Origin of the sequence: Croceicoccus pelagius, assembly GCF_001661915.1 — a bacterium.
Lineage (GTDB): Bacteria > Pseudomonadota > Alphaproteobacteria > Sphingomonadales > Sphingomonadaceae > Croceicoccus > Croceicoccus pelagius.
The window spans coordinates 390,412-586,724 of the sequence record NZ_LYWY01000039.1 but is presented as its reverse complement, the minus strand read 5'-3'; the positions used below and the strand labels follow the sequence as shown (position 1 = coordinate 586,724).

The 196,313-nt window shown below is 63.4% G+C and carries 178 protein-coding genes, 2 tRNA genes, 3 pseudogenes and 2 riboswitches (1 of these 185 running past the window's edge); of the genes and pseudogenes, 77 read left to right on the top strand and 106 right to left on the bottom strand.

Features of this window, described 5'->3' with window-relative positions; translation table 11 throughout:
* The 4 genes and pseudogenes from A9D15_RS16315 to thyA form a co-directional block, all read right to left on the bottom strand.
* Positions 1-766: pseudogene (locus A9D15_RS16315) on the bottom strand (IS5 family transposase); the annotation flags it as partial.
* On the bottom strand, positions 738-1,904 hold the full coding sequence (locus A9D15_RS14235; protein WP_066766043.1) for a hypothetical protein: 1,167 nt from the start codon (positions 1,902-1,904) through the stop codon (positions 738-740). The pseudogene A9D15_RS16315 and the gene A9D15_RS14235, both read right to left, overlap by 29 nt.
* Before the next feature lie 8 nt (positions 1,905-1,912).
* Positions 1,913-2,809, bottom strand: coding sequence for a thymidylate synthase (locus tag A9D15_RS16310; RefSeq protein ID WP_082924483.1), 897 nt, complete (start codon positions 2,807-2,809; stop codon positions 1,913-1,915).
* Positions 2,810-2,988: 179 nt separating this feature from the next.
* A pseudogene (thyA, locus tag A9D15_RS14225) lies at positions 2,989-3,618 on the bottom strand (thymidylate synthase); the annotation flags it as partial.
* 223 nt (positions 3,619-3,841) lie between these two features.
* On the opposite strand from thyA, the gene A9D15_RS14220 reads away from it, so the two are divergent.
* Positions 3,842-3,918 (top strand) — tRNA-Pro (locus A9D15_RS14220).
* Between the two features lie 110 nt (positions 3,919-4,028).
* Positions 4,029-5,066, top strand: coding sequence for an integrase (locus tag A9D15_RS14215; protein WP_066766187.1), 1,038 nt, complete (start codon positions 4,029-4,031; stop codon positions 5,064-5,066).
* A gap of 92 nt (positions 5,067-5,158) precedes the next feature.
* Here the strand turns inward: A9D15_RS14215 and A9D15_RS14210 are convergent, their stop codons facing one another.
* Positions 5,159-5,410, bottom strand: coding sequence for a hypothetical protein (locus A9D15_RS14210; protein ID WP_066766040.1), 252 nt, complete (start codon positions 5,408-5,410; stop codon positions 5,159-5,161).
* A 1,261-nt stretch (positions 5,411-6,671) separates the two neighbouring features.
* Here A9D15_RS14210 and A9D15_RS14205 point away from each other — a divergent pair.
* Entirely contained in the window at positions 6,672-7,766 is a 1,095-nt protein-coding gene (locus tag A9D15_RS14205) for a hypothetical protein (RefSeq protein WP_156521796.1), read from the top strand.
* On the opposite strand, the gene tnpC is transcribed toward A9D15_RS14205, so the two are convergent.
* The 3 genes from tnpC to tnpA are packed head-to-tail and all read right to left on the bottom strand — an operon-like array spanning position 7,715 to position 10,078.
* Complete coding sequence (gene tnpC, locus A9D15_RS14200) at positions 7,715-9,238, bottom strand: IS66 family transposase (protein ID WP_066766037.1); 1,524 nt, start codon at positions 9,236-9,238, stop codon at positions 7,715-7,717. The two genes, A9D15_RS14205 and tnpC, sit on opposite strands and share 52 nt — an antisense overlap.
* A 31-nt stretch (positions 9,239-9,269) precedes the next feature.
* Positions 9,270-9,596: an IS66 family insertion sequence element accessory protein TnpB gene (gene tnpB / locus A9D15_RS14195; RefSeq protein ID WP_216634396.1), complete on the bottom strand. Its 327-nt coding sequence runs from the start codon at positions 9,594-9,596 to the stop codon at positions 9,270-9,272.
* Positions 9,597-9,622: 26 nt separating this feature from the next.
* Positions 9,623-10,078 (bottom strand): IS66-like element accessory protein TnpA, encoded by a 456-nt coding sequence (gene tnpA, locus A9D15_RS14190; RefSeq protein ID WP_066561309.1) that lies wholly within the window; start codon positions 10,076-10,078, stop codon positions 9,623-9,625.
* 177 nt (positions 10,079-10,255) lie between these two features.
* Here tnpA and A9D15_RS14185 point away from each other — a divergent pair, with 177 nt between their 5' ends.
* The 5 genes from A9D15_RS14185 to A9D15_RS14170 all read left to right on the top strand — a co-directional run bounded on the left by A9D15_RS14185 (position 10,256) and on the right by A9D15_RS14170 (position 13,225).
* Entirely contained in the window at positions 10,256-10,453 is a 198-nt protein-coding gene (locus A9D15_RS14185) for a hypothetical protein (protein WP_066766033.1), read from the top strand.
* A 583-nt stretch (positions 10,454-11,036) separates the two neighbouring features.
* Entirely contained in the window at positions 11,037-11,453 is a 417-nt protein-coding gene (locus tag A9D15_RS17015) for a porin family protein (RefSeq protein ID WP_229660238.1), read from the top strand.
* 45 nt (positions 11,454-11,498) lie between these two features.
* On the top strand, positions 11,499-12,311 hold the full coding sequence (locus A9D15_RS17010) for an OmpP1/FadL family transporter (protein WP_268237063.1): 813 nt from the start codon (positions 11,499-11,501) through the stop codon (positions 12,309-12,311).
* Positions 12,312-12,369: 58 nt separating this feature from the next.
* Entirely contained in the window at positions 12,370-12,798 is a 429-nt protein-coding gene (locus A9D15_RS14175) for a DUF302 domain-containing protein (protein ID WP_229660240.1), read from the top strand.
* Positions 12,799-12,913: 115 nt separating this feature from the next.
* Positions 12,914-13,225 (top strand): hypothetical protein, encoded by a 312-nt coding sequence (locus tag A9D15_RS14170; RefSeq protein WP_066766031.1) that lies wholly within the window; start codon positions 12,914-12,916, stop codon positions 13,223-13,225.
* On the opposite strand, the gene A9D15_RS17005 is transcribed toward A9D15_RS14170, so the two are convergent.
* Entirely contained in the window at positions 13,222-13,902 is a 681-nt protein-coding gene (locus tag A9D15_RS17005) for a hypothetical protein (protein ID WP_229660241.1), read from the bottom strand. The two genes, A9D15_RS14170 and A9D15_RS17005, sit on opposite strands and share 4 nt — an antisense overlap.
* Before the next feature lie 169 nt (positions 13,903-14,071).
* On the opposite strand from A9D15_RS17005, the gene A9D15_RS14160 reads away from it, so the two are divergent.
* The 4 genes from A9D15_RS14160 to A9D15_RS14145 are packed head-to-tail and all read left to right on the top strand — an operon-like array spanning position 14,072 to position 20,383.
* Positions 14,072-16,546 (top strand): mechanosensitive ion channel family protein, encoded by a 2,475-nt coding sequence (locus A9D15_RS14160; protein ID WP_066766029.1) that lies wholly within the window; start codon positions 14,072-14,074, stop codon positions 16,544-16,546.
* Positions 16,543-17,460 (top strand): alpha/beta hydrolase family protein, encoded by a 918-nt coding sequence (locus A9D15_RS14155; protein ID WP_082924481.1) that lies wholly within the window; start codon positions 16,543-16,545, stop codon positions 17,458-17,460. Before A9D15_RS14160 ends, A9D15_RS14155 begins: the two co-directional genes overlap by 4 nt.
* A 2-nt stretch (positions 17,461-17,462) precedes the next feature.
* Entirely contained in the window at positions 17,463-18,701 is a 1,239-nt protein-coding gene (kynU, locus tag A9D15_RS14150; protein WP_066766025.1) for a kynureninase, read from the top strand.
* A 23-nt stretch (positions 18,702-18,724) separates the two neighbouring features.
* Positions 18,725-20,383, top strand: coding sequence for a hypothetical protein (locus A9D15_RS14145; protein ID WP_156521795.1), 1,659 nt, complete (start codon positions 18,725-18,727; stop codon positions 20,381-20,383).
* Here the strand turns inward: A9D15_RS14145 and A9D15_RS14140 are convergent.
* The 7 genes from A9D15_RS14140 to A9D15_RS14110 form a co-directional block, all read right to left on the bottom strand.
* The gene (locus A9D15_RS14140; RefSeq protein WP_066766019.1) at positions 20,368-21,003 is read right to left on the bottom strand and encodes a glutathione S-transferase; all 636 of its coding nucleotides are present in this window, start codon (positions 21,001-21,003) and stop codon (positions 20,368-20,370) included. The two genes, A9D15_RS14145 and A9D15_RS14140, sit on opposite strands and share 16 nt — an antisense overlap.
* A complete protein-coding gene (gene trhO / locus A9D15_RS14135) occupies positions 20,996-21,961 on the bottom strand; it encodes an oxygen-dependent tRNA uridine(34) hydroxylase TrhO (protein WP_066766016.1) in 966 nt (321 codons plus the stop codon). The genes A9D15_RS14140 and trhO overlap by 8 nt, the downstream gene beginning before the upstream one ends.
* Before the next feature lie 45 nt (positions 21,962-22,006).
* Positions 22,007-23,311 (bottom strand): MgtC/SapB family protein, encoded by a 1,305-nt coding sequence (locus A9D15_RS14130; protein ID WP_082924480.1) that lies wholly within the window; start codon positions 23,309-23,311, stop codon positions 22,007-22,009.
* 54 nt (positions 23,312-23,365) lie between these two features.
* Positions 23,366-24,097 carry an ethanolamine ammonia-lyase subunit EutC gene (gene eutC / locus A9D15_RS14125; protein ID WP_066766012.1) on the bottom strand — a complete coding sequence of 244 codons (732 nt, stop codon included), beginning with the start codon at positions 24,095-24,097 and terminating at the stop codon, positions 23,366-23,368.
* The gene (locus tag A9D15_RS14120; RefSeq protein ID WP_229660242.1) at positions 24,090-25,484 is read right to left on the bottom strand and encodes an ethanolamine ammonia-lyase subunit EutB; all 1,395 of its coding nucleotides are present in this window, start codon (positions 25,482-25,484) and stop codon (positions 24,090-24,092) included. Before A9D15_RS14120 ends, eutC begins: the two co-directional genes overlap by 8 nt.
* A gap of 78 nt (positions 25,485-25,562) precedes the next feature.
* Positions 25,563-26,363: a hypothetical protein gene (locus tag A9D15_RS14115; protein ID WP_066766009.1), complete on the bottom strand. Its 801-nt coding sequence runs from the start codon at positions 26,361-26,363 to the stop codon at positions 25,563-25,565.
* Positions 26,364-26,442: 79 nt separating this feature from the next.
* Positions 26,443-31,107: an NAD-glutamate dehydrogenase gene (locus A9D15_RS14110; RefSeq protein WP_066766184.1), complete on the bottom strand. Its 4,665-nt coding sequence runs from the start codon at positions 31,105-31,107 to the stop codon at positions 26,443-26,445.
* Positions 31,108-31,453: 346 nt separating this feature from the next.
* On the opposite strand from A9D15_RS14110, the gene otsB reads away from it, so the two are divergent.
* The 3 genes from otsB to A9D15_RS14095 all read left to right on the top strand — a co-directional run bounded on the left by otsB (position 31,454) and on the right by A9D15_RS14095 (position 36,009).
* Complete coding sequence (otsB, locus tag A9D15_RS14105) at positions 31,454-32,191, top strand: trehalose-phosphatase (protein WP_066766008.1); 738 nt, start codon at positions 31,454-31,456, stop codon at positions 32,189-32,191.
* 34 nt (positions 32,192-32,225) lie between these two features.
* Positions 32,226-33,611, top strand: a complete 1,386-nt coding sequence (gene otsA / locus A9D15_RS14100; protein ID WP_066766007.1) for an alpha,alpha-trehalose-phosphate synthase (UDP-forming) — start codon at positions 32,226-32,228, stop codon at positions 33,609-33,611.
* A 136-nt stretch (positions 33,612-33,747) separates the two neighbouring features.
* A complete protein-coding gene (locus tag A9D15_RS14095; RefSeq protein ID WP_066766005.1) occupies positions 33,748-36,009 on the top strand; it encodes a DUF1963 domain-containing protein in 2,262 nt (753 codons plus the stop codon).
* Here the strand turns inward: A9D15_RS14095 and recG are convergent.
* Positions 36,006-38,069, bottom strand: a complete 2,064-nt coding sequence (recG, locus tag A9D15_RS14090) for an ATP-dependent DNA helicase RecG (RefSeq protein ID WP_066766004.1) — start codon at positions 38,067-38,069, stop codon at positions 36,006-36,008. The genes A9D15_RS14095 and recG overlap by 4 nt on opposite strands.
* A gap of 55 nt (positions 38,070-38,124) precedes the next feature.
* On the opposite strand from recG, the gene A9D15_RS14085 reads away from it, so the two are divergent.
* Positions 38,125-38,391, top strand: a complete 267-nt coding sequence (locus tag A9D15_RS14085; RefSeq protein WP_066766002.1) for an FAD assembly factor SdhE — start codon at positions 38,125-38,127, stop codon at positions 38,389-38,391.
* A gap of 4 nt (positions 38,392-38,395) precedes the next feature.
* Here A9D15_RS14085 and A9D15_RS14080 read toward each other — a convergent pair whose 3' ends face one another.
* A complete protein-coding gene (locus tag A9D15_RS14080; RefSeq protein WP_308419906.1) occupies positions 38,396-38,992 on the bottom strand; it encodes a 2'-5' RNA ligase family protein in 597 nt (198 codons plus the stop codon).
* 48 nt (positions 38,993-39,040) lie between these two features.
* On the opposite strand from A9D15_RS14080, the gene A9D15_RS14075 reads away from it, so the two are divergent.
* Positions 39,041-39,805: an alpha/beta fold hydrolase gene (locus A9D15_RS14075; RefSeq protein ID WP_066766000.1), complete on the top strand. Its 765-nt coding sequence runs from the start codon at positions 39,041-39,043 to the stop codon at positions 39,803-39,805.
* Positions 39,795-40,454 (top strand): hypothetical protein, encoded by a 660-nt coding sequence (locus tag A9D15_RS14070; RefSeq protein WP_066765998.1) that lies wholly within the window; start codon positions 39,795-39,797, stop codon positions 40,452-40,454. The genes A9D15_RS14075 and A9D15_RS14070 overlap by 11 nt, the downstream gene beginning before the upstream one ends.
* A gap of 3 nt (positions 40,455-40,457) precedes the next feature.
* Here A9D15_RS14070 and A9D15_RS14065 read toward each other — a convergent pair whose 3' ends face one another.
* The 15 genes from A9D15_RS14065 to hisB form a co-directional block, all read right to left on the bottom strand.
* Entirely contained in the window at positions 40,458-41,003 is a 546-nt protein-coding gene (locus tag A9D15_RS14065; RefSeq protein WP_066765994.1) for a J domain-containing protein, read from the bottom strand.
* 56 nt (positions 41,004-41,059) lie between these two features.
* The gene (gene pal / locus A9D15_RS14060) at positions 41,060-41,578 is read right to left on the bottom strand and encodes a peptidoglycan-associated lipoprotein Pal (RefSeq protein ID WP_229660243.1); all 519 of its coding nucleotides are present in this window, start codon (positions 41,576-41,578) and stop codon (positions 41,060-41,062) included.
* A 116-nt stretch (positions 41,579-41,694) separates the two neighbouring features.
* Positions 41,695-43,050 (bottom strand): Tol-Pal system beta propeller repeat protein TolB, encoded by a 1,356-nt coding sequence (tolB, locus tag A9D15_RS14055; RefSeq protein WP_156521794.1) that lies wholly within the window; start codon positions 43,048-43,050, stop codon positions 41,695-41,697.
* Position 43,051: 1 nt separating this feature from the next.
* Positions 43,052-43,783 carry an energy transducer TonB gene (locus A9D15_RS14050; protein WP_229660244.1) on the bottom strand — a complete coding sequence of 244 codons (732 nt, stop codon included), beginning with the start codon at positions 43,781-43,783 and terminating at the stop codon, positions 43,052-43,054.
* 105 nt (positions 43,784-43,888) lie between these two features.
* Positions 43,889-44,275 (bottom strand): ExbD/TolR family protein, encoded by a 387-nt coding sequence (locus A9D15_RS14045; protein ID WP_066765988.1) that lies wholly within the window; start codon positions 44,273-44,275, stop codon positions 43,889-43,891.
* A 66-nt stretch (positions 44,276-44,341) separates the two neighbouring features.
* Positions 44,342-45,070: a protein TolQ gene (gene tolQ / locus A9D15_RS14040; RefSeq protein ID WP_373283463.1), complete on the bottom strand. Its 729-nt coding sequence runs from the start codon at positions 45,068-45,070 to the stop codon at positions 44,342-44,344.
* 4 nt (positions 45,071-45,074) lie between these two features.
* Positions 45,075-45,539 (bottom strand): YbgC/FadM family acyl-CoA thioesterase, encoded by a 465-nt coding sequence (locus A9D15_RS14035; protein WP_066765986.1) that lies wholly within the window; start codon positions 45,537-45,539, stop codon positions 45,075-45,077.
* A gap of 106 nt (positions 45,540-45,645) precedes the next feature.
* Positions 45,646-46,029: a histidine triad nucleotide-binding protein gene (locus A9D15_RS14030; RefSeq protein WP_066765984.1), complete on the bottom strand. Its 384-nt coding sequence runs from the start codon at positions 46,027-46,029 to the stop codon at positions 45,646-45,648.
* Positions 46,026-46,352 carry a phosphoribosyl-ATP diphosphatase gene (locus A9D15_RS14025; RefSeq protein WP_066766172.1) on the bottom strand — a complete coding sequence of 109 codons (327 nt, stop codon included), beginning with the start codon at positions 46,350-46,352 and terminating at the stop codon, positions 46,026-46,028. Before A9D15_RS14025 ends, A9D15_RS14030 begins: the two co-directional genes overlap by 4 nt.
* A gap of 46 nt (positions 46,353-46,398) precedes the next feature.
* The gene (locus A9D15_RS14020; protein WP_066765982.1) at positions 46,399-48,144 is read right to left on the bottom strand and encodes a cation:proton antiporter domain-containing protein; all 1,746 of its coding nucleotides are present in this window, start codon (positions 48,142-48,144) and stop codon (positions 46,399-46,401) included.
* A 200-nt stretch (positions 48,145-48,344) separates the two neighbouring features.
* Complete coding sequence (locus A9D15_RS14015; protein WP_066765980.1) at positions 48,345-49,958, bottom strand: M28 family metallopeptidase; 1,614 nt, start codon at positions 49,956-49,958, stop codon at positions 48,345-48,347.
* 116 nt (positions 49,959-50,074) lie between these two features.
* Positions 50,075-50,872, bottom strand: coding sequence for an imidazole glycerol phosphate synthase subunit HisF (gene hisF, locus A9D15_RS14010; protein WP_066765979.1), 798 nt, complete (start codon positions 50,870-50,872; stop codon positions 50,075-50,077).
* A gap of 70 nt (positions 50,873-50,942) precedes the next feature.
* Complete coding sequence (gene hisA / locus A9D15_RS14005; RefSeq protein ID WP_066765978.1) at positions 50,943-51,671, bottom strand: 1-(5-phosphoribosyl)-5-[(5-phosphoribosylamino)methylideneamino]imidazole-4-carboxamide isomerase; 729 nt, start codon at positions 51,669-51,671, stop codon at positions 50,943-50,945.
* An 85-nt stretch (positions 51,672-51,756) separates the two neighbouring features.
* The gene (gene hisH / locus A9D15_RS14000; protein WP_066765977.1) at positions 51,757-52,386 is read right to left on the bottom strand and encodes an imidazole glycerol phosphate synthase subunit HisH; all 630 of its coding nucleotides are present in this window, start codon (positions 52,384-52,386) and stop codon (positions 51,757-51,759) included.
* Positions 52,387-52,389: 3 nt separating this feature from the next.
* Entirely contained in the window at positions 52,390-52,998 is a 609-nt protein-coding gene (gene hisB / locus A9D15_RS13995) for an imidazoleglycerol-phosphate dehydratase HisB (protein WP_066765975.1), read from the bottom strand.
* A gap of 224 nt (positions 52,999-53,222) precedes the next feature.
* Here hisB and A9D15_RS13990 point away from each other — a divergent pair, with 224 nt between their 5' ends.
* The 3 genes from A9D15_RS13990 to gmk all read left to right on the top strand — a co-directional run bounded on the left by A9D15_RS13990 (position 53,223) and on the right by gmk (position 54,888).
* Entirely contained in the window at positions 53,223-53,732 is a 510-nt protein-coding gene (locus A9D15_RS13990) for an SspB family protein (RefSeq protein WP_066765974.1), read from the top strand.
* A gap of 91 nt (positions 53,733-53,823) precedes the next feature.
* Positions 53,824-54,138, top strand: coding sequence for a hypothetical protein (locus A9D15_RS13985; RefSeq protein ID WP_229660245.1), 315 nt, complete (start codon positions 53,824-53,826; stop codon positions 54,136-54,138).
* 78 nt (positions 54,139-54,216) lie between these two features.
* The gene (gmk, locus tag A9D15_RS13980) at positions 54,217-54,888 is read left to right on the top strand and encodes a guanylate kinase (protein ID WP_066765972.1); all 672 of its coding nucleotides are present in this window, start codon (positions 54,217-54,219) and stop codon (positions 54,886-54,888) included.
* A 4-nt stretch (positions 54,889-54,892) separates the two neighbouring features.
* Here gmk and A9D15_RS13975 read toward each other — a convergent pair whose 3' ends face one another.
* A complete protein-coding gene (locus A9D15_RS13975; protein ID WP_066766170.1) occupies positions 54,893-57,265 on the bottom strand; it encodes a S8 family peptidase in 2,373 nt (790 codons plus the stop codon).
* A gap of 265 nt (positions 57,266-57,530) precedes the next feature.
* On the opposite strand from A9D15_RS13975, the gene dapD reads away from it, so the two are divergent.
* The 6 genes from dapD (at position 57,531) to A9D15_RS13945 (ending at position 60,138) form a co-directional block, all read left to right on the top strand.
* The gene (gene dapD, locus A9D15_RS13970) at positions 57,531-58,373 is read left to right on the top strand and encodes a 2,3,4,5-tetrahydropyridine-2,6-dicarboxylate N-succinyltransferase (RefSeq protein ID WP_066765971.1); all 843 of its coding nucleotides are present in this window, start codon (positions 57,531-57,533) and stop codon (positions 58,371-58,373) included.
* Positions 58,374-58,529: 156 nt separating this feature from the next.
* A complete protein-coding gene (locus tag A9D15_RS13965; protein ID WP_066765970.1) occupies positions 58,530-58,805 on the top strand; it encodes a hypothetical protein in 276 nt (91 codons plus the stop codon).
* Positions 58,805-59,029, top strand: a complete 225-nt coding sequence (locus A9D15_RS13960; protein WP_066765969.1) for a hypervirulence associated TUDOR domain-containing protein — start codon at positions 58,805-58,807, stop codon at positions 59,027-59,029. The genes A9D15_RS13965 and A9D15_RS13960 overlap by 1 nt, the downstream gene beginning before the upstream one ends.
* Positions 59,029-59,211, top strand: a complete 183-nt coding sequence (locus A9D15_RS13955; RefSeq protein WP_066765966.1) for a DUF3008 family protein — start codon at positions 59,029-59,031, stop codon at positions 59,209-59,211. The genes A9D15_RS13960 and A9D15_RS13955 overlap by 1 nt, the downstream gene beginning before the upstream one ends.
* A gap of 5 nt (positions 59,212-59,216) precedes the next feature.
* Complete coding sequence (locus A9D15_RS13950; protein ID WP_066765964.1) at positions 59,217-59,633, top strand: DUF1810 domain-containing protein; 417 nt, start codon at positions 59,217-59,219, stop codon at positions 59,631-59,633.
* 40 nt (positions 59,634-59,673) lie between these two features.
* A complete protein-coding gene (locus A9D15_RS13945; RefSeq protein ID WP_066765962.1) occupies positions 59,674-60,138 on the top strand; it encodes an ion channel in 465 nt (154 codons plus the stop codon).
* On the opposite strand, the gene A9D15_RS13940 is transcribed toward A9D15_RS13945, so the two are convergent.
* On the bottom strand, positions 60,135-60,875 hold the full coding sequence (locus A9D15_RS13940; protein WP_066765957.1) for a DUF72 domain-containing protein: 741 nt from the start codon (positions 60,873-60,875) through the stop codon (positions 60,135-60,137). The genes A9D15_RS13945 and A9D15_RS13940 overlap by 4 nt on opposite strands.
* A 35-nt stretch (positions 60,876-60,910) precedes the next feature.
* Here A9D15_RS13940 and A9D15_RS13935 point away from each other — a divergent pair, with 35 nt between their 5' ends.
* On the top strand, positions 60,911-61,354 hold the full coding sequence (locus A9D15_RS13935; protein WP_066765955.1) for a DoxX family protein: 444 nt from the start codon (positions 60,911-60,913) through the stop codon (positions 61,352-61,354).
* 20 nt (positions 61,355-61,374) lie between these two features.
* Here A9D15_RS13935 and A9D15_RS13930 read toward each other — a convergent pair whose 3' ends face one another.
* From A9D15_RS13930 to A9D15_RS13920, 3 genes are all read right to left on the bottom strand, one after another.
* Complete coding sequence (locus A9D15_RS13930; protein ID WP_066765953.1) at positions 61,375-61,626, bottom strand: SWIB/MDM2 domain-containing protein; 252 nt, start codon at positions 61,624-61,626, stop codon at positions 61,375-61,377.
* 44 nt (positions 61,627-61,670) lie between these two features.
* Positions 61,671-62,252 carry a YbhB/YbcL family Raf kinase inhibitor-like protein gene (locus tag A9D15_RS13925; RefSeq protein WP_066765948.1) on the bottom strand — a complete coding sequence of 194 codons (582 nt, stop codon included), beginning with the start codon at positions 62,250-62,252 and terminating at the stop codon, positions 61,671-61,673.
* A gap of 185 nt (positions 62,253-62,437) precedes the next feature.
* Positions 62,438-63,502 (bottom strand): hypothetical protein, encoded by a 1,065-nt coding sequence (locus tag A9D15_RS13920; RefSeq protein ID WP_156521793.1) that lies wholly within the window; start codon positions 63,500-63,502, stop codon positions 62,438-62,440.
* 241 nt (positions 63,503-63,743) lie between these two features.
* On the opposite strand from A9D15_RS13920, the gene A9D15_RS13915 reads away from it, so the two are divergent.
* The 3 genes from A9D15_RS13915 to A9D15_RS13905 all read left to right on the top strand — a co-directional run bounded on the left by A9D15_RS13915 (position 63,744) and on the right by A9D15_RS13905 (position 66,296).
* The gene (locus A9D15_RS13915; protein ID WP_066765945.1) at positions 63,744-64,346 is read left to right on the top strand and encodes a pyroglutamyl-peptidase I; all 603 of its coding nucleotides are present in this window, start codon (positions 63,744-63,746) and stop codon (positions 64,344-64,346) included.
* A 68-nt stretch (positions 64,347-64,414) separates the two neighbouring features.
* Positions 64,415-65,842: a S41 family peptidase gene (locus tag A9D15_RS13910; RefSeq protein ID WP_066765943.1), complete on the top strand. Its 1,428-nt coding sequence runs from the start codon at positions 64,415-64,417 to the stop codon at positions 65,840-65,842.
* 175 nt (positions 65,843-66,017) lie between these two features.
* Positions 66,018-66,296 carry a hypothetical protein gene (locus tag A9D15_RS13905; protein WP_066765938.1) on the top strand — a complete coding sequence of 93 codons (279 nt, stop codon included), beginning with the start codon at positions 66,018-66,020 and terminating at the stop codon, positions 66,294-66,296.
* Between the two features lie 64 nt (positions 66,297-66,360).
* Here the strand turns inward: A9D15_RS13905 and A9D15_RS13900 are convergent, their stop codons facing one another.
* Positions 66,361-66,993 carry a hypothetical protein gene (locus A9D15_RS13900; protein ID WP_066765936.1) on the bottom strand — a complete coding sequence of 211 codons (633 nt, stop codon included), beginning with the start codon at positions 66,991-66,993 and terminating at the stop codon, positions 66,361-66,363.
* 404 nt (positions 66,994-67,397) lie between these two features.
* Between A9D15_RS13900 and A9D15_RS13895 the strand changes: the two genes are divergently transcribed.
* The 4 genes from A9D15_RS13895 (at position 67,398) to A9D15_RS17080 (ending at position 69,418) form a co-directional block, all read left to right on the top strand.
* A complete protein-coding gene (locus tag A9D15_RS13895; RefSeq protein ID WP_066765935.1) occupies positions 67,398-68,342 on the top strand; it encodes a 1-phosphofructokinase family hexose kinase in 945 nt (314 codons plus the stop codon).
* 65 nt (positions 68,343-68,407) lie between these two features.
* The gene (locus A9D15_RS13890) at positions 68,408-68,710 is read left to right on the top strand and encodes an alkylphosphonate utilization protein (protein ID WP_066765934.1); all 303 of its coding nucleotides are present in this window, start codon (positions 68,408-68,410) and stop codon (positions 68,708-68,710) included.
* 10 nt (positions 68,711-68,720) lie between these two features.
* The gene (locus tag A9D15_RS13885) at positions 68,721-69,188 is read left to right on the top strand and encodes a YaiI/YqxD family protein (protein ID WP_066765933.1); all 468 of its coding nucleotides are present in this window, start codon (positions 68,721-68,723) and stop codon (positions 69,186-69,188) included.
* Between the two features lie 95 nt (positions 69,189-69,283).
* A complete protein-coding gene (locus A9D15_RS17080) occupies positions 69,284-69,418 on the top strand; it encodes a hypothetical protein (protein ID WP_268237065.1) in 135 nt (44 codons plus the stop codon).
* A 42-nt stretch (positions 69,419-69,460) separates the two neighbouring features.
* Here A9D15_RS17080 and A9D15_RS16785 read toward each other — a convergent pair whose 3' ends face one another.
* The 4 genes from A9D15_RS16785 to thiC form a co-directional block, all read right to left on the bottom strand.
* Positions 69,461-69,607, bottom strand: coding sequence for a hypothetical protein (locus A9D15_RS16785; RefSeq protein WP_170234832.1), 147 nt, complete (start codon positions 69,605-69,607; stop codon positions 69,461-69,463).
* A gap of 670 nt (positions 69,608-70,277) precedes the next feature.
* The gene (locus tag A9D15_RS16630) at positions 70,278-71,201 is read right to left on the bottom strand and encodes a hypothetical protein (RefSeq protein ID WP_156521791.1); all 924 of its coding nucleotides are present in this window, start codon (positions 71,199-71,201) and stop codon (positions 70,278-70,280) included.
* 554 nt (positions 71,202-71,755) lie between these two features.
* Complete coding sequence (locus A9D15_RS13875) at positions 71,756-72,325, bottom strand: fasciclin domain-containing protein (RefSeq protein ID WP_066765929.1); 570 nt, start codon at positions 72,323-72,325, stop codon at positions 71,756-71,758.
* 189 nt (positions 72,326-72,514) lie between these two features.
* Positions 72,515-74,407 carry a phosphomethylpyrimidine synthase ThiC gene (thiC, locus tag A9D15_RS13870; RefSeq protein ID WP_066765925.1) on the bottom strand — a complete coding sequence of 631 codons (1,893 nt, stop codon included), beginning with the start codon at positions 74,405-74,407 and terminating at the stop codon, positions 72,515-72,517.
* Between the two features lie 321 nt (positions 74,408-74,728).
* Between thiC and A9D15_RS13865 the strand changes: the two genes are divergently transcribed.
* Positions 74,729-76,504 carry a YadA-like family protein gene (locus A9D15_RS13865; protein ID WP_172807532.1) on the top strand — a complete coding sequence of 592 codons (1,776 nt, stop codon included), beginning with the start codon at positions 74,729-74,731 and terminating at the stop codon, positions 76,502-76,504.
* A 57-nt stretch (positions 76,505-76,561) separates the two neighbouring features.
* On the opposite strand, the gene A9D15_RS13860 is transcribed toward A9D15_RS13865, so the two are convergent.
* On the bottom strand, positions 76,562-76,960 hold the full coding sequence (locus A9D15_RS13860) for a hypothetical protein (RefSeq protein WP_066765921.1): 399 nt from the start codon (positions 76,958-76,960) through the stop codon (positions 76,562-76,564).
* Positions 76,961-77,131: 171 nt separating this feature from the next.
* The gene (locus tag A9D15_RS16305; RefSeq protein ID WP_172807531.1) at positions 77,132-78,031 is read right to left on the bottom strand and encodes a MipA/OmpV family protein; all 900 of its coding nucleotides are present in this window, start codon (positions 78,029-78,031) and stop codon (positions 77,132-77,134) included.
* 135 nt (positions 78,032-78,166) lie between these two features.
* On the opposite strand from A9D15_RS16305, the gene crtY reads away from it, so the two are divergent.
* The 7 genes from crtY to A9D15_RS13820 all read left to right on the top strand — a co-directional run bounded on the left by crtY (position 78,167) and on the right by A9D15_RS13820 (position 86,752).
* Entirely contained in the window at positions 78,167-79,357 is a 1,191-nt protein-coding gene (gene crtY, locus A9D15_RS13850) for a lycopene beta-cyclase CrtY (protein ID WP_066765919.1), read from the top strand.
* The gene (locus tag A9D15_RS13845) at positions 79,354-80,859 is read left to right on the top strand and encodes a phytoene desaturase (RefSeq protein WP_066765917.1); all 1,506 of its coding nucleotides are present in this window, start codon (positions 79,354-79,356) and stop codon (positions 80,857-80,859) included. The genes crtY and A9D15_RS13845 overlap by 4 nt, the downstream gene beginning before the upstream one ends.
* 8 nt (positions 80,860-80,867) lie before the next feature.
* Positions 80,868-81,836, top strand: a complete 969-nt coding sequence (locus A9D15_RS13840) for a phytoene/squalene synthase family protein (RefSeq protein ID WP_066765915.1) — start codon at positions 80,868-80,870, stop codon at positions 81,834-81,836.
* 83 nt (positions 81,837-81,919) lie between these two features.
* Complete coding sequence (locus A9D15_RS13835; protein ID WP_229660246.1) at positions 81,920-82,633, top strand: thermonuclease family protein; 714 nt, start codon at positions 81,920-81,922, stop codon at positions 82,631-82,633.
* Positions 82,634-82,713: 80 nt separating this feature from the next.
* On the top strand, positions 82,714-83,343 hold the full coding sequence (locus A9D15_RS13830) for a hypothetical protein (RefSeq protein WP_156521789.1): 630 nt from the start codon (positions 82,714-82,716) through the stop codon (positions 83,341-83,343).
* Positions 83,344-83,414: 71 nt separating this feature from the next.
* Positions 83,415-86,204: an ATP-dependent DNA helicase gene (locus A9D15_RS13825; protein WP_066765910.1), complete on the top strand. Its 2,790-nt coding sequence runs from the start codon at positions 83,415-83,417 to the stop codon at positions 86,202-86,204.
* On the top strand, positions 86,201-86,752 hold the full coding sequence (locus tag A9D15_RS13820; protein ID WP_066765908.1) for a SixA phosphatase family protein: 552 nt from the start codon (positions 86,201-86,203) through the stop codon (positions 86,750-86,752). The genes A9D15_RS13825 and A9D15_RS13820 overlap by 4 nt, the downstream gene beginning before the upstream one ends.
* Here the strand turns inward: A9D15_RS13820 and A9D15_RS13815 are convergent, their stop codons facing one another.
* The 7 genes from A9D15_RS13815 to A9D15_RS13785 all read right to left on the bottom strand — a co-directional run bounded on the left by A9D15_RS13815 (position 86,753) and on the right by A9D15_RS13785 (position 91,451).
* On the bottom strand, positions 86,753-87,247 hold the full coding sequence (locus A9D15_RS13815; RefSeq protein ID WP_066765907.1) for a MerR family transcriptional regulator: 495 nt from the start codon (positions 87,245-87,247) through the stop codon (positions 86,753-86,755).
* A 3-nt stretch (positions 87,248-87,250) separates the two neighbouring features.
* Complete coding sequence (locus A9D15_RS13810) at positions 87,251-87,547, bottom strand: integration host factor subunit alpha (protein WP_066765906.1); 297 nt, start codon at positions 87,545-87,547, stop codon at positions 87,251-87,253.
* A gap of 154 nt (positions 87,548-87,701) precedes the next feature.
* A complete protein-coding gene (locus A9D15_RS13805) occupies positions 87,702-88,682 on the bottom strand; it encodes a beta-ketoacyl-ACP synthase III (protein ID WP_066766164.1) in 981 nt (326 codons plus the stop codon).
* Between the two features lie 5 nt (positions 88,683-88,687).
* The gene (gene plsX / locus A9D15_RS13800; protein ID WP_066765905.1) at positions 88,688-89,734 is read right to left on the bottom strand and encodes a phosphate acyltransferase PlsX; all 1,047 of its coding nucleotides are present in this window, start codon (positions 89,732-89,734) and stop codon (positions 88,688-88,690) included.
* A 33-nt stretch (positions 89,735-89,767) separates the two neighbouring features.
* Positions 89,768-89,947, bottom strand: a complete 180-nt coding sequence (gene rpmF / locus A9D15_RS13795) for a 50S ribosomal protein L32 (protein WP_066558963.1) — start codon at positions 89,945-89,947, stop codon at positions 89,768-89,770.
* Positions 89,948-90,129: 182 nt separating this feature from the next.
* Positions 90,130-90,801, bottom strand: coding sequence for an MBL fold metallo-hydrolase (locus A9D15_RS13790; protein ID WP_066765904.1), 672 nt, complete (start codon positions 90,799-90,801; stop codon positions 90,130-90,132).
* Between the two features lie 56 nt (positions 90,802-90,857).
* Positions 90,858-91,451, bottom strand: a complete 594-nt coding sequence (locus tag A9D15_RS13785) for a S24 family peptidase (RefSeq protein ID WP_082924474.1) — start codon at positions 91,449-91,451, stop codon at positions 90,858-90,860.
* On the opposite strand from A9D15_RS13785, the gene A9D15_RS13780 reads away from it, so the two are divergent.
* Positions 91,444-91,785: a hypothetical protein gene (locus A9D15_RS13780; RefSeq protein WP_156521788.1), complete on the top strand. Its 342-nt coding sequence runs from the start codon at positions 91,444-91,446 to the stop codon at positions 91,783-91,785. The genes A9D15_RS13785 and A9D15_RS13780 overlap by 8 nt on opposite strands.
* On the opposite strand, the gene A9D15_RS13775 is transcribed toward A9D15_RS13780, so the two are convergent.
* The 6 genes from A9D15_RS13775 to A9D15_RS13750 all read right to left on the bottom strand — a co-directional run bounded on the left by A9D15_RS13775 (position 91,782) and on the right by A9D15_RS13750 (position 104,784).
* Entirely contained in the window at positions 91,782-96,278 is a 4,497-nt protein-coding gene (locus A9D15_RS13775; RefSeq protein ID WP_244881983.1) for a hypothetical protein, read from the bottom strand. The two genes, A9D15_RS13780 and A9D15_RS13775, sit on opposite strands and share 4 nt — an antisense overlap.
* An 11-nt stretch (positions 96,279-96,289) precedes the next feature.
* Entirely contained in the window at positions 96,290-98,185 is a 1,896-nt protein-coding gene (locus A9D15_RS13770; RefSeq protein WP_066765896.1) for a hypothetical protein, read from the bottom strand.
* Positions 98,185-100,143 carry a heme-binding protein gene (locus tag A9D15_RS13765; protein ID WP_066765892.1) on the bottom strand — a complete coding sequence of 653 codons (1,959 nt, stop codon included), beginning with the start codon at positions 100,141-100,143 and terminating at the stop codon, positions 98,185-98,187. Before A9D15_RS13765 ends, A9D15_RS13770 begins: the two co-directional genes overlap by 1 nt.
* A gap of 2 nt (positions 100,144-100,145) precedes the next feature.
* Positions 100,146-101,564: a multiheme c-type cytochrome gene (locus A9D15_RS13760; protein WP_082924473.1), complete on the bottom strand. Its 1,419-nt coding sequence runs from the start codon at positions 101,562-101,564 to the stop codon at positions 100,146-100,148.
* A 102-nt stretch (positions 101,565-101,666) separates the two neighbouring features.
* The gene (locus A9D15_RS13755; RefSeq protein WP_066765888.1) at positions 101,667-103,103 is read right to left on the bottom strand and encodes an aldehyde dehydrogenase family protein; all 1,437 of its coding nucleotides are present in this window, start codon (positions 103,101-103,103) and stop codon (positions 101,667-101,669) included.
* 25 nt (positions 103,104-103,128) lie between these two features.
* Positions 103,129-104,784 carry an acetolactate synthase large subunit gene (locus A9D15_RS13750; RefSeq protein WP_066765886.1) on the bottom strand — a complete coding sequence of 552 codons (1,656 nt, stop codon included), beginning with the start codon at positions 104,782-104,784 and terminating at the stop codon, positions 103,129-103,131.
* 122 nt (positions 104,785-104,906) lie between these two features.
* On the opposite strand from A9D15_RS13750, the gene A9D15_RS13745 reads away from it, so the two are divergent.
* Positions 104,907-105,818, top strand: a complete 912-nt coding sequence (locus A9D15_RS13745) for a YihY/virulence factor BrkB family protein (RefSeq protein ID WP_229660247.1) — start codon at positions 104,907-104,909, stop codon at positions 105,816-105,818.
* Between the two features lie 99 nt (positions 105,819-105,917).
* Here the strand turns inward: A9D15_RS13745 and cysS are convergent, their stop codons facing one another.
* The 10 genes from cysS to A9D15_RS13695 all read right to left on the bottom strand — a co-directional run bounded on the left by cysS (position 105,918) and on the right by A9D15_RS13695 (position 126,369).
* On the bottom strand, positions 105,918-107,396 hold the full coding sequence (cysS, locus tag A9D15_RS13740) for a cysteine--tRNA ligase (protein WP_066765884.1): 1,479 nt from the start codon (positions 107,394-107,396) through the stop codon (positions 105,918-105,920).
* A 58-nt stretch (positions 107,397-107,454) separates the two neighbouring features.
* Complete coding sequence (locus A9D15_RS13735; RefSeq protein ID WP_066765883.1) at positions 107,455-114,243, bottom strand: beta strand repeat-containing protein; 6,789 nt, start codon at positions 114,241-114,243, stop codon at positions 107,455-107,457.
* Positions 114,244-114,296: 53 nt separating this feature from the next.
* Entirely contained in the window at positions 114,297-116,084 is a 1,788-nt protein-coding gene (locus A9D15_RS13730; protein WP_172807530.1) for a ShlB/FhaC/HecB family hemolysin secretion/activation protein, read from the bottom strand.
* An 85-nt stretch (positions 116,085-116,169) separates the two neighbouring features.
* Entirely contained in the window at positions 116,170-116,970 is an 801-nt protein-coding gene (locus tag A9D15_RS13725; RefSeq protein ID WP_066765881.1) for a hypothetical protein, read from the bottom strand.
* Positions 116,957-119,068, bottom strand: a complete 2,112-nt coding sequence (locus tag A9D15_RS13720) for an adenylate/guanylate cyclase domain-containing protein (RefSeq protein ID WP_066765879.1) — start codon at positions 119,066-119,068, stop codon at positions 116,957-116,959. The genes A9D15_RS13725 and A9D15_RS13720 overlap by 14 nt, the downstream gene beginning before the upstream one ends.
* Positions 119,069-119,110: 42 nt before the next feature.
* The gene (locus tag A9D15_RS13715) at positions 119,111-122,110 is read right to left on the bottom strand and encodes a CHAT domain-containing protein (RefSeq protein ID WP_066766160.1); all 3,000 of its coding nucleotides are present in this window, start codon (positions 122,108-122,110) and stop codon (positions 119,111-119,113) included.
* Between the two features lie 261 nt (positions 122,111-122,371).
* Positions 122,372-123,034, bottom strand: a complete 663-nt coding sequence (locus A9D15_RS13710; protein ID WP_066765877.1) for a nitroreductase — start codon at positions 123,032-123,034, stop codon at positions 122,372-122,374.
* Complete coding sequence (cobT, locus tag A9D15_RS13705; protein ID WP_066765875.1) at positions 123,031-124,854, bottom strand: cobaltochelatase subunit CobT; 1,824 nt, start codon at positions 124,852-124,854, stop codon at positions 123,031-123,033. Before cobT ends, A9D15_RS13710 begins: the two co-directional genes overlap by 4 nt.
* 18 nt (positions 124,855-124,872) lie before the next feature.
* Entirely contained in the window at positions 124,873-125,526 is a 654-nt protein-coding gene (gene fsa / locus A9D15_RS13700) for a fructose-6-phosphate aldolase (RefSeq protein ID WP_066765872.1), read from the bottom strand.
* 162 nt (positions 125,527-125,688) lie between these two features.
* Complete coding sequence (locus tag A9D15_RS13695; RefSeq protein WP_066765871.1) at positions 125,689-126,369, bottom strand: DUF4197 domain-containing protein; 681 nt, start codon at positions 126,367-126,369, stop codon at positions 125,689-125,691.
* Positions 126,370-126,441: 72 nt separating this feature from the next.
* Between A9D15_RS13695 and A9D15_RS13690 the strand changes: the two genes are divergently transcribed.
* The 4 genes and pseudogenes from A9D15_RS13690 (at position 126,442) to A9D15_RS13675 (ending at position 133,624) form a co-directional block, all read left to right on the top strand.
* Entirely contained in the window at positions 126,442-128,607 is a 2,166-nt protein-coding gene (locus A9D15_RS13690) for a primosomal protein N' (RefSeq protein WP_066765867.1), read from the top strand.
* 112 nt (positions 128,608-128,719) lie between these two features.
* The gene (locus A9D15_RS13685; RefSeq protein WP_066765865.1) at positions 128,720-130,333 is read left to right on the top strand and encodes a tetratricopeptide repeat protein; all 1,614 of its coding nucleotides are present in this window, start codon (positions 128,720-128,722) and stop codon (positions 130,331-130,333) included.
* Between the two features lie 73 nt (positions 130,334-130,406).
* Positions 130,407-131,964: pseudogene (locus A9D15_RS13680) on the top strand (cryptochrome/photolyase family protein).
* Positions 131,965-132,022: 58 nt separating this feature from the next.
* Entirely contained in the window at positions 132,023-133,624 is a 1,602-nt protein-coding gene (locus A9D15_RS13675; RefSeq protein ID WP_066765863.1) for a tetratricopeptide repeat protein, read from the top strand.
* Here the strand turns inward: A9D15_RS13675 and A9D15_RS13670 are convergent, their stop codons facing one another.
* Entirely contained in the window at positions 133,625-134,668 is a 1,044-nt protein-coding gene (locus A9D15_RS13670) for a bifunctional transcriptional activator/DNA repair enzyme AdaA (RefSeq protein WP_066765861.1), read from the bottom strand. It abuts the gene before it with no gap.
* A 104-nt stretch (positions 134,669-134,772) separates the two neighbouring features.
* Between A9D15_RS13670 and A9D15_RS13665 the strand changes: the two genes are divergently transcribed.
* From A9D15_RS13665 to A9D15_RS13640, 6 genes are all read left to right on the top strand, one after another.
* Positions 134,773-136,422 carry a S1C family serine protease gene (locus A9D15_RS13665; protein ID WP_066765859.1) on the top strand — a complete coding sequence of 550 codons (1,650 nt, stop codon included), beginning with the start codon at positions 134,773-134,775 and terminating at the stop codon, positions 136,420-136,422.
* A 225-nt stretch (positions 136,423-136,647) separates the two neighbouring features.
* Positions 136,648-137,202, top strand: a complete 555-nt coding sequence (locus tag A9D15_RS13660; protein ID WP_066765857.1) for a F0F1 ATP synthase subunit delta — start codon at positions 136,648-136,650, stop codon at positions 137,200-137,202.
* Positions 137,203-137,233: 31 nt separating this feature from the next.
* Positions 137,234-138,763 (top strand): F0F1 ATP synthase subunit alpha, encoded by a 1,530-nt coding sequence (gene atpA, locus A9D15_RS13655; protein WP_066765856.1) that lies wholly within the window; start codon positions 137,234-137,236, stop codon positions 138,761-138,763.
* 31 nt (positions 138,764-138,794) lie between these two features.
* A complete protein-coding gene (locus A9D15_RS13650) occupies positions 138,795-139,670 on the top strand; it encodes a F0F1 ATP synthase subunit gamma (RefSeq protein ID WP_066765855.1) in 876 nt (291 codons plus the stop codon).
* Positions 139,671-139,690: 20 nt separating this feature from the next.
* Positions 139,691-141,163 carry a F0F1 ATP synthase subunit beta gene (gene atpD, locus A9D15_RS13645; protein ID WP_066765852.1) on the top strand — a complete coding sequence of 491 codons (1,473 nt, stop codon included), beginning with the start codon at positions 139,691-139,693 and terminating at the stop codon, positions 141,161-141,163.
* 2 nt (positions 141,164-141,165) lie between these two features.
* On the top strand, positions 141,166-141,423 hold the full coding sequence (locus A9D15_RS13640; RefSeq protein ID WP_066765850.1) for an ATP synthase F1 subunit epsilon: 258 nt from the start codon (positions 141,166-141,168) through the stop codon (positions 141,421-141,423).
* A gap of 80 nt (positions 141,424-141,503) precedes the next feature.
* Here A9D15_RS13640 and A9D15_RS13635 read toward each other — a convergent pair whose 3' ends face one another.
* Both A9D15_RS13635 and A9D15_RS13630 read right to left on the bottom strand, forming a co-directional pair.
* The gene (locus A9D15_RS13635; RefSeq protein WP_066765848.1) at positions 141,504-141,782 is read right to left on the bottom strand and encodes an HNH endonuclease family protein; all 279 of its coding nucleotides are present in this window, start codon (positions 141,780-141,782) and stop codon (positions 141,504-141,506) included.
* 24 nt (positions 141,783-141,806) lie between these two features.
* Positions 141,807-142,730, bottom strand: coding sequence for a DMT family transporter (locus A9D15_RS13630; protein WP_066765846.1), 924 nt, complete (start codon positions 142,728-142,730; stop codon positions 141,807-141,809).
* 120 nt (positions 142,731-142,850) lie between these two features.
* On the opposite strand from A9D15_RS13630, the gene A9D15_RS13625 reads away from it, so the two are divergent.
* From A9D15_RS13625 to A9D15_RS13610, 4 genes are read left to right on the top strand one after another with little or no spacing between them, the layout of a single operon-like run.
* Complete coding sequence (locus tag A9D15_RS13625; protein ID WP_229660249.1) at positions 142,851-143,900, top strand: glycosyltransferase family 2 protein; 1,050 nt, start codon at positions 142,851-142,853, stop codon at positions 143,898-143,900.
* 14 nt (positions 143,901-143,914) lie between these two features.
* Positions 143,915-145,579, top strand: coding sequence for a hypothetical protein (locus tag A9D15_RS13620; RefSeq protein ID WP_156521785.1), 1,665 nt, complete (start codon positions 143,915-143,917; stop codon positions 145,577-145,579).
* A complete protein-coding gene (locus A9D15_RS13615; protein ID WP_156521784.1) occupies positions 145,576-146,655 on the top strand; it encodes a glycosyltransferase family 4 protein in 1,080 nt (359 codons plus the stop codon). Before A9D15_RS13620 ends, A9D15_RS13615 begins: the two co-directional genes overlap by 4 nt.
* Complete coding sequence (locus tag A9D15_RS13610; protein ID WP_172807529.1) at positions 146,601-147,641, top strand: glycosyltransferase family 4 protein; 1,041 nt, start codon at positions 146,601-146,603, stop codon at positions 147,639-147,641. The genes A9D15_RS13615 and A9D15_RS13610 overlap by 55 nt, the downstream gene beginning before the upstream one ends.
* On the opposite strand, the gene A9D15_RS13605 is transcribed toward A9D15_RS13610, so the two are convergent.
* The 5 genes from A9D15_RS13605 to A9D15_RS13585 are packed head-to-tail and all read right to left on the bottom strand — an operon-like array spanning position 147,638 to position 152,399.
* A complete protein-coding gene (locus A9D15_RS13605; RefSeq protein WP_066765837.1) occupies positions 147,638-148,378 on the bottom strand; it encodes a glycosyltransferase family 2 protein in 741 nt (246 codons plus the stop codon). The genes A9D15_RS13610 and A9D15_RS13605 overlap by 4 nt on opposite strands.
* Positions 148,368-149,594, bottom strand: coding sequence for a glycosyltransferase (locus tag A9D15_RS13600; RefSeq protein WP_066765836.1), 1,227 nt, complete (start codon positions 149,592-149,594; stop codon positions 148,368-148,370). Before A9D15_RS13600 ends, A9D15_RS13605 begins: the two co-directional genes overlap by 11 nt.
* Positions 149,591-150,913 (bottom strand): flippase, encoded by a 1,323-nt coding sequence (locus A9D15_RS13595; RefSeq protein WP_066765834.1) that lies wholly within the window; start codon positions 150,911-150,913, stop codon positions 149,591-149,593. Before A9D15_RS13595 ends, A9D15_RS13600 begins: the two co-directional genes overlap by 4 nt.
* An 11-nt stretch (positions 150,914-150,924) precedes the next feature.
* Positions 150,925-151,683: a sulfotransferase domain-containing protein gene (locus A9D15_RS13590; protein WP_066765832.1), complete on the bottom strand. Its 759-nt coding sequence runs from the start codon at positions 151,681-151,683 to the stop codon at positions 150,925-150,927.
* The gene (locus tag A9D15_RS13585; protein ID WP_066765830.1) at positions 151,677-152,399 is read right to left on the bottom strand and encodes a hypothetical protein; all 723 of its coding nucleotides are present in this window, start codon (positions 152,397-152,399) and stop codon (positions 151,677-151,679) included. Before A9D15_RS13585 ends, A9D15_RS13590 begins: the two co-directional genes overlap by 7 nt.
* Before the next feature lie 269 nt (positions 152,400-152,668).
* Between A9D15_RS13585 and A9D15_RS13580 the strand changes: the two genes are divergently transcribed.
* Complete coding sequence (locus A9D15_RS13580; protein ID WP_066765828.1) at positions 152,669-154,174, top strand: TadA family conjugal transfer-associated ATPase; 1,506 nt, start codon at positions 152,669-152,671, stop codon at positions 154,172-154,174.
* Positions 154,175-154,199: 25 nt separating this feature from the next.
* Here the strand turns inward: A9D15_RS13580 and A9D15_RS13575 are convergent, their stop codons facing one another.
* Positions 154,200-154,427, bottom strand: coding sequence for a hypothetical protein (locus A9D15_RS13575; protein WP_066765825.1), 228 nt, complete (start codon positions 154,425-154,427; stop codon positions 154,200-154,202).
* A 65-nt stretch (positions 154,428-154,492) separates the two neighbouring features.
* On the opposite strand from A9D15_RS13575, the gene A9D15_RS13570 reads away from it, so the two are divergent.
* Both A9D15_RS13570 and A9D15_RS13565 read left to right on the top strand, forming a co-directional pair.
* The gene (locus tag A9D15_RS13570; protein ID WP_066765824.1) at positions 154,493-155,416 is read left to right on the top strand and encodes a DMT family transporter; all 924 of its coding nucleotides are present in this window, start codon (positions 154,493-154,495) and stop codon (positions 155,414-155,416) included.
* 78 nt (positions 155,417-155,494) lie between these two features.
* Positions 155,495-155,608 (top strand): entericidin A/B family lipoprotein, encoded by a 114-nt coding sequence (locus A9D15_RS13565; protein ID WP_373283468.1) that lies wholly within the window; start codon positions 155,495-155,497, stop codon positions 155,606-155,608.
* Between the two features lie 57 nt (positions 155,609-155,665).
* On the opposite strand, the gene A9D15_RS13560 is transcribed toward A9D15_RS13565, so the two are convergent.
* The 16 genes from A9D15_RS13560 to A9D15_RS13485 form a co-directional block, all read right to left on the bottom strand.
* A complete protein-coding gene (locus tag A9D15_RS13560; RefSeq protein ID WP_066765820.1) occupies positions 155,666-156,310 on the bottom strand; it encodes a DUF938 domain-containing protein in 645 nt (214 codons plus the stop codon).
* Positions 156,291-156,770 (bottom strand): methyltransferase family protein, encoded by a 480-nt coding sequence (locus tag A9D15_RS13555; RefSeq protein WP_066765819.1) that lies wholly within the window; start codon positions 156,768-156,770, stop codon positions 156,291-156,293. Before A9D15_RS13555 ends, A9D15_RS13560 begins: the two co-directional genes overlap by 20 nt.
* Entirely contained in the window at positions 156,767-157,759 is a 993-nt protein-coding gene (locus tag A9D15_RS13550) for a bile acid:sodium symporter family protein (RefSeq protein WP_066765818.1), read from the bottom strand. Before A9D15_RS13550 ends, A9D15_RS13555 begins: the two co-directional genes overlap by 4 nt.
* A gap of 56 nt (positions 157,760-157,815) precedes the next feature.
* Complete coding sequence (gcvPB, locus tag A9D15_RS13545) at positions 157,816-159,417, bottom strand: aminomethyl-transferring glycine dehydrogenase subunit GcvPB (protein ID WP_066765816.1); 1,602 nt, start codon at positions 159,415-159,417, stop codon at positions 157,816-157,818.
* A complete protein-coding gene (gene gcvPA, locus A9D15_RS13540) occupies positions 159,414-160,772 on the bottom strand; it encodes an aminomethyl-transferring glycine dehydrogenase subunit GcvPA (RefSeq protein ID WP_066765814.1) in 1,359 nt (452 codons plus the stop codon). Before gcvPA ends, gcvPB begins: the two co-directional genes overlap by 4 nt.
* A gap of 10 nt (positions 160,773-160,782) precedes the next feature.
* Positions 160,783-161,541, bottom strand: a complete 759-nt coding sequence (locus A9D15_RS13535; RefSeq protein ID WP_066765812.1) for a class I SAM-dependent methyltransferase — start codon at positions 161,539-161,541, stop codon at positions 160,783-160,785.
* Positions 161,541-161,912 (bottom strand): glycine cleavage system protein GcvH, encoded by a 372-nt coding sequence (gcvH, locus tag A9D15_RS13530; RefSeq protein WP_066765809.1) that lies wholly within the window; start codon positions 161,910-161,912, stop codon positions 161,541-161,543. Before gcvH ends, A9D15_RS13535 begins: the two co-directional genes overlap by 1 nt.
* A 6-nt stretch (positions 161,913-161,918) precedes the next feature.
* On the bottom strand, positions 161,919-163,043 hold the full coding sequence (gene gcvT, locus A9D15_RS13525) for a glycine cleavage system aminomethyltransferase GcvT (protein WP_082924470.1): 1,125 nt from the start codon (positions 163,041-163,043) through the stop codon (positions 161,919-161,921).
* A 53-nt stretch (positions 163,044-163,096) separates the two neighbouring features.
* Positions 163,097-163,203: riboswitch (glycine riboswitch) on the bottom strand.
* Positions 163,204-163,314: riboswitch (glycine riboswitch) on the bottom strand.
* Positions 163,315-163,349: 35 nt separating this feature from the next.
* Positions 163,350-164,066, bottom strand: coding sequence for an NAD(P)H-binding protein (locus A9D15_RS13520; RefSeq protein WP_066765808.1), 717 nt, complete (start codon positions 164,064-164,066; stop codon positions 163,350-163,352).
* Positions 164,059-165,276: a deoxyguanosinetriphosphate triphosphohydrolase gene (locus tag A9D15_RS13515; RefSeq protein ID WP_066765806.1), complete on the bottom strand. Its 1,218-nt coding sequence runs from the start codon at positions 165,274-165,276 to the stop codon at positions 164,059-164,061. The genes A9D15_RS13520 and A9D15_RS13515 overlap by 8 nt, the downstream gene beginning before the upstream one ends.
* Before the next feature lie 42 nt (positions 165,277-165,318).
* Entirely contained in the window at positions 165,319-166,038 is a 720-nt protein-coding gene (locus tag A9D15_RS13510) for an aspartate/glutamate racemase family protein (protein WP_066765804.1), read from the bottom strand.
* Between the two features lie 108 nt (positions 166,039-166,146).
* Positions 166,147-167,340: a S8 family serine peptidase gene (locus A9D15_RS13505; RefSeq protein ID WP_082924469.1), complete on the bottom strand. Its 1,194-nt coding sequence runs from the start codon at positions 167,338-167,340 to the stop codon at positions 166,147-166,149.
* A 206-nt stretch (positions 167,341-167,546) separates the two neighbouring features.
* Positions 167,547-169,028 carry an NAD(P)(+) transhydrogenase (Re/Si-specific) subunit beta gene (locus A9D15_RS13500; RefSeq protein ID WP_082924468.1) on the bottom strand — a complete coding sequence of 494 codons (1,482 nt, stop codon included), beginning with the start codon at positions 169,026-169,028 and terminating at the stop codon, positions 167,547-167,549.
* A complete protein-coding gene (locus A9D15_RS13495) occupies positions 169,028-169,333 on the bottom strand; it encodes an NAD(P) transhydrogenase subunit alpha part 2 (RefSeq protein WP_066765803.1) in 306 nt (101 codons plus the stop codon). Before A9D15_RS13495 ends, A9D15_RS13500 begins: the two co-directional genes overlap by 1 nt.
* A gap of 113 nt (positions 169,334-169,446) precedes the next feature.
* On the bottom strand, positions 169,447-170,589 hold the full coding sequence (locus tag A9D15_RS13490) for an NAD(P) transhydrogenase subunit alpha (protein ID WP_066765801.1): 1,143 nt from the start codon (positions 170,587-170,589) through the stop codon (positions 169,447-169,449).
* 14 nt (positions 170,590-170,603) lie between these two features.
* A complete protein-coding gene (locus tag A9D15_RS13485; RefSeq protein WP_066765800.1) occupies positions 170,604-170,726 on the bottom strand; it encodes an aa3-type cytochrome c oxidase subunit IV in 123 nt (40 codons plus the stop codon).
* Between the two features lie 336 nt (positions 170,727-171,062).
* On the opposite strand from A9D15_RS13485, the gene A9D15_RS13480 reads away from it, so the two are divergent.
* Both A9D15_RS13480 and A9D15_RS13475 read left to right on the top strand, forming a co-directional pair.
* Complete coding sequence (locus A9D15_RS13480) at positions 171,063-172,478, top strand: sigma-54-dependent transcriptional regulator (RefSeq protein WP_066765798.1); 1,416 nt, start codon at positions 171,063-171,065, stop codon at positions 172,476-172,478.
* 32 nt (positions 172,479-172,510) lie between these two features.
* Positions 172,511-173,281: an SDR family NAD(P)-dependent oxidoreductase gene (locus A9D15_RS13475; RefSeq protein WP_066765796.1), complete on the top strand. Its 771-nt coding sequence runs from the start codon at positions 172,511-172,513 to the stop codon at positions 173,279-173,281.
* On the opposite strand, the gene A9D15_RS13470 is transcribed toward A9D15_RS13475, so the two are convergent.
* The 3 genes from A9D15_RS13470 to A9D15_RS13460 all read right to left on the bottom strand — a co-directional run bounded on the left by A9D15_RS13470 (position 173,271) and on the right by A9D15_RS13460 (position 176,191).
* A complete protein-coding gene (locus tag A9D15_RS13470) occupies positions 173,271-173,837 on the bottom strand; it encodes a DUF1643 domain-containing protein (RefSeq protein WP_082924467.1) in 567 nt (188 codons plus the stop codon). The genes A9D15_RS13475 and A9D15_RS13470 overlap by 11 nt on opposite strands.
* Complete coding sequence (gene folP, locus A9D15_RS13465) at positions 173,834-174,976, bottom strand: dihydropteroate synthase (protein WP_066765794.1); 1,143 nt, start codon at positions 174,974-174,976, stop codon at positions 173,834-173,836. The genes A9D15_RS13470 and folP overlap by 4 nt, the downstream gene beginning before the upstream one ends.
* A 69-nt stretch (positions 174,977-175,045) precedes the next feature.
* Complete coding sequence (locus A9D15_RS13460) at positions 175,046-176,191, bottom strand: site-specific DNA-methyltransferase (protein ID WP_082924466.1); 1,146 nt, start codon at positions 176,189-176,191, stop codon at positions 175,046-175,048.
* A gap of 268 nt (positions 176,192-176,459) precedes the next feature.
* Here A9D15_RS13460 and A9D15_RS13455 point away from each other — a divergent pair, with 268 nt between their 5' ends.
* A complete protein-coding gene (locus A9D15_RS13455; RefSeq protein ID WP_066765792.1) occupies positions 176,460-177,152 on the top strand; it encodes a sulfotransferase family protein in 693 nt (230 codons plus the stop codon).
* An 18-nt stretch (positions 177,153-177,170) separates the two neighbouring features.
* On the opposite strand, the gene A9D15_RS13450 is transcribed toward A9D15_RS13455, so the two are convergent.
* Positions 177,171-178,082: an oxidoreductase gene (locus A9D15_RS13450; protein ID WP_066765787.1), complete on the bottom strand. Its 912-nt coding sequence runs from the start codon at positions 178,080-178,082 to the stop codon at positions 177,171-177,173.
* A 17-nt stretch (positions 178,083-178,099) separates the two neighbouring features.
* Positions 178,100-178,687 (bottom strand): ribonuclease HII, encoded by a 588-nt coding sequence (locus A9D15_RS13445; RefSeq protein ID WP_066766145.1) that lies wholly within the window; start codon positions 178,685-178,687, stop codon positions 178,100-178,102.
* A gap of 114 nt (positions 178,688-178,801) precedes the next feature.
* Here A9D15_RS13445 and A9D15_RS13440 point away from each other — a divergent pair, with 114 nt between their 5' ends.
* From A9D15_RS13440 to A9D15_RS13410, 7 genes are all read left to right on the top strand, one after another.
* Positions 178,802-179,929, top strand: a complete 1,128-nt coding sequence (locus tag A9D15_RS13440) for a PQQ-dependent sugar dehydrogenase (RefSeq protein WP_229660251.1) — start codon at positions 178,802-178,804, stop codon at positions 179,927-179,929.
* Positions 179,930-180,053: 124 nt separating this feature from the next.
* The gene (locus A9D15_RS13435) at positions 180,054-180,575 is read left to right on the top strand and encodes a GNAT family N-acetyltransferase (protein ID WP_066766143.1); all 522 of its coding nucleotides are present in this window, start codon (positions 180,054-180,056) and stop codon (positions 180,573-180,575) included.
* A gap of 28 nt (positions 180,576-180,603) precedes the next feature.
* Positions 180,604-181,173: a DUF1285 domain-containing protein gene (locus tag A9D15_RS13430; RefSeq protein ID WP_066765785.1), complete on the top strand. Its 570-nt coding sequence runs from the start codon at positions 180,604-180,606 to the stop codon at positions 181,171-181,173.
* Positions 181,170-181,772: a CoA pyrophosphatase gene (locus A9D15_RS13425; RefSeq protein ID WP_066765776.1), complete on the top strand. Its 603-nt coding sequence runs from the start codon at positions 181,170-181,172 to the stop codon at positions 181,770-181,772. Before A9D15_RS13430 ends, A9D15_RS13425 begins: the two co-directional genes overlap by 4 nt.
* Complete coding sequence (locus A9D15_RS13420; RefSeq protein WP_066765774.1) at positions 181,769-182,950, top strand: CCA tRNA nucleotidyltransferase; 1,182 nt, start codon at positions 181,769-181,771, stop codon at positions 182,948-182,950. The genes A9D15_RS13425 and A9D15_RS13420 overlap by 4 nt, the downstream gene beginning before the upstream one ends.
* Positions 182,951-183,024: 74 nt before the next feature.
* The gene (locus tag A9D15_RS13415; RefSeq protein ID WP_229660252.1) at positions 183,025-183,669 is read left to right on the top strand and encodes a retropepsin-like aspartic protease family protein; all 645 of its coding nucleotides are present in this window, start codon (positions 183,025-183,027) and stop codon (positions 183,667-183,669) included.
* 217 nt (positions 183,670-183,886) lie between these two features.
* Complete coding sequence (locus tag A9D15_RS13410; protein ID WP_066766141.1) at positions 183,887-185,293, top strand: DEAD/DEAH box helicase; 1,407 nt, start codon at positions 183,887-183,889, stop codon at positions 185,291-185,293.
* A gap of 78 nt (positions 185,294-185,371) precedes the next feature.
* Here A9D15_RS13410 and pgsA read toward each other — a convergent pair whose 3' ends face one another.
* Positions 185,372-185,923: a CDP-diacylglycerol--glycerol-3-phosphate 3-phosphatidyltransferase gene (gene pgsA / locus A9D15_RS13405; RefSeq protein ID WP_066765768.1), complete on the bottom strand. Its 552-nt coding sequence runs from the start codon at positions 185,921-185,923 to the stop codon at positions 185,372-185,374.
* Positions 185,924-186,036: 113 nt separating this feature from the next.
* Here pgsA and A9D15_RS13400 point away from each other — a divergent pair, with 113 nt between their 5' ends.
* Complete coding sequence (locus A9D15_RS13400; RefSeq protein ID WP_066765767.1) at positions 186,037-187,350, top strand: MFS transporter; 1,314 nt, start codon at positions 186,037-186,039, stop codon at positions 187,348-187,350.
* Positions 187,351-187,365: 15 nt separating this feature from the next.
* Here the strand turns inward: A9D15_RS13400 and A9D15_RS13395 are convergent, their stop codons facing one another.
* The 6 genes from A9D15_RS13395 to A9D15_RS13370 all read right to left on the bottom strand — a co-directional run bounded on the left by A9D15_RS13395 (position 187,366) and on the right by A9D15_RS13370 (position 192,282).
* Positions 187,366-187,587, bottom strand: a complete 222-nt coding sequence (locus A9D15_RS13395) for a hypothetical protein (RefSeq protein ID WP_066765766.1) — start codon at positions 187,585-187,587, stop codon at positions 187,366-187,368.
* A gap of 202 nt (positions 187,588-187,789) precedes the next feature.
* Positions 187,790-188,206, bottom strand: coding sequence for an EVE domain-containing protein (locus A9D15_RS13390; RefSeq protein ID WP_066765765.1), 417 nt, complete (start codon positions 188,204-188,206; stop codon positions 187,790-187,792).
* Positions 188,207-188,297: 91 nt separating this feature from the next.
* The gene (ligD, locus tag A9D15_RS13385) at positions 188,298-190,832 is read right to left on the bottom strand and encodes a DNA ligase D (protein ID WP_066765764.1); all 2,535 of its coding nucleotides are present in this window, start codon (positions 190,830-190,832) and stop codon (positions 188,298-188,300) included.
* On the bottom strand, positions 190,832-191,665 hold the full coding sequence (ku, locus tag A9D15_RS13380) for a non-homologous end joining protein Ku (protein ID WP_066765761.1): 834 nt from the start codon (positions 191,663-191,665) through the stop codon (positions 190,832-190,834). Before ku ends, ligD begins: the two co-directional genes overlap by 1 nt.
* Before the next feature lie 64 nt (positions 191,666-191,729).
* Positions 191,730-191,805, bottom strand: a tRNA-Ala gene (locus A9D15_RS13375).
* Positions 191,806-191,970: 165 nt separating this feature from the next.
* Entirely contained in the window at positions 191,971-192,282 is a 312-nt protein-coding gene (locus A9D15_RS13370; RefSeq protein WP_066765759.1) for an FYDLN acid domain-containing protein, read from the bottom strand.
* Positions 192,283-192,457: 175 nt separating this feature from the next.
* Between A9D15_RS13370 and aroA the strand changes: the two genes are divergently transcribed.
* Genes aroA through A9D15_RS13355 form a run of 3 tightly spaced genes read left to right on the top strand, consistent with a single transcriptional unit; the run spans position 192,458 to position 194,672 of the window.
* Complete coding sequence (gene aroA / locus A9D15_RS13365; protein WP_066765757.1) at positions 192,458-193,795, top strand: 3-phosphoshikimate 1-carboxyvinyltransferase; 1,338 nt, start codon at positions 192,458-192,460, stop codon at positions 193,793-193,795.
* Positions 193,792-194,046, top strand: coding sequence for a CBU_0592 family membrane protein (locus A9D15_RS13360; RefSeq protein ID WP_066765756.1), 255 nt, complete (start codon positions 193,792-193,794; stop codon positions 194,044-194,046). Before aroA ends, A9D15_RS13360 begins: the two co-directional genes overlap by 4 nt.
* Positions 194,043-194,672, top strand: coding sequence for a (d)CMP kinase (locus tag A9D15_RS13355; RefSeq protein WP_066765754.1), 630 nt, complete (start codon positions 194,043-194,045; stop codon positions 194,670-194,672). Before A9D15_RS13360 ends, A9D15_RS13355 begins: the two co-directional genes overlap by 4 nt.
* Positions 194,673-194,676: 4 nt before the next feature.
* Here A9D15_RS13355 and A9D15_RS13350 read toward each other — a convergent pair whose 3' ends face one another.
* Positions 194,677-195,195, bottom strand: coding sequence for an Mpo1 family 2-hydroxy fatty acid dioxygenase (locus A9D15_RS13350; RefSeq protein ID WP_066765751.1), 519 nt, complete (start codon positions 195,193-195,195; stop codon positions 194,677-194,679).
* Positions 195,196-195,460: 265 nt separating this feature from the next.
* On the opposite strand from A9D15_RS13350, the gene rpsA reads away from it, so the two are divergent.
* Positions 195,461-196,313, top strand: the start of a protein-coding gene (gene rpsA / locus A9D15_RS13345) for a 30S ribosomal protein S1 (RefSeq protein WP_066765748.1). The gene runs 854 nt beyond the window's last position; only the first 853 of its 1,707 coding nucleotides appear in the window; it begins with the start codon at positions 195,461-195,463; the stop codon falls past the right edge of the window.

The following is a 196,313-nucleotide window of genomic DNA, read 5'->3' as shown; positions in this document are numbered from 1 at the left end:
TAGGCCCTGTTGACAAACTGATTGGTCCAGAGGCGGGCGGCGGCGATATGTATGAAGCCGAGATAGCTTGCTGAGGTTTTGTCGTATCGGGTTGCGAGGCGGCGCGAGCATTTGAGCTTGGCGAAGCACCGCTCAATACGGTTCCGCAAGGCGTAGGTGACGGTGTCGTGCGGGATCGGCTCTTTGCGATTGGCCTTGGCCGGGATCACTGGTGTTCCGCCACGCTCGGTGATCGTTGCCCGGATATGATCGCTGTCATAACCCCGGTCAGCCAGGAACACGCGAGCCGTCGGCAGGTCATCGTCGACCAGAGCATCGAAGCCTTTGAAGTCAGATACTTCACCTCCCGTTACTTCCGCCCGGACAGGGAGGCCGTGAGCGTTGGTAATGAGATGGATCTTGGACGTGAAGCCACCTTTTGAACGGCCAAAACCCTGTCTTTGAGTCCCCCTTTTGCGCCCGCTGCCAAGTGGTGCGCGCGGATCACGGTGCTGTCGATCATCTGGACGCTGTCTGGCGCTGCGCCGCTATCGTTGAGGGCATCGAGCACCAGTTCCCAAAGTCCGGCCAGGGTCCAGCGCCGGAACTGGCGATACACGCTCGACCACTTGCCGAACTCTTCAGGCAGATCACGCCAGGCAGCACCGGTTCGAGCAATCCAGAAAATACCATCGAGAACAAGGCGGTGGTTGGAGGCCGGGCGACCGCCTTGCCCCCGGATCGCTATCAAAAAGGGTTCAAAGAATGCCCACTCGGCATCCTCCATCAGCAACCGCGCCAAGATAACCTCCGCAAAAGCTATCTTGAATCACATCTCGCAGCGATTGTGAATCCAGTTTGTCAACAGGGCCTAGCTTACCGCCTCTCCCGATGACTGGTTTTTTACCTTCAGCTAATTCCGCATCAATAATCGCTAAAAGTCGTTTTTCCAGGTCAGTGCGAAGAGCGCCCTCACCCCTTAATGAATTGCTGATAGTAAAAAGTTTCTCACCAAGCGAGTATCTTATCCCTCCAACTGAAACCCCTAACTTTTTGGCATAATAGTGCAGGTCGATATTACGCTGCTCCGAAGCGGCAACGCCATCCGCTGAAGCCCTGTCAACTTCTATTGCTGTCAGGAACTTTTTACCGACTGGACTTAACCCTTCGTGCCGTTTCTTAAGTGACTGATTCCACTGTTTAATGACCTCCAACGCGCGTGGGCATAGTTTCTTGATGTCAAGCGCAGCAGCATAGTGCGTTTGATCGACCTGAAATCGATCAGTAAGGTGTAGTGCCGCGCCCGTGTCGTCCTCAATTAGTAGAATTTGGAGGGCCGCAGCCTGCTTTTCACAGAATTGCGCGTCAATGGCCGCTTTCTTGTTACGCTCTGCAGTCCTCGTTCGCCTCGTATTGACCGGTTGTGCACAAAACACACCTAGGTCGGCGAGTTCCGCTTTTAGGCGATAGAGATTAGGCCCGAGCGACTTGACGATCGCGCCACGTGAAAAGCCCAATCGCTCTGCGTAAGTGCTAATACGAATATTGTTACCAACTATCGCCAAGCTTTTGCCGGAAACTAGGTCAGCTTTGACTGCGTCCACAAATGCGCGTGCTATTGGCTTAAGCTCTCCTCGTCGGGCTTCAAAGTAGGCGTCCCAATTGGAAAGTGTGGCGGCGCAACACTTGACGAGGTAAGTGTAGTGAATATTGAGACGACTAGCATAGTGTTCCCTGCTAACTCCTCCCTTATCATTCAATTTGGCCGCATCGTTTGCTGAGTCCTTCCGGAGCATTTCGATTAAAGCGAGATTGATCCGATCTACTGCCTGCCCGGTTCTACCATCTACCCCAGCAAAGCCGGTCGGGGTGGTTGGCATCGCGACTTCGCCGCACAGGTCGTCGAGAAGATGACCCTGCTTCATGAGAGCAGCTAAACGGCCACTTCGGCATGTATTGACGGATGAGGATTGTAACCGACCACTTCGAAATCATCGATCTTGTAATCGTCGATGCACGCAGGATTTCGCAGCAGGCGCATTGTGGGGAACGGACGAGGTTCTCGAGATATCTGCTGCCGAACCTGCTCGACATGATTCGAGTAAATATGAACGTCACCACCAACCCAAATAAGTTCGCCAGGCGTCAAATTAGCTTGTTGAGAAAGCATAATAAGTAAAGCTGCTGCCGAAAAATAGTTAAAAGGTCCCCCCAAAAATAAATCACAACTGCGCTGTAAGAGAAGGCAATTTAACTCACCGCGGGAGGTCACATGGTATTGATATACCATGTGACATGGCGGCAGAGCCATCTTACCTAATTCTCCGACATTCCAACCGTGGAAGAGCATTCTTCTGCTAGCCGGATCACTCTTTAAAGTTTCGACAAGCGTTGCAATTTGATCGTGCTCTTTCCCCTGCGCATCGAGCCATCTACGCCATTGCTTTCCGTAAACTGGCCCTAGATCACCCCACTGTTCAGCAAAAAGTTCATCTTCGAGAATCTTGGCCTCGAAGTCTTCTTGCGAAATCTTCTGCCCTGTCTCATTTCGAAATCGCGCAAGTGGCCAATCCGACCATATGCGGACGTTTTGCTGGAGCAGTTCGCGGATGTTGGTCCTACCCGTGAGGAACCAGAGCATCTCTTTGAGAGCCACCTTCCAATAGACACGCTTCGTTGTGAGGATCGGGACAACGCCGTCCCTTAGATCAAACCTAAGGAGCTCTCCGAACAGAGCTTTTGTGCCAACACCCGTACGATCCTCACGTTCATCGCCTCTTTGAAGCACACGTTCCAGGAGTTCCAAATACTGATATTCTTGATGACGCAATTTTTGGTCACTCCAAAAAATTTTTCCGGGATTTTATGACCAGTATCGCGAGTATGTGCAACATGGGCCACCCCGACAGGCACTCACCCCCACAAGATAGAACTATCCTGCCTTTCGTTTCACATAACGCGTAATTCTCAATGGATTGTGGACCCAACGGAAGATTGTACACTGGAAAAAAAAACCGCACCCAACAGAAGATCGGCCGAACGCTGGAACATCAGCGAATTGAGCTTCCCGTCCGAAGTCACGTGATACTGATAGACCATGTGGCACGGCGGCAGGGCCATGCGGTCCAATTCCGCAACGTTCCACCCGTGGAACAGCATGCGCCTGCTCGACGGATTGTTGCGAAGCATGTCGACCAGCGTTTCGATCTGGTCATGCTCCTTGCCGTCGCTGCCCATCCAGCGGCGCCACTGCTTGCCATAGACGGGCCCAAGGTCGCCCCAGCGCGCTGCGAAATCGTCGTCGGCAACGATTCGCGCCTCGAAATCCTCCTGCGAGATATTGTCGCCAGTTTCCTTGCGGTAATGCGCCAAGGGCCAGTCGGACCAGATCCGCACGTTGTCGCGCAGAAGCGACCGGATGTTGGTCTGCCCCGTCAGGAACCAGAGCATCTCCTTCACCGCGGTCTTCCAGTAGACCCGCTTGGTGGTGAGAATTGGCACGCTCCCGTCCGAAAGGTCGAACCGCGCCATCGCGCCGAATAGCGACCGGGTGCCCACTCCCGTACGGTCGATACGCTCGTCCCCGTGCTCCAGCACGTTTTGCATCAGGTCGAGGTACTGGTACTCGGGGTGTCGCATTGCCATCATCCTGTCCGCCGCGCGCGATCACCTTTGGCCCATTCGCCGGATTATTCCAGATTTCGGCGTACGGCTTCCACACTTGCGGACATGTTTTCTCAAGGGATCGAACAATTCGTCGAGAAACTTCCGATTGCCCGCTTGCCAGAACGAAATGCGCCGCTTATAGGCCCGCACCTGCCTCGCCGCAGCCTCGCAAGAGCGCCGCAGCAGACCGATCGGTCGGGGAGTAGCTCAGCCTGGTAGAGCACTGTCTTCGGGAGGCAGGGGCCGGAGGTTCGAATCCTCTCTCCCCGACCAACTATTCGCTCAGGAAAATCAAGATGTTAGCGCACCGTTTGATGCAGAACGGTCGCTCATCTGTCGCGTTTTCGGCGCTCCGATCACAATCCGATCACACGGAGCAAAAAATGGCGACGATTACCAAGCGCAAGGGTGGCTGGTCCGTTCAGGTCCGGCGCAAGGGCTACGCTGCCCGCAACAAGACCTTTCCCACCAAGGCTGAAGCGCTGGCTTGGGGACGGGAACAGGAAGCCCTCATCGACAAGAGGCAGCTTCCGATCTGTGAGGCCCAACTTAAAGCCACGAGTCTCGGTCAGCTTATGGAGCAGTATCGCTCTATGGTGACGCCCACCAAGCGAAGTGCATACACAGAGCGCCTAAGGCTTGGTCGGATGATGAACGATCCTGTCATGACAACGATACTGATTAACCTGAGGCCGGGAGACTTCGCCTCTTACCGTGACAGGCGGCTGGCAGAGGTGAAACCGGGAACGGTCAGGCGAGAGCTATATCTGTTCGCCAACGCTATCGACATTGCGACGAAGGAATGGGCCTACCCCTTCCGCAGCAATCCCGTTCGCCTCATCAGCCTGCCCATCGCCAACGATGCGCGAGACAGGCGGCTGGAAGAAGGCGAAGTGGAGGCGCTGAGGAACGCCCTTACCTCAAGTCGCAACCCTTACATCGCTCCTATCGTCGAGCTTGCCATCGAGACGGGCCTTCGGAGGCGCGAGGTTCTTGAACTAACCTGGAGCAACGTCGACGCAACTCGACGGGTCGCCTTCATCCCGCAAACGAAGACAGGCCAGCCGCGCACTATCCCTCTCACTGATCGCGCTCTCTTCCTCTTGGCGGACCTAGAGCGTGGAAATGGCGATCAACTATTCCCCATCACTCTGAACGCCTTCAAGCAGGCATGGAAGCGGGTCCAGAAGCGTTCGGGCCTTGAAGACCTTCGCTTCCATGATCTTCGCCATGAGGCACTGTCACGCTTCTGCGAGATGGGCCTGTCTGTCCCCGAATTATCGGTAATCTCAGGTCATAAGGACCCTCGGATGCTGTTCCGCTATGCGCACCTTCGGGCAGATCGACTGGCGCAGAAGCTGGCTGGAAGAAGCTGGTCACCTTCTCCTGAACCGATGCAGGGACAAGAGGCAGGCGGGTAATCATCGTGGTGCGGAGTGGCCCTGCGGTGACTTGGAGGAACAGTTGCCTCCGTTGTCAAAAGCGGTCATTCCGCTAACGACCCGATTGCGGACTAGCGCTGTCCGTCGCTTTTCCGAAAATTAATCCGGTCACCACTGCGCACGAAGCGAGATGCTTCACCGTATGCTCGGATGTCCTGCAACGCCATTTTGCGGCATTCCGCATTATGATTTATTCTTGAGGCGACCAATCTACGCATTTCATCGTCGGCAAAAATCAGGTCATGAGCTTCTTGGATCGACACACCGAACTTTTGGCGCGTCGCTTTGACCAGTTCTATCCAATCTCGATTCGTGTCCTGCATTTCGCTCAAACTATTGCAGATCGAATGACTGCTTCCCACCCCATTTCGGTCATCCCGACCGGTTGGCGAGTTTTCCAAAAGCGGACTGGCAGCTATTTGCGTTTTTGGTCCAAAAGCGGAATGTCAGCAAACTACCCGATTGCGGACGTTAGACAAGGCGGTAGTTTGTCGTGATGCGCAAAATTGCAATCCTAATCGCAGTCGCCTCGGTTTGTAGCATCCTAGCTTATGCTCTTGGCTATGAAACGGGCAAACGCCATGAAGCGATAAAGAAGACCGATCCAGAGGCATGGAAGAGCAGCATTTATGCTGACCGACCTATAGTGCAGGACGCAATTAGACGCTGGGCGCAAAAAAATAACGTTAGTCCGCAGAGAGCGATGGAGGGGCGTTTAATTGTTTGGATGAATTTTCCAGACCGTGCATGCGTCAGTCTGTCCCTACATCCCGGATCGGTGGGAGGCGTCCCTGTATATTGCTACGCTGGCGATATTTCTGGGGCGGTATATAAACAAACCACACGCCTGATCGAAGAATACAGTGACGTAGAATAGCGCCCGCAATCCACCCCATTGCCGTCATCCCGCCCAGGCATCTCTTATCCTGAGAGCCGACCGGCGGCTTCGCTAGGTCGCTGATCAAGAGCGGAATTTCTGCTAGCGACCCCAATTGCGGTCTTAGCGACGAGCAGTTAAACTAAGTTCGGCTCTGACACGGTCGGCGTGGGCGAAACAGCAATGTTTCGTCTTGGCGGGTTCGACTCCCGCCCGTGAGTCCCTCCGCTCAAGAAATCTGCTTGTGCATATTCCTTCTGATGGGTGGTGTCCGCTTTCCACCCCAATTGCAGTCATCCGGCTTCGCGTGACGCTTGACCGATAGCCGTCAGTTCGGCGAGAGGCCCCCTTGCTCTAGCCTTCGAGAACAACAACAAGCCAGAGCCTTTAACGGTATTTTTGAAACTCCTTCGCCAAGGCTTGGGGAGGAATCCAGAGTCGGCTGAGATGGGACCCTAAAAGGGAGAAGACCCGTCCTATGCCAATGACTCCAGGGTCTCCCTCAACCCGTTCATCTCGTGAAAGGTGATATCCTACAGGTTTCCTGAATCGCATTAGGCTTGGCCCATGCGCCTTCCCGTCCCGCCCCATCCCTCCCAGACATTTCCCAGTCAGGTGTTCAAAGCACGATGCCGCTGTCGTGCCGATTAGGCCCAACGCACGAGCTACGAACCCTCGTACCCTGCGAGCATGAGCATAATCGACCGATGACCAAGCTATACACCGCTCCCGAGCTTCAGAACGCTCGCTACTCAACGCTTGCCGCACAACCACATTCCGAAACGTGTAAGAAGTTCTGCAACGTATTGATCCGTAAGCTACTTCATCAGGAGACACGCAATCCCAACGCTGCTCGACGGAAGGCTTTCGGCGCATTGATTGCGGACCTATTGGAGCATGATCCAGCGGAGAACGGCGGGTGGCTCTATCGGTCGATGAGTGCCAATTCGTTCAGCGGTGAAATCGTAGGTTATCGCCCGTTCAACGCCGTGATTGAGCCGATGAAGGGGTTGATGATCGACTTCGTTGCTGGGACTCGGCAATACACCCAGAGCGAGTTTACCGGAGGCAAAAAACAGCCCACATGGGGTCGTTGTGCCCGCTACAGGGCAACAGACTGGCTTCGTGACTGGTTCGCTGAGCAAGGCATCACATGGTCAACGTGGAATGAGCATTTCATTCGCGAAAGGCGCACCGAGAAGCCTAGGCAAGCGTCGGTAGTTCTCAGGGCAGCGAAGCGGGCCGACAGGCGTGAGGCGGCTTACGGTCGGACCATGCATTTCGATCCTTCTGCGCCCCACGCTGCCAAGATGGTAGAACGCATGGACAGGTTGAACTCCTTTCTGTGGGACCAGACGGTTGAGCCGCATAGGCCAGTCTTCCTACGGCGTATCTTTGCCAACGGGGACCTGCCTGACTTCGCATGGGACGCTGGTGGACGGTTAACCGCCTTGGGTAGCGAGAGCTTCCAGACCGCGAAGAAGCGCGACAGGAGAGCGATCCTTATCAACGGAGAAACGACCATAGAGGTTGATATCCGTGCCAGTCACCTGAGCATCTTGGTCGGCCAAGGCTACCTCCCAGGAGCCATACTGGAAGAAGACCCGTATGAAGTCGAAGGCATCCCCCGCGATGTCGTGAAGCAGTGGGTGACGATGACCCTTGGTCATGGCAAGCGCCATGTCCGCTGGCCTACGGCGACGAAAGCGACTTTCATCGAGAAGCATAGCATCAACCGTAAGCGCTGTTTTCAGCCCACGTCGCCCCAGGGCATGAGTTCGCCGACGCGGTTGGCCGGGTGACCGTTGGCGAGGCTCGAGAGAGTGGCTGTCAGCCAGGCGTTCGGCTCGATACCGTTCAGTTTGCAGTTTTCGATGAGCGTGGCGATCACCGCCCAGTTGTCGCCGCCTTCGTCGGAACCGGCGAACAGCGCATTTTTGCGATTGAGGGCGAGCGGGCGGATGGAGCGCTCGACGGTGTTGTTGTCGAGATCGATGCGGCCATCATCAAGGAACCGGAGGAGGCCATCCCACCGGGTGAGCGCATAGCGGATCGCTTCACCGAGCCTGCTCTTGGTGCTGATCTGCCGGGCACGGGTGTCGAGATACTGGTGGAGATCATCCACGATGGGCCTGCTCCGTGCATGGCGGACGGTCTGGCGTTGCCGCGCCGACAATCCCCGCACCTCGTCTTCGATTGCATAGAGTTCGGCGATGCGGCGCAGCACATCTGATGCGACCGGCGAGCTGTCTGCCAGTTCGTAGAACTTGCGTCGGACATGCGCCCAGCAGAGCGCGAGGGTCACGTCGCCGCGACGGCGGGCAAGAGCAGCGTAGCCGCCATAGCCATCGACCTGCAGGATGCCTGCAAAACCCTCGAGATGTGCTTCGGGCCGTTCGGCCTTCCGATCGGCGGCATAGACGTAGACGACCATCGGCGGATCGCTGCCGCCCCAGGGTCGATCATCGCGGGCATAGGCCCATAGCTGACCGATCTTGGTTCTGCCTCGTCCTGGATCGAGCACCGGTGCCGTGGTCTCGTCGGCGAACAAGCGCCCAGATCGTCGCAGTTCTTCGAGGGCATGATCGCGCAAGGGGCGCAAATACCAGGCCGCCCGGCCAACCCAGTCGGCAAGCGTCGAACGGTCAAGCTGAACGCCTTGCCGGGCATAGATCTGCGCCTGCCGGTAAAGCGGCAGGTGATCGGCGTACTTGGAGACCAGCACCTGCGCGATCAACGCTTCGGTCGGGATGCCTCCTTCGACAATACGGGCTGGTGCCGGAGCCTGGACCACGCCGCTCTCGCATGAGCGACAACCGTAGCGGGGACGACGCGTGACCAGCACGCGGAAGGTTGCCGGAACCACGTCGAGGCGTTCGGAGACATCTTCGCCAATCTGGTGGAGAGCACCGCCGCAGCAGGGGCAGTCATGGCTCTCAACATCGACAACCTGCTCGATCCGTTCCAGATGCGTCGGAAGCGAGCCACGGTTGGTCTTGCGCGGGCGCTCGGCCTTCTGCTTGCTCGCCTGCTCCTGCGCGTGTTCGGCTACGGCCAGGGCTGCTTCGACTTCCTCAAGGGCAAGCTCGAACTGGTCGGGATCAAGTTGCTCGGAACGGCGACCGAACCGGTGACGCTGCATCGCTTCGATGATCGCGCGCAGGCGCTCGACCTCATCGCGGAATGTCTTGAGAGTATCGAGCTCACGGGCCTGTTCGCGCACGAGCGCTCGCAGCGCTTCGACGTCTTCGGGCAGGTCCGCTTCGATCAGCATGGAGACACTGAATCAGTGGTGCGGTATCCCGTCAAGCGGCAATCTGCGGCGCCTTCGGGCGACGTCCGCCGTGGACACGCCGCCAGTCCAGTCCCTCCAGCAAAGCGCCCAGTTGTGCGGCGGTCAGCCGCATCACGCCGTCCTGAATCCGGGGCCACTTGAACGCACCTTGCTCCAGCCTCTTGGCCATCAGGCACAGGCCCGTTCCGTCCCACCAGATCATCTTGATCCGGTCCGCGCGCTTGGCGCGGAACACATAGATAACGCCCGAATAGGGCTTGCCGCCATACTCGGCGGCCACCAGCGCCGCGAGCGAGTCCGGTCCCTTGCGAAAGTCCACCGGGCGCGTTGCGAACATCACCTTCGCGCCAGCACCAGGCCCGATCATCGCGTCTCTCTCAGCGCAGTGATAACTGCCGAGATCGTGCCCGCATCTGCTCCACGAGCGATCTTCACCGTGATCCCGTCCACTTCCAGTTCCACCGTACTGGCCTTGCTGCGCCGCCGTCGGCGCACAGGCTTGTTCTTCGGTGCCGGATCGGGATCGGGCATCACGTCGATCACTGCCGGAACGAAGGTCGGCTCCGGCTTCGTGGTCTCCGAAACCATGAAGCCGTGCTCCTCCATCTGCTCGCGCAGCTGGCGGCGCCAGGTGAAGAGTTGCGAAGGAACCAGGCCATGACGGCGCGCGACCGCGCTCACCGTCTCCATCCCTGAATAGCTCTCCGCAACAATCGAGGCCTTCACTTCCGGCGGCCAATCCCGCCGCTTGCCCGCGCCGGTGAAAACCTCAAACCGCTGAACACCGCTAGTGCCAGTATCGTCACATGACATCGTCATAGCACCAACGCCCCTCCTGAAGATCAGGGCGCGGAAACTCGACGCTTCAGATTAACCGCGCAAGGTGGGACCGCGACAGCGCTTACCATCGACCTATCCGCTGAGTTTCCTATCAGAGCGGCAGGAGATGCAATTCTGGCGAAGCTACCGATACTGGACCCTGACGATAATGCACTGATGGACTGGGGACGGCTTCAGTATCTCGAAAGCGAGGCCCTGCTTACGGCTATGGAGGTGCTGGCCTTCGACCATCACATTCCATCACTTCCAGTCCACGACAGCCTCATCTTTCCTGAGTCTCATGGTGAGATAGGGAAGGAAACAATCAAGGCCAGCTTCAAGTCTATCGTAGGGGTAGAGCCTGTGGTGATGTGATAGAGGGCTATGAATGTCTCCCCTCTACCTGCTCATGGCTGGCCTTCACTACTAGGGGTAGGCGGAGGGTATACTAATAACGTTTTCGCAGGATCACGACGTTTGCGACCGTCATGGTAGCGAATGCATCGTAGTCTGCCCTACCCTCATCACCCCCACCGAGAACGGATGGCAGGGTCGGTGTTCTCAACACCCCTTTTTCAATGAGACAGGGAACACTGCGATCACAATCCGAACACAATGCATCGTGTGATTGCATCAGCATCAAGGGTCGTATACACCTGTCATCAGCGCCATAATGCACGGTTTTCTAAGCATCTTTTGGACCTCACGCGACCTCACGGAACTGCTCGTGACTGTCTTCGGGAGGCAGGGGCCGGAGGTTCGAATCCTCTCTCCCCGACCAATTTCGGCCAAGCGCCACAATCCCCACATTACCGCCAGCGCCGTGCCAACAAGCACGACTTCACAGGCGGCAAGGATATTTCGCTTCAACACCGAGGCGCGACCTAAATGCGACGGCATGGAAGCCGGCCCCCACTCATTCCGGCAATTAATCGCATTCAGAAAGCATACTTCCGTCATGTCGCATATCGCATCCGGCCTAAGCCGCCGCCTTTCGCTCGCCCTTGCCCTGTCCTCAGCCGCGCTCGTTCCGGGCACTGCACAGGCCACTGACGGATATTTCCTCAATGGCACAGGCGCGAAGGCCAAGGGAGCCGGTGGCGTCGAGATCGCGATGCCGCAGGATTCGCTCGCCATCGCGGTAAATCCTGCCGCCGCCACCGAAGTCGGACACCGCTTCGACGTGGGCGTTGAAATTTTCGTGCCCGATCGCGGCGCGCAGATCACCGGCAACCAGGCCGGTCTCGACGGAGAATACTCGGGCAATGGCTCGAACCCGTTCGTCCTGCCCGAAGGCGCCTATGTCCGCCCGTTGTCCGACACTGTATCCGTCGGCATCGCGGTGAATGGCAACGGCGGCATGAACACGCATTAAAAGACCAACCCCTTCGCCAGCTTCGGTGCGACGGGTCCGGCAGGCGTGAACTTGCGCCAGATCATGATATCGCCAACCATCGCGGTCGAATTTTCCCAAGGTCACTCGCTCGGCGTCTCGCCGCTCTTCGTGATCCAGAGCTTCGAACTTCACGGCGCGCAGCCCTTCGCGGCCTATTCGATGGACCCGGCCCACGTTTCGAACAACGGCGCGGACTGGACGACGGGCGCAGGCGTGCGCGTCGGCTATCTCGGTTCGGTCGGCGACAACGTGAAGATCGGCGCGTTCTACCAGTCGAAAGTCTGGTCGGGTAAGTTAGACGATTATGCGGGCCTCTTTGCCGAGGGCGGAGATTTCGACATTCCGGCTTCGTGGGGCGTCGGGGCATCGGTCAAGGCCGGAGACCGCCTGACGCTGGGCGCGGACTACAAGCGGATCGAGTATTCGGATGTCCAGTCGGTCGGCAACACGCTTGCCCCGCTGTTCCAGGGCGTGCCTTTCGGCGCGGACGGCGGCCCCGGCTTCGGCTGGCGCGATGTCGATGTCTGGAAGTTCGGCGCGGTCTACAAGGCCAGCCCCGCCCTGACCCTGCGCGCAGGCTATGGCCGATCGGAAAATCCGGTACCGCAATCACAGACCCTGCTCAACATTTTCGCCCCCGGAGTCGTGCGCGGGCACTACACGCTTGGCGCGACGGTAGCGGTATCGGACAATGCGGAAGTGACCGGCTACGTCATGCGCGCCCCGACCCAGACCGTGCGCGGTTCGGGTTCGATACCGACGAACTTCGGCGGCGGCGAAGCAGACGTGCACCTTGCAGAAACCGCGGTTGGCCTCTCGTTCGGTTACGCCCTCTAATCCATAACCGCCCGGCGTCACTGCGCCGGGCGGTTTTCACGGAACATGATCGCCGGTCATGCGTCGAAGAGACGACGATCGGACAAAGGATGAGGCAGACGTGAGTTATTACATAGCCAAGACTCTTCCCGTCACGCTGGAAGAGGCGATCGACCTGACCGAAGCGGCCCTGAAGAAGGAGGGCTTCGGCGTACTGACAAAGATCGATATCGCGTCGACGCTCAAGGAAAAGATCGGCGCCGATTTCCGCCCTTATACGATCCTGGGGGCCTGTAATCCCAAGCTTGCCTACGAAGCCCTTCAGGTCGAGGACAAAGTCGGCCTGATGCTCCCCTGCAACGTCATTGTACAGGACGCAGGCGACGGGCGGAGTGAAGTCGCAGCGATTGACCCGGTCGCGTCCATGCAGGCGATTGAAAACGATGATCTTCTCAAAGCTGCCAGCGAAGTGCGGGCAAAACTGGAGCGAGTGATTGCTGGTCTTTGACCTGGGACCACCGGTTTCAGAACGGCACAAAGAATGCTGCGAGCGCGAAGTTCGCTCGCAGAAATGGCCCTGATCTGATATGGTTTTGCCCACGTTCACAGCTGTGGGGGCCAATGTGACCGAACATGCACACCAGCCGACCGGACAGGTCGAGCATTTTCCGAAAACTCCGTCGCCCAAGGGCGTTTCGGACCAGCTCGGCCAGATCCGCGACACACTCTCGTCAGAGTTTCCGCAAGCCTCTGCCGTGACACTCGATTTCGACGGTGCATTGCACGCGCATATCGACGTGCGCGACGGTCACGACATCCCGATTGTCGAGGCACGGCTTGCCGGAATGTGTGGGGGGATCTTCAGCAAGGTCCGTCACGGAGCCTCGCCGAATCACCCCTTCCAACACCGTATCTCGATGGTGATCGAGCGTTAAAGCGCGCCCTCGCTGCCACCGTAATAGGCTTCCTGCAGCGAGCCGTCCCTGCCGCCGAAGCATTGCCAGGGTGCCTGTGCCCCTTCGACATTCACGTAGATCATGACGCCGCTCTCGGCCTCCTCGATTTGGCGCGTGCCGATGACGTTGCCGCCGGTCATCTCGTTGACGCGGGCAAGGCACTTGGTTTCCAACCCACCGGGTGAGCGGATCGGGTCCTTTAAAGCAGTCTTGGGCGCGGGCGCGGCAGGCTCTGCCGGGCCGTTCTCGCCCATACCGACATTGGCATCGCCCATCGCGATGCTGACCAGCCGGACCCCGTCGACATTGCCGACGATCTCACCGCCAAGCGCCTCTGCCGAAGCCTCGTTAGGGCAACCGACCAGGATCGCGCTGTCGTCGAGATAGTTTGAGGTCGCCGCACTTTCGCCAAGGCGGCGGCAGGCGTCGCCGGATGCGGGATAACCGTCACCGAAGGGCGACAGGCTTTCGGGAATCGCGGCTATTTCACCGGCAACGGCATCCTCGGTCTCTTCGCTTTCGGGTGCAGGCTCGGATCCGCAGGCCGCAAGCGTGAAGGCGAGCAGAGCGGTGACGGCAATCTTGCGCATGATGATATTCCCCCACTGGATGACAGGCCGACGCTTGCCTGCCTGCCGATACGAAACGGACTTCACGCATCATGCTCCCCTTCTCCATGGCCGAAGTCAACTGCGCCCGCATTACGGTTTGATGAAAGGCAAGGACACTGTTCGGGGTATTGCATGTCGCGCAGGCTCCCCATCGCCGGTGACAGGCGCTAGGCTTGGCAGAAGGATTAGACATGGCGGATCAGAGGGGTAAGCGATGACACCGTCGAGCTGGCATATTGGAAACTGGGCCCGCGGGCTTGCCCTGCTCCTGCTCGCGCTTGCGCTTGCGCCATTGCACGCTCACGCGGCACTTGTCCCGCTTGTCGCAGAGGCAGTCGAGCTCGAAAGCCAGGTCGAGGCGACAAAGATCGAGAAGCAGGAACACGACGCCGAGCTCGACAGCCTGTTTGCCGAATTCAAGACCAATGCCGACGAGGCGCGTGCGATCCTGAAGAAAAACGCCTCGGACTATTCGGTCCAGAATCGCACGAAGCTGTCGCAGGTCCGCGCCAGGCTTGCACGCGACCGCGATCTGGCCGACGCGCTTGCAACCCGTGGGTCGCTAGACACGCGCATCCTGCAAGCCCGCATCGATGCTCTGGGGCCGCCCCCTGCCGAAGGTGCGAGCGAGCCGGGCTTCATGACCGAGCGGCGCGAGGAACTCACCAAGCGGCTCGGCACGATCCAGCAACCAATCCTGCGCCTGCGCGATGCACAGGTAACCGCGGCAGTCCTCGTCAGCGAACTGGACGAAACAATCAGCGACCTGACGCAGCGCCGCCTGTTCCAGGGCGGCCAGTCCCCGATCGACCCACGCCTCTGGGTCGGCAGCGCCAAGGACGTCACCTCGGGCATAACCAAGGCTGCTGCAGCGGCCAACAAGGCCGTGGCAGAGCATGGCGCAGGCTATGTCACGCTCGGCGTGCTGCTCGTGCTCGGGATCGTTGTCGGACTGCCATTGTTCGGAGTCTTCGCGCGGCGCTTCATCACGCGGTTCGTTGAAAAGCGCCTGTTGTCTGCGGGCGGCGTTGCGCGTCGGCTGGTGCTCACGATCTTGCTCGACAGCCTCCTTGCGCTGGTGCTCGGAATCAGCCTTTTTCTCGCGACCCTCGTGCTGCTCGCGGCTCTTATCCCCCTGATCGGGGCCGAGAGCATCGGCGAGCTTGCCGCAAGCTTCATCCTGGCAGGCATCATCATCGCAATAGGTCACTGGCTCGGGCGCGGCGTATTGATGTCGCCCTTCCCCGAACTGCGACTGATTACGCTGCCCGAAGAAGGCGCGCGGCGCGCGCTCCTGATCGTTCGGCGCATCGCCTATGTGCTTGCCGCCGAACTGGTCGTGGCGAACCTTGAAGAATACAACCTCCTCGGCTCGGACCTCTCGCGCCTATTGTCCGCCATGCTGGTGACACTGGGCGCGTGGCTGCTGTGGCAATTGGCAAACTCGATCCTTGAGGCGCGCCGTTTCTGGGAGAGCAGGGTCGGGAAAAGCGCGACCGATACGCAACCCGATGCAACGCTCGATTTTGCAACGCCCATGGCGCGGGCGATCAAGGTCTTTGCACTGGCGGCCTTCATTGCCGCGCTGATCGGTTTCGCGCTGCTGGCGCGGTATATCTTTGCAGCGCTTTTGCTCTCGCTCGGCACGATCTGCACTGCGATCTATGTACACCGTTCCTTCGCGCTGTTCGTAACGTCGCTGACCACTGGCCGCCTGCATCGCTATCGGCGGGTTTTGCACTTCCTGCCACTGCTCAGCGGGATTGCCGCGACACTATTGGTCATACCGGTTCTGGCGGTAATCTGGGGCTACAGCGTCTACGAGATCGGCGACACGCTTCTTGCCCTGCGTAACGGGGTCAATTTCGGCGAAATCAGGATTTCCGCAGGTGACGTATTCACCTTCTTCATCGTGTTCTTCATCGGTTTTTTCGTGACGCGTTGGCTGCAGCGGTTCCTCAAGGTCTCGATCATGCCGGAATTCGGGATGGACGCGGGCGCGGAAGCGGCCATCATTACGTTCTTCGGCTACATCGGCATCACACTGTCCGCCGTGGTCGCCATCGCGACGACGGGCCTCGATCTTTCCAGCCTCGCATTCGTGGCCGGTGCATTGTCGATCGGTCTCGGCTTCGGCCTTCAATCGGTGGTGGAAAATTTCACCAGCGGCATCCTCCTGCTCGTGGAAAGGCCGATCAAGGTCGGTGACTGGATCGAAGTTGGTGAGCATTCGGGCATCGTGCGCAAAATCGCGGTCCGGTCGACCCACGTCGAAACGTTCGACCGGCACCAGATCATCATTCCGAACTCGCAGCTCATCACCGAAGTCGTGAAAAACCGCAGCTTCAGCGCCGCGCCCACGCGCATCGTCGTCCCGGTCGGCGTCGCCTATGGCACAGACCTCGAAAACGCGCGCTCGATCCTGCTGGAGATCGCGCAGTCCAACGGAAAGGTGCTGGAAACGCCCGAGCCCGCCGTTGCCATCGAGGGTTTCGGGGATTCCTCGATCAACATGAAGATCCTCGCCTTCGTCCGCGAGGCGACCGACGGCGCGCCAACCGCGTCGGAAATCTATTTCGCCATCGCCAGCCGCTTTGCCGCCGAAGGAATCGAGATTCCCTTCCCGCAACGCGACCTGCACGTCCGCACGCTACCTGACGAACTGATCGCAAAGCCGGGACCGGCATGAGGCAAAGCACTGACAGGAAGCGCCGCGGCGCCTTGCTGATCGCGGGAGGATTGATGATGTCGCTTCTGGGTTCGTCGTGCCAATCCCTGCCCGAAGTGATGACGTACGCCGACTTCCAGAAGCTGGAGCAGCCCGCCTCACCCCGCGCGATACCCTATGGCGACGATCCGCTACAGCATGTCGACTTCTGGCTACCCGAAGGTAATGGGCCGCACCCGGTCGTATTCCTGGTCCACGGCGGATGCTGGCAGACGCGGATCGCGCAGGCCCATATCATGAACCGCATGGCCGAAGCATTCGTAAAACGCGGTGTGGCGGTGTGGAACATCGAATATCGCGGCGTCGACGTGGATGGTGGCGGCTATCCCGGCACTTTCGCGGATGTCGCGGCGGCGGCGGACCTGCTCGAGATGCGCGGTGGAGAGTTCGGCCTCGATACCTCGCGGGTTGTTGCGGTCGGCCACTCGGCAGGCGGCCATCTCGCGCTGTGGCTGGCCGGTCGGCACAAGATAGGCGCGACGAGCCCGCTTCACACCGATGCTCCGCTCGACCTGAATGCGGTCGTCAGCATAGGCGGTCTGCCCGATCTCGAAAACGCGAGAGTCGAAGCCTCTGGCGCATGCGGCGCCGATACGATCGATCTTCTTGTCGGCGCATCGAGAGACGATCGTTTCGCGGATACCTCACCCGTGGAACTCCTGCCGCTCGGCACGCTGCAAGTGCTGGTGTCCGGCGGCGAGGACGTGATCGCGCCGCCTCGTTTCGCGCAAGGCTATGCCGCGAAAGTCGAGGTTGGCGGCGACGTTGTGCGCGTGGTCTCAATTCCAGACCAGGGACATTTTGAGCTGATCACACCCGGCACGAAAGCGGGCGACAAGGTTATCGACCTCGCCGTCGAGCAACTCGGGCGCTGATAATGGCGGCAGTCTCTATAGCCGACATTTTCGAAATGGATGCCCACGACCCGCTCGCGCCTGTGCGGGATCGTTTCCAATTGCCGGAAGGCGTGATTTATCTCGACGGCAACTCACTAGGCGCCTTGCCGCGGCAAACGCCCGCGCATGTCGCGCACGTCGTCGAGTCGCAGTGGGGTCGCGATCTCATCCGCAGTTGGAACAGGCATGACTGGATCGGCATGCCGCAGCGGCTCGGCGCGAAAATCGCGGGCCTGATCGGAGCGCAAGGCGACGAGGTAGTCGCTTGCGATTCGACATCGGTGAACCTGTTCAAATTGCTGCATGGCGCGTTCGCGTTGTCGCCATCGCGTACGACGATCCTTTGCGAGCGCGCGGGCTTCCCCACCGATCGCTACATGGCTCAATCGGTGGTCGACCTTGCAGGTGGAAGGGGCGTGAAAGCTGTCGAGCGCACTCAGATCGCCGACGCCATCGGCGAAGATACGGCAGTCGTCCTGCTCACCCACGTCGACTATCGATCCGGTCACAAGCTGGACATGGCAGCCGTAAACAGGGCTGCGAAAGACAAGGGCGCGCTGGTCCTCTGGGATCTCAGCCATAGCGCGGGCGCGATTGATGTCGATCTTGCCGCGAGCGGCGCGGACCTGGCCGTCGGTTGCGGCTACAAGTATCTCAACGGCGGACCGGGAGCACCCGCTTTTCTCTACGTCGGCAAGGAACTGCAAGAGCGCCTGTCATCGCCCTTGCCCGGCTGGATGGGACATGCGCAGCCGTTCGCGTTCTGGCAAGGATACGAACCCGCACCGGGGATAGACCGTTTCCTGTGCGGCACGCCGCCAATTCTTGCCATGGCCGCTCTGGAAAGCGGGCTGGCGCAATTCGAAAGCGTCGATATCGGCGCCCTGTTCGCCAAAGGGCAGGCCCTTTGCGATCTCTACATCGACCTGATGCAGGGTCTGTCGCAGCGTCACGGGTTCGCACTGGCTTCGCCGAAAAACCCGGATGAACGCGGAAGCCATATCTCCTTCGCACACCCTGAAGCCTACGCGATATGCCAGGCCCTGATCTCGCGCGGGGTGATCGGCGACTTCCGCACGCCCGACCTGCTCCGCATGGGATTTACGCCGCTCTACACGCGGTATCGGGACGTATGGGAGGCCGTGCAGATACTTGCCGACATCATGGATAGCGGTGTGTGGGATGACGCGCGGTTTAGCCAAAAACAGCGCGTAACCTGATCGGCAAAGGGGTGGGGACAAGCATGCGTCTGGCGACAATGATCACGGCCCAAGGCCTGCGAAACGCCCTGCTGATCGTTTTCGTCGCATCGCTGCTCGGCGGCATGATGCTGCCGGTCTATACCGACGAGATCGGATGGCGGTTGCAGGAACGCGCAGCACTTGACGGCGTCGACAAGCTCTACAGCGATATCTGCGGGCCTAATACGCTTGCGGTCCCGCCCTGGTTCATGTGGCCTGTCAGGTATTATTCCGCGTTCTGGAATACGGCTTTCCCAGACCCGTTCTATGTCAGGTTGTCAGGGGTTTTCTATGCTTTGGTCTGGACCGGGTTGCTGTTCGCCCTGACCAAGACACTGACCTCTGATCGGGATCGCCAGATCACCCTGCAACTGGTCGGCTTCGGGCTGATGACGATGGGGGTAATGCCGCTGCTGCTGATCTGGAGCCGGCCGGAACAACCAATCCTTTTATGCCTGACCGCCGCACTCCTGACACAGGCGGTCGCAACTCGGTCGGCTGACCGAAAACAGCTATGCGCATGGCTCGCGTCGGCGACGATCCTCGCGCTCGCAGTGGTGGCCTTCAGCTACCACCTGAAGGCAATCGTCCTTACTCCCGTTTTCGTCGCTTGCATCATCCTTGCTGCCAAAGGAAAACGGACAATACTGCCGCGTGCAATCGCAGTAGCGGCGGTTTGCTATGCCGGAGCAGTGTCGTTCCGGTATTGGACCGAGCGTCTGAAATGTCCTGACGACCCGGTTTCGGCTGCGCTATTCGCCAAAAACAATCTCGGATTTACCGGATTGATGGATGGCCGATTTCTTGAGACCGTGCAGAGTATGCTCGGTAACATCGGGCTGACCCGTTTAGTCTTGCGTACTTCCCCGGAAATCACGCCGACATCGCTCTGGCTGTTACCCGGCCAAGTCGATTACGCAGTGGTTCTGTCTCAAGGGCTTGTCCAGTTAATCGTGTGGGCCGCAATTCTCGGCTTGGGGGGAACATTCGTGGTTCCGACGCTCTGGAGCAGCGTTCGAGGCACATTGATCAACGGGCGGACTGTTCTGGCAATCATGCTGGTGGGAGCAGGCCTAGCCTGGACCGCGCCCCTCCTGATCGTTAATCCATACGAAGCGGTTTTCGTACTGCCTTCGATTATGCTTGGGCTGTTGTCGGCGTTCGTACATGATGGCGGCAGATTTCTCGAAAAAGCGCTTTCTTTCCTGTCCCGCATCTGCGCGATGACCGGCATCGCCTGTGCGCTTTCGGCATGGATCATCTACGGCCCTTCGCTTGCACAATCTTTCGGACGCTCCGGCGATATCGCAAGTCAACGGTTCTCGGTCGCACCATTCGGCTTTCACACCCTTCGATCCGAGATCGAAGCGACAGCCGAATTATGCGGAATCGGCAGACCGAAGTATCAGCGCAGATTACTGGTCGATGACGTGACCTACTTCATGTTCATGGAGAGCCGTATGCCCGAACATGAAATTGCCGTATTGGGAACGAGAGACAATAGCATCGACGATCCGATAGCCTATCTCCGATCCCGTAATTCGAGCGGGATCGTAGTAGGTTGCCACCTGCTCCCAGCAGATATTCGCGCCAAGTCTGTCAGCTATGGTCGGATATGCTGCCTGAACCTCCGCGACGAAAATGCTCAACCCGCGGAGTAGATCACCGCATCGCCTTCGGCCCAAGGCCTGTGCTTTGCCATCACGCCCTTGAACAGATCGGAGGCCAAGTGCGCATCAAGCCATCCGGCAAGGTGCGACAGCCCTGCCGCATCGAACCATTCGCGGTCGACGGCGGCGAACTGGCGGACGAAAGGCATGATCGCCATGTCGGCGATACCGCGCCGGTCGCCGCAAAGCTGTCCCGTCTCGGCGATCCGGCGATCGAGATCGGACAGGAATGCGAGAGCAGCTCCGCGGTGCTCCTCGGCGTCCGACGCGTGCCGTTCGGGATATTTGTAGCGGTCGAGGTGATGCTTGAATTCGCCGTCGTTCCTCGCGATCAGATCAGCGTCGTCACGCTTCAGCCAGCCTTCCGGATCGTTGCGCGAAAGTGCGAGCCGCATGATCTCTATGCTCTCGTCCGCGACTTTCCCGTCCCATTGGACCAGAACCGGAACCGTCCCCTTGGGAGAGGCGTCCAGCATCGCTTCCGGCTTGGCCGCCAGCTTCACTTCGCGCAATTCGCAGGTCATGCCACTGATCGACAGGGCCAGCCGCGCACGCATCGCGTAAGGGCAGCGGCGGAAGCTATAGAGGATTGGCAGGCGCTGTTCAGTCATCGTTGCGCCTGAGCAGCTTGGCGCCGACGTGCTGCTCACCTCGCTCGGCCGCAAGGCGCTGCTGCCTGTTCCGCTCGCGGTACGAGGCGCGCTGCTCCTCGGTCCGCTCTGAATGGCAATGCGGGCAACTCACGCCTTCCTCGTAGAGTTCGGAAGCGCGGTCCTCCTCACTGATCGGATTGCGACATGCGTGGCAAAGGCCATAACTGCCCTCGACAAGACCGTGACGAACCGTGACGCGGTTGTCGAAGACGAAGCATTCGCCTTCCCACAGGCTCTCGTCCTCGGGCACGGTTTCGAGATATTTGAGAATGCCGCCCTTGAGATGGAAGACATCCTCGACACCTTCCTGCTTGAGGAATGCGGTCGATTTCTCGCATCGGATGCCGCCTGTGCAGAACATTGCGACTTTAGGCTGCCGCCCTTCGCCCAAAAGGCGCTCCCGCTCCTCCCGGAACCATCCGGGAAAATCGCGGAAGCTGGCAGTTTTCGGATCGATGGCGCGCTGGAAGGTTCCGACCGCGACTTCATAATCGTTGCGGGTGTCGATCACGATCGTGTCGGGATCGGAAATAAGGTCGTTCCAGTCCTGCGGATCGACGTAAGTGCCGACGCTGCGGCGCGGGTCGATCCCTTCCTCGCCCATCGTCACGATCTCGCGCTTCAGGCGCACTTTCATGCGGTTGAAGGGCATCGAGGATGCAGAAGAGAACTTCACGTCGAGATCGGCACAATCGGGAAAGGCGCGGATGTGTTCGAGCACAGCCTCGATCCCTGCGGGCGGGCCCGCGATCGTGCCGTTCACGCCTTCGCGGGCGAGCAGCAGCGTACCGCGAACGCCCTGATCGTCGCACAGCACCTGAAGCGGTTCGCGCAAGTCGGCAAAGTCATCCAGCGCCGTGAAACGGTACAGCGCGGCGACGAGGACTTCGCCGCAATCGGAAATCGGATTGGTCATGCGCGGCCCATAGCGCCAAGCCCGCCGCCAGTCAGCCCCGATGCGTCATGCGATCAGCGCGATGAATTCCCAAAGCACGATGGCAATGAGCAGGGTGAGGCTCGACATCAGCGCCAGCGCCGCCGTCCTGCCCGAACGCCAGCGGGCATTGGCAAGCACGATGCCGGTCTTGAACGCCATGTTCACTCCCACCGTTCCGGCCAGCGCCAAAGCCGCGATGCGCGGCGCGACCGCACCCTCGGGCAGGGCGGAAAAGGCGACGATGGCTGCGTCGACATCGAAACTGCCCGCGATGAAGAGCGACAGACCCCCGCCCGCTTCCCCGAACTCGGCCTGGGCCCAGTTCACCAGCAACGATGCTCCCGCAACTGCAGCGAGGAAGACGAAGGCAGGCAGCAATGCAAATGGCTTTCGGGTGACTTTCGGCGCGTCGGGAGCTTCCTGTCCGGTCTCAAAGCGCCATGCGATCGCGGTTGCGACGAACGCCATCAGTGTCGGCGCGCCCAGCAACAGAGTGATCGGCACGGTGATTACCGGCGCCAATATCGCCGTCAACGCGATGACGCGCAGGTACATGATCGAACTGGCCAGCGCGATGCCGGTCGAAAACGGCCCACCGCCACCTTCCCTCAAGCGCTCGGCAAGCGAGGCGGTCACGGCCGTCGACGAATAAGCGCCGCCGATCATGGCCGTCACGATCGTCCCGCGCCGATCCCCGACAAGGCGATTGGCGACGTAGCCTGCAATGGAAAACCCGGTAATGAGCAGGACGACAAGCCAGAGCTTGAACGGATTCCAGGCATCGTAAGGGCCATATTGCGCATCGGGCAGGAACGGCAGGATCGCCACCGACAGGACGGCATAGCGGGCGATGGCCTGCATTTCGTCGCGCGTCAGGTGCTTCACGAAAGCATGGCTCTGGCGGCGTACGGCGAGGATGAAGCTTGTCACCGCCGCCCCGGCAATCGCGAAGGCAGGATAGCCCGCTCCCCCAAGCAGCCCCAGGCCCAGCGCGACAAGAGAGGCGACCATCGTCGTCGCATCGCGGCTGCCGCTGCCGATGATGGCCCGCAGGAACAGGGTGACGAGAACGACGAGTAGTGCGGCGAGCAGGACCGCCGCCACCGCCTGCGAGACATGCACCGCGACAAGCGAGACGAGAGCGCCCATCCCGCCGATCAGGGTGAAAGTGCGAATGCCTGCGACACGCGATCCGCTGGCCTGTTCGCGCTGGTGCCAGCCGCGCTCGATCCCGATCAGCAGGCCGGCGGCAAGCGCAGAAAGGAGCGGCAGGGCGAGTTCGGCATCAAGGTAGGGGTACTGAACCGACAACGCTTTCCCAATCAGCAAGGCAATCCATGACCTGACTGCGCCCGTTCGCAGGCGCGAGCAAGGTCGGCAGGCCTATTGTTCACTGCCTCCGATCAGGCCTTCCCCGTCCTTCAGCGCAACACCGGTCATCTGCCGCACCTGCGCCGCTTTCAGCAGGCGGACGATGGTATCGGCTGCATCGTCGTATGATAGGCCATGTGGCGGTCGGATGTTGGAGACGCAATTGCGCTCGCTGTCCTTGCGGCCGGAGCGCGGCTGCCATGTGAGATAGGCGCCGAGACTGTCGGGGGAGCTGAGCCCGGGTCGTTCACCTATGAGTACGCAGACGAGGTCGGCCTTCATTCCCTCGCCGATGGAGTCGCCGATCGCGACGCGCGCCTGATGCGCAGCGACGACCGGACCGATCCGCCAATCACCCAGCCGCTCGATAATAGCCAGCGCCAGCGAGGCGGCATGGCCATGCACGGCAGCAGCGGACAGGCCATCGGCAATGACGATGGCAAGATCGCAGCCGTCGGTCGGGAGCATGGCTTCGTCGCCTTCGCGAAGCCTGCGCCCGAGATCGGGGCGGCGCAGGTATTCCTTCCGATCCGCCGCCTGGCTGCGCACGACGATCACGTCACGGCCCAGCGCGTCTGCCAGTCCGTCGGGCTTGAGCGCCGTGTTCACCGCATCCCGCGCCCGCGCATGGTCGAGCTGAAATGCCAGCGCGGCTCCGGTCGGCAGCGCTGCGCCCGCCCTCCCCAGACGCAGGCGCGCAGGGGTGAGATCCGACAGGACTTTCGCCAGATCGCGTTCAGCCATGGCCGTTCGCCAGTGCCAGCATCCGGTCGGGCAAGGTCAGCCCTTCGGGTTCGACCGACTTTCCGTCGCGCCAAAGGCCCTGTTCGGTCAGCCATTGTTCGAACTCGGGCGCGGGCGCGAGGCTGAGCGTCTCTCGCACGTAAAGCGCGTCGTGAAACGAGGTCGATTGATAGCCGAGCATCACGTCGTCCGCGCCCGGCACGCCCATGATGAAGTTTACGCCCGCCAGCGCCGTCATCGTCAGCGCGGCGTCCATGTCGTCGCCATCCGCCTCGGCGTGGTTGGTGTAGCAGATGTCCAGCCCCATCGGCAGGCCAAGCAGCTTGCCGCAAAAGTGATCCTCCAGCGCGGCGCGTGTGATTTGCTTGCCGTCGTAGAGGTATTCGGGCCCGATGAAACCGACGACCGAATTGACCAGAAGCGGCCTGAAATGACGCGCCACGCCATAGGCGCGAGCCTCCAGCGTCTGTTGGTCCACCCCGTGATGCGAGTCGGCGGACAGGCACGAACCCTGCCCGGTTTCGAAATACATGCAGTCCTGTCCCACCGTCCCGCGCGTCAGCGACATAGTCGCGTCCTGCGCCTCTCGCAGCAGGGCAAGGTCGATACCGAAACCGCGATTGGTGCCTTCCGTCCCTGCAATGGATTGGAAACAGAGGTCGACCGGTGCGCCGCGGCGCACCAAGTCCAGCGTCGTGGTCGCATGGGCAAGAACGCAGGTCTGCGTCGGGATGGACAGCCCTTCGCGAATATCATCGAGCAGACGCAGCAGGTCACCGGTCGTGCCGACATTCTCGCTGACCGGATTGATGCCGATTACCGCGTCGCCCGCCCCCATGAGAATGCCGTCGACCGTCGAGGCGGCGATGCCCAGCGCGTCGTCGCGCGGGTGATTGGGCTGAAGCCGGGTCGAGAAGCGTCCCGGCAGGCCAAGCGTGTTGCGAAATGCCGTCACGACGCGAATCTTGCGGGCGGCAAGGACAAGGTCCTGATTGCGCATGAGCTTGGAGACCGCTGCCGCCATTTCCGGCATCAGCCCGCGTGCGAGGGCGGCAATCATCTCGCCGGTAGTCGCATCGTCGAGCAGCCATTCGCGTAATTCGCCGACCGTCATCGCAGCAACCGAGCCAAAAGCACCGGCGTCGCGGTCATCGACGATCAGGCGGGTGATCTCGTCGTCCTCGTACGGGATCACGAGGTCTTCTAGGAACGTAGTCAGCGGAAGGTCGGCAAGGACGATGCGCGCCGCCACGCGCTCTTCGGCAGAGCGTGCCGTGATCCCAGCCAGTTCGTCTCCGGAACGCGGCGGGCTCGCGGCGGCGAGCAACGTCTTCAGGTCCGCAAACCGGTGGCGGATGGACCCGATGGAGACGCTATATGCTGCCAAAACGGCTTCCTTCGCGCAGGATCGAACAGGCTGATGCATAAGGCATTTGACCCGTTCGCACAAAGAAGCACTGCCGTCTTACGGGATCAGGAAGCCCAGCCGAAGTCCGGTCGCCAGATCGGGCGCACCCGCGCTCAGCCCCGCGGAGCCGTAGGCGCCAAGCGACACCCCGCCGCCCAGCCCGACATTCACGCCAGTCGCCACGCGCTGGCCGTCGGGCAGGCCGTCGCTGGTGCTGGCCGAATCCTGATAGGCGACAAAGCCCGTGGCGCGCTTGCCGATCTGCGCGGCAACACCGGCATTCACGGCAACCCCGTCTTTGCGTTCGTAGCCTTCGGAGCTTCCCGGCATCGTGTAGGTCAGGCCCGCGAACGGCGTGATGCCCGCGCCGATGGTCTTGGAGATATCCGCACCCACCGCATAGTCTGTCTCGCCCGTTCCCAACCCTTCGTCAGCCGTCGGCAGTTTCACGGTGCCACTGACCGACAGGTTCACGACCTTGACCGGCAGGGCATAGGCCGCGGCCAGCGTCACGTCGCCCAGACCTTCGCGCACGATGCGTTGATCGACCTGCGTTTCGCTGGGGAACAGCGGCAGGCCAAGCGGCCCGTCGGGGGTGACGATCGTGCCCTTGCCTTCCGCCTCTATCCAGCGCCACGGCACGCTTGCGGCGAAGGTCAGGCGGTCATGCTGGACCTTGACGGTCGCAGGAACGGACCACGACCGGATATCCTGATCGGTGCCGTAGCTGCCCTCTTCGTAATCGACGCCGACGCTGATTACGGCGGAGGTCTTGTCGCGCGTTTCGGCGGGCTGATCCTGCGCGATGGCGGCTGCGGGGACGAATGCGCCAAGGGCAAGGATGATGCGGTAATTCATGCGGTACTCGTTCCTGTAATCGCGCCGGTGTGAACCGGCCTTCGACTACAGGAACGAGCCCCGAACGGGGTTTAATCCATCAGCTTGCGAAAAGCGTGCGCCCCTGTCCCGCAATGTGCGCCAGCATGGCGGGCGAGACCGGGACGGAGTTTTCGGCGCGACCTACCATGGAACGGAACTGGCGGATCGCCGCTTGGCGGCTCTCGATCCAGTTCGCGAGCGCCTCTGCCGGATCGGCCTTGGCCTTTTCTGTTCGCAGCAGCTTGTGCAGGAACTGCAGGCGCATCTGCTGAAGGTCACGCGACAGGCCGGCGACCAACAGGCGTTCCCATGGGTCCGACGGGCTCATCACCGCGGCGGTCTGCTGGGCCCAGTCGATGCCAAGCTTTGCGCCAAGTTCGGTGAAAGTCGCCGCGACCGTGCGGGCCTTGATGCCGCTGTCTGCCGAAAGCTGCGCCAAGCCGATCGCGCCGTCCAGCTGGTAGAGGTGGACAACCGCATCGGCCAGCGCCGCCGGAGCGCCCTTGCCCGTCAGTTCGGTGCGAAGACGATCCGAATGTGCCTTTGCCGCCGTTTCGAGCAGCTTGGACGTTTCGGTGGCCAGCAGGTCCACTTGCGGACGCAGCCGGTCATGGATTTTAGAAGGCGAGATTTCGCCGGCGCCAAGGCGCAGCACGTCGGCCATGTGGCTGCGCACCGCACCTGCCGTCCGGTCGAGAAGCATGAGACGCGCCTCCTCTGGCATTTTCGCGCTCTCGATCTTCTCCCACAAATCGCGCAAGTCGAACAGGCGATCGACCGCGACGAAGGCCGCCGAAATCTCGGAGAGAAGCGCATTCTCCTCCTCCGCCAGTTCGAACGGCAGAACCATGCCCAGCCGGTTCACGATCCGGTTGGCAAGCTCGGTCGCGATGATCTCACGCCGCAGGCGGTGCCCCTCAAGATACTTGCGGAATTTGTCCTGCAACTGTTCCGGGAAGGAGGTGACGAGCGTCTTCTCCATCGCGGCATCGTCGGGCAGCTTCGAATTTTCGATCGCATCTTGCAGAACCAGCTTCGAGCTCGACAGCAGCACTGCCAGTTCGGGCCGGGTCAACCCGTGACCTTCCGCAGCGCGGCGGGTGAAGACGTCGCTTGCGGCAAGGCCTTCGGTCCGGCGATCGAGATTGCCGCCATCCTCGAGCTGTTCGATCAGGCGGATCTGCGAAGCCGTGGCGGGCGAACCGCCCTGCTCTGCCACCGACAGCGCCAGCGTCTGGAGACGATTGTCCTCCAGCACGATGGCCGCGACTTCCTCGGTCATGTCTTCAAGCAGCGCATTGCGCCGTTCTTCCGACAGGCGACCGGCCTTGCGCGCCGCTTCGAGCGCGATCTTGATGTTCACCTCGTTGTCCGAACAGTCGACGCCTGCCGAGTTGTCGATGAAGTCGGTATTGATGCGCCCGCCGGACAGGGCGAACTCGATACGACCGGCCTGCGTTATACCAAGGTTCGCGCCCTCGCCGACGGCCTTCACGCGAAGCTCGCTCGCATCGACGCGCAGGCGGTCGTTTGCAGGATCGCCCACGGCGACGTGGTTCTGCGCGGTCGACTTTACGTAAGTTCCGATACCGCCGAACCACAAAAGGTCCGCCGGGGCCCTCAGCACAGCGGAAATCAGCGCATCGGGCTCGATCTCCTTTTCCTCGATGCCCAGCACTTCGCGCGCCTGTTTCGACAACGGGATGCGCTTCATCGTGCGCGGGAAGACGCCGCCGCCCTTGCTGATCAGCTTTTCGTCGTAATCCTCCCAGCTGGAACGCGGCAGTTCGAACATTCGCTTGCGTTCCTTCCAGCTTGCGGCCGGATCGGGATCGGGATCGATAAAGATGTGCCGGTGGTCGAATGCGGCGACCAGCTTGATCGCCTTGGACAGCAGCATGCCGTTGCCGAACACGTCGCCCGACATATCGCCGCAACCAACGACGCTGATCGTATCGGACTGAACGTCGACGCCCATTTCAAGGAAGTGGCGCTGCACCGAAATCCAAGCGCCACGGGCGGTGATGCCCATCGCCTTGTGGTCATAGCCGTTGGACCCGCCGCTGGCGAAAGCATCGCCCAGCCAGAAGCCTTCGGCCTGTGCGATGGCGTTGGCAATGTCGGAGAAGCTGGCCGTGCCCTTGTCGGCGGCGACGACGAAATAGGGATCGTCCCCGTCGAGGATCTTGACCCCATCGGGATGCACGACCTTGTCGTCGACGATGTTGTCGGTGACGGAAAGCAGCGCGCGGATGAAAATTTCGTAGCTGGCCTTCCCCTCTGCGGCCCAGCTATCGCGGTCCTTCGAGGGGTCGGGAAGCTGCTTGGGATAAAAACCGCCCTTCGCGCCCGTCGGCACGATGACCGCATTCTTCACGCGCTGCGCTTTCATCAGGCCGAGTATTTCGGTGCGATAGTCGTCGCGCCGGTCTGACCAACGCAGACCGCCACGCGCGACCGGCCCTGCACGAAGATGGATACCTTCAACCCGGCGCGAATAGACAAAAATCTCGCGCCAGGGCAGCGGCTTGGGCAGGCCCGGAACGCCTGCGCTATCGAACTTCATCGCCAGCGCCTCTTCCGAGGCAGGCGCGAAGGCGTTGGTGCGCAAGATCGCTTCGATCGTGGCGTTGTACTGGCGAAGCAGACGGTCGTCGTTGATGGCGTTGACCTTGGCCAGACCATCGACGATCGTCTTTCGCGCCTTTTCGGCCGCTGCGTCGGCCTTGGCCATCGCGGGATCGTGGCGCGAACGGAACAAGTCGACCAGGCCGCGGGTCACGTCCGGCGCACCAACGAAAGCGTCGACCACGGTGTAGATCGTGAAACCAAGACCGCCCTGCCGCAAATAGCGATAGAGCGCGCGAAGCCACTCGGCCTCTTGGTGCCCGAGACCGGTCGCAACGACCAGTCGGTTAAACACGTCGTTCTCGGCCCGGTTGTTCAGCACGGCTGCGATCGCCGCCTCGATGTCGCTGGCCCGTGCGAGCGCCGCATCGACCGGTGCATCGTCGCCAAGTCCGAGTAAGAAGTCATGGATCGTGCCGATCCGGCTTTCATCGAGGCGCGTCGGCATTTCGGCCAGAACGCGGAAACCGAAGTTTTCAAGCGCCGGAACCGCGTCCGACAGGGGCAAGGTGCCTTCGTACTGATAGACTTTCAGGCGAAGCTGGTTTTCCGGATCGCTGTCGAGCCGGTAGAGACGCGCATCGCGGCGAAGCGAAGTCGTATCCTCGGGAAGGTTCGCCAGCCCCTTCATGCGCAGGATGTCGAGCGCGGCTTCCTGCGCGCCGTAGTCGGCCCGGTAGGAAACAGGGAACGCGGCGGCAAAGCGCAGGGCAAGGGCTGCGGCGCGGCCCGGTTCCTCGAATGCGGCAAGCTCGTGCTCGACCGCCTCTTCCCAGCCGCGCAGCATCGTCTGAAGCCGCGCATCGAGCGCACCTTCATCCGGAACGTGCTGCCCGCCGCGAATATCGAGCACAAAGTGCAGGCGGGCGAGGTTTCCGCCCTCGATCTGCAGCGTCCAGTCGAGGATGTCTGCCTTCGACTCGCTTTCCAGCATGTCCATGATGCGGATGCGGGTCTGCGTGCTCATCAGGTCGCGCGGTAGCCACACGAAAGCGAACAGGTGACGCGAAAGCGCAGCCTCGACCAGCGCAAGGCGCGGTTTCGGACGATCGACGAGGCCCGACATCATCGTGGCAAGCCGTGCGATGGCATGATCCTGCAAACCGATGAGCAGATCGTGCGGCAGGACGGTCAATGCATGAAGCACCGCCTTGCCGGTGTGCCCGCGCGGATCGAAGCCGAGGCGCACGGTAAGCTCGCCGAATTCGCGGCGCATGCGCGGCACTTCATCGGGCGGCGTGTTGAGCGCGGCACTCGTCCAGACGCCCGCGTGCGCGGAAATCGCGACGACCTTGCCCTTTTCCATAACCGGTATGAGGAACAGGTCGAGCGGGACCGAGCGGTGAACCTTGGATATCTGGTTCGCCTTCACCACCAGCGGCGCCTTCGACAGCGCCTTGTCACCCAAGTCGTCGAACCATGCGAAGGCGCGGTCCCACGATGCATCGGCAAGGATGTCCTTCGCGCTCTTGCGGCAGACGCCAAGGCGCTGGCTGTTCGACCCGTCGCGCTTGCGCGTCACGTGGCCTAGCTGCGTCAGCATGCCGCCAGCAAACCAGTCCAACAGGGCGCGCCCTTCGGGATCGGTAACGCTACGCGCGTCTTTTTCCATCGCGGCGACCAGTTTCTGCCAGTCCTCAACCGCAGCGCGCACGTCGGCGAGCGTCGTCTTCAGAGCCTGCTCGATCTGACGGCGATGCGCGCCGTCAACGCGCGCAGCCTCGACATAGATCATCGATTCCTCAGGCGCGTCGCTGTTCTCGCCCTTGATGGCAAGCAGCTTGCCAGCCTCGTCACGCTCTACCGGGACGACCGGATGGATCAGCGTGTCGGCGACGAGCCCGAAATCGGCGAGCGTGGATGCGATGGAATCGACCAGGAACGGCATGTCGTCGTTCACGATCGCGATGCGCGTGCCGCGACGCCCTTCGGGCACCGAGGCGATGGCGATGATGACATCGCCATTTTCGCGAATGGCTGAGGATTCGAGCAGGAACTGGGCGATTTCCTCTCGCCTGTCCTTTGCCAGCGGCTCGTCGCCGGGAAGTTCGGAGTCGACGATGTGTCGGACGAGTTCGGGAGCGAGCGTCTTCATTTCGATGCCCGGCTTGTCTGCGATTTCGGTCAAGTTCCCCTCGCAATTCATTCTTGTGCCGTAAAACGGGGTCGGTCGTACCTGATGGAACCGCCCTTTGCGGGCCTTGTTCCGAATTGTGACTTCTGTTCGTGACGAACCGGCGACCTTCCTCCCGGCCGTATCGGTTCGCGCCGCCCCGCAGGCGGGTTTCTCAATGCCTGCCCCGTCGCATATTGGCGCAATCGGGGCAATCGCTGTGGGATGGTTGGTGCACAAGGAAAGTCGCACAAATCTGCCGTTTTACGTGCTGCAGGTGCGAGATGAACCTTGACCGGCACGTTCCCCGGGCCACATAGGTCGGGACGTGACCTTACCGCTTCAATCGCCGCCACCGCCCGATCCCACCAGGGACGTGCTGCTGCTCGACTTCGACGGGACTCTGGTTCCGCTGGCCGAACGGCCCGAAGGCGTGGTCGTGACGCGCGAATTGATCGATCGGATGAACCGACTTTCCGTCTTGTTCGAGGGCCGCCTCGCGCTCGTCAGCGGGCGCGCGATCGAGGTGCTGGACGATTTCGGCTTCGAAGGCCTCTCCATCGCGGGCAGCCACGGCGCGGAATGGCGGCTTCCCGACGGTAGCCGCGACGGGCTGGACCGGCCAGATGAGCTCGACGAGGCAAAGGCCGCTTTCATAAAGTTTGCAAATGGCAAGGACGGCGTCCTGTTCGAGGACAAGCCGCTTGGCGCCGCGCTACACTTCCGTTTGGCACCCTCCTTTGCCGATGCCTCGATCGACCTTGCCAAGGGAGTGGCGGGCGACCTCCACCTTCAGCACGGCCACGACATGATCGAAGTCCGGGTCGGCGGAGTGAACAAGGGTACGGCCATTGCCGAACTGATGAGCCACGCGCCGTTCGCGGGTTTTCGACCCATATTTTTGGGTGATGACGTAACCGACGAGGACGGTTTCGCCCGCGTCGGCGACCACGGCGGCCACGGCATTCTCGTCGGCCGCATTCGTGACACCCGTGCAAGCTATCATCTTTCCGATCCGAACGCCGTGAACGCATGGCTCGCCCGTGCGTTGGAGCCTGCGGGATGACCGCCAATACATGCCCAAACAGGGGAATGACCGCATGAGCCGCCTCATCGTCGTATCGAACCGCGTGTCCATGCCGACTCCCGATGCGGCGCAAGGCGGGCTTGCCGTCGCGCTTCAGGCCGCATTGCGCGAAGCCGGCGGTCTCTGGTTCGGGTGGTCGGGCCGCACGGTCGAGGAATTCAACGGCTCGGTCTCGTTCGAGGAGATCGATGGTGTGCGTTCGGCAACGGTCGACCTCGAACCGCAGGACGTCGAGGAATACTACAACGGCTTTGCAAATCGCACTCTCTGGCCGCTGTTCCACTACCGCATCGATCTTGCGAAATATAACCGCAGCTTCGGCAGCGGGTACGAGCGTGTGAACAAGCGCTTTGCCGAACCGCTCCACGTCATGATCGAACCGGGCGATACGGTCTGGATCAACGACTATCACCTGATCCCGATCGCCTCGCAGCTGCGCGAACACGGTGTGAAGAACCGCATCGGGTTCTTCCTGCACACGCCCTGGCCACCTACGCGCCTGCTGGTCTCTTTGCCCTATCACGAGCGGCTGGTCCGCACGATCTTCGCCTATGACGTCATCGGCTTTCAGACCGAGGAGTGGCTGGAAAGTTTCCTCCACTATTGCGTCAACGAACTGGGTGGATCCGTCGACGGCGAATACGTGACGGTCGACGACATGACCCTGCGCGCGGTCGTCTGCCCTATCGGCATCGACTTCAAGAATTTCCTGCAGGCCAGCACGACGAAGGCCGCGCAGGACCTGTCAGAGCGCATGCGCGTTTCGTTGCGCCAGCTCAGCATGATCGTTGGGGTCGACCGGCTCGACTATTCCAAGGGGCTGGAAGAACGCCTCAACAGTTTCGAACACTATCTTAACAAGCACGAGGAAGCACACCGCTCGGTCGTGCTAATTCAGGTCGCACCGCCATCGCGCGGTCAGGTCGAGCAGTACCAGCACGTCCGCGAAAAGCTGAACGAGATGGCGGGCCGGATCAATGGCGCCTTTGCCGAAGTGGACTGGACCCCGATCCGTTACGTCAACCGCGGCTATTCGCGGGACGAGCTGACCGCACTGTACAGTGCGGCCAAGGTCGGTCTCGTCACGCCCTTGCGCGACGGGATGAACCTCGTCGCCAAGGAATTCGTCGCGGCGCAGGACCCGGAAGATCCCGGCGTTCTGGTGCTTTCGCGCTTTGCCGGTGCCGCTGCGCAGATGAAGGAAGCGCTGATCGTGAACCCCTACGCGCCCGAGGAAGTGGCAGACGCAATCCACAGGGCGATGACGATGCCCCTGGCAGAACGCAAGCGGCGGCACCAGGCGCTGCTTGAAGGCGTGAGGACGCAGGACGTCCACTGGTGGCGCGAGAAGTTTGTAAACCTGATCGAGGAAACGCCGCACACCGAACCGGCAGAATGATCCGCGCCCCAAGGCCGCGATTAACTCTCCGAACCCGCCGGAATGGCGCAAGAGCGCGCCTAAAGTCTTTCGTAAACCATTGACGCTACGATCCCCCGTCAGCCCGCGCATTCATGCGGGCTGCGCGGAGGATACGATGAAGCAGGCAGGTTCTGTACGGATCATTCTGATCGCGACGATCGTTGCGGGTTCGATCGTGGCGTTGAAGACGATTTTACCGCAGATACCGCTCTCGACGACGATCCTTGCGTCCTTCATCGGCTTTGCGCTGATCTTCCTGCTCTACCGTTCGGAACAGCAGCGCCGCCGCGAAGGAGCGGATAGCACCTTGCAGACTGCGAACGCAACCGTGCGCGATCTAAATCCCGCCTCGATCCGCGCGCGTCTGGAAAACCGCCCCCTGCCGCAAGTCAGCCCTCCGCCGATGGCGCGCGACATGCAGGGCGCGATGGAGCCGCCCGCTTACGCCCCGCCCGTCCCCCAGCCCGCCTATTCGACACGTCCGCCCGAACCGCCGGTCCTTGAACTGGTAGGCGAATTCGCGGTCGAGGAAGAGCCGGTCGCCGAGGCCGAGCCTCCGGTTCTCGAACTTTCACCGTTTGATGAAGTAACCGAGGATGATGATGGAGAAGTTCTCGACCTCAACGATTATGGCGAGGCAGAGCCGGTCGCATTCGTTGAAGATACCCAGCAGGAAAAGCCGGTCGCCTTCGTAAGCGGAGTAGAAGCAGACGAAGGCGAGGACGAAGTTCTCGATCTCACCGACTTCTCCGAGCCGGAAGCTGAGGTGGTCGAGCATGTCTCTCCCAATCAAAAACCGGACTATTTCACCAGCGGGGAAGAACCGGAAGATGGAATCCTCGACCTTTCGAACTTCGAAGAGCCGGCAGAAGAAACTGTCGACCGAGTGGCCGAAGAGCCCGCCGAAGAAGTGCTCGACCTCGCCAGCTTCGAGGCGCCGGTCAGAACGCCGGTAAAGCCGGAATATCCGGCGAACGAGCCGTTGGACTTCTCGAACGACGACGAAGATCCCGCGCCCGAATCCTTAGAAAGCCCCGAGCCCGCGGCGATTGAAGAGCCCGCCTCTCACGGCCTCGACTGCAGCAACTTCGAGGACTTCGAGGACTTCGAGCGCTTCGCGGCTACCGGCCCGGCCAAGCCGATGAGCCTCGTGCCGCGCGAGGAGGAAGTGGCCGAGGAAGCCGCAAATGCCGCCCCCGCCGCAAAGCCCACACCGGAAACCGCGCCCGCCTCTTCTCCCATCGAGGCGGCGCGCGGCCATGCCATCGTCTTCCGCGAAGCATTACCGCCCGCAGGCCCGTCTGGCCTTTCGTTCTACGGCGGCTCACCCGTCGCGCCGCCTGATTTCGCATGGCCCCGCGCCATGACCGAAGCTGGCGACATCCCGCTGACTTTCGTTATGCAGTGGGACTGCGCGAAGCTTGCCGTCACCGACCCGACCGACTTGCTGCCCCGCGATGGTGCCCTGTACCTGTTCATGGACCTCGACTGGAGCAGGCCGATGGCCTACCGCTTCATCCACGTAGCCGGAAACGGCGACGGCTGGAGCGCAGTGGCAACGCCCGAAGACCTTGCGCCCGCTTACGGCTCGCAAGCGATCTGGGCCTGGCCGATCTGCGCAGGTGAAGATCACGACGCACGCGGCATCATCCCGCGCCGCCTGCCGCATTGGCCGTTCGAGCCGGTCGGCATGAACCTTGGCCTCAACGACACGAAATTCTGGCAGTCCGACGACGCGACCCACACCTCGCTTTCGCGTCTCGACCTTTCGCCTGCCCCGGCCCCGCTGCCGCGCGAGTTCGCTCGTCCCTACCCCGCCTTCCCGCACGATTGGTCGGCCGTCCGCATCGTCTGCGCGTGGCTGCTGGGCCAACTGCGTCAGCCCGGGCAGCCAGCCGAACTTACCCGATGGCTGGATGAGACCCGCATGCTCTACGCAGTCGCATCGCGTGAAGAGCCGTTCGATTCCATCCCGCAGCTTTCGGCGAACGAGATGTGGGGCTGGATGGAACAGGTCCGCGAACCGCTGGAACCGGTTTTCCAGAGCCTCGTCTCCGCCGCGGTCAACACGACCATCGGTGCGAAGGGCAAGGCGATGGATGCGATCCCCGCAGAACGCATCGCCGCCGAAGCAGGCGTTCATCGACTCTCGGCCAACCCGCAGGCACCTGTCCCCAACCGCATTTTCGGCACGCCGAGCTACGTGCAGGGAGAAGTCGGCCAGTTCGTGGAAGACGAAGTCCTGCTGCTCGAAATCGGCGGCAACGAGACGCTGGGCCACTTCTTCGGCACCGGCGTCCTGCAATTCACGATCGCGCCCGATGACCTTGCGGCCCGCAATTTCGATCGCGTGCGGATGACTGTCGCCGCGGCCTAACCGCCACGCAGCAGTTGCACCCCGTAATCGCGCTCAAACAGGTAGAGCGCGGTCCGCGCAGCTTCTCCACGTGAGCCGGTCAGGCCGCCGTCCCGTTCCATCAGCACGCGGGCATCGTCGTGCGCGACTTCGAGCAGTTCGGCGATCTGTTCGGGCGTCGCGACCACGAAAGCCTGCTCACCCGACTGCCGCGTGCCCAGGATTTCGCCCCCGCCGCGTAGCCGCAAATCCTCTTCAGCCAGCCGAAACCCGTCCTGCGTCTCGCGCATCAGCGCCAGCCGTTCGCGCCCCGTTTCCGACAGCGTATTGCCGCGCAGCAGCAGGCACACCGACTTTTCCGCCCCACGCCCGACGCGGCCGCGCAGCTGGTGAAGCTGGGCCAGGCCGAAGCGTTCGGCTTGTTCGATCACCATCAGCGAGGCATTGGGGACGTTGACGCCCACCTCGATCACCGTGGTGGCGACCAGCACCGCGACTTCACCCGAGGCAAAGCGCGCCATATTCGCGTCCTTGATCTCGGGCCGAAGCTGACCGTGGACGAGCGTCACGGCGTTCTCGCCCAGAACCTGCCGCAGCGCGTCGAAGCGCTCTTCCGCCGCCGCGATGTCCTCTGTCTCGTGCTCGCGCACCATGGGGCAGACCCAATAGGCTTGCTTGCCCTCGGCGACGTGGCGCTGAAGCCCCGCGACGACATCGTCCATCCGCTCGGTCGCGATGACCCGCGTGTCGATCGGCTTGCGCCCCGGCGGCATCTCGTCGAGGCGCGAGACTTCCATCTCTCCGTATTGTGCAAGGGTCAACGTACGTGGGATCGGCGTTGCCGTCATGGCAAGGCAATGCGCCGTGCCCTTGGCTTTCTGCTGAAGCATCAGCCGCTGCCCCACGCCGAACCGGTGCTGCTCGTCGATCACGACAAGCCCGAGATTGCGGTAGTTCACCGTTTCCTGAAAAATCGCATGAGTACCGACGATGATGTCGATGCCGCCGTCGAGCAGGCCCATCAGGATCGATTCCCGCGCCCGACCCTTGTCGCGCCCGGTCAGGATCGCGATCTCGACCCCCGTGCCGCGCGCCATTTCGACCAACGTTTCATAGTGCTGACGGGCAAGGATCTCGGTCGGTGCAAGCAACGCCGCCTGCGCCCCGCCCTCTACCGCGATCAGCATGGCGTGGAGCGCAACCGCCGTCTTGCCCGAACCGACATCGCCCTGCAGCAGCCTCAGCATCGGGTGCTGCTGCGCCATGTCGCCCTCGATCTCACCCACCGACCGTTTCTGCGCGCCGGTCAGGTCGAACGGCAGGCGCAGCTTGTCGCGCAAATGACGGTCGCCTTTGAGCGGCACGCCCTTGCGCCGCCGGTTGTCTGCCCGCACCAGCATCAATGCGAGCGCAGAGGCGAATAGTTCGTCATAGGCCAACCGGTCCCGTGCCGCCTTGTGCGCGCCCTTGTGCGACAGCAACAGCGCATCGCGCCATGCCGGCCATTCGCGCTTGGCGAGTTGCCCCGGCTCGATCCATTCGGGAAGCTCGGGCAATTCGCCCAGCGCCTGTTCGATCAGCGCCTGCAAGCGACCCTGCGTCAGACCGTCCGAAAGCGCATAGACAGGCTCGCATGTCGCACCGAACGCCGCGCCGCCTTCTTCGCTCACATGGTCGGGGTGCACGATCTGCAAGGCATCGCCGTACTGGTCGAGCTTGCCGGCGACCCAACGCCGCTCATTCAGCGGCAGCTGTTTCTTCGCGGTATAGGACGCGCGCCCGAAATAGGTGAGCGAGACGACATTGCCGATATCGTCCGTCGCCATGACGTTGAACGGCCCGCGCCCGCTGCGACTGGCGCGATATTGCGTAGGGGTCAGCGGCACTATCACGTTTTCGCCAATGCCTGCATCGTCGAGATTGGCAACGACGCGGCGGTCGATGAAACGGTCGGGCAAGTGGTAGGCAAAGTCCTTCACCCGCGTGAGACCCAGCTTTTCGAGCGGTTTTTCCAGCTTCGGCCCGACGCCTTTCAGGCTGTCGGCGCTAGCAAAAAGCGGATTGAGGACTTCGGGGCGCATCGCGGCCCTAATAGCGCCTTGCGCGGGGCCGTCTGCAAGGGCTAAGCGCGCGTGCATGGTTGATAACGCTCGTCTTGGCCGCCTCAAGTTCCGCGCATGGCATCGCGGCACGCGCGAAGCCGACTTCATGATCGGCGGATTCTTCGACAAGCACCACGCTTCGTGGAGCGATGCCGATGCCGACTGGTTTGAGGCTCTGCTGGAAGAAGACGACGTCCACATCATGGCCTGGGCCCTCGGCACCGAGGCCACGCCCGAACGATATGAAGGGCCGATGATGGCCGAAATGCGCAAGCTGGACTACGTCCACATCCACCGCTGAGCGGTCAGCCTTTCCCGCGAAATTTCCAGCGGCCCGCCTCTTCCCAGGGGCCGCCGTCGTAGAAGTGCATCTCCAGCCCCGCGAAGGTGAAATCGCGCGGGTGGACTTGCAATGCCAATTCGGCCTGCAGCGCTTTGGCTACCTTGGGGTCGACTTTGTTCTGGACGGTGACGTGCAGCCTGGGACGATGATCGTCCTGCGCTGTCAGTGAACCGGCGAAGCGGTCGGCGACAAGATCGCGAACCGCCAGTAGCGCAGGGCTCTCGATATCGAGCGCGGTTCCCCTTCCAAGAGAGCGAATGCCGAGGAGCCGCGCAGGCGGGGGTGCGAACTCGCGGGTCAGGTCTGCCAGCAGGCCGCGCAGTTCGGCTTCACATGACGGCGGAATCGCGTGGAACAACGTGACGTGCGCTGATAGGAAGTTCCGCTCGGGCGGAAAATGCGCCTGCCGTAGCCTGTCGGCATAAGCGGACAGGTCTGGCGGCAAAGTGGCCGTGACGATGATCGGTCGGGTGTTCATCTGGGAAATCTGCTCTCCGGTCTCATCCATGCGAACCGCCGCGTGCATGACCTTGTTCCGAACCTTGCCCCAATCGCGCATCGCGGACTATGCCTTGAGACAACAAGATAGTTTCATTGGATGCCTGGAATGGTCAGCCCGCGCCTCATTTTTGTTCACGGTGCCGCCGCCGATGCCCGGCTTTGGTCGCCCGTCATCTCCAAGCTTCCACCCGCATGGGACGCGCAGGCGATCACCCTGACCTATTTCGGCGACAACGAGTGGCCCGACGAGGGCGACCAGTTCGGCACGCGCCTCCATGCACAGGAACTGCGCCACATGGCGGCCGAAATAGGCGGCGACGTCGATATCGTCTGCTGGTCCTATTCGGTCCATGTCGGACTTCAGGCGCTGCTCGATGCTCCCGGCCTGTTCCGCTCCGCGCTGTTCTACGAAGCCGCGCTGCCGCACTACATCTCGGACGAAGGCGAGCGGGAGGTGTTCGGCAAGGACTTCGGATCGTATTTCGGTTCGGTCGGCGCAAAGCTGGAGAAGGAAGGGAACGAGGCCGCCGTGCGCCAACTGGTTGGCTCAGGCTTTGGCTCGCTGCCGCAGGACCGGCAGGACATGTACCTGTCCAATGCCCGCATGATGCCGCTGCTCATGGGCGGCGGCGAGGCGCCGACGAAGATCGGGCCCGCCGAACTTGCCGGGATCGAAACGCCGACGCTGGTCGCCATGGGTGGCAACACGCGCCCCTGTTTCGAACTGCCGAGCCGCGCGCTCGCCAAACACATGCAGAACGCCACGCTGGACATCGTTGCCAACGCCGATCACTTTCTTCCAGAAACCAACGCCGAACTGTTCGCAGCGGTGGTCGAAGAATGGATCGACGGAGAGGCGAATGGGCAGTGAAGACTGGTATCGCGGACCGGACTGGGACGCCGAAACGCAGGCGCTCTTCGAAAAGAAGATAGCCCGCGCGCGAAGACAGAAAGCCGCCTATCTCTGGATCAAGGCGGACGGCATTGCCGCCGAGCATCCAGAGGACGCCGAGGCGCTTTTCGAGCGATCGCTTGCTTGCAACGACGAATTCGAAACTGCCCGCGCCCTGAATGCACGTGCGAGGGCGCGTGCGATGCGTGGCCAGGTCGGCGGAACGCTCGACGATCTGGGGCATGCAGCTCGATTGGAGACCGGTTCCGGATCCGGTCTTCAGACCGCCGCACGCTGGGAATATGCGGCCCTTGTTGCCACCGGCCGCCATCGCGACCGCTATGACGAAGCGCTCACGATGATGGGATCTCCGATTTCCGAGTTGTCGTTCGCTGGACAAGTTGCGCTGGCCTTCATCCACCACGATCGCGGGCAAAACATCAGGGCGCGCCGTGCGGCGAAGAACGCGCTCAAACGCGCAACGATGGACGGCGAAGTCGCACCCGGCGTACCCCTGCCCGAGACACCGGATTTTCCGAACCCGCTTTACGACAGGTTGCTGGTGATTGCCGGTTTGTGGGACGAGAAGGAACTCGGCCCTCCCCCGCCGGTCTGGCCGGACGATTAGCGCCTATTCCCCAGCAGGCCCCGCCCACTGGCGACGCTCTTCCGCGGCGCGCAGGACTTCGTAGGCCAATTGCAGCTTGTGGAATTCCTTGGCGGCGGCGTCGTCACCCGGTTTTACGTCGGGGTGGACTTCCTTGGCCTTGGTGCGCCACGCTTTCTTGATGGTGGCGAAATCCACGTCGTATTCAAGGTCGAGCGCGTCGAGCGCGTTAATCTCGTCACGGCTGCGCGATCCGTCGCCCGATCCGGTCCAGCCGTAATGGGCGGATTCGCGGTAGCCTGAATTTTCGCGCTGCTCATCGGCTGCGCGGGCCGCGGCTTCCTCGGCATCAAGGCCGGCGAAGTAGTCCCATCCCTTGTTGTATTCCGCCGCGTGCTTTTGGCAGAAATACCAGCGTTCCGGGCTGTTCGGGCTTTTCGGAGCGGGGCAGTCGCCCACTTCCTCACAGCCGACCCGGTCGCAAAGACGCACGTTCTGCGCCTCGCGACCGGCTTCGTAACCGCGCCAGCGGGGAAACCCCCAGTCTATCGAACGTCCGGATCGAGCCATGTCTGTTGTCGAATAGCCCGATCCGGTGTCGGGGGAAACCTCGCTTTGGCGTACTTTTACTGCACTGTGACGGTGACGGCGCGGCGGTTCTGGGCCCATGCGCTCTCGTTCGAGCCCATCGCGACCGGACGTTCCTTGCCGTAGCTTACTGTCGTGATCCGGGTCGCCGGAATGCCGAGGCTCACGAGGTAGTTCTTGGCCGAGTTCGCACGACGCTCACCCAGCGCAAGGTTGTAGTCGCGCGTACCGCGTTCGTCGGCATGGCCCTCGATGGTCACGCGAACGTTCGGATACTGCATCAGCCACTGGGCCTGGCTCTGAAGCGTTGCCATGTCGGCGCTGTCGATATTGTAGCGATCGGTGTCGAAATAGACGCGGTCCGACGAAACGGTGGCAAGGAAGTCTTCCTGGCTACCGGGGACCGGGCCGCTCGGCGATGCGGTGCTGGTGGCAACCGGCGTCGGGGTCGGTTCAGGGGGAAGTTCGTCCGGAGTGGTCTTGCAGGCGCCGAGGGCGAGCGATCCGGCCGCGATTAGAGCGACGGGTGCGATCATACGGGTGCGCAGGATGGACATTGGGGCAAACTCCTTCTCTTCATGCAAGGCGGGTTGATCCCGTCTCTTGCGAATTTCGGGCGCGACAGACGGTGCGACCCGTGTCGTCCGCGCTGGCGATTACTCTACTAACGCAGTTAAGGCCGAACCGGTCCCCACGAAGGATCGGAAGCATCTTCGGGGGTGTCGAGCTTGCGCAGATGGCGACCGGTTAGGTCCACCTGCCAGAGGCTGGTCTTGCCCGAATTCCGCTCTGTCCGGAAGAACTGCACGATGCGGCCATTGGGGCTCCAGGTCGGAGCCTCGTCCTGCCAGGCATTGGTGAGATGGCGCAGGCTCCCTCCGCCCGGGCTCATCACCGCGATGCGGAAATTGCCGGCGATGTGGGTGAAGGCGATCTGGTCGCCGCGCGGGCTCCATTCCGGGGTCGCGGCGCGGCCTCCGAAAAAGCTGATGCGCTTCTGGTTCGAACCGTCGGCGTCCATGACGTAGATCTGCTGGCTTCCCGAACGATCGCTTTCGAAAACGATCTTTGAACCATCGGGCGAATAAGACCCGCCGACATCGATGCCCGGGCTGCTCGTCAGCTTGACCGGACGGCCACCGCCCGCGCTCGACACGCGATAGATATCGGTATTGCCGGCAATCGCCATCGAATAGAGGATATAGTGTCCATCGGGCGACCAGCGCGGCGCGAACGTCGGGTTTGAACTTTCCGCTACCAGTGTCTGGCTGCGCGACGAAATGTCATAGACGTAGATGCGCGGATTGCCGTCGTTGTACGACAGGTAGGCGATCTTCGAATAGTCGGGCGAATAGCGCGGGGTCAGCGCGGTGCTGGACCCGCTGGTGATGAAAGTGTGGTTCGCGCCGTCGCTGTCCATGATGGCCAGACGCTTGCGGCGATTGTCCTTGGGGCCCGTTTCGGCGATGTAGGCGATCTTGGAATCGAAGAATGGATCCTCGCCCGACAGTCGCGAGTAGATCAGGTCGGCGCACTTGTGCGCGGCGCGGCGCCAGTCGGACGGCGCGACGACATAGCCTTCGCGGACCAGTTCGGACTGAAGCTGCACGTCGTAGAGATAGCAACCAACCGTCAGCTGCCCATCGGAGGCGGCGCGGACGAAACCGTGGACCAGCATTTCTGTACCCAGCGGCGTCCAGCGGCCGAACTGCGGGTTGGTCGCCTCGCCAAACGCGATTCGCGGCAAGGCATCGGGGCCGACCGGCTGGAACAGGCCATTGTTCTTGAGATCGGCGGTGATGATGCGGGCCAGTTCCACGCCCAGCGCGCCGGTCGTCTTCGGCGCGGCGGCAGTGGCCACGTCCTGCTGTGCCGGGAAAGCGGGAATCGCGATGCCGAGGTCCTGCCACTCGCTCTCGTCCGTGACGGAAAGGCTCAAGCCACCCGAAGCCTGACCTTCCGCGGTTTGCGCAACGGCTGAAACGGGAGCGACCAAGAGGGCGGCGAGGATGATGGCTGCTTTTTTCATTTTAAAGCCTTCTATCAAAGCGTGCTGCATCAATCGTTTTCCATTGATCGTAGAATTCTGGCGGCAAATCGAACGGTGATGCGAGTTGAACTGCGCGAATTGCGTTCTCGGCATGCCGCGCTGCCTGAGAACGATTGGCATCGGTAATTCCGGCCTGACTGACTACTGTCGGCCGACCAATCAGCGAACCATCTTGGGCGAGCCTGAAGCTCAGGATGGTGACCAGTTTGTCCACCTCAACGCCTTGAGGAGCGCTCCAATGCGGCTTCAGTTGGCGAGCGATCGCCGAGCCCAGTGAGGCAGCTGTGAGTGGTCCAGACTTGGCCGCTGGCTGGTCGGCATCGCTGCCCGAACCGCCGGTACCCGACAGGAAATCGTTGCCGAGGCGGCTGCCTCTCGACGGCGTGTCGGGGCGACGACGTTCGGAACGGTCGGCGGGCTTGGCCTCAGGGCGCGGGGTCTGTTGCTGCTGCTGACGCGGAATCGGCGAAGGGCGCGGTGCGGCGGCGACGGCATCGTTGGCTGCGTCGTTCACGGCGTCGGAAACGCTGGCCTGCGCAGGCGGTTCGGTTTCTCCGATTTCCTGCCCGACCGACGGAGCCGGATCGGCAGACGGATTGGGCGAGATCGATTCCAGCGCCACTTCGTCCGACACCGTCACCACGACCCTTTCGGGCAACGGCATCGACGGAGCTTCCTTTTTCCAGGCGACGAGCACGAGGACGAGGACCACGTGAAAAGCGATAGCAACGGCAAGGCCCAGCCGGTCGTCACGCCCGAAGCGGGCTGTTTCGAGCTGGTCCCCCGATTGTGTTGCAAGGCGCATCGTGGTCAAGGCCTATGGGCTGGCGTCTGAACCGTGCGTGACCAGCGAAATCTGCCGGAAACCCGCGCGGTTCAATGCGCCCATGACGGCAACGACACGGCCATAGTCCAGCGCCTTGTCAGCGCGCAGCACGACGGGCGGCGCGCCCTGCCCCGTGGGCGAAATCACCGAAAGGCGTTCAGCAAAGGCGCCTGCGGGTATACGCTGTTCGTCGATGTAGATCAGACCCTGTTCGTCGAGTGAGACGGTCAGCGTCTGGTCCTGATTGTCGAGCGCCTCGGCCTGGCTGTCGGGCAAGTCCACGGGAACGCCGGCAACGAGCAGCGGCGCGGCGACCATGAAGATGATCAGCAGCACCAGCATGACGTCGACCATCGGCGTCACGTTGATCTCGGCCATGGGCGTGCGGCCTCCCCGCCCGCGCCTGCCGCGTCCGCCGCCTCGTGAAGCGAGCTTTACCGCCACTTACATCGTCTCCAGTTCGCGGCTGAGCGAGGCGTGGAAGCGGTCGGAGAAGCGATAGAGCTTCGTCTCGAACGCGTTCACACGGTGCGAGAAGCGGTTGTAGGCGATGACCGCAGGAATCGCGGCGAAAAGGCCGATGGCAGTGGCGAAAAGCGCCTCGGAAATACCCGGAGCGACGACGGCCAGCGACGTGTTCGACTGCGCGCCGATCTGGAAGAAGCTGTTCATGATGCCCCAGACGGTGCCGAAGAGGCCGACGAAAGGCGCGACCGAACCGACCGTGGCGAGAAAGTTCAATTTCTCGGCGATGGAGTCGCTTTCCGAAGTCACGGCCGCTTCCATCGAGGATGCGAGACGCTGGCGCAGGCCTTCCTTGTCGCGAAGGCCCCGGCGGGTGGAGGTCTGCCACTCGGCAATGCCGGCGGCAGCCACGCGGCGCGAGGGCAGATCCTCGTTCGTGCGAACCAGCGGTTCGACATCGTCGGCCTGCCAGAAGCGGTTCTCGAACTCGCGGTTCTGACGGTCCAGACGGCCCATCTTCATCGAGAAAGAGACGATGATCGCCCAGACCCAGATCGAGGCGAGGATGAGCCCCGCCATCACCGCCTGCACAACGATGTCGGCCTGCAGGAACAGTTCGACAGGGTTCAGCCGGGTCGGCGCGCCGGTCGCAGTGGATGCGGGGACCGCGACGGAAGCAAGCTGGGTAACGATCTGGGATAGGGACAAGGCTCTAGCTCTCGGTCTGAAGAGTGGGAGTAACGGTCTTAAACGCGGCAAGCCACGCATCGGGCTGACGGCGGGGACGGCCATCGGGCGAAACGAACCCGACGCGCACATCCATTTCGGCCAGCAAGGTGTCGTCGCGCATGGCGCGCTGGTTCAGTTCGCATGACGCCTTGCCGATCCGCCTTACACGAGTTTCCAACATGACGGTGTCAGAAAGCCTGGCAGGTGCGCGATAGCGGATCGAAAGATCGGCAACGGAATAGACGCCCTCCCCCGCTTCCATGGCCGCGCGCTGGTCCACGCCTATGCGGTCAAGCAGGTCGGATCGCGCCCGCTCGAACCAGCGCAGGTAGTTGGCATGATAGACGATGCCGGACAGATCAGTATCTTCGTAGAACGCGCGCACGGCATAATAATGCACGCCGTCGATGATTGATCCGGTGGCCGGAGAAGGAAGCACGTCTGCCATTGGTCTGGCGTCATAGCCGCGCCGCGATTCGGGGCACAAGCGGCTTATTTTTCGCCTGTGGAAGCCCGATTCATCGGCAATTCACCTTGGCGGAAAGGTCTTCGTATTACCGAGGGGTCAGCATCGACCCCATGACGCGCCCGCCCAGCAGATGGACGTGGAGGTGCGGCACAAGTTGGCCGCCGTTCGGGCCGATATTGTTGATCAGCCGGTAACCCACTTCGACAAGGTCTTTTTCCCGTGCGATCTTGCCGACAGCCCGCACGAAACCTGCGATCTCTTCGGCAGGCGCGTTCACCGAGAAATCGTCCCAGCTGACATATTTGCCTTTGGGCACGACGAGGACGTGAATCGGCGCAACCGGCGCGATATCTTCGAAAGCGAAGGCCCATTCGTCCTCATAAACTTTCGTGCAAGGCAGTTCGCCGCGCAGGATTTTCGCGAAAATATTGTTGTCGTCGTAAGGCGCGGTCGGATCGACGGGGCTCATTCGCTGGTCCTAGATGCTTTTTCGACAATGCCCGACACGCCTTCGCGACGGTCGAGTTCGGCCATGACGTCGTGGATCGACAGGTCGCGTGCGGAGAGCAGGACCGCGAGATGGAAGATAACATCCGCCGCTTCTCCGACCAGTTCCTCGTCCGATCCGGCAAGCGCAGCCACGACCGTCTCGATCGCTTCCTCGCCCATTTTGCGGGCGGCATAGTCGGGTCCGCGATCGAAGAGCTTGGCGACATAGCTCTCGTTCGGGTTGCCGCCCTTGCGGCTCTCGATCGTGGCGGCAAGCCGCTCCAGCGTAGTGAGTTCGGTCATCGGCGCAGCCTTGGCCCGCGCGCGGCCAAAGATCAACGGGGGACGATCAGTGCGGCTGCGTGAAGATACGGTCGCGCGCGGCCTTGAGATCGCCGCTGTCGATCTGTTCGGTCAGCCGTTCCTCGTCGCTGTCGCGGTAGGCGTGCTCTGCCCGGTCGATCGCCTCCTCGTTCTCGCCCAGCCCTTCCAGCGTCTTGCGAGCGAGCAGGATCGCGGAATCGAATACCTCGCGCGCGATGAAGTCGGCGGGCGCCTTGGCGAGCTTCATGATACCCCTGCGGTCGAAGACGCGCACATAGATGCCGGTGTCGGGGAACTGGTCGCGGACCGACTGGATCAGTTCGGGCTCGACCTGATCTCCGTCGAGGCAGAAGACGATGGCCTTGGCCTCCATCCCGCCGGCCTGCCTGAGCAGGTCGACCCGCGTACCGTCGCCGAAATAGACCTGCGCCCCGAATTCGGCGGCCCGGTCGATCATTTCGACGTCGCGGTCGATGATGGTGACGCGGATGCCGCCCGCGATCAGCATCTGCGTGACCGTCTGGCCAAACCGGCCATAGCCGACGACCAGCGCGCTCGCGCCTTCCGGCTCCGGCCCGGGCCGCGTTTCGCCTTCGCGCACAGGATCGCTGCGGATCCCGGCGGTCAGCATCATCAGGAACGGGGTCGTCGCCATCGACAAGGTGACGACAGCGCCGAACAGGCTCGCCGCCTCGGGCGCGATCAGCAACCCGTCCTGCGCTTCTGCAAAGAGGACGAAACCGAATTCGCCGCCCTGGCTCAGCAACAAACCCATCGCCAGCGCTTTGCGCCAGGGCATCTTCAAAAGCAGCCCCAGCCCCGAAATGACCGTGGCCTTAGTGACGATCAGCGCAATCGCCATGAGGACGACGAAGACCGGTCGTTCGGCAATGGCCGACAGGTCCAGCATCATGCCGATCGACAGGAAGAACAGGCCCAGCAGAATCGACCTGAACGGCTCGACATCGGCTTCAAGCTCGTGCCGATAGGGCGAACTGGCCAGCATCACGCCCGCGATGAATGCGCCAAGCGCAGTGGAAAGGCCAAGCGCCTGCATCAGCGCGGCCGCGCCGACGATGGTGAAAAGCGCGGCGACGATGAACATCTCCCTCTCACCCAAGATGCCGATCAAACGGAACAGCGGGCGGATCAGATAGCGACCTGCAATGATCAGGCCGACGATGGCCGCTGCCGAAATCAGGGCAAGCTGCCAGCCCGGTGGTCCGGCCTCCTGCTCGGGATTGCGGCTGAGCGCGGCGATAATGGTGATCAGCGGGATCAGCGAGAGATCTTGAAACAGAAGGATCGCAAAGGACCGCTCACCCACCGGCGTGCGCAGGCGCCCTGCGCTTTGCAGCATCGGCAGGACCTGCGCGGTCGATGAAAGCCCCAGCGGCAGGCCGAGCGCGATCGACGCGGCGAGGCTGAAGCCGGTGAATGCGTAGATGACGGCGCTGACCGCAAGGCCGCAGAGCGCGACTTGTGCAAGGCCCAGCCCGAAGATTTCCTTGCGCATCCTCCACAGGCGACTTGGCGCAAGTTCGAGACCGACGATGAAGAGAAGCAGGACAATGCCAAGCTCGGCGAAATTCAGCTTGTCTTCCGCCCCGCCGACGAGGCCCAGAGCCTGCGGGCCGACAAGCGCGCCCGCGACCAGGTAACCGAGCGTGGCACCCAGCCCCAGCTTGCGAAAAAGCAACACGGCGGCAAGCGCGAAACCGAGGAGTATGAGCCCCTCTACCAGCCTGGAGCCGGCTCCCCCTTCGTGCATGGATATTCCCCTTGGTACCGAAAGAGCCCCGGCAGATTGCGCCAAGTTAGGAGCGGGCAGTCTTCAGGGCAACTACGGGGAAGAAAGTCTTCAAAAGGACAATTGAAAGTGCGCGACGGGAACGTGTCACGGTGGTGGGGGGGTGTGACCCGCCCCGCCGCGCTGAACGAAAGGTGCTGGAAGATCTAATAGAGGAGGAGTCAGTCCTTCATGGGGCCGTCGAAAACGGTCCCAAAGAAATCGTCCTTCTTCCAGACAGGCCTTTCGTCCATATCTGCAATGTTGCGTGCAATGTCGAAGTTCAGATCGGCAAAACGGGCCGCCTGATCGAACAGGATAAGGCCAACTTCATCCGAAGGCTGGTGGTAATGCTCGCCCAGGAATGCGCCGAAGGCCTCCAGCCCACCGTTACCAGGGCCGGGTTCGACGTAGATCGCAGGAATGCCCTGGCGAACGTAGGAATAGTGGTCCGAGCGGGTAAAAAGACCCTCTTCGGGGAACGGGTCCTCGGCAAAATCGACACCTGCCGCCTTCGCCGCCCTGGCAACTGCGCCGTAAAGTGTCGAACGCTCCGCACCGAACGCGACCACGTCGGTGAACTCGTAAGTCAGCATCGGCATGTCGAGATTGACGTTGGCGACGACATCATTGCGCGGAACAATCGTATTGCGGGCGTGGTAGGACGAACCGATCAGGCCCATCTCTTCCGCCGTCAGGGCCACGAACATAAGCGATCGGCGCGGTGGCGCCATTGCAAAGCGGCGCGCCACATCGATCATGATCGCGCTACCGGTCGCATTGTCCATCGCGCCGTTGTTGATCTTGTCGCCCTCTTTGCCCTCATCGACGCCGATGTGGTCAAGGTGGGCGGTCAGGACGACATATTCATCCTTAAGTTCAGGATCGGTCCCGGGGACCACGCCCACGACGTTACGGCTCGTCGCTGTCTCGAATTTCTGTTCGAACGCGATCTTCGCGATGATGCCCATGTCGAATGCGGGCAGGGTCGCACCGGGCATATCAATCGCGGCAATCGCGTCGGCATAGCTGATCGGCTGACCTTCAAGCAGTTTCGCGGCGGCAGCAGGGTTCAGCACCGCGGAAGCGACCATGCCTTCGCGCGGGTCGTAGGCCTTGCCGTCCTCGCCGATCCAGGTCGCGCTGGTGGACTTGTCGCGGTTCTCGACACGCTTGTCCCAGCCATAACGCTCTTCCGACTTTTCTGTCAGGAGCGAAATCATGCCGACCGCACCGCGATCCGCCATTTCGCGCGAACGCTGACCGTTGAAATAGGCGCGTTCCTCGGTGTTGAGGAATTCCGGTGCGCCGGTGATCGCGACGGCAATCTTGCCCTTGAGGTCGACACCGGCGAAATCGTCGCGGCCGTTCCGCGGATCGACAAAACCCTGCCCGACGAAGACGAGCGGAGCCTCGATCACGCCGCTTTCACGGCCGATCATGCCATCGACGAGATAGTCGGTGCCCAGCTCCAGCTTCACAGCCTTGTCGCCAGACAGGATCATCGTGTTCCTGTCCATCGGACCCGGACGCATGATGCGAAGGCCTACGGGCTGGAAATATGTTCCATCCGCCGCACCGGGCTGCACACCGATCGAGGCAAAACGGTCGGCCATGTATTGCGATGCACGCTGGTAACCCGGCTGTCCGGCCTCACGACCTTCAAGCTCGTCCGACGCGAGATAGCGCACGTCCGCCTCGATGGAGCGTTCGCTCGGGGCAGTCGCAACATTCGTGTCGGTCGTCGCGCAGGAAGCAAGCGCGAACGACGCGGTCAGCAGGAGGGCAATCCGCATTTCGGGACCTTGGGTTTGATTCGGATGGTTACGCCTGTAACGAAGCCATTCGGGTTTGAAAACGTTATCAGTCGCGAAAAATGGCCGTTAACCGTAATTGCGGTTAAGAGCGGACCTTAGCTTCGGGCCGGTAAACCCGCCGCACGCAAGGCATCGTGGGCCTCTGCGATGGTGTGCTGCCCGAAGTGAAAAATACTTGCGGCAAGCACGGCACTGGCATGACCATGGGTGACCCCTTCAACAAGGTGGTCGAGCGTTCCGACCCCGCCGCTGGCGATCACGGGAATCCCGACGGCATCGGCAATCGCCCGTGTCAGTTCAAGGTCATAGCCCTTCTTCGTGCCGTCGCCGTCCATCGAGGTGACGAGAAGTTCCCCCGCACCAAGTTCGGCCAGCCGCCTTGCGTGTTCCAGCGCGTCGATGCCGGTTTCCTTACGTCCACCGTGCGTGAAGATTTCCCACCGGCTTTCCCCGGAGCTTTCCACGGACTTATCCACACCCGGTCCACAGACACGCCGCGCATCGACGCTGGCGACGACACACTGGCTGCCGAACCGTTCGGCAATCTCGGCCACGACTTCGGGACGGGAAACGGCAGCAGAATTGACCGCGACCTTGTCAGCCCCTGCGAGCAGCAGCGCCCGCGCATCGTCGGCACTACGAACGCCGCCGCCAACGGTCAGCGGCATGAAGCAGACTTCCGCGGTGCGGCGCACGACATCGATCAGCGTGCCGCGGCCTTCGTGGCTTGCCGAAATGTCGAGAAAGCAGAGCTCGTCCGCGCCGGCGGCGTCATAGGCTTGCGCCTGTTCCACCGGGTCGCCCGCGTCGATCAGGTCGACAAAATTCACGCCCTTCACCACGCGACCTTCGGCAACGTCGAGGCATGGGATGACGCGGACACGGACAGTCATGAAACAAACGCTCCGGCGGGTTTTGGCAGTCCTGGATGATTACACCCTGCGGCCCCGCACTTCCAGAAAATCAGTCGCGCTTCGCCATGGCGAGCGCGGTGGCAAGGTCGAGCCGGCCGTCATAGATCGCGCGGCCGGTGATGACGCCTTCGATCCCTTCATGCGCGTGGAGCGACAGGATATGAATGTCGTCCAGCCCCTTCACGCCGCCGCTTGCGATGACCGGAAGATCGACCGAGCGCGCCAGATCGACAGTCGCGTCGATGTTACAGCCCTTCAGCAACCCATCGCGTCCAATGTCGGTGAACAACAGCGAGGCAACGCCCGCGTCCTCGAACCTGCGGGCCATATCCACGACCGGCACGTCGGACACATCGGCCCAACCCGCGGTGGCGACCATCCCATCCTTGGCGTCGACGGCAACGACGATCCCGCCCGGGTATTCCTTCGCCATGTCCTTGACGAACTGCGGGTTTTTCAGCGCAGCTGTGCCCATGACGATGCGGGCAACGCCAGCCTCGAACCAGGCCTCGACCGCCTCACGCGTGCGGATGCCGCCGCCAAGCTGGACGTAACCCTCGAACGCGCCGACGATTCCCACGACCGCCTCGCGGTTGCGCGCTTCGCCTGCGAACGATCCGTCGAGGTCGACGACATGCAGATGCATCGCCCCCGCCTCGGCAAAGTGCTTCGCCTGAGCTGCGGGATTGTCGCCGTAAACGGTGGCGCGGTCCATGTCGCCTTCGGCGAGACGGACGACCTGGCCGCCCTTGAGGTCAATTGCGGGAAATACGATCATGGCTCGCGCCTATACACCGCAAGAGCGCACGCAAAAGCCTGTTTTTATATGCCGGCCCGAAGTGACTTCATAACGAAGCGCTGCGTCAGGGTTTCCACTCGAGAAAACGCTCCAGCAGGTCGATGCCATAGCGCTGGCTCTTTTCCGGGTGGAACTGGACGCCGAGGATGTTGTCGCGCGCCACCGCTGCCGTAATCGCACCACCGTGATCGGTGATCGCGGCAATGTCGCGACCCTCGTCGGCGACGAAGTGGTAGGAGTGGAGGAAGTATGCCTCACCCCGCTCGATCAGTTCGGCGCCGTCATGGTGCCGCATCGGCGCGACATCGTTCCAGCCCATGTGCGGGATCTTGATAGCAGGGTCCGTTACCTCGATCGGCAGGACTTCACCCGCGATCCAGCCCAGCCCCTTGTGAACGCCGTGTTCGACCCCGCGGGTCGCCAGAAGCTGCATCCCGACGCAAATGCCAAGGAAAGGCGCACCCTGTTCCAGAACGCGTTTTTCCATCGCAGAGATCATGCCAGGAATGGCGCGCAAAGCCTTGATGCAATTGGCATAAGCTCCGACACCGGGAAGCACGACACGCTCAGCGGCCAAAACCACCTCGGGATCGCCCGATACCTTGACCTGACCCGCACCGGCCGCCTTCAGCGCATTGGCGACCGACTGCAGATTGCCTGCGCCATAATCGATGAGGGCGACGTGCGATGGCATCGCTCAGGCCTCGATGGTGCCCTTGCCGAGCAGGCCCTTGGTCGAGGGAACGGCGTCGCCTTTGCGCGGGTCCAGCTCCACCGCCATCCGCATCGACCGCGCAAACCCCTTGTAGATCGATTCAATGATGTGATGGTTGTTCTGCCCGTAGAGCAGCTCGATGTGTAACGTGATGCCTGCCGCCTGCGCGACCGAGTGGAACCAGTGTTCGAACAGCTCGGTATCCATCTCGCCCAGACGCGGCTGAGAGAAGCCCGCCTTCCAGACCAGCCAGGGCCGGCCAGAAATGTCCAGCGCAACGCGCGACAGCGTCTCGTCCATCGGCGAATAGGCCTGACCGTAACGCGAAATGCCCCGCTTCTCGCCGAGCGCCTGAAGCAGTGCCTCGCCCAGCGCGATGGCGCTGTCTTCGACGGTGTGATGCTGGTCGACATGCAGGTCGCCGTCGACCTTCAGGGTGACGTCGATGAGCGAATGGCGGGAAAACTGCTCGATCATGTGGTCGAGGAAACCGATGCCGGTGGCGACATCATATTCGCCGGCGCCGTCGAGGTTGACCGCCACTTCGATGGCGGTTTCCTTGGTCTTACGCGAGATCGATCCGGTACGCATGGCTGCCGCTATAGGCCTGCAACCGTATCGCGCAAGACGCGATCGCGCCAATGCGCGCCGATACCGTACAAGAAACGCAGTGAAGTCTTTTCAATACATGCATTTGTGGTGAAATCCTGCCAAATTGCATGAGGCACTGCCCACGCCGCTTTTCTGCCGGGAAATGCCGTTGATTACCGCTTTTCCGGCTTGACCGCGCCGCTTGATGCGGCCAAGCCGTCCGCATGAGCGAAGCACCGCCCGACAGCCTGATCCCCTACGACGAAATCGTGCAGGAGGCCTTGCGCGCGGTCGTTGGCCGCGTGCTGCGCGAGGTGGAAGCATCGGGCAGCGAACTGCCCGGATCGCACCACTTCTACATCACCTTCAAGACGGGCGCACCCGGCGTGTCGATCCCGGCGGACCTTCGCGCACGCTTTCCGGACGAAATGACGATCGTCCTGCAGAACAAGTTCTGGGACCTCTCGGTCGAGGACACGCTTTTCTCGGTCGGGCTCAGCTTCAACCAGGTGCCGGCAAAGCTGGTCATTCCCTTCGCGGCGATCACCGCTTTCGTCGATCCTGCCGTCGATTTTGGCCTCCAGTTCCAGGCTGTCGAACTGGACGACGAACCCGAACCGCACGACGACGCGGAAAACGACTTGGAACAGGGTGATGGCGAAGGCGTTCCTTCTTTAACACCCCCGGATGACGGCTCCAATGTCGTGACCGTCGATTTCGGGAAGAAGAAGTAAGGCCCGATCGCCCGGAAGAGCTGTGCGGGCCGTGGTCGAAGAAGAGGTCTCGATGCCCAAGCGCAAACTCCCCGGTCTTAGCCCTAACCCGATGACAAACCTGATTGTCACCGACATCGCCCTGCGCGGCGTGGGCCGCCTGACACGGCGACTGACCGAAAAGGCACTGCTGCGCACCCGTTACAGCGCCGATGACGCAAAAGCCGTCGTCGATGGTCGCTCGATGGCGCAGACGCTGGTATCGGTGGCCATCGCACGCGTCGCCACGCGCTCGGTCCCCGGCGCGCTGATCGTAGGCACCGGCATTCTGGGCAAAACGCTCTGGGATCGTTCCAAAGGTAAGCGTAGTGCACGCATCAAAGGGCGCAAGCAGATGCAAGACCGCATGGAAAACGCCGACAAGTAAGGCGTCCCCCCCCCTCAAATCTGGACAAACACGGTTACGGCGCTTGACCGCGACACCCTGTCGCGGCCATCAGCGCGCATGGCCGTAGACCAGAATTCTGAAGAAAAGACCGCGCTCAAACGTCGCGGATTGATGTTCATCCTGTCCTCGCCCTCTGGCGCGGGGAAGACGACGATCGCGCGCAAGCTGCTTGCCGCCGATGACGAGATCAATCTGTCGGTCTCTGCCACTACCCGCCCTATGCGCCCCGGCGAAGTGGACGGGAAGGACTATCACTTCGTCGAACAGCCACATTTCGACGCGATGGTGGAAGATCACGCGTTTCTCGAGTGGGCGCACGTCTTCGGGCATAGCTACGGCACGCCCAAGGCGCAAATCTGGAACGGCATGAAGGAAGGTCGCGACTTCCTTTTCGACATCGACTGGCAAGGCACACAGCAGCTAAACCAGCGGGCGAGTGAAGACGTCGTCCCTGTCTTCATCCTTCCGCCCAGCATCGACGAACTGCGCCGCCGCCTGATCGCGCGCGGCACCGACGCTCCGAAGGTGATCGAGGCCCGCATGGAACGCGCGCGGGCTGAGATCAGCCACTGGTCCGAATATCGCTATGTCGTCGTCAACGACGACGTCGAAAGCTGCTTCGCCAAAGTCCGTGAAATCCTGCACGCAGAGCGCATGAGACGCGAACGCCAGACCGGTCTCGTCAGCTTCGTGCGCGAACTGATGGCAGGCCCGCCGCCGGGCGCCTGAGCCGCTAGAACCTCGCAGCCCAGTTGAGCGCCGCGCCCTTGTCGTCAGGCAGGTCGGCGATGTGTCCGGGATCGCGGCGGTAGAACAGGCTGGCCGTCAGGTTGCCGCCTAGCCAAGGCCCGATCCAGCGCACCTCGCCGGTAATCTCGCGCCCCGTCGGTTCGAGCGAGAAGCTGCGCTGTCCGAAAGTCGCCGTCTCACTGGAATAGTCATAGGCGGTCGGGACATTCAACGACAATCCGCCGCCTTCGACCCGTAGGGGCTGCGCAACACGCAGGCCGAGTGCATCGCCGCTGGCAAACAAACCCTGCCGCTGGACATCGAAGCTCCACGCGCTTGTCTGGAAACCTGATGCCCCGTCGATCAAGCCAGCCGTGCGCGGATCGGTGAAACCACGTCGATAATCCGCACCCAGGAACCACAGAGCCGACGGTTGCCAACCGACTGCGGCGTCGACAAAGACGCTGTCCGCCCCGTCCGCGCCGACGGCATCGGAGAACCGCGCGCCCAGCACAGTGCGGCGCTCCACCAGAAGGCTCGCACCCAAAGAGGTTGTCACATCACCGCCCGCCCAGTCGAGCATCGCACCATAGCGCGTGAAATCGTCCTGCTGTCCGCGCGAGATCAGGCCGCGTTCGAAACTGTTGCTCCACGCCTTTCCGGTCTCGACACTCGCGGTTACGCCGAAGTCGCCGAATCCGCGACGCACCGCAACGGCCCCGTCACGGCGCGGGACAAAACCAAGTTCCCCAGCGCTTCCACCGGCGACCAGAAACGCCGGACGCGAATGGCCCGAAAGGCCCGCTTCCAACCCTTGCGCCCCTTCGCGCAGAGCAAAGGCAAATTCGGTGTCAGGCGCGATCTTCGCCCCGATCCGTACCGCGAGCAGGCGCGCCTTCCGCGCGTTTTCGTCATTAAGACGTAGCGGCACCGGCGTGGCGGCATTGACGCTTCCCGGATCGACCGTGAAGGCCAGCGAAGTCGACCCGTTCGTTACCGAAAGCCCTTCTACCCTACCCGAAATTGCCCGATAGAGACGCGGTTCGACCCGCGCCGAAGCCATCAGCGCGCCAAGGTCCACACCATAGGCGCGGTCGTACTTGTCGAGAACGACGGTCCCGATACTCGCCCGCCGGACCGCGTCGCCCATCGCCGTACTCGTTACGCCCGCACCGTCGCCCAGCGCGACTGCGGTCGCCGTTCCAGCAAGAGCCGTCCGCCCCTGCGGTGCAAAGGACCCCGCGATGTCGAGCAGGCCAACGCCATAAACAGCATCGATGCCTGCCGCGCCGATATCGGCCGCACCGCCCAGGATCAGCTCGACGATTTCCGCCCCCGTCAGGTTCGGAAAGGCCTGCGCCAGAAGCGCCGCCGCGCCCGCGACTTGCGGGGCGGAAAAGCTGGTGCCGTTGTTGACGTAGATATACTCGATGCCGCCTTCGACCTGGGTATAGATCTCGCCGTTTTCATAGACGCAGCACAAGTCCTCTCCGCGGGCGGTGATGAAAGCGTTCGCCTGCGATCCGGCGCGGTTGCTGAAGCTCGAAATCGTGTTCGACGCATCGACAGACCCGACGATGATCACGTTTTGCGGTGCTGCGAACAGCACGCCCGAAGCGAAAGGATCGGGCTGCGCCGCATCGATCCCCGGATCGGTCGATTCCCCGTCATTGCCCGCAGAAACGACCACCACGATCCCGGCCTGCGCCGCGCGATCGATCGCGTTTACCAGTTCTGCGGTCGGGAGCGATCCGCCCAGCGACAGGTTCACGACTTTCGCGCCAGCCGCAATGGCCACATCGACGCCGCGGGCGATGTCGCTGTCGAGAAAGCTGCATCCGGTGGACGAGTCGGTCGGATCGAAACTGGCGCAAGTTCCCGGTTGGTCCGCGCGCAACGCCAGCACGGTCGCGTCGAAAGCGATGCCCATGACGCCTTTATTGTCGCGCGCCGCCGCGGCGACCATGGCCACCTGCGTGCCGTGGCCGTCGGGGCTTTCAATACCGCGATTTCCGGCAACGTCCTGCGATTCAGGAGCGATGCGGCCAGCGAATTCGGGGCTATCGCTATCGATGCCCGTGTCGATGACCGCGATCGAGACACCCTCGCCCGTCGCACCCTGTTGCCAGGCGGTGATGGCGTTGTGCTGTCGCGGGCCGTCGGACTGGCGATATTCGGCAGTGTCGAAATTGGTCGTGGAAGTCGGCGTCGGTGAAGGGGACGGCGTCGAGCTTGGCGCAGGGGCGGGCGCAGGCGTCGAGATGACGCCCCCGCCACCGCCGTTACCCCCGCCACATCCCGACAATGCAGCGAGCGACGCACCGGCAAGTGCGCGCAGGATTACCGCTTTCGCATTTAGCGTTTGCTTGTCGGCCATTGCAGTCCCGTCCATCCGTCCATCGGTCTTCCATAGCAGGTGATGTCCGAAAACCTGCCCGATGCTTGCGCCAATTCGGACATTATCGGCAAGGGTATGGACGATCCGTGAATGAACACTTGTTCATCCTGCGTATTGTGGCGCGACGGCTTCTCGTCCTCTAATCCCGGTTGCCCGCGGGCATTTCTGGCGATAGGCGGCGCGGTGAGTTCGTCACAATCGTGCCCGCAGTGCTTGCAGGCAACCCATTTGCCAAGGAATTGCCATGTCCGACAACGCCGCCCTGATCGCCGCAATCGACGCCGCTTTCGAAGACCGCGCCAGCGTCACGCCCGAAAGCACCGAAGTGCGCGCGAACGTCGAGAAGGCGCTGGCAATGCTAGACAGCGGCGAGGCCCGCGTGGCCGAGAAAAAGGACGGCGAGTGGGTCGTGAACCAGTGGCTGAAGAAGGCCGTGCTGCTCTCCTTCCGCCTCAACGACAACGAGATCGTACCCGAAGGTTCAGCCGGTGCACCAGCCTACGACAAGGTGCCGTCGAAGTTTTCGGGCTGGAGCGACACGCGCTTTGCCGAAGCCGGTTTCCGCGTCGTGCCCGGTGCAGTGGCGCGTCGCGGTTCCTACATCGCCAAGGGCGTCGTCCTGATGCCGAGCTTCGTCAATATCGGCGCATTCGTCGATGAGGGCACGATGGTAGACACCTGGGCCACGGTCGGTTCGTGTGCTCAGATCGGCAAGAACGTGCACCTTTCGGGCGGCGCGGGCATCGGCGGCGTTCTCGAACCGCTACAGGCCGAACCCGTCATCATCGAAGACAACTGCTTCATCGGCGCGCGTGCCGAAGTGGCCGAGGGCGTCCATGTCGGCGAAGGTGCGGTACTGTCGATGGGCGTGTACCTCGGCGCCTCGACCCGCATCGTCGACCGCGCCACCGGCGAAGTCCACATGGGCAAGGTTCCGCCGTACTCGGTCGTCGTCCCGGGCTCGATGCCCGGCAAGCCGCTTCCCGACGGCACGCCCGGCCCGTCGCTCTACTGTGCGGTGATCGTGAAGACGGTCGACGCACAGACGCGGTCGAAGACCTCGATCAACGAGCTTCTGCGCCCGTAAGACGGCACCGGGCCGCCGTTTTCGCGCCCCTTCCCATCCTTGCTCCTGCAGCCTGCGGGCGGAACCGTTCCGCCCGCAGGCGCGTTCATGTCGTGAAGTCCGGCTCCTTTTCTGCGACGCCGGACCACGAAGATCGCGAGACAACAGGAGTTTGCAATGGAACGACACGGCGACGAAGTAGACGTCTCCACCACCGAAGCGCGTGCAGGCAGCACGCCGCACATCGTGCGTTACGTCCTCATCATCAGCCTCGTTCTGGCCGCTGCTGCGATGACCATCGTTTGGATTACTGGCGCCGCAACGGCCGACGATCCGGTCGAAAGCGGATCGGAACGCACCTCCGACCCCTACAACGCTGCGGGCGAACCCGTCGACGGAGCGGCAAGCGAAGTCGACGAGACCACCCAGCCGATGACCGAGGCGGCCGAGTAATGGCCGACACCAAGTTCCAGAAAAACCAGCATGTCAAATGGAACTGGGGTAACGGCACCGGCACCGGCCAGGTCAAAGAGCGGTTCGAACGCGAAGTCGAACGTACGCTCCAAGGTAGCAAGATCACCAAGAATGGTACCGAAGACAATCCCGCCTACCTCATCAAGCAGGAAGACGGCGACGAGGTCTTGAAATTGGGTTCCGAGTTGGAAGCGGCAAACTGATGAAGGCGGAATCGAAAGCGCAGCAGCGTGCCGCCGGTGCCGCTCTATCCGCCAAGCGCGGCGATACCAAAGTCGGCGACCTGCAGGGTGCGTCGAAAGAGATGTACGATTCCATGACCGAGGAGGAACTGGACGACATGGCATCGACCAAGACCGAGGACCTGCCCGACCACAAGGGCTGACACCCATGTCCAACCTCGCAAGGTTCGTCGAAGCGCAGAAGGGTGTTTACCCCGCCGCCCTTGCCGAACTGCGCGCCGGGCAAAAGCGCAGCCATTGGATGTGGTTCATCTTCCCGCAGATCGCGGGACTTGGCCGAAGCGAGACAGCGCGGTTCTATGCCATAGCGGACCGCCGCGAGGCGCGGGCCTATCTCGATCACGAAATTCTCGCGCCACGGCTTCGCGAATGTTGTGAGGCCGTTCTTGCATGGGTGGGCAATCGCAGCGCTTCCGCGATACTGGGCCCGGTCGATGCGATGAAGTTACAAAGTTCGATGACGCTATTTGCCGAAACCGCCGACGATCCCGCGCCATTCATTGCGGTGCTGGACGGTTACTATGGCGGCGAACGAGACCTGCAAACGCTGCAACTCTTGACCTGAGGCCGCTCCCTGTCAAATCTCCCACACGGGGAGGCCGCGAATGGACGACCATACCGTTCAATCTATACATATCCTGATGCCGCAGCTCGCCTGGTCGACTGCGATGATCATGGCCTGCGTCACGGTCCACGGGCTCGGGCTCGCCCTCCTGACGCATTTCGTTCACCCGTCCGATTCCGACCAGCGAGTCACACACCTCCCTCCAGTTTCGTTCCGCGGCATCATGATCACGCTGGCGATCGTCTATTCCCTGTTCATTATCCACGGGCTGGAAATCTGGATGTTCGCGCTGTTCTTCCGGGCAGTCGGAGCGTTGCCGACTCTGGAATCGGCTATTTACTACTCGACGATTTCCTACGGCGCGATTGGTTATGACGACGTCGCGATGGCGAGCGATTGGCGCATCGTCGGGGCATTGGAGGGCATTTGCGGGATCATCATGCTGGGCTGGTCCACCGCTTATTTCGTCCGCATCCTCGGAAGGCTCGACGTCAAGAAACGTTAGCCGCGCATTCGTTTTGCCAGCGCCATGGCTGCGGCGGGTGCACGCTCTTTCGCGCCGTTGATGCAGAACATGAAGACGTCGTGCCCTTCCCCGCCCCAGTTGCGCGCCATGCTCGCGAACCTCTCGAGATCGGCAGGCGGATAGCCCCGTTTCAGGCTTGGCCGTGCGCGTTTCAGGCGGGCGTAAGAGAAATCGGTCGTCTGACCGTCGAAACTCGGCACGTCGTCAGCATCGATATAGGCAATGGCGACATCGGCCTTGCTGGCGACCTCTACGAACGCCTCGCAATCGAAACTTTCATGCTGCGCCTCGATCGCATGCCTGAGCCGAAGTCCTGCCACCTCGCGCGGCAGCAGCGCCAGAAACGCGGCCAGATCGTCGGGATCGAACGCGCGCGTCTTCGGCATCTGCCAGAGCACCGGCCCTAACTTGTCGCCAAGTTCAGCAATCCCTTGCTCGATGAAACGCTCGACCGCCTCACCCGCATCGGCCAGCCTCTTGCGCGTCACGACATAGCGCGAGCCCTTGAGGGCAAAGACGAAGCCATCCGGCGTCTCTTCCCGCCAACGCGCGAAAGTCTGCGGCTTTTGGAGACGATAGAAATTCGCGTTGACCTCGATCGCATCCATGCGCGCGGCGGCATAGGCGAGTTCGTCCTTGTGCCGCAGGTCGTCCGGAAAGAACAATCCGCGCCACGGCTCGTAAGTCCAGCCGCCGATACCGGTGTAGATCGTCATTGCGGGATGTGTCCGGCCATGTGCATGACATCGCAATGCCCCAGACCGACCCCAGTTCCGAACCCGCCCCCCGCACCAGACACACGCGCACGGCGCTGCGGGTGGTGCTCGCGCTGTTCTATCTCTTTGCCGGATACGCACATATCGCCGATCCGCAGACTTTCCTGAAGATCACGCCAGGCTGGGTGCCGATGCCGGAAACGGTCATTTTCTGGACGGGTATCGCCGAACTGGCAGGCGCGGTCGCGCTGGCCCAACCGTTCAACCTCAAACTGCGACAGGCAGCGGGGATCGGCCTTGCACTCTACGCGCTGTGCGTATGGCCGGCCAATATAAATCACATGATGATGGACATGGCCGCGCCGGACCATGGATGGGGCCTTGCCTATCACCTGCCGCGCATAGCGCTGCAACCGGTGCTGATCTGGCTGGCCCTCTGGACCGGCGGGGTCATCGACTGGCCCCGCCGGAAGAGGTGAGCTTGCGCTCGTAACCTCGCTTAGCCGAGGTGCTTCGAAACCGCAGCGGTCATCTTGAACATCGAGATCTTCTCGTTGCCGATGACGGCGCCCAGCTTGTCGTCGGGGACGATCGTGCGCTTGTCGTTCGCGTCCTGAAGGTCGTGCTTCTTGATGTATTCCCAGACCTTCTTGGTCACATCACCGCGCGACATCGGGCCTTTGCCGACGATAGTCTCGAGCGTCGGCGAAACGGCGACGGGCTTGTTGATCGCATTGTTCTTGGCGGCCATTTCCTAGGCTCCCTTCAAAATGGGGATCGATTGATCGAAGTGGACTATTCCACGTCGATGTCGTCCCAATCCTCGATTTCCTGTTCACGGGCGTATGTGCCCGTCAGCAGCGACACGGCAACGACGTGCCCCTGCATCGCCTCGACCAGCGCCTTGCGCGAGGCACCGGGTGCGAGATCCAGCGGTGCGTCCAGCGCATAGAGCTGGAACACGAAACAATGCTCCTCGTCACCCTCGACAGAGGGGAGAAGCCAGTCGGAATTACCTGCGCCATTCTTGCCGGTGCGCGGCGGAACTTCGCCTTCCATCAGCTTGCCGCGCTGGGGCGCGATGCCCCAGACGAGCCAATGGCACCTGCCCCCGGCGGTCGCGTCCTCGACAACAATGGCCATTTCCATCGTGCCTGCGGGTGGCTGGTTCCATTCTAGCGGCGGGGCGACAGCGTCTTCCTCGTCCGCGGTGAACGAAGGGTCGAGTTCCCCACCATTCTCAAATGCGGCACTGGTCAGCTTGAGACCGCCTGCACCAAGCAGCGATGCGCTGCCCAGCGAGGCAACGGTGAGATCGCCGCCGCCCTCGGCTGCATCGTTCAGGGCGGCTTGGAGCCAGGCGGGGCACTCGGACATAGTCAACTCTTGCAATTCGTGTCTTCGATATAGGTGCCGAACAGGCCTTACGGGGCACTGACAGCACGACTTCACTCTCGGACTTATGGGAAAAGCGCCCCCCTTGCGAGGGGCGCTCCCGGCGTTTTGCCCGGTTTAGATGGCATCTGGCGGCCTCGGGGGACTTGACGAGGCCGCCAAAGCGCTCAGGCAACAGCGTGACGCCGCTGTGCGAAGCTCTGGTAGAAGCGGCGGAAGTCGAGATTCGGCTGCTCGCGCAGGCGCTGGGACATGGTCTGGACGATCAGGCGCGCACGGCGGCGGCGGGCCTTGGGCGAACGGAACGGGTTCGCTTCGTCGGGCCTGGCGCGGACCAGCCGCTCCAGCAGGGCACGACGGCCTTCGGCGCTGCGCGGCACATCGTCCGACGGCAAGGCCGCGGCGGCGGGCGAAGCATTGACGAAGCCTGCATCATCCCACTTGCTGCCACCATAGGTGACGTTGGGCTGGCGGCGCTGGGCCACGGCGGGCTTCGGATTTGCCGAAATGGCATTCGGGGCGACGGCAGCAGCAGCGGGTACGGCCACAGGTTTCTTGCGAAGCGGCAAGGTCTTGCTTTCGTCCGTCATTGCCGCCGTCGCCCCGTGACGGTCCCGGCGCCTGCGACGCGCCGATCCCGCCATGAACAGTCCGACGAAGCCAAGGCCAAGCGCGGCGGCACCGCCCGCCATCGTCAAAACAGCATTCGTTTCGTCACCGGCAGACGGATTGCTGGCCGGCGCGGTAGTTGCGCTGCTGGTCGCAGCGAGCGCCGGATCGCTTTCGATCGCGCCGTCGACGATGGGCACGCCGACGTTTGCGGCTTGCGCTGCGATGTCGGACTCACGGATCGGCGAAGGATCGGCCGCCGCGACGTTAGACACTCGGGTCGAAGGCTCGCTCGGCGTCGAAGCGCGCGGTGCCGGCGAGGAAGCGGCGACGGGCGCAGCATTAACCGGCACTACCGGATCAACTGCTTCGGTAGGCACGGGCTCGGCCTGTACTGTAGGCGCGATAGTTGCTGCCTGCGACGGCGTCGGATCGGGGATCATGATCTGCGGCGCGGTCGCTGTCGCTGTCGTCGTCGGCGCGGTATCGGTGACTGTCGGAACAGTCGGAACCACGATCGACGGAGACGCGGCGTCCTGCGCCATCGCGCTGGTTGCAGCCAGTGCCAGGACAGCTGCAATGGCGCTGCCGGCGGGGCGGATGAGTTCGAGATTCGTCTTCATGGCACCGGGAGTAACAGCGATTGCCTTTCCGCGATCCGGAACCATGGCGATTTTGCGGCAAGACGAACTGATTTAATCGGTAAATAGAGTTTGCTATAAAATCCAGTATTTGAATATTAACTCAGATCTATACTCGGGTTAATTTTCGGTTCATTTAAAGCACTCATCGGTTAACTCGCGGTTCATCTGAAAAGCCGCTAACGGCTTGACCTCTGCTTCACCCCGATCAATAGCCGTCACCATGGCCAAGCCCCTGCTCATCACCGCCTTCGAACCCTTCCCCGGCGTTCCCGACAACCCGACCGAGACGCTACTGCGCTCGTTCGCGGAACTGGATGACGATATCCTGGCGTCCGCGCGCTGCGTGATCCTGCCCACGCAATACGATCTAGCACCTGCGCGCATGCTTGAGGCGCTGGACTTCGAGGCATCCGCGATCATCATGACCGGCTATAGCAATCGCGCCACCGCGCTGACGCTGGAAAGCCGGTCCACCAGCGCCTCACTTCCCGATCGACCCGATGCCGCCGGTTTCTGCCCTGCCCCCAGCGATGCGCCTGTTGTCATCCACGACACGCGGCTTGACCTGGCCTCCATTGTGGCAGCGCTGACCGCCGAGGGTATTCCCGCCGAGATTTCCGACGATGCCGGCAGCTACGTGTGCAACCACATCTATCACGCTGCGCTTGGCGGGCCGTGCCACGCCGGCGGCATTCCGGGGTTGTTCGTCCACATCCCCGCCCTGCCCGGCACGCCCCTGGCCGCAACCGCCGCCGGGACCATGTCACTCAAAGACTTGCAGAAAGGGATGGGGATCATCGCAAGAATGGTCATCGCAAATTAAGGATGATCATTGCATATGAAACCTTGTAAGCGGGCCCGCATGACCCGCGTTGACGGATTGGGACGCCCGTGAAAGCCAGTAAATTCCCCCTCGCCCTTGCGGCATGTGCGCTTTTGTCTGCCTGCGGCGGCGGTGGCGGCAGCAGTTCCTCCGGCACATCCGGCGGCACGATCGGCGGCACGCCGACGCCTACACCGACGACTTCGGCCTGTTCGCTTGCCAATCGCCAGCAGTTCGCCCGCGACGTTATCAACGAATGGTACCTGTTTCCCGACCTCGTCGACACGGGCGTCAGCGCGTCGAACTATAACGATGTGCAGGACTATATCGACGCGCTCGTCGCGCCCGCGCGTGCGCAGTCGAAGGACCGCTACTTTACCTACATCACCTCGATCGCCGAGGAGAACGCCTACTACGCCAGCGGCTCGACCGCCGGTTTCGGCATCCGCCTGGGTTACGGCACCGACAGCGTCTACGTGATCGAGGCGTTCGAGAATGCCCCTGCGCTGACGGTCGGAATGGACCGTGGCGTGCAAATCCTTGCGGTCGGCGATAGCGAAGGGACGCTCCGCAATGTCAGCGACATCGTCGCGGCAGAAGGCTGGGCCGGCTTCTCCGAAGCGCTCGGTTCGTCCGATGTCGGCGTGACGCGTTCATTCCGCCTGCGCGACCCCGATGGCACCACGCGTGTCGTGACCATCGCCAAAGCCGACTATGCGCTGGACCCCGTTTCCGACCGCTACGGCGCCAAGGTCATCAACGACAACGGCACCAACGTCGGTTACGTGAACCTGCGCACCTTCATCGATACGGCCGATCCGGACCTTCGCGCAGCCTTTGCCGATTTCCGTGCACAGGGCATCGACAAGGTCATCGTCGACCTGCGCTACAACGGCGGCGGGCTTGTCAGCATTGCCGAGCTGATGGGCGACCTCATGGGCCGCGACAAGGTCGGGCAGGTGTTCAGCCGCACGACCCTGCGCGACAGCAAATCGAGCTATAACGAAAGCTACCTTTTCGCGAACCAACCGCAGTCGATCGCCCCGATGAAGATCGCCTTCATCGGCCGCGGCGGCACGGCATCGGCCAGCGAACTGGTCATCAACTCGATGATCCCGTACCTCGGCACCAACATGGCGCTCGTCGGCACGAACACTTACGGCAAGCCCGTGGGCCAGTTCGGTTTCGACAACGAGGATTGCGACGACCGTATGCGCGTCGTCACGTTCCGCACAGAGAACGCGGACGGCAATGCCGACTACTTCACCGGCCTTGCTTCTTCGGTTCCGGTCACCTGCCGCGCGGATGACGATATCTTCACGCAGCTGGGCGATCCGGGCGAGGCTTCGATTGCCGGTGCGCTCGACTTCCTTGCAGGTCGATCGTGCACTGCGATTAGTGGCGGACAGACGACGCAATCGGTCTCCGGCCAGCGCCGACTGCTCATGCCGACGCGGCCCAGCACCGCGCAGAGGGAAGTGCCCGGACTCTTCTGATCGGAGGATTCGAACGCGCCCTATCGAACTTTGACAGTCGGTTCGCGGCCCGCTTGCACTTTTCGCAAGCGGGCCGTTCTTATTGCATTTGCTGCGCCGCAACGGATTCGTATGCTGCGACGCACAACATATGGATGTCTCGAGGCAATCCCAACTTCCAGGAAGGAATTGCCCCATGCGTAAAATCGCTATCTCCCTCGCTCTCGTTTCGACCGCTTTCGCCGCTCCGGCGCTTGCTCAGGAAGAGAAGACTTTCCTCCACGATGGCGTCGAATACGAATACTCGACCCGCACCGTGGGCAACGCCACGCTGGTCACCGGCACCGATGACCGCGGCAGGACTTTCCGCCTCTACATCACGGACTCGCGCGTTCGTGGCACCTACGACAGGTCGCGAGTCTCGTTCGAACGTTCGGACTTCGGATCGGAAGGCATCCCGATGGCTTCGCGCTGATCGGCAGCTAAACGTTTGATAAGTAAAAAGGGCCTGTAAGCGTTCGCGCTTTCAGGCCCTTTTTCTATTCGGTCGCGCCGAGGCGGAGGGACTGCAGCAAGACCTCCAGATGCGCTCGGCCCAGCCTGCTCCAGACATTGTAGGTGCAGGCCTGCCCGCCGACGCGGATATAGGCGAGCGAGTTGTCGCCGACGCCATCGGGCACTTCGTCGCGATAGGGCTTTGCGCCCTCCAGCCCGTATCCGGCAAAGGCAGGCTGCGGCAGGTCGGAAAGCTCGACAAAATGCGGCCACTGGTTCTTCAGGCGGCTGGCCTGTCCGTCGGCACGGTCGGCATCGATAATCCCGGGCCCTGCAACGCCATAGGCACTGCGCACCTCTTCGGTATCGAACGCGACGGCCCATCCGCCCGAGAAATTCGCCCTACGCGCCTCCGCCGGAACGCCACCATCGCTGGTAAGGACAAGCGGCGAGCACTCACCATGGTTGGCGGCGGTCTTCCATTCGTTGCGGGTCAGGTCGACGGCCAGCGGTTCCGGCGCTGGGGCGTCGAGAGCGTCGGGATCGACATGCGGCGGAGGGCTGATCGGCGCCTGCGGCGTGTCGGGTGCCTCGGTGCCCGTTTGCGCAGCATCGGTCGCAGCATCGCAGGCAGCAAGCGCAGTGCAGCACAGTGCCAGTGTAAACATCCTCTTCATGTCCGAACAACGCTCGTACACGGGCCTTGGCTCCCGAATTGCCGCGAAAAAGGGGACGGGGCGGACACGGTAAGCGGCAGGGCGGCGGAACAGGGTGGGTGATCCGTTTTTGCCAGACCAGCACTCATTGAAAAGGATTTGTAACAGCCACGCGGCATCGACCACTGCAGCATTACCGCCCCCGACATCGAGCAGGCCAGGCGCTTATTCATCCAGGTATTTAGGCCGGAAACACTCTATTCGCTCGTCACACCCAGTGCTGGTTTGGCCGGTTCCCATGGGGCACTTGGCTCGGACCCATCCCGTTCGCGAGCGGCGTGAAGGACAACAGCGCGGCAACCCTCGGTGGAACCCCATGCAACCGGCGCTTGATCAATGGCCTTACTGGGCTCCATGAGAGGCTGATGGAGCCGATCCTCACTCTCACCCTAAACCCTGCCATCGACGGCGCCTGCGAAGCCGACGAAGTTCACCCCACCCGCAAGATCCGCACGAGCGGGGAACGTTACGATCCCGGTGGCGGGGGCATCAATGTGGCACGCGTACTCGACCGCCTCGGCGCGCCGGTAACCGCCGTCTATTGCGCAGGCGGCGCTAGCGGGGGGCTGCTCGACGATCTGATCGACCGCATCGCCCTGCCCCGCCACTGTATCTTGGTCGAAGGGCAGACAAGGATGAGCCTGTCGGTCTTCGAACGGAGCACCGGACAAGAATACCGCTTCGTACCGCAGGGACCGATCCTGTCCGATGCCGAGTGGCAGGCCGTAATCGACTACGTATCGTCGGCCCGATGCGGCTGGCTGGTGGCGAGCGGGTCGCTGCCCCGCGGGGTGCCGGCGGACTTCTACGCTCGCCTTGCCGCGACTTGCAGCGAACGCGGCATCCGCATGGTGCTCGACAGCTCCGGCCCTCCCCTCGCCGCTGCGGTCGAGGCTGGCGGGCTTGCCTTGGTCAAACCCAGCCTCGGCGAGTTCGAGGCGCTGACCGGCGCAAAATACGCCACCCCGCAGGACATCGGCGCTGCCGCCCATGCCATGGTGCGGGCGGGCAAGGCCGGGATCATTGCCGTCACGCTTGGCCATCGCGGCGCGGTGCTGGCCGATGCCGACGGCTCGCTGTGCCGCCCCGGCCTCGACGTTCCGGTGCAAAGCGCGACCGGCGCGGGCGACAGCTTCGTTGCCGGCATGGTCCACGGCCTTGCCAGCGGCATGGACACGGCCAGCGCCTTTCGCCGGGGCATGGCGGCGGGCACTGCCGCCGTCCTCACCCCCGGCACCGACCTTTGCTCCCCCGCCGACATAGACCGGATCTGGGCCAGCATGGGCGAGGACGACGGCTGCACCGCCTGATCGGCCTTATCTTCTGGCCTTCCGCCCCGTCACCTGCCATGCGGCCCCATGCAAAGGAGCCTGCGATGAGCGATGATGAATACGTCTACGACGAGGAAAGCGGCGAATGGATGCCCGCTTCCGAACTGGCCGCAAAGCAGGCCGCGTCCGGTTCGGTCGAGGTTCGCGACGCGGTGGGCAACCTGCTGGCCGACGGGGACCAGGTCACGCTTATCAAGGACCTTACCGTCAAGGGCGCGGGGCAGACGCTGAAGCAGGGCACGCTCATCAAGTCGATCCGCCTTACCGGCGACTCGCAGGAGATCGACTGCAAGTATCCCGGCATCAAGGGCCTCGTCCTCCGGGCGGAGTTCGTGAAGAAGCGTTGATCCGCCCTCGATGACGGAGCCTGTCACTATCCTGGTCGACGCCGATGCCTGTCCGGTAAAGGCGGAAATCTACAAAGTGGCGCAGCGCTATGGCGCGCCCGTCAAGGTCGTGACCAATTCGCCGTTTCGCGTTCCGAACGATGCGATGGTCGAATTGGTCATGGTCTCGGACGCATTCGACGCGGCGGACGACTGGATTGCAGAACATTCGGGCCCGCGCAGCGTCGTGGTGACCGGCGATATCCTCTTGGCCGACCGCTGCATCAAGGCGGGCGCACAGGTCCTTGCCCACAACGGCAAGCCTTTCGATGCGGCCAGCATCGGCAGCGCCATCGCCACGCGCGCCATCATGGCCGATCTACGTGCGGGGATGGACGGCGTCGGCGGCGGACCTGCGCCGTTCAGCAAGGCCGACCGTTCGCGGTTGCTGCAGTCGCTCGACCGGGTCATGGTTGTTCTGTCGCGAAAGACGGGCTGATACTGCCAGTGCGCGGCAAACGTCGATTTCGTGCAGGGCTATCGCGCCGGGTGGGGTAAGATGCGTCGGGGCATTCCGCCCCGATTGGAACGGACATGGCCAAGGGCCAACGCAAGTCGAACAAGGAAATCCGCAAACCCAAGGCCGAAAAGCCGGCCAAGCAGAACGCGTCCCAGCCCAGCCTGAAGCCAGGCGGGATCAAGGGGCTGGAGAATATGAAGAACGGTTGAGCGCCGTCTCCGGCGGCCCACGCCGCCGGACCGCGCCGCCGCCTAGCGCGTCTTGTGCGCGGCGATCGCCTTGTCGATCTCCTCGATGCGCAACCGTTCGGGCGTGCCCTTGGCCAGCCCTTTCAGACGGCAAGTCGCCCAAAGCTGGCGGCGTTCGGATTCAAGGTTCTTGAGATAGAGATCGACCATGCCCGCGCTTATGCGCGCGCAGTGCCCCGCTGGCTAGTGTTGTGGGGGTTTTGAGCCGTGGACGCAGCTTGTCGGCGCTCTGCCGGCTCATCCCCACCGACCTTGCGGCTTCGGAAACGGAATGCGTCGCGGCCAGCATCCGCAAGAAATCGGCCATCTTCTGCCGATCCCATTGCGGGCCCTGGCGGCCGATGGGTGGATATTCAGGTTCGGGCGGGGTGTGGGTTGTGTCTGTCATCCGTGAGGATGAGCCATGGGGAGCGGGGTGTAGGAAAATAAAAAGGGGTTGGTGGCTCCGCGGGTTGAGCGCGGTCCTTGTGGCCCGTGGGAGGGTGGTGAGTGGCGTTTTATTTTTGTTAGGCCCTCAAACGCCGGGCGGCCCCCATCCGGGGGCCTTGGCTTCCTCGCATAAGCTCGGGCGGCCGTTCGGCCTTGCGGGAGTCACCTTCGGTGCCCCGTTTTAGTGCTACCAAGCTATCTGGCACCACGCGGCAAATTGCCAACCGCGAGCATCGGCGGAAGTTCGGGGCGCGCCAGCGACACCCGCAAGCGCGAACGCGCGCCGCCGCTTATGCGGCGAAGCCAAGCGGGCCGGATGGCCCGCGCCCGGCGTTTGAGGGACTAAACAAACAAACTGCGGAGCCACCCACAGTTCTCAGGAGATAGCTGACTACAGCTCGCCCCAAACGATCCGTCGATGTGAGAACGCCGATACGAGAGAAGGCAAGTTCTTCCACCTGCTACGCGCTGCATCCATAATGGCCTGTGGAACTGCCCGGTCCTCGTAGTCGCAACTAAAAGCCCCCTTGAATTGCCTTCTACCGATCTCCTCGGACTCTAAGAAATCAAAGGTCTGATGGCAGCTTGCATAACGCTTTCCGGAACCACATCCACACCACTCTTTAGCAACGAATTCGCGCTTCCGATAATAGGAGCCGAAACCGTACTGCGGACCGGGCCACCACCCCAATTCTTGGCGATGCCAACTTTTCACAGCCCAAATCGAGTAGTGATCAATGAGCGCAACTAAGCCGTCGCTCGGTGACCACGCATTATCCTCTTTGGTCATCGCACAGATCGAAGCATCCGGTAGGTTAGTATGTTTCAGAGCCATAGGAGCAGCTCTGGGACCAAGCCTCGAGAAGGCCCAACCTCGTGGGGCGACACGACGATCAAAGAAAACGCCGACTAAAAAGTTGGCCTGCGGGCCGGCCGGCCCCAGCGGCATGCTGGACACGGCGACCCACAGGCCGTCTTTATCTTCGAACCCTAGCGCGGCGTAATGTCGTGCCAGAACTCGGAATTCAGTTCCGAAAGCTTCTTCGTGGGCTTCGGAGCCGAAGTGGTGGGCTTGACTGGGCGACCGCCCTTGTCCGGACGGTGCTCGTTGTCGCGACCGCGATCGGGCTGGGGATCGGTCCCCGGCTGATGAGAACTCATCGTCATTACTCTTTCTCTCGGCCTCTTTGCCGAGCTTCAAGAGGCCCCCGTCAAAAGCATGAAGCTGCTGCTGATTGTCGAGCGCCTGCCCCAACACGGACAGCCGTTCCAAGACCTTTGGAGAGGAGAGATTTTTTCCACTGGTCATCAACACGATATTCGCAGCTCCATACGCCCGAAATCCGAGGATCTCAGGTTGACCGAAGCGACGATGCGTGCGAGCGAGAGCTTGCAATGTAGGCACGTACGCACCGTCGTTCGGCTTACTAGGGCCCTAGCTGGCTGAATGGCCAGTTGGGGCCCAATTGCCACCAGCTCTTGCACGAAGGCGCGAACTGGCACTCTGAGAATGCCAGTGCCAATATGTTGTAAGCAAGGGTCCTGGGCAAACCAAATTCGGTTTATCCCCAACACGTCGCTATGTGGGCTCGGGTCGTACTCTCAGCACGCTATCAACCGTATCGGGTGCGGCTTCGTATCACCCTATTGGAGAGCGATACGAAGCCATTTCACTCAATCGTGCTCGCGGTCACCCTGATCCATGTAGAGTTCCGAGCCAGTTTCCTTAAAAACCTTGCTCATCTCTTCCATGCCTTTCTCGGCGTCTTCTGCCAATGTGACGGCAAACTAAACCCACATTTACGCAAAGAAAAAAGGCGCCCCCTCTACAGGGAGCGCCTTTCTCAATCTCAGCAATATGCCGCGTGATTATTCGGGCATGAGCACCGTGTCGATCACGTGGACCACGCCGTTCGACGCATCGACGTCGGTCGCGGTCACGGTGGCGGTGTTGCCGGCGGCGTCGGTCAGCACGACGTTGCCGTCCTGCAGCTTCGCGGTCAGCGTGCCGCCGTTGACGGTGGTCAGCGTATAGCCTTCCTCACCCGCGCCCTCGATTGCCGAGGTCAGTGCGGCGGCCATCGTTTCGCCTTCCACGACGTGATACGTCAGGATCGAGCCGAGCTTTTCGGTGTCATTGGTGGTCAGTTCCTCGACCGTGCCGTCGGGCAGCTTTTCGAAAGCGGCGTTGGTCGGCGCGAAGACGGTGTAGGGGCCGGGGCCCGAAAGCGTCTCGCCAAGGTTGGCGGCGGTCACCGCGGTCACCAGGGTCGAGAAATCGCCATTGCCCTGCGCAACTTCGACAATCGTGCCGGGCTCTTCCGCCATCGGCTCGGCCATCGCGGTTTCGTCTTCGACAGTCGTTTCGTCAGCGCCGCCGCCGCAAGCGGCAAGGGCCAGAGTGGCGGCCGAGGCAAGGGCAATCGCGAACTTTTTCATGTTTCGGCATCCTTCGGGTGGGGGGTTGGATTTCGTGGCAGGCGGGGGATGCAACGCGTTGTCGCGCCGCATCCCGCTCGCCGTTTGCCTACCAACGGGGCGTCCCGAATTATGTTCCGAAAAAGGCAGGTCTGCCCTGATCCGGCCGCGCCGCGGGGCGCGGTCCGGATTTTCGGCCGATGCTGATGCTCACGATTCCCGCGTTACTTCCTCTTCCGGCAGGTAGAGCTGCTCGCCCTTCTCGCGGTACTTCTCGCTCATCTTCTCCATGCCTTCCCGCGCTTCGGCGGCCTCGGCCTCGCTCGTTTCCGAACGCAGGTTTTCCGCCGCGAGATAGCTGTCCGAGTTCTGCTTTGCCGCGAACTCGCGCACTTCTTGGCTAATCTTCATCGAGCAGAACTTGGGCCCGCACATCGAGCAGAAGTGCGCGGTCTTCGCGCCTTCGGCCGGAAGCGTCTGGTCATGGTACTGCTCCGCCGTGTCGGGATCGAGCGAGAGGTTGAACTGGTCGCGCCAGCGGAATTCGAAGCGCGCGCGGCTCAGCGCGTCGTCGCGCACTTTGGCGGCGGGATGCCCCTTGGCAAGATCGGCCGCGTGGGCGGCCAGCTTGTAGGTCACCACGCCGACCTTCACGTCGTCACGGTCGGGCAGGCCAAGGTGTTCCTTGGGCGTGACGTAGCAAAGCATCGCCGTGCCGTACCAGCCGATCTGCGCCGCGCCGATGCCGCTGGTGATGTGGTCGTAACCCGGCGCGATGTCGGTAACGAGGGGCCCGAGTGTATAGAACGGAGCCTCGCCGCACGCCTCGAGCTGCTTATCCATGTTCTCCTTGATCTTGTGCATCGGCACGTGGCCGGGGCCTTCGATCATGACCTGCACGTCTTCCTTCCACGCGCGCTTGGTCAGCTCACCCAGCGTGTAGAGTTCGGCGAATTGCGCCTCGTCGTTCGCGTCGGCGATCGAGCCGGGGCGCAGGCCGTCGCCCAGCGAGTAGGCGATGTCATAGGCCTTCATGATCTCGGTGATCTCGTCGAAGTGCTCGTAAAGGAAGCTCTCCTTGTGGTGGGCAAGGCACCACTTCGCCATGATCGATCCGCCACGGCTGACGATGCCGGTGACGCGCTTTGCAGCCAGCGGCACGTAGGGCAGGCGCACGCCCGCGTGGATCGTGAAGTAGTCGACGCCCTGCTCCGCCTGCTCGATCAGCGTGTCGCGGAAGACTTCCCACGTCAGGTCCTCGGCAATGCCGCCGACCTTTTCCAGCGCCTGGTAGATGGGAACGGTGCCGATGGGCACGGGGCTGTTGCGGATGATCCATTCGCGGGTGTCGTGGATGTTGCGGCCCGTCGACAGGTCCATCACGGTATCCGCGCCCCAGCGGATCGACCAGACCATCTTGTCGACTTCCGATGCCACGTCCGACGCCACGGCGCTGTTGCCGATGTTGGCGTTGATCTTGACGAGGAAGTTGCGACCGATGGCCATCGGTTCGGATTCGGGGTGGTTGATGTTGTTCGGAATGATTGCACGCCCGCGCGCGATTTCGCTGCGAACGAATTCGGGCGTCACATATTCGGGGATTTCCGCGCCCCAGTCCTGACCATCGCGGACGTGGCCCTTCATCATGGCGCGGCCAAGGTTCTCACGCTCTGCCACGTATTCCATTTCGGGCGTGATGATGCCCTTTTTGGCGTAGTGCATCTGCGACACGTTCATACCCGCCCTGGCGCGCAGGGGACGCTTCACGACGTTCGGGAAAGCGGGCACGCCGCCGCTGCGGTCGGGACCGAGCTGGCCGTTATCCTCTGGCTTCACCATGCGGCCGTCGTATTCCTCGACATCGCCGCGTTCCATGATCCACTGGCGGCGCAGCGCGGGCAGGCCTGCCGAGATGTCGATGTTCGCATCGGGATCGGTGTAGGGACCGCTGGTGTCGTAGACGCGGACCGGAGCTTCGCCACTCGACGGTTCGAGGCTGATCTCGCGCATCGCGACGCGGCGGTCGCCGACGTAGATCTTCTTCGACCCGCGGATGGGGCCGGTGGTCACGCCGATTTCGAGCTTCGAGTTGATGTCGGCCATTACAGTCTCCCAAGTGGCGGAAGATGGACCGGCTGCCTTGAAATGCGACAGACCGCTCCCTCCGCCGATGCTAATCGGTTCAGGTTCGACGGGTCGGACAGCGCTACCTGTCCCTCTCAGCGCATTTGCCCACTTTCGATGTATCGAAGTGGGGAAGCTCGCTCCCCGGGGTATGGGCACGGTGTAATCGCCCTTGCCGCGCAACGCAAATGCCGTGTTCGCATTGCCTCTCGCGATGTTGTGGGCTGTGACCTCGATCTGTGTTCTAATCCCTTCATCAGTCACGCGAATCCATCGCTTGCGTCCATGGGGGACATGACCATGAAGAGCATTTTCAGACTTGCAGTTTCTTTCTCGACTCTCGCATTCGCCGCAGGCGGGCTGCCTAGCCTTGCCCATGCCGACGAAACGCCCGATTGCAACGATGGGAACGCGGAAGGATCGACCGAGTGCGGCACCGCGTCGGACACTGGCGACGCGCCCAACGCCACCGCTGTCGGTTCCGGAACGAGCGCTACTTTCGAAGGCGGCACCGCCGTCGGATGGAGCGCGCAGGTTCAGGGTTCCAACTCGGTTGCGGTCGGGCGACAGGCCAATGCGACCAGCTATTCCTCCGTTGCGATTGGCGGTTATGCCACGGCAGGGTCGAGCGCCGTATCAATAGGCGATTCGTCCAGCGCCACGCTGGACGCTGTCGCCCTGGGTTCGCAGGCCGTGGCGAGCGGGCAAGGATCAGCCGCGCTGGGCCGCAACGCCGCCGCCAGCGGGTCGAGCAGTACCGCCGTGGGCGGCAATGCCCGGAGCACGGGATCGAGCAGCACCGCGATCGGCACCAACAGTCTTGCACAGGGAACCGGATCCGTCTCGCTTTCCGGTCGTGCCCTGGCGGACCGGTCGTTTGCCGTCATGGGCGAAGCAAGCGGTGCCAATGCAATCGCGATCGGTGATCGTACGTTCGCGACCGGCTACAATAGCGTCGCCAGCGGGTTTGCGGCCCAGTCGATGGGTTCTGCAAGCGTGGCACTGGGCACGTCCTCGATCGCCAACGACACCTATGGCACAGCTCTCGGCGCCTTTGCCGGTGCGGGTGGCGGCGGGGCGACCGCGCTGGGTACCTTCGCCCGCGCCAACGGCATAAACGCGGTTGCGCTGGGCAGCAGTTCCTACGTCGTGGGCTCCAACTCGCTGGGAGCCGGTTTCCTGGTGAATGTGAATGCCAACGAAGCGGTTGCGATCGGGAAGCAGGCCAGTGTGACTAGCGATACCGGCATTGCCATCGGCTCTGGCGCAGCCGCTTCGGGTGGCGCAGCGACGGCAGCGGGCCTTGGAGCAGATGCCAATGGCAATGGCGCGGTGGGCGTCGGCAGCTACGCATCCGCCAATGGCACCGGTGCTGTTGCGATAGGTGAAAGCAACTCGGCCTCCGGTGACGGTGCAGTGGCTCTTGGCAATGGCAGTAGTGCCAGCGGGGTCGGCGCCGTCGCGATGGGACAGGTTGCCAGCGCCACGCAGTCGAGCGTGGCCATCGGCGATCACGCGGTCGCCAACGCCGAAGGATCGGTGGCAATCGGACAAGGCTCGGTCGCCAGCGAAGCCGGGACGGTTTCGGTCGGCTCCTCCGGCTCGGAACGGCGCGTCGTCAACGTGGCCGACGGCACCGCCGATACCGACGCGGTCAACCTGCGCCAGCTGAACGCGGCCATCGCGGCGATGAACCCGGGCGTGACGACAAACGCCATCAGCCCGCAGGCCGTCCCGCTTGCCATGAACGAGCTGCAGGCGGCTGACGAGGCGCTGTCGCTACGCATGGATGCGCTCGAAAGCGCGATCCAGAGCATCGATGTCAGACTGGAGGATCTTGACCGGCGCATGACCGCGGGCACGGCCGTGGCCGTTGCGATGTCGGGCAATGCCTTCCTGCCGAACAAGTCGTTCAACCTCACCGCCAATGTCGCCACTTATGGCGGCGCGCATGCCGGATCGTTTCAGGCAGGCGCGCTGGTGGCTGACAACTTCGCCCTGAACGCAGGGGTTGCAACCTCGTTCAACCGCGGTGGCAAGACCGCCGGACGCGTGGGCATGACGATCGGCTGGTAAGCTTTGGGTTGCGCGGCGGCGCGGGTCTTTGTCCCCGCCGCCGCCGCGCAGCACTCTTCAGGAAAAGTGGAACGCGCCCGCCACGGTCAGGGCTAGGCCGGTCAACAAGCTTACCGTCGCCCAGCCCTTGTGCATGAACGACAGGTTCTTCAGCCAGAAATGGAAGTAGATGTCCGAGAACCCGACCACGATCAGCGCTTCCAGGATCATCAGCCCGCCGATGGCCTTCATCACACAGGCCAGGAGGTCCGCCGGCACCCACGGGTTGACGAGATAGATCGCTGCGCCAGCCGCCAGTTCGGCGACGCCCGAAATCATCTGAAGCGCGGGACTGTCCTCGACCTCTTTGACCAGCGTTTGCCAGATTCCCGGCTTGCGCAGCGCGCCGATGGCGGCAGACATGGCAAACAGGCCCAACAGCATGGCCGTCCAGCCAGTGGGGTCGACAACAGGCATAAGAAACGTCCCTCTCTATCCCGACAATCGGGGCAAAACAGTTCAGGACGCCCGAGGGGGTAAGCGGCCTGTCTTGTCCCGATACCTAAGCGGTCGCCGCGCCATGGTCCAGCGCGATCAATGCGTTGTCGTCAAAAGGGGCGCTGGTTTTCTCAGGTGGCCCGATTTCTCTCAGAAGGCATATCCGACGCCTGCCAGAAACATGAACTGGTCACGGTCGCCGCGCATCGACACGATGGGCGTTTCTGCCGCGCTGCCCTGAAGGCGTTCGTAGACGATCGACGTCGCGATGCCGAAGCCGCCGTTGCGGAAGTCGCCGTCGAGATCCATGCCCCAATAGGCCTTGGCGTCCCAGTCCTTCATCCCGCCTTCGGCCTGATAGACCGGAAGCGCGCCGTCAGTGGCCGCGCTGCCTTCGGGGGTGATCGTGTAGTAATAGTCGGCCCACTTGTCGTCGTGCCAGCTTGCGCCGACCGACACGCCAGCGCCCATGCCTTTCGACAGGGCCGTGAAGTAGGACAGCGAGACACGGCTCTGCCGCCCTGCCCCCTTGCCCGAAATGTCCCAGCGCATCCCGTAGCTTAGCGATAGCGAGTCCACGGGCGTCAGCAGGTTCTTCTTCGAGATACCGGTGCTGAAACCCAGTTCGACCGTGCTGTCCAGTTCGGGCAGCATGTCGACAATCTCGTCCTTTACCTTGCCGGTGCGGGTGGCGCTGTACTGGATTTCCGGGCCGAAGCTCAGCTCGATATCGCCGGGAAGGTTAGGGATAAGATCGACTTCCAGCCCGATGCCACTGGTCTTGAAGGAAATGCCCTCGACCTGCCCACGCACTGCGCCGCCGATCTGGACGCCGTATTCGTCCGCGCCTTCGTAATCGGGGACATAGCCCGCGCCCAGCGCGACGATGACGTAATCGTCCTCGTAAGTGCCCTTGAGGTCGGGTTGTTCGATGCGAAGCGGTTGCCGGTCCACGGCTGCGGCATTGGCGTGTGCCGTGCCGGAAAAGAGGCACGCAGCGGCAACGACAGCAGCGCTCATGAGGGTGCGGGTCGGCGCGATCTGGTTCAAGTGCTGATGGTCCTGTAAATGGGGGAGTTCGTTCGGGAACGCACCGCCCTGCCGGCGGTTCCGCTTGCGACAAGGCATGGACAGCGCCGTAAGGTCACTTGCGCGGGGCCGCAGACCCATGCAAACGGGACGGAAATGGCCAATCGATACGACATCGCGATTGCGGGCGGAGGCCTGTCCGGATCGCTGATCGCGCTGATGCTGGCCGATCGGCGGCCCGACTTGTCCGTCGCGCTGGTAGAGGCAGGGCCCGTCATCGGCGGCAACCATGTCTGGTCCTTCTTCGCCACCGACATTGCCGAGGAAAACCGCGAACTGGTCGAAGGGCTGGCCGCGGCGCGCTGGAATGCGGGCTATGACGTACGCTTTCCCGCCTATCGCCGAACGCTGGCGACGCCTTACCGGTCGATCCTGTCGGAAAACCTCGCCGCTGCCGTGGCCACGGCGCTACCGGCCGGGGCCGTATATACCGGCACCGCAGTAACCGCGCTCGACCCCAAGGGCATTGCGCTTGCCGACGGGACGCGGATCGAGGCGGACGGCGTGATCGACGCGCGCGGATTGAACCGCGATATGCTGGCCGAACTTCACGGCGGCTGGCAGAAATTCGCAGGCGTTACGTTGCGCCTTGCCACCCCGCACAAGATGACGCGCCCCATCGTCATGGACGCGACGGTCAAGCAGAAGGACGGCTACCGCTTCGTCTATGTCCTGCCCTTCTCCGCCGATGAGGTTTTCGTCGAGGACACATATTACAGCGACAGCCGCTCGCTCGACGCAGAAACGCTGTTCGGGCGCATCGACGACTATGCCGAGGGGCGCGGCTGGACCGTGGTCGAAAAGACCCGCAAGGAAACGGGCGTCCTGCCAGTCGTCACCGGAGGGGATTTTACCAGGTTCCGCGCTCATGCCGTTCCCGGTGTCGCGCAGGCGGGTGTGCGGGCGGGATTGTTCCAGCCGCTGACCAGCTATTCCCTGCCCGACGCGGTGCGCCTTGCCGCCCTGATCGCCGATGCACAGGCACATGACAGCGCCAGCCTTGCCGCGCTCACCAATGCTCATGCCGCTGCCCACTGGCGCAGCGGGGGCTTTTATCGACTGCTTGCCCGTATGCTGTTCGGCGCGGCACAGGGACGGGATCGATACAAGGTGCTCCAGCGTTTCTACGCACTTGACGAAGGGCTGGTGGAACGCTTCTACGCTGGTGAAAGCACGCTGTTCGACAAATTGCGCGTATTGGCCGGAAAGCCCCCCGTTCCCGTTCTGAAAGCCGCTTCGGTGCTTGCCGGTCATGGCGCGCCCGGACCGCTTAGAGGTAAGAAATGACTGACAAGAGCCAGCCCAACCGCCGCGCCGCCGTTATCGGCGCAGGCTTCGGCGGCCTCGCGCTTGCCATCCGCCTGCAGTCGGCAGGCATAGACACGACGGTGATAGAGGCGCGCGACAAGCCCGGCGGCCGCGCCTACGTCTGGGAAACAGACGGCTTCACCTTCGATGCCGGCCCCACGGTCATCACCGACCCCGACTGTCTGGAACAGCTTTGGCGGCTGACCGACCACGAAATGTCGGACGACATCGAATTGATGGAGGTAAAGCCGTTCTACCGCCTGCAGTGGGACGACGGAACGACTTTCGACTATTCGAACGACCTGCAGCAACTCGCCGCAGAGATCAGCAAGCTGAACCCCGACGACGTGGCGGGGTACGAGGAATTTTCCGCCTATTCCGAAGGGGTCTACACCGAGGGCTATCTGAAGCTGGGGCACAAGCCGTTCCTCAACTTCTCGGACATGATCAAGGCCGCCCCTGCCCTGGCAAAGTACCAGGCATGGCGTTCGGTCTATTCGATCGTGTCGAAGTACGTGAAGAACGAGAAACTGCGCGAGGCGCTGTCGTTCCACACACTGCTCGTCGGCGGCAATCCGATGTCGACCAGCGCGATCTATGCCCTCATCCACAAGCTTGAGAAGGACGGCGGCGTCTGGTGGGCGAAGGGCGGCACGAACAAGCTGATCGCGGCGATGGTAAGGCACCTCGAACGGTTGGGCGGCACGGTGCGGCTGGGCGATCCGGTGGTCAGCATCGACACCGTCGGCAACCGCGCGACGGGCGTGACGACGAAAAGCGGGTGGAGCGAGCGGTTCGACGCGGTCGCCGCCAATTCCGACCTCATGCACACCTACCGCGACCTTCTGTCCACCAACCGGCGCGGTGGAAAGGTGGCAAAATCGCTGTCGCGCAAGCGGTGGAGCCCGTCGCTCTTCGTCGTGCATTTCGGGGTGGAAGGCGCATGGCCGGGCATCCCGCACCACATGATCCTGTTCGGCCCGCGCTACGAAGGACTGCTGAACGACATCTACAAGTCCGGCGTCCTGCCACGCGATTTCTCTATCTATCTGCACCATCCCACCGTCACCGATCCGTCGATGGGGCCGGAGGGGATGAGCACGTTCTACGCCCTCGTCCCGGTGGCGCACATGGGCAAGCTGCGCGTCGATTGGGATCAGGTCGGCCCCGAGCTTGAAAAGCGCGTGCTGGACGAAGTGGGCCGCCGCCTGATCCCCGACATCCATTCGCGGATCGTGACCAAGTTCCACTACACGCCCGCCGATTTCGGCACCGACCTGTCGGCGCACATGGGCTCTGCCTTCAGCCTCGAACCCATTCTGACACAGTCAGCATGGTTCCGCGCACACAACCGCGATGACGAGATCGGCAATCTCTACTTCGTCGGCGCAGGCACGCATCCGGGTGCGGGCATTCCCGGCGTCGTCGGTTCGGCACGCGCGACCGCGCGGATGATGATCTCCGACCTTTCGAAGGGCTGAGACGAACTTTGCCGAAAAGCCGCGACGAACTGGTTGCCCACGCCCGCAATACGATCGCGCACGGATCGAAGAGCTTTGCCGCCGCCTCGATGCTGTTCGACCGCGTGACGCGGGAACGTGTCTGGCTGCTCTATGCCTGGTGCCGCGCGGCCGACGACCTTGCCGACGCGCAGGACATGGGCGGCGAACTGGGCGACCAGTCGGATGCCGCGGCACGCCTCGCCACGATCCGCGAACGCACCGCACTGGCGCTGGCAGGCGCCGAAACGGGCGATGCCTCGTTCGACGGGCTGGCAGTTGTCGCGCAGGAATGCGGGCTCACCGCCGCCATGTGTGACGACGTGATCGCAGGCTTTGCCCTCGATGCCGACGACTGGAGGCCGCGTAGCGAGGCCGACATGCTGCAGTACTGCTACCACGTGGCAGGTGCGGTCGGCGTGATGATGGCCAAGGTCATGGGTGTGCCGGACCAAGACGCAGACACGCTCGACCGCGCATGCGACCTCGGTATTGCTTTCCAGCTTGCCAATATCGTGCGCGACTTATGGGAAGATGACGCAGCGGGCCGCTGTTATCTGCCGGTCGAATGGCTGGTGGAGGCCGACATTGCGCCGGGCCAGCACATGAAACCGATGTATCGCGCCGAACTCGTCGCCATGGTCCACGATGCCTGCCTGATGGCCCGCGCCTATGAAGCGTCGGCCCGCATCGGTGCCGCACGGCTGCCGCTGCGCTGCCGCTGGGCGATCCTGTCGGCGACGGGCATCTACGGATCCATCGCGCGCAAGGTGGAGAAAGCCGGCGTCCACGGCTGGGACCACCGCGCCTTCACCAGCCGCTTCGAAAAATTGGGCCACGTCTTCGGAGCAGGCGCCGCCAGCCTGCGCGCGCCGCCCGCATCTTGCGCGCAAGAGGCCGAAGCCCGCCCCCTCACCCGCCGCGACTTCGAGGAGCGCGCCCGAAAGGCTGCTGCGTGAGCTTCAGGAAACCGTTCCGGTCGACGCCGCTGAAGGACAAGGATGGGAAGATCATCCCCTTTCGAGCGCCACGGAGAGGGACCATGCTGGCAAAGATCTACGGCGGCGAGAAAACGAAGGACCAACCAGACGGAAAGGCGAAACGGCAGGCAAAGGCCAAGCCTGTCAGCCAGAGCAAGCCTGTCAGCCAGAACAAGCCCAGCCCCCGACCGGCCAAACGGCCGAAAGTCCACTCCCCCCTGCACTTCGACGAACCGAGAGGACGAATGCGTTTCGCCAGCAATGCAAAGAAGAACGGCGGCTGGCTGGGCTTTGCCATACTCGCCGCATCGCTGTGCCTCATCGCCTTCGGCCTCGTCCTGCGTTTCGGCATCCCGGGCCTTGATCTGTTTCAGGAGCGGGAGTTCACAACCGCCCTCACCGCCCCCGTCGCAGGCCCCGAAGACACCCTTTCGGCCCGCTTTGGCATCTGCGACGGCGGCAACCGTCACAACTGCGTCGTCGACGGCGATACGATCTGGTTCGCGGGCGACAAGATCCGCGTGCTGGACATCAACACGCCGGAAATTTCGAATCCGCAATGCGACCGCGAACTCGTACTGGGCCGCGCCGCGACGCAGCGTTTGCTGCAACTTCTGAACGACGGTCCCTTCAGTCTCGAATCCGGTCCTGAAGAGACCGACCGCTATGGCCGCAAGCTTCGCCGCATCACGCGCGGCGGCCAGTCGCTGGGCGATATTCTGGTTGCCGAAGGCCTTGCCGAAAGGTGGCAGGGCCATCGCAGCGGCTGGTGTTAATCGGGCGTTTTCCATTCTTCGCTAAAGTAAATCTTGTGAGTCGGGTGGAACTCCCGATGCGGAAGAGGCGTTGGCCTATCATGACTGTCGATGTTCAACTGCACGAGATCACCGGCGCCACCGACGCCGAGGAACGCTTCATCAAGGACAGCGTGATCCTGTTGCGCAAGGCTGTCAGCAGTCCCGGCTTCGGCGGTTCCGTCCGCCAGGCCGACTATGGCTTTGCCGGCTGGCAGAGCCTGCATGGCGGCGTGAAGGACATGGACGGCCTCCAGATCTGGGACCGCATCGTCCACGGCCGTGAATGCGGCAAGACGGCAGACCACACGCTCGATCTGGCGATTTCGGTCGAAGACATGGACGGTCCCGAAAGCGCGCATCCCGTCATCGGCCGGACGCGCCTCGGAACTCTTCCGATCCGCACCGCGCGATGGTTCGTGGCGCTGTGCATGGACGCAGGCGACCGCGTAAACATGGCCGCGCACCTGATGCATCAATGGATGCACGTGTCGGGTTTCGTTCACGGCAAGGACCACACCGGTCACGACGCTCCTGCTGTCATTGCAAAGCTGGTTCGCCGCTCGCTCGAATCGGACTTCGGCGACGAGATTGACGCACAGGTCACTGCACACCTGACGCTCGACGTTTCGGACTGCGATTGCTGCGTCAATGCCGATGCCCCCGAACCGACGCCCGTGCGCGCTGCGTGAACCGCTGATCGTCGGGGGTTAAGCCCGGCGAGCGCATTGGCCTTGTCGCTTCGCTTCCCTATCTGGAAAGCATGGCGTCCGCCCCCCTTCCGCAACCCGTGCCGCTGCCCGCGCTGCATGCCAGTCATTCGGGCTGCTGGCTGTCGGATGCAGGCGGTAACGTGCGCGCTCTTTCGCGCGGGGAAGCGATCATGGCAGCCGCGGAAACCCCGCTGCTGATGCTGAACGCGCCGTTGGTGGCCAGCCGCCTCGGTTATCCCGAATTGTCGGGGCTGGACCTTCTCGAATTCTATGCCTTCGTCCATCCGGCGCGCTTTGTCGTGCCGACGCCGAAGGGGCTGGCACAGGCGCTCGACCTGCCCTTGCCGGAACACGAAGGCGAAGTGCCCATCCTGCTCGCCCGCGCCGCCGCACGCCTGTCTGAACATTGCGAGGCCGAGGACTGGCCCGAACGCGAAGGCGCATGGTCGGTTCTGCAATCGCTGGCCCGACAGAAGTGGCCATGGTCCGGTATCCTCGCGCCCCATGTCCGCAAGCCGGAGCGCGCCGAACGCTGGCTGTTTGCCAGGCTGCCCGAGTGGGAGGAACTCCCACCCCGCGCCCAGCCCAAGCATGTCGCGCTTGATCCCGATGATATTGCGATTCGGCTCGACACGCTGACCGGCGAAGGATCGGAAAGGCGCGATGGCCAGCGCGACTATGCGCAAGAAGCTGCACACGTCTTTGCCCCGCGCCCCGAAAAGGGCCGCCCGAACATGGTGCTGGCGCAGGCCGGGACCGGGGTCGGCAAGACGCTGGGCTACCTCGCGCCCGCCTCGCTCTGGTCGCAGGCGGCGGAAGGCACAGTCTGGGTCTCTACTTATACCAAGGCGCTGCAACGCCAGCTGCGCCGGGAAAGCCGCCGCGCTTGGCCGGATTCGGGGCCGGATGCAAACGGTGTGGAACGCCAGACGCCCGCCGTTGTCGTTCGCAAGGGGCGCGAAAACTACCTCTGCCTGCTGAATCTCGAAGATGCTCTGCAAGGGGGCTTCCAGAACCGCGCGGGCATCTTCGCGCAACTGGTGGCGCGCTGGGCTGCCTATAGCGAGGATGGCGACATGGTCGGCGGGGACCTGCCCGGCTGGCTGCCGACATTGTTCCGCAGGCGCGGGCTTGCCGCACTGACCGACCGGCGCGGCGAATGCGTCTATGCCGCCTGCCCCCATTACAAGAAGTGCTTCATCGAACGCGCCGCGCGCCAGTCCGCAAATGCCGATCTCGTCATCGCGAACCACGCGCTCGTCATGGTGCACGCGGCGCGAGGTGGCGAGCGAGAGGGACAGCAGCGCCCCAGCCGCATCGTTTTCGACGAAGGCCACCACTTGTTCGACGCTGCAGATTCGACCTTCGCCGTCGCCCTGTCGGGCAGCGAGGCGATCGAAATGCGCCGCTGGGTCATCGGTCCCGAAGGCAAATCCAAGGGCCGCAGGCGCGGCCTTGCCGCACGCCTTGCCGATGTCGCGAGCTATGACGAAGAGGGCGAGCAGGCGATCGCTGCCGCGCGCGAGGCGGCATCCGGCCTGCCATCCGACGGCTGGCTGGGCCGCATCAACGAGGGCGAGCCGTGGGGGCCTCTCGAACAGCTCTTCGCCTCTGTCCGCCGCGTTACATACGCGCGAGACGAAGCGGGGAGCGAGGCAGGTTACGGGCTGGAGACCGAGGCGGTCGACCTCGACGGCCCCTTCATCGAGACCGCATCACAAGCCCGTGACGCGCTTGCCGCAGTGCGCCAGCCGCTGATGAAGCTGGGCACGCGATTGGAAGCGATACTCGAGGACCCGCCGGACTGGCTGGACCCACAGGGCCGTCAGCGCGTCGAAGGCGCGCGTCATTCGCTGTCGTGGCGGATCGATGCGTTGACCGCATGGGAAGCGCTTCTGGCGCGGCTCGGCGGGCCGGCAGATCCCGATTTCGTCGACTGGCTCTCGGTCGAACGCGCCGAGGCGCGCGAGTTTGACATCGCCATCCACCGCCGCTGGCTCGACCCGATGCGCCCCTTTGCGGCGACCGTGCTGGAACCGGCCCACGGCGTCCTGCAAACCAGCGCGACACTGTGCGACCGTTCGCCCGAAGGTCCCGACTGGGAGCGCGCCGTTGCGCGTTCCGGCGCGTCGGTGATCGGGCTGAACCCGCGAATTTCCGAAGCGGCCAGCCCGTTCGACTACGCCAGTCAGGCGCAAGTCATCATCGTGACCGACGTGAAGAAGGGCGACATTGCCGGCCTTGCCGCCGCCTATGGCCAGCTGATCGAGGCAAGCGACGGCGGCGTTCTGGGCCTGTTCACCGCGATCCGCCGCTTGCGCGCGGTCCATGCGCGCATCGCCGACCGGCTGGCGCGTTCGGGCCTGCCGCTGTTCGCGCAGCACGTCGACCCGATCGACACCGGCACGCTGGTCGACATTTTTCGCGACGATCCACGCGCGTCGCTGCTGGGCACCGATGCCTTGCGCGACGGGGTTGACGTGCCGGGCGATTCTCTTCGCCTGGTGGTCATGGAGCAGGTTCCCTGGCCCAAGCCGTCGATCCTGCACCGCGCCCGCCGCGCGGCATCCGGGGGCGAGCGGGCGGACCGGCAGGCGCACGACGATGCCATCGTCCGGGCACGACTGGCGCAGGCGTTCGGGCGGCTGATCCGGTCACGCGACGACAGCGGCGCATTTGTCGTGCTGTCCGCCGCGTTTCCCACTCGGCTGCTGTCTGCTTTCCCCGACGGAACGCCTGTCACGCGCACGACACTTGCCGATGCTTTACAAATGCTGCAGCGGGGTGTTTCCTGTTCCACGCCTAAAGATCAAGAAAACGTAAGGGAAAGCGACGGTTGAAACGCCTGGGTCTCCTGCGCCATGCGAAGTCGGAAGAGCATCAGCCCGCAGGCTATGACTTCGATCGCGGTATCAATGCCAAGGGCCGCCGCGCGGCAGAGGCGATGGGCCGCTATATCGGGACCAAGGTCGCGCCGTTCGACCGTATTCTGGCCAGCCCGGCCGTCCGTGTTCAGGAAACGCTGAACATCGCGCTCGACGCCATGGGCAAGGCCGCGCCGGTGGACCGGGTGGAGGACCGCCGCCTTTATCTCGCCACGGCGGATTCGATTCTCGACGTTCTGACCGATCTTGCAGGCGACGAGGACAGCATCCTGCTCGTCGCGCATAATCCTGGGCTTGAGGATGCAGTGCTCGACCATGTGCCCGACGACGGCTCTTCACCGCTGCGCGATACGGTGGCGGTGAAGTTTCCGACCGGCGCTTTCGCTGTGCTGGAATTCGATATCGACGACTGGTCGGAAATCGATGGGGCGAAGGCCCGTCTTGTCGACCTGAAGCGTCCGCGCGATCTGGACCCGACGCTGGGCCCGGAAATGGCGAATTGATCAGCCCTGAAGCAGGGCCGCGGCCAGCTTTTCCCTGATGGATCGCAGCCTTGCATGGAGCAGGACGTCCTCCGTCCGGCTTTGTGCTGGCTCAAGCTCCGACGTGACAGATGCGGTTTCGCTGGTGCTTTCCTCCAGCGTGCGGACCGCACCGCGCAGCTTCTCGACCATTTCGGCAGAAGGCGCAGGCGCGGCGGCGAGTTTGGGCGGGGCCTTGCCCTCGTCCTCGATCGCCTTGACCGCACCGCGGATCGTATAGCCGTCCTGATTGAGCAGGCGGTCGATCTTCTGCAAAAGCTCGACATCGCCGGGGCGGTAGTAACGCCGGCCCCCGCTGCGCTTTACAGGACGCAGCATCGGGAACTGTTCTTCCCAATAGCGCAGCACGTGCGGCTTTATATCGAGAGCGGCCGAAACCTCGCCGATCGTGCGGAACGCCTGCGGGTCTTTCCCGTCCTCGAAAAAACTGTCCTGCGTAGGCGTTCCGTCACTCATCGCTTAGACCCCGCTCACGCGGTCCTTCAGCATCTGGCTGGCGCGGAAGGTCATCACGCGGCGCGGCGTGATCGGCACTTCGACGCCGGTCTTGGGATTGCGGCCGATGCGTTCGCCCTTGTCGCGCAAGAGAAACGTTCCGAAACCGGAGATTTTGACGTTTTCGCCATCAGACATGGCATCGCACATCAGGCGCAGGATCGATTCCACCATTGTCAGTGAATCGGACCGGCTGAGACCCACCTTGTGGTGGACGGCGTCGGCAAGATCCGCACGCGTGAGAGTTCCGACAGAACGCATTTTGTCCTATCCCCTTTATTGCCCCCGAGCTGCGACCCAGACAGCCACTATTTCACAGCATCGGCGCAGCGACAATTGAAAATCGGGCAAAAACAGGCACATTCCGCCCCTTCGGGCTATTTCGCGTCAGAATGGGTCTAATTCGCGGCCCCAATCAGGCGCGCAGCAGGCTCGCGCCCCAGGTGAAGCCGCCGCCCATGGCTTCGAGCATGACGAGATCGCCGGGCTGGATTCGCCCGTCGCGCACCGCCACGTCATAGGCCAACGGTACCGATGCCGCCGACGTATTGGCGTGCATTTCGACCGTCTTGACCATGCGTTCGGTGGGCAGGCCCAACTTCTTCGCCGTGGCATCGAGAATGCGGGCGTTGGCCTGGTGCGGCACGACCCAGTCGATCTGCGAAGCCTCGTAGCCGGTACCTTCCAGTACTTCGGTCAACACGTTGGCGAGGTTGACCACGGCATGGCGGAAAACCTCGCGGCCCTTCATGCGCAGCTTGCCTACGGTCTGCGTCGTCGACGGACCGCCATCGACATAGAGCAGGCAATTATGCTCGCCATCAGTGTGCAACTTGGTCTCGATCACGCCGCGCGCGGTTGCTGCCTCGCTGGCGGGAAATTCCTGCAGTTCCAGCACCATCGCACCCGCACCGTCGCCGAAAAGAACGCAAGTCGTACGGTCTTCCCAGTCGAGGATACGGCTGAATGTTTCGGCCCCGATCACCAGTGCGCGCTTGCCCATGCCCCGGTGCAGCAGCGAATCTGCCGCACCCAGCGCATAGAGAAAGCCCGAGCAGACCGCCGCCACGTCGAAGGCAAAGGCGTTCTTGCAGCCAAGGTCATGCTGGACCTTGCTGGCGGTGGACGGAAACGTCTGGTCTGGCGTGGCGGTGGCCAGCACGATGATGTCGATATCGTCGGCGGTCAGGCCAGCCGCCTCGATCGCCTTGCGCGAGGCATCGCCGGCGAGCGTCGAGGTCGTCTCCCCCTCACCCGCGATGTAACGCTGACGAATCCCGGTCCGCTCGACGATCCAATCGTCGCTGGTCTCGACCTGCTCTGCCAGATCGGCGTTCGTTACGCAGCGTTTGGGAAGTGCCGAGCCAGAGCCGAGAACGACCGAACGGCGGATCATGTCGCTCACGCGGCGTCTTCCGTTGTCTTGTCTTCGGTGCCGCGCGCAAGGTCGGCAGAAATACGCTCGATCAGGTCTTCCTCCAGCAGGCGCGCCGTCACCGCAACGGCATTGGCCACGCCCTTGGCATTGGCGCTACCGTGGCTCTTCACCACGACCCCGTTGAGGCCGAGGAAAACCGCGCCATTATGATTGTTCGGATCCAGATGGTGCTTCAGCAACTCGGTCGCCGGACGGCTGACGAGAAAACCTACCTTGGAACGCAGCGAGGACTGGAACGCGCTTTTCAAAAGGTCCGTCACGAAACGCGCCGCGCCTTCGACGGCCTTCAGGGCGATGTTGCCCGAAAACCCGTCGGTCACGACAACGTCGACGCTGCCGCGGTTGATCTTGTCGGCCTCTACGAAGCCTTCGAAGCTCATCGCCAGCCGCTGATCGGCAGCGCGCAACTTTTCGGATGCGACGCGCAGGACATCGGTGCCCTTGATCTCCTCGGTCCCGATGTTGAGCAGCGCCACACGCGGTTCCGGAAGACCCGTGGCAATGCGCGAATAGGCCGCGCCCATGATCGCGAACTGCACCAGGTTGCGGGCATCGCAATCGGTGTTCGCGCCAAGGTCGAGCATGACCATGTCGGTATCGCCCAGCGTGGGCATCAGTGCGGCAAGAGCCGGGCGGTCGATGCCGGGCATCGTGCGCAGCGAAAGCTTGGCCATCGCCATCAGCGCGCCGGTATTGCCGCCCGAAACGGCGGCTCCCGCCTCGCCCTTCTTCACCGCGTCGATCGCAAGGCCCATGCTGGTCTTGCGGGCACGGCGCAGGGCCTGGGTCGGCTTTTCATCGCCCGAGACGGCTTCGGGCGCGTGGAGAATCTCCGACGCGCCGCGCATGTTCGGGTGATTTTCCAGAGCACGCTTGATCCGCTCCTCGTCACCGACGAGAAGGAACTTGAAGCGATCGTGGCGCCGACGCGCAAGCGCGGCACCCTCGATCATGACGCGAACGCCATGATCGCCGCCCATCGCGTCGATTGCGATACGCGGCAAGCTCATGGTCTACGTCCTAGCAAGTGTCTGTGCGGGTCTTCAGAGCCCGACGGAAACGATCTCGCGCCCGTTGTAATGGCCGCAAGCGTCGCAAAGGTTGTGCGGGCGCTTGAGCTCACCACAGTTCGGGCATTCGTGGAACGCCTCGACCTTGAGGGCATCATGGGCACGACGCATACCGCGACGGGACGGCGAAACTTTTCTCTTGGGGACAGCCATTTCGGCACCTGTTCAATCAATAACGACGATCTTTGCGTGCCGCCCTAGTCCAGCCTCCGGCACGGCACAAGCCCACATCGGGAAGTTCTTTCCCACTGCGGACCGGGGCGCGCGCTTTGCGGCACGGGGGGTGCGGCGAAGGCGCGCGCTATAGCGTTTTCTGCGATTAGCGCAAGGGCAGTCTACTGTTTGAGTGCCATATCCGCAACAAAGGGGTTCGTCTGCCGCTCTGCCCCAAAAGTGCTGATCGGACCGTGGCCCGGAATGAAAGTGACGTCGTCGCCCAGCGGCCACAGACGCTGCGTGATCGAATCGATAAGATCCTGGTGATTGCTCATCGGGAAATCGGTGCGCCCGATCGAACCCTTGAACAGAACGTCGCCCACAACCGCGAACTGGCTGGGCGCGTGATGGAACACGACATGGCCTGGCGTGTGACCGGGACAATGCACGACATCGAGCTCCAGCTCGCCCACCGTGACCTTGTCACCGTGGTGAAGCCAGCGGTCAGGCTCAAAGCTGCTCGCCTCCATCCCCCAGCGCGGTCCATCGTCATCCAGCCGCGCGATCCAGAACCGGTCAGCCTCCTCCGGCCCCTCGATCGGAACGCCCATTTCCTTGGCGAAGACGCCCGCGTTGCCGCAGTGATCGAGATGCCCGTGGGTGACGAGCACCTTTTCCAGCGTGATCCCCGCCTTGGCGATGGCATCCTTGATCCGCGGCAGATCCCCGCCCGGATCGATGACGGCGCCCTTCATCGTCTTCGTGCACCAGATCAGCGAACAGTTCTGCTGAAGCGGGGTCACGGGCACGATAGCGGCCCGCATCGGAGGTTCTTGCGTGGGTTCGGTCATGCAAGAGGATGTGGCGGGGGCGGCGGAGGAATGCAAGCGAGGGGGACTACCTCTCCCTAGATCCGCCCGCCCTTCCACACGACACGGCCCAGCACTTCGACCTCTTCCAGCGGGACGTTCGCGTCCGACGGATACGCCTTGTTGTCCGAGATTACCGAGACCTGCCCCTCGCGCTCGAACAAGAGGCGTTTGACCATCAGGGTGCCGTCACGGCGGATGACGTGGATGCCGTCGCGCAGGCGGCCGCCGTACTGGGCCTCGGCGCGGGCGACGAGGATTTCGTCTCCGTCCGACAGCGTCGGGTCCATCGAATCGCCGGCGACCGACAGCGCGGTGAGGCCATTGGGGGTCAGCCCCATTTTGCGCAGCCAGCCCTCGGAAAAGCCGAGGTGGCCGACCGGCGCATCGTCTTCTGCCAGCGCGCCCGGCCCGGCCGATGCGCCCAGCGCCAGCCGGGGAATCGCGATCCAGCTTTTGCGCGGGGCCTTTGCAGGAACGTAGGAATTATCCGCACCGTCCGGCGCGCCCAGTTCCGATTCGTCCACGCCGAAGAACTGGGCCAGCGTGCGGCGGTCGTTCTCCTCCAGCTTTCGGGGGCTACCCTTCCGATCAATGTTCGCTGACCAGTCCACCGCCGCCGCAATGCCCATCCGCGGCACCCGCAGCGCCCGCCGCTATCCCGCCGAACGCATAGAAGGCGCCCTGCGCGCACTGGCATCGGGGCATGGGCAAATCGTCATCCACCGTGAAGTGCCGTGGGCCAGCATCACGTTCGCAGGGGCGCGCCACACGCTGTCGCTGGCCTTTTCGGGCACTGCCGCTCTCGAGGCGGGCGAGCGCATGATCGCCGAGCTTCCCGACCACGAATTCGTCATTCCAGGCCAGCTTGTCGCCGATGCGCAGGTCCTGTCGGTCGATCACGCGATGCTGCCCGAGCCCGTCATGCGGGTCGAGGTCGAGCTGCTCCTGCTCGACGAAGGCTAACGCCGTGCGATGGCGGTGGGGGTGCGTGCCCCCACCCATTTGCCCATGTCGACCGTGTTCGAAACGCGGTAGACTTCTCCGCGCGCGTTGAGGAACAATCGCTCCATCTCGTCACGCGTGAACGGTCGGCTGCCGAGGCGGCCGAACACCGCGATCTGGCCGCCGGTTTCGTCCACGCCGCGATCGCGGTCCAACCCCTTGCTGAGAGCCAGCGCAGGCGATGGCGTCTTCGCCCAGGCGATCAGCGTAGGTTTGGGCACCGGCGCGAAACCATAGACGCCGGGGGTGCGTTCAAAGTCGGTCAGTTGCAGGACTTTCATACCGTTAACACCGTCCGCGACATAGGCAAAGGCACTGGCATTGGTGGAGCCGACGATCACGTCCTCCGCATCGGTCAGCGTGCCGCCGGCAGTGAACTTCTCCAGCACCGCAGGGCGACGCGGAGTGGTTATGTCGACGATCACCAGACCTTCGGACTTCGCGGCGACATAGGCGAAAGTGCGGGCCAGATAGACGCGGCGCGCGTCGGCCAGCGGCACGGTCGCGCCCGCCACAGGCCTAGGCTGCGAAAGGTCCGTCACGTCGAGCAGTTCCAGCCCGTTCGCCGTCGTCGCCCAGAGGTAGCGGAACTGCACCGCGGTCGCGCGCGGATCGTCCAGAGGCACGACGCTCGTCACCTTGGGATCGAGGCAGGTCTCTCCGCCTTTCTTCGCGCTCACCTCGCAGGGCGCCTTTGGCGACCACGGCTTGGGCAGGTGGACCGTCACCAGCGCGCGATCCGTCACGACATAGGCATAGTCGCCCGCCAGCGTGATATGCCGCGCGCCCGTCAGCACGCCGTCGGGGTTGAAGGTGAAAGCGCGGAACAGGAAGTTGTTGCGGAATTCGCCGTCGGCCATCGTGTCGACGTTGACCGCGATCAGGCCTTCCTCGCTATCGGTGACAAAGGCGTAGGAATACACCGGGCTGAAGGGCTGTTCTTGGTTCGCACCGCGCAGTTCGGGGGTGTTGCGCGTGGGCGCGATCGCCTGGTTCGTCGGGATCGCCATGCAGGTCGCGTTCTTCGTCTTCACCCGCGTATCGTGGCCCAGCGGGCTGAACGGCGCGGTCACGATGCTTTCCGAGAAACCCTTGTTGCCGACAGAGGCGATGTCATAGACCGAGAAGCCGCCCTTGCCCTGCGCCACGAACATGTATTCACCGCGCATCTGCAGGCACCGGACGGCATCCGGCGTTCCTTGCACGACGTTGCGGAATAGTTCGCGCTGCTTCGTTTCGCCCGACAGGTTCGCGTCCGCGATCGGCCCGCGGGTCCACTCTTTCAACTCGCGGCCGTTATCCTCGACATGGGCGCGCCAGTAGTCGGGATAGGCATAGCGGTGCAGGTACGACCCGATCACGGCCTGGGGCTCGTCCCACTCGGTCACGCGGATCGCCTCGAACCCGCCTTCGAGACCGGTGAAAGCGTGCAGCCCGACGAAATTGACGTAGTTCGTGCCGAGCAGGAGCAGCTGCGATAGAATCGCGTTGTTGTCGTCCTCCTCGCTCACGTGACAGTCGGTGCACTGCTTCGTCTCGTTCTTGCGGACGGTATGCGGGAAGTGCGGCGCGAAAGCCTGTGAGGAATAGCCGATCGCGCTGATCGGCGGCTGCTGCACGTAGATGCGTTCGCGGTTGATGTTGGTCGACGACAGGATCAGCGCCGAGGTGGAGCGGATCGGCGCGATGATGCCCTTGTCCGGTTCCTCGCCGCTGGCCTTCGTCGTCTGGTGACGGCCCAGCTGGAACATCTGGTCGCGCGCGACTTGCGGGTTGTAGGTCGCGTAGTTGCGCGTGTCCTCGCCCTCGTACTTGTGCATCGAGGATTTCCAGTTCGCCTCAATCGGCAAGTGGCAGCCTGCGCAGCTCGTCGTCCAGGCAAGGTGGCAGGTGAAGCACGCCATGTCGTCATCGTCATGCGCGCGGTTCGCCTTCTCGACACCCGTACCAAATGTGTATTCGCCGGTTTCCGACGCCGACTTCGCCATCAGCTTGGCGCGCGCGGCCTTCGGGTTGAAGACCGGCTTGCCCAGTGCGTCGGTCACGCCCTGCCAGCGCGCGTCGACCGAATCCTTCACCAGGCTGACCTGCCATTCCAGATCAGGGTCGATGATCGAACGCTGGATCAGCACCTTGCGCCCGCCGGCATCGGAGAACCATTCGAAGCGCGGCTTGCCGTCCATGTTGCGAAGCAGGGCCAGGTTGTGCCCTTCGGGCGGCGCGGCAAGGTTGCTGGTCTTCAGCGTCGGATAGGCATCCGCCGTGCCGTGGCAGTCCTTGCACCCGATCTCGACCGCGTTGGCGACTTCCCCGTAGATCAGGCCCGAACCGTGGCTGTCCTGCGCGAAGTGGCAGTCGGCGCACTGCATCCCCTTTTCGGCGTGGATGTCCATCATGTGGACCGACTTGCCCGGATTGTCGCCGGCGGGGACGAACTTGCCCTCGCCCGCCTTGCGCCACTTCTCGGGGTCGCTTTCGTCCACGATATGCGCAATGTCGGTGCCATAGCTCGACATGTCGCCGTCTGCATCGAGCAGATTGCCGCGCCGGTCTCGCTTCAGGATCGCGCGGAAATTCCAGCCGTGGCCGTGGTAGTCGGCGAACTGCGTATCCTCGTTCGTCTCGTTGAGGTCATAGACGTTGCGCAGGAATTCGACATCGCGCCACAGGCCGGATGGCGATGCGCCTTCGGGATTGCGGTCCAGCACTTCGCGCTTTTCCTTCGCGGTGGGATAGTACTGCTGTTTGAACAGCGCCGCATAGTCCTCGTCGCTCATCCCTTCGGGACGCGGGGCAGTGTTTTCCGGACCCGGCCACATCTGGGCCGCGTCGCTTTCATAGTCCCACATCGTGTAGCCGAGGTAGGTGTTCAGGAAGATGTTCGGTTGGTGCATGTGGCAGTTCATGCACTGCGCGGTCGGGATGGCGCGGGTGAAGGTATGCGCCAGCGGGTGGCCGCGCTCACGCTCGTTGAACGGGACGGGTCCCGCCTGCCCCCCTGCCATATGGCCATTTTCGTCGAGGCCAGCAGCCGCATGGGCCTCCGCCTTGTCCATCGCGTGTGCCTTGGCCGTGCCATGCGGTGCGACACCTTCTGCCGGACCGAAAGCGACCTGCTGCGCGGACATCGTGGCGGCGCGGCAATCGGCCTCGCTCGCGCCTTCCTTGCCCGTGTAACCCTTCGCGCCGTGATGCGTGTCGAGCACCGAGCCTTGCACCTTGCCGTGCGCCTCGTGCTCTGCCGCGTCGTAAGTGCCGTATGCGCCCTTGAGTTGGCGGCCTTCGCGCAAGAAATTGATCGTCGGATCCGCCGTGACAGTCTGACCGTCGCGCCCGCACTGGGCATAGTTCATGGAGTGGCGCGGTTCGCGATCGTTCGCATAGATCACGTGGCACGCCGCGCAGCCGGATGAGCGATAGTCGCCCGGCTGATCGTTCGTCCCCATCTGGTAGAGGAACGGGTCGTTGAGGCGCGTCTTGTGGATGTTCAGCACCGGAATCGCGACGCGAAGCCCGGTCGAAGGCCCGCGGTTCGACTGCTTGAGATCGGGCCGTCCCGGTTCTTCCAGACGCTGGATCAGGCCGGTCGGGTTGGGCAGGCCGATTTCGGGGAACTGCGGGTTGATCGTGCGGCCCCCGTCCTCAAACACGCGGAAAATGTCGCCGGGCGGAACCGTGGTCCACATCGGCAACGGATAAAGCACGGGCAGCGCGCCGCGCGCCTTTTCCTCTTCCGTCACCGTGCCCCACATCGGCTTGCCGTCGGGGCCGATCTCGCGGCTGGCGCTTTTCAGCAGGGCCGGTTCGCCATCGCGGGTATAGCTTTCGCCGAAGATGTAGTTCTTGAACGGCACGATTCCGTTGTTGTAGGCGGCCCCGCCCCACAACATCGCGCCGGTCGACATCAGGCTGCGCTCTGACGCCTCGATGATCTCGATATGGCAGGCCCCGCAGGCATCGCGCACGACGCGGTAATCGGACGGGTTCACGAAGCGGACGAATTCAGGGCTTTCCTTGGCCAGCAGCGCGTAGGACCGTTCCGGGTTGGCGCTCGACGGCCAGTTCCAGCCTGCGGGATACTTGGGCAGCACGTGCGCGGCCTTCATCGCGGCCATGTAGTCCATGCCGCCATGCGGCCATTCGGGCGCGGCCTGGATCGTGGAATCGCCGCCGTGGCAATTGGTGCAGCTCAGCACCACGGCGGGGCTGGCGTGCATCGTCTTGTGATCGGTAGCCGTGTGGCACGAAACGCAGCCCGTGTTCTGCTGATCGACGTAGGCCCAGTTCTCGGCCAGCGTGTCGCCCGGCTGCCCCTTGGGCGCGGGCGCGGCGCGGATGTGCTTCACGTCCTGCGGCGTCTCTCCGCCAGCGGCCATCAGCGCGGCGGGCAAGAGGATTGCCGCGAGGAGCAGGATGAGCCTGCCCAGATGCCACTTGGGGCGGCTGGTGTGCATGATTGCGTCCATCAGAAAGCAAACGTCGCGTTGGCGAGGACCGAGTAGAACCTGTCATCGCGGCCCCGCGCCACGAAAAGGTCGCCGAAACCGTCGGAAGGATCGAACACCGCGCCCGACAGGCGGATCACCGCGTTCTGGTTCGCCCACGGTCGCCAGATGCCCGCCACCGACACGTCATGGCCGATCGCCTTGGGGATCGAACCTTCGGAGCGCAGGACCTGCACGATTTCGGTGCTGTCGAACCACAAGTGGTTCCAGTTGGCCGAGACGCGGATGTCGGGCGTAAGGTCGGCATCGACCCCTGCGCCCAGCAGCACCGTCCCCGGATTGTTGAAGTTCGACTGCCCCTGCTCCTTGCTGGACCGCAGCGAGTTCAGGATACCGTTGCGCCCGTTGACTGCCACAGCGCGCCCGCCGCCTGCGAACGGGATAGTCTGCCGGATCCAGTACGACGTATCGGCCCCTGCAAAGACGGGGTTCTCGAAGATCGCGTCGAAGCCGGTTTCCTTCCCGTCATAGGGATCGCTGTCCCCGCTGGCATAGAGGCCCGACAGGCGGAAGCGCAGCCAGTCGACGTCATAGCTCGCCTCTGCCGCGGCGAAGAACGCCTCGATCTTAGAAGCATCGTCGGTGAAGATGTCGTCCCGATCCTCGCCGAACGCACCGTAAAGCTGCGTCGTCACGTTCACGCGGCCGAAGTGCCCGTCCATGGCGTGACCGATATAGACGACGTCGTAGTCCCGCCCGCGAAGATTGCCGAGCAGCGCGGGACGCACCGGAAAGCCGTTCTTGTCGACCTCGATATCGCCCGCCTCGCGGTTCATGTTGTAGGTCAGCGAAAGCTGGCTCGTCATGCCGACGACGGGGAAATCCTGCCGGTAGACGTTCGCGGTGAAGACATAATCGTCGCGCGGGCTTTGCGTGATGTCGTTAAGACCCGAATTCGTGTCCTTTTCGACGCGCCAGAACGCGGCGGCGTTGAACTGCCAGCGGTTATTGTCGCGGTTGCCGAAGAAGCGGATGCCCAACTGGTTGTCCTGAAACAGGAAACCGCGGAAATCCGACTGCCACGGCTGAATCCCCGCGCGGACCGAGAAGAAGTCGTAGCGCTTCGAATCGAAGCGGCCGATGTGGTAGTCGACGAAAGCTTCCTGCAGGCCGATGAAGAAGTCGTGCCGCTCACTGTCCTCGCTCGGCTCGACCTCCAGCACGCGGCGTTCGGGAACGTCGACGTAGTTGTACTGGCCCGCCACCGTGACGCGGTATTCGACCGTCGGCGGCTTGAACGCGGTCATGCCCTTCAGCAGCGAGACGCCCGCGATAAACGTCTGTGCGAGCACGAGACTGTCGCTGCGCCCGAACACGTCGAGACTGTCGGGCCGGTCCGTCGTCTGCACACCGACCGGAATAGGGAAGCTACGCGGTTCGACCACCGTGTCCGAAATGCCCGTCAGGATCAGATACCAGTCGTCGCCCTTCAGAAACCCGGGGCGCTTTTCGCCCAGCGGGTGATCGCCCTTCAGCAGGTTGTGATGAAAGGGATCGAGCTTCGAATGGCACATCGCCGCAAGGTTCGGATAAAGCGTGTAGATCGACGTATCGCCGCCCTTGGGGCACAGCGACGACGTGATCCGCGCTCTATCCGGCACCGCGACATCGAGCGTCAGGTCGCCTTCGGTGCCATCATACTCGGTATAGAATGCTTCGGGCGGCGGGGCGCGCACCGCGCCTTCGTTCTGCTGCACGATCGGATCGGGAAGCTCGCTCTGCACGCCGGGGCGGCGGCGATCCTCGATCGGAACGTCCTCTGCATCCTGCAGCACAGGGTCGCCCGCAGCGACAGGTTCGCCTGCCTGCATCGCGATCAGAGCCAGCGGCGAGATGAGAGCGAAGCCGAGCCCCATCACAGCCCCTCGCAGACGTTCTGTTCGTCGGTATCGAGGAACGGGGCAAACGGGCAGGATATATAGCGCAACCTGACGCTCGCATCGCCGAGGTCTACCACGATCCGGTCGGCGCGAATGTCCTTGGGCGCGTTGCCGAGAGTCCCCAGCTTCTGCCCCGCATTATGCGTGCCGAGGAAGCTGATCATGTCGTCCTGGTCGATGCCGTCACCCGACACGCCGATCCCGCCGACGAGCACGCCGTCGCGATAGACCGGGACCGAACCGGGGAAGATCTGGATACCGTTGGCAAGACGCACCTGCCCCGTCGGCGATGCCGGAATGCCGCTGCACTGGCGCGGCGTATCGGCGTTCATGCCCAGAACGAAACCGACGTGTTGCAGGAGGTTACCCGCGACAAGCTGGACCTGAAGGCCCGTGGCGAACGGGTTGAAATCTTCGATCGGGCGGCTGAACGGCCCGTGCGGGCGGCCCAGTTCGCCATCGGGGAAATAGGGCCGCGACAGGTTGCCGCCGCTGCGGTCGGCAAAGGCGAACGTGCCGGTAAGCGCCGTCGGATCGCCAAGGAAATCGCGAGCCGCCTGCACGAATGGCGCGCTGGCGGGATTGGCCAGCATCTGCTCTGCCGCGACAGGGTTTGAAAAGAACGCCGCCGTGCGCGCCTTCTGAAGCGACACATCGGTGCCGAAGATCGGCGCATCGGGGCCGCGCACGACGCCCAGCACTTCGCCGTAGGTGTCGACAAGGCTGATCGAGACTTGCGCGCGGCTGTCGAGCGGGCGGCGGATCTGGGCGCGGGCGCGGCTCATGACCTTAAATGCTTCTTCAAGGATCGCCTGTGCCTCGGCCTGCGTCAGCGGCCGGGCATGGGCGGCGCCGTCGGTTGCCGCGCGCACGGGGAAGCGGTTTGTGCCCGCCCCGTCGGTAAGCACGAATGCATCACCGTTCGTGAATTCGGCCATGCTGGCGCGGCGAATGCCTGAACTTTCGGTGCCGTAAGCCGTGCCCGCGATCAGCGTTCCGTCGGTATATCCGTTGATCGCGATGAGCGCGCCGGCCGTGCCGTTGATCGCCGCGAAATTGGTCTGAAGCGCGGCAAGCTTGTCGACACTGGCGTCCGAAAACCGCAGTGTCGTCCCGTCGACCGTGATGCGGTTGGCAAGGATGTTTTCCGGCGGGGCGAACCCCTGTATCGCGGCAAGCGCGATATATTCCTCGGCATCGGTATCGACGTCGAGCACATTGGGGTCGAGGCCATAGTCCCCGTCGCCCATAACACCCACGCCGCCCACGACGACACCGTTCTTGTAGAGCGGAAAACCGCCCGGATCGGCGGCAAGGCCCAGCGGCGAACGCTTGGGCCCGATCAGTCCGTCCGATGCCCGCGCAACGAGGTCCGAACAGGGCAGCTGCGAGAACTGCACCCCGAACAACGGACCCGATTCAAGCCCCGGCGTCGTCGGAGCCGGCGGGAAATGTTCCTGCACGATCATGCTTGCCGTGCGGGACGAAAACGCGTTGCCGCCGCTCGACAGGTAGGCACCGGTAATGGCCTTGGCGATCGCGCCCGCGGCCGAGGGAATGGTCAATCCCTGTGCGTCGACCGGCGTGTCGTTCTGCGCGTTCAGAAACGGGATGAACGCGCTGGTCACCATGTCGTCCCTCGCGCCGTTCATGCGGAACACGGCGAGCACATTGCCGACGCGGTCGACCACAGCAATCGTGCTGGGCAAGCCCCTTGCCTGCGCTTCGCCGACGGCCTGCGCGATGATCTGCTGCACGTCGGTGGCCGACAGCGATTCCTGCGCCGGATCGGCATAGAGCCTGCCGCCGACCGGCGAAGGCGTCGGCGTCGGCGCGACGCCGCCCACCGAATTGCCGTCCCCGCCCCCGCCGCAGCCCGACAGGGCCAGCGAGAACGCCGCGAGGATCGGCAGAGGGGCCGCAATGCGCCGCATCGTCAGCGCATGCCCCGGATGGCGCGAACGGCGCTGGAGAGCGCGGCACGGAAAGCCAGCGGCTCGAAGCTGTTCGGCTCCTTGACCGAGGCATAGGCCCGGTTGATGTCGAGCCGCAGCGCGCTTGCCTGCGCCGGGCTGACCGCACCTTGCGCAACAAGGCCAGAGAGCAGTGTGTCCATCGCCATGACCGATTGGACCGCGCCTTCGTAATCGGTGTAGCGCACGGCCACGCCCTCGCTGGCGATAGCCTCGATCATGGCGAAGCCCTGCTTGTCGGTGAAGGCAGAGCCCGCGAACCGGCGCGACAGGTCTTTCGCCATGGCCCGCATCTGCGCGGCTTCGACCACGGCGGCATCGCGCCCTTGCGTCATCGAGGCGTGGAAACGCTTTACCTGCGCGTCGTAGCTGCCAGCCACATCGGGCGCGAGAACGCGCACGGCCGCGGCCAGCATGATCATGTTCTCGTCGTTGTAGGGCGGATAGCCGGTCGGGATCGGACGATAGGGATTGGCCACCTTGCTCGCCCGCGCGTCCGCCCCGTCATAGATCGGGCGGTGGCACGAATGGCAGTCGAAGAAATAGAATTCGGGGAACATGCCATCGGTGGCAAGGCCCGGCTTTTCGAACAGGGAAAGCGAGCGGTTCAGCGCCTCTGCCTGACCCACCGCCCAGGTCTGCAACGCGTTGGGGCGGCCCTTGCGCTCGACATAGTCGGCATCCACGTTCCAGTGCTGCTGCAGCGTCGAGAACAGGTCCAGCTCGAACGAAACGCGCGGATGCCCTGCCCCCATTATCCGGTGGTGGACGAACTGGCCCTTGGCGGTCCCGCCGAAGTGACAGTCGAGGCAGACGCCCGCGCGGGTCTGCGGATCGACCAGATCGGTCATCCCTTGCGACACATTGCGTTCGTGCGTCGCGCCGACGGTATAGTGTCCCGCGATCCAGCTGCCCGCCGCGCCGTGGCACGCCTCGCACCCGACGGCATCTTCGAGACGCGCTGCGCCAGGCTCTGCATGACAGCCAAGACAGTCCCGCGCCACGCCCGCATCGTCGAGGCCGAGGCGGCGGATGATGTCCTTGCCGCGCGGTTCGAAAAGGACGCGATAGGCACGGCTATGCGCGCCGGTGGGCGAGGATTCCTCCTGCCACATCTGCAATTCGTCCTGACGCACGGGAACACCATCGCCCAGCGAGCGGCCATGACAGGTCGAGCCTGCACATGACGCGACGCCGAGGTGACGCTTCATCGTGTCGGAATGGTCGGAGGCCTGCGCCCCGGCAGGCTGCGGCGCGAGGAGGAAACTGGCCGCCAATGCGCCCGAGGCCATCAGGACGCAGGCGCAAAGCCCAAGCAGCGCGGTTCGTGACAGGCCGAGCCTGTCCACGATACGCACCAGCCGACCAGCAGTGTTCCCCACACCTGTTCCCCCATTCAAGGTGCCGCGCAGGTCGCGACACCTTCCCTGCCCATGAACAGCCTAGCGTGGCCCGCGCCGATTCTTCAACCCGCGCACGGCAATTTAAGCCCGCCTGATCACCATGTTGCGGATCTCGCTCATGTCTTCCATGGCGAACCGGATGCCTTCGCGGCCAAGGCCGGAATCCTTCACGCCGCCATAGGGCATGTTGTCGACGCGGTAGGATGACACATCGTTCACCACGATGCCGCCCACGTCCAGTTCGTCCCACGCGTCCAGGACCTTGTGAATGTCGCGGGTGAACAGCCCCGCCTGAAGCCCGAATTTGCTGTCATTGACTTCGGCCAGCGCCTTGTCCCAGTCGCTAAACTTCGAAAGGATCGCCAGCGGGCCGAACGCTTCTTCACGCACCGCGTCGCAATTGTCGGGCACGTCTTCCAGCAGCGTCGCTTCCAGCATCGCGCCATCGCGCTTGCCGCCGACGAGCAGCTTTCCGCCCGCCTTCACCGCCGACTGGACCCAGCCGTCGAGGCGCTTGGCCTCTTTCTCCGAGATCATCGGACCGATGAAGGTATCGCGGTCCTTGGGATCGCCCGCGACCAGCGTCTTCGTTTTCGCGACCAGCATCTCGCGGAACTCGTCATAGATGCGTTCGTGGATGACAATGCGCTGCACGCCGATGCACGACTGGCCCGACTGGTAGAATGCACCGAAGATAATCCGTTCGAGCGCATGGTCGAGATCGGCATCATGATCGACGATCACCGCCGCATTGCCGCCCAGTTCCAGCACGACCTTTTTCTTCCCGCTCTTCGCCTTTAACGCCCAACCCACGTCGGGGCTGCCGGTGAAGGATAAGAGCTTCAGCCGATCGTCCGTCGTGAACAGGTCCGCGCCGTCGCGGCTGGCCGGAAGGATCGAGAACGCGCCTTCGGGCAGGACGTCGCATTCGGCCAGAATCTCGCCCATGATGATCGCGCCCAGCGGGGTCATGCTGGCCGGCTTCATCACGAAGGGACAACCCATGGCGATGGCCGGTGCGATCTTGTGCGCGGCAAGGTTGAGCGGAAAGTTGAACGGGCTGATGAAGCTGCACGGCCCGATGGGAACGCGCTTCCAGATGCCCATATAGCCTTTTGCCCGGGCCGAAATGTCCAGCGGCTGGACTTCGCCATAATTGCGGGTCGCCTCCTCGCTCGCGATGCGGAACGTGTCGATCAAGCGCGTGACTTCGCCTTCTGCATCCTTGATCGGCTTTCCCGCCTCCACGCAAAGGGCATAGGCCAGTTCGTCGAACCGTTCACGAAACCGCGCGACGCAGTGGTCGAGAACGCCCTGCCGCTCGTAACTGGCAAGCTTCGCCATGGCAGGGGCCGCGCGCGTCGCGCCCGCGATCGCCTCGTCGATGATGTCGGGCGTCGCCAGCGCGGTGCGGAAAGCGACCTCGCCGGTGAACTTGTCGGTCACGGCAAGGTCGGTGTTGGGCTGCACTGCCTTGTTGTTCAGATAAAGCGGATATGTGTCTTTGAGCTTGGTCACTTGGGTCCTCCAATCCCGAACGAAATCACAGCTTCGCGCTGAGTTCCTTGATCTCGTTGTTCAGGATCTGGTCGTTCTCGTTATAATCGACCGGGCAATCGATCAGGTGCACACCCGGCGTGTCTCGGCAGTGGGCCAGCACTTCCTTCAAATGGTCGGAGCTTTCGACACGGTGACCCTTCGCGCCGTAGCTTTCGGCATAGGCCACGAAATCGGGGTTGCCATACGTCAGACCCCAGTCCTCGAAACCCATGTTCGCCTGTTTCCAGCGGATCATGCCGTAGGAATCGTCGCGCAGGATCAGAACCGTGAGATTGAGCCCTAACCGCACAGCGGTCTCCATCTCCTGGCTGTTCATCATGAACCCGCCGTCGCCGCAGATCGCCATGACCTTGCGGGTCGGATAGAGCATCGCGCTCATCATCGCGCTGGGAAGCCCCGCCCCCATCGTGGCGAGCGCATTGTCGAGCAGGACGGTGTTCGGCAGATAGGCGGTGTACCCGCGCGCGAACCAGATCTTGTAGACCCCGTTGTCCAGACAGATGATCCCGTCCTGCGGCATCGATGCGCGAACTTGGCTCACCAGATGCGGCGGAAAGATAGGGAATCGGGTGTCGTCAGCCAGCGGTTTGGTGTGTTCGACCTCTGCCTTGCGATAGGCCAGCATGTGATCGAAATTCCACGCGCCCGAGGGCACGATGTCTTCCTTCATCTGCCAGACGGCATTGGCGATATCGCCGATCACCTCGATCTGCGGGAAATAGACAGGATCCACTTCTGCAGTCTTGGTGGAAACGTGGATGACCGTGACACCGTCGTTCTTCATGAAGAAGGGCGGCTTCTCGATCACGTCGTGGCCGACATTGATGATGCAGTCCGAATCCTCGACCGCGCGGTGCACGAAGTCTCCCGACGACAGCGCAGCACAGCCCAGGAACAGCGGGTGGCGTTCATCGATCACGCCCTTGCCGAGTTGCGTCGTGAGGAACGGGATTCCGGTCTTTTCGACGAACTGGCGCAGCATTCGCCCGGTCATCTTGCGGTTGGCGCCTGCACCGATGACCAGAACCGGCGCCTTGGCCTTTTCCAGCGCGGCGACGGCAAGGCGCACGGCCTTAGGCTCTGCACTCGGGCGGCGGGCGACGCTGGGTTTGATCGGGCGGCTGTCGGTATGTTCGTCAGCAATATCCTCGGGCAGTTCGAGGTGGACCGCACCGGGCTTTTCCTCCTCGGCCAGACGGAACGCCTCGCGCACGCGGCTGGGGATGTTGTCGCTGCTGGCCAATTGGTGCGCGTATTTCGTGATCGGCCCCATCATCGCCACCACGTCTAGGATCTGGAACCGGCCCTGCTTCGATTTCTTGATCGGTTTTTGCCCGGTGATCATCATCATAGGCATCCCGCCAAGCTGGGCATAGGCCGCCGCCGTCACGAAGTTCGTCGCACCGGGGCCAAGCGTTGCAAGGCACACGCCGGTCTTGCCGGTATGGCGGCCATAAGTCGCGGCCATGAAGCCTGCGCCCTGTTCGTGCCGCGTCAGCACCAGCTTTATCTGTTTCGACCGGGACAGCGAATCGAGGAAATCGAGGTTCTCCTCGCCCGGCACGCCGAAGATGTATTCGACGCCCTCGTTCTCGAGGCACTCGATGAAAAGATCCGATGCTTTCTGCTTGTCGCCCACGATACGTCCCCCCTTGATCGATCGCTTCAGGTATGAAGGGGTATCACCCTTCGGCGCATCCGCCCACCTGCTTAACCGTCACTTCGTGGAACCCATGATTGACCTGTGCTTTTGATAGGACAATGAGCAAGCGCACATGGGACATGGGGCTGGACCGGAAAGGTTCGCCCACGGGGCTTTCGCCGAAGGACTGGATTTCGGTGATCAAGGGCGGCTGGGCGAGAGCGGCTGAGCACAATATGGGCCTGATCGCGGCTGGCGTTGCGTTCTACCTGTTTCTTGCGATGGTCCCGTTATTGGGCGCGGTGGTGATGATGTATGGCCTTCTCGCCGATCCGGCGACCGTTGCGCGCCACGTTGCCGAGCTGTCCGACACCCTGCCTGCGTCGGCCGCCGAAATCATTCGCGGCCAGCTTGAATCGCTGGTCGAAGGGTCGGACAAGTCGAAAGGTATCGGCCTTTTGGTCTCGCTCGCCCTCGCCCTGTTTGGCGCGCGCAACGGGGCGGGATCGATGATTATTGCGCTCAATGTCGCATTCGGCTGTCCGGAAGGACGCGGATTCGTGGGCAAGAACCTTGTCGCGCTGGCGATCACCGTCGGCGGTGCGGTTGCGGCGGTCGTAATGTTCGCCGGAATGGGCGCCTTCAGTGCGCTGCAGGCTCTCGTCGCGCCGGACAATGCGATTGTAGCGCTGGTCGGCCAACTGGTGACCTGGGTAGTCCTGATCGTAGCGATGGCAAGCGCGATCGCCCTGCTGTTCCGCTATGGCCCTGCCTGCGAAACACCGCCGCTGCGCTGGTTGTCGCCGGGTTCGATCCTTGCCGCTGTCATGGCCGCGCTGCTGACATTGGCCTTCAGCTTCTACGTCTCGAACTTCGGCAGCTACAATGCGACGTATGGCGCGCTGGGCGGGGTTGTCGTGCTGCTGACGTGGCTCTGGCTGACAAGCTACGTGATCCTGATCGGGGCTGAAGCGGACGTCGCTCTTATGGAGAGGGCGGACACGCCTGATCCAAGCCCGCGCCCAAGCTAGGAGCGCGAAGCGATCCGACGCTTGGAAGCGAGAGCGTTCAGGCCGGCCAGCGGGCGACAGCCCGTCTGACGTCACGGGATTTGCTCCCGTGACGGCCGCTCAGCCTAGTTTATACTCCCAACCCAGCGGATCGCCGTCCATCACCTCGACACCCTTGGCGGCAAGGCCGTCACGAATCGCGTCCGAGGCGGCAAAGTCCTTTTCCGCGCGGGCAGCCTTGCGCCGCTCCATCGCGTTCTCGATCTCGCTTTCCTCGACCGTCGCATCCTTGGGGCGAATGCGAAACTCCTCGCGCAAGACCAGCGGCAGACCAAGCGCCGACAGCATTGCGCCGACAAGCGATGCCTTCTGCTCCTGATCGACCTTCTTCACCGCAACCGCCTCTTCCAGAACGGTGAGCGCGACGGCGGTGTTGAGATCATCCGACAGCGCCGCATCGAACTTGTCGACCAGCGGCGTCAGCTTCTGGTGCGTAACCGTCGCGCGCACCGATTCCAGCGTCGCGCCGTCGGTCACGAGTTCCAGCAGGTTTCGCGCCGAACCCAGCAGGCGCTTCAATCGCACCAGCGCCGCGCCCAGCCCCTCCCAGCTGAACTCAAGCTCGCTGCGGTAATGCGCCTGAAGGCACAGCATCCGGTAGGCGAGCGGGTGGTAGCCCTTGTCGATCAGCAGCTGGAGCCGCAGGAACTCGCCGCTAGACTTGCTCATCTTGCCCGACCGCTCGACGAGGAAGTTGTTGTGCATCCAGATGTTCGCGCCCGAATTGGCCGCATTTGACAGCGCACCGCATTCGCAGAACGCCTGATTTTGGGCGATCTCGTTCGGGTGGTGGATCTCGCGGTGGTCGATGCCGCCGGTATGGATGTCGAATGGAAAGCCCAGCACCTTGCCGCTCATCACCGAGCATTCGAGATGCCAGCCCGGCGCGCCCTTGCCCCAGGGGCTGTCCCATTCCATCTGGCGCTTCTCGCCCAGAGGCGTCTTGCGCCAGATCGCGAAGTCGGCGGCATTGCGCTTGCCGTCCACGGCCTCGATCCGGCCCTCACCCTCTTCGGTGACAGCACGGGCCAGCCTGCCGTAATCAGCGACGGTCGAAACGTCGAAATAGAGCCCGCTGTCGAGCTCATAGCAGTGCTTCGGCGCGATCGCCCGCGCGAACTCCAGCATCTCGTCGATGTAGTCGGTCGCGATCGTCCACTTGGCGGGCTGACGGATGTTCAGCGCCTTTACGTCGGCCCAGTAAGCCTCGGTATAATGGCGCGCGATGTCCCAGATGGATTGGGCTTTTGCCGCCGCCATCTTTTCCATCTTGTCCTCGCCTGCGTCCCCATCGTCTGTCAGGTGACCGACGTCGGTGATGTTGATGACATGGGTCAGGTCAAATCCCTTCCACGTCAGTACGCGGCCCAGCGTGTCGGCAAAGACGTAAGCGCGCATGTTGCCAATGTGGGGGTAGTTGTAGACCGTCGGCCCGCAGGAATAGACCCGCGCCTCGCCCGCGTGCACCGGCACGAACGGCTGGGCGCTGCGCGTCAGCGAATTGAACAGGGTCAGCGGGTGATCGGCAGTCTCGGTCATGCGCGCGCCTGTGCCCGCGAAAGGCGCGCCCGGTCAAGCACGGACCGGGCGCGGCCTGTCACTGGTTGCCGTCTTCTTCCTCGCACTCGTCCTGCCGGACATCGACGGGACACTGCTTTCCGTCGAGCGCACCGTCTTCCCAAAGGTCGTCGTTGCCCGTGCCGGTGATCGGTTCGTCGATCAGCGGCTCGAACCCTTCGGAGTTGGTCTTCTCGATGGTGATGATCCGCGTCTCAATCGTTGAACGCGGCTCTCCGTCGAGGATGGAGTGCGGCGGTTCCTCGTTGATGATCTGCTTCACCAGCTCTGTATCGATGGTCGGGCCGCACAGCCCGCCAAAGCCGATGTAGCAGCCATTGACCGAGGAATAGGGCACCGCCGACAGCGGGAAGGCAATGCCGAACGCGGTATCCAGCCCGACTTCGCCCGCGACGACGCCGTTGATGACCACGAAGGGCATCGTGCCGCCCGAATTGGTCACCGTCATCGTATCGGCCACGAACCCGCGCCGTGCGTTGAACGACGTGTCGGCACCGGTATTGGCGACATAGAACCCGCCCGCGTCGATCACGACCGAGCCGCCTTCGATCAGGCTGCGCCCGTCGCCACCATCGACCACCCCCAGCGCGTCGGTGAGGTCGGGGAAGTCAACCGTCGCGATATCGGAGAGCGTCTGCGCGCTGCCCGCCACGATGGTATTTGCAGCTAGCATCAGGCTACCCGCCTGTGCTCCGCCCGAACGCACGCGGATCGAACCGCCTGCCGAGTTCACGTAGAGATCGCCCCCGCTGTCGATCATCAGCATCGCGCCGCCCGCATTGTCGAGCAGCAGTCCGCCGGTAACGGTGACATTGCCCGCCGCCATCAGCGCCATCGTGCCGCCGCTGCCAACCGCGCCGCTGCCCGCGACGAGCGAGACATCGCCCACGGCCAGCGTACCCCCCGTGGTGAGCGAGAAGCCGCCCGCCGAAGCGAAGCGCGACAGTTCGGCATTGTCGAGCAGGAAGCCGGGCGAAGCGATGCCCGAACCCAGCCCTGCGTTACCCGTCGCGACGATAGAGATATCGTCCGTCCCCGTCCCGCTACCGATCAGCGCCAGCGCGCCGACAGCAAGGTCCGCTGTCTCGATATAGATCAGCCTGCCGCTGGCCGTGCCGTCGATGCTGGCGAGATTGCCCGCGTCGATACCGAACAGTTCGGCGGCCAGCGCGGTGCCGAGCACGTTGACGTCGGTTGCCGCATTCAGCGCGATATTGCCCGCCCCGACATTCGGGATGACGACCGCCTGGCCGGTCTGGCCGGTCGGCGACGACGGAGCGACACCGGCGAACAGGTCGCCCACCATCACACTCGCCCCGGTGGAGGTAAGCACCACGTCGCCGCTCGCCTGGGCGAACGAGACCGCCAGATCGCCAGCCGTCGTGATCGCGACATTGCCGTCGAAGGCCGTCGCATCGGTAACGGCCAGCGCCCCTGCCGAGGCAACGTCGACGTCGGTACCATAGAGCGAGACGAGCCCGCCCACGGCCAGATCCGCCACGCTGATCGCGCCGCTGTTCGAGAACAGCACCACGCCCTGTCCCGCCGCGATCGACGAATAGGATTGCCCCGCCTGTGTAAAGACCGAGATATCGAGCGGCGCGGAGAGCGCATCAACACCCAGCACCGCGTTTGCCGAGAGATAGAGCGAGCCGCCGCTGACCAGCGAACCGCCCGAAATATCGCCACCGGCGATCACGTTCAGGTCGCTGGCGGAGGTGACGATGCCGGACAGCACGATGTCGCCGGTATCGGACACAAGGTTCACGACACCGCCCGAGGTCACCGGCCCCACAGCCTGCGAACCGGTTGTGAGAACCGAAACGTCTCCGGCTGCCGTCACCGGACCAAGTCCCGCCACCGATCCTGCCGTAGCCGAAACAGCACCGCCGCTTGTGACGACGCCAGCCGTCAACACGCCCATCGCATCAAAAACGACATCGCCGCCTGCGACGACTGTCCCGCCGGTCACATCACCGCCGGTCGAGACCAGCGATACCACACCGCCCGCATCAAGAGCCGTAAAGGTCAGCCCCGCCGACGTCAGCGCGTCGATATCGCCTACCGTCGTCACCGGGCCAAGTCCCGTGATCGCATTCGCGGTCAGGAACACCGAAGCGCCGCTGTCGATCGAAGTCGCCGACAGATTGCCCGCCGCATCGATCGCGACATTACCGCCCGCCGCGACCGAACCGCCGGTCACATCACCACCGGTCGAGGCCAGCGAAACCAGCCCACCCGCATCAAGCGCCGTGAACGTCAGCCCCGCCGACGTCAGCGCGTCGATATCGCCTACCGCCGTCACCGGGCCCAGTCCCGTGATCGCATTCGCGGTCAGAAACACCGAAGCGCCGCTGTCGATCAAAGTCGCCGACAGATTGCCCGCCGCATCGATCGCGACATTACCGCCCGCGGCAACCGAACCGCCAGTCACATCACCGCCGGTCGAGGTCAGCGTAACCGCGCCGCCTGCACCCAACGTCGTGAAGGCGATGTCGAGGACCGAAGTCGCAGAAATATCGGCCAGCGCATCGACCGAACCGAGGCCCGCGATCGAATTCGCGTCGAGAATGACCGAACCCGTCGCTACGATACCGTCCGCGAACAACGCTCCGCCCGCGGTGATCGACACGTTGTCCTCGGCGGAAATCGTCCCGCCGGTCACGTCGCCCGCCGAAGTCATGCCGACCGCGCCGTTGATGACAAGCGCCCCGAACCCGATCGAGCCGCCATTCAGCGTCAATGCCGAGATATCCGAGGCCGTCGCGATGGTGATCGCACCTGGAGCAGTCAGCGCCAGATCGTTGCCGCCTGTCTGGACATCGCCCAGCGCGATGGTCGTCCCCGCCGTAATGTCGCCTTGCGTGCCGAGCACGAGCATGCCCACATTGAACGCACCCGGCGTCGTATAAGGCGTCGGAACCGGCGCGCCGATCGCGCCCGACTGCACCAGTTGTCCGCCCACGGTCATCGCGCCGATATCGACGTCGCCGCCGACCGTCAGGCCGAGATCGCCGGTCGACGATACGCTTCCGGTGCCGAGCAGCGAACCGCTGACCAAAATGTCCAGCGGACCGCCGAACGCGCGGGCCGAGCCGGTGAGGACAAGGTCGCCTCCGGTCACGACAACGCTTGTCGCGCCGCCCGATCCGAAGCTGAGCCCGTCGGCAAAGACTCCGCTCGCCGCATTGAGCGACAGGGCTGTCGTAGAGGAGACTTCTTCGGTGCAGGTCGCGGTCAGGCACAGGAACCGGATCGCGCCCGTGGCAAAGGCATCGAGCGTATCGGCGCGAAAGCCCCCGCCGTTGCCCGCCCGGAATACGAGATCGCCCGACGTGTAGAACTGTGCCGGTCCAACGACGACGATCGGGTTCAGCGTCGATGTGACGGTGATCCCGCCCTCAGCAAGCCCGGCATTATAGCCGTTGGCAAAGAACAGGCTGTCGAACTGGACCGTCCCGCTCGTTGTATCGGTCAGCGCGATTGTGCCGCCCGCGATGATCGATTCGACCAGAACACCGTCGGCATAAGCCTCAAGGCTTCCGCCCGTGATCGAGCCGGTGCCGTCTGCATTGATGAAGACCGAACCTGCCGTCGCATCGCCATCGGCGCCGAAGGCCGGCCCGAAACCGCCCTCGCCCGCATAACCTTCGGCATAGAGGCCGAGAATGCCATGCGTGATCGCGCCGTCGAGCGCGTCGACCGTGACCGTTCCGCCGACGCCGAGGCTGCCCGCGCCGCCCGTACCGTCGACGGCGGAGCCGCCGCTGCCGCCATATCCGCCTGCGGCAATGTAGAACGGGGAGAGCGAATTGAGCGCGCCGCCATTGATCGCGGCGATCCGCATGTCGCCGCCTATGCCGAACCCTGCAGCGCCGCCGTTCGCCGAGGTACCGCTGGCGTCGCCGCCCCAGCCGCCGTCGCCGTAGGCGTAGAGGAACAACCCGTCGAACGTGAACGCCGCGCCGTCCGCGATGACAGCGAGCTGTCCCGCCGTGCCGTTGCCGCCAGTGCCCGCGTTACCGGTATCACTGCTGCCGCCGTCGGCACCAAGCCCGTCCACCGCCACCGTGTAGGACTGACCGCCCAGCCCGATCGCGGTCGCGTCGAGGTCGGCGAGGATGTTCATTGTCGCGGTGCCGCCAAAGCCCGAACCGCCGTTCGATCCGGCAAACTGGCCGCTGCTGCCGCCCGAATCGTCAGGGCCTGCGGAACCGCCGATGCCCGCGGCCTCGATGTCGATAAACGAAGCCTCGTTGAAGCCGCCCGCAAATTCATAAAGCGCGTCGCCGCCAAATCCGTCGCCTCCGCTGCCGCCGAATGCGGTGAAGAAGAACGGATCGTTCCCGCCGCCCGCACCGCCATAGCCGGTTGCCGATACGATCACGCCGAAGGGGGCTGGGAAGCCGTTGGCGATCTGGCCCAGCACGTTGCCGCCGTTCACGATCATCGCCGCCGAACCGCCCGTGCCGGTGCCGCCGGTGCCTGCCGTGTTACCCTGCGCGGAACCGCCTTGCCCCGCCTGCGTGCCCAGGACGGGATCGGGACTGCGCGGATTGCCTTCGGCGCGGATGCCGATACCGCCGAACATGTTGAGCGTGCCGCCGTCGATCTGGACCAGCGCCGCCCCGCCGATGCCGTCGCCGCCGTCACCGACAGGTTCCACACCCTCGGCATTCTGGTTGGAGCCTGCGCCGCCCATGCCGCTGGCATTGACGCCCATCGTCGCGACTTGCGCTACACCGCCGGACTGGAAATACTGCGCGATGCCGCCCTGCCCCGCTCCGCCCGTTCCGCCCGCCGAGGCAGAGCCGAATGCTGAACTGCCATAGCCGGTCGCCGAAATGTCGAGAGCGGCGCCTTCGGGGAAGTTGAACGAACCGATCGTGCCGCCGGTAACCGACACCGTCGCGCTGCCGCCGATGGCGTCGAAGCCATCGCCCGTGCTGCGCCCGCCCAGGGGTTGGAGCGCGCCGTCCAAGGTATAGGACAAACCGCGCGCAAAGACGGCGATGCCGTCGGCCAGCAGGTCGCCGCCGCTGACCGAAAGCAACGCCGAACCGCCCTGCGAACCGCCGATAGCACCCGCCGCATCGGTACGAGCGCCTGCGCCGCCATCGGCCCGGATGTCGAGTGTAACCGCCTCTACCGTATCGCTGCCGAACAGCATCTGGCCGTCCTGAACCAGCACTTGCGCCGTGCCGCCGGTGCCGAATGCGCCGTCGGGATTGCCGTCTGCGCCAAGACCCATTGACCAGACGGTCGCGATATTGATCGTCTCGATCGCGGCGGTCGGCCCCGTGGTGGCCATAGTGACATTGCCGCCGGTGGCCGAAGTGTCGCTATAGGCGATGCTTTGCAGGTTGATGTTCGTCGCGTTGACGAAGCCGTCGTTGACGATCAACGAAACGTCGCCTGCCGTGGCCGGACCCGCACCGGTCACGATGCTGGCGAGGGTGAAATCCTGAAACGCCGCGATCAGTCCGCCGGTATCGACGCCGACATCGACGCTGCCACGGCCGAAAACGGACAGGTTGCCGAACGCCAGTGCCTCTGCGCCACCAGCGACATCGAAAGTCGCGATCCCGCTGGTCGAATCGTCGAAACCGGCGACAAGCGTGAGGTCGCCCTGCGCGAGAAGCGATTGCGAACCCAGCACCGCCGTCGACTGCGCAAGGTTGACATCGACGGCGCTGTATCCGGCAAGCAGAGTATCTTCGAGGAACGTGTTTGCGCCTAGCGCGTCGCTGATCGTGATCGTGTCGCTGGCAAGGCCAAAGACCGCGCTGGTCGTGGTAAGACCGTCGATCGCGATCGAGCTCGACCCCGAACCGGTGGCGATATCAGGCAGCCCGCCTGCAACGTCATAGCCTGCGGAAAGGACGATAGCACCGTCCACCTCGCCTGCGACGACCGCCGGGGCATAGCCCATAAGGCCCGAAAGCAGCATCGTCATCGCCTGGTTCTTGGGAACCGCGAGATAGTACTGGTTGTGGTTGGGATCGGCGGCATTGCCCGCCGGACCGAACGTCGCGCCGTCGTGGACGATACCGTTCGCATCGGTCGTGCCGACATCGACCGTAATGTCGAATAGCCCTGCCGAAATCGTCATCGTCGCAGCCTCTGCCGCGACATAGGCGACCGAGCCGTTGACGTTCACGCTACCGCTCTGCTGGATGCGGGGGGCGACGACGGCAAGATAGCTCTGCGGGAAGATCAGGTCGATATCGCTGTCGACGCGGGGCGAAAACGTGACCGACGCATTGGGATTGGGCGCCTGCCCGAACGTGATCGGCGTGCCGAGATCGGGGAGCGTGCCGTCGCCAGCCAGCTGGATCGGGCTGGCCGACAGGACGAGGCCGTTGACGTCGAATGTCGCAAGCGCGCCCACGACAAAGCCATTGGGGTTGTAGAACCAGACGTTACCCTGCCCGTTCGCCCAGGTCGCGCTGACGACGCCGTCGATGGCGAGCGGGTTGGTCGTGCCGCCCACAGGCGTGATGCGGTTGAGCACGGTGAACTGCGGGCCGGTGCTCTCGAACGAAAGCGTCGATGCCTCGTCAAGGAAGACGTCGGCATCGGTCGCGGTCCAGTCGACCAGCGCCTCTGTCTCAGTCGGCGTAATCGTGACTGTCGTGGTCACGCCATTGTTGACGATGCTGTCGGTGCCGAACTGGCCGACGCCGTTCGCATTGACCTGCGCGTCCGCGGGACTGATCGCCGCGAGAGCCACTGCCGCGACCGATGTGCCCAGCATCAGCTGGCCAAACCGTGTCGCCTTGCGCGTGGTGCGAACCGTGTTCGTCATCGCCAAAGTCCCCATGTTGCGCATCCTACTATTGCGTCCCATATCCCCGCCCCTCACTGCGCCAGCAGCACGGAAAGGCTGAGAAGCGCGCGCCAGTCGCCCTTCGCGCCGTCGTCGAACCGCGTATCGCGCAGCGGCACGGCAAGCGCCGCGTCGAGCCGGAACCGGTCCATGAAATTGGCGCGTGCACCCGCGCCTGCGGAAAAGAGCTTTTCGGCGCCCAATTCGTCGAAGCCGGCATCGTGGTTCCAGAACCATCCCGCGTCGAAGAAGGCGTAAGGCTGCACCGCGTGGCCCCCTGCGACCTCGGGCCATGCCGAGCCGTAACGCAGCTCTGACCGGAACCCGAGCGCAGAGTCGCCCAGAACCGCGCCCGGATCATAGCCGCGCCCGATGGTGTAATTGCCGCCCGAAAATTCCTCGTAGGACAGCAGGGCATTCGGCGCCCACTGCGCGCGCGGCTGGAACGCGATCGTGAAGCGCGGATCGGGCCGATAGGTAACGTTGGCGTCAGCGCGCAGCACGAAGGCGGTGGGATCGCCGTCGAGGCGGCTGGTAAACTCCTCGCCAGCGCCAAGACACTTGTCGAAGTTCTTCGAGCAATCGGTGCTCGCCCCGAAGATGTTGAGACCCTGTCGAACCTCAACGCCGCCGGACACGCCAAAGTGCGGTTCGAGCGCGGAATAGCCGCCGCGTCCGCTTGCGCTCATGCCGTCGATCGTCGCGTAATCGGCGCGCAGCCACGCGACCCGCAGCTTGTCCTCAGTCAGCGTCGCGCTGCCGAACATCACTTCCTGGTCGACGATGTCGAGCCCGCCGCCAAGGAACAGGTTGCGCGTACGGCTGCGGATCAGGGGATAGTCGGCGCGGATCGTCCCCGCCACGGTTTCGGAACTGAACGGGTTCTGTCCGCCGACGGTGGGCCGCGTTTCGGCATAAGTGAAATCACCGGCAAGGCGCAGACCATCGCGACCAAGGCGCATTTCGTGCCCGATCTGGAATACGATCTGTTCGTCGAAATCGGACGAGGTGACGAGGGACAGCGTGGTCGCGTCGCCCATGCCCGTCTGGCCCGCAAAGCGGACGCGGCCAAGGATCGACCACGGACCCGTCGCGCTGCTGCCGAAATTCTGGACGAGCGCATCGGCGCTCCACGGAATGCGGCGGACCGAGACTTCACCGACAAGCTCGCCGGGCTTCCCGTCGATGGGGCGCAGCGCAAGCCGCGCATCGACGCCGGGCAGGTCGCGGGTGAGCAGCAACGTGCGCTCCGCCTCTGCCGTGTTGAACACCGACTGTTCGGTGAGCGGCGAGAGATAGCGCAGCAGGATACCCTCGTTCGGCCCTGCGTCGCCCTTGATCTGAAGCCGCGTGATCCGCGCTGCCAGAACGTCCAGCCGCAGCGTGCCGTCCTCGATCCTTTGCGGCGGCACCTGCACCGCGGCAAGATAGCCCATGCTGCGCAGCATCGTCGCGGCGCGGTCGCGGATTTCGCACACCGCGGCGACCGGCATCGTCTGCCCCGCCATGCCAACCCAAGCACCCGACAGGTCGACACCTTCGGGGAAAGGTTCGAGGCCGGTGAAGACGACATTGCTGAGCGTGAAGGAAATGTCGGCAAACTCGGGCGCGGCCAGCGGGCACGGCGCGCGTTCGACGTCGCCCGCATCGAGAGCGGAGTTATCGAGGTCGCCGATCGCGCCCTGCACCACGCCGCGTTCGATCTCCTCACGCGTCGGCAAGGCCACGTCGGACGCCTGCGCCATGGCGATCGCGGGCATCATCGCGGTGCCTGCCAGCGCCATTGCCGCTATCGCGCGCCCGGTCTTCACTCTATTCATCTTGCCTCCCGCAGCGCGGCCCCAAATCCCGCGCTTCCCCGTAATTCCAATCGTACCCGCAGCGAACGGGTACGCGTTGAGAGCATCAGTCCTCGCTGTCGCTTTCGTCTTCCGGCGTCTCGGCCATCGCTTCTGCATCGGCGTAAGCGGCCTCGACCAGCAGGTCGCGCTGCGCCTCGCAGCCGGCATCGTTCAGCATCGAGAACACCGCCGTCGCGTCGTCGGTCGGCACTTGCGGCAGAACACGGGTGATGATCGTCACCGGCGCCTCGCCCGGCATTTCAAGCGTGTAGGTCGCATTGTCGACGACCGCCAGATCCTGCGGCCAGAGCTTGAGCGCGCTGCCGCGCTTCCACGCGATGTCGGACGAACCCGCCTGGCCCGTTACCTTGCCGGTCACCGCCTCGACACGGTCGGGCCGCCAGAAGACCAGCCGTGCCGGATCTGCGACGCACCACGTACCGCCCTTCGTGCTGTCGATCTGCCAGATGTTGGTCGGGCCGGTGTGCGTCGCCGAAGCCGCACCGCTGCCGGCGCCGCGCACGGCCCCGGTCCGCGCCCGCGCACCCGTCCCGCCCGAAACCAGATCGGCCACCCGCTGCGAGCCGGTACGGTCGCGCACGACCGCGCCGTCCAGCTTGATCTTGCCCGGACCGCGCAGGACGCGCGTGCCCGCCTTGTCGAGCACGGTGACGACGTCGCCCGACTTCAGCACGATCTCGCTGTTAGCGGCCAGCTTCTTGCCGGCCGGATAGGTCTTGGAGGACGGCCCCGTTGCGCGAAGGACCACGGACTGCGCTGCGGCAACCGATGCCGTTCCCAGCACCGAGAGAGCGGCGACCGCTCCCAGAAGGCCGCGCGTAAGCTTGCGCTCAACCAAGGACATAACTTTCTCCTCCACTTGTCTGCCGCAGCCTTTGTACAAGGTTGTGCAGCGAACGTATTCCCAGCGGTGACGGGCCGGTCGGCCCTTCTGCCTGCGCGACATCGCCTGCCGCAGTTTCCCTTTGTCCGATTCGGCCCAGTTCGTCTGTGAAGCGGTTCACAGCATCGACATCGCCATCGGCATGTGCCGCGACAAGTGCGGCGATTGCCGCGCGATCTTCCACGCTGGCATCGGGGCGCGGTTCGTAGATCTCGACCGGGGTTGAACGTCCCCTCAGCGTCACACGGCCCATCGGCACGAACCAGTCGATGATGTCCGACGTTCGCAGATTTTCGACCACTTCGGCGCTGGCCAGCACCGTCGTGTCGAGTGCCTTGTTCGCCGCTTCCAGCCGGGCCGCGGTGTTCATCGCGTCGCCGAGCGCAGTGTACTGGATACGCCCCTCTCCGCCAAAATTGCCGACGATCGCCTCGCCATAGTGGAGCCCGACGCGCGTACGACCGATCGGTGGCACGCCTTCGGGCACGGCCTTGCGAAATTCCTCACCCGCCTCGTACATCGCCCAGGCCGCCATCGCGGCGCGGTAGCCGTCGTCGGGCTTCGCGATCGGCGCGCCCCAGAAGGCGACGACCGCATCGCCGACGAACTTGTCGAGCGTGCCGCCATATTTCAGCACCACCGCCGAAAGCCGGTCGAGATAGTCGTTCAGCAGACTGGCGATGACCTCAGGTTCGACCGCGTGAGTCAGCTTGGTAAAGCCTTCAAGGTCGGTGAAAACGCAATAGATCTCGCGCTTCTCGCCGTGCAGCTGCAGGCGCTCTGGATTGCGCAGGATTTCGCCCGCGACCGATTTCGGCAGATATTTGCCCAGCGCGCCAGTCGCGAATTCACGCTCTGCCTGGCCGATAAACCGCAGGGCCGAGGCCACCGCGAGATAGCCCAGCAACCATCCGCCGACCCACCCGATCGAGGGCAGATCGTAAGTGTTGTAGCCCCACTTCTCGAATAGAAACGGGAGGACGAGAAAGATCGAGAACTGCAGGATCATGGCGAGCCCGATTGCCGGACCGCCACCTTGCGGCGCAGCGCTGGCCGCGCCCATAGTGACCGCGAGGATGGCCAGCAGCCAGATCAGCCACTTCGACAGAACCATCGGCATTTCGCGGTCGAGCAATTGCGCCAGCATCTGGGCGTGGATCTCGACCCCGATGGTCTGCGACTCGCCCGTCACGGGATTGCCGGTCCGCGTAAACGGCGTATCGAACTGGTCGAAATCGGCAAAGTCCCCGCCGATCATGACGTATCGGTCGGCGATGAGATCGGCCATGAACTCCGCCGTTGCCGGATCTGCCAGGATATCGATCGGCACCTTGTCGAAAACGGGCCGGTCGGAACTCATCGGAACGCGGTAGCGGATGGGGCCGGTATAGCCTTCAAACCCCGGTGCCGCGTCCGGACCGCCCTGCGTCAGCGCAAGGCTCATCAGCGGCGGCAGCGATGCGTAGTGACGCGGCCAGCGGCGTGCGACGCCGTCGCTGTCGGTTTCGAGAAGAATAGAGGTCGAGCGCACGACATCGGACTGCACTTCCCCGTGCCACGCATCGAGATCCTGCTGCTGCTCGAACGTGATCGCCTCGGGGTTGGTCCTGTTCGTCGCATAGGCGAGCCACAGCGGCGTCTTCATCTCGGACATGACCTGCTGCAGCAGCGGATCGTCGTCCTGCGGGGAATCGAACAGGACGTCGATGCCGATCCCGCGCGCGCCCATCTTGTCGATATTGGCCAGCGCTTCGGCCAGCACGGTACGGTCCACCGGCGAAATCTGGCCTCGGGCGCGGTTGGTGTCGTCGGTATAGACGACAAGCACGATGCGCTGGTCGGTATCTACCGCCTTTGCCGCGGTCACCGCACGGACGTCGTACAGGGCACGCTCCGCATCGCGCAGCAGCGGGAGTTTCCAGCTGCCGAACGCGATGATGACGCCGATCACCATCAGCAGGACCGCGATCACGACACGCGTCGAGCCGAGCTGGCGCAACGTGCGGCCCAAGGACCGCCGCACCCGCGTTTCGCCCGTCGATGTCTGCGTATCCGGCATCGTGCCCTCTCGCTCCCTTCGGATCTACGCCCTTCCCCTGTCTCAGCCGCCCAGGTTGAGCAGCGGGCGTGCCGCGTCGCCGACGATGGCAAAGCCCGACCAGTAATAGGGGTGCGAAGTCAGCGGATCGTTCATCAACGCCTGCTGTGCATCGAGCAGCGCATGGCCCAGCGTCTGGCCCTGCCCTTCGAACAGGCCCTCCATCAGCTTTGTCGTCGCCCCGAAATCGTCAGGCGCGGGCCAGTGCGAGGCCAGAACCGCGCGCCCGCCAGCACCCACAAAGCTACGCACCAGCCCGTCGAGCGCCGTGCCGCCGCCCGAACCGAGACCCGCCGCGCGCGTCGTTGCAACGTCGGCCGCAGCCGCCGTGTCGCAGGCGGAGAGGATCACGAGATCGGCATCGAGCTTCAGGTCAAAGATTTCCGAGAAGCTCAGAAGACCATCGGAGTCTTCGCCGCCGAAGCTGGTCAACAGCGCAGGACGCGTCGGACAGCTCGGCCCCGGAGGCGTGACGAGGCCGTGCGTCGCGAAATGCAGGATGCGGAAGTTCGACAGGTCCTCGCGCGACTTGATCGCGGTGTCGGTGAAGTCCGCCCCCGTCATCAGATCGGTGCCGCCGCCGACCAGCGTCGTAGCGGTCAGCAGTTCGGCGGCTGAGATCGGGTTGTTCCATTCCGCCAGCGGCCATTCGCAATCCTGCGCGGTAACGCCCGACGATCCGCGAATGCCGGTATGTCCTGCAGGCGTATCGCCCACGGTCGCATTGCTGCCCATGCCGAGGTAGCTTTGCGGCGCGTCTGAAGACGGCAGCGAGCGCGCATCGGCAAAGGCGCGCGCCGACACCGCGGTAGAGATCATGCGGTCGCGGCCCATCCAGTCGATCATCGTCACGTCGAACGGATCGGCGTCGGGCGCCTCCATCGCGACGACATATTCCTGCACCGTGTCACCGTCGGCGATCAGCAGGTTGGCGGGCAGTTGCAGCATCGCGCCGTCGGGCTCGAAGATCACGTGGCTCGCCCCCTTGATCCGGCCCGAAACCGGCCCGAAAAGCGCGACGTAAAGCTCGCGCGCGCCTTCTACGTCGAATGGCGCGGTGAGGTAGAGTCCATCCTCGAACTTCGAGATCGTGTCGCGGATTTCGCGCACCTTGGTCGCCATGGCGCGGCTACTTATTCCCGCGCGGTATCCAGTCGCGAAATCGGTACCTGCGACATAAACGAAGACATCGTCTTCCAGCACCGCGATCTTGGCATAGACCTCGCCCGGCGACAGCACCTTCTGAAGCTCGCCCTCACCGATGTGGCGCTGTGCGACGGCGCGGTACCGGGAATAGTAGTTGAGCGCGACGGTCGTATTCTGCGCCTGCTCTTCCAGCTTGGCGAGCTCGCGCTCCACCGCGCGGAGCTGCTGCGGACGGGCATCGGCGCCATCCAGCCGGGCCAGCGCCGCACGTTCCACCCGCAGACGTTCGAGCGAGCGGTTGAGGCTCACCGACTGACGGAACAGGCGCGCGGCCTCATCATCGCCGGCCGAAAGTTCGCGGGCCAGCACCGCCTGCGTATCGGCGACACCGGGGCGCATCAGGATCTGCGCGGCGGCAAGGAAATCGGCCGAAGCGGCAGGATCGGTGGTCATACGCGCGGCGAGAATGTCGAACCAGGGCGACATCTGTCCGGCAAGTCCGGTCAGGCCATCAGTACGTTCGAGCGAACGGTCCACGATCTCGCGGTATAGCGCCGAAGCCTCGGGCACGCGGCCATGCCGCGCGTAGAACGCAGCCAGCTGCGCCTGTGCGGCGGCGAGGCTGCGCGTTTCGGGATACTGAACCGCGATCATCGAGACCGCCGAATCCAGCAGGCTTTCCGCCCGCCCGAAATCGCCGCGATCCTCGGCCATGCGGGCCAGTTGCGAAAGGATCTGGCCGCGCATGCGGATGATCGACACGACCCGCCCGTTGCGCACGCCGACCACGCGGCGCTGGGCAAGATTGAGCGCGGCTTCCGCTTCTGCCGTCTGGCCAAGGTAATAGAGCGCCGAACCACGCAAGTGATCCGCCTGCGCGTCGAGGATCGTCGCGTGCTCCACCTCGGTCAGCTTCAGATCGTCGACGACGCCCAGCGCCTCGAGGATCGGATCGCCCGCGTTGATGCGGCTGGTCAGCGGCGGCGTGAGCGTCAGGTCCTGCCGAAGCTGCTGCCCCCCAGGCGCGATCGACACGCGCAAGGGACGGGCCAGCCGTTCGATCGCGGCGGCGTATTCGCCGCGATTAAGCTGATGGATCGCCTCGAAATTACGCAGCTTGCGCTCGGTAATCGGGTCGGTCGCGGGCAAGGCATCGGCCTGCGAGAACAAGATTTCCGCCTCGGTAAATTGGCCAAGGTTCGACCGCTGCAGCGCGGTATTGGCAAGATATTCCGTCTGCGAAGCGCCGACCGCGTCAGTATCGCGCATGCCGAGTTGTTCGAAGAATGCCGCCGCATCGGCATAGTCGCCCGCATTGTTGCGACGATACCCTTCGGCCAGCGCTGCGCGCGGGTCCAGCGTCTGGGCCTGGATTCGGGCGAAAGCCTCGCTATCGGCGACCGAGGCCGTGGCCACGGTGACCTCGCCGGGGACCAGACGATCCTCCAACAGCGATTTCAGCGCGAGTTCGAGCGCGCTTTCGTAGGCGGTATAACCTTCCGCCACCCACTTCGCCTTGCCGTCGCCCAGCGTCACGACCGTATAGGGAAGACCTGTCCGCGAGCCTAGGCACTGCCGCTGCGTAGCGCCGTCGACAAGAGTCGAAGGCACTTCGGGCGTGCCTTCGGGGCAAGTGAATTCCTTGCGATTGGCGGCGATGCGCGAAATCGCGTCATCGCCGCGAAGGGCGTAGATGCGCGCCACGGGAAGCGCGGTATCGCGGCACACGACGGCCCATGCGCGGTCGAACGGGTTGGCAAGCAGCGGACTGTCACCGCGACTTTGCACCTGGCAAAGCGCCTCTGCGCCCGATCCTACCGGAAAACTGTCGGCCAAAAGCGGCGAAGAATGCGCCATGGCGGGCTGGGCCGAGGCGATAGCCCCAGCCAGCGCGAATCCCGCACGAACGGACCAACGGCCGAAAAGCGACTTGTCGCTTCGCATCTAGTATCCCCCACAATACAGGTCTCTCCGCGCATACGGTGGTTAACACCGAAATCGCGGCAGGGCTCTCCCGTAGCCCGACCTTCCCATCCGACTCTGTGACACCTAGCACAGTGAACAGCCGAAAGTGCCCTGTTATGTTACATTAAACGGGGAAAGACGCGGCAAAATTGCCTATTCGCTGAGAAAGCGCACCTGTTCGTCAAGCGGCACGCGGGTGCGTTCGAACCGGTTCAGCGGAACCGAGTGGTCGCCATATCCGATGGCGATGCCGCAAAAGAGGATCTGCTCCTCGTCCGAAACGCCGATGTGCTGCTTGATGAGCCGCGCGTAGAGCGCCATCCATTCCTGCGGACAAGTGTCGAGCCCTTCTTCGCGGCACAGCAGCATTATCGTCTGAAGCCACATTCCGACATCCGACCACTGCGGCGGACCCATCAGGCGTTCGAAATGGACCATCAGAACGACCGGCGCGCCGAAAGAATAGATGTTCTGGCGGGCAAAGTCGGCGCGGCCTTCCTTGTCGGCCCGCTCGATCTCCATCGCGCCATAGAACTGCGCGCCCAGTTCCTGCAGCCGTCTCAGGTGGATTTCGGACTTTTCAGGCTCCGACCACGAATATTCGATCGGGTCCTGCGGCTCGCTTGCCGCCATCGCGTCCTGCACTTCGCGCAGTTTCGCGCCCGAAAGCACGGTGCCGCGCCAAGGCTGAAAGTTGCAGCCTGACGGCGCCATGCGGGCGCGGTCGAGAATGGAGCGAACGAGGTCCAGGTCGACCGGCTTGCCCAGAAACGCGCGGACCGACCGGCGGCTTGCGACCGCTTCACTCACGTTCATTTCGTGTCGTCTTCGAAAAGACCGGCAAGCTGTTCGATCATCGTGCCGCCAAGCTGCTCGACATCCATGATAGTAACCGCACGGCGGTAATAGCGGGTGACGTCATGCCCGATACCGATGGCGACAAGCTGGACCGGGCTTTTCTTCTCGATCCACTCGATCACCTTGCGCAGGTGCTGTTCCAGATAGCCCGCATTGTTGACCGACAGCGTCGAATCGTCGACCGGCGCACCGTCGGAAATCACCATCAGGATACGGCGATCCTCTGGCCGGGCCAGCATCCGCGAATGCGCCCACATCAGCGCCTCGCCGTCGATGTTTTCCTTCAGCAGCCCTTCGCGCATCATCAGGCCGAGATTCCGGCGCGCCCGGCGCCATGGCTCGTCCGCCTGCTTGTAAACGATATGGCGAAGATCGTTGAGGCGGCCCGGGTTCTGGGGCTTGCCCTTAGACAGCCACTGCTCCCGGCTCTGCCCGCCCTTCCAGGCGCGGGTGGTGAAGCCCAGCACCTCCGTCTTCACGCCGCAGCGTTCGAGCGTACGGGCCAGAACGTCCGCGCTGATCGCCGCGATCGAGATCGGCCGCCCGCGCATCGAGCCCGAGTTGTCGATCAAAAGCGTGACGATCGTGTCCTTGAATTCCTGGTCCCGCTCGATCTTGTAGGACAGCGAGTGGCCGGGCGAGATCACCACGCGGGCCAGCCGCGCGGCATCGAGCAGGCCTTCTTCCTGGTCGAAGTCCCACGACCGGTTCTGCTGCGCCATCAACCGGCGCTGCAGCCGGTTGGCTAGTTTCGTGACGACGCCCTGAAGACCTTTGAGTTGCGCATCCAGATACGTGCGCAGACGGGTCAGTTCTTCTTCGTCGCACAAGTCCGCCGCCCTGACGATTTCGTCGAAATCGGTGGTGAAGGCGCGATAGTCGAAGTCGTCGGGAATCTCGGTCCACGGGCGGTTGGGCCGGACCGGCATCATGCCCTCCTGATCGCCCTCGCCCGGTTCGTAGTCGCTGTCGCCGTCCTCGCCCTCGGCCTCGCCGTCCTCGCTCTCGCTTTCGCCTTCGGGATTTTCGGTTGGGGCCGCTTCCATGCGGGCATCGGAATCGCTGGGCTGCTCTTCCTCCTTCTCGCTCTCGGTCTCGTCCTCGCCTTCAGGCTCGTCGCCGCTATCGTCTTCGGAAGCGTCCTCAGGTTCGCTCGCCACGAGTTCGAGATGTTCGAGAAGGCCCAGCATCTTGCGCGAAAAAGCCTGCTGATCGTCCAGCACTTCGGCAAGCTGCGCGAAATCGTCGCCGATTGCACCTTCGATACCGGCACGGCGCAGTTCAAGTCCCGCCAGCGTGTTTTCGGGCGGTGCTTCGCCGGTCAGCGCCTCGCGCGCCAGAAGGGCAAGTGCCGTGGCAAGTGGCACGTCCTCGCGCTTGTCGGCGCGCAGGATCGGATCGCTGGCCAGACGGCGGTCAAGCGCGGCGGCAAGGTTGGCGCGCGTGCCCTGCATGGCATTCGCGCCCAGCGCCTCGTACCGGACCTGTTCCAGCGTATCGTAAACCTGCCCCGCGATAGGTTCGACGGGGCGCGATCTGCGGTGCAGCGCGGCGTTGTGGTGCCGCGTCTTGAGCGCGAAACTGTCGGCCACCCCGCGCGCAGCGGCAACGGGGCCTGCCTCCAGCTTACGGCCCGGCATGGGTACACGAACGACGTGGCCTGCCTGGTTCGGGCTTTCCGAAGTCCAGTTGATCTCAAGCTCCGCCTCACGCGAAACGGCGCGCGACGCCGCGGTCAGCGCGGAGCGGAACTTGTCGAGAGGGGACTGGTCGGCCAAATTGCGGCTTTCGCTATCTTAGATGATAGACTGGCCGGTCTTGGCCCAATCGGCCATGAAACCTTCGATACCCTTGTCGGTCAGCACGTGCTTGACGAGGTTCTTGATGACGGCGGGGGGCGCGGTCATCACGTCGGCGCCGATGCGTGCCGATTCAAGAACGTGCGTGACGTGTCGCACCGACGCGACGAGGATTTCGGTCTCGAACGCATAATTGTCGTAGATCAGGCGAATGTCGCGGATGAGGTCCATGCCGTCCACGCCGTTGTCGTCGTGACGGCCCACGAAAGGCGACACGAACGTTGCGCCGGCCTTGGCGGCAAGCAGCGCCTGATTGCCCGAAAAGCACAGCGTGACGTTGACCATCGTGCCGTCCGACGTCAGCGCCTTGCACGTTTTCAGGCCGTCGATCGTCAGCGGAACCTTGATGCAGACATTGTCCGCGATCTTCCGCAGGACTTCGGCTTCCTTCATCATCGTCTCGTGATCGAGAGCAACGACTTCGGCGCTGACCGGACCGTCGACGATGTCGCAGATTTCCTTCGTCACTTCCATGAAGTTACGACCCGACTTCGCGATGAGCGAGGGGTTGGTGGTGACGCCGTCGAGCAGGCCGGTCGCGGCCAGGTCCTTGATGTCGGCGATTTCGGCGGTGTCGGCGAAGAATTTCATGGGTGCGCTCGCTAGTTTCTGGCTGGCATCGCGGCCCGTTCGGCGTTGTTGAGCCGGACGAGCGCGATGACCCGATTGATCGGTGCCTGCCTTGCCGCCGCATGGGCGACATTGCAACCGGCAAGCGTGCCAGTTTGCGAAGTTTAGATCGGATCGGCCCCGTCAGGCGACGCCGAACACGCCGATCAGGACCGGATCGTTGGTAGAGCGCGGGTTCTCGCGGATATATGCCTCTTCGTTGCCCATTTCGGTCCAGATCGTCTCTTCCGCCACATCGGTCAGACCGTAAACGACGTTCTGCAGGTTCGATCCTGCCAGTGCCGAAAGCGCAGGGCCGACGACCGGATCGGAGACGAGATCGAGCGCATCACCGATTTCGGGCACCATGACCTCTACCAGACGCTGCCCCATGTTGTTTCGCAGGAAGCTGGTCGCCGCTGTCGGCTGGCCGGTGATAAGCGCGGCGGCGTTCTGGATACCGACCATGCGGATCGTATCTGCAACGACGGGCGCCGCGCGCTCCGCGCCAGAGGCGGCAACGTCGGCGAGGCCGCGGAACAGGCGGTCCTTCACGATGCCCGAAGTCAGGATCGAAGACAGGATACCCCCGCGCGCGCCAAGGAACTGGTCAAGCTGAAGCCGTGCTACCTGGCTTTCGTAGAAGCCGTTTTCGGCCAGCAAGCGATCGAACGTGCGGGTCGAGGACAGGGTCAGCAATCGGCGGATCGCCTCGGTAAAGCTGAAGCCGCCATAGGATGCACAGCCCGGCAGGGTCAGGGCGGCGGCGGACAGGCCGAGACCGCCGAGAAAGGCGCGGCGGCTGGACGGGGGGGACAGATTCATGACGACAACTCCTGTTGGGGCGATGCGCCGGGGTGTCGCAAGCCACGGCAGCGCCCATATAGAAGGCACCTCATGAACCGCGTCCGACTCCTCGTACTCAATGCAGCGCTCGGCCCGCTCGACTATCGCGTGCCCGACGACCTGCACGTCGAACCCGGCAGCGTCGTCGTCGCGCCGCTGGGGCCGAGGCAAGTGCTCGGGATTGCTTGGGAAAGCGAACGGTTGCCGGGCACCGAAGTTCCGGATGCGCGCCTGCGCCCCATTTTGGATGTCCTGCCCGTCCCGCCGCTGCGTGCCCCCTTGCGGCGGCTGATCGAGTGGACGGCGGACTACTATTGCGCCGCGATGGCAAGCGTTGCGCGCATGAGCCTGTCGTCCAGCGCTGCGCTGCGCGGCGGGGGCACGATCACCGAATACCGGCTGACCGGCGTGATGCCTTCGCGCCTCACGCCGCAGCGCGACGCGGCGATCTCGGCGCTGGACGGCGAACAGGGCACGATCCGCGAACTCGCCGACCTTGCCGGCGTGTCCGAGGCCGTGCTGCGCGGGCTGGTCAATGCAGGCGTGATGGAGCCTGTCGTCGTCGACATCGACCGCGCCTATCCGCCCGCCGATCCCGATCACGCGGTGCCGACCCTGTCGGACCTGCAGACGGGCGTCGCGGACCGTTTCGTTGACGCGGTGAAGGCGCGCAAGTTCGCGCCCTTCCTGCTCGACGGGGTGACCGGTTCAGGAAAGACCGAGACCTATTTCGAAGCCGTTTCCGAGGCGCTGCGCATGGGGCGGCAAGTGCTGGTCCTCCTGCCGGAAATCGCGCTGACCGAGAATTTCCTCAAACGCTTCGAAAGCCGCTTCGGCGTGCCGCCCGTCGTCTGGCATTCCAGTCAGAAACAGTCCGAACGCCGCCGCGCATGGCGGCAAGTGGCCGAAGGCGGCGCGCAAGTCGTTGTGGGCGCAAGATCGGCGCTGTTCCTGCCCTATGCGAACCTGGGCCTCATTATCGTCGACGAGGCGCACGAGGTCAGTTTCAAGCAGGACGACGGCGTGCGTTACAACGCTCGCGACGTAGCCGTGATGCGCGGGCGGTTCGAACAGATCCCGGTCGTGCTGGCATCGGCCACGCCTGCGCTCGAAAGCCTGCAGATGGCAGAGGCGGGCGTTTACGAAAAAGTCGACCTGCCCAGCCGTTTTGGCGAGGCATCGCTCCCCGAGATTGCGGTCGTGGACCTTCGCGAACAGGTCCCGCCGCGCGGCCGCTGGCTGGCCCCGCCGCTGGTGCAGGGCATCGAGGAGCGGCTGGAGCGGGGCGAGCAGTCGCTGCTTTTCCTCAACCGCCGCGGCTATGCCCCGCTGACGCTGTGCCGCAATTGCGGGTTCCGTTTCCAGTGCCCGAACTGCTCGGCATGGCTGGTCGAACATCGCCTGTCGAAGCGGCTGGCCTGCCATCATTGCGGCCACGAAGTCCCCTCGCCCTCGCAATGTCCCGAATGCGGCGAGGCAGACTGCCTTACCGCTTGCGGCCCGGGTGTCGAACGTATCGCCGACGAAGTCGCGCAGATCTTTCCCGATGCGCGCACCGCCGTCGTCACCAGCGACACCCTGTCGAACCCCGAGAAGATCGCCGCTTTCGTCGATGCAGCCGAAAGCGGGGCGATCGACGTGATCGTAGGCACCCAGCTCGTTACCAAGGGTTATCACTTCCCCGAACTGACGCTGGTAGGCGTTGTCGATGCCGATCTCGGTCTTGAGGGCGGCGACTTGCGTGCGGCGGAACGGTCATACCAGCAGATCGCACAAGTCGCGGGCCGCGCTGGCCGCGCATCCAAACCCGGCGAAGTCATGATCCAGACGCGCCATCCCGATGCGCCCGTCATCGCCGCTCTGGCCGCTGGCGACCGCGATGCCTTTTATGCCGCCGAAACCGATGCCCGCCGCCACGCGGGTGCCCCGCCTTTCGGACGCTGGGCCGCAATCATCGTGTCGAGCGAGGAGGAGGCCGAAGCGCGCGAGGCAGCGCAGAACATCGGTCGCGCCGCCCCGCGGCTGGACGATCTGGCCGTATTCGGCCCTGCGCCTGCCCCGCTGTCGCTGCTTCGCGGGCGATATCGCTATCGCCTGCTGATCAATGCCCGGCGCAGCGCAGCGCTACAGCAGACGATCCGCGAATGGCTCCATCCGATGGAGTTTGCGCCGGGGGTTCGCATAGGGGTCGACATCGATCCATACAGTTTCGTATGAAATCGCTTCATCGCCGGTACAGGGCACTTGGGCCATGGCCCGGCGACAAGGGGATTGGTTCAACATCGGTAGGCCCTGTTCGGAACGAACCGGCGGGCCGAGAGAGGGGTTCATGAATAAAGTTCTGGGTCGCATCCGCAACACTCTGGCCGCAACGGCCGCCATCGCCGCGCTGGCGGCATCGCCGGCGCACGCCGAATGGTGGAAGGCCGAAACCGACCACTTCATCATCTATTCCGAGGATTCCAGGGAAGATACCGAGGAATTTGCCCGCGAACTCGAACGATTCGACAACGCACTGCGCACGATTCAGGCGCTTCCGATCAAGCCGGAAGAGGAGCTGAGCGACGCGAACAAGGTCACGATCTTCCGCGAAGGCCGCGTGTCGGGCATCGCCAAGCTGGCCGGTGCGCCCGGTTCGGGCATCGCGGGCTTCTACATCCCGCGCGCAGGTGCCCCTGTCGCCTTTACGCCGGTGCAGGAAAACATCGCCGACATCCGCTCGATCCGCCAGCGCGCCCGCAACACCGAGGCGGAAATGGACCCGCGCTCGATCTTGCAGCACGAATACGTCCACCACTTCATGCTGCAGACATTCCCGGCCACGTATCCCGACTGGTACATCGAGGCCTTTGCCGAGCTTTACGCGACGATCGAGCTTTACGAGGACGGCACGTTCCACCTCGGCAATCCGCCGCAGTATCGCTCGTTCCAGATCTACAACCTTCGCAGCTTCCCGCTGAAGCAGATGTTCGACCAGAACCATGAACGTTCGGGCCTCGACCGCCTGCAGTTTTACGGCACCGGCTGGATGGTCGCCCACTACCTCAGCTTCAATCCAGAACGTCGTCCGCAGCTGTTCCAGTACCTGAAGGCCATCGGCGAAGGTCAGGACGGCCTGACCGCCGCCAAGGCCGCATTCGGCGATCTCGACAAGCTGCAGGACGAAGTCGACGCCTACAAGCGCGAGGCGAAGCTGGGCAAGCTGCCGGGCTTCGACATCAAGCCTGCCGACTATGTCGCCCCTGCCGTCGCGATGCGCGAACTGACAGCGGCCGAAGAATCGGTCATCAACCTCTACATGCGTTCCAAGCGCGGAGTGGACCGGAAAGACGCCAAGGAAGTCGCCAGCGGGATCGAGGCCAAGGCTGCGGAGTACCCCGAAAGCCTCTTCGTGCAGCTTGCCGCTGCCGAAGCGTTCGTCGACGCGCGCCGCTACGACGATGCCGATCGCGCCGTGGACCGTGCGCTCGCTCTCGATCCGAACTCGTCGCAGGCGTGGTTGTTCAAGGCCAAGTCGATCATGGGCCGCGCCGAGTACGAGGCCAAGGACATGGCGATGTACGCCGATGCGCGTGCACCGCTGGCCAAGGCGACCGAACTTGATCCGCAGAACCCGGAACCGCTGATCCTCTATTACGAGACTTATCGCCGCGCCGGTGAAGCGCCGAGCGAGAACGCGATCATCGCGCTGGAATCGGTGTTCGAGAGTGCGGCTTTCGACGCGGCCTATCGCATGATCCTCGCTCGCCAGCTGCTGATCGAACTGAAGGGCCCGCTCGCCAAGACGGTGCTGGCCCCGATCGCCTTCAGCTTCCACGGCGACCAGGAAAACAACAAGCTGGGCCAGGTCATCGACCTGATCGACGAGCAGAAGAACGAGGAAGCTCGCGACAAGCTCATCGAGATCATGGACGAGGCCGAACAGAAGGCCAAGGAATCCTGATCGGCTGACAGCGTTCCGAACGCCCATCGACGGGGCCGGGACACCTTGGGCACGCTCGTGCGTTGCCAAGGACATGCCCGGCCCCCTTCTCGTACCCGTCCTTGGCGACCAGCTGACCCGTGACCTTGCCAGCCTCAGGGGCCGGACGAAAAAGGACACGGTGATCCTTGATGATGGAAGTCGCCGACGAGACGACTTACGTCAAACACCACAAGGCCAAGATCGTCCTGATCCTGTCGGCCATGCGCCACTTTGCTGCCGAATTGCGCGATGCGGGCTGGACGGTCGACTACATCGCGCTGGAAGACGGCGGCAATTCCGGCTCGTTCACCGGCGAGATTTCCCGCGCGGTCGATCGCCACGGCGCGAGCGAGGTCCGCGTGGTCGAACCTGGCGAATGGCGCGTTCTGAAATCGCTGGAAGGGCTGAAGGGACCGCTGTCCGTCCCGCTCGAAATCCTGCCCGACGACCGTTTCGTCTGTTCGCTGAACGATTTCTATACCTGGGCGCAATCGCGCGACACGCTGCGGATGGAGAACTTCTACCGCGAGATGCGGCGCAAGACCGGCCTCTTGATGGACGGCGACGAACCCGAAGGCGGCCAGTGGAATTATGACCACGACAACCGCGCCTCGCCCGACAAGGACATTGCCCCGCCGCCCGCACCCAGGTTTGCGCCCGACGGTGTGACCGGCGAGGTCATCGAAATGGTCGAGCGCCGCTTTGCCGACCATTTCGGCAGCCTCGACCACTTCGGCTGGCCCGTGACATCGGATCAGGCGGAAGAAGCTTTGGACGCCTTTATCGAACAGCGCCTGCCCGACTTCGGCACGTATCAGGACGCGATGGTCCACGGGTCCGACGACCTGTTCCACTCGCTGCTCTCGACCTCGATCAACCTCGGCATTCTGGACCCGGTCGAATGTTGCCGCCGCGCCGAGCAGGCGTTTCGCGACGGCAAGGCCCCGATCAACGCGGTCGAAGGCTTCATCCGCCAGATCATCGGCTGGCGCGAATATATCCGCGGGATGTACTGGCTGGAGATGCCCGAACTGGCAGAGGCCAATGCGCTGAAGGCCACGCGCCCCCTGCCCGAGTTCTACTGGACCGGCGATACCGACATGCGCTGCATGGCCGACTGCGTGCGATCGACCCGCGAAAGCGCGCATGCACATCATATCCAGCGGCTCATGGTGCTCGGCAATTTCGCGCTGATCGCGGGCGTGAAGCCGCAGGAGGTCGAGGACTGGTTCCTCGTCGTCTATGCCGATGCCTACGAATGGGTCGAACTGCCCAACGTCGCAGCCATGGCACTTTGGGCCGACAAGGGCCGCCTTGCCTCCAAGCCTTATGCGGCGAGCGGCAACTACATCAACAAGATGAGCGATTACTGCGGCGACTGCGCCTACTCGGTTTCGAAGAAGACCGGCGAAGGTGCGTGCCCTTTCAACCCGCTCTACTGGGACTTCCTCGTCCGCAACCGCAAGCTGCTGGAATCGAACCACCGCATCGGGCGGGCATACGCAACATGGGACCGGATGAAGCCAGACAAGCAGCAGGCCTATCTCGATAGCGCAAAGGCAGTGCTCGACGGCCTGAAACCTGCCAGCCGTGGATGGGCGCGCGACTAGTTCTTGATCGCCTTCGCCTGATCGGCAAGATATCCCGAGGGAATTGAGGGTCGCAAAAATGCATCGAATTCAGGGATTTCTTCTCGCGGCGACGGCTGCGCTCGGCCTCGCATCGCCTGCCGCTGCCGAATGGCACAAGGCGGAGACCGAAAATTTCGTCATATACTCCGAAGGCAAGGAAGACCGCGTCCGCGCCTTTGCGCGTGAACTCGAACTCTTCGACGCGCTGCTGCACCAGCTCCACGGTATCGAACCGTCGGGCAATCCGAACCGCCCGACGATCTACCTCGTCGACAGCTACCGCGATGTCGAAAAGCTTTCGTGGAGCGGGGTCGGCGGGTTCTATACCGCGGACGAATACGGCACTTACGCCGTGGGCCAGAATTCGCGGATCAAGACCGGCTTTCACCTGAACGGTAACGCCGTTCTCTATCACGAGTACGCGCACCACTTCATGTACCGCAACTTCAACAGCGCGGTTCCTGCATGGTATTCCGAAGCCTTTGCCGAGTTCTACTCGACCACCGTGATCGACGACGACACGATCGAGATCGGCCGCCCCGCCAACCACCGGACAGAGAGCCTGCAATATCACGACGGCGATTCGGTCGCGGATTTCCTGCTGGCCGAACGTGGGGACTACACCTCCTATTCACGCGGCTGGCTGCTGCTCCACATGCTGCAATCGGACCCGGCCTATGCGCAACGGCTGGCCCGCTATCTCGATGATTTTCGCAACGGAAAGTCGCTGAAAGAAGCGGCGCAGGCGCTGGGCGATCTGGACCAGCTGACTTATGCCGTCGGGCGGTATGGGCAGGGGAAACTGCAGTTCAGCATCATCGACACTACCGACATGCCCGCGCCGAACATCACCACTTCGGTGCCCGATCCGGTTGAGCAGGAGCTTATCTCGATCGACCTGCTGCGCCGGTCGGAGAACCTGCAGGACGAACCGATCCGTCTGCTGAAGAAGCTAGAGGCAAAGTATCCGAACGAGCCGCGCGTACACTTCGCTCTCGCCAAGGCCCACCACTCCGCCGCGACTTTCGTCGACGATATCTATGACTACGTCGAGGAACTGCGCCGCACGCTTGCCGAGCAGGAGCCCGGATCGAAGAAGATCGAGGACCTCGAAAAGGCGATCGCCTACAACCTGAAGGAATACGATCTAGGCGAAGAGTCCCGCCTGCGCGCCGAGCAGGAGGAGGCCTTTGCCGAGGCGGAGCGCGAAGTGGATTTCGCGCTGGCTGCCATGCCCGACCATCCGCGCGCCAATGCGCTGAAGGGCGAGATCCTGATGCACAAGGCCGCCAAGGGCGAAACCGAACAGTGGCGTGCCGCGCGCAGCTACCTCGTGAAGGCCAATCGCCTTGCCCCGGAAGACCCGCTGCCGCTCTATCTCTGGCACAAGGCCTATCTCGAATCCGGCGACGAGATGCCTGAGGTGGCGCACCTGGGCCTGCGCAAGGCCTATGTCCTCGCGCCCGAAAGCAAGAAAATCCGCAACGCGCTGGCCCGCGACATGGCGAAAATGGGCCAGTTTGAACCTGCGATCGCGATTGCCAAGATCTCGGCCTATTCGCCCCACGCGTGGACGACGGACCGCAAGCTTTTGAAGGACATCCGCGAGATGGCGGGGCTGCCAGAGGACGAAGGGTGATCAGCCCTCGCTTTCGCGTTTCAGCAGTTCGCGCTTGATCGCCTCACCATAGGCATAGCCTCCGATCGATCCGTCGGATCGGATCACGCGGTGACAGGGAATCAGCACCGCGACGTTGTTCGCCCCGTTCGCGCTGCCCGCCGCGCGGACGGCTTTCGGATTTCCGGCGGCTGCGGCGAGCTCGGCATAAGTCCGCGTCTCGCCGGGCGGGATCTTGCGCAGCTCGGCCCAGATCCGCTCCTGAAACGCGGTGCCCTGCACATCGAGCGGGATGTCAGACGCCATGCATGGCGTCTCGACCGCAGCGATGACCCGTGCGATGAAGTCGGCGAAATCGACCCCGCCCTGGACAAGGGCCGCGTTCGGAAAGCGGTCGCGCAAGTCCGCCTCGCCTTCGCCGAACGACAATCGGCACAAGCCCTTGTCGGTCGCGGCAGCGAGCATCGGGCCAAGGCTCGTGTCGGCGACGGCCCATCGGATCGTTACGCCCCTTCCGCCATCGGCCCATGCCGAAGGTGCCATGCCCATTCTCTCTTTCGCTTTCTCGTAAAACCGCGACGCTGCGCCGTAACCCGCCTCGTTGATCGCGCTGGTCACATGCCCGTTGCCAAGCGCCTCCTGCGCCTTTTCCATCCGCAACGCGCGGCCATAGGCGGCTGGCGTCATGCCGGTGGCGCGAGAGAATATGCGGGAGAAGTGGTCGGGCGAATATCCGACCGCTGCGGCAAGGTCGGCGAGTACAAGTCGCTCGCCCGAATCGCGGATCAACGCGATGGCCTGCTCCACCGCCTGCGAATCGCGAGCCGCCTCGTCCGGCTTGCAGCGCAGACACGGGCGGAATCCCATGGCCTCGGCAGCATCGTTCGACGCGGCGAGCCGCACGTTCTCGGGCCGAGGCCGCCGCGCGGGGCACGAAGGGCGGCAGTATATCTGTGTTGTCGTCACGCAGACGACGAAGCGCCCGTCATAGGCACGGTCGCGCCGCTCGAAGGCGTCGAGCGCCTCGCTCTCGTCGAGCGGCAAAGGGGCTGGGGTGGTCGTCATGACCTCTTCTTAACGCGGCAGCGATGCAACGCGCATCCCGAAACCTGCGGGCAAAAGAGATAATCCCCCTGCCATCGCGCGCCGGATCGGGTAACAGCGCGCCTATGGGTTCGCGGTTCCCCCACCCCACCAAGGCCTTTGCGGCCCTTCGCGTCGTGCTGTGCGCGCTGTTGCTCGCCTGCACGCTGCACGTTGCCGCGCCCTCCCCCGCCCGCGCCGACAGCGCCGACATCAACGCCGCCGCGCGCAGCGTCGTGCGCGTCGTAATCGTCCTGCGCGATTCGTCGGGATACGATGTCATCGGGCACGGCACCGGCTTTGCCGTAACGTCGAAGCTGATCGTCACGAACGCCCACGTCCTCGCCCCGCTGCTGGAGGACGACCGCCTGCGCCTTGGCGTTGTGCCGGCACAGGGCCGCACCGGCTATTTCGCGCGAATCGTCCGCGTGTCGAGCGATGTCGACCTCGCCCTTATCGAATTGACCGAAGACGCCAGCCTTCCCGTTGCCACGCTTTACACCGGCGCGGTCGATGACGGGGCGGATGTCTTCGCGGTCGGCTATCCCGCAAATGTCGACGAGGCACTTGGCCTCGGCCTCAACGGGCTCGTCTCGCCGCAGGCTCCGGTCAAGTCGCGCGGACAGGTCTCGGGCGGGCGCAGTTCCAGCCAGTTCGACACGCTGCTTCACACGGCGCCTATCGGCACCGGCAATTCCGGTGGCCCTCTGCTCGACGCGTGTGGCCGCGTCGTAGGCGTGAACAGCTTCGGAACGATCAGCGACAACGGCTCCGATTCGGAATTCTACTTCGCGGTCTCGATGCGCGAACTGGCGCCTTTCCTGCGCAAGGCGGGGGTTTCGGCCCACACCAACGCCCTGCCCTGCCAGAGCCTTGCCGCCTTCGACGCCGATGAAAGCGCGCGCGCCCTACGCGAATCTGCGACACAGCAGGCCCGGATGGAGGCCGCCGCCACCGAACGCCGCTTGAAGGCCGAACGCGCCTCCCGCCGGTCGGAGCTCGACACGATCGACGAGCGCGAGACGCTGATGGCGCTCGCCGGTCTCATGCTCGCGCTCATGGTTCTGGGTGCGGCGGTTTCGATGCGATTCTTCGCGCGGCAGGAACAGGAACAAGGCACGGCAAGCGCTGTCTTTGCGCTTCTGTGCATGGTCGGCGCGCTGGCGGCATGGTTCTCGCGGCCGAGCGTCGACGACATCGTGGAACGCGCTTCGCAGGCCGAAAGGGCGGCGATGGCCGAAGTCCCCGCCGTCACGCCACCGGATTCGCTGGTCGACAAGGGCCGCTTCGTCTGCCGCTTCCGCCCCGAACGCAGCCGCGTCACGGTTTCAAACACGAACGAGGTTCGCCTCGACTGGTCGCCCGACGGCTGCGTGAACGAAAAGACGCAGTACGGCCTGATGGAAGGGAACTGGACCCGCATCTCGGTCAACGGCGCGGACCAGACGATTTCGCTCAACCGCTACGATCCGCAAGGACGCGTCTATACCGTCGATCGTTATCTCGTCGATCTCCAGACGATGGACGCGGCGCGCAAGGCGCGGTCCGACTTTCAGGCGCCTGCCTGCGGTGCGGGCGTCGAAGCGGCACGCGAATTGGGTGATGCCCAGCAGGCGATCCGCGCTCTCCTTCCCAAGATGCCGAACGAGCGACTGGTCTATTCGTGCGAACCGGCCCCCAACGACGGCGCCGCAAACGCGGTGGCTGCAGGGGAAAACGGCGCTTCGGAAGGGTAAAACGGCCCTGCAAGGCGAAGCGATTCAGTCCCACCCGATGGTCGATATCGCACCGGTGGAATATTAGCCGATAAGCGTAGTTGTCATTTGCAGGTTTCGTTGCTAGGCGCGCCGCGACGAAGACACCCCTGTCTGGCTCACCTGCCAGATTGCGAATCTGCAGGCCATCCGGCCACTGCGCGATTCGCCAGGCGGTTCGCGATAACGAAGAGGGAAGCTACTCGCGTGGATATTTCCGGCGGCATTACGGCCAGTCTCGCAGGGCGCTATGCAGCGGCCCTGTTCGACCTTGCGGTCGACCAGAACCAGGTGACCGCGGTTGAGGGCGACCTCGACAACCTGCGCCAGGCGATCACCGCATCGGGCGACCTGTCGGCCCTGCTGACCGACCCCGAGATTTCGCGCAAGGCAGCCGGTGAAGCGATCACCGCCGTCGCCCGCCATCTCGGTTCCTCGGAACTGACCGGAAAGTTTCTGGGCACGCTGGCGGAAAATCGCCGCCTCGCCGCTCTTCCCGACATCATCCGCGCGTTCAATGCCATCGCCGCTGCACAGCGCGGCGAAGTGACGGCAGACGTCACCAGCGCGCACGCGCTCAACGATACCCAGATCGCCGCTCTCACTGCGAAGCTTACTGCTCGCGAGGGACGCGACGTCAAGGTCCGTACCACGGTCGATCCCGCGATCCTCGGTGGGCTGGTCGTCAAGATCGGCTCGCAGCAGATCGACGGTTCGATTCGCACCCGTCTCAATTCTCTCGCCCAGGCGATGAAGGGCTAAGCCCGCAAGGCTTCGACGAAAGGCTATTTAAATGGATATCCGCGCCGCAGAAATCTCGAAGGTCATCAAGGACCAGATCGCCAATTTCGGCACCGAGGCCCAGGTCAACGAAGTCGGCAGCGTGCTGTCGGTCGGTGACGGCATCGCCCGCATCCACGGCCTCGACAAGGTCCAGGCCGGTGAAATGGTCGAATTTGCCGGTGGCATCCAGGGCATGGCCCTGAACCTCGAAGCCGACAACGTCGGTGCCGTTATCTTCGGTTCGGACGCCACCATCAAGGAAGGCGACCAGGTCAAGCGCACCGGCACCATCGTGGACGTTCCCGTCGGCAAGGGCCTGCTGGGCCGCGTCGTCGACGCGCTGGGCAACCCGATCGACGGCAAGGGCCCGCTGACCGACGTGACCCGCGCCCGCGTCGAAACGAAGGCGCCGGGCATCATCCCGCGCAAGTCGGTCCACGAACCCGTGCAGACAGGCCTGAAGGCGATCGACGCGCTGGTTCCGATCGGCCGCGGTCAGCGCGAGCTGATCATCGGTGACCGTCAGACCGGCAAGACCGCCGTCGCCATCGACACCTTCATCAACCAGAAGGAAGTCAACCAGGGCGACGACGAGAGCAAGAAGCTCTACTGCATCTATGTCGCCGTCGGACAGAAGCGTTCGACCGTCGCACAGATCGTGCGTCAGCTCGAAGAAAACGGCGCGATGGAATATTCGATCGTCGTCGCCGCGACCGCCTCGGAGCCTGCTCCGCTGCAGTATCTCGCGCCCTACACCGGCGCTGCGATGGGCGAATTCTTCCGCGACAACGGCATGCACGCCGTCATCGTCTACGACGACCTTTCCAAGCAGGCCGTCGCCTACCGCCAGATGTCGCTCCTTCTTCGCCGTCCTCCGGGCCGCGAAGCCTATCCGGGCGACGTCTTCTACCTGCACAGCCGCCTGCTGGAACGTGCGGCAAAGCTGAACGAGGAAAACGGCGCCGGCTCGCTGACCGCTCTCCCGATCATCGAAACGCAGGCAGGCGACGTGTCGGCCTACATTCCGACTAACGTGATCTCGATCACCGACGGCCAGATCTTCCTTGAAACCGGCCTGTTCTACCAGGGCGTCCGCCCGGCCATCAACGTCGGCCTCTCGGTCTCGCGCGTCGGCGGCTCGGCCCAGACGAAGGCGATGAAGAAGGTCGCCGGCTCGATCAAGCTGGAGCTGGCACAGTACCGCGAAATGGCTGCCTTCGCACAGTTCGGCTCAGACCTCGACGCCGCAACGCAGAAGCTGCTGAACCGCGGTGCGCGCCTCACCGAACTCCTCAAGCAGCCGCAGTTCTCGCCGCTGCCGTTCGAGGAACAGGTCGTCTCGATCTTCGCCGGTACCAACGGCTACCTCGATTCGATCGCGGTAGACGCCGTCACCCGCTACGAAGGCGAGATGCTGAGCTACATGCGTTCGGAACACGCCGATGTCCTCGGCGAAATCCGCTCGACGCAAAAGTTCGAGGGCGAGACGAAGGACAAGACCGTCGCCGCACTCGACAAGTTCGCCAAGCAGTTCGCCTGAACCCCGCGAGACACTTAAGTAGGGAGCCGTCATGGCCTCTTTGAAGGAACTCAAGGGCCGGATCACCTCGGTCAAGTCGACCCAGAAGATCACCAAGGCCAAGCAGATGGTCGCTGCGGCCAAGCTGCGCAAGGCACAGGCGCGGGCCGAGGCTGCCCGCCCCTATGCCGAGCGTCTGGCCTCGGTCATGGCCAGTCTTGCCAGCAAGGTGGGCGGCGACAACGCACCCAAGCTGCTGGCCGGCACCGGCTCTGACCAGCGTCACCTGCTCGTTGTCGTCAACACCGACAAGGGCCTGTGCGGCGGTCTCAACTCGAACATCGTTCGTGCAGCCAGCCAGAAGGCCCGCAAGCTGATCGCGGATGGCAAGGACGTCGAACTGTACCTCGTCGGCCGTAAGGGTCGTGCGCCGCTGAAGCGCAACTTCCCCGAGCGGATCGGCAACCAGTTCGACACGAGCAACGTTCGCGAGCCCGGTTTCGACGAGGCAGAGCAGATCGCGTCCGAAGTCATCGGGATGTTCGAAGACGGCAAGTTCGACGTCGCCCACCTCGTCTACCCGATTTTCAAGTCGGCATTGGCGCAGGACCCGACGGTTCAGCAGATCGTCCCGGTTCCCGCTCCCGAAGCGGCGCCGTCGGACGATGCAGGCGCTGTCGTGGAATACGAACCGGGCGAAGAGGAAATCCTCGAGGAACTGCTGCCCCGCTACGTGAAGACGCAGGTTTTCGGCGCTCTGCTGGAAATCGCGGCCTCGGAACAGGGCGCATCGATGACCGCGATGGACAACGCGACGCGTAACGCGGGCGACCTGATCCAGAAGCTGACCATCCAGTACAACCGCAGCCGCCAGGCCGCGATCACCACCGAACTCGTTGAAATCATCGCGGGCGCCGAAGCGCTCTGATTGAAGGCAAGGAAACAACCATGGCCACCGCAGCACCCGTGCTCGACAGCACGAGCAACATTCCCGCCCAGGGCAAGATCAGCCAGATCATCGGCGCCGTCGTCGACGTGACCTTCGAAGGCGAACTGCCCGCGATCCTGACCGCACTGGAAACGCAGAACGGCGACAACACGCTGGTTCTCGAAGTTGCCCAGCACCTCGGCGAAAGCACCGTTCGCACCATTGCGATGGACGGCACCGACGGCCTGACCCGCGGCCAGGCCGTGCGCAACACCGGCAAGCAGATCTCGGTCCCCGTCGGACCCAAGACGCTGGGCCGCATCATGAACGTCGTCGGTGAGCCGATCGACGAAAGAGGTCCGGTCGGCGCGGAAATGACCGCCCCGATCCACGCCGAGGCACCGCTCTTCGTCGACCAGTCGACCGAAGCGGCCATTCTCGTCACCGGCATCAAGGTCATCGACCTTCTCGCCCCTTACGCAAAGGGCGGCAAGATCGGCCTGTTCGGCGGCGCAGGCGTCGGCAAGACCGTTCTTATCCAGGAACTCATCAACAACATCGCGAAGGGCCACGGCGGCGTGTCCGTGTTCGCCGGTGTCGGCGAACGTACCCGCGAAGGTAACGACCTTTACCACGAGTTCCTCGACGCAGGCGTCATCGCCAAGGACGCCGATGGCAACGCCACTTCGGAAGGTTCGAAGGTTGCTCTCGTCTTCGGCCAGATGAACGAGCCCCCGGGCGCACGTGCCCGCGTCGCTCTTTCGGGCCTGACTATGGCCGAATATTTCCGCGACCAGGAAGGTCAGGACGTCCTGTTCTTCGTCGACAACATCTTCCGCTTCACGCAGGCGGGTGCAGAAGTGTCGGCGCTTCTCGGCCGTATTCCTTCGGCCGTGGGCTATCAGCCGACCCTATCGACCGACATGGGCCAGCTGCAGGAACGCATCACCTCGACCACCAAGGGTTCGATTACCTCGGTCCAGGCCATCTACGTTCCCGCCGACGACCTTACCGACCCGGCCCCTGCTACCTCGTTCGCTCACCTTGACGCGACGACCACGCTGAACCGTGCGATTTCCGAACTCGGCATCTACCCGGCGGTCGACCCGCTGGACTCGACCAGCCGCGTTCTCGAACCGCGCGTCGTCGGCCAGGAGCACTACGACACCGCTCGCAAGGTCCAGGAGACCCTGCAGAAGTACAAGTCGCTTCAGGACATCATCGCTATTCTTGGCATGGACGAGCTTTCGGAAGAGGATAAGCTAACCGTCGCGCGCGCCCGCAAGATCCAGAAGTTCCTTTCGCAGCCGTTCCACGTTGCCGAAGTCTTCACCGGCATCCCGGGCAAGTTCGTGCAGATCGAAGACACCATCAAGTCGTTCAAGGCCGTCGTCGAGGGTGAATACGACCACCTGCCGGAAGCGGCATTCTACATGGTGGGCGGCATCGACGAGGCGGTCGAGAAGGCCAAGAAGCTGGCCGAGGACGCCTGATCATGGCGCTGCACTTCGAACTCGTCACGCCGGCCAAGCTGGTCCGCTCCGAGGAAGTCCACATGGTGGTCGTCCCCGGTTCGGAAGGCGAGTTCGGCGTGCTTGAAGGGCACTCGCCTTTCATGTCCACGATCCGCGACGGCGCGCTGCAAGTCTTCAAGACCGCGGACGCTGCACCGGAAACGATCATGATCCAGGGTGGCTTCGCCGAAGTCGGAGACAGCGGCCTGACGGTCCTTGCCGAGCACGTCGAGGGCTGATTTCAGACTCTGACGGCTCCAGCCAAATCAAAAAAGGCCCGGCTCCACCATGGTACGCCGGGCCTTTTTGCTTTTCAGCTTTAGCGTTTGGGCTTGCGGGTCGGTGCGTGAAAGTCGGGCGGCTTGTCCCCGACCCAGCGGATGAAGCGGGCGATCTCCGCGTCCTCGCGCAGCGCCTCCACATTAACGCCGATCCGCGCCAGTTCCGCGTTCGTGAACCGCGCGTGGAGCGTGCGGTGGCAGATCCGGTGCAACGTGACGGTCTCGCGGCCGCCGCGGCTTTTCGGCACCGGGTGGTGCAGTTCGTAGCGGCTGCCGATAGGTCGCTCACACAGCCAGCAGTGGCCCGTTTTGTTCATCTTGGCTCGCTCATCCTTGCTCGCTCATCCCGCTTCATCCGGAAGCGACTTCGCCTCGCGCGAGTGCCAGATGATCAGGCCTGATACGATGATCACGGCAATGCCGACGAACGCCATCGCATCGGGTGTATGCCCGAAGACGATCCAGCCGAGTGTGCCGGCAACAAGGACCTGCACGTAAGTCAGCGGCGCGATAGTCGATGCGCCCGATTTCGTCGTGCCGAGATAGATCAGCCAGTGCGCCGTCGTCGCCGAAGCCGCCACGACCAGCGCGGCGATCACGACGCCTGGGTTCGGCATCCCGCCCACATGCAGGAAATCGACGCCCGAAAAATGTCCACCTGCCGCGAACAACATCAGGAACACAGCCGCCGGTGCGGCAACGTGGAACTGCATCGAAAGCGCGCTCCCCTCGCCCGCCACCACGCGGTTTCCGATGACAAGCAAACTCATCCCGAAAGCGACGATGACAGGCAGAAGCGCCAGCGCGCCGAGATCGAGCAGGCTTGGCCGCAGCACGATGAGCACTCCGGAAAAACCGAGCAATGTCGCAAACCATGTGACCCGCTTCACGCGCTCCTTGAGTAAGATCGCGGCCAGAAAGGCCGTGATGATCGGGCTGGTAAACCCGATCGCCGTCGCATCGATCAAGGGCATGAAGCGCAGCGACGTCACGAAGCACGCCATCGCCAGCGCCACCCCACCCCCGCGCATCAGGTGGACCAAGGGCCGCTTCGGCACAAATCCAGCGCCGCCTTCCCGCGCATAAAGCACGATGCCGAGAATGACTGCTCCCATCGAATAGCGCAGCGCCCCGATCGCGGTCGTCGCCCATTCGCCGGCAACCGATTTCAGCACCACGTCGCCCAGCGAAAGCAGGATAAATCCAATGACCGCGAGCAACACTCCGCGTCGTTCGTCGAATTGCAAGCGAAGCTGCCTCTTCATTCAGCGCCAAGGGGCAAACCGCTTCTAGCGTCATAAAAAAGCGCTTTCCAGCCAACCGCAAACGATCGTGGTTAGCCATTTCTTAAGCCTATTGTCCGATCACGGCTGCAAGAGTTCTGATTGCGCGCAATTTTCGGGGGCGAGAACACCTTGCGGCTCATCATCCAGATTCCCTGCCTGAACGAGGCGGATCACCTGCCGGAAACGCTGGCGGCGTTGCCGCATTCGATCCCCGGCATTGACGAGATCGAGATCCTCGTGATCGACGACGGCAGCAGCGACAATACCGCAGGCGTCGCGCGCCAGTGGGGCGTGCATCACGTCGTCAGCCACCGCCGCAACCGCGGGCTTGCCGCCGCTTTCCAGACCGGCATCGACGCCGCGCTGAAGGCTGGCGCGGACATCATCGTCAACACCGATGCCGACGGCCAGTACGAAGGCGCGGACATTGCCGAACTGGTCCAGCCGGTCCTGCGCGGCGAAGCCGACATCGTGATCGGCGATCGCGGCGTTGCCGACAACGCGCATTTCGGCCCCTTCAAGCGCCGCCTCCAGCGCCTCGGCAGTGCCGTCGTGCGCCGCGCTTCGGGCACGACGATCACCGATGCCGTCAGCGGCTTTCGCGCCATCAGCCGCGAGGCTGCGCAGAAGCTGACGATCACCACCGAATTCAGCTACACCACCGACATGCTGATCCAGGCGGGTCGCAAGCGCATGGCGGTAAAGAGCGTACCCGTGCGCACGCACCGCACGCCGCGCCCCTCACGGCTTTTCAAGTCTATCCCGCGTTTCATTTCGCAGACCGGCGTCACGATCACGCGGGCCTACACCACGCACAACGCACTGCGCGTCTTCGTCGGGCTTGGCCTGATGCTCGCCTTCGTCGGACTGTTGCCGATCATGCGTTTCGTGTGGTTCTACCTTGCCGGCGACGGCAACGGCCACGTCCAGTCGCTGATTATCGGCGGCTCGCTGCTCATGCTGGGCACGCTGGTTGCGGTGATGGGCATTTTGGCCGACCTGATCGCCACCAACCGCAAGTTGCTGGAAGCCACTCTCTACAAGCTGCGCAAGCTGGAAGAGCAGCTGGCCGACGAAGGCGAACGCCCCGGCCATGACGAAGGCGAAAGCGCCGACGTCGTCTCGCTGAAGAGCCGCCGGGTTCGCTGATGGCGAGCGCCGCCATGCCGGCACAACCGGTCGCTGCCGCCCCTCCTCTCCGCGGTAGTGCGGCAGGGAGCACCTGGCCGCTGATCGCGATCCTCGCGCTTGTCGCGCTGCAGGTCGCTATGATCTTCACGCGCGCGATAAACTGGGACGAATTCTTTCACTTCAGTCAGATTGTCCGGTACGCAGGGGGTGAGAAAGTCTCGCTGCTCCAGTCGCCCTTCCTCCCCCTGTTCTCGTGGGTTCCGGGCACGACCGAGCTTGCGACCAGCGACATTCGCGTCATCCGCATGATGATGGTGCCTTGCGAGATCGCGATCCTGTTTGCGGTCTATGGCTGCGCGCGCGCTTTCGTGCCGCGTCCGCAGGCGCTGCTGACGTTGCTGGCCTATGCGGGCGCCGGTTATGTTTTGACCAACATGCTGGTTCTGCGCGCGGACCCGCTGGCGACGGCGCTCGGAATGGGCGCGCTCTGGGTCGTGCTGGCAAGGCCGCTGCGCCTCGGCTGGTTGCTGCTGTCTGCGGCCCTGCTGGTCCTTGCGCTGGCCTGCACCATCAAGTCGGTGTTCTACGGCTTCCCGATCCTCGGCGCGCTGATGTGGCGTCATGCCGAGATCGCCCGCCCCTTGCGGCTCGCGATCTTCGGCGCCCTGGGTGCAGCGCTTGTCGGGGGCGCGCTGTTCCTTGCCCTGCCGCTGGCCGAGACCGGTTTGCTGGCCAAGGCCGCGCCGCTGCAGCGCCTGGCTCTCGCATCGCTCGACCGGATGTTCGGTGCCGGGTTCTTCCCCGAAGGCGGATACCTGCTCTCGCAGCTCGGCAAGGCGCCTTACGTGCCGATCGCGATCGGGGTCGGCCTGTGGCAATGGTTCGCCCGCGAGAAGGCGTGGGAAGCACGGGTCGGCATCGTCCTGCTGCTCGTGCCGTTCCTGACGGCGGCCATCTATCGCAATTCCTATCCCTACAACTTCGTCTTCACGCTGGCCCCCGCGATGCCCGTGATTGCACTGGGCCTTGCCTGGTTCGTAGAACGGTACGGCATGAAGCTGGTCATGATCGTCATCGGCGCCAGCATCGGGCTGGTCCTGCTGAACGAGGATCGCCAGCCTGCGAAGAATCAGATCGCGCTCGAACGCGGTGCCTACGAGATCTTTGCCGAGCCGGTGACCTATATCGACAATAACGGCATGATCGGACGGTTCGACCGCGCCGTACCCACCTTCTCCACCGGTTGGGGCCTTGCCGGCTATTACGCGCAAGGCAAACCGCGCTACAAACGCGCGATGGAAACGCACGTCGTCCCGATGGTCATCGCCAACAGCGCAACGCTGGCCCACGCGCTGCTCGACATGCCGAGCGAGGAAGTGCTGCTGCCCGAAGACGTAGCGGCTTTGCGCGAAAACTATATCCCGCACTGGAGCGGTATCTTCGTCGCGGGCAAGACGGTCGAGGCGGGACAGGGCGCGGAAGCGATCGATGTCCTCGTCCCCGGCCCCTACACTGTCGAAGGCGCGGAAACCGTCATCGACGGCGAGCCAGCCGCCGTCGGCGATGTCGTGACGCTGGAGCGCGGGTCGCACACCGTCGGGCGCGATGCATCCACGCAGGTCGTCCTGCGCTGGGGCGACCATCTCCCGGTTCCGGCAATGCCCGGGCCGGAAGGCGCGATGTTCACGCAGTATTGAGCCGATCCGTGCCGGGCACCGATCCACGCATCATGTTCGTGACCCGCAAGTGGGCACCGGCGGTCGGCGGCATGGAAACGTACTCGATGCGCCTGACCGAAGCGCTGGGCAAAATCGAACCGGTGGAGGTGGTCGCGCTGCGCGGCAAGGCAAACGGTATGCCGCCGGGGCCGATCGACCTGCTGCTGTTCCCCCTGCAAGTCCTCACCCGCTGGTTCGCAAGACGGCTCTCGCCCGATGTCCTGCACGTCGGCGACATGGCTCTCTGGCCGATGGGGCTACTGGGTCGGCTGGGCCGTTCCACGCAGGTCGTCCTGTCCGCCCATGGCACTGATGCCGGTTACCAGCGGCGCGGGGGACTGAAAGGACGGCTCTACGGCGCTTATCTCAAACTGGGTGCACGTCTGCTGCGCAAAGCGACGATCATCGCCAACTCCAGCGCGACTGCCGAAGCGCTGACCGAAACCGGTTGGTCACCTTCGACCGTTGTGCCCCTCGCAACCAATCTCACCGGGCCTGATCCCGATGGTTGCCACAATGGCCGCATCCTTTTCGTCGGCAGACTCAAGAGACTGAAGGGCTTCGGCTGGTTCGTACGCGAGGTACTGCCCCTGCTTGGCCCCGAAATGGAGGTCGAAGTCGCCGGCACCGGCTGGGACGCTGGAGAGCAGTCTGCGCTAGACGATCCGCGCGTCAACTTCCTCGGCAGCCTGCATGGCGATGACCTCGTTACAGCCTATCGGCAGGCCATGTGCGTCATTGCACCCAATATTTCCACCGGCACCGGCGAATACGAAGGCTTCGGCCTCGTCGCCCCCGAGGCTGCTTCGTGCGGGGGGGTCATGTTGGCCGCAGATCGCGACGGATTGCGCGACGCGGTGGTGGACGGGAAGACCGGATACCTCGTCAAAAGCGGCGATGCCCGCGCATGGGCCGATGCCATCAATCGCGTTGCCGCAATGACCGTCGATCAACGACGCGCATTTCTCGAAAACGCGACCGCCACCGCGCGCGAGTTCTATTGCTGGGACCGGGTCGCGCGAGAGACGCACGCGGCCTATGGCACCCGCGCATGAAAATCTGGCTGCCCTATACCCACGCGCCGACCGGCTCGACCACATTCGTCAAGGCGCTCGGCCGATGGCTGGAAAGCCGCGGGCACGATGCGGCGGTCCAGTCCTTCCCGCATGCCTTCCAGTTCGCGCCGTGGTTGCTGAAAGGCGTCGCTCCGCCCGACGGAACGGAAGCGATCATCTACAATAGCTGGAACGCGCCGGCCTTTCAGCGGGACGGTGTCCGCACGATCTGTGTCGAGCATCTCTTCGTGCTCGACCCCGCGATCAGGCCTTTCAAGTCGGCTCCGCAGGCGATCTTCCATGACCTCTTCGTGCGCAACTTCGTCGCCCACGGCTATGCCCGCGCCGATCGTGTCGTGACGGTCAGCGACTATACCGCCCGCGCCGTCCGCGCCGAATTTCCGCGCAGCAACCCGATTGCGATCCCCAACGGCATCGATGTCGAACGGTTCAGCCCCGTCGCCGCGCCACCAGCCGAGGGGCCATTCCGCCTGTTCTTCGCCGGCACACCCAGCATTCGTAAAGGCATCGACCTTCTCGCGCCGATAATGCGCGATCTTGGCGAAAGCTTCGAGCTGCGCATGACGGCAAGCGAAAGCGATTGCCCGGACCTTGCGGGACTTGCCAACGTGACATTCCTCGGCAGGCTGCAACAGGATGAGATGATCCGCGAATACGCGACAAGCCATGCCCTCCTCGCACCGACGCGCCTCGAAGGGCTTCCCCTCTCCGTCCTCGAAGCGATGGCTTGCGGCGCACCCGTCATCGCGAGCGATATCTCCTCGCTTCCCGAGGCGGTCGATGATGGCGTGACAGGGCTGCTCTGTCCCGTCGACGAGCCGCAGGGCTTCATCGACGGGGCACGAACGCTCGCAGCAGATCCGGCAAGGCGCGAAGCCATGGCGAGAGCCGCGCGAACCCGCGCGACTGGACGATTCTCTATGGACCGGATGGGCGAGGCCTACCTCACCCTGCTGACGCCCTAACGCCGCCCGCCGATGTGGCGCAGCCGCTTGTAGAGCGGATAGATAGACCAGTAGATTTTCTGGACGATGCGATCGCGCAATCCCCGCGCGTGGACCGAATGGATGAGGCGATTTTCGGCAAGCCGCTTCTGCAGGCTCGGCCAGTCGCGCCGCGCGCTGATGCCGTCTGCCGGCATGATCGAAGATATGCGGCCAACCACTTTGCAGCTCGCCCCTGCCCGCTTGGCGCGCAGCATGAATTCATAGTCCATGCCCACCTTGTACTGCGCCTCAAACGCGCCGATCCGGTCATAGAGATCGCGCCGTACGAATGCGCCCTGGTGCGGCACGCTCATCGACGTTTCCAGTTTTGCGCCCAGTCCGCGCGAAAGGAACCGGACATCTCCATCGGGATGCGTGACGAGGACGTCGAAACTGACGATGTCACTGCCGTCCAGTTCCGCTTCGAGCTCGTCCAGGGTCACGCCGGGTGCGAAAAGGTCTCCCGCCTGCAGAATCAGGACATATTCGCCCGTCGCCATGCCGATGCCCTTCGTCATGGCGTCGGCAATCCCCTTGTCGGGCTCGCTGATCCAGCGCGTGCCTGTCTGGCCGAGATATTCTGGGGTCCCGTCACTCGACGCGCCGTCCACCACGACATGATCGATGCCGCCCATCGCCGCGACACTGGCAACTGTCTTCTTCAGCGCCTCGCGCGCGTTCCAGACAGCCGTGACGACAGAGACCCTAGCACCCAACGCCCTGCTCCTTCGCGATCAGCGCATCGTAAAGGCGCGAAAAGGCATCGACCACCGGCTTGTTCCCGAAGTGCGCGAGCGCATCGGTACGGATGCGCTCGCGGTCCGGCTCTGCCGCCAATTGCCGGTCGATGGCCGCAGCCAGCTTGCCGGTGTCGAATGCCGGGACGAGTTCGCCAAGGTGCGGCGCGCTGACGATATCGCCCAGCCCCCCCACGTCGAACCCGACGCTACGCGTGCCGCAGCACTGCGCCTCGACCATCGTATTGGGCAGGTTGTCGGCGCGCGAGGGCACGACGAACAGGTCGGCGGCGCTGTAGAGCCTTGTCAGCATGGCCGGATCGCTCACCTTGCCCAACGCGTGACAAGGCAGCCCCGCGACTTCGCCAACACTCTTGGCCGCGCCGCCGAACGTCACGAGAGCCACCTGATCGCGCGTCCTCAATTTCGCCAGCGCATCGAGTAACAGGTCATATCCCTTGCGCCGGTCGCGGTCGCCCGCATCGGCCCCGAACAACACCAGTTCGCCTTCCGGCAGCCCGAGACTCTTGCGTGCCTGATCGCGGTCTAGGGGCGAAAAAACGCTTGTATCCAGCGTATTGGGTATGACGACAGAGGGCCATTGCCCGGCAATGTCGCTTCGCGCCGCGCAATCGGCCATCCACCGGCTCGGACAGGCAAGAGTCGGGGCAAAGCCGCGCCAATGCCGCTTCTTGCGCTTCCATGCGCCGACATCGGCGTCGAACCGGTCGCGCCCTTTATAGCCATGGCGGTAGCCCTCGTCCGGCGCGTAATGCTCGGTGCCGCAAAAGGCCCACTGGTCATGGCATGTCCAGACGGTAGGCAAGGCCAGCTTGCCCAGTTCGCGGACCGAGATCGCCTCCGATCCCAGCCAGTGCAAGTGAACGACATCGGGCGCAATTCCGGCGATCTCCCGCCCCAGCCCCGTTGGCAGCACCGCCGCAGTACGCATCGTGCCCGCGGCGGGCGAATTGTCGCGGCGCAGCAGCCGCTTGGCGACAAAACGTGCCGCGCGCGCCTTCGCCTTCGTGTCGGCAGCCGCCTCGTTGATCCAGCCTTCCCCGCCACGCTTGTCGATCACCAGCATATGGGCATCGAGACCCAGCTTACGCTGCGCCTCCACCAGTCGCCTTGCCGCGATGGCCGCGCCGCCCACGCGGTCGGAATGGCTGACATGCAGGATCACCCGCTTCACGCCTTGCGCCCCATCCGTGCGGCGACGAGTGGCATCACTTGCCGGAACGTCCTGCCCAGCGCGCCGAAAGGTTCGAGCGAGCGGACCATCATCGCCGCCATTGCGCGGTCGTCACGCCTCAGTGAGGCCGAGACGATCGAGGCCACGAACAGAGCCGCGATCGTCGCAACCGCTGCACCCATCCCGCCAAAACGCGGAATCAGGACCAGGTTCAACACCACGTTCGTCGCGGCGGCCGCGCCGGAGATGACCGTCATCGGCCAGAACCTGCTGCTGGCCGAAAGACAGGACTTGTAGGCGGTGGTCAGCGCAAAAAGCGGCTGGGCAAGCAGGAGGACGAGGCAGACGGGCAATGCTTCTTCATAAGACGCGCCGAACAGCGGCACGAGAAACAGCGTCGCGCCAATTGCAGTTCCGATGGCGACCAGCCAGCCAGTCGCCGCGAAATAGTCGAAATAGCGGGACAGCGCGCCCATCAGCGCTGCGCCCTCGCCTTCCCTTTCGACAAGGGTGGGATAGGTCACGCTCTGCAACAGGCGCGGCAGAAACGCGCCCAACATCGCGATCTTCACCGCGACACCGTAGAGGCCCAGTTCGTGCGAGCCCGCCATCAGGCCCAGCATGACCTGGTCGATCGTAAGGTATGCCAGCACCGCGAGCTGCGACAGCATGATCGGAAAGCCCAACCGCACCATGCGAACGAAGCGTCCGCCAGTCAGACGCACCGTTCCGCGTTCTTTCCCGACGCTTATGAAAACCGCGAGGGAAACAAGGCCGTAGACCAGTGTTTCGAACCCGCGCAGCATGACGAAGGCATCGACGTCCATGCTCAGCAAAACGAACGCCACGGCAACAAGCGCGGCCAGGACCACGACGATCGACCGTCCGATCGAGACGTTGCGGAACAGGTCGAAGGCGCGGGCGGCGGCGAACTGGCTTTCGAAGGGAACGGCAAGGACAAGAACGCACATACCCGCAACTGCCAGCGGCCCAAGCGGGCCCGGCGGCGGAACGAAGTGCAGAAAAGCGATCATCGCACCGCAGGCCAGCACCCAAAGCGCAAGACGGATCAGGAATGCCGTAGCCACCGTGCTCGCCGCCTCGGAGCGATTTCTGACGATGTCCTTGATGACCAGATTGTCCTGCCCGTACCGAACGACCTGGCTCGCCAGCGAGGCGATGGTCAGCGCGTATGTCATTGTGCCGAACCGCGCTGGCCCCAGATAGCGCGCCGCCACCGCGACGAAGAGCAGCCCTGCGAGGATCCGCAGCACCTGCTCGGTCCCCAGCCAGCCGATGCGAGTGAAATACCGTTCCAAAGGCGCGGCCCTCAGGCCCCCGAGGCGAGCGGGTCATAGCCGAGCATCGCCATTTCCTCGGCGCATCGTTCGTGGATGAAGGCCAGATCCGCCTCGGTCACGCTGGCGGTCGAGGCCTGCTTCACGAACTTCGGGCCGCCGATGCCGAGCGCACCTTCGTTCGCCTGCATGTTATCAGCGCTCGACCGCTGTGCCGCGATGCGCGCGTGGTCGGCATCGACGTTCCAGCCGAAAACGTCACTGATCCGCATGAGCTGCGCCGCTGCGTCATCGAGCAGATCTTCGTAACGGACGAGCAGGATGCGGTGATGGCTCGGCCTGCGGCCCAGCCACGAACGGACATGGTCGCGCCAAGTATCGACACCGTATTTTTCCGAACGCAGAAACGCGCCGAAATCTTCGAACTGCGCGCCCTGAAACGCGGCGGCATAGCGATAGTAGCTTTTCATCACCGCGACCGGATGGCGCGCGAGATAGAGCGCAAAGGTATATTCGCGCTGGAACCGAGCATGCGACTTGATCATGCGCTGCGGCGGCCAGCTGTGCAGCGGTTCGCCGATATTCCGGCTGATATGAATGTCTGGCACCCAGGCGATAGAATTTGTGTAGTTCACTACCGCCTTCGATCCGCTTTCCAGCGCGGCAAGATTGCCGAGCAGCGTACAAAGCCAAGTCACGCCGGACTTGGGATATTCGACGACGTAGAGGTCCGAAACGCGCGGATCGTTCGCGACCGGATCGCGACGCACGCGGGGGATCTTCCTCAGCATGCGACTTTCTCCCCGGTCGTGGCTGCCGCGTTCAGCACCTCTCGATGCAGAGCGATGTCGGCTGCGTAGAAATTGTCGATGAAGTCCTTGAGGTCCTTGGGTAATTCGACCTCGTTCCGCCGTACGAACAGCTTGCGAGCAAGTCGCGAACGACCCAGCGGCGCGGCCCACGGCGCGACACTGCGCACCTTGCGCCAGCCGCGGTGCAGCGCGGGGTGGAGCGCCTTGTCGGCGACATTCTTCGGCTGCCGGTCCATCGGTTTTCCGGTGTAGGCTTCCATGGCCGCAACCATCGCCTCCAAGTTCGAGAAGGCGTAAAGGTCGGTCACCACGCGGCGGCCGCCCAGTTCCACGAACTCCACCTGCGGCAGGAAATGCGCATATTGTGGTTTGTCCGACGGCAGATGGGCCACGATCTCGCGTGCGACTTCGATGATCATCGCGTCGCTGACCTGCTCTTTCGGAACCTTGCGGAACTGCTTGATATGCTCTGCCACCGAAGACACGAAACGCGCGCCCGGATCGCGGATCGAGGCATAGCTGCGGTAGCGGGAAAATTTCGCGAAATCGGCCGGAAAATGTTCCGAAACAAGTCGCAGCGGCAAGTGCGCGGTGTCGCGCTCGCCCAGTCCCTCGATCGTCCTGATGCCCGCAAAACGCCGGTCATCGGCCAGGCTGCGCCGAATGAAGATTCCCGCCGTCTTGGGTATATGCATGAAAATCAAGCGATCTTCGTCGGATACAACCACTGTCCCTGCACTCTCTGGTTTCGCGGCCCGGGCTCGCGCTGAGCCTGACATCTCCCGACCCGACTACGGCGCGGATCGTCAAGATAGCGTTAACCAAGCAACTCCGCTGGCCCGCTGCATCCGTGCTTTACGAGTTATTCACCAAATTCGGCCAGAACCATGACGTTCGATCCTGCTGCGTCGCTGTCGCACGGGAAAGAGAGACGGCTTGCGGGCCGGTGCTAACGGAGTTTGGAATGAACGCTTTCGGCCGTCGAAACGGAATGAACGGAAACGGGGGAGGACGCCCCGCCTTCGGTGTCGCGAGGCCGATGAAGGGAGCGGAACCGTTGCGCACGCAGCCGCCGGCACCTCCGCCGATGGACGACGACCAGTTCCCGCCGCCGCCACTCACTGCCGCCACGCCCGAGGAAGAGGCACTCGCCCGCCTCGCCGAACGCGCCGCTGCCGAACATGCCAGCGAAGCCGTCGTCGAAGGGTTCGAGGCCAGCGTCCACCGCATCAAGGAACAGGTTCTTCCCCGCCTGCTCGAACGCGTCGATCCCGAGGCGGCCGCAACGCTGACGAAGGACGAACTGTCCGAAGAATTCCGTCCCATCATCCTTGAGGTGTTGGCCGAGCTTAAGATCACGCTCAACCGCCGCGAACAGTTCGCGCTGGAAAAGGTGCTGGTCGACGAACTGCTGGGCTTCGGACCGCTGGAAGAACTGCTCCACGATCCCGACGTCTCGGACATCATGGTCAACGGCCCGAACCAGACTTACGTGGAAAAGAGCGGCAAGCTGCAGCTGGCCAAGATCAAGTTCCGCGACGAACAGCACCTGTTCCAGATAGCGCAACGCATCGTGAACCAGGTCGGCCGCCGCGTCGACCAGACCACGCCGTTGGCCGACGCCCGTTTGAAGGACGGCAGCCGCGTCAACGTCATCGTGCCCCCGCTTTCCCTGCGCGGCACGGCGATCTCGATCCGTAAGTTTTCGGAAAAGCCGATCACCATCGACATGCTCCGCGACTTCGGTTCGATGAGCGACAAGATGGCAACCTGCCTGAAGATCGCGGGCGCAAGCCGGATGAACATCGTCATCTCGGGCGGTACGGGTTCGGGTAAGACCACGATGCTGAACGCCCTGTCGAAGATGATCGACCCGGGCGAACGCGTGCTGACGATCGAGGACGCGGCCGAACTTCGCCTGCAGCAGCCGCACTGGCTGCCGCTCGAAACGCGTCCGCCGAACCTGGAGGGACAAGGCGCGATCACCATCGGCGATCTCGTGAAGAACGCCCTGCGTATGCGCCCTGACCGCATCATTCTGGGCGAAATCCGCGGCGCGGAATGTTTCGACCTTCTCGCCGCCATGAACACCGGCCACGACGGTTCGATGTGTACGCTTCACGCCAACAGCCCGCGCGAATGCCTTGGCCGTATGGAAAACATGATCTTGATGGGCGACATCAAGATCCCGAAGGCCGCGATTTCCAAGCAGATCGCCGACTCGGTCGACCTGATCGTGCAGGTGAAGCGCCTTCGCGACGGTTCGCGCCGCACGACCAACATCACCGAGGTGATTGGCATGGAAGGCGATGTCATCGTCACGCAGGAGCTGTTCACCTACGAATACCTGGACGAAGGCGAGGACGGCAAGATCATCGGCGAACACCGCCCTTCGGGCCTGCGTCCCTATACGCTGGAAAAGGCGCGGCAGTTCGGTTTTGACAAGGCCTATCTGCAGGCCTGCCTGTAATTTCGGGAGATCTGGATCGCGACGGTCAGACCGGCGCGATCCACGTTTTCAGGGCGAGCCCGCCCGTCACCACGGCCACCAAGAGGGCAACGAAAAACACCGGGGTCCATGGCACCCAGCCGACGCTGTCAGGTGCCTTGCGCTTCATGCGCCGCCGGTCGCCGAAAAGCGCCAGCGCCGCCACCAGAAGCGCGGACACCGCGACGACCGTCCAGCGCCCGGCGTCGCTGGCCACGAGGTAGTCTAACGTCATAAGCCGATACTGCAGTTGCGGATTGCCGCTTGATCGCGGCAACTTGCGCGCCCAATAGCCCCGACATGCCGCAGAGTGCAAACCCGCCCTTGCCAGAGGCGCAGCATCGCCCGGTTCTCGCGCTCGCGATCCGCGTCCTTGCCGGATTTGCGCTCGGCACGATGTTCATGCTGGTAAAGCTTGGCAAGAGCCGCGGGATCGACCTGCCCCACATGCTGCTGGTGCGTCAGGCCGTGACGATACCGATCCTGCTCGGCTGGCTCGCGATGCGCGGAAGGCTGCACATCATGCGAACCGACCGCATCGGCAGCCATGCCTTTCGGGCTGGTACCGGCACGGTCGGCATGGTCCTGAATTTCGCTGCGCCGACGCTGCTGCCCCTCGCCGTTGCCACGACGCTGAGCTTTACCAGTCCCATGTTCGCCGTCGTCTTGTCGGCGCTATTGCTACGTGAACACGTCGGCAAATGGCGCTGGCTGGCCGCTACGTTCGGCTTCATCGGGGTAGCGCTGGTCGCCGACCCTTTCAATGCCAGCGTCCCGCTGTTCGGTGCACTCGTGGCGATCGGGGCCGCGTTCATGGTGGCGCTGGTCTCGATCCAGATCCGCGACCTGACCAAGACCGAAGATTCCGTAGCGATCGTCACGTGGTTCGCGATCTTCGCTACGCCGGTGTTATTCATCGCCTCCCTCTTTTCCGACTGGAACCTGGATGCGGAGAAGGCCCTGATTCTGCTCGGCATCGGATTATCGGGCGTGGCGGGTCAGTTACTGCTGACGACCTCATTGCGGTTTGGGCAGGTGTCGACCGTCATCATCATGGATTACATGGCGCTGATATGGGCCACGACATACGGCTTTCTGATATTCGACAACCTGCCGCCAGCCAGTCTGTGGCTCGGCGCTCCGCTCATCATCCTGGCGGGCGCGATCATCGTCTGGCGCGAACAGACGCTGGCCAAACAGCGGAACGAGGCTGCGCTTCGCTGACGGAACGATTGAGCAGATGCAGCGTTACCTTTTCCGAAGTCTCTCGGAAAGGACACGAACATGATCCGTCGTATCGTTATGGCCGCTGCAATCGGTACACTCGCTCTTTCTGCCGCTGCCTGCAACACCGTGAAAGGCGCCGGCGAAGACATTCAGTCGGTCGGCCAGGCCGGCGAGGACGCGATCAACTGATCGCACGCAAAAGTTGCTAGCCAAGCGCCCGTCGGACCCCGGTTCGGCGGGCGTTTTTTATGTGCGGCGATAAACGAGGATCAGGTTGTTGGCGGGCATCTCGATCCGATCGGTGCGCGTGAGGCCGTTCGGCAATGCGAGTTCGTCCAGCGCTGCAACATCGCGAAGACCCCAACTTGAGTCCCGCATCCTGAGGTTTGCATCGAAGGCAAGGTTCGAGGGCGCGACTTCGCAACCGTCCTCGATGAAAGGGCCATAGATCGCCAAGGGCGCGCCTTCAGCAAGAACTCTGCCCGTACCCGCGAAAAGGCCCACACACGCTTCCCACGGCGCAATATGAGCCATGTTCGCGCAGAAGATGGCATCGGCATGATCGACCGGCCAATCACCGGCGACAAGGTCTAGCCTCAGCGGTGCCCTCACGTTCGCCAGGGCGCTTTCCGCCCGCCACGCGGCGATTGAGGCCAGCGCCGCATCGGATACGTCGGTCGGTTGCCATGCCAGCGCGGGAAAAACGCGTGCGAAATGCACCGCGTGCTCGCCGGTTCCGCTCGCAATTTCGAGAACAAGGCCGCTTTCGGGCAGAATCGCGCGTAGGGTGTCGGCAATGGGTTCCCGGTTGCGCTCGGTCGCAGGGGCGTGCTGCTTTGCCGAAGTATCGGCCAATTCGAAGGGCTTGGGATCAGATCCAGCGTCGGACACGGCGGCGATAATCCTCGTAAGTGTCCCCAAACCGCTGTGACAGCCACGCCTCCTCACGCCGGATGACGAACAGCTGGATGGAGATGAGTGCAAGCGGCAGCATCAACAGGCCGCCAAGACAGTTCGCGGCGACCGAAATACCGAAAAACACCAGCGCCATGCCGAGATACATCGGATTGCGCGTCACGCGGTATATGCCCTCGGCGACGAAGACGGTGTCGGTCTTCCACGGTTCCGGATTGTTGCCAGAGCGGCGGAAGCGCAGCAGCGCGAGGGCGATGACGACGAGGCCCGCGAGGATCGCACCGCCGCCCAGCACCCAGCGAACGATGTCGGGAATGGCCGGATTGAGCCCGAACCAGTCGTTGATAACCCGCCCGATCAGAAGGAACCCGAAGAACACCAGCGGCGGGGGGAAGCGGACCTGCGCGCTTTCTTTGTCGACGCCGAAGATGCTCATGCCGTGATCGCCTCTTGCGGGGCCGCCTGCCTTTCCCTGCGCCACAGGGCCGCTAGCAGGCTGCCGATGACGACGTGATAGACGGCGGAGATCGCTGCCGGAACAGGAGCCAGCGCCGCCTGCATCGGATCGACGAACTGGCGCGCAAACGCGGGGGTCGACGCAAGGCTGGCGCCAAGGCCCGAGTTCTGCATCCCGACCTCGATCGAAATCGTCCTGAGGTCATCGCGCGCGAAACCCAACACACGCGCCATAAGCCAGCCCAGCCCGAAGCCCAGCGCATGAAGCGCGAGCAAGGCAATCAGCAGAACGCCTGCGTTCGCCTCGATCAGCGGCTTCGACTTTGCGACGATGCCGGCGACGATCAGGACGACAAATATGATCGAAACGATCGGCGCGACCGGTACGATCCGCCGCGTCAGCCCCGGCAGGTAACGCGCTAGCGCCACGCCGACGATCACCGGCACCAGCACGACCGAGACCATGTCGAGAAACAGGTTCCAGCGGTCGATCTGGATATAGACGCCCGCCAGCCAACCGGTCAGCACAGGCGTCAACGCAATCGCCACCAGCGTAGAGGCCATGGTCATCGAAACGGAAAGCGCCACATTGGCCCGCGCCATATAGGCGATGACATTGCTTGCCGTCCCGCCCGGACAACAGGCGACGAGGATCAAGCCCACGGCGAGCCCATTGGACAGCCCGAACAGCCCCGCCAGCACCGCACCTGAAAGCGGCATCACCGTAAATTGCAGCACCACGCCGGCAATCACCGCCCGCGGCATCTTCGCAACGCGCCGGAAGTCGGCCACAGTCAGCGTCAAACCCATGCCAAGCATGATGATGCCCAGCATCACCGGGATCAGCGGCTGGCCCAGCGGACGGATCGAGCCGTCCGTCACCCACGCGAAATCAGCCGGAGAAAACCACGCCCAGCCAACGCCTAGCACGGTCCACACGGCAAACAGGTTCGTGATCCTCTGTATCAAGTTCCGGCACCCTTCCCGCGCGGCTTATGCCAAGCCGCGCGGGTGGCGGCAAATGTTCAGCTTCCGCCGATTTCCGACAGGCTGGGCGTTCCGGGAGGCACGCCTTCCCCCTTGTAGGTCAGCACCGGCTTGCGCGCAGCGCGCGTCTCGTCGAGCCGGCGGCGCGGAGCATAGTGCGGCGCGCTCTTCAGGCTCTCGTCCCCGGCCTTGGCGCGGGCGGTCAGGCTCTTCATCGAGGCGATGAAGCGGTCAAGACCGGCCTTGCTCTCGGTCTCGGTCGGCTCGACCAGCATGGCGCCATGCACGACGAGCGGGAAATAAACCGTCATGGGGTGGAAACCCTCGTCTATCAGGCCTTTCGCAATGTCGAGCGTAGAGAAGCCTTCGGGCAGGTTATCGTCGCTGAACAGCGCCTCGTGCATGCACGGACCGGCATCGGCGAACGGCGCGTCCAGATCGCCTTCAAGGCTGCGCAGGACATAGTTCGCGTTCAGCACCGCGTCCTCTGCCACCTGGCGAAGGCCGTCGACACCGTGGCTGAGCATGTACGTCAGCGCGCGGGTGAACATGCCCATCTGGCCGTGAAACGCGGTCATGCGGCCGAAAGTCTGCGGCAGGTGTTCCTTGGCACCGCGCTCCTCCACCATGCGCAACCGGCCCTTTTCGTCGCGGCGGACGAACGGGATCGGCGCAAAAGGCGCGAGCAGTTCGGACAGGACCACCGGCCCCGAACCAGGACCGCCACCGCCGTGCGGAGTGGAGAACGTCTTGTGCAGGTTGATGTGCATCGCATCGACGCCAAGGTCGCCGGGGCGCACCTTGCCGACGATGGCGTTGAAGTTCGCACCGTCGCAATAGACCAGGCCGCCCGCGGCATGGACCGCGTCGGAAATGGCCTTCATGTCGCGTTCGAACAGCCCGCAGGTGTTGGGGTTCGTGATCATCACGCCCGCAACGTCAGGGCCAAGCCGGTCCCTGAGCGCCTGCAGGTTGACGCGGCCATCCTTCGTGGCCGGGATATTCTCGACCCGGTAGCCCGCGAAAGCCGCCGTCGCCGGATTGGTGCCGTGCGCGGATTCGGGCACGAGGATCACCTCGCGCGCGTCGCCGCGTGCTTCCAGCGCGGCGCGGATCGCGAGGATGCCGCACAGTTCGCCATGCGCGCCCGCCTTCGGGCTCATCGCGACCGCTTCCATGCCGGTCAGCTTGCAAAGCCAATTGGCCAACTGCTCGATCACTTCGAAGGCGCCCTGCACCGTGTCCATCGGCTGAAGCGGATGGATGTCGGCGAAACCGGGCAGCCGGGCCATCGCCTCGTTCAGACGCGGGTTGTGCTTCATCGTGCACGAACCCAGCGGGAACGGGCCGAGGTCGATGGCATAGTTCTGACGCGAAAGGCGCGTGTAGTGACGCACCGCCTCAGGCTCGGTCAGCGAAGGCAGATCGACCGGCGCCTTACGCGCGAATTTCGCAAGCGAGGGGCTCACATCGCCCGGCTCCTCGTCGAAATCGACGCCGCACTTGCCAGTACCGCCCAATTCGAAGATCAGCGCTTCTTCCAGCGCAAGGCCTGCATCGCCGCTGGCAGTCTTCGCCGCGGGGCCGGTGCCACCTTCACCCATTTCAGGTTTCCATCCGCTCTTGTTCGGGGCGTTCATGCGAGTTCCTCCGCAAGAGCGGAAACGAGGGCGTCCATATCCTCGTCGCTGCAGGTTTCGGTGACACAGACGACCAACCCTTCGGACAAATCGGGTGAATCCGGATAAAGGCGGCTGAGCGCAACGCCCGACAGGATGCCGCGCTTCGCCATGCGCAGGGCGACTTCGCGCGAATCCTGACCGACGAGCCGCAGTGTGAACTCGTTGAAGAACCCGCCTTCGTTGACGAGCTCGACCCCGTCGATCGCGGCCAGCTTGCCAGCCGCCTTGACCGCGCGGGCGTGGTTGATGCGCGACAGCTTGTCGAGCCCTGCACCGCCCAGCAGCGTCATGTGGATCGAAAACGCCAGAGCGCACAGGCCCGAATTCGTGCAGATGTTGCTCGTCGCCTTTTCGCGGCGGATATGCTGTTCGCGTGTCGACAGCGTCAGCACGAAACCACGCTTGCCGTCGGCATCGACGGTCTCGCCGCAGAGGCGGCCCGGCATCTGGCGAGTATACTTCTCACGCGCGCCGAACAGGCCGAGGTAAGGCCCGCCGAAGTTGAGGCCGACACCCAGCGACTGCCCCTCGCCCACGACGATGTCCGCGCCCAGCGAGCCGGGGCTTTCGAGAAGGCCCAGGGCCACAGGCTCGGTCACGACGGCCACCAGAAGCGCGCCCTTGTCGTGAGCGGCATCGGCGATCCGGGCCAGATCGGGGATGCGGCCAAGGATATCGGGATACTGCACTACGACGCACGAGGTCGCCTCGTCGATCATGGCGATCATCGCGTCGTCACCGGCGTCGGCAATCAGCGCGGGCGAAAGTTCGCGGATCTCGTCCTTGGTGAACTTCGCCATCGTCTTCGCGGTCGACAGATAGTGCGGGTGGATCGGGCCGATCACCACGCCGTCGCGGCGGGTAATGCGCGCGGCCATCGCGATCGCTTCCCAGCATGCGGTCGACCCGTCGTACATCGAGGCATTGGCGATATCGGTGCCGAACAGGCGCGCAACCTGCGTCTGGAACTCGAACAGGACCTGCAGCGTGCCCTGCGCGATTTCAGGCTGATAGGGCGTGTAGGCGGTCAGGAACTCGCCGCGTTGGATCAGGTGATCGACGCTGGCGGGGACATGGTGGCGATAGGCACCTGCGCCCAGGAAGAACGGCGCATCGGCCGCCGACAGGTTCTTGGCCGCAAGCTTCTTCATGTGCCGCTCTACCGCCATTTCGCTGGCGTGGGCGGGCAGCCCCGCGATCTCGGCGTTGAGCACACCTTCGGGCACGTCGCGGAACAGGTCGTCGACCGTGTCCACGCCGATCGTGGCCAGCATCTCGCTGCGGTCGGTGGGAGTGAGAGGGAGATATCGCATTGGTCGGGGTTCAGTCCTTGAAGGCGAGGAAACGCAGGCGGACGTAATCGGCGGTCCAGTTGCCGTCCGGATCCTGCAATTGCGGGGCGAGTAGGCGGACAGTCTCGGCGATCATCGCCTCGCCGTCCTGCCGATCGAAGAAACCGTGGCGGAAGGTGTTCAGCCAGGACGCCATGCCGTCGGCAAGCGGAGTGGGCCGCGGGACGAGAGCGATGGCGTCGACCCGAAAGCCCGCCGCTTCAAGTTCGCGGGTAGCACGGGTCACACTGGGATAGTTCTGGCGGTCGACCGGATCCTGACCGCGCGTTTCGGCAACGGCGCGGATCGCCGTGCGGATGGCGGCGATATTGCCGAAGCCGCCGCATTCGCAGGCAAAGCGCCCGCCGGGCTTCAGCGCGCGATGGACGCCCGCGTAAACCGCCGGATGATCGGGCATCCAGTGCAGCGCCGCGTTCGAGAAGACAGCATCGAATTCGCCATCGTAATCGAGCGCCTGCCCGTCGCCCTGCCGCACGGAAAGCCCGCGCGCCCGGGCACCATCGAGCAAGCCCGAGTCGGCGTCATAGCCGAGCACTTCGGCACCGCTTTCGGCAATTCGCGCGGTCAGCACCCCGTCGCCGCAGCCGAGGTCGAGGATGCGCTCCCCTTCCTTCGGCCCCAGCAGGTCGAGCACGGCCTGCCCCAGGGCCGGAACGAACGAAGCGATCGTTCCGTACGCCTTGGCATCCCATGCCTGCGGGGTGCCCGTGCCGGAGAGCGCAGGGGCCATCACAGGCTGTCGACGTATGCCTTGTAGGCGGGCTCGTCCATCAGGCCTTCCAGTTCGGAAGCGTCCGACAGCAGCACCTTGAACAGCCAGCCGTCGCTTTCCGGCTTGGTGTTCACCAGTTCCGGTTCATCGGCCAGCGCGCCGTTGGCTTCGCGCACTTCGCCCGAAACCGGGGTGTAGACGTCCGAGGCAGCCTTCACCGAATCGACGACCGATACGGAATCGCCCTTCGAAACGCTGTCGCCTTCGCCCGGAAGCTCGACGAACGTGATGTCGCCAAGCTGTTCCTGCGCGTAGTCGGTGATGCCGACAGTGCCCATCGGGCCGTCGACCGAAATCCATTCGTGGTCCTTGGTGAAATAGGTCGTCATGTCGGATCAGGCCTTTTTCTTGCGATGATAACGATGAGGGACAAAGGGCATGTCGGTTACGGTCGCGTCTAGCATCTTGCCGCGGACCTCGATCTGAAGCTTCGTGCCCGAAAGCGCGTGGCCCGCCTCGACATAGCCCATGGCGATGGGACCGCCGACCGTGGGGGCAAAGCCGCCGCTGGTGACGGTGCCGATGCGCGCGTCGCCTGCGAAGATCGGCGCGCCCTCGCGCGCGGCCATGCGGCCTTCGATCGTCATACCGACACGCTTCGAGCTCGGTCCCTTGGCCAGCGTTTCGAGGATCTTGCCGGCGGCGGGGAAACCGCCCTGTTCGCGCCGCTTCTTCGAGATCGCGAAAGTCAGGTCGGCGCTGACCGGATCGGTCTGTTCGGTGATGTCGTGGCCGTAGAGCGGAAGGCCAGCCTCAAGCCGCAGGCTGTCGCGCGCGCCGAGGCCGATCGGCTTCACCTCGTCCATCGCCACCAGCGCGTCTGCCAGCATCGCGACCTTGTCGGCCGGCACCGAGATCTCGAACCCGTCCTCGCCGGTGTAGCCGCTGCGCGTAATGTAGAGCGGAACGTCGCCCCACATCGCGAAGGTGCCCTGCATGAACGACAGATCGTTGGTGAGGGGCACCAGGCGGCCTAGCGCATCGGCGGCCTTGGGCCCCTGCAGCGCAAGCAGCGCCTGCTCGTCATGGTGGGTCAGCGTGATTTCATCGGGCAAATGTTCGCGAAGGTGGCCGATGTCGTCCCACTTCACTGCGCCGTTGACGACCAGCGCGTAGTGGTCGCCCGCGTTGGTCACCATAAGATCGTCGAGGATGCCGCCGTCTTCGTCAAGCAGCATGGAATAGCGCATCCGGCCCGTCTTCAGCGCCGAGAAATCGCCGGGCATCAGCGCCTCGAGCGCTTCTGCGACACCTTCGCCGGAGACCGAGAGCTGGCCCATGTGCGACACGTCGAACAGGCCCGCGTTCTCGCGCGTCCAGGTATGTTCGGCAAGGATGCCCTCGTACTGGATCGGCATCGAATAGCCCGCGAACGGCACCATGCGCGCGCCATGTGCGCGGTGCCATTCATCAAGTGGCAGGTTTTCGATCGTTTCGATTTCGGCTTCGGTATCGCTCAAGGTACAAGCTCCGTTTGCAATCGGCAGGCCATCGGGCCGCAAAATGCGAACCCGCGGCCCCCTCTGTCACGGAAACCTGAGAGCTTTCCCCCGTGCCCGCAACAGGCGCGAAGTTACCCCTTCGGTGGCTCCAGTTGGAGCTCTTTCCAGAGCGTCGCTATCGACCGGCACGGTCCCTTGTGCCTGAGAGATTCCGGGGCGGTTGCTCCTTCGGCGGCCTCGCCCTTCCCCCAAACAGGCGAATCACGAAGCGCTCTCCCGCGCGGTCAGCGACTGGTTACGCCTTGTCTGCGCGCGGCGGCCGAGTCAATCGGCCAATGCACCGCGCGTAGGCTTAATCCGCCGCTTTGCCAGCGTAAGCGCCGGTGCGCGCAAGATACCGTCGTTGTCGTGAACGAAACGGCCTTCCGCCTTCTCTCCGGCAAGCGCCAGCATCGCGCGTGCGACGTCTTCTGCCTTGATCGAGCGAAAGCGGCGATACTGGCCGTGGAGCATGAGGTCGGTGACGGGGCTTGCCATCATGGCGAGCCGTTCGCCCGTGCGCCGTTCACCACCGCGCGCACCGCGCAAGAGGCCGGGGCGCAAGATGTCGACGCGGGCAAAGTCCATCTTCTTCAGCGCGTTTTCCATCTCGCCCTTCACGCGCAGGTAAAACGCCTTGGCATTGGCATCGGCGCCGACCGAACTGACCGCGACCATCTGGCGCGTTCCGGCATGGGCCGCAGCCTTCGCGCATTGCACGACAAGGCCGTAATCGACCGCGCGAAAGGCCTGTTCGTCCTTGCCCGCAAGCTTCCACGTCGTGCCCAGCGCGCAGGCGAGCACGTCGGGCTTCATGTCCGCGATCGCGCCCGGCCAATTGGCGGGATCGGCGATGATCATTTCCATGCGCGCACCGGGCGGCAGCGGAGCCTCGCGCCGCGACAGCGCGGTCAGCCGGACATTCGTGAAGTTGCGCGCCTCGCAAATGAGGCTCATGCCGACAAGGCCCGTCGCGCCGATCAGCACCAAGCGTTCAGACATTGCTGAGCTCCTCCGGCGGGGCGCCGAACAGGTCGGTATATCGGCGGATGGCGTAACGGTCGGTCATGCCCGCGATGAAGTCCGCGATATGGCGTGCACGCGCGGGCTGCGTTTCTGGCAAGGCGGCCTGCCAGTCGTCGGTCAAAAGCGATGGATCCGCGCTGTAGGCCTCGTGAAGCTTCTTCAGAAGGTCGACCGCAAGGTCCGCAGTGCGTTTCTGCGCAGGGTGGTAATAGACGTTGTCGTACATGAAACGCTTGAGCACGCGTTCAGCCGCCCCGACACCGCGAGAGAAGCCCGCGAGAGCGTGACCCGCCATGCGGACTTCCAGTGCGGTTTCGATACCGGCGTCGGCGATGCGGCCCTTCGTTTCGGCGATCACGTCGTTGACCATCCAGCCGATCTGGCTACGCACCAGTTCACGCTGAAGCCTTTCGCGCGGGGTGCCGGGAAATCGACGTTCGATCATGCGCCACTGGTCGGCGATGAAGTCCATGGCGAGCAATTGGTCGAGACCGATGAACCCTGCGCGCAGGCCGTCCTCGATGTCGTGATTGTCATAGGCGATGTCGTCAGCCACCGCCGCAACTTGCGCCTCCAGCGACGACCATCGGCCAAGGTCGAACGGAAATGCGGTGTTGAGTTCATCCAGCGCCCAGGGCAGCAGCTTGTCGTCAGCAACCGGCCCGTTGTGCTTGGCCAGCCCTTCCAGCGCTTCCCACGACAGGTTCAGCCCCTCGTGCGTGCAGTAGGGGCTTTCGAGCCTCATCAGTGTACGCAAGGTATGCGCGTTGTGGTCGAATCCGCCCTGCCCTTCGAGCGCGTGATCGAGCGCGGTTTCGCCCGCGTGACCGAACGGTGCGTGGCCGATGTCGTGGGCAAGGCACAACGCCTCGGTCAGGTCCTCGTCGAGGCCGAGGCTGCGCGCGATGACGCGGCCGACTTGTGCAACTTCGAGGCTGTGGGTCAGGCGCGTGCGGTAATGGTCGCCATAAGGCGCAACGAAGACCTGCGCCTTGTGCTTCATGCGGCGGAACGCGATCGAATGGATGATGCGGTCGCGGTCGCGCTGGAATGCGCTGCGCGGGCCGCGCACGCCGCCGCCCGGCTCGCCGAATTCGCGCCCGCGCGACTGCACGGGATCGGCGGCATAGCGCGCGCGATAGCCTATGGCTTCGCCTTGGTGTTCAGGAGCGGCCAGCGTTTCCATCCGCGCGCCCTAGGCCAAATGCCCCACGACTTGAAGAGCCGATCAACTCTCGCCGAGAATCCAGTTCGCCGCAGCCTTCGCATGAATGGCCGCGCCGTCGAAGATCGGCAGGACGTTCGCCTCTGTATGGACGATGAGATTAAGTTCGGTGCAGGCCAGCACGATCGCCTCTGCCCCGTCTTTTTCGAGGTTGGTGATGATCGTGCGCAGCGTCCGCTCGCTCTGCCGGCGGACCTTGCCGAGCATCACTTCCTCGTAAACGATGCGGTCCACCGTCTCGACCGTGTCCATTTCGGGCGGAAGCAGTTCAATGTCGCGCGCGACAAGGCGGCGACGGTAGAATTCTTCCATCATCACGTTGCGCGTGCCAAGCACCGCGGCCTTGGTCTTCTCTTCCGCGATCATCGCATCGGCGACGCAATCGGCGATGTGCAGGATCGGGATCGATACCGCCTCTGCCACGCGGTCATAGACGCAGTGCATCGAGTTCGCGGCGATCACCAGCGCCTCTGCGCCGGCCGCCTCGAGCCGCTTGGCCGATGCGGTCAGCGCATCTGCCGCGCGATCCCAGTCTTCGCGGCTGGAAAGCCGGTAGAGAGGCGCGAAATCCAGGCTGTCGATGATAAGCGGGGCGGACGAATGCGCGCCGACCTTGCGCTGGACGATGCGATTGATGTCTTCGTAGTATCCTCGGGTTGAAACCCAGCTCATCCCGCCGATTACGCCCAGTTTGCGCAAATGTCCGATTCCCTCATTTTTCATGTTGCAACGCACTTCTAGAAACAAATGAGGCGGCGCGTCCAGCGACGCGCCGCCCCGTTTTGCCGGTCTCCTCCCCTTTTTCGGTCAAAGGGGCAAGACACGGTACGATCAGTTGTGCGGTGCGGGACCCGAACCGAGGATACCGATCGAGTAGCTGTCCTTGCGGCGTGTCACGCCACCTTCGGCAGTGATGCCTTCACCCCACAGCAGGATACCTGCCGCGTGCGGCGATGCCATCGAAGTTCCGCTCATCCGGGCGTACTGGCCGCCGAGATAGGTCGAGACGATATCGACGCCCGGCTCTGCGAAGTCGACTTCGAGGCCATAGTTCGAGAAGCTTGCCCAGCCGTCCGCATCGTCGATGGCCGCGATCGTGTAGATGTTCGGGCCTTCGGCGCTGGCCGGCGACTTGCGCGCGGTGTCGGCACGTTCGTTGCCGGCAGCCAACGCAAACAGGACGCCATTGCTCGACGCGGCGACGACCGCATCGTTCAGGGCCTGCGAAAAACCGCCGCCAAGGCTCATGTTGGCGACGTCGCCCGCTTTGCCCTTACCGGCGTAGTCGACACCGGCGATAACGGCCGAATAGCTGCCCGAACCGCTCGAATCGAGGACGCGGACGGCGATGACCTTGGCACCGGCCGCGACGCCGGCGACGCCCTTGCCGTCCTTCTTGGCGGCAATCGTGCCGGCAACGTGCGTGCCGTGACCGTTGGTGTCTTCGCCGCCATTGCCTTCGCCAGTGAAGTCGCGGCTAGCAGCGATGTCCACGTTGAGATCAGGGTGATCGAGGTCGATGCCCGAATCGATGACGTAAGCGACATTACCACCGGTGTACGCTTCGCCGCCGTGCACGCGATCGATGCCGTAGGGCGATTCCACATCGCCATCGTCGTGCGTCAACGTGCTGCCGCCGCCGCCGGGCTTGCCCGGACCCTTCCCAGACGGGGGCGCCATCGGCGTCACGTCGATCGGGCCAAGCGAGAAAACCTGGTCCTGCTCGCAATAGGCGATGCCTGGGTTCTTGGTCTTCATGCGTTCGACAGCCTGTGCCGGCATGTAGGCCGAAAAGCCGCGGATGGTGTTCTTGTACGTGTGCATGACACGGCCGCCGTTGCCGCGAACGGCGCCTTCGGCAGCGACTTTTACGAGGTTCTTGGAGACCGCGCCCTTGTGAAAGACGCAGATGTACTGGTTGGCGATCGGCTTTGCGCCGCGTTCTTCAGACGGCTTTGCTGCTGCAGGCATGGCGATGAAGCTGGCACCTGCAAGTGCCGCGAAAATCAGTCCCTTGGAATGCATGACCCTGATTGTCTCCCTGATGTTTCCCCGACCCCCGGGGAAGCGATCAGACTAACCGGTCATTTCACGGACGCAATGACATTTAGCATCATCTGAAACTAAATTCGCCGCCGGAGAGAGACGTTCTGTCCCTCTCCGGCGGCGATTAATAGTTAACCGGCAATTGCATTTTTTGCCGGTCGATCCCGTTCGGGCAGCAAGCCTCCTTAGTCGGCCAACGCCTTGTTGATCTCCTCGACCATCTTCTTCGCGTCGGCGAGGAGCATCATCGTCTGGTCCATGTAGAAGACGTCGTTGTCGACGCCCGCATAGCCGACGCCGCCCATCGAACGCTTGATGAAGAAGACCTGCTTGGCCTTGTCCACCTCGAACACGGGCATGCCGTAGATCGGCGAGGACTTGTCGGTCTTGGCCGCCGGATTCACGACGTCGTTCGCACCGATGATGAAGGCAACGTCGGTCTGCGCGAATTCGCCATTGATGTCTTCAAGCTCGAAGACCTCGTCGTAAGGCACGTTCGCTTCGGCGAGCAGCACGTTCATGTGACCGGGCATACGGCCCGCGACCGGGTGGATCGCGAACTTCACGGTGACGCCCTTTTCCTTCAGCAGGTCGGTCATCTCGCGAAGCACGTGCTGTGCCTGCGCGACGGCCATGCCGTAGCCGGGGATGATGATGACCTGTTCGGCCTGGCTCATCATGAAGGCTGCGTCTTCCGCGCTGCCGCGCTTCCACGGACGGTCGGTCTGAGCAGCACCGCCGCCACCGCCGCCGGCATCCGAGCCGAAACCGCCCGCGATAACCGACAGGAATCCGCGGTTCATCGCCTTGCACATGATGTACGACAGGATCGCACCCGATGCGCCGACCAGCGCGCCGGTGATGATCATCGCCGTGTTGTGCAGGGTAAAGCCCATCGCCGCCGCGGCCCAGCCCGAATACGAGTTTAGCATCGAGACGACCACCGGCATGTCCGCGCCGCCGATCGGGATGATCAGCAGGAAGCCGATGATGAAGGCCAACACGGTGATGACTGCGATGATCCAGAACGACTGGTCCTGCGTGAAGTAGGCGGTCAGCCCCAGAATCGCGGCAAGCGTGCCCAGGTTGATGACATGACGTCCCGGCAACATGATGGGCGCACCGCTCATCTTGCCGGCAAGCTTCAGGAAGGCGATGATCGAACCGGAGAAGGTGATCGCACCGATGGCGATGCCAAGCCCCATTTCCACGCGGCTCACCGGACTGATCGCCCCGCCCTCACCCAGAATGCCGAAAGCACCGGGGTTGAGATAGGCCGCCCAGCCCACCAGCACGGCGGCAAGACCGACCAGCGAGTGGAAGGCGGCAACCAGCTGCGGCATGTCGGTCATCGCGATCTTGCGCGCGATGATGAAACCGATACCGCCACCGATCACGATGGCGACGATGATTTCGGGCAGGCTGGCAAGGTCATGCGTGATCAGCGTGGTGACGACCGCGATGGTCATGCCGATCATGCCGTAACGGTTGCCCTGACGCGAAGTCGTGGGATGCGACAATCCGCGCAGCGCGAAGATAAAGCACACGCCCGCGACGAGATAGGCGAACGCCACCCACGGATTGACCGCGTGCGCCGCCGCTTCGACCGGAGCCTCGACGATGTCGATCTGCTCGACGACGACAGAGAGGAAGGAGGAAAGGCTCATCAGTTCGCCTCCTTCTTCGGAGCAGGACGCTCCTTCTTCTTGTACATGGCGAGCATGCGTTCGGTGACTGCAAAGCCGCCGAAGATGTTCACGCTGGCAAGCACGATGCCGACCAGACCAAGCCACTTGGCAGCCGGGCTACCGGCTTCGGCAGCCGCGATCAGCGCGCCGACGATGATGACCGACGAAATCGCGTTGGTCACCGCCATCAGCGGCGTGTGAAGCGCCGGCGTAACCGACCAGACGACGTAATAGCCGACGAAACACGCCAGCACGAATATCGAGAGGATAGCGATGAAATCCATGATTTCCCCCTTGGCCGGTCAGCGCCTTGGCTGCACCTGCCCTATAATGTAGCCCGACGATCCGGCGACCTGCGCAGGTAGGGCGAAGGCCCGGCCCGGCAGATCGCTGCGGATCACGCGGTCAGCCGTTCGTTCACGACTTTCCCGTCCTTCGTCAGTCGGATGGCGTCACCGATCTCTTCGTCCAGCACGACTTCATTCTTCTCACCGTCCCAGAAGGCCGACAGGAAGTTGAAGAAGTTGCGGGCCAGAAGAGCCGAAGCGTCGGCGGCAAGGTGCGCCGGTGTGTTCGAGAAGCCGACGATCTTCACGCCGTGCTTTTCGACCACTTCGTCAGGTACGCTGCCTTCCACGTTGCCGCCCTGTGCGACGGCAAGGTCGAAAATGACCGAGCCGGGACGCATCGATGCGATCTGCTCGTCGGTGATCAGGCGCGGCGCGGGCCGCCCCGGGATCAGCGCGGTGGTGATGACGATGTCCTGCTTGGCGATATGGCTTGAGACAAGCTCGGCCTGAGCCTTCTTGTACTCGTCGCTCATCTCGGTGGCATAGCCGCCCGAGCCTTCGCCCTCGATCCCTTCGACGCTTTCAACGAAAATCGGCTTCGCGCCCAGCGACTTGATCTGCTCCTTGGTGGCGGAGCGGACGTCGGTGGCCGAAACCTGCGCGCCGAGACGGCGGGCCGTGGCGATCGCCTGAAGGCCTGCAACGCCGACGCCCATGACGAAGGCCTTGGCAGCGGTAATCGTGCCTGCAGCGGTCATCATCATCGGGAAAGCGCGGCCATATGTATCGGCAGCGACCAGCACGGCCTTGTAACCGGCAAGGTTCGACTGACTGGACAGCACGTCCATCGATTGCGCGCGCGTAATGCGCGGCATGAATTCCATCGACAGCGCCTCGAACCCGGCGGCCGAGTAGGCATCGACGAGGTCGCGGTTGCGAAACGGATCGAAGATCGCGGCGACTTTCGCGCCGGGCTTCGCCCCTGCAAGGTCGAGCACGGCAGGCGCCTGGACGCCCAGCACCCAGTCCGCGTCCTTCACGGTCGCGGCAAGGTCGCCGACAGTTGCACCGGCGTCGACATAGTCGGTATCGGAGATCGAGGCATGACGCCCCGCACCACTTTCGACCTTCAGCGTCGCGCCAAGTTTCGCAAGTTTCTTAACAGTTTCCGGTGTCGCAGCGACGCGGGTCTCTCCGACCGCGCGTTCCGCCACGACGGCGATGATTGGCCCCTGCCCCGTTCCCTCCATGGGTCAGCAGCCGATCAGGCGATGATCATTACGACGATGGCAGCGATTACGGCACAGATAATCGTGCCCCACTTCGTCATCGAGATGAAACCCTCGTAAGTCGAGCGCGCGGCCTTCATGTTGTCCTTGGTAGCCATGGCTGTCCGTATTCCCCTTCGCTATTGCGCCCGTGCCGCGTGCGGTCGAATGACTTGCCGCGAGCAGGTGGGCGATAACCAGTCCCGCGCAGGCCTTGGAACCCGCGGGGCGCTTGGCTCTATCCCGCAAGCGTCACGCGCACAAGCCCTGCCAATTGTGTCAGGGTGGCCGGCGAGACCTGTCGTACCCGTGTTGACACGGGTCGGTGCAGCAACCCGTGCGGACGAACATCCGGCAAGATCTTCCGGTCTTTTAAAGGCATTGTTTACGATGTCCGTTTATTCAATTCCCATGAGCGCTGCCGGCATCCTGCCTGGCGGAATGAGGGAACCGGCATGGAAGAGGACGAACTGCGCCTGCTGCTAGTGGTCGATCGCGACCCTGCGCAAGTGCGTCTCGTAAGCTCCATCGCGGCGCGTGCCGGATGGCGCACGCAGTCTGTCGCCGACGTCGGCGCGGCCATCACGCGGCTTGCCCGCACCGACGACGGTCGCGTCTGCGCACTCCTGCTCGACAGCGAAGTCGCGCGCGAGGAAAGCTGCCACGTCATCGGCACGATTCGCGAAGCCGCACCGTCGTTGCCCATCCTGTTCCTGACGCAAAGCGCCTCGCCCCTGCTGGCGGTAGAAGCCATGCGCGCGGGTGCGACCGACTACCTGATGCAGCCGATCGCATCCGAACGACTGCTCTATGCGCTCGAAAGTTCGACCCAGTCGGATGTCAGCCGCGACGAACTCGCGCCGCTTGCCGAAAAGATCGAGGCATCGCTCGACTTCGACATGATGATCGGATCCGCCCCGAATTTCCGCGCAGCGCTTGCCCGCGCCGCCAAGGCCGCGCGCGGCCACGGCCCGGTGATCGTCGCTGGCGAGGCCGGTACCGGCAAGGAACTGCTCGCCCGCGCCATGCGCTCGTCCAGCCCCCGCGCCAAGGCGCCGTTCATAGTGCTGCACACCGCGGGGATGAGCCCCGGCAATCTCGAATCCGCTCTTTACGGGCACGAAAAGGGCGCCTTCCCCGGCGCGTTCGACCGCAAGAGCGGCGCGCTGCAGGATGCCGACGGCGGCACACTGCTGATCGACGACATCGAACGCCTGCCCCCTGCCTTGCAGGAGCGGCTGGCCCACACGATCGCGACGGGAGATGCCAGGCCGATGGGCGCGTCGCACAGCTTTCGGCTCGATGTGCGCGTCCTGGCGACCGCCGCCGACGATCCTCAGCTTCTGGCGGCGCAAGGCGTCATCGCGCCTGCCCTTGCCGACGCCTTCGGTACCGCGACCATCGCCCTTCCGCCGCTGCGTGAGCGTACCGGCGACGTCGCTCCGCTGACCCGCCATTTCCTAGCGCTGATCGGCGAACAGCCGGGCCTGCGCTGGCTGGGCGTCACAGACGAGGCGCTGGCCCTGCTCGAAGGGTATCAGTGGCCGGGCAACTTGCGCCAGCTTCAGGCGGTGCTGTTCCGCGCTGCCGTCTTCTGCGACCGGGACGCGCTGACGGTTCAGGACTTTCCGCAGCTGTTCGACATCGTCGGCGAACACGCAGCGGCCCCGGTACCCGTCCACGGCGGCGGCGTTACCCTGTTCGGCCCCGACGGGCACTTACGGACGCTGGAAGACATCGAGGCCGACGTCATCCGCCTCGCCATCGGCCACTATCGCGGGCGGATGAGCGAAGTGGCGCGCCGCCTCGGCATCGGGCGCTCCACGCTCTATCGCAAGCTGAGCGACCTCGGGATCGATAATGCCGCTTGATGGGGCAGCCTGATCGCGGCTAGCTGCCGCGCATGGCTTCTGATTTCGACTTTTCGGGAAAAACCACGCTTATCACCGGCGCGGCATCGGGTATCGGCGCGGCAACGGCGCGTTGGCTGGACGCGCATGGCGCGAAGAAGCTGGTACTGGTCGACATGGACCGCCCTGCGCTCGACGCGATGGACTTGTCCTGCGAGGTCGATCGCATCAGCGGCGACGTTTCGGACTCCGCGCTCTGGACCATCGGGATGCGCGATCTGGGCGAGATCGACTGCGCGTTGCTCAATGCGGGAATCGCCCCGGGCGGCAAGTCCATCGTCGACAGCGATCTGGCCGAATGGAAGAAGTGCATGGCCGTCAATGTCGACGGGGTGTTCATGGGCCTGCGCCGCGTGATGAAGGCAATGGCAGCCAAGGGCGGATCGGTTGTCGTGACCAGCTCTGTTTCGGGCACCAAGCCCTATCCGGGTACGGCTGCCTACGCGACCAGCAAGGCCGCCGTTCTGCAATTGATGCGCGTTGCCGCGGCAGAGGGCGCTTCGCAAGGCATCCGCGTCAATGCCATCGCGCCCGGCCCGGTCGATACGCCGATCTGGGACAAGGCGGACATCACCGGATCGCTCCACGGCAGCGACGATGCGCGAGCAGCCATGATGCGCGAACTGGCCAAGGGAACACTGCTCAAACGCGTACCCGATACGGACGAGATCGCCGCCTCCATCGGGTTCCTGCTGTCGGATCTTGCCGCCAACGTCACGGGCATCGCCCTGCTCAGCGATGGCGGAGCCAGCCTCAGGGTCTGACCGTCCAGCGCTGCGCCGTCACGTCCTTGCGTAGATAGAGCGGGTGGCGCGGATGGCCCTCCTTGGTCGTGCCATAGCAATCGAGCGCCGCCCCGCCGCATAGCTTCGCGACATCGCGATCCCGCCCGCGATGCGCGCCATGCACGCCCCAGGCAGCAATGGTGGTGCCAGCGATCTCCAGCGCGAGCCGCGTCGCTGCATCATTGTGCCTGCCCACCGGCCCGCGACGCTTTTTCAGCAGCGCCGGATCGGTTTCGCGCATGGCGAACAGGTTCCAGACCAGCAGCGACGCTCCCGCCTCCCGCGCCCGCGAATGGCAGCGTGCGATGGTCGGGTCGTTGGCAAGGTGATCGGCCTTCGACGGGTTGAGCATAGCGATCGCCAGCATCTCGCGCACTGGCGAGGCGTCGCGCCACAGCAGGTAGCGATAGCGCCCGCACCGGCTGAACACCGCGCCGTGGCCGATTTCGTCGTCGTGCCGGAAATCGAGCTCGCGCGCGGCGGCCCAGTCCGCGATCCTGCGTACCGCACTGGCCGCGTCGATCGCACCGCTCATCGCAGAAGCTGGGAGAAATCCGTTAGCGCACCATCGCGCAGGCCCCGCCAGACATGCATGGCCTGCACCGTCTCCGCCGCATCGTGGACGCGCAGGATCTGCACCCCCATGTCGAGCGCCATCGTCGCCACCGCGAGCGAGCCCGCCAGCCGCTTTTCCGCCGGAGCCTCGTTCGACAGCGCGCCGATGAACCGTTTGCGGCTGACGCCCAGAAGCAGCGGATGGCCGAGCGCATGGAACAGCGGCAGCGAATTGATGATGGCAAGGTTCTCGGCCAGCGTCTTGCCGAAGCCGACGCCCGGATCGAGGATGATGTTGTCGCGCTTCACACCCGCCTTCAGCGCGGCATCGCGGCGCGCGCGAAGGTCGTCGAACACGTCCAGCACGACGTTCTGGTACTTCGCACCCGCGTGCAGATCGTCGCCCTTGCCCGGTGCGTGCATGATGACGACCGGACAGCCCGATCCAGCCGCGACCTCTGCACTGCGCTCGTCGTACTGAAGGCCCGAAACGTCGTTGATGATCCGCGCGCCCGCTTCCAGCGCGGCTTCCATCACTGCGGCCTTGCGCGTGTCGATGGAAACTGCCGCCCCGCCGTTGGCGAGCCGTTCGATGGCCGGGATCACGCGTCGGATCTCGTCACCTTCCCAGATCGTCGACGCGCCGGGACGAGTCGATTCCCCGCCGACGTCGATGATCGCGGCACCTGCCTCCAGCATGTCGACACCGCGCCCGACCGCCGTGTCGACGTCATCGTCAAAGCTGCCGCCGTCTGAGAAACTGTCGGGCGTTACGTTGAGGATGCCCATAACTTGCGGCTGGTCCAGACGGATCGTGCGCCCGCTACCATCGGGGAATTGCAGTTCGATCGCCGGATGCGCCATGCGCAGGTTCGACCACTGCCGCTCGCCATCCTCGACCAAAGCGGGAGGCAGTTTGGCCAGCGCGGCGGCGACGTCGGGCGCCTGCACGATGTCGCGGCTCTGCACGTGGCCCGCTTCGGACCGGACGATCAGCGCGAAATCGCGAGCATAGCACATGGTGCCGGCCAGCCGGATCGCGCCGGGCATTTCGTCCGCGCCCTCGATCGCCTGCGGCGAAGGAGCGAACGTCAGCGGCTGAATGTAAAGCTTGGGCATGGCAAAGCCCAATAACGGGCCAATTGCTTCAGGCCAATGAAGATCGGCCCATATCCCCTGCCTTTGGCGTCAGTCTTCGGTGGCGAGGATGTAGAGCTGGCGCTGCGCGTCGATCGGCTGAACCTGCCCGCCCGCCTCCATGTGCCAGAACGTCCACCCGTTGCACGAGGGCGCACCTTGAAGCGAGGCACCAAGACCGTGGATCGATCCGGTTTCCTTGCCGGAGACCAGCGAACCATCGGCACGCACTTCCGCTGAATAGCGCCGCTTCTTGTCGAACAGCTTCGTGCCTGCAGGAACATAGCCGTTCTCGACCAGAGAGCCGAAAGCGACGCGCGGGGCCTGACGCTTAGACTGCATTGTTTTCAGCGCGGATTCGTCGAGAGGCAGGGCCATCTCGATGCGTTCCAGCGCGGCTTCGCGATAGTTACCCTCACGCTCGCACCCGATCCAGTCGCGGCCAAGGCGCTTGGCAACCGCGCCGGTCGTGCCGGTGCCGAAGAACGGGTCGAGCACGACATCACCCGGATTGGTCGTAGCCAGCATGACGCGGTAGAGCAGGCTTTCCGGCTTCTGCGTCGGGTGAACCTTGGTGCCGCCCTTCTTCAGGCGTTCCTGTCCGTTGCAAATCGGCAGGACCCAGTCCGAACGCATCTGCAGTTCATCGTTCAGCGTCTTCATCGCGCGGTAGTTGAAGGTATACTTCGCCTTCTCCCCCATGCTTGCCCAGATCAGCGTTTCGTGCGCGTTGGTGAAGCGCGTGCCCTTGAAGTTGGGCATCGGGTTCGACTTGCGCCAGATGATGTCGTTGAGGACCCAGAACCCTGCGTCCTGCATCGCCGTGCCGACGCGGAAGATGTTGTGATAGCTGCCGATCACCCACAACGAACCGTTCGGCTTCAGGATGCGGCGCGCCTCTGCAAGCCATCCCTTGGTAAAGGCGTCGTAGGCAGCAAAGCTGTCGAACTTGTCCCAATCGTCGGTCACCGCGTCGACCGCGCTGCCGTCGGGGCGCGAAAGGTCGCCGCCCAACTGCAGATTATAGGGCGGATCGGCAAAGACCATGTCGATCGAATTTGCCGGAATGGTGCGCATGGCGGCAATGCAGTCGCCATCGAGGATCTGCCCGATGGGCAGGTCCTTGCGCACTTCGATCTTGGTCTCGCGCTTCTTTTCTTCGACGCGCGAGGGTGTGTTCAGCAGAACCGTCGCCATGTGGAACCCCCTGTGGAAAACCCATGGTGATTCCTGTGGGACTCGCGGTCAAGCACCGATTGCGATGGGCGGGTCGGATTGGCGGGCCAGGTGAGTCCGCGTCGCAACAGTCGGGCACATCATGTTGAGTCTTGGCCAGAATCGTAGACTCTAGATCGTGTGGTGTGACATCGAAGACTCGCCCTGCCGATTATTCGCTTGCCGCGATGCGACCTGCCCCGCATCTTTGCTTTCTGGCGCAACGCCGCGCCGATCCGGGGGGATTTGCATGGCACTGGAAGTGATCGGCGCAGGCCTTGGCCGCAACGCCACGTTCTCGACGAAATTCGCACTGGAAGAGATCGGCTTCGGGCCGTGCTACCACATGGTCGAGGTATTCCGCACCGCCAGCCGGTCGATCGGGCTGTGGCAGGACGTCGTCGACGGCAAGCCCGACTGGGACGCGATCTTCGACGGGTACCGCTCCACCACCGACTATCCCGCCTGCAGCTACTGGCGCGAACTGGCGGACTTCTATCCCGATGCGAAAGTCGTGCTGACCGTGCGCGATCCCGACAGCTGGTTCGACAGCGTGAGCGAGACTATCTTCGCCCCGCGCATGATGGACAGCCTGAAAGGCTCTCCGGTCGAAAAGTTCATGGCCGGCACGATCTTCGCGCCATTTGGCGACAAGCTGCGCGACAGGGCCTTCATGACCGACTGGTACCAGCGCCGGAACGATGAAGTCATCGCCAAAATTTCCGATGAACGCCTGCTGGTGTTTCATCCCAAGGAAGGCTGGGAGCCGTTGTGCACATTCCTGGATGCGGACATGCCTGACAAGCCCTTCCCTCGCGTCAACAGTCGCGACGAACTCGGTTCGGCATCCGATGAGAAAGGCGGACTGCCTGCCGATCCCGCGGAACTTGAAGCGTTCGCCGATGGCTACATCGCCGCACTGAAAGCCAAGGCGTTCGGCTAGGTAAATCGGGCGGCTGCTTCAGACCGGCAGCAGGCCCGGATCGACGCCGGTCAGTTCTACCGATCGCTGCCACAGCCATTCGCCCGCGCCCGGATCGCGGGCCAGCCGTGTTAGGAAGGCGGGGCCGGACGGTCCGCTCATCTCGCGAAGGCCGCGCGGGCCGTAGTAGTCGCCGTTCACCACCTCGGGATCGGTCGCGGCCTGCAGCGTGGGCCAAGCGCCCTGCTCTGCGGTGTTCAGAACCTTGCCCACGAACTTCATCGCGAGATTCGCGATACCGACATGACGGCCGAGATCGGTCGAGGCCACACCGGGATGGCAACCGACCGAGATCACGGGCGAACCGCTGGCCGACAGCCGCCGTGCCAGTTCGACGAAGAAAAGCGCATTGGCGAGCTTACTGTCCGAATAGCGCTGGCTGCGAGCGTAATGCTCTTCCGCTTTCGGGTCGCTCCACACCGCCTGCCCGCTGCGATGCGCGATGCTGGAGGTAACGACGACACGCGGGCCCTTGCCCTCGGCCAGCTTGGGCAGGAGCAGCGAGGTCAGCGCAAATGTACCCAAATGGTTTACGCCGAACTGCAATTCGAACCCTTGCGCCGTGTGCGACAGCGGCGGGATCATGACGCCCGCGTTGTTGACCAGCACGTCAAGTCTCTCACGCTGCGACAGGCTTTCGGCGGAGCGCCGCACCGCATCGAGATCGCCCAGATCGAGTTCTGCGAAGTCCAGCTTTGCGTGCGGAGTTTCCCGCGAGATCCTCGCCATGGCCTCGCGGGCCTTGTCCTCGCTGCGGCAGGCAAGCACGACTTCACCGCCTCTTGCCGCCAGAACACGAGCCGCTTCGAAACCCAGCCCCGTGTTCGCCCCCGTCACGACATAAGTCCGGCCCGACAGGTCGGGAACATAGGCAGCGGTAAATCCGGGCATGGGCTATCCTCTTGTCGCTAGAGCGGCATTTCCATCTGTGCGACCGGCGCGAAGCTGCGGCGGTGCAGCGGGGTCGGCCCATGGACGCGCAGCGCTTCCATATGTTCGGAAGTCCCGTAACCTGCATTCCGTTCCCAACCGTAGTGCGGATGAGCCTTCGCAGCCTCTCGCATCAAGCGGTCGCGGTGTTCCTTGGCGATGATCGAGGCGGCAGAAATACACGGCTCTTTCGCGTCGCCTTTCACGATCGCGCGGGCGGGCCAGCGCCATTCGGGACGGCGGCCTTGCGGTGTCAGGTTGCCGTCGATCAGCACTTCCATCGGATCGCAGTCGATCTTGGCGCACACCGCCTCTGTCGCCAGCGTCATCGCCAGCATCGTTGCACCGAAGATGTTGAGCCGGTCGATATCCTCGACCTCGACCACCCCGATACCCCAATGGCAACGGCGCAGGATCACCTCTTCCAGCTCGGCACGCTTCTTCGCGCTCAAGACCTTGGAATCGCCGAGGCCCGCCGGCCGGGGCTTACACAGCACGACCGCAGCAGCCACCACTGGCCCGGCCAGCGGGCCGCGCCCCGCTTCATCCACGCCGACAACTGGCATCATCGCAGGAACGCCTTCGCATGCGGGTTGTTGGTCAACCATTCACGAACAGGATGGATAATGAACATCAGGATCGCTTTCTTGCCCGTAGTCGCAATGCTTGCAAGCTGCGGCATGCCGTCAACAGCCGGAGACGGTGGACAGGCTGTCGAAAATGCAAAACAGCTCGAACCCGGGCCTGCTGACAATGTGTTCGCCATGCAGGAAATCGGCACGTTCGACGAACCTTGGGCACTGGCATTCGTGCCGGGCACCGAGACGCTGATGATGACGCTGAGGGTCGGGACGCTGATCGGTATCGACACGGCAACCGGCAATCGTATTTCGGTGAGCGGCGTCCCTGAAGTCGACTACGGCGGCCAGGGCGGACTTGGCGACGTGGCCTTCCTGCCATCCGAAAGCGGTGACGACATCGACGGACGGACGATCTACCTTTCCTATGCAGAAGCCGGCGACCGCGACACGCGCGGCGCTGCTGCGGGCCGCGGCACCCTTTCGTGTTCAGCACCGACGACCTGCAAGATCGAGAATTTCAACGTCTTCTGGCGCCAGCCCAAGGTGTCGGGCCGCGGCCACTATTCGCATCGGTTCGCTTTCTCTCCCGATGGCGAATACCTCTTCATCTCGTCGGGCGACCGTCAGAAGATGGACCCGGCGCAGGACACGTCCAATGTGCTGGGCACGGTCGTCAGGCTTTTGCCGGACGGAACCCCTGCTCCCGGCAACCCCCTTGCGGACGAAAGCGGAGATCCGGCGATCTGGTCGTGGGGTCATCGCAACCTGCTTGGTCTGGCGTTCGACGCCTCGGGTCAGCTCTGGAACATTGAACACGGCCCCAAGGGCGGTGACGAGCTGAACAAGGTGGAAGCGGGCAAGAACTACGGCTGGCCCGTGGTATCCAATGGCGTCCATTATGACGGTGCGGCCATCCCGGACCACGCTACCCGCCCCGAATTCGCGCCTCCTGCCATCAGCTGGAGCCCGGTTATCGCGCCGGGCGACATGCTGTTCTATTCAGGCAAGATGTTCCCTTCGCTGACAGGGCATCTCCTTGTCCCCGGCCTGTCTATCGAATCCCTCGTCGACATCGCGATGGAAGGTGACACCCCGCATGAGGCGGCAAGATACAGCTTCGACCGCCGCCTGCGCGCGATCGAGGAAGGTCCCGACGGAGCGATCTGGATCGCCGAGGACAAAAGCGGCGCGCGTCTTTGGAAACTGACCCCGCGCGCCGCTGACTGAATCGGGAACGCGCCCTTGGCCGACACATGCGGCCATGGGCGCTTCCACGATAGTTCTCGACAAGGGACGCCCCCGGCCCTATCCGCGCGCCCCGTTCGCACAACTTGGGGCAATCACTTCGCGCATGGCCACGATCATTCCTCTCGACCAGGTCGATTCCGCATTGATCGAGGAACTGCTCGACCGCGCTTTCGAGCCTGAACGCCAGCAGCGCACGGCCTACAAGGTGCGCGAAGGGATGGACTGGCTACCGGGCCTGTCGTTTGCCGCGCTCGACGATGACGATTATCTCGTCGGCACGATCCAGTGCTGGCCAGTTGCACTGACCGATCCTGACGGACGCGCACACCCGATGGTCATGGTGGGCCCCGTCGCGGTCCTGCCCGGCCAACAGGACATGGGATACGGCAAGGCCCTGACGCTGGCCTCGCTTGCCGCGCTCGACGATACAAAGGCGGCTTCCGGCCCGTTGCCGCAGGTCCTGATCGGCGACGCCGCTTACTACGGCCGTTTCTTCGGGTTCAGCGCCGAACATACGGGCGGCTGGGCCGCGCCGGGACCGTGGGAGCCTTCGCGCCTGCTGGTCCGTTGTGCCAATCCGGCCATCCTCCCCGAAAAGGGTATGTTGGGGCCTTGGCGGAACTGAACCGATCTGGCATCGCTTTCACTCACAGATGCCATACGACGTTCCCCCCGATCTTGCCGGAATGACACTTGCCGAAGTGGCCGAAGCGGTCGCTGCGCGCAAGTTGCCACCCGTATCCCAATGGAACCCGGAAAATACCGGCGAAAGCGGCATGCGCATTGCCGCCGACGGGCGCTGGTATCACGAAGGTTCGCCGATCACTCGCGACGCGATGGTGCGCGCCTTTTCGGGGCTGCTGCGGCGGGAAGTAGACGGATTCTGGCTGGTCGTTCCCTACCAGAAGCTGTCGATCGAAGTGGAGGATGCGCCGTTTGTCGCCACCGACGTTCGCGTTCATGAAGAAGATGGCAGGCGGGCGATTACGTTTCGGCTCAATACCGATGAATTCGTCACCGCCGATGCCGACCACCCGATCGTCGTGCGCGGCGATGCCGAAACGCCCGCGATCTACGCGACGGTGCGCGACGGACTGGAAGCACGGCTCGACCGGTCGACTTATGCGCAACTCGCCGAAATTGCGATTGCCGAGGGGCATGATCCCCTTGCCGTGACAAGCTGCGACGAGCGGTTTGCCTTGCTTCGCAAGGGCGAAGCATGACCTCGATCCGCGAACGGCTGACCGCGATGCACATGGCGGGGCACAATCGCCGCATTACCGACCTTCGCGACGATGGCGGGCTTGCCGACGGCACCGCGCGCGATGCGGCCGTTCTGATTGCAGTGACCGAGCGGCCCGACAACCCCGGAGTGCTGCTGATCGAGCGGCCCAAAAAGATGCGCAAGCACGGCGGCCAGGTCGCCTTTCCCGGCGGAAAGATGGACCGTGGCGAAACCCCGGTGCAGGCCGCGCTGCGCGAAGCGCACGAGGAAATCGCCCTGCCCCAGTCAGTCGTCCACGTCATCGGCACGACCGACCGTTTCAATTCCGCCAGCGGCTTTGCGATCACCCCCGTGCTCGCCACTGTGCCGCCCGATCTGCACCTGCACGCCAATCCAGCCGAAGTCGACGAATGGTTCGAGGTTCCGCTCTCGTTCGTGCTCGACCCGGCGAACCACAAGGAAAATCACATTCACTGGAACGGCTGCAACCGCAGCTTTATCGATATGGAGTGGGATGGACACCGTATCTGGGGCGTGACGGGGGCGATCCTTGCGAACCTTTCCCGCCGCCTCCACTGGCATGAGGCGGCGCGATGAAGCCGATCACTGAAGCGGAATGGACGAAGCGACCCGACCTTCCCACGCTTATCGCGGCTCTGGGTGCGGACGAGTGCCGCTACGTCGGCGGCTGCGTACGCGATGCGCTGATGGGGATAGAGGCGCACGACGTCGACCTTGCCACCCGGCACGCGCCTTCCGAAGTCGTCCTGCGCCTGAAAGACGCAGGCATCCGCACCGTGCCCACCGGTATCGAGCATGGCACCGTGACAGCCGTTCTCGACAGCGGTCCGGTCGAAGTCACCACCCTGCGAAAGGACGTCGCCACCGATGGCCGCCGCGCCACCGTGGCTTTCGCGACCGGGTGGAAGGACGATGCCGCGCGCCGCGATTTCACGATCAACGCGCTCTACGCCCATCCCGAGACATTCGAGGTCTCCGACTATTTCGGCGGGCTTGACGATCTTGCCGCCCGCCGCGTCCGCTTCATCGGCGACGCGCACGAACGCATACGCGAGGATCACTTGCGGATCCTGCGCTACTTCCGCTTCCACGCGCGCTTTGGCAGCGAACCGGCGAACGAGGAAGCGGTTGCCGCATGCCGCGAATTGGCCCCGACGCTAAAGGGCCTGTCGCGCGAACGCGTGGGCTGGGAACTGCAGAACCTGCTCGCCCTGCCCGACCCTTCGCCCACGATCGCCCGCATGGCGGAACTGGGCGTTCTTGCCGTCGTCCTGCCCGAAACGGGCGGCGTTCAGGTGAACCGGCTGGCGCGGTTGGTCACGGCAGAGCGGGAAGCGGGGATCGAGCCCGACGCCATCCGCCGCCTTGCATCGCTGCTGCCGCCCGACCCGTCCTGCGCCGAACAGGTCGCGTCACGCCTGCGCCTCTCCAATGCGCAGAAAAAGCGCATCAAGCTCGACGCCGCGCGGACAGAGGCGGATACCGCGAACCCGCGCGCACTGGCCTATCGCGAAGGTATTGAAATCGCACGAGACCGACTACTGCTGCTTGACGCATCGGTCAGTGACCTGCGCGGTTGGGACGTGCCTGCCCTCCCACTCAAGGGCGGCGAGATAGTCGCGGCGGGCGTCTGCGCCGGCCCGCAAGTCGCGAAAGTCCTGCGCACGGTCGAAAGCCGCTGGATCGACGAAGGCTTCCCCGACGAGGTCCGCACCCGCGAAATCATGGCCGAGGAAGTCGCCAATCTCGCCTAAGGCCCAATCGCGCCTGATGTGCGGTCACGCTGGCGAAAGGCACTGCCCGCTATGACAGCCGAATGGATCGGTTCGTGACCTTTCTGGAAAAGCTGCCCTATGGCGAAGTCTTCGCCAGCTACCCGCTTTTGGCCATCGCACTGATCGCGCTTTGCGTTTCGATGGTGGGCGGCGCCCTGGTGAAGTCCATGCCGAAAACCGGCGGCCTTCTTCGCGGTTTTGGCAGCTTTGCGCTTGTCGCCGTGCTGGTCATGACCGTCATCGACATCGCACGCCTCAACCCCGATCTCGCCATGCCGCAACTGGGCGTTCCCGAACAGGTCGTACAGGGGCAGGAAACGCATATCCCCCTGTCGCGCGACGGGCATTACTGGATCGAGGCACAAGTCAACGGTCATCCCACCCGGTTCCTCGTCGATACCGGCGCCAGCCTGACTGCGATCTCCCCCGATACGGCAGAAGCCGCCGGGCTTACCGCCAGTTCGGTCATGGGCACCGTGAGGCTTGAAACCGCCAACGGGACCGCGCCTGCACACCTTACCAGCATCGACAGGCTGGAAACCGGCACTATCCGCGCCGACGACTTGCGTGCGGTGATCGCACCGTCGATGAACGGCATGAACGTACTGGGGATGAACTTCCTCTCGCGCCTCCAGAAGTGGAGCGTCGAGGACGGCACGCTGATACTCGTCCCGGCATCGGACAGTGCCCAGAACTGATTTTCATTGCATTTCGCAGTCGCAGCAACTATCTGACCCGCCAGCGACGGCAGAATGCCATCAGCCGCCAGCGTGAGCGCCCGCATCTAGAAATAGCGGAGTGGCCCGCGGCAGATCGACGGTCGCTGTCGTAAAGCTTCCCCAATCACGCACGGGTCGCCTTTGTGGACCCCCGCGCGCCGCCATCATGGTCGGCAGCGCCAATGCGAGTATTTACATGTCCTATTTCAAGGAACTCGGCCTTGCCGAGCCTATTCTCCGCGCGCTCGAGGCAAAAGGCTATTCCGAGCCTTCGCCCATCCAGCGTCAGGCAATCCCTTCCCTTATGGAAGGCCGCGACCTTTTGGGTATCGCGCAAACCGGCACCGGCAAGACGGCCGCGTTCTCGCTGCCTTCGCTGCACCGATTGGCGCAGGACGGTTACAAGCCCAACCCGGCTTCTTGCCGCATGCTGGTTCTGTCGCCGACCCGCGAACTGGCCGCGCAGATCGCGGAAAACATGCGCCGCTATGCCAAGCACCTGCCGATCAACGTCGAATGCGTTTTCGGCGGCGTTCCGGTGGGCAAACAGGCCCGCCGCCTCGTGCCCGGCACCGATGTCCTGGTCGCAACGCCGGGCCGCCTGCTCGACCTCATCGACCAGCGCGCGCTGACGCTCAAGCATGTGGAGATCTTCGTGCTCGACGAAGCTGACCAGATGATGGATCTCGGCTTCATCAAGCCGTTGACCCGCGTTGCCAACCTGCTTCCCAAGGAACGTCAGTCGCTGTTTTTCAGCGCGACGATGCCCAAAGACATCGCCGACCTGTCGCGCCGTTTCATCAACGATCCGGTCAAGGTCGAAGTCGCGCCGCAGGCCACGACGGCGGAACGCGTCGAACAGTACGGCACGTTCGTGAACCAGGCGGAAAAGCAGTCGCTTCTCACCCTTTCGCTTCAGTCGGGCCTTGCCAGCGGCGAGATCGAAAAGACGCTGGTCTTCACCCGCACCAAGCACGGTGCCGACCGCGTCGTGCGCCATCTTGCCGCCGCGGGCATCAACGCCGCCGCGATCCACGGCAACAAGACGCAGGCGCAGCGCACGCGCGCGCTTGACGGCTTCCGTGCAGGCAACGTGCCGGTACTGGTGGCGACCGACATCGCCGCGCGCGGCATCGACGTGACGGGCGTGTCCCACGTTTTCAACTTCGAGATCCCGAACGTGCCCGAACAGTACGTGCACCGCATTGGCCGCACCGCGCGTGCGGGCGCGGACGGCGTGGCGATCAGCTACATCGCGCCGGACGAGAAGAACTACATCCGCGATATCGAGAAGCTGACGGGCGTGCGCCTGACGCCGATGCCGCTGGTCGAGAATTTCACCAAGCGCGCCGAGAGCCTGCCCAAGCCCAGCCGCAAGCCGGCAGGCGCCGAATATGGCGAGCGGCCGGAGCGCGGCAATCGCAAGCCGCGCGGCCCCAAGCAGGGCAGCAACAACCGCGACTTCGAACAGCGCAAGGCGCGCAAGGCCAAGGAAAACCGCGGCGACGGCCAGCCGCGCGACGACATGGGCCGCAAGCGCCGCTTCAAGCCCAAGGGGCCCAATGGTGTCGGCGCGCACAAGAACGCGGTTCGCGCGCGCTGAACTTCATGGAAATGAAAACTCAGAAGGGCGGTGGCCGAAAGGCTGCCGCCCTTTTTGCGTGGCGAAACCCTGGCCCCGTCAGTCCATGTGGCGAAGGCCGATGCGCAGGTAATCCCAGCCCGTCAGCGCCGTAAGCACTGCTGCGGCCCAGAGCGAAACGATACCCGTCCAATAGACGAAATCGAGGCTGGGCAGCGCTCCCGAGAGGATCAGTGCGCCCAGCGAGACCATCTGGAACGTCGTCTTCCACTTCGCCAGACGCGAGACCGGCACGGAAACCTGAACACCGGCAAGGAACTCCCTTAGCCCCGAGACCATTATCTCTCTGAGCAATATGACGAGAGCGGCAAGAACATGGATCGAGGGAATGATGCCGGTGTGGACGAGCACGAGAATCACGGCCGCGACCATGATCTTGTCCGCGATCGGATCGAGAAAGATGCCCAAGCGGCTGACCCGCCCGCTGGCTCGCGCCAGCATGCCGTCGAAATAGTCGGTAATACCGGCGACACAATAGAGCGCGAAGGCCAGCCAGTGGCCCACGGTCCAGTCCGGCCACCACAGGAAGAAAACCAGCAGGGGTACCGCGAAAATGCGCGACAGCGTCAGAAGGTTGGGAAGTGTCAGCATTATCTCAAGCTATGTCCGATACAAGCGCATAGCGTGAAAGTGCCGCGCGCAAAAGCGTATCCGGGACTTGTGCCTGAAGCCGTACCGTTTAAGGACTACAGAACTTCCCCGGCATGATGATATCCTCCAAACTTCTGTCGCGTCGACGCTTTCTGCCCTTGTTCGCTACCCAGTTGCTGGGTGCGTTCAACGACAATCTCTACAAGAACGCGATGGTCCTGTTCGTGGTGTACCAGGTGTACAGCTCGACTGCGGAAGAAGCGCGGTTTTCCGCGATAGCCTCGGGCCTGTTCACTCTGCCCTATGTCCTGTTTTCGGCGCTGGCTGGCCAGTTGGCCGACATGCGTGACAAGGCGGCGATCGTACGGATCGTGAAGCTGGCCGAAATCGGCATCATGTTCGTGGGCGCGACAGGCCTCGTGCTGGCGTGGCAGGGAATCATGGTGGAAACGCTGGCGATCCCGCTGATGCTGGCGGCGTTGACGGGGCTTGGCGCGCATTCGACGTTCTTCGGCCCAATCAAGTACGCGATCCTGCCGCAGCATCTGAAGAAGGAAGAAGTGCTGTCGGGCACCGGCCTCGTGGAGGCCGGTACTTACCTATCGGTCCTCGCAGGAACCATCCTTGCCGGCTGGATTCCGGTGGAGGCGGCCGCGGCGCTGATCCTGGTGCTGGCCGGTATCGGCTGGTTCGCGGGCCGCGAGATTCCCGATGCGCCCGCGCAGGCGGTGGATGAGAAAGTCGACTACAATATCATCCGGTCCTCCATCCGCGTCGTGAAGGCGACGATGGACGAGAAGCGCGTGTTCTACGCCATCATGGCGATCAGCTTCTTCTGGACCATCGGCGCGGTGCTGTTCATCGAGTTTCCGCCGCTGGCCAAGAACGTGCTTTCCGCAGGCAAGGAAGTGGCCAGCCTGTTCCTCGTTATCTTTTCGATCGGCGTTGCGATCGGTTCGATGGCGATCAACCTGCTTTTGAAGAACGAGGTTTCGGCCCGTTACGCGCCGATCTCGGTCGTGGTGATGGGGCTGTTCATCGTGGCCTTCCACCTCGTGTGCAAGGCATGGGTCCCGCACCAAGGCGGGCTTTACACAATCATGGAATTCGCAACGCTCCCGCTCGCGATCCCACTGATGCTTTGCCTGTTGGGCGTTGCAATCGCTGGCGGCATGTTCGTGGTGCCGCTCTATGCCTTCCTGACGACCGTGGTCGACAAGTCGCAGACGGCGCGCACGGTGGCGGCGAACAATATCGTCAACTCGGGCGCAATGGCGGCAGGCGCCATCATCGCCATGGCGCTCACGAGTGCCGGGGTGCTGATCGTGGATCAGTTGCTGCTGGCGGCTGCGATGTCGATTGGGGCGGCGTGGTTGGGCTGGATCCTCTACCGCGCAGAACTGGCAGAGCCTGCGCTGGCCGAATAAGTCGCCGCGATGCGATCAGGCGATCATGCACATGACGGCGATGAAGCACGCGCTGTAGGCCATTAGAAAGTCCTTCACATCCTTTGACGTGAACTTCGAAAGCAGGCCGCCTTCAGATGCGCCATCCACCGGCAGCGCACTTTCCCGGCGGCGACCGAAGACCGGCCGACGGATCATCGCGGGGCGGAACTTCATGCGTTTGGCGCGGGCGGGCATCTGGATGGCGGCGTTCTGCATGGTCAGGTTCGTCTTTCGTCCTAGTCCTTCGTAGCTTGCCGCAACGTGGCGGCTTCAGCCAATAGAACGCCCTTTCGGCGATAACGTTTCTTTAACTACTCGCCTTTACCCCTTAAAAACAGGACCTTTGCGCCTGTCGCCCCGCCTTGGGACAGGCGGATTAACCATCGTCATGCGCAGCCTGCGCCGACCCGCGCAAATCTCAGCCCTTTTTCGACATCGACAGAATTTTTTTCCACTCGTCCGGCCTGACCTCGGACACGGAAAGACGCATCAGCTTCACCAGTTCCATTTCTTCCAGCTCAGGCTCGGCCTTCACCTGCTTGAGCGTGACCGGGTGCTTGAGCTTCTCGACCGGCTTGACCTTCACCGCGGCCCACTTGCCGGTGTCGTCCGTCGGGTCGGTGATGCCATCGACGCTGATCTCGACGATGCCGACGATCTCCAGCCCCTTGTTAGAGTGGTAGAAGAACGCCTTCTCGCCCTTCTTCATCGCGGCAAGGTTGTTGCGAGCGCGATAGTTGCGAACCCCGTCCCACGTGCCCTCGCCTTCCTCGACGAGATCGTCCCACGAATAGACGTCGGGTTCCGATTTCATCAGCCAGTAGCGTTTGGCCATCGCGGGGGTCTCCTTGGGTAGTTTCGCGTAAAGTGCCTTCTAGGCGGCAGACGGCGGGGTGCAACCGTAAGGGGCGGCAAACCTGTGCACGTCAGACGTCGGGCAGCGCCTGCTCGGCAAAGCCCCAGCCCTGCAGAGCCTTGTGACGGGAACGCTCGATCAGCTTTTTCGCATCCGAGATCGAGAACTGCTGCGCGTGCGTCATATCTTCCAGCTCGCGCCAGGACACCGGCACCGCGACCGGGGCGCCGCTGCGCGCACGGGCGGAACAGGGCAGGACAGAGGTAGACCCGCGCTGGTTCCGCAGCCAGTCGATGAAGATCTTCCCCTTGCGCTTCGCCTTGCTCATCGTCGCGGTAAATCGATCGGGTTCGGCCAGAGAAAGCGCTTCTGCAAAGCGGCGGGCAAAGTCCTTGTGCGCTTCCCACGAATGGCCGGTGCGCAGTGGCACGATGACATGCACGCCCTTCCCGCCCGACAGCATGGCAAAACTCGTCAGGCCAAGATCGGCAAGCCGGTCGTGAATGTCCTTCGCCGCCTTCTTGACGTCCTCAAAATCCAGCCCTTCGTCTGGGTCGAGATCAAAGACGAGCTTGTCCGGCGCCTCGACATCGTCGGTCCGCGCGCACCAGCCGTGGAACTCGATCGTTCCCATCTGGACGCAGGCGAGCAGACCCGGGGCGTCCTCGACATATAGATAGTCCTCGGCTCCGCCGTTCTTCTCTGTAATTGGTACGTGGTGGACATACGGGCCGAAAGATCCGCTGTCATGCTTCTGGAAAAAGCATTTCTTCGCCCGCCCCTGCGGACAGCGCACCAAGCTGACGGGCCGCTGCGCCGTGAAAGGCAGCATCAACGGCGCGATTGCTGCGTAGTAATCGGCAAGATCACCCTTGGTCTGGCCGGTGTCGGGAAACACGACGCGCTCGCGGCTGGATATCTCAACCGAGTCGGCCGCTTCGATTGCGCTGGACGCATGTTCGGGCACGATATCCTCCGCCGCTTTGTCACCGCGCAGCCCAAGGTAGCTCGCATGGCGCACGTTGCCCCCAGCGGTGAATTCGGCAAATGCGATCTCGGCCACCAATTTCGGGGTCAGCCACGTAACGCCGCGCGCGCTGACGTTGTCGACTTCGGCAGGCGGGGTCTTGCGCTCCAGCCGCTTCATCTTCGCGGCCAGATCGTCCATCGCGTCCATCGTGAACCCGGTGCCGACATTGCCCTTGTAGACAAGCGTCTTCCCCTCGTGCTGTGCCAGCAGCAGCGACGCAAATGGTCGCCCCTTGGCGCCCGACTTTTTCCAGCCGATGATGACGAATTCCTGCCGGAGGGTGCACTTCACTTTCACCCAGGCCTTCGTGCGCGAGGAACGGTAAGGCGCGTCGATCTTCTTCGAAATGATCCCTTCCTGTCCCGCCCCGCACATCGTCTCGTAAAGCTTCTCGCCCGCCCCGATGACATGGTCGGCAACATGGATCGGAAGGGCGGCATCGGACAGCAGAGCCTCCAGCCGCTCCTTGCGCTCGATATTTGTGCGCGGGGTCAGGTCCTCGCCGTCGAGTTCGACGAGGTCGAAGGCATGGAAGGCCAGCGCGTCATCCTCCCCCTGCGATCCGTGCCCGCGTTTCAGCAGCGCCTGCAGAGTGGAGAAATCGGGATTGCCGTCCTTGCCGTGCGCGACAATCTCTCCGTCGATCAGGCACGGTGGCAGGTCCAGTGCGGCGATCGCTTCGACCAGTGGGCCGAACTTGTCGGTCCAGTCCTTGCCGTTGCGGGTCCAGACCGTGACGTTCTCGCCCGCAACTCCGACCATCGCTCGGTAACCGTCGAACTTGATCTCGTGCATCCAGCCATTGCCCGAAGGCACCGCATCGACGAGCGTTGCGAGTTGTGGCTTGCGGAACTTGGGCGGCTTTGCGGGCGCGCTTTTCTTTGCTGGCCGCTTGTCTTTGCTCTCGTTGCGCCTGGCCGCCTTCGCCATCTGCGCGGCAAAGTCTGCGCCCTTCTTGCCTTCCAGCGAATAGGCGCCGCCCTTGTCAGCCGCAATCTCGGCCATCGAACGGCCGGTGAGCACGCTTGTCAGTTCACGCTCGATCAGAGGATCACCGTCCTCGGCATATTGGTCCTGCAACTTGCGCAGCAGCCAGTTTTCGCGCTTTTCGCCGGGGCGCGGTTTCAGGCGGATCAGCAACCATTCGCCCTTCATGCGCTCACCATCGAGGCTGAAGTGCAAGTGGCCCTTGTCGATGTCCTTCCAGCTCTTGCCCGCAATGGGCTGCCAAGTGCCCTTGTCCCACAGCATCACCGTGCCGCCGCCATATTCGTCTTTGGGGATCAATCCCTCGAACTCGGCATAGGACATGGGATGATCTTCTGTCCGAACCGCCAGCCGCTTGATATCGGGATCGGGCGACGGCCCTTTGGTAACAGCCCAGCTTTTCAGAACCCCATCCGCCTCCAGCCGCAAGTCCCAGTGCAGCCGCGTCGCATCATGCTTCTGCACTATGAAGCGCGCGCCGCCCTTGTCCGGATCGGCAGGCTTGGCCCCGCGCTCGCCCTTTGGCTCGGCGGTCTTCGCGAAGTTGCGCTTGGCGTTGTAGTCCTTGAGGAGATCGGACGCAGCCATCAGGCACTCTTGCGGCGGCTCGTCGTTTTCTTCGCAGGCTTCTCGTCACCCACCGACTGCTTGAGCGCTGCCATAAGGTCGATCACGTTGGAGCCCGACTTGCCCGAAGGCTCGTCCACGTCCTCGATGATCTTCTTGCCCGACTTCGCTTTCGCCTTCTTGTCGATCAGCTTCTTCAGCGCATCGGCGTAGCGGTCGTGAAACTCGCTCGCGTCGAATGGCGCGCTTCGCTTTTCGATCAGCGTGGTGGCAAGATCGAGCAGTTCCTTTTTGGGCTTGCTCTCTTCGATGTCGGCAAAGAATGCCTGGCCTGCGCGGACCTCGTCGGCATAGCGCAGGGTTTCCATCAGCAGCCCCTTGCCACAGGGCTTGATCGCCACCAGCACTTCGCGCCCGCGAACCGATAGCTGGCCGAGTGCAACCTTCTTCGCCTTGCGCAACGCTTCGCGCAGGACGACGAAAGCTTCCTCGGCCAGGTCGTCGGCCGGTGCGACGTAATATGGCTTTTCGAAATAGAGCGGGTCGATCTCGCACGAATCGACGAACTGGACGAGCTCAAGCGTCTTCTTGCTCTCGATCTTGACCGCCTCGATTTCATCCTCGTCGAGCAACACATAGTTGCCCTTGGAAATTTCGTATCCCTTGATGATGTCGTCGCGGTCCACCGGGCCTATACCGGGCACTACCTTTTCATAGGCAATGCGCTTGCCCGACGGTTCGTGAATCTGGTTGAAGCTGATCTTCGCACCCGACTTCGTGGCGGCATAGGCCTCCACCGGAATCGAGACGAGCGCCAGCCTGATCTGACCCTGCCAATACGCGCGTGCGGCCATGCAAATGTTCCTTTCGGAAGCATCAGCGCACGAGCGGTCAAATTGTTTCGTAAAAGAAGGTCGATGGTGGAGCCGAGGGGGATCGAACCCCTGACCTCTACAATGCCATTGTAGCGCTCTCCCAGCTGAGCTACGGCCCCAATTTTCCATCGTTTTGCGAATGCCCTGGGAGGCATCGCGGTCCCGACCGCGTCGGGAAGCGGCTCTTTAGGGAGAGCCTTTTTCGCTGGCAAGAGGAAAATTCGTCCTGCCGGAAAAAGCGGGCGCGCGCTCGGGTACAACTGGCCCGAGCGCGCGCCAGTCCATCACGTTTCGTCGTCGTCGTCCTTGGTCTTGGCAACGCCGAGATCGTCGTCGCCGCCAAGATCGACGTCGTTGTCCGGCGAATCGTCGTCCTCGTCGATGTCGAGATCGTCATCCGCCAGATCGTCGTCGTTCTGCTTCGATTCGTCCTTCTGCTCTTCATAGGGAATCGGCTGCTTCGACTTCAGCACGGGTTCGGGCGTCCATTCGTTACCGCATTCGATGCAGGTAACCGGATCGTCCTTGCCGAGATCGTAGAAGCGGGTGCCGCACTTCGGGCAGGTGTGCTTCGCACCCCATTCGGGCTTGACCATGAATATCCTCGTTCGAAACCGCGCCCCCGCTTCGGCGGCGCCTTGATTGCTGCAATAATCTGGGCAGGCAGAGCCGGGGCTTCAAGCGCCCTGTCCCCGCCGGGAAGCGCGCGCCTTGCCATAGGGGCGCGCCCCTGTCAAAAGCCGCCGCCATACCCGCGACCGACGGACAGCCATGAGCCACGCAAATACCCCTACCCCGCGCCGTTTCCAGCCCGGCGCGCCGCTGACGGGACGCATCGCCGTTCCGGGCGACAAGTCGATCAGCCACCGCTCGCTGATGTTCGGCGCCCTGGCGGTCGGCCGCACCACGGCGAAGGGCCTTCTGGAAGGCGAGGACGTGATGGCCACCGCCGCTGCCTTGCGCGCCATGGGCGCGGCGATCGTGCGCAGCGATGACGGAACATGGATCATCGACGGCGTTGGCGTGGGCGGACTGCTTCAGCCCGAAACCGCGCTCGAAATGGGCAATTCCGGCACTTCCACGCGGCTTTTGATGGGTCTGGTCGCCAGCCACGGCGTGACCGCGACTTTCACCGGCGATGCCAGCCTGTCGAAGCGTCCGATGGGCCGCGTGACAGAACCGCTGTCGCTGATGGGTGCCGATTTCACATCCAGCCCCGGCGGCCGCCTGCCGCTCACCATGCGCGGCGCGCACCCTGCGGTGCCAATCGAGTACCGCCTGCCCGTTGCGAGCGCGCAGGTGAAAAGCGCGGTGCTTATCGCAGGGCTCAATACCCCGGGCGTAACCCGCGTGATCGAACCGGTCGCCACCCGAGATCACACCGAGCGGATGCTGACCGGATTCGGCGCAGATCTGTCGGTCGAGGAAATCGATGGGACACGAATCATCGACATCCGCGGCGAGGCAGAGCTCAAGCCGCAGGACATAATCGTGCCCGGTGATCCGTCGTCCGCCGCCTTCTTCGTGGTCGCCGCGCTGCTCGTGCCGGGATCTGACCTTATCGTCGCCAATGTCGGTCTCAACCCCACCCGCGCCGCGCTGTTCGACGTGCTGCGCGCCATGGGCGGCTCGATCGAGGAACTGGACCGCCGCGACGTCGGCGGAGAGCCGGTGGCAGACCTGCGCGTCCGTCATTCCGAGCTGTCCGGCATCGAGGTCGATCCGGCAGTCGCACCGGCGATGATCGACGAATTTCCCGTGCTATTCGTTGCCGCCTCGCTCGCCAGGGGTCGCACCGTCACGACCGGCCTCGACGAATTGCGCGTCAAGGAATCCGACCGCCTTGCCGCGATGGCCGAGGCGCTGACGCTCGCCGGCGCGAACATCGAGGAACGCGAGGACGGGCTCGTCATCGAAGGGACTGGCGGCGAACCGCTGCGCGGCACATCGGGCGAACGCGTGACCACGCATCTCGACCACCGCATCGCGATGAGCATGGCGGTCGCAGGGCTTGCCAGCCGTGACGGGGTTGAGATCGACGACACCTCGCCCATCGCCACCAGCTTCCCGACGTTCGAGGCGCTTCTGGCGCAGGCTTTGGCGGCATGACTGCTCTCGATATTCCGACCCTGATCGGCTTCGTCGGCATGGCGTGCATCATCTTTGCTTATGCCTACATGACCGGAAAGGCAGATCCGAACCCGTTCGTGCAGCACGGCGTGAACCTTGCGGGTGCGATCCTGCTGGCGATTTCGCTCTACTACCACCCCAACCTGCCCTCGATGGTGCTCGAAGGGTTCTGGGCCGCGATTGCCATATGGGGCATCGCCAAGGCCCTTAAGGCGCGGAGAGCCGCATGATCATCGCCGTCGACGGCCCCACCGCGTCGGGCAAGGGCACGATCGCCAGGGCGTTGGCCGCGCATTTCGGCTTGCCGCATCTCGATACCGGCCTGCTCTACCGCGCAGTGGGCAAGCAGACGGTGCTGAACGGCGGCAATCCCGACGATCCGCTGGATGCGGCCCGTGCGGTCGATTTCCCCGATAGCCTGCTGGACGATCCCGACCTGCGCAGCGAGACCAGCGGTGCGCTCGCCAGCCGGGTTTCGGTTCACAAAGAGGTTCGTGCCGCCCTGCTGGAACGACAGCGCGCCTTTGCCGCGCAGCCGGGCGGCGCGGTTCTCGATGGCCGCGACATCGGCACGGTGATCGCGCCCGATGCGGACGTGAAGCTGTTCGTGACCGCGAGCGTCGCCGCGCGCGCCGATCGCCGCTATGCCGAAAGCCTGTCGCGCGGCCACGAAGTCACGCTGGAGGATATCCGCGCCGACCTCGCCGCCCGCGACGAACGGGACCGCAACCGCGCCGAAGCGCCGCTGGTCGAGGCCGTGGACGCGATCCTGCTCGACAATTCGGACCTCGACGCCAACGCCTCGGTCGCCGAATCTATCCGGCTCGTCGAAGAAGCGCTCTCCGCTAAAGGCTGAGGGTTCAGGTGGCCTGCATCGCCGTGATGCGGGAAATTTCGCCCTGCACCAGCCCATGCAAATCGCGCCGCAGACCGAGCGCGAAGACCAGCTCGGCAAGCAGGTAGATCGGCCCGATAAGCAAGCCCACGATGTCTTCGAAGAAGGCAGGCTTGCGGCCTTCCCACAAGTGCCCGACGCCTTGGAATATCCAGCCCACGACGAAGAACCCCACCCCGGTCCAGAGCCAGGCCCCGAAATCGAGCGCGGCTACTGCCGCTCCCGCCACGGCCACGCCGAACAGGATCGCGATCATGCCCACCCCCAACTGCCGGTCGAGCCGCAGGTAAAAGACCGCGCTCATCCCAAGCACCCCGACGGCAGGTGACAGCGGCAACTCGCCCGCCATCCAGACCGGACACGACAACAAAATCGCAAGCCCCAGTACGATCATAGGAATGCCGATCACGTGCGTCGCGACATTGCGCCGATCGCGATGATAGGCGGCATAGTTGGCAAGGTGGCGAACGAGCCTGTCTGACATCTCTTTCTCCCGCCCTTGCGATAGCGCGGATGGACCTTGCGCCAAAGAGCGTAAAACCGCCTTTTACCTTGCCTTCTGCGCCCGATGGGCGTAACGGCGCGCGGTCCCGAGAGCCCTTGTGGCTTGACGGATGCCGTGGACCGCATTCGGCGCCCGCGGCAGTTCGGCCCTTTTGGCCCGCCAAGGCAATGGTGCTGATGGCGGAGGAAAGACCGGCGGAAAAACCGCCTGGCCGGAAAATCGACATACGGGAATACCTCAAACAATGGCCACTTCGGCAAACCCGACTCGCGATGATTTCGCGAAAATGCTCGACGACATGCTTGGTAACGAGGCCGATGGCGGCTTCGAAGGCCGCGTCGTCAAGGGCACCGTCACCGCAATTGAAAACGACAAGGCCGTCATCGACGTCGGTCTGAAGAGCGAAGGCCGCGTCCGCCTCGCCGAATTCGCCCGCCAGGGTGAAGAACACGGCCTGAAGGTCGGCGACGAAGTCGAAGTCTATGTCGACCGCGTCGAGAACGCCGACGGCGAAGCAATGCTGTCGCGCGACCGCGCCCGCCGCGAAGCGGCCTGGGACCGCCTCGAAAGCGAGTTCGGCGAAGGAAAGCGCGTCGAAGGCCAGATCTTCGGCCGCGTGAAGGGCGGCTTCACCGTCGACCTCGACGGTGCCGTGGCCTTCCTGCCCGGCTCGCAGGTCGATATCCGTCCTGTCCGCGACATTGCCCCCCTGATGGGCATTCCGCAGCCGTTCCAGATCCTCAAGATGGACCGTCGCCGCGGCAACATCGTCGTTTCGCGTCGCGCCGTCCTTGAAGAAACGCGCGCCGAACAGCGCAGCGAACTCATCGGCAATCTGGAAGAAGGCCAGGTCATCGACGGCGTCGTGAAGAACATCACCGACTACGGTGCGTTCGTCGACCTCGGCGGCATCGACGGCCTGCTCCACGTCACCGACATGAGCTACAAGCGCGTCAACCACCCGAACGAGGTGGTGAACATCGGCGACACCGTCACGGTCCAGATCGTCCGCATCAACTCGGACACGCAGCGCATTTCGCTGGGCATGAAGCAGCTTGAAAGCGATCCGTGGGATGGCGTCGGCGTGAAGTACCCGG

Bases quoted from the DNA above. Each gene is read 5' to 3' on its own strand.
- A9D15_RS13505 (WP_082924469.1), bottom strand. From the start codon at position 167,340: ATGCATTCCAAGGGACTGATTTTCGCGGCACTTGCAGGTGCCAGCTTC.
- A9D15_RS13510 (WP_066765804.1), bottom strand. From the start codon at position 166,038: ATGAAAAATGAGGGAATCGGACATTTGCGCAAACTGGGCGTAATCGGC.
- A9D15_RS13635 (WP_066765848.1), bottom strand. From the start codon at position 141,782: ATGAACAAAACGGGCCACTGCTGGCTGTGTGAGCGACCTATCGGCAGC.
- A9D15_RS14015 (WP_066765980.1), bottom strand. From the start codon at position 49,958: ATGCGGATTGCCCTCCTGCTGACCGCGTCGTTCGCGCTTGCTTCCTGC.
- A9D15_RS13835 (WP_229660246.1), top strand. From the start codon at position 81,920: ATGCTGGCAAAGATCTACGGCGGCGAGAAAACGAAGGACCAACCAGAC.
- A9D15_RS13940 (WP_066765957.1), bottom strand. From the start codon at position 60,875: ATGACGATCTACACCGGTATCGGCGGCTGGACTTACGAGCCGTGGCGC.
- thiC (WP_066765925.1), bottom strand. From the start codon at position 74,407: ATGGCCGACATCAACTCGAAGCTCGAAATCGGCGTGACCACCGGCCCC.
- A9D15_RS14045 (WP_066765988.1), bottom strand. From the start codon at position 44,275: ATGGCCGAGATCAACGTGACGCCGATGGTCGACGTCATGCTGGTGCTG.
- A9D15_RS14035 (WP_066765986.1), bottom strand. From the start codon at position 45,539: ATGGCAGACGTGCTTCCTTCTCCGGCCACCGGATCAATCATCGACGGC.
- A9D15_RS13775 (WP_244881983.1), bottom strand. From the start codon at position 96,278: ATGCACACCAGCCGCCCCAAGTGGCATCTGGGCAGGCTCATCCTGCTC.
- A9D15_RS13580 (WP_066765828.1), top strand. From the start codon at position 152,669: ATGAACGCTTTCGGCCGTCGAAACGGAATGAACGGAAACGGGGGAGGA.
- A9D15_RS13785 (WP_082924474.1), bottom strand. From the start codon at position 91,451: ATGGGCATTGCGGCGGCGGTGGACTGGTCAGCGAACATTGATCGGAAG.
- A9D15_RS14215 (WP_066766187.1), top strand. From the start codon at position 4,029: ATGGCGACGATTACCAAGCGCAAGGGTGGCTGGTCCGTTCAGGTCCGG.
- A9D15_RS13965 (WP_066765970.1), top strand. From the start codon at position 58,530: ATGGAACGACACGGCGACGAAGTAGACGTCTCCACCACCGAAGCGCGT.
- A9D15_RS13860 (WP_066765921.1), bottom strand. From the start codon at position 76,960: ATGCCTGTTGTCGACCCCACTGGCTGGACGGCCATGCTGTTGGGCCTG.
- A9D15_RS13400 (WP_066765767.1), top strand. From the start codon at position 186,037: ATGATGATATCCTCCAAACTTCTGTCGCGTCGACGCTTTCTGCCCTTG.
- A9D15_RS13990 (WP_066765974.1), top strand. From the start codon at position 53,223: ATGAGCGAAGCACCGCCCGACAGCCTGATCCCCTACGACGAAATCGTG.
- A9D15_RS13730 (WP_172807530.1), bottom strand. From the start codon at position 116,084: ATGAATAGAGTGAAGACCGGGCGCGCGATAGCGGCAATGGCGCTGGCA.
- A9D15_RS13810 (WP_066765906.1), bottom strand. From the start codon at position 87,547: ATGCGTTCTGTCGGAACTCTCACGCGTGCGGATCTTGCCGACGCCGTC.
- hisH (WP_066765977.1), bottom strand. From the start codon at position 52,386: ATGCCATCGCACGTCGCCCTCATCGATTATGGCGCAGGCAATCTGCAG.
- A9D15_RS13575 (WP_066765825.1), bottom strand. From the start codon at position 154,427: ATGACGTTAGACTACCTCGTGGCCAGCGACGCCGGGCGCTGGACGGTC.
- A9D15_RS14155 (WP_082924481.1), top strand. From the start codon at position 16,543: ATGAGGCAAAGCACTGACAGGAAGCGCCGCGGCGCCTTGCTGATCGCG.
- A9D15_RS13665 (WP_066765859.1), top strand. From the start codon at position 134,773: ATGGGTTCGCGGTTCCCCCACCCCACCAAGGCCTTTGCGGCCCTTCGC.
- A9D15_RS13975 (WP_066766170.1), bottom strand. From the start codon at position 57,265: ATGGCCGACAAGCAAACGCTAAATGCGAAAGCGGTAATCCTGCGCGCA.
- A9D15_RS13520 (WP_066765808.1), bottom strand. From the start codon at position 164,066: ATGTCTGAACGCTTGGTGCTGATCGGCGCGACGGGCCTTGTCGGCATG.
- pgsA (WP_066765768.1), bottom strand. From the start codon at position 185,923: ATGCTGACACTTCCCAACCTTCTGACGCTGTCGCGCATTTTCGCGGTA.
- A9D15_RS13745 (WP_229660247.1), top strand. From the start codon at position 104,907: ATGAGCAAGCGCACATGGGACATGGGGCTGGACCGGAAAGGTTCGCCC.
- A9D15_RS14070 (WP_066765998.1), top strand. From the start codon at position 39,795: ATGGGCAGTGAAGACTGGTATCGCGGACCGGACTGGGACGCCGAAACG.
- A9D15_RS13675 (WP_066765863.1), top strand. From the start codon at position 132,023: ATGCATCGAATTCAGGGATTTCTTCTCGCGGCGACGGCTGCGCTCGGC.
- tnpA (WP_066561309.1), bottom strand. From the start codon at position 10,078: ATGACGATGTCATGTGACGATACTGGCACTAGCGGTGTTCAGCGGTTT.
- A9D15_RS13770 (WP_066765896.1), bottom strand. From the start codon at position 98,185: ATGGGGCTCGGCTTCGCTCTCATCTCGCCGCTGGCTCTGATCGCGATG.
- hisB (WP_066765975.1), bottom strand. From the start codon at position 52,998: ATGCGTACCGGATCGATCTCGCGTAAGACCAAGGAAACCGCCATCGAA.
- A9D15_RS13620 (WP_156521785.1), top strand. From the start codon at position 143,915: ATGCCGGCACAACCGGTCGCTGCCGCCCCTCCTCTCCGCGGTAGTGCG.
- kynU (WP_066766025.1), top strand. From the start codon at position 17,463: ATGGCGGCAGTCTCTATAGCCGACATTTTCGAAATGGATGCCCACGAC.
- A9D15_RS14030 (WP_066765984.1), bottom strand. From the start codon at position 46,029: ATGAGCCCCGTCGATCCGACCGCGCCTTACGACGACAACAATATTTTC.
- A9D15_RS13790 (WP_066765904.1), bottom strand. From the start codon at position 90,801: ATGACCGAACCCACGCAAGAACCTCCGATGCGGGCCGCTATCGTGCCC.
- A9D15_RS17015 (WP_229660238.1), top strand. From the start codon at position 11,037: ATGTCGCATATCGCATCCGGCCTAAGCCGCCGCCTTTCGCTCGCCCTT.
- A9D15_RS13930 (WP_066765953.1), bottom strand. From the start codon at position 61,626: ATGGCCGCCAAGAACAATGCGATCAACAAGCCCGTCGCCGTTTCGCCG.
- cysS (WP_066765884.1), bottom strand. From the start codon at position 107,396: ATGACCGAGACTGCCGATCACCCGCTGACCCTGTTCAATTCGCTGACG.
- A9D15_RS13895 (WP_066765935.1), top strand. From the start codon at position 67,398: ATGGAGCCGATCCTCACTCTCACCCTAAACCCTGCCATCGACGGCGCC.
- A9D15_RS13570 (WP_066765824.1), top strand. From the start codon at position 154,493: ATGCCGCAGAGTGCAAACCCGCCCTTGCCAGAGGCGCAGCATCGCCCG.
- A9D15_RS14020 (WP_066765982.1), bottom strand. From the start codon at position 48,144: ATGCACGAAGGGGGAGCCGGCTCCAGGCTGGTAGAGGGGCTCATACTC.
- A9D15_RS14110 (WP_066766184.1), bottom strand. From the start codon at position 31,107: ATGAAGACGCTCGCTCCCGAACTCGTCCGACACATCGTCGACTCCGAA.
- ligD (WP_066765764.1), bottom strand. From the start codon at position 190,832: ATGGCTGCGTCCGATCTCCTCAAGGACTACAACGCCAAGCGCAACTTC.
- A9D15_RS13350 (WP_066765751.1), bottom strand. From the start codon at position 195,195: ATGTCAGACAGGCTCGTTCGCCACCTTGCCAACTATGCCGCCTATCAT.
- A9D15_RS14235 (WP_066766043.1), bottom strand. From the start codon at position 1,904: ATGAAGCAGGGTCATCTTCTCGACGACCTGTGCGGCGAAGTCGCGATG.
- A9D15_RS13355 (WP_066765754.1), top strand. From the start codon at position 194,043: ATGATCATCGCCGTCGACGGCCCCACCGCGTCGGGCAAGGGCACGATC.
- A9D15_RS13515 (WP_066765806.1), bottom strand. From the start codon at position 165,276: ATGGAAACGCTGGCCGCTCCTGAACACCAAGGCGAAGCCATAGGCTAT.
- otsA (WP_066766007.1), top strand. From the start codon at position 32,226: ATGAGCCGCCTCATCGTCGTATCGAACCGCGTGTCCATGCCGACTCCC.
- A9D15_RS13670 (WP_066765861.1), bottom strand. From the start codon at position 134,668: ATGACGACCACCCCAGCCCCTTTGCCGCTCGACGAGAGCGAGGCGCTC.
- A9D15_RS13480 (WP_066765798.1), top strand. From the start codon at position 171,063: ATGGAAGAGGACGAACTGCGCCTGCTGCTAGTGGTCGATCGCGACCCT.
- A9D15_RS13650 (WP_066765855.1), top strand. From the start codon at position 138,795: ATGGCCTCTTTGAAGGAACTCAAGGGCCGGATCACCTCGGTCAAGTCG.
- A9D15_RS13720 (WP_066765879.1), bottom strand. From the start codon at position 119,068: ATGCCGGATACGCAGACATCGACGGGCGAAACGCGGGTGCGGCGGTCC.
- A9D15_RS13710 (WP_066765877.1), bottom strand. From the start codon at position 123,034: ATGAACGTGAGTGAAGCGGTCGCAAGCCGCCGGTCGGTCCGCGCGTTT.
- A9D15_RS13485 (WP_066765800.1), bottom strand. From the start codon at position 170,726: ATGGCTACCAAGGACAACATGAAGGCCGCGCGCTCGACTTACGAGGGT.
- A9D15_RS13630 (WP_066765846.1), bottom strand. From the start codon at position 142,730: ATGAAGAGGCAGCTTCGCTTGCAATTCGACGAACGACGCGGAGTGTTG.
- A9D15_RS13425 (WP_066765776.1), top strand. From the start codon at position 181,170: ATGACCTCGATCCGCGAACGGCTGACCGCGATGCACATGGCGGGGCAC.
- A9D15_RS14175 (WP_229660240.1), top strand. From the start codon at position 12,370: ATGCGTCGAAGAGACGACGATCGGACAAAGGATGAGGCAGACGTGAGT.
- A9D15_RS13430 (WP_066765785.1), top strand. From the start codon at position 180,604: ATGCCATACGACGTTCCCCCCGATCTTGCCGGAATGACACTTGCCGAA.
- A9D15_RS13935 (WP_066765955.1), top strand. From the start codon at position 60,911: ATGCCCCAGACCGACCCCAGTTCCGAACCCGCCCCCCGCACCAGACAC.
- A9D15_RS13920 (WP_156521793.1), bottom strand. From the start codon at position 63,502: ATGAAGACGAATCTCGAACTCATCCGCCCCGCCGGCAGCGCCATTGCA.
- A9D15_RS13845 (WP_066765917.1), top strand. From the start codon at position 79,354: ATGACTGACAAGAGCCAGCCCAACCGCCGCGCCGCCGTTATCGGCGCA.
- hisA (WP_066765978.1), bottom strand. From the start codon at position 51,671: ATGATCGTATTTCCCGCAATTGACCTCAAGGGCGGCCAGGTCGTCCGT.
- A9D15_RS14115 (WP_066766009.1), bottom strand. From the start codon at position 26,363: ATGAATTACCGCATCATCCTTGCCCTTGGCGCATTCGTCCCCGCAGCC.
- A9D15_RS13925 (WP_066765948.1), bottom strand. From the start codon at position 62,252: ATGTCCGAGTGCCCCGCCTGGCTCCAAGCCGCCCTGAACGATGCAGCC.
- tnpC (WP_066766037.1), bottom strand. From the start codon at position 9,238: ATGCTGATCGAAGCGGACCTGCCCGAAGACGTCGAAGCGCTGCGAGCG.
- A9D15_RS13360 (WP_066765756.1), top strand. From the start codon at position 193,792: ATGACTGCTCTCGATATTCCGACCCTGATCGGCTTCGTCGGCATGGCG.
- A9D15_RS13445 (WP_066766145.1), bottom strand. From the start codon at position 178,687: ATGCCAGTTGTCGGCGTGGATGAAGCGGGGCGCGGCCCGCTGGCCGGG.
- A9D15_RS13420 (WP_066765774.1), top strand. From the start codon at position 181,769: ATGAAGCCGATCACTGAAGCGGAATGGACGAAGCGACCCGACCTTCCC.
- A9D15_RS13690 (WP_066765867.1), top strand. From the start codon at position 126,442: ATGAACCGCGTCCGACTCCTCGTACTCAATGCAGCGCTCGGCCCGCTC.
- A9D15_RS13985 (WP_229660245.1), top strand. From the start codon at position 53,824: ATGACAAACCTGATTGTCACCGACATCGCCCTGCGCGGCGTGGGCCGC.
- recG (WP_066766004.1), bottom strand. From the start codon at position 38,069: ATGCGCCCCGAAGTCCTCAATCCGCTTTTTGCTAGCGCCGACAGCCTG.
- A9D15_RS13950 (WP_066765964.1), top strand. From the start codon at position 59,217: ATGTCCAACCTCGCAAGGTTCGTCGAAGCGCAGAAGGGTGTTTACCCC.
- A9D15_RS13475 (WP_066765796.1), top strand. From the start codon at position 172,511: ATGGCTTCTGATTTCGACTTTTCGGGAAAAACCACGCTTATCACCGGC.
- A9D15_RS14145 (WP_156521795.1), top strand. From the start codon at position 18,725: ATGCGTCTGGCGACAATGATCACGGCCCAAGGCCTGCGAAACGCCCTG.
- A9D15_RS14065 (WP_066765994.1), bottom strand. From the start codon at position 41,003: ATGGCTCGATCCGGACGTTCGATAGACTGGGGGTTTCCCCGCTGGCGC.
- A9D15_RS13495 (WP_066765803.1), bottom strand. From the start codon at position 169,333: ATGGATTTCATCGCTATCCTCTCGATATTCGTGCTGGCGTGTTTCGTC.
- A9D15_RS13865 (WP_172807532.1), top strand. From the start codon at position 74,729: ATGAAGAGCATTTTCAGACTTGCAGTTTCTTTCTCGACTCTCGCATTC.
- A9D15_RS14095 (WP_066766005.1), top strand. From the start codon at position 33,748: ATGAAGCAGGCAGGTTCTGTACGGATCATTCTGATCGCGACGATCGTT.
- A9D15_RS14085 (WP_066766002.1), top strand. From the start codon at position 38,125: ATGGTTGATAACGCTCGTCTTGGCCGCCTCAAGTTCCGCGCATGGCAT.
- A9D15_RS13370 (WP_066765759.1), bottom strand. From the start codon at position 192,282: ATGGTCAAGCCCGAATGGGGTGCGAAGCACACCTGCCCGAAGTGCGGC.
- aroA (WP_066765757.1), top strand. From the start codon at position 192,458: ATGAGCCACGCAAATACCCCTACCCCGCGCCGTTTCCAGCCCGGCGCG.
- A9D15_RS13455 (WP_066765792.1), top strand. From the start codon at position 176,460: ATGGCACTGGAAGTGATCGGCGCAGGCCTTGGCCGCAACGCCACGTTC.
- gcvPB (WP_066765816.1), bottom strand. From the start codon at position 159,417: ATGAACGCCCCGAACAAGAGCGGATGGAAACCTGAAATGGGTGAAGGT.
- A9D15_RS14075 (WP_066766000.1), top strand. From the start codon at position 39,041: ATGGTCAGCCCGCGCCTCATTTTTGTTCACGGTGCCGCCGCCGATGCC.
- A9D15_RS13915 (WP_066765945.1), top strand. From the start codon at position 63,744: ATGGCCAAGCCCCTGCTCATCACCGCCTTCGAACCCTTCCCCGGCGTT.
- eutC (WP_066766012.1), bottom strand. From the start codon at position 24,097: ATGGCTGAACGCGATCTGGCGAAAGTCCTGTCGGATCTCACCCCTGCG.
- A9D15_RS13890 (WP_066765934.1), top strand. From the start codon at position 68,408: ATGAGCGATGATGAATACGTCTACGACGAGGAAAGCGGCGAATGGATG.
- A9D15_RS13960 (WP_066765969.1), top strand. From the start codon at position 58,805: ATGGCCGACACCAAGTTCCAGAAAAACCAGCATGTCAAATGGAACTGG.
- A9D15_RS13390 (WP_066765765.1), bottom strand. From the start codon at position 188,206: ATGGCCAAACGCTACTGGCTGATGAAATCGGAACCCGACGTCTATTCG.
- folP (WP_066765794.1), bottom strand. From the start codon at position 174,976: ATGCCCAAGCTTTACATTCAGCCGCTGACGTTCGCTCCTTCGCCGCAG.
- A9D15_RS14160 (WP_066766029.1), top strand. From the start codon at position 14,072: ATGACACCGTCGAGCTGGCATATTGGAAACTGGGCCCGCGGGCTTGCC.
- A9D15_RS13945 (WP_066765962.1), top strand. From the start codon at position 59,674: ATGGACGACCATACCGTTCAATCTATACATATCCTGATGCCGCAGCTC.
- A9D15_RS14205 (WP_156521796.1), top strand. From the start codon at position 6,672: ATGACCAAGCTATACACCGCTCCCGAGCTTCAGAACGCTCGCTACTCA.
- gcvPA (WP_066765814.1), bottom strand. From the start codon at position 160,772: ATGCGATATCTCCCTCTCACTCCCACCGACCGCAGCGAGATGCTGGCC.
- A9D15_RS13410 (WP_066766141.1), top strand. From the start codon at position 183,887: ATGTCCTATTTCAAGGAACTCGGCCTTGCCGAGCCTATTCTCCGCGCG.
- pal (WP_229660243.1), bottom strand. From the start codon at position 41,578: ATGTCCATCCTGCGCACCCGTATGATCGCACCCGTCGCTCTAATCGCG.
- A9D15_RS16785 (WP_170234832.1), bottom strand. From the start codon at position 69,607: ATGGTCGATCTCTATCTCAAGAACCTTGAATCCGAACGCCGCCAGCTT.
- gcvH (WP_066765809.1), bottom strand. From the start codon at position 161,912: ATGACGACCTATTTCACCAAGGACCACGAATGGATTTCGGTCGACGGC.
- A9D15_RS14210 (WP_066766040.1), bottom strand. From the start codon at position 5,410: ATGCAGGACACGAATCGAGATTGGATAGAACTGGTCAAAGCGACGCGC.
- A9D15_RS13725 (WP_066765881.1), bottom strand. From the start codon at position 116,970: ATGTCCTTGGTTGAGCGCAAGCTTACGCGCGGCCTTCTGGGAGCGGTC.
- tnpB (WP_216634396.1), bottom strand. From the start codon at position 9,596: ATGTTCGCAACGCGCCCGGTGGACTTTCGCAAGGGACCGGACTCGCTC.
- A9D15_RS13395 (WP_066765766.1), bottom strand. From the start codon at position 187,587: ATGCAGAACGCCGCCATCCAGATGCCCGCCCGCGCCAAACGCATGAAG.
- A9D15_RS13695 (WP_066765871.1), bottom strand. From the start codon at position 126,369: ATGAATCTGTCCCCCCCGTCCAGCCGCCGCGCCTTTCTCGGCGGTCTC.
- A9D15_RS13555 (WP_066765819.1), bottom strand. From the start codon at position 156,770: ATGAGCATCTTCGGCGTCGACAAAGAAAGCGCGCAGGTCCGCTTCCCC.
- A9D15_RS13685 (WP_066765865.1), top strand. From the start codon at position 128,720: ATGAATAAAGTTCTGGGTCGCATCCGCAACACTCTGGCCGCAACGGCC.
- A9D15_RS13715 (WP_066766160.1), bottom strand. From the start codon at position 122,110: ATGGCGCATTCTTCGCCGCTTTTGGCCGACAGTTTTCCGGTAGGATCG.
- trhO (WP_066766016.1), bottom strand. From the start codon at position 21,961: ATGACCAATCCGATTTCCGATTGCGGCGAAGTCCTCGTCGCCGCGCTG.
- A9D15_RS13435 (WP_066766143.1), top strand. From the start codon at position 180,054: ATGGCCACGATCATTCCTCTCGACCAGGTCGATTCCGCATTGATCGAG.
- A9D15_RS13900 (WP_066765936.1), bottom strand. From the start codon at position 66,993: ATGAAGAGGATGTTTACACTGGCACTGTGCTGCACTGCGCTTGCTGCC.
- A9D15_RS13780 (WP_156521788.1), top strand. From the start codon at position 91,444: ATGCCCATCCGCGGCACCCGCAGCGCCCGCCGCTATCCCGCCGAACGC.
- A9D15_RS13885 (WP_066765933.1), top strand. From the start codon at position 68,721: ATGACGGAGCCTGTCACTATCCTGGTCGACGCCGATGCCTGTCCGGTA.
- ku (WP_066765761.1), bottom strand. From the start codon at position 191,665: ATGGCCGCACGCGCGTATTGGCAGGGTCAGATCAGGCTGGCGCTCGTC.
- A9D15_RS13440 (WP_229660251.1), top strand. From the start codon at position 178,802: ATGCCGTCAACAGCCGGAGACGGTGGACAGGCTGTCGAAAATGCAAAA.
- A9D15_RS13500 (WP_082924468.1), bottom strand. From the start codon at position 169,028: ATGAGCCTTTCCTCCTTCCTCTCTGTCGTCGTCGAGCAGATCGACATC.
- gmk (WP_066765972.1), top strand. From the start codon at position 54,217: ATGGCCGTAGACCAGAATTCTGAAGAAAAGACCGCGCTCAAACGTCGC.
- tolB (WP_156521794.1), bottom strand. From the start codon at position 43,050: ATGAAAAAAGCAGCCATCATCCTCGCCGCCCTCTTGGTCGCTCCCGTT.
- atpA (WP_066765856.1), top strand. From the start codon at position 137,234: ATGGATATCCGCGCCGCAGAAATCTCGAAGGTCATCAAGGACCAGATC.
- A9D15_RS13815 (WP_066765907.1), bottom strand. From the start codon at position 87,247: ATGAGTGACGGAACGCCTACGCAGGACAGTTTTTTCGAGGACGGGAAA.
- plsX (WP_066765905.1), bottom strand. From the start codon at position 89,734: ATGAGCTTGCCGCGTATCGCAATCGACGCGATGGGCGGCGATCATGGC.
- crtY (WP_066765919.1), top strand. From the start codon at position 78,167: ATGGCCAATCGATACGACATCGCGATTGCGGGCGGAGGCCTGTCCGGA.
- A9D15_RS13805 (WP_066766164.1), bottom strand. From the start codon at position 88,682: ATGATCCGCCGTTCGGTCGTTCTCGGCTCTGGCTCGGCACTTCCCAAA.
- fsa (WP_066765872.1), bottom strand. From the start codon at position 125,526: ATGAAATTCTTCGCCGACACCGCCGAAATCGCCGACATCAAGGACCTG.
- A9D15_RS13450 (WP_066765787.1), bottom strand. From the start codon at position 178,082: ATGCCCGGATTTACCGCTGCCTATGTTCCCGACCTGTCGGGCCGGACT.
- rpmF (WP_066558963.1), bottom strand. From the start codon at position 89,947: ATGGCTGTCCCCAAGAGAAAAGTTTCGCCGTCCCGTCGCGGTATGCGT.
- A9D15_RS13955 (WP_066765966.1), top strand. From the start codon at position 59,029: ATGAAGGCGGAATCGAAAGCGCAGCAGCGTGCCGCCGGTGCCGCTCTA.
- A9D15_RS14080 (WP_308419906.1), bottom strand. From the start codon at position 38,992: ATGCGCGATTGGGGCAAGGTTCGGAACAAGGTCATGCACGCGGCGGTT.
- A9D15_RS13490 (WP_066765801.1), bottom strand. From the start codon at position 170,589: ATGGAGGGAACGGGGCAGGGGCCAATCATCGCCGTCGTGGCGGAACGC.
- hisF (WP_066765979.1), bottom strand. From the start codon at position 50,872: ATGACTGTCCGTGTCCGCGTCATCCCATGCCTCGACGTTGCCGAAGGT.
- A9D15_RS13905 (WP_066765938.1), top strand. From the start codon at position 66,018: ATGCGTAAAATCGCTATCTCCCTCGCTCTCGTTTCGACCGCTTTCGCC.
- A9D15_RS13830 (WP_156521789.1), top strand. From the start codon at position 82,714: ATGACTGTCGATGTTCAACTGCACGAGATCACCGGCGCCACCGACGCC.
- A9D15_RS14025 (WP_066766172.1), bottom strand. From the start codon at position 46,352: ATGACCGAACTCACTACGCTGGAGCGGCTTGCCGCCACGATCGAGAGC.
- A9D15_RS13825 (WP_066765910.1), top strand. From the start codon at position 83,415: ATGGCGTCCGCCCCCCTTCCGCAACCCGTGCCGCTGCCCGCGCTGCAT.
- atpD (WP_066765852.1), top strand. From the start codon at position 139,691: ATGGCCACCGCAGCACCCGTGCTCGACAGCACGAGCAACATTCCCGCC.
- A9D15_RS13875 (WP_066765929.1), bottom strand. From the start codon at position 72,325: ATGAAAAAGTTCGCGATTGCCCTTGCCTCGGCCGCCACTCTGGCCCTT.
- A9D15_RS13735 (WP_066765883.1), bottom strand. From the start codon at position 114,243: ATGACGAACACGGTTCGCACCACGCGCAAGGCGACACGGTTTGGCCAG.
- A9D15_RS13470 (WP_082924467.1), bottom strand. From the start codon at position 173,837: ATGAGCGGTGCGATCGACGCGGCCAGTGCGGTACGCAGGATCGCGGAC.
- dapD (WP_066765971.1), top strand. From the start codon at position 57,531: ATGTCCGACAACGCCGCCCTGATCGCCGCAATCGACGCCGCTTTCGAA.
- A9D15_RS13535 (WP_066765812.1), bottom strand. From the start codon at position 161,541: ATGGCCCCTGCGCTCTCCGGCACGGGCACCCCGCAGGCATGGGATGCC.
- A9D15_RS14185 (WP_066766033.1), top strand. From the start codon at position 10,256: ATGGACTGGGGACGGCTTCAGTATCTCGAAAGCGAGGCCCTGCTTACG.
- A9D15_RS17080 (WP_268237065.1), top strand. From the start codon at position 69,284: ATGGCCAAGGGCCAACGCAAGTCGAACAAGGAAATCCGCAAACCCAAG.
- A9D15_RS13585 (WP_066765830.1), bottom strand. From the start codon at position 152,399: ATGCATATACCCAAGACGGCGGGAATCTTCATTCGGCGCAGCCTGGCC.
- A9D15_RS13565 (WP_373283468.1), top strand. From the start codon at position 155,495: ATGGCCGCTGCAATCGGTACACTCGCTCTTTCTGCCGCTGCCTGCAAC.
- A9D15_RS13765 (WP_066765892.1), bottom strand. From the start codon at position 100,143: ATGCGGCGCATTGCGGCCCCTCTGCCGATCCTCGCGGCGTTCTCGCTG.
- A9D15_RS14140 (WP_066766019.1), bottom strand. From the start codon at position 21,003: ATGACTGAACAGCGCCTGCCAATCCTCTATAGCTTCCGCCGCTGCCCT.
- A9D15_RS13590 (WP_066765832.1), bottom strand. From the start codon at position 151,683: ATGCTGAGGAAGATCCCCCGCGTGCGTCGCGATCCGGTCGCGAACGAT.
- A9D15_RS13640 (WP_066765850.1), top strand. From the start codon at position 141,166: ATGGCGCTGCACTTCGAACTCGTCACGCCGGCCAAGCTGGTCCGCTCC.
- A9D15_RS13460 (WP_082924466.1), bottom strand. From the start codon at position 176,191: ATGGCGACGGTTCTGCTGAACACACCCTCGCGCGTCGAAGAAAAGAAG.